Genomic DNA, 230,686 nt, shown 5'->3' on the forward strand with positions numbered 1-230,686 from the left:
TCCGATACTGTCGGCAACGGCATGCAGTTTCGTGTTCATGCCGCCCTTAGTTCGCCCAATCAACCGACCTTTCTTGTCGCTGGCCCCCTTTTTTCAACCGCAGGCTGGAGGCCGTACGGTGCACCTTCAGGCAGGTCGCATCAATCATGATGGTCTTGCGCTCTGTGCCTTCGGCGGCCAACCCGGCCATGATGCGGGCAAAGACACCCATATCACTCCACCGCTTCGAGCGGTTGTACAGCGTCTTCGGTGGGCCGTACTCACGAGGCGCATCGGACCACCGCAAACCGTTGCGGTAAATGAAAATCATCCCACTCAGAACCCGTCGGTCATGATGCCTTGGTTTGCCATGGCTCTTTGGAAAGTAAGGTTTAAGCCGCGCCATCTGCGCGTCGATCAACCAGAACAGATTGCTCATCGCCCCCCCCTGTAGCTGGGGGACTAGAATCACACAGCCCAGTCGTCAGCAACCAAATCAATGGGGCTAGAACCTAGCTCGCCTTCCAACTGTTTTGAGACTGAAGCGACTATCCCGTTGCAAACAAACACGGGATAGGTTTTCCCCCTCAACAACCCCTGTCCCGGCAAGCTGTCCGAAAGAGGCACGAGCTTCCATTACTGATCGAACGCACGCTGTTGAGCCGCATCAAACCTGTCTCCCGGCATGAAGCCCCAGAGGTCCCGTTGCTCGGCGGCATGGGCAACAGAGGCAGAAACCAAGCTGAATGCGGCGAAAAAGCTGATCCTTCTGGAAAAAATTATTGGCGCTCCCCCCGATTGAGTGCGTGATCATCGCAGAAATCAGCACAACTTCAATGTCGGCTTCGTCTAAGGTTTGTGGCTGCTGTCAGCGTGAGCTGCAGCGGCGACAAATCTGACAAGGAGGAAAGCGCGGGCTGCGTTTCGTGCTCTATGGGGTTTGTGGGCTACGACTGCGGTGAACGATGTGCAGGTCGACCGATTACGTCCCGCCAAGCTGTACAAATGTGTTGATTTCCCCAACCTGATTTGGCCGATCGGCCTGCTATCTTGCGGCCACAGGCCCGTTGCAGCGCATATTTTAGGAAGATGGCCGCACAGAACGGTCCGGCGTCTGTGCAAGGGAGGGCCGGGTTTGCTCGACGTATCATGCGGCGTCCTCCCATGGTGGGGCGCGGGATTTGGGTGTTTGACCGCGTGTGAAGGTTTCGATGATGATCATTGCGCCGCCGCACTTTGGGCAAGTCTGTTGGGCGTTCGTATCGTCGGGATCTTCGGGTTTATCCACGTCCGGTGCCCGGTCAGGATTTGAGGTTACATTCAACAAATGTCTGATCTTTTCGATCCTGCTGCGACGAATGCCGTTGGCGAGGAAGCCAGTGTGGCGGATGCGGTGGAAGCCCGATGGCAGGACATGGATCAGGAAGCGTCGGATGAACTCGCCCGTGGGCAGCTGCGCACGCACCTCACCGACTTCATGGCAGCCTACAACTTCGCCCGCAGTCTCAAGACCCTCAACGGGCTCACGCCTTATGAATACATCTGCAAGATCTGGACTTCAGAGCCAGATCGATTCATCCTAAATCCGATCCACCAAATGCCGGGACTAAACACCTAGCGCCCTGGGCTACCTTGATGCTGGCGTGTGAGCGGAGCCGTCAGACGGGATAGGGTGGGCGCGCTGGCAATGTCACTCATCTATGATGTCGAAGTCATCTTCTTCGTGCGAAGGCTTGCTGCGCCTTTGTAGCTTCGGCGCACCTGACCTCTTCTTTCCTAGAGCGTAGTCCGCCATGGAGGGAAACGGGTGGCCGGGAAACCCTTCCTCGAAGCCCTGCACCATCTTCTTGTAGCTGAGGCCCAATGCAGACATCTTGCAAAGCTCGCGCCCATCAGTCCCGTCCTTGAGCACGAGGCCGCCACCCTTGGGGGCCACCTCTAGACCCCGTTCTTTGAAGCCGTCGATAAATTCGCCCCACGACCGGCTTTCGTCGTAGATGCGCTGCGCAAGCGCAGCGAGCGCATCCGGATCATCCGACTTGACGGCTTTCGCAAGCTGCCCGCTACGGATCTCCGTGCGGCCTGCCGGATTGGCCCGAGAGACGACACTCTCGACAGCTGTGTCGGGCAACGTTGCGGCAGAAGGTACTTGTCCCGGTGGGGCAAAAACCAGTTCGGGAAGGACGGTCTCCCAAGCATCTCGACGCGCGTAGTGCGCGTATTGCTCGTCACCGTCCGACTTGCGCCACTGGACCACAGCTCCAACTGCACCCGAAAGCAGGATCTGCCCCGGCGGATGCTCCCATGACTTCGACATGCGTCCTACGAGGCGGCCATGCCGGTCCAGCAACTCCCAGTTGGAGGCTCGGTGGTCCAGGTGCAACGGGTCACCCACCCGGCATTCCTGGATTGCACGGTGAACCTCGTGCCGATCTACCTGGCGACCGGCATATGACAGGTCGGCATGCTTTAGGTTCGGCAGATGGTAGACCCTCAAAGGTAGTCCTCCAGCCGGGAAATGCGGCGCGACCTGTCTCTCAACGACGCAGGGAGTGTCGGGCTTCAGGAACGCATGCTCGCCCGACGCCATAACGATCAGGCCCTTTTGGGCACGCGTCATCGCGACGTAGAAAAGTCGGCGCGGAGCATCACGGTCTTCGTTCTTCGATACCCGGTCCCAACCGCCATCCAGAATAGCCACATGATCGAACTCAAGCCCCTTGGCCCGGTGCGCTGTCAGCAGGAGCAGCCCGCGTTGCTCGCCCCGTGTCTCACGGGACCATTCGGCCAGCCATTCGACGATATCGGGCACAGGCATAGTCTTTGTCTTCAGCTCTCTCGCCAGCTCGGCGATACCTTCTGCCAACAGGTCGACCCACTTGTTGCCTGATTGCTCGTTGAGGAGGTCGACGATGTCGGCAACGCCCAGCAGCTCTCCCTGTCGCCGACGCAGACTTGCCACGAGCGCCTGTGTCTCGCGCAGCCGCCAGATGTTTGGCAGGTCCTGATTGGCCATTTCAACCATGATACCCTGCTTTTCAGCATAGGTCCGGACAGCGCCAAGCCTCTTCCAGTCACGAGAGATGATCGCGGTACGGGCCCAGGACCAATCCGGATCCAGTTTCGACAGCCGCACCATCTCGTCGACGGCAGCGATCGCCTGTGGCACATCGCCGGAGGGGACATTCAGAAGCTGAACCCGGCCCTGTCCAACCCCATCCACCTTTGCGAGGACGCCCCCCTCAGGATCACGCCTGCGATCTGCGTTGATCCTGATCTCATGACCAACTTTCATCCGATCCGGCGCCGCCGAAATCACCGCATTGGCCGCCGCAATGATGTGATTGGTGGAACGATAGTTCTCGACCAGGAACGCCGGCCGCGCCTTGTAGTCTTCTTCGAACTGCCGGATGAACCCGACGGAGGCGCCATTGAAGGCATAGATGTTCTGATCGTCGTCCCCGACGGCGAACAGGCTGAGCTTCAGATCGGCATCCTCGAGAGATCTGCCAGCGACTGCCGAGATAAGCTGATACTCTTCGGGCCCGATGTCCTGATACTCGTCCACGAGGATCCAGCGATAGCCCTGGATCAGTGTGTCCCGCTGCGCTTCGGCTTCGGATTTCGACAGCCCTTCGCCCTCAAGCTGGCGCACCGCCTCCATCACGATGCCGTCGAAATCTTCGGTGTCGGCCCGCTGGCCCACAAAACTGGCCCCCACGAGCTTCATCGCCAGCGCATGACAGGTCGAGACGGTGACGCCGATGGCATCGTCGCCGACCAAGGAACGCAGCCGCATGCGGATTTCGGCCGCTGCGTGCCGGTTGTAGGCGAGAACCAGAATGCCTCGCGGGTCCTCGCGTTTCATACGCAGAAGATAGGCGATCCGATGGACCAGCACCCGCGTCTTGCCTGACCCTGGCCCCGCCAGGACCAGAACATTCGTCCGGTCCCGGTCATCTGTCACGATCTCCTGCTGGACCTTGTTGCCCAGCTTCTCGACGATCGCCTCCCAAGAGGCGCTGGTGGTTTGCCGTCGGACCTCGCGGCCCATGCCTGGCATCCACCGCTTCATGAACTGCTCCTTGTTGAGCAGGAAGTAGTCCTCCGACAGGCGTGACGCATCGCTCATCGCCCGCAGCCCGGTTTCGGCATAGGTCGCCATGACATGGGTCTGGAGTGTCTGCTCGCCGTAGTGGTCCTCTAGCGGCGCGAAATGCGTCTGGGTGAACTGCCCCCCTGCCGGATCGAGATAGACCGTCATGGCTGAGCGGAACACCGTAAGCCCCTTTCCGAGCGTCACCACGCCCTGCTCATGTAGCCACATAAGCGCTCGCTCCATAAGCTTGGTCATGTCACCAATGCCGCTGGTCTTCAGGAAGGCATCCTGATTCAGCTGTGCCAGCAGGTCGCCGACCGTCGTCTCGACCTGAAGATCCTTGCCCCGCACCCCCTTGTCGAGCCGGCCTGTCAGATAGGTGAGGAGCAGTTCGGCCGCTTGCCACCGCAAGTTTGCCGTTGCTCGAACTGTTTTCCAGGTCCGAACCAGAGTGACCATCAGCGTGTTACGACTCACCCTTCGCAGAGAGATGTTCCCGCGACCGCCGTCTTGGCTTCGGCCATCCTGGGCAATCCCCCGCACCAGCCTGTCGACCGCATCGGGCCTAACATCCGGGTGGTTCTTGTCGCGCAAACGCTGGCAGGTTTCAGAAAGGTTCAGCGGAACAGGGGTTCGGTCATCCATGTCCGGCGCCAGCTCCTGCATGAGCGCGATCAGATCGCTCTCAAGTCCTGAAGCCCGCGCCAGTCTCTGTGCCGAGGAACTGGCAACGCCAACGTGGACAAAGACCGTCATCGCGACATCGTTGCGTGCGATGCCCAGTGTTTCCAGCGTCGACATGGCCTTCGGCAGCGCACCGGGCGATATCCCCGCCACTCCGCAAAGCTCATCGGTCGAGACGCCTTCGTCAGCCGGGGCCGAGACAAGATGCGCCACGATGGCCAGGAGTTGGTTGCGACGCGCCAGCGTCAGCTCTGCCCCGGCCAACCGCTGCTTCGCCTCATCCACGGATCGCACCCGCAGGGAGGACGGGAACACCTGAACCCGGTTCTCTTCCCGCGATACAAGATGCGCTTCCTCCAGCCAGGACACGGCCGTCTTGACGCGGGTGTCGTCCGTGGCGCTGTCGCGCTCGAACTCCTGGTCTTTCTCGGATCGGACGATCTCGCCCGATGTCGCAACGACCTTGCCGGTCTTTTTCGTCCGTTCGTCGATCCGGCGCAGCGCCTTGAGGATTGCCCCGATTTCATGCCGCGCAAGGCGCGAACTGGCCGTCAGCCGGAACTGCCGTTCCACATCGTCAGCCGCGAACAACAAGACGCAATGGGCGTCCTCGCGGTCCCGTCCGGCGCGCCCGGCCTCCTGAAGGTAGTTTTCCAAAGACCCCGGGATATCGGCGTGGACGACCAAGCGGATGTCGGGCTTGTCGATCCCCATCCCGAAGGCGTTGGTCGCGGCGATCACGCGCAGCTCGCCCACCCGGAACTGTTCCTGCACGACCTGCTTGTCGTCCGCGCTCATCCCGGCATGGAAATGCGCCGCATCCACGCCCTGAGACTTCAGGAACTCGGCCACCCGCTCGGTTTCCTTGCGCGAAGAACAATAGACCACCGCTCCAGAGCGCCCTTCGGCGGGAAGCAGTGCGTCGAGGACGGTCATCACATCCGACAATTTGGATGCCTTGTTCGTCGGTCGCACTTCAAACGCCAGGTTTGTCCTCGAGGCACCCCCGTCAAGCGGCAACAGCTCGACCCCGGCCTTGGACTGGAAGTGTTCGATGATATCCGCAACCACCTCGGGCTTTGCGGTCGCGGTGAGGCAGAGCACAGGCGCGGGTGGCTGATCCCCCGAGAACTCCCTAATGAAGCGGCCGAGATAGCGATAGTCCGGCCGGAAATCATGCCCCCATTTCGACACGCAGTGCGCCTCGTCAATCGCCCAGAGCCCCACTTCGCGCTGTGCCAGCACCCTACGGATGGAGGGGCTGCGAAGCTGCTCGGGAGAGATGATGAGGATCCCGGCGTCGCCCATCCGGACCTTGTCGAGCGCGTCCTGACGTTCCGGCATGGACATCATGCCGTTTATCGTAACGGAGCAGGAGATCCCGGCACGCTCCATCCCCTGAACCTGATCCGCCATCAAAGCGACCAGGGGAGAAATCACCACCGTCAGCGCACCGATCTTGTCGAACCGTGACAGCGCCGGCACCTGATAGCACAGCGACTTGCCCGTCCCTGTCGGCAGGATACCCAGCAGGCTGTTGCCAGACATGGCCTCGTCGACGATGCGTTCCTGCAGCGGGCGTCCCTCCGGGTCCACCGGCTTAGGGCGGAAGCTGGGGAACCCGAACCACCTTTCCAGGGCTCGCACCGGGTCGTTCTGCTCGGCGCACCAGGTGCAGGCCGGATCCTTACAGGAGGTGTCCCGCAGATGCCTGACAATCAGGGAGGCCTCGCGGAACTGCGCCCTCACCCAGGGCGGCATGACGGAGTCGCCGCCTGCCACCGTAATCCACGAGAGGGTATAGGCCATCGGCCAACCGTTCTGAGGGCTGCTGAGGCGTCGCAACGTCTGTTCTACACGCAACCCGCACGCTCGCCCGTCAAGCAACCGCGTGATCGCGGCGGCAGCCTCGTCATAGCTTGGACAACACTTACCGCGCAGGTAGGAAAACACGGCACCAAAGCCGCCGGCGCGTTCCATGCGCGTGGTCAGATAATGGTAGGCCGCCAGCGCGTCGGGCGCGTCCTCAGCCAATTTTGCAAAAGCATCCAGCTGATTGGCGAGCACCTCGAAAACAAGGCGCGCGTCCAGTTCGGGATCGTTTACATGCCCGGTGGCAAGGCGCCCGTCATGATAGTGCTTCACAAGGTGGTGGTATGGGTTCCGCGGGAAGGCCAGCGGGTTCAGCCACAGGGTATCGATTGGCGCCTGTATGATCTGGCCAAGACGGGGCCGTTTCGCGATCAGATGTTCGAGGTCGTGCTTCAGGAAGTTATGGCCAATGGGATGCGCTACATCACCGACCTGCGCTTCGAGCTGATCGAGGAACTCTTCGGAAATCCCTTCCATCGACTTTAGCACCGGTCGTTCATCACCGCGCACGGCCGCTATACCAAAGATCTTTGCCTTGGAAGGATCGACCTCAAGATCGATTGACAGGCACCGGGACAAAAGTTGGTTGTGACGCATTTCCATAGGCTTATGAGTAACGATGAGAAAGCGCCGAACAAAGCCTTTTGATTTCGTGGTGGGCCCGAACGCCATGACGTGCCTGATGCGACGGGCAGTGGCGTGTCTGCCCGATCGCTCTTCTTCACTCACTGGCAGCGGATCGCCACCCAACGCACTCCGATAGGTATGAACGCAAGCCTGCCGACAATTTCGCAATACCAGCGTACCGCGCCAGATCGAGAACCGGATCCTCGCTCCTGCTCAGTTCAGCCGCATGGCTGTGATAAAGCTCCGCGATTTCCGTGCGGGAGATATCCCGGTTGGAGCGATCCAATCCCGACCGGAAACCGACCCTGTCGGCTTTCGTTTCCACCGCCCAAAGGTAATCGACACCATTCTCGGGATGCAGTTCAACTTGCCTTAGGCTCAGGACTCATTGATTTTCGCTTCGCTGCGTGATTCACGGCTCAAAAAATGAGCGGTGAACATGTCTGATCTAATCTGGTTATTCGACGCGCAGATGGCGCGTCTTGAGCCCTACTTTCCCAAATCCCACGGCAAGCCACGTGTCGATGACAGGCGCGTTCTTAGCGGGATTATCTTCATCAATCGCAACGGCTTACGGTGGCGTGACGCGCCGAAGGAATACGGCCCACACAAAACGCTCTACAATCGGTGGAAACGCTGGAGTGACAAGGGCATCTTTGCCCAGATGATGGCCGGTCTGGCTGCTGATCACGGCGAACAGACGACGGTCATGATCGACGCCACTTACCTCAAAGCTCATCGAACGGCGTCCAGCCTGGGCGTCAAGTAAGGAGGATCAGTAATTGATCCAGTGGATCAATTGCCCGACGAACGGGGGCGTGGTCGCCTGATTGGCAGAACCAAGGGTGGCATGAACACGAAACTGCACGCCATCTGCGACAGCTATGGACGTCCGCTCAATCTGTTCGTGACCGCCGGGACTATATCGGTGTCCGAGCACGGCTGAGCAGCCTGCCAGATGTCGACTGGCTGCTTGGGGATCGCGGCTATGACGCTGATTGGTTCAGAGAGGCGTTGAGAGACAAAGGGATACGCGCCTGCATCCCGGGTCGTAAGCAACGCAAGACAGCAATCCGATACGACAAGCGGCGCTACAAACGCCGCAACCGCATCGAGGTCATATTCGACAGGCTCAAGGACTGGCGGCGTGTCGCAACCCGCTATGACCGCTGCCCCAAAAGTCTTCCTCTCCGCAATCGCCCTCGCTGCACTCGTCATCTACTGGCTATGAGTCCTGACCCTAAACGCTCCACGGCGGTGAGGACCTGCTCCACTGATCAAGCAATTGCGGCATCTCTAGGAATAAGCGAGAAAGCACGAATTAGTTCTTTCCGGAGCGGATGTTAGTTTGAGTCGGCAGTTCTGGATGGCAGCATCGACCGATCCTGCATGCGAATCCCGATCTCGAAGAAAAGCGACGGCATCGCCGGCTCTCGGTTCAGGTAAGTTCAGCGACAGGCCAAACCCTGGGCACTAAACGCGGCAGGCACGACGCCATCAATCAGCAGCGAACCTGTCCGAGCCGAAAGCCTACGACGAAGGCGGGACATTCCGGCGCAACCAAGAACGACGGCGTCGGCACCAGCGACTTCCGCATTGGGAATGGCCCTCGCAAGACGGTCTTCCACATTCTGCCCGCCCCGTTCGACCTCCAAGACTGGAAGATCGGAGGCGAAAACCCCGACGCAGGCCCGTCGGTGGCCATATACCTCTACATTTGCCGCTATCACTAGCACAGAGACGTCGAGTGTAGTCACGATTCCGAAGCGGCCGCTGTGCAGCGCCGCGAGCGACATGCCAGCCTGACCGGTGCCGATCACAGGGCAATGCGCTGCGGCCTGCAGTGGACCCAGACCGGTATCATCGAAACAGCCGATGAAGATTGCATCCGCTGCAGCTGCCCGTGCTTCCGGAAGCAATGCCAACAGACCTTCAACAGCAGCCGCTCCATCCTCCAGCCCCTGAATCGACGGTGGCCCGAGATGGTTGGTCCACCCCAAAACTTCGGCGCCCGGTGCGGTTTCGCGCGCGACCGATACCATGCTATCGGTCATCGCCTCGGTGGAATTCGGGTTCATGTAGACCAGGCGCACGTTCAGGCCTGCGACCGTGCATGGCAGGCCCAATCATGCAGGATCTTTGTGGCCTCGGCGTCCAAGTGTTGCTCGGCTGGCATGATCCGGTCCGCAACCGCGTGTCCGCATTCGCGAGTCAATCGTTCGACATCCACCGGAAAGCGGGCGGCCTCAGGCAGATCGGCAATGGCGTCACCGGCCTGCGCCATGTCGGCGGCAAAATACAGCGCAGCGATCCCGGCAATGTTCATTGCCGCCACGCAGAGCGCGCAGGGCTCGCAACTGGAATACAATTCGCAGCCGCGCAGATCGACAGTTTCAAGATTGCGGCAGGCATCCCGGATCGCCTCGGTTTCGCCATGCGAGGTCGGGTCATGGTTCATCACCGATTTGTTGATACCCTCGCCGACAATCTGGCCGTCCTTGACGATGACCGCGCCGAAGGGCTCTGTGCCGGGGGTGTCGAGCGCCTCTGCCGAGATCTCGATGGCGCGGCGCAGGAATGTTTCATTGTACATCGGCGGTTCCTTCTTCGGCCGCGAAACAGGCAACGCGGCGGTTGTGAATCTGGGGGCGGCGCTGGGGGCGTTCGGTCCTGCAGCGGTCGAACGCGAGCGGGCAGCGGGGGTGAAAGCTGCAGCCCGAGGGGGGCGAGACTGGCGAAGGCACCTCTCCCCCCATCGGGCTGCGGTCGCGCCGGGGGGCTTCGAGATCAGGGATCGTGTCGAGCAGCAGCTGGGTATAGGGATGCAGGGGATTGGCAAAAAGATCGGCGGTCGGCTGGATCTCGACGATGCGGCCCAGGTACATCACCGCGATCACATCGGCCATGTGGCGCACCACGCTCAGGTCGTGGCTGATGAAGAGATAGGTCAGCCCCATCTCTTTCTGCAGCCGCTTCATCAGGTTCAGCACCTGCGCCTGCACCGACACATCAAGCGCCGAAGTCGGCTCGTCACAGACCAGAAACTCCGGCTCGCCCGCCAGCGCTCGTGCGATGGAAATCCGTTGCCGTTGCCCGCCAGAGAATTCATGCGGAAACTTCAGCCCGTCGGCTGGCGCAAGACCCACGATGCCCAAAAGCTCGTCGACGCGGGCGGAAACCTGCGCCTCGGGGGTGCCGGGTTTCAGGGTCCGCAGCGGCTCGGCGATGATGCGGGCGACGCGCCAGCGCGGGTTAAGGCTGGCGAAAGGGTCCTGAAAGATCATCTGCAGGCGGTCGCGGTCGCCGTGAAACCGGATGTTGCCGCCAGAGGGCGCATGCAGCCCCGTGACCAGCTTGGCGATGGTGCTTTTGCCACAGCCGCTTTCGCCCACCAGCGCAAGCGTCTGGCCGCGTTGGATGACGAAATCGACGCCATCGACCGCGCGCAGGGTCTTGCGCGGCTTGCGTTCGATCAACCGGTTAAGCCAGGGGGCGGAAACGTCGAAGCGCCGCTCCAGCGCGTCGACCTCAAGGATGGCATTCTGTCGAAGGGTCATGCGGCTTCTCCCTGATCCACGGTGCCGGTCTGTGCCAGCCAGCAGGCGGCGCCGGTGGTCTCTTCGCGCGCAATCTTCGGCACTTCGGCGCGGCAGCGCGGCCCGGCATGGGCGCAGCGCGGATTGAAGGCACAGCCCTGCGGGATGGCATTCAGCCGCGGCATCGAGCCGGGGATCATCTGCAATTCCTCTACGTCGTTGCTCAGCGACGGGATCGAGCCCATGAGCCCGTTGGTGTAGGGATGCTGCGGACGCCGCACCACATCATCCACGGCGCCAATCTCGGCCAGCCGCCCGGCATACATCACCGCCACTCGGTCGGCGGTTTCGGCGATCACCCCCATGTCGTGGGTCACCAGCATCACAGCCGTGCCCCGCTCGCGGCAGAGCCGTTTCAAGAGCGCGGTGATCTGAGCCTGGATCGACACGTCGAGGGCCGTGGTCGGCTCGTCAGCCACGATCAGTTCGGGCTCGGCACAGAGCGCCAAGGCGATCACGATCCGCTGCCGCATACCGCCAGAGAACTGGTGCGGGTAGCTGTCAATCCGCTCTTCGACCGCCGGAATTCCGACCTCGCGCATCAGCTCCTTGGCGCGCACGCGTGCGGCGGTTTTGTCGAGGTCGGTGTGCAATCGTATGGTTTCGACCAACTGATCGCCGACCCGGAACAGTGGATTGAGTGAGGTCAGCGGGTCCTGAAAGATCGCGCCGATGCGACGACCGCGCACCGCCTGCATGGCACGGTCATCAAGGTTGTCGATCCGGTCACCGGACAGGTGAATGGTCCCGGCGGCGATCCGCCCCGGCGGCTCCAAGAGTCCGAGGATCGACATGCCGGTCATCGATTTGCCGGCACCGGATTCACCGACTACGCCGAGGATCTCGCCTCGGCGGATTTGCAGCGAGATATCGTCGACCGCAGTCAGCACGCCTTTTCGTGTGGGAAATTCAACGCGCAGGTTCTGCACGTCGAGAACGACTTCGCTCATGGCGCGGCCCTCTCGTAGCTGGGGGTGAAGATCTCGGACACCGGCGGGTGGCCGGCGGTGCGGTCTGGGTATTTGGCGATCAGCGCGTCAAATTGCGCTTGGGCGCGGGCGGCATCTGCTTCGGCGTCGACGCTGGGGATCACGCCGTCGGCCATTACCTGCCGCCCGTCGATCCAGACATCACGCACGTCGCGGCCGGAGCTGCCGGTCATCAGCGTTTGCACCGGGTCAGGTGTTTGCAGGGTTTGGCACAGGTTGATTACCGCGATGTCAGCCTTGGCACCGGGCTCAAGGCGACCCAGGTCAGTCCGGTTCAGGGCGTTTGCTCCGCCAAGGGTGGCAGCATCAAACAAATCTTCGGAGCGGATCGCTTCCATACCGTCAGACACGCGGGCCATCATCATCCCGATCTGCATGTTGAGGATCATGTCGGCCGGGTGGGTGTCGGTGCCGAGGCCGATGTTGATTCCCTTGGCGCGGACCTTCGGGAAGCTCTTCAGCATCCCGCCATAGCGCGCGGCGACCAACGGGCAATGCACCAGCGTGGCACCTGCCCCGGCGATCAGATCGAATTCGGTCTCGGTGGCTTGTGTGCCATGCGGCAGCAGCCAGTTCGGGCGCAGAGCGCCGATGCGGCTCAACCATTCGATCGGGGCGCAGCCATGCTGTTCGTTCACCAGCCGCAGCTCGGTGGGCGACTGGCTGCAATGCTGGCGCACAGGTGCGCCCATCTCAGCGGCGATCTCGGCGGTGCGTTGCAGCAGCGTTTCGGTACAGGTCTCAATCCGGTCGGGGGCAAACATCGCGCGGATGCGGCCACCAGCGATACCGTCGATGTGCCCCGCGAAATCGGCGGCCTCGGCCAGCCCCTGCAACCCGCGCGCCTCGTCAAAGACTGCACGGATTTTGCCGGCCCCGTCCGTCACCTGCCCGCCGCTGCGATAGGCGGGACCGAGGTAGACACGCAGCCCGAGATCTTCGGCAGCGGCGGCAGCGGCGTCGAATTCCGCGACGGTCTCGCCCCATGCGCGGTAAAACAGGGAGGCTATGGGCAGCGCCGTGGTGATGCCGTTGCGGATGAGCTGGGCAAAGGCGTGACGCTTCTGGAATGCCAGTTCCTCGGGGTCATACATCTCGTAGGGGCCGCGCGCGATGTAGCTCTCGGGCCAGATCCGGCCCTTCTTCCACGCCGGCCCGTTGTCGAACGCCAGTATCGTAGTATCGAGATCGGACAACGCATCGAGATCGATGAAGCCGGGCGAGATCACCGCCTCGCCATAGTCGATCCGCCGCGCCACCGCGCCCTCAAAAGCGGCACCCACATACAGAATGTCGCACCCCTCGATCACCACCACGCCATGCTCATGCACCGTGTGGCGCCCGCCCTGATGGCCGATGACCCAGTGGGCCGAAAGAAGCGTCCGTCCCTGCATCATGGTGCCTCAATCACGCAAGCGCCGTCGCGGGCGGTGACTTCGCCGCCCTTGAGCACCAGCTTGCGCGGGGCATGGGTGACGACCGCCTCGGCCAGCGTCTCGCCCTCGACGAGCAGACAATCGGCGCGGCAGCCCAGCTCCAGCCCGTAGCCCTCGACGTCCATGATCGCCGCCCCGCCGAAGGTGCAGATATCCAGCGCCAGTTCCACCTCGTCATCGCGGCGAAGGTTGTTGCGCATGCCGATGTGCATCGCCTTTTCCAACATGTCCGAGTTGCCATAAGGCCCCCAGGTGTCGCGGATGCCGTCACAGCCGGCGCCGGTCATAATGCCATGCGCCTTGAGTTCCTTGACCAAGGGCACCGGGGCAGAGGCGGGCGCGGTGGTCAGGATGTGAATGCGGTTCTCTGCCAACTTTTCCTGCAATCCGGAGACGTAAGCACGATCCACCGCGCCAAGGCAGAAGGCGTGAGAGATCGACACCTTCCCCTGCATCCCCAGCGCAACGGTGCGGTCGATGATCTCTTCCATCGAGAACCAGCCAAGTGCGTCGCGCTCATGCAGGTGAATGTCCACTGGCTTTCCGTGTTTCTCGGCCAGGGCAAAAACCGTGTCGAGGTGCCCTTTTGGGTCATGCTCCATCCCGCAGGGATCAATGCCGCCCACGAGATCGGCCCCCATGGTCAGCGCCTCATCCATCAATTCAGCGGTGCCGGGGCGGGTCATCATGCCTGACTGCGGAAAGGCCACGATTTGGATGCCGACCATGCCGGAAAGTTTCTCGCGCGTCGCCATGACGCCCTCGATCCCGGCCAGCCCGTGGTGGGTGTCGACATCGACATGGCTGCGGATGTGGGTGCAACCGTGCGACATGGCGAGGATGGCGTGACGTTCGCTTTGCACCTGCGGATCGAGGCCGAGGCTAACCTTGACCTCACGCTCATTGTCGATCTTGTCGATCAGCCGCGGGCCTACTTCGTTGCGATACCAGGGGAGGCCAAGCAGGGATTTGTCGAGATGGGTATGCGCCTCGATCAGCCCGGGGATCACTATGCGCCCGCCGCCGTCGATCACCTCGGCCCCTTCGGGCGCGTCGGCCACAAAGACGCCATCGGCGATACGCAGGTCGCAGGAGGGTCCGCCCATTGGGCGTACGTTTTTGAGTATTTTCGAAGTCACAGTAATCACCGCAGTTTGGGGTTGAGCGCATCGCGCAGCCAGTCGCCGATCATATTGACCGAGAGTACGATCAGGCAGAGCTGGATCGACGGGAAGACCACGATCCACCACAGGCCGGAGAAAAGGTACTGGTTACCGATGCGAATGAGCGTACCGAGTGACGGTTGGTCCGGCGGCATGCCCACCCCGAGAAAGGACAGGGTCGCCTCCGACAAAATGGCAAGGCCGAAGTTCAGCGTCGCCGCCACCAGGATCGGCGTCAGACAGTTGGGTAGGATGTGGTGCAGCATCACCCGCCAGGATCTCACCCGGATCAATTTGGCCGCCTGCACGTATTCCTTTTTCGCCTCGACCATCGCCGAAGCGCGCACCGTGCGGGCATATTGCACCCAGGACGGCACCGCGATGGCAAAGATCAGGATCGGCGCGGCCAGCACATCCTTGAGCCCCGTGGGCAAAGACGCGGTGGCGATGGCGGTGATCAGGATGGCGATCAGGATGAACGGCATCGACAGCAGAACGTCGCCCACCCGCATGATGACGTTGTCGATCCAGCCGCCGAAATACCCCGCCACCAGCCCCAGCGACAGCCCGACAGCCAGCGCCAGCAGCACCGAGGCAAAGCCGATGATCAGCGAAATCCGCGAACCATACAGCACCGCCGAAAGGATATCGCGCCCCTGCGTGTCGGTGCCCAGCAGATAGGGCCATTGCCCATCCGCCTGCCAGATCGGCGGGATCTCGGAATTCCACAGCTCCAGCGCGGCCAGGTCATAGGGGTTCTGCGGCGTGATCAGCGGGGCAAGAAAGGCGCTCAGCGCCACCAGCGCCAGCAGCACCGCCGCGAAGATCGCCGAAGGATGGGCGCAAAAGGAATGCCACAGATCGCTTTCACGCAGCCGAGCCCATCGCGAAGGCGTCGGCGGGGCAGGCGGGGTCAGGGGAAGTGTCTTGTCCATCGGGGGCTCCGGTTCAGCCATTGCCACGGGCGCTGTCGTCGCGCAGGCGCGGATCGACCCAGGCATAGGTGATGTCGACGAGGGTATTGAGGGCGACGAAGATGAAGGAAACGATCAGCAGGTAGGCTGCCATCACCGGCAGATCGACAAAGGTCACCGCCTGGATGAACAGCATCCCCATGCCGGGCCACTGGAACACCGTCTCGGTCACAAGGGCAAAGGCGATCAGGTTGCCGATCTGCATGCCCGTAAGCGTGATCACCGGCATCAGGCAGTTGCGCAGCGCGTGGCGCCATTGCACCCGCGCGGTAGGCACGCCGCGCGCCCGGGCGAACTTGATGTAATCGGCGCGCAGGGTTTCCAGCATCTCTGCGCGCACCAGCCGCATCACCAGCGTCACCTGAAAGGTCGAAAGCGAGATCGCCGGCAGCACCAGCGCCGCGCGGCCCGACGCGGTAAGCAGCCCGGTCGACCACCAGCCGATGTCCACCGTGTCGCCTCGACCAAAGGCCGGCAGCCAGCCAAGCGACACCGAAAAGGCCAGGATCAGCAGGATGCCCACCACGAAACTAGGGAGGGACACCCCGATGATCGACCCCAGCTGCAACATGTTGGCCAGCCGCGAATCCCGGTAGACGGCGGTGATCACCCCGGCCGGGATGCCCACCACCAACGAGATCACGGTGGCCACCAGCACCAGTTCGAAGGTCGCCGGGAAACGTTCCTTGATCAGCACCATCACGTCCTGCTGGTTGCGATAGGAAATCCCGAAATCGCCCTGTACGGCGTTGGTGACAAAGCGGGTGTACTGGGTCACGAAACCGTCGTTCAGCCCCAGCCGTTCGCGCAGATCGATGCGGTCCTGCAGGGTGGCCTGTTCGTTCACCATCATTTCGACCGGATCACCGAAGAAACGGAAGATCACGAAGGCCAGCAGCGCCACCGCCAGCATGACGAACGCCGCATTGGCGGTGCGTTTGAGAAGAAAGGCAATCATTCCGGTCTCCGGTGTCAGGTGGGACAAGGGGCAGGGCCCCTTGTCCTGCCGGGTGGGCGTTCAGGGGGACGGGGAATGAAATCCCCCGTCACGGATCACGAGCCAGAGCCCATCCGCGCAAACCAGAGCCGCGGCTTGGCATCGGGGAACAGCGGCATGTCGGCCACCTCTTCGGTGACGGCCCAGGCCATCGGCTGCTGGTGCAGCGGGATCATGATCATCTCGTCCTTGACCATCTGCAGCGCCTCGGTTTGCAGGTCCAACCGCGCTTCAAGGTCAAGCTCGCTGCCTGCCGCGTCGATCAGCGCGTCAAGCTCGGGGTAGGACCAGCCGCCCCAGTTGAACACGCCCGCGTTGCCATCCTTGGAATGGAAGATCTGCAACAGCGGCGAATAGCTGTCGAGCAGCGGCAACGTCGCCCAGCCCAGCGTGTAGACATCGGTCTTGCCGTTGGTCCGCTTGGGCGATTGCACCGCGCGCGGCGCTACGTCCAGCTTGGGCGACAGGCCGATGCGCGACCACATGGACGCGATGGCCTGGCAGAACTGTTCCTCGTTCACCAGCCCGTCGCTGAGGCAGTTGAATTCGAATTCCAGCCCCTCGGGAACGCCCGCTTCGGCCAGCAGCGCCTTCGACGCTTCGGGATCATGACCCGGCAGCGCGTCCAGCGCCTCGGTATAGCCGGGGATGGGGGGCGCGACGGTAGCACCGGCGGTGCGGGACTTGCCGCGCATCACCTTCTGATGGATCAGGTCAAGATCGATCGCCTTGTAAAGCGCCTCGCGCACCGATTTCTGGACAAACGGGTTCGGCGCGCCGGTGGTCAGCGTCTCGCGGAAGGGAAAGCCGATCATCACCGTGCGCAGATCGACGCCTTCCAGCACCTCGACATTCGGCGCGGCGGCCAGGCGCGGCAGATCCTGCACCGGGGCATCATTGGTAAAGCTGATCTCGCCCGAAAGCAGCGCGGCCACCCGGGTCGCCGCCGAATTCACCGGGGTCAGTTCGATGCGGTCAAGGTTGTGCTGCGGCTCGTCCCACCAATCGGCATTGGCAACGAACACGGTCTTGGCATCGGGCTGGCGGCTTTCGACGATGAACGGCCCGGTGCCGTTGGCGTTGTAGGTGGCATAACCTTCGGTGCCCGCGCCCACGTCGGTCGGCATCAGCGCGTCGTTCTGCGTCATCCATTCCTCATCGAATATATGGATGTTGGTCAGATCATTCAGCAGCAGCGGGTAGGTGCCGTTCAGCGTGATGTCGACGGTGTAATCGTCGACAACCGCAGAGCTGACATAGGCCGGCAGGTTGCCTTTCAGGGGCGATGTCTCGTGGCTGACACGGGTCAGCGAGGCGACGACGTCCTGCGCGGTGAACGGGTTGCCGTTGTGAAAGGTCACGCCCTCGCGCAGCTTGAAGCGCCAGGTGATCTGATCGTCCAGGATTTCCCAGCTTGTCGCCAGCGCCGGCTCGATCTTGAGATCCTTGTTGTAGCGCACCAGCCCTTCGTAAACGTGGTTAAGCACGTTGATGGTGAAGCTGTCGCCGAACGAATAGGGGTCAAGCGAGCCGATGTCGCGGTTGGCGCCCCATTTCAGAACGTTCTCGGCCTGCGCGCTGCCCGTCAGGGCGGCAACTGCCGCGGTCGCAAGCATGAGATGTCGAAGTTTCATGTGTCTGTCCCTTTCCGCTGAATTGTCTTTCGAAGCCGGTCAAATTGGATACGATGCACTTTGGATGGCACAGTGAACATCACCACGCAAGTAAATTGTATCCAATTGACTGATGTAAGTGTATGCGATACTGGTTGTGCGAATTTGATGGGCAGAGCAGATGAGTGAGAACAAAACGACGCTGACCGACGCGGTGCACGACCTGCTTCGCAAGGCGATCATCGAACAGGCGCTGAAACCGGGCATGCGGCTGCCCGAGGATACCGTGGGCGAGCAATTCGGCGTCTCGCGCACCATCGTGCGCCACGCGCTGGTGCGGCTTGAACATGAGGGGCTGGTGGTCACCCGCCGCAATCGCGGTGCCTTCGTGGCCGAACCTTCCCGTGACGAGGCGCAGCACGTGTTCGAAGTGCGCCGCTGCCTGGAAAACGACGTGATTCGCCTGCTGTGCCAACGTATGCCGGGCAGTGGCTATGACCGGCTTGAAGCACATGTGCGTCAGGAAGAGGCGGTGCGCGGCAAGGATGGCCCGGTTTCGATTCGCCTTGCCGGGGAATTTCACGTGCTGCTAGCCGAGCTGACCGGCAACCCCGTGCTGACGCGCTACGTCTCCGAGGTGGTGCTGCGCTGCTCGCTCATCATGTCACTGTATGCGCGCAGCCATTCGTCCGATTGCGCCGTCGATGAACATTCGCAAATCATCGCCGCGATCCGCACCGGCGACGCGCAGCGCGCAATCGAAATCATGGAACACCATCTGGGCGCTGTCGCCGGCCGGGCCGAGCTTGCCGCGCAGCCAGATAGTATCCAATCTATCCTTTCACATTACGGCAAGGAACTGGCCCAATGACACAGGAAAACGGCTACCATGCCTTCGATTTTGCCGATCTTTCGGCGCGGGAGGCTTACAAGGTGATGATCGGCACCATCGTGCCGCGCCCCATCGCCTGGGTCACGACGATTTCGCCCGACGGGGTGATCAATGCCGCACCCTATTCATTCTTCAACTGCCTGTCCGCCGATCCGCCGATCCTCGCGCTTGGGGTCGAGAACAAGCCGGACCGCAGTTTCAAGGATACGGCCTACAACATCCGGATGACCGAATGCTTCACGGTCAATATCGTCGACCGCGCCAATGTCGAAGCCATGTCGGTGACCGCCGCGAACCTTGCGCCGGAGGTCGACGAATTGCAGGTTGCCGGGCTGACCGCCGTCGCGGGCGACCGGGTGGCATGCCCCCGCATCGCCGAAGCGCCGGTGGCCTTCGAATGCGAACGCTACCTTGGCATCGCGGTCAGTTCCGCGCGCGAGATCATCCTTGGGCGAATCGTGCGCGCGCATATCCGCGAGGACATCATCGACCCCGCCACCTTTTATTCCGACCACGAAAAGCTTGACGCGCTGGGCCGGATGGGCGGGAATGGCTACGCCGGCACTTTCGACTACTTCGATCTGCCGACGCCTTCGGTCGAGGACGTGCCAAACCCCGGCAAGAAGCACATCGCGATCGGCAATAGCTGAAACAGAGGATAGACCTTACCTGCATTATGAGACGAGCAGCCACCGAAATACCTTCGGTGGTAGTAAACAATTCGACTCCAGTGCAGTGAAACGCGAGCAGGTACCGCAATGCTCGCCCTCTGACAATTAGCATGCTTCGCTCAGCATATTGCCCGCGAATTCCCGAGATTGCGGAGCGTGTTCCCTTTTTGGAAGGTTGCATGTTTGTCGTCATCATTTGTCCTCGAATTCAAAGTCTGCGGCGCCCTCATCATCTCCTTGTTGGAAAGGACGTTCGGCACAGACGGAAAATTCGTTCGATGGAGCCTCTTCAGAAACGCTGACGGGAGATTTCTGGACTTTTTTATTCACTGTCTTGTGAGCGCCTGCATGAGCTGTCGCAAGTTCCACACCGAATCCAGAGCGGTTCGCAGGCTCCGAGGCCGCTTCCGGATCAGGCTCGATCTGAAAACCGATGAAGAGGTTATCTTCCTCTTGGCGCAGCCGTTCCGGGCTCCATGCGTCTACGAGCAGACCGACCCGACGCATCGCGTCCCCATTGATGGCCTCGATATCGTCGATTGCCTTGAAGACTACGTCTTCCTGTAGAGCGGCTTCGTTTTTGAAGCGTGCTTGCAGCGCTCGCCGTGCCGCAAGGTGCGTTTGGGCGCTCACCCGATCAAAGCGCCGGTAAACAGACGGAACTTCGATCCACTTACCGTCGACTTCGACCGCGATTGCCCCGAGGTCTTCGCTATACCAGCGAATATTGACCTCGTGTTTCCGCCGGCGAAGCATCGTCCGAGCGAGCGCTTCAAAATGGTAGCGGACTCCGAGAATGGTAACGCCGCCTTCGCCGACCAATCGCGTCAAACGGGTGCCAAACGCCATACGCCGTCGGCGTAGATCGGCTGCCGGCGCGACCCCATACTGTTCGGTCAGCCGATCCCAGCAATTGCTTGGAGTTTCTCCATCCAGTCCGTCGTGCGGGACGCGGTGGTAAATATCGACGACCCAACGCGTCAGCACAGTGCAGAGATCTTCGATTCTCAGGGCAGCCCGGCCTTTCGAGTCGTAGTCTCCCCGTTCAATGATATTGCCAAAGGTGCGCCCAGTGAGCCGTGGCATTAGATGGACCGACATCGTTTTGAAGAACCTCTCAACCCGTCCCCGCATTTCGGGAAGGCCACCAGGCGCGTGCTCCAAGCTAATGCCGAGATCTTTAGCCGCCACGGTCACATCGTATGAGACGTATTCTGAGCCACAATCGGTGTAGATGAATGGCGTGTGGCCGCGCATGTGCCATGGGGAGAGCGCCCCGACAGCATCGGACCAAATACCCTTGTCCTGCATCATCATGTCGAGCGTCTGAATCGTCGCTTGCCCGGATGGGGCGCGCGACAAACGCATAGCGAGGATGCAGCGCGTCGTTGCGCACATGGCAACAGTCAACCACCAGCGCTTCGCTTTGCCTGTTAATCCGAGGGCACTTTTCTCCTCATCACTCAGAAAATTCAGGATTCCACAGTCGGCGAGCAGAGAGATCAAGTCGATTTTCCAAGTATCCAACTCAACACGTTGAAGAGGTCGTGTAAGGTTGAGGCCAATGCCGACAGGAGAGTGTTTGCGTCGTGCATATTCGAGGCCCTTTCGTGCGACATCACATTGAAAAGGGTCCAGCGACAAAATCGCTTTGCGCACAGTCTCTTTCGAAGGACGCACAAGCTCCACACGGCCCTCGGCGCGGCGCTCCGCGTTTTCCTTTGCGAAAGCACGTTTGACATCGTCGTAGATTGCAGCCTGTGTTTTTCGCTCCGCCGTCATATAGCCGCGGACACAATCCGCCAATATTACCATGGTTCGCGGACACAATCGCCGAGCGTAGTTTCCTCGCTTGAAAGCTCCGTCGAACAGGCCAGAAATACCGAAGCTTTCGTATGCGGTTAACCAACGCCGCAAAGTGCGAGCGCTAAATTCCGGAACGGAAACTGCACCTTTGGGCCTGTTTTCCTCCTCATATTGGCTTTCGCCTTTAAGTATTTTTGTCGCACGACCTGTGATCGTGTCTTCCATAGCCTTAATAGTGTCGTCGTTGCGCTTTACTTTGCCCGCTTCCTCCAGCTGGAGAAAGGCCAAGACAACGCCCTCCTTCCCCCTCGCACGCCGATGCTGATTAGCGGGTAACATGGAAAGAAGTTCGCTCGGGGCTTCGAGACGTGCCCGTGCGTTCTCGGGAAGCAGAGCCTCGCGCTCATGCCGCACGCGCCCCACATCCACCAACCTCACGATTTCGGCACGGCTGAAGGACTCAGCCATGCCCTTACCGTCGAGGCGCACAAAAACGTAACCGTTCTCAGAGACGTCAACCGGACGATAGGCTATGTCCCCTATCGTGACCTTATCGTGCTCTTCAAACGCGAGCCGTGAAATCTTTGGGCTGGGCGCAAAGTCCAGCATCAGATGACCCGCCGACGGACCAAGACATCAGGATCAATGCGTTCATGTGCCTCAAGTTCGAGCTCATGTTTCCCAATCATCCTGACTACAGCCAAGAAGCCACGGCCTGAGAGACCCGCGGCGGCGGCGATATCCCGGACCTTTGCGGTGCCGGTAAGTTCCGCTACGACGGTTCGCACAGCCGTATCGGCTTCCGGATCGGCGAGGCGAACGCTGTGGGTCAACTCAGCATTGTGAACTTCGATCGGGTCGAGATCTTTTTCAGTAATCAGCGCTACCCGATCAGCAAAGTCCGAGGTCACTTGACTTGCGAGGTAGCTCATCTCCGCAATAAATTCCGCTTTTGCGGCTTTCCGGGCGTTTTTGACGATCAGAGCCACCCGCGAGCCATCGGTGTGAGACACCCTGAGATCGAAGAAGTGTGTGGCAGCCGCACCATCCAGGTTGATCCAGGGAAACGGGATTTGGTTTTCGAGACCGGCAACGCCCTGACGTGCCAGCATCACCAGCGCTACGATCTTTTCGGTGTGGCTCTCGAACTGCATGACCTGACCTTCGCAGTCGCCGAAGACCATGCTTCCGGTGAAGTGTTTTTGCACCCCCATCGTAATCTTACGACCGGCTTGGGGCCGGCGCGGGAGAATGAAAATGCCAGATTCTGTTTCGTGCATACGGTCTGTCCTCTTCGAAGCTTTGTTTCGTCCGAGTCGAAAATTGGAATCTTTGGCCTGAGGCGGGAGAGATTTTCCGCTGAAAAAATCGCAAGCTCTTGATAATAAGTGATTATTTTTTTGCGGAAGTATAGGAGATCTCTTCCAATGACGGATCTCCACACTGCGTAGAATGGCCTTCCGATACTTCTCTATGACGCAAAGAGACGCTGGAGTGCGCGTTCTGCGGCGACCCTGTCGAGCGTCTGCGCGCGAGCCGAAAGGAACTGCTCGAAGGTTGTCTGAACCGCGAGAAGTGCTTCACCACGTTCGCTGTAAACCGGACAATCACGGACTTCACCGTGCTGACCACTGGCATCGTAATGGGTTTCAAAGAAGCGTCGCTCGACCTTGATGACTTCGGACCGCAGATCTGCCTCCAGAATACCCTTTAGTGCCTCCAGTGAGGCATCGTCGCGCGGATCGAACGGGTCGCGTTCTGCCAGCCGGCAAAGTGTTCGCTCCACGAAACCGAAATCTCGGCTGTTTCCGCCGAGGTGAATGGCATGGGCATCCTTGTGAAACTGCCGCCCTAAACAAACCGCTGCGGTGGCAAGGTCGTCGATCATGGCGCCGTGCGCGAAAGTCGTTTTCATTGGAAACCTCTTTAGTTGCGCGGCCGGAGCGGCCGTGCGTCAAGGCTCGATCCCCAAGTAGGGAACCGAGCATGCCTTCAAACTGCGGTAGGCTGGTCCGCGACGACGTCCGGACAGTGGGCCAAGGCCGCCACATCGATCGCATCGAGGATGTTGGCGAGCATGTCGGTCAGAAGACAGATCGTCTCAACCTGTGGGGACGACGGAGAAATGCCCATAAAGAGAATGGTTTCGATGCATTCCGGATCGCCCACACGCTCCAGTGAAAAGAGCCGGAACAGTGAAATCAGAGCCATCTCGATATGCGGCGTGATGGTGCCTGCCTCAACTATCTGAAGGGCGCACGAAACGACTTTCGCTTCTGCGGATGCTCCGCCCAGCATAGCAGCGGCTTCGGCCAGCTCGTGGCCATGTTCAGAGAATAGACAGCTTGCGAGGACGAAGGATTCATCCCGTGATTCAGTTGGCACAAGGTCGAACATTGGCTCATCTCTTCATTTCTATGCTGCTCCCATGCGGCAGCTTCAAGGCGCCTCTTCCCCTCCTTTCCTTGAGGCTCGCGATCGTCGCTTCGAGAACAAGATTGGCCGGTTTCTTTGGGACGAAACAAAATTTTGAAATTTTCTGTATCACCGAAAAATGGGCAGCCGGACGCCCGGAACCGGTCATAGGCCAGCAAACAGCTTGCACCTGTGGATTACGCTGGCGCTGATGAACAGCGTCTCACCGTCCGCGTCAGCGGTCGGCCCCTTCGAGGCACAACACCGAGAGGTTTCCACAATGCCCATTGATGAAAATCTTATTGACTACAAAGAACGTTCCGACGGGCGCTATGACGTTCGCTACGCGAAGGAACCTCTTCTGGTAATCAGCAGACGGCCAGGAACGGAATTTAGGAAAAGTGCCCTGCATATTATCGTAGAGCGGCACCTTACCGAATTAGATTCAGAGGAGCGAATGGACGTCTACCGACGTCAAGATCTCCCCTGAGCGAGCCGCAAACCACACACGCTTATTCGCATCGCGAGACTGTGCTTCGAACGCAGCTCAGAAAAGAGGTTGAAGTGAGCCTTGGCCCAGAAATTGAGGAGACCTCCGCATATTGTGTTGGCCGCCGAAGCAGGACGAAGTTGCCGTTTGAGCATCGGAAGCCAACTGGAATGAGCGGCGTATAGCCGCCGTCGGCTACCCGACTTCTCGATTCTCAAACCGCTTGTGAACCGGGAGAAGATGCGTCTCATGCTGGGGACCAACAGGCCCGAGGGAGTTAAGCTTTTTCGAGACATCCACGGCACCGTCGAGCGCGAAGAGTTCAAGGCGAGGCGTGAGGCGAAGGCAGCGAAGACCAACCAAGACCAGCTTTTTTCAGTTGACGACTACGCCCTGCACGAGCAAGGCGAGCGCGGTATAGGCTGCAAACGCTATCAGGTTCTTTCCGAACATCTGGTTGCCCAAGTTCTGCTGAAGCGGCGGACTGTCGAGTTCTCGTCTCTGGCCCTGGAAGTCATGGAGAGATTTCCCATGAAGGAGACCCATGTGAAGGATCTTTGCGTGGATATGAAGGTTCGTGGGCTGCTCAGTTTTGAATTGAAACCCAAAGCAAAGAAGCCTCGCGATTCGACACTGATCACGGCGGTAGAGGAATGACTGATCCCGCCCGGTGGCTGTTGGCTGAAATACCTGAATGGCGAGAACTCTCACGTAGAGAAAAACGTTCCATTCGAGACTTCCCTATACTTTGGGCTCTGTTTGAATTGCACTCGACCGGTCAAAATGGACAAGATCCGAATGCAACCCCGGACAGAATCTGTAATGCTGTAGCTCAACTTGAGGGCCCTATTCGGCTTGGCCAGGAGATGAGGGCAGCGGCGAGCTGGACTGATTGATGGCGGGCGTGCTGTGGAAAGACCAGGCGCTGATACTGGTTCACTTCGTAGCACTCGGCTCCATGCTGGTCAGGATGGCGAGCCAATGATGTGATTGGGCAAGGGGCAGACCTGCGACGGCGGACCGAGTGCAAACCTGCTTTTCCGCACGCGCGGCCTTTTCGGCCCAAAGCTGCCTTGCCTTGATAGCACACAAGCTTCGGCGCAGCATCATGGAACCTGACGTTCAGCCCCTTGCGCAGCAACTCTGCCCACGGGAAGGTAGCCGATGATGGGAACGCTCCAACTCCTGAAATGATAAGGCATATGCATGACGCTGTTTCTTGGTTACGACCCCGGTGGAAAAGGCAAAAACGGTGTAGCGGCCATTCGGGTAGTTTCTGACGCGCCTGAAGTCGTGGCCAAAGCTACTGTTAGCGACGCTGCCAAGGCACTGTCTTGGCTGGAGGACTATGCAAAAACAGCGGTTGCACTCGGCATAGATACCCTTTTGGCTTGGTCACCTAAGGGCGGGCGGGCCTGCGATGATGCGCTTCGACGGAAATATGGCGGCAATTCGATTGTTGCTCAGAACTCCTTATACAGCTCCATGACCCTGAATGGTGCGATTGTGGCCAGACGGCTTGGATTACCCGTCTACGAAAGCCACCCCAAGCTATTGCTCCGCGTATCCGGCGAGAATACGATACGCGAGGTCTACGACGACGCAGTGTCCACCACGGAAGCAGATCATGAGGGTGACGCTATCGTAGCGGCTTGGTGCGCGGCCATGGGACATAATCGAAAATGGGCCGTTGATCTATACTTGGACATTGAAGACGACATAGAACTCGTGGTGCCGGACGCTCGCTACCCGTGGTTTGAGGAGGTCTGATGCGAGGCAGCCCCCCCGCATCAGTAGGCCACGGCACGAGATTGACGCGTCCGGCCCAAACCGGACCTTGGTCAACTTGCCTGATGCTATGCTGCGGCGTCACTGAGGGCAGGATTCTTCCGTCGTTCAATCTGAATGGCGATATGGATCACGGCATCCGACACAATTGACGAATTCAGCACCTATGAGAGTCGCCTTCGAATGCCTATTTCTTTGATTTCAACGACGCGAGTTCGCGCTCGAGCGCCGCTATTTTCTCGTTCTGGTCTTCTTCGTGAGACTTCGATTTTACGCGCCACGCGATGATGAACGTCGCGAGGAATGCAATTGCAGAAATTACCAAACCGATTACTGTTTCCACCTCGGACGGAGAGCCAACAAGCGACATGAACCCGATGAAAACAAGAACAGCAACCACACACGAAATGATGAACATATTCGTCCCGACCTTTACTACGATTAGCCTTAATCAAACGCACCGAGCGGCGTGTCAACAGTCAACTTCCATTCGATTTGCCAGCATGCCAACCGTCGTTTCGTAGCCCCGTTGTCAGTGACAAACGAGACGTCTTCAGCATTTTCCAGCATGCTCGACGCCGCAGCGATGCACCTGCTGGCAGCGGCGTTGAGAGTTTGAGCGCGATAGGGGACCTCGGAACCTCCAGCGGACCAACCGGTAAAATTGCCTAATCGAGTCTACTTGCCTTGCGGCAAACCCTCGTGGATCACGGCCCAAAGCCGCCGTCCGTCAAGGATGCGGGATTCCGCGTCGCGGCCAGTCGAAGGAGACATTCTCTGCGTCTACAAGATTACGGGTTCGACCAACTACCCTGATAGAATCATTAGCGGGTGCGACGAAGGAGCGGTTTTTTTCAAAAGAGTCACGCCTGTCTGAGCTCAGTAAATCGAACCGTTTCGGCCTCTTTTCTGCCTTCCAAACTCTTGGTTAATAGGTTCCAATTCCCGCCAAAACACTCCTATATGCAGTTTTGATCCAGAGAGACCCTACATGACCGCGCAAGCTCCCGCCTTGACCCTTGGATAGATCTGGAGGCGATGGGACCCGCATATCCACGCCCCCGGCACGATACTGAACGATCAATTTGGTAGCGCCAATGCCTGGGACACCTATCTGTCTGCCGTTGAAGCCAGCGATCCTAAGATTGAGGCGCTCGGTGTAACCGATTACTACCTTCTCGACACGTATCGCGCAGTGCTTCAGCATAAAGCGAAGACGCAGTTGGCAGACGTTACCACGATCTTTCCGAACATCGAGTTGCGCCTGACAACACGAGCGGCCAATGGTTTCGTCAACATCCATCTCCTCGTCGCCCCCACCGAAAACGATCACATCGAACAAACGGAACGCTTCCTTGAGAGGCTGGAAATAGACGCTCATGGGGACACATTCAAATGCTCTCGCGCCGATCTTATCCGACTGGGCCGTAAAACGCTCGATGACGAGGCCTCGGAAAAGGCTCTTGTTGCCGAAGGCGCCAATCAGTTCAAGGTAGAGTTCGCCCAGCTCAAGAATACCTACCGGAGATCCGATTGGGCGAAGAAAAACATTCTGATCGCAGTTGCCGGTGGGAAAGATGACGGCACATCCGGATTGCGCCAAGCCTCTGATGCAACCCTGCGCGCCGAAATCGAAAAGTTTGCCCACATCATCTTTGCAAGCAGCGTTGCCCAACGTGAATTCTGGACAGGCAAACGCCCGGCTATTTCAGTCCAGGGTCTCAAGGATCGCTATGACGGCTGCAAGCCTTGCCTTCACGGCTCTGATGCCCATCGACCCGATGAGGTCGGCCAGCCAGATCAGGATCGTTACTCCTGGGTGAAGGGCGCGGCAACATTTGATGCCTTGCGCCAAGCCTGCATCGATCCCGAACACCGCGCCTTTGTTGCAGATACGCCCCCTACTGGTGCCCTCCCTTCGCAGGTGATCAGCTCGATCACCATTTCCGGTGCCGATTGGGCAAGAACACCCATCGTTCCATTGAATCCGGGGCTCGTAACCGTCATCGGTGCCCGGGGGTCGGGCAAGACCGCCCTTGCCGATATCATTGCCGCCGCCTGTGATGCCGTCCCACCTACCATCTGGTCTGACAGCGACGACGCCCTGCGAACGCCTTCTTTTCTCGCGCGCGCCAGACCGCTGATTGGGTCCGCGGGCGCGAGGCTCGTCTGGGGGAGTGGCGAGAGCGTTGACCGCGCCCTTAATGGATCGGACGCTGGGCAACTGTCTGCCTATCCCCGTGCGCGCTATCTCTCCCAACAATTTGTAGAGGATCTCTGCTCTTCGACCGGGATTTCAGACGGCCTGGTCCACGAGATTGAACGCGTCGTCTACCAAGCACATGATCTAAACAGCACTGATGGCGCCACCAATTTCACCGAGCTTCGAGACCAGAATTCGCACCGTTTCCGGCAATCGCGGTATCGAGACGAAGCTGCCATTGCAGACCTCTCCGATCACATCGCCACAGAGTTGGAAAATGAGGCGAAAGTCGCCGGTTTGAGACAGCAGGTCGCTCAAAAGACCAAGTTGATCGCGGATCAGACCGCCGACAAAGGTAAACTCAAACTCACGGGCAAACCCGAATTCATCGAGCGGCATGAAGCGCTGGTGAAGGTCGAGGCCAATCTGCGCCGGACAATCAATGCTCTGTCTGAAAAGCACCGCACCTACACCGCACTTCAGGACGAAGTGGCGAGTGTCAGAGCCACGACCGCGCCCGAGATGTTGCGACAGACCAAGGAAACGCATCTCAAAGGCAGCATGTCTGACAGCCAATGGGAAAAATTCCTCTTGGTTTATAAAGGCAATGTCGATGAAACTTTGCGCGATGAGATTGCAGTTACCGAATTAGAAATTCAGCGTCTCACTGGCGATGCCGTCGTTGCTCAGGATCAGAACACTCCGCTGATCGCGTCCGATCAAGACCTTCAGGCCGTGATCCTTAACACCCTTACGGCCGAGATCGCCCGGCTCTCGACGTTCATCACTACCGACCAGCATGTCCGGAAACAGTTGCAAACAGCTACTGCGACCATCGCGCGGGAAACGGCAGCGCTCCAAAAACTACAAACGTCACTGACCTCTGCCGAAGGCGCAGAAGCGCGCCGGAAGAAGTTGCAGGGCCAGCGCATCGATTGCTATGAGCGGATTTTTCAGGCCATCATCAATGAACAAGCCGCGTTGCAGGAGCTTTATCAGCCACTGTTGAAGCGGCTCGCAGCTACGTCGGGCACGCTGAGTAAACTGCAATTTTCGGTCACACGCGTTGTGGATGTAGAAAAATGGGGTCGCTTCGGTGAGGAGAACCTCTTCGACAAGCGCCGCAAAGGCGCAACCAAAGGTGTCGGGTCTCTCACAGCCCTTGCCACCGAGCAGCTCGCACCCGCTTGGAGATCCGGGTCGGCTTCTGATGTGCGAGCGGCTATGGAAGCTTTCATGGCGGCCCATGCGGCACAACTTTTGTCACACGCGCCCTTTGAGAAGACCGAAAAGGCCGAATTGCGGAACTGGATGAACCAGTTTGCCCATTGGCTGTTCGCCACGGATCACATCACCGTCCGCTACGAGATTGGCTATGACGGTGTCGATATTCGCAAGCTGTCCCCGGGCACACGCGGCATCGTGCTTCTGCTCCTGTATCTGGCGCTCGATGACCAGGACGAACGCCCGCTCATAATCGACCAACCTGAAGAGAACCTGGACCCAAAATCAGTTAACGACGAGTTGGTGCCACTGTTTATCGAAGCCAAGAAACGCCGCCAAGTCATCATGGTGACTCACAACGCGAACCTTGTTGTCAATACGGACGCAGATCAGATCATAATCGCTGAGGCAGGGCCACATGCTCTGGGTGGGTTGCCGCCCATTACATACCGTGGAGCCGGCTTGGACGACCGCGCTACCCGGGTTGAAGTTTGCAAGATTTTGGAAGGGGGCGAGCCTGCCTTTCAGGACCGCGCGCGCAGGTTGCGGGTTAGAATGGAGCGGTAGAAGATATTGCGGCGGCGCCTCTGCTGTTTAGCCTTAGTCGTTGTGACCGGAGCTTAACGTCCCCGCCCTCATTCGCTACCGATAGGAAGCATTCCGCCGCGAAGGCAAGGACAATCAAAAAGTTCTAATGGATGAGTAAGTCCAAGTCTATTTCAGTTAATTGCTATCAAGGCCCTATACTTGATGGACAGTCTGGGAATGCAGAAAACGTCAGCTTTCCTGAAGAACGACCACCTATCAGAACAGGCGTCAGATCAAGCCAACGGAAGTCCGCTTAGCCAGCATCTTAACATTCGTTTTGCGACGCAGCGAAGGTCGGCTTTCCGCCCTTCATTCCAAAGGCCCTCGCAATCGCAGCCCAAACTGAGCGGCCGCAGCGAACGGCAGGAAAGTCCGCAGAGCGGACACCAGCTGCATCCATCACTGCTGACGACGGACGACGCTCGCGCGCAGTAGAAGTCCGGTTTGAGCCCAGACCTACCGCGTGTGGGGCGAAGCTATTCGCAGTCGCAGCATCGTATGCTTTGCAAGAGCGGCCCAGAGCCGACCTTCACCGACATGGTCTACGCTGCGACGCGGCTTCTCCGAACCAGTCATCTGTGTCCTCGCGCAGCATGCGTTGAGAGGCCAAGCTTCACCGCGCGGACCTTCCTGCCGTTCGCCGCGGGTGCCCAATTTTTGATGCAACCGCAAAGGTTAATGATCGGAACAGCAGAGAGCCGACATTGAACGCAGGCCGTGCCCAGGTCCACCCGACGGAGAGAAATCGAGCTGGCTAACATCGTCCCGAGAGCTGCTCTAAGCAGATCCGGGCTGGCCGGAGCATGTTCCTTGCGGCATGCTTCCTCGTATATTGTTCACGGTCTGGATGCTTGATTGTTCCTTCGATTCCTCACCCTGATTACGGGCGTCGTTCTTCGCGCAATCGCCCCGAGACTGACGATGCTGTCGTTGCTCGCGCTTTCCAGCGCAGCCATGTCCGCGCAGGCGGACAATCTCGATCTCGGCGCGATCGAAGACCATATCACCCGGACGCTCGAACGTGATCGGGTGCCGGGCGCCGCCGTTGCGATCGTCCGGCGCACCGACGTTCTTTTTCTGCGGGGATTTGGTAATGATGGTCAAGGGCGGCCGGTTCAGAAGGATACCGGTTTTGTCATTGGCTCGATGAGCAAGGCTTTCACCGCTTTGACTGCTATGCGTCTCATTGAAGCCGGACGCGTGGCGCTTGATACTCCCATCGTGCCAACACTGCCGGAACTGGAAAACGCCGACAGCGTCGCTTGGCAGAACATCACGCTTGGCCATTTATTGACACACACCAGTGGTGTTCCGACCAGAACACCCGACATGCCGCCGGATACATCGCTTGCGCAGCACGTAGAAGCCCTTTCGGATGTAGAACTGAACGGCACTCATGCGGCCCGCCATGCGTATTCGAGCGCGAACTACATTCTCGCAGCACGAATGCTGGAAATGGTCAGCGGCACCCCATTCGATCTCCTCCTGGCAGATCAGGTGCTTGCACCACTTGGCATTGTCCGAGGCGACAGGCCGCTCACCGAACGGCGACCAAGGGGGCACCAATACTGGTTTGTCTGGCCCAGGTCGACTGATCGACCCGCCGAAATAGGGCGGCTGGCCACCTCGGCGATGACGGCAAGCGTCGCGGACATGGCGAGGTTTCTCCAGTTTCAGCTGGGCGATGGAACCTGGAACGGACAGTCGCTTCTTAGCGCCGCGGGTCTTGCCGAGATGCACAAAGGAACGGCTCAGGGAGATGGCTTCTCATACGGATTGGGATGGCGGAATGTCGATATTGTCGGCGTTCGCAAGGTCCAGCATGGCGGCGTTGTGCCTGATTTTCGGGGCAAGATGATTCTGCTTCCAGACCATGACGCAGCCGTCGTTGTTCTGACGAACGCGTCATCTGTCTTGCCCTTGCCGATCCGACCAACCAGCCACAGGCTCGCAAACGAAATTGCAATCCATCTGGCTGGCGGTCCGCTCAGGCTGCCGAATCTGGGCTATCGGACATGGCTGATTCTGATCTGGAGCGCTTTGGGCATCATGGTGATGCACCAGTTCGTCACCCTCGCTCGCGTTGCACTTGGGCGGGACCCGGCGCGTCACCCGCTTCGCAGCGCTGCTATCGACACGGCGATGGTGCTCGGCATTCTGTTTGTCCTGCCCTGGGGCCTCGGACTTTCGCTTCGAGCCCTCGTAGACCAAACGCCGGATCTGGCTCTGTGGCTGGCGACTATGTCCTTGCTGGCGATCTGCGTCACCGCCATTCGCGCGGTCCAGGCTCGGTCCACCGGATCGCGCCAAGCTTGACGGCAAGCGCGAATCCAACCCGATCACCGCATCTCACTATTCGAGCAACCGGATTTCGACGAATGCGGGATCATTTGGTCACAAATTCTGCCTTGAGGTTTCGCACGCGGGCGCGGACCGAGGCCGCCTCGTCCGTCTCCATCCGCTTCAGCAGTGCGTGTGTGTCCGAAGACGCAGGCCGCAGCCTGCACAGGGCATCGACAGCCCACGCCCGCAAGAAGGGGCGCGGTGCATCCAGCAATGCAGTCAACCAGCACTCTAAGGTCAGCGCCGCCTCTCCCGATACGGAGATATAGCCCATGGATTGGCAGACATGCAGCTGCGCCTGCCATGCTGTAATGTCGCCCAGCCCACCGACCAATCGTTCGACGTCTTGTGACAGAAGAGATTGGCCGCCCTCCAACAAGTCCCTTATGATCCAAGTCGCACCTTCAGAGACGCCGGGGTCGTCATCCGACGCCAGGTCGGTCAACTCCGACAGAAACCCTGTCCGTCCAAGGTGCCGCGTGGAAATTTCCGAAAGCATTGAAACACTTTGACCGTCATATTCGATGAGTTCTTCACGAAGGTCATAAACATTCGTCAACGCTCTGTTCTCTCCGATCATTGAGTGCTTCAGACTTTCCCACTCAGACAATGACTGCCTAACACATGCCGATCAAGGTCCGCTTTCCCGCCTTGGTGAATCATTTTGGGCCCATACCGGACCTAAGGGTTCTCGAATCCACAGTGGAGCGTCCTCGAAACCGGACATTTACTTCCTAACCAGTCCAGTTACAGAAGCGCCAAATATTGCAGCGAATATCCAACCCAAGAAAATGTAAACCCAATAAAACAACAGGAAGGCTCCAATGGGCTCATCGCGCCTTTCAATTAAGGACCAGTTTGATGCTTGGCCAAGGTCGATGAGAGGAATAAAAGTATCCGCAGCATAGGCCGTCGGATAAAATATTGGCACATCCACCTCATGTTCAACGATGTCTGGGGCCAACGTCTGCGTTGCATGGACAAGATTTCCATTTTCATAGAGGCCCGAGAAAATACAGCCACCAAAAGCGATCATGAATACGGACCAAAAGATACATCGGGCGGGTCGGTAACCATATCCAGAAATCATCCAAAACAATGTGGACACAAACCAGCTCCAACCTGCTGTCAAAAACGTTGCTACGCTATCGAGGCTCCATTTTCGCTCCTCCTTTAACGCGACTCCAAGTAGGATGCGATCAAAGGGGTTTGATGTCATTCTAATTCGGTTTTTTAACTCAATAGCTTTCCGGTTTCAACGCAAAAAGTTTGCATCGCGTTGAAAGTGCAGCTTACTGATTGCTATCTTCGTCGCTTCGGCCTCTCGTCCGGTTTCTCTTAATACTTTCGCCAACTGCTCGAATGGCTGAGGTCTGAAGTCATCAGCTAAGTGAGGTTCATACTGCCGTCTAAGCCAATCGAGTCGATCAAAATATATCGTTGAAGTATTGCTTTCGAACGATCCATACGTAAAGCCGTTCAGGCGAAGGTTTCCTCTCGAAGGCCAGCTATCTGGATCGTCAATTAGGCAACCGACGCGTGCGTTCGTCAGGTCAACAATGCCCCATAGGCCCTTAACTTGGCGCCAAAAGAATGCTTCTTCAATTTTGGCCGCCTCAATAGATATTGCAAGGGGGTAGCCAAGGAATGCCCCCCCCGAACAGCCAAGCTGACCTCCAATCCTCGCCCCCCTCGCCACCATAGGATGAAGTGTCCGGAAGCCGTAACTGAGAACGATACTTCCTCTACAAATAATCTCGCTCAAGTAAAGTCGTTCAACAGATGTTCCCTTGAGCACAAGGTCTACTATTGTAGCTCCCGAGAAGTCTAAAATTCCCAGAACCTTGCAATGCTCCAATGAAATTGGAAAATCCACTGTGCAACCGCGTAAGACAACGTCTCCGATGACCTGTGCGTGTTTGATGTCAATCCCCTCGGGGGGGACGAGGTTTTCCCCAAGCTGGCCCAAGATCAGTTTTCGCAGAAACGATCCGCGAATAACAAGAGGAGTCTCTTTGGCTTGATCTCTCAAGGGCAACGTTTCGGTCTTATCAGCGGCCAAAGCATTCAAGAATTTAACTTCAGAGGATGACAGGGTCTCTATATTGTTACTCCAAAATTTCAGAAGCGTTTCAGGGTTTCGAACGGAAGTTTCAGACTGCCAACGATGAGAGTCAAGGCATGGCGAATGGAGTTTCAAGTTGAGCACTTCCGTTGTTGTGCGGTGCGAATTCGTCACTCGCAGTCGACACGAAGGTCGGTTCATCGCCCGTCCTGACTGCTACTCGGATCGTCGCCCGCCGTTGAACCGAAGGTCCGCTTCGGCGACATGCTGCGTTTACCACGCGGTGATGCCGCAAGTCTGCTTTCCGCCCGAACTGCCCAAGAGCGTGAACGGCTCAGACCGGACCTCCACCCGACGATCATCGTGACCGCCAGCCTGTCTTGGCCGCTGCTGTTCGGGGCATGGCTGTTTGCGGGATCGGCTATTCCGCGGTGCTGACGCCGTCGGGGCGGCTTCTCCGCCGCTGCGCTCATGCCGAGGATCGCCCGGCCCTCTTCGCCGCGCAGTTCGCGCTCTCGCATGCTTGCTGGCTGGTCGCCTATCCTTTGGCCGGGGCGTTGATGACGGTGGCCAGAGCGCCGGTGGCCCTTCTTGGCCCCGGTTTTCTGGCTGCTCTCGGCATCTTCGCGGTCATGCGCCGTGGCCCGCGGGAGACCCGAAAACCATACCCCATCGACAAGACGATCTGCCGGCAGGCCATCCTTATCTCGCCGAGCAGGGAGACGCGCGCCGCCACGCCCATTCGGCGATCATCGACACGCTGCACCCGGAATGGCCGGCCTGACACCAAGCCGTTTTACCCAGATCTGCCAAAACCGGCGGTTCTTGTCGATCAGCTTGCGCGAAACGCCGAAACTTGCCTCATCGGCCCGCAGACTTGGGGCATCCAAGACCCCGCCGGGCGTTATATGCAGGATGCCCCGCTGGAACTTCGCCCAATTTACCCATCTCAGCCACAAGGAACCCTAAGAACCTGAGATGGACACGACTTGGTTGTCAAATGGTCATCCGAATGGGTCCAATGGCCAAGTTTTGGTGGTCGCTTCAATCTGATGTAGCGGAAAGGACTTATTGGCCACTATGAAACACATCCTCATTGATTTTATTGGATAATTTATAGAGGCTTTCGTGAAATTTGGCCACTATGGAAGCATATACTGACCACTGCTTGTAAGCATAACTTGGCGACTGCTTTCTTTTTCCAAACAATCGAGGCCAAGACATGAAAAAAGCCGCCCTCTCGGGCGGCTTCGTAAATATCATGCGATGAACGGCCGGGAAGCCACTATGTATTAAGTGAACAGTTCCGGCTTCAGATCGTCATGCCGGTAGAAATCCAGTCCGATCTCGGATTTGACCAACACGGGCCGAATGCTCCGCCGTTTCAGTCGCCTGACCACTTCCCCGATCTGCAGGTTGTAAAGTTCGGCAATCCTCGCCGGGTGACTGAACCTGACCTTGAATTCAGCGATGACTGCCGACTCGAACCGTGGGATCCGATGACTGGCGTCAGGGCCAACAACCCAATGGACCGCCAAGCTCACCTCCTTCGGGCATCGGTCCACCAGGCGCCAGCCAACGTCCCTCGGTATCTTCAGTGCGCCGAAGGCAGCAGCCGGTTGAAGACCCACCATGCAGGCTGCCGCGTGCTGCTTGACCTCCTCGGGATCCACCCGAAGCGCGCTGATCCCATCTTGGCCCTTCAAGCAAAAGACGCGTTCAAGGAAGCCACCGAGGATCATGTGCACCACAGTAATGGCCGACACCTTGGCCTTTTCTGCAGCTTTCGAAATCGGCACGAGCGCGGCGGTCTCACCATTCAGCTCGGCCGATTTCGCCTGAAGTTTGCCAAGCAGCATGGCAATCTCCTCGCGATCCACGGCCTTCTGTTTCCGGCCCCTCGCTCCCGGATTCCCGTAATAGATGGGAGTGAGAAGCCGATCATCGAAGAGCTGATCGACGATCGGCCGTGTGAAGTCCATGTTCTTCCAAAGCGAGATCACGTTCACAGTGCGCTTCATCCGTCCTGCGATGGCGCGCCCCTCACCCACAGGGATCGGGAAATGTGCCGGTGCATTCTCCGGGATCGTCCCCGCGGCAACCAGCACGTTGCTCAGGGTCCGCGAGTCGAGGGATTGCTCCTTGGCCAGGGATGCGACCGTGTGCAACTGGCGCTCGGGAAATTCGATGCCCAGCACCTTCTTCCCAGCCGGCATTGCGATGTTCTCGGTAATGACGTCGCGAAGGATGCGCGCGATGTCCCCTGGCTCCTTAAGCGATTTCGAGTGCGCCAGGGCATTATAGAAGCAACCGAAGATCTTACGGGCACCAGGCGTGCCTGTCGCGTCGTCGAATTTCCGGAACTGCGCCTTGAGTGCTTCCCGGATGCCGTCCTCGCCGCGCGACGTAAATTGGAAGCCAACGCGACCGGCATGATCCCAGTCGTCAGATGTAAGCTCCGGGAGTTTCTGCGTCGGCCCGTAGGCGACCAGCACGCCCAAGAGCTCCGTTGCGCGGCTTGCCTGATCAAGGGTTTGCGCATCCAGCCAATCTGGGCCAGTAATTCCTTCCAGGCGACCATTCACGTAACCCTGCAGCGGCGAGACCGAGCGACGCGCTGACTTCTCTATCATTGCTTGGAGTTCGCCGCCCCGTTCAGGGACCCGGCAATCCAGCTCGTGAAGCTTGTCGTCCCAAGCGGCCTGCGCTTGGCGAACCAGCGCAATTTCGTGGTGGGGACACGTCCGCACAACCGAAAGCGTCCAGTGCCATCGTTCACGGCGCCATCCCATCTTATCGTCCTCTGCCAGACAGGCCGGGCAGAAGAAAGTGTGCGGGTTTGACAGGAACTCGGCGGTGACCAGCTCACCACGGAGATCATATGTCCGTTTACCCTGGCGGACTGCAGCATTTCGGCGCAGATCATCCAACGGTGCACCCGAAATCTCCGCCAGCCTTGCGATAGCGCCCGGTTCTGAAGACGCAATCGACTCCGGGCGGATCTGCACATCCCTCAGAAACGGAACCATTGGCTTGGCGGCATGAAAGCGAGCTAAGCGAGCGGCATATGACAGGGGCGTTTCGATAGGATCGAACGACAGGAATGGAAACAACATGATCAGCGGCCCTTCTTGTCTCGGGGCGGAAGGGGCTTCTCAGAGAGGTCGATCTTCGACCAAGCGTTCGACAAGAACACGTTTTTACCGACTTCCGCGACTTCCTGTATGGCCCAGTCCTCCGCGAAATGAGCCTTCTTGAGGCGGCACGCGCCTGCCTCAACCGCGATCTCCAGCGCCCTGAGAGTATTCTTGATAAACCACCCGAACCGCCGGCGGCTGGCGTGCACGAGACGTTCGACAAGGTCCGGCTCTTTCGGAGCGGCGATCCCGACTTCCGCACACAAGGTATGAAGAATTCCCTTCAATAGTCGTTCGTCCCGCACCGGGGAAATATCATCGAAGGACAGCTTCTGGTATCGGCGATTGATTTGGTCATCATAGGCTGCAAGATGCCCCAGTTCGCCGATGCCAACGAGAATTACGCTGACGGCTCCCTCTCCCTGCATGAGATTTTTCAGACGCTTTTGCATGTTGCGGATCTCGACAGCGCTGGCAGTCCCGAGAAGGTCGTGACCTTCATCAATGCACACAAATACCGTATTCAGGAGCGCCAGGCGGTGCTTTACCAGCCTCCAGATTTTTTGCTCATTGGGGTTACCTGAAACATCCGTGTATCCGGTTTTAGCAAGTATCTCGATGCCGAGGGCCTTTGTTGTGGCCGGGCTTGGAGCGGCCTCCAACATGATCCAAGGCATGTGGCCCTCGCCTTTGGACTGGAGAAGCGGGTGTGTCTTGAGACCATGTTTGACGAGAGAGGTTTTGCCTCCGCCGGCGGCCTCCATTATGAAAAGCCCCTGCGCGTCACCTGTTCCGCGATCTTTGCGCGGTGACGCAATCGACTTTCCTTGGCTGTCACGCGCGAGAAGACGGTTGAGACGCAGCAGGAACTGGTCGTCTCGTTCGGTCGGAATGTATTTGTCGGCCGCGCGATCCAAGGCGGCCAGCTGGGCTTCGACAGAAATCTGTGTCATGTTTTATTTGTCCCTGAGCTGAAGGATGAAGTTGTCATCCTCGCCGTCGTCATCGTCGTTGGCGGGCTGACAATCAGTAAATTGGATCGTCTCGGGAGGGTCGGAAGAAATTTCTTCAGCAGGCGCGCGGGGTGCTTCATTTGCATGGACGCTGGCCGTATCCTCGGCAGTCGGAAGGCTGGTACCGAAGTCCCCCAGGTTAGTCTGAGGAGGTTCCTCATCGCAGCCGTCATCGACGCAGAACCCGATGAAAGCCTCACACTCATGGCGATCAATCGTCTCGGCGTCGATCGTGTCGAGAACCAGGCCGACCTTTGCCATCGCGTCGGCGTTCAGACTCTCGATATAATCGAGCGCCTGCTGAACGACACGGCTTTTGAGCTCGGCGGCCTTTGCATGCTTGGCCCGCAATTCACGATGTGCCATCCGCCATTTCTGATAGGAGACCCCATGAAAACAGCGATGGACGGCAAAAACCTCTGTCCACTGGGTTCCGATCTTGACCCAGATGGCACCGATATCCTCGGGATAGTATCGGATCTCCATCTCCCGGTCAGGGTTGTGCAGCATGTGCGTCGCGAGTGCCCTGGAATGATAGTGCACGCCTGCAACGGTGAGCCCGTCTTTCTGGAGCGTCCGCGACAGCTTTTCTCCGAAAATCAGCCGTCGGCGCCGCAAAGACGGCGGCGGCGTCACCCCGTACTGCATTGTGAGCCGGTTCCAGCAATCGCGCGGTGTTTCCTTGTACAGACCCTCATGAGGTTCGTTGTGATAGACATCGACGATCCAGCGGACGAGTACCGTGCAGAGCTCGTCGACGGTAAGCGCTGCCTTTTCTTCGGGTTTGCCGCTGCCCTTTCGCAGGATGCTGCCGAACGTGCAGCCAGACAGCCGCGGCATCAACTGGGACGAAATCGTTCTGAAAACGCGCTCGATATAGGGCTTTAGCCATGGCCGTGCACCAGGACAGTGAACCAGAGTAATCCCGAGATCGCAGAGCCTCGTTCGGAAATCATGTCCGACAAATTGCTTGCCGCAGTCTGTGACGAGGGTCCCCATAAGACCGTGTTGCGACCACGCATCTTGAGCATCGGCGGCGCTGGCCCAGACCCCCTTGTCGCGCATCCCCATCTCAACGGCGCGCAACCCGCTTTTCGAGGAAGGGGTGCGCGACAAGGTCATTCCCAAGATGCACCGCGTGCGCACATCGAGAAGAACGGTGATCCACCACCGTTTAATCGACCCGTCCAGACCCAGTTGCGCTTTTTCTTCATGAGTCATCATTTGTAGGAGCCCCGAGTCCTCCATGAGAGACACCAGGTCGATTTTCTGTTCATCCATCTCCACACGCTGCAACGGGCGCTCGACATCGATCCCCTCCCCCACCGGAGAAAAAGCGCGCATGGCTTCGTCCACGCCCTCACGGGCCAGTTTCACACGGAAGGGTGAAAGATGATGAATTGCGGCCAGGATCGTGACGCGTGAGGGACATTTCAGCAGGTCCTCTCGCCCTGCGGCTTCGCGCTCCGCATTCTCGGCGGTAAACGCGTTCCGGACATCCTTCACGATGTTGGCCGGCGTCTTCTTCAACTCGCTCAAATATCCGGGGAGTTTGGAATACATAAAGAAGCGCTGTTCTTCCGTCAGCTTCCGTCCGTAGTTTCCCCTTTGGGAGACATCGTCGTATAGTCCAGCCAGACCATCCTTCTCGTATGCTGAGACCCAACGACGCAAGGAGCGCGGGCTCACGGTTTCGCGGATTGTCGCACGGGTGTCGTAATCCCTCATCATTCTGGCTGCCGCACCCAGAATGCTATCCATTCCCTCACGGATCGATGTATCCGTGCGTTTAACCTTTCCGTCCTGATATTTTTCGAGGAATGCCAAAACGATGGCTTCGCGTTCCGAACCGCGTCGCTTCTCCTCGTCACCCAACAGGCTCAGCATCTCGGGCGGCAATTCCGTCAGGTAGTTGAATTCACGGTCCGGACGGTGGTCGAAATGCCCGGTTTCGAGCATCTCCGCGATGGTGGCATTGTCGTATTTCTCCCGGGGTCCTTGGCCATCTGCCGGTACAAAGTAATGGCAATCCCCATGGGACGAGATGTAGCGATACTGGCGCCCACGGATGAAGATGGTGTCGACGTTCTCGAATGTGTAGCGGGGCGCGAATGCGCTCTTGACGAAATCAAGCATCGTAGCGGCTCCGGGTGACGTAGGTTTCGTAGGAGATGCGTTCCTGCCGCGTGAGCTTCAGTTCATGGGAGCGGATCAGGCGAACAAGTGCCTGGAACCCATCGCCGCCATAACCAATGACTTCGACCAGATCGCGGATAAGCACGTGACCGCGGATGTTTCGTATTGCTTGGCGCGCGGCGGCGTCGGTGTCCGGAACAGGACGACGCATCTGGTGCATCATTTCGGAGTTGTAGATCTCTGAGGGCAACAGGTTCTTCTCTGTCACGACCTCGACCCTGTCGGCGAAGCTCTTCGGAACCTTGGATGCGATGTAGCTGAGCTCTTCACGCATCTTCGCCTGCCCAAACCGATAGGCGGCCTTCACCATGATCGCCGTTCGTGAACCATCGGCCTTGGTGGCGCGAAAGTCGAAGAAGTGGCGATTTGTGCCACCATCCTGTGCGGTGAACGAGAACTCGACCTGGTTCTCGACATGCACAGTCCCGGGGCGCGCAAGCAGCGCAAGCAGGACCTGGAGCTCCGTGTAGCTCTCAATGTCCATGCCGCTCTCCTCGTCAGCACCCACGTTGGTCTGTCCCGTGAAATGGTTTCGGCGCCCCTTCGCGACTTTCCGCGCGTTCTGCGGTGGACGGGGAAGTACGATGTTGCCGTCCGGCAATTCCAACATGCTCGATCTCTTCTCGACTGAGGGGCTTTGCCCATTGCTGCACCGTCGAGAACAACCTACCGCCCTCGAACTATAGAGGAGATTGGCCGATTAGATTTTTCCGGAAGGAATTTTTCCAGAAATCGTATAAGTATATTGCTTTTATTAATTTATACCGCACCCACTGTCTTCGAACTGCAGGTACATTACTTATGTCAGCACCTTCCCTGTATGCAACGCAAGCCACGCAGGAGCCCCTCTCGCGCCACCTCGGACGACATTAATGCACGCTCTGCCTACAGCTCGCCCAACCGACCGGAACCAACCTGATCGACATATTCGGCGGAAACCGGACTTTTGCCGCGCGGGCAATGTAAGCTTTGCAAATCACGAAAGCAGTCCTACGGTGCTCGGATCTTCTTAGTATAAATGGTCTAATCGGACACCAGGAACCATGGCGCAATTCTCTGGTGCCGTGTGCTCTGTATTTCTGTTTTATTTTTTTGAATTGGTTGCGCGAGACGGATTTCTGGTTCTAACCGGTGGACATGCGAAGAGGGGCGGAGCTTGATCGGCCCCGCCCCAGTTTTAACTTCCCTGTTGGGCGCGATCAGACCTCGACAACAACCTTGCCGATTGCCTGCCCGCTTCCGAGGCGGGCGTATGCGGCGCCAACTTCTTCAAATCCAAAGCGCTGTTCGTCGAGCAATGGTTTCACGACACCTGCGTCCACCAGTTCGGCCAGTTTGGCAAGGATATCGCCGTGGACCTGTCGGTTTACGTTGTACAGCATCGGCAGCAGCATAAAGACGATGTGCAATGACAGGCCTTTGAAGTGTGCGGGCGAAAGGTCAATTTCCAACAGACCCACGGTGGATACCACTTGCGCATTCAGCGCGGCGGCTTCGAAAGAGTTGGTCATGTTGGCACCGCCCACGGCATCAAAGATCATATCAAAGCCAGCGCCACCAGTTTGGGCCGCGACATAATCCGCGATCTTCTCTTTCATGAAGTCGATGGGCGTCGCGCCATACCCTTTGATGACATCCATCTGCGCGTCGCCTGAGCCAGTTGCCGACACTTCGGCACCCAGATTCTTGGCGATCTGGATGGCCAGATGGCCTACGCCGCCAGCGCCGCCCTGGACCAGAACTTTTTGTCCGGCTCTAACTCCCGCACGGGTCAGACCCTCGTAGGCGGTGATGCCAACCAGCGGCATGGCGGCAGCTTCACGCATGGAGAGCGATTTTGGCTTATGCGCGATCAGTTGCGCGTCGGCCAGCATATATTCGGCCAGCGCGCCTTGCAGATCGGCCAGGCCGCCTGCGCAGCCATAGATTTCATCCCCGACAGCAAAGCCTGTGACGCCTTCTCCGATTTCTTCAATAACGCCGGCGAAATCCATGCCCAGCACAGCAGGGAGCGCAGGGGACAACGGCAGATCCATGCCCATATTCTTGATCATCGTGTCGACGGTATTGATGCTGGTGGCGTACACGCGCAGCACAACGTGGCCTGCTTTGACGGCTGGGCGTTCCAGTTCGACGACTTCAAAGACTGCATCGGCGCCGTAAGTGTTGAGTGTCATGGTTTTCATCGGGGAAACTCCTGAGGGTGATTTGGCTTGCCTCTACTTACCCAAACCCGATAGGGAATTTAATCAGGCAAAATAGATCATCAGTTTTCCGATTTTGGATATAAATAGATCTCCGCTTTCCCAAGGCCAGAAAGCCCGCGGGCGCGTCACACTCGAAAATTGACCTTTGGAACAGGCAGCGTTGTCTCAGTGTGTCTCAAACTGCCTCACTCTGAGACAGTTGGGCGGCTCGGACGCCCATCCGATCAGAGCTCTTGTTGCGGGAACCTCACCCGTCCCGCAGGCTTCGTAGTGAACTTATGTGGCAGCATGCCGCAAACTACGGGAGGAGGAGTTCATGTCACCTACACGCGACGAACAGCATTGGATGTATCGCAATATGGTCACGAGCCGTCGGTTCGAAGAGGCCATTGCCAAGATCTATTTCGAAGGCAAGACCCCGGTTTTCAACATGGCCAACGGGCCAATTCCGGGGGAGATGCACCTGTCCGATGGACAGGAGCCAGTGGCCGCGGGGGTCTGTGCCCATCTGACCCCCGCGGATGTGGTCACGGCCACGCACCGTCCGCACCATCAGGCCATCGCAAAGGGCGTTGATCTGAACAAGATGGCCGCCGAAATCTTTGGCAAGGCGACGGGACTGTCCGGCGGTCGGGGTGGGCATATGCATATCTTTGACCCGGACGTGAACTTTGCCTGTTCGGGGATCATTGCCCAGGGCATGGGGCCGGCCGTTGGTGCTGCCTTGTCGCGCAAGATGCAGGGCAAGCCCGGCGTGGCCGTGGCCTTTGTCGGCGAAGGGGCAGTCAACCAGGGCGGCTGGCACGAGGCGATGAACCTTGCCGCCGTGTGGAACCTGCCGTTCGTCTGCGTCATCGAGGACAACGGCTGGGGCATCTCGGTCGCCAAGAAGACCGCCAGCGCCGTGGCCAGCAACGCCGAGCGTGCGGCGGCCTATAGCATTCCCGGCAAACGTGTCGAGGGCAACGATCCATACGCCATCTACGACGCTGCGGGCGAGGCAATCGCGCGGGCGCGGGCCGGAGAAGGACCGTCGCTTCTGGAATTCGAAACCTACCGTCTGGCCGGACACTTCATGGGCGATGCTGAGGGTTACCGGCCCGAAGGTGAAAAGGACGCGCTGTTCGAAAAGGATCCGATCCCCAAGATGCGTGAACGGTTGAAAGCCGACGGTGTCGCCAGCGAGGCCGAACTGGACGATATCGAAGCGCAGGCAAGCCAGCGCGTCGATGCCGCCATCACATTTGCCCGCCAAAGCGCGGACCCCGCCCCCGAAGATGCGCTCACCCGTGTCTTTGCCGCGTAAGTTTCAGGGAGGAGACAAAAATGACCAAACCGAATGAAAGAAAACTTACCATCGCACGGTCGATGGCCGAAGCGATTGCGCAGGAAATGCGCATTGATCCGAGCGTTTTTGTGATGGGAGAGGACATCGGCCCCTTGGGCGGCGTCTACGGCAACACCCGCGGGCTGATCGAGGAATTCGGCGACGAACGCATCCGCGACACGCCGATTTCCGAAACCGCCTTTATCAGCGCGGCGGTCGGCGCGGCGCAGGACGGCATGCGGCCCGTTGTCGAGCTGATGTTCGTCGACTTCTTCGGCGTCTGCTTTGATGCCATCTACAACCTGATGGCCAAAAACACCTATTTCTCGGGGGGGTCATTCAAGGTGCCAATGGTGCTTATGACCTCCACCGGCGGCGGCTACTCGGACGCAGGGCAGCATTCGCAATGCGTCTATGGCACCTTTGCCCATCTCCCAGGCATGAAGGTGGTGGCTCCGTCCAACGCGTATGACGCCAAGGGTTTGATGACCGCGGCCATGCGCGATGACAGCCCCGTGGTTTATATGTTCCACAAGGGGCTTCAGGGCATGGGCTGGCTTGGAACTGAAGCAGGGGCGACGGTTCATGTGCCCGAAGAAAGCTACACGGTCGAGATCGGCAAGGCCAAGGTCGTGCGTCAGGGCAAGGACGTCACCATCGTCAGCCTTGGCATGGGGGTGCATAACGCGCTCAAAGCGGCCAAAACGCTCGAATCGCAAGGTGTCAGCGCCGAGGTCGTGGACCTTGTCAGCCTTGTGCCGCTGGACCGGGAAACCATCCGTGCCAGCGTGGCCAAGACCGGACGCCTGATCGTCGTGGACGAGGATTACATGAGCTATGGTGTCTCGGGCGAGATCATCGCCTCGGTCACCGAACATGACATCTCAGTCCTTAAAGCGGCACCAAAGCGCGTGGCCTTCCCTGACGTGCCGATCCCATTCGCGCGGGTGATGGAGCAGTATTGCCTGCCCAACCCAGACAAGATCGTTGCCGCCTGGGATCAGATGAAAGCCGCCTGAGCGACTTAAAAAAGCGAAAACTAATCCAACGGGGTCGCCATCGGCGTCCCCGGCCAATGAAGGAATGCGAAAATGGCCACAGATATCGTTATCCCATCGGATCTTTGGGAAGAGGACGAGGAATGCGTCATCACCTCATGGTTGGTCGATGATGATGGCAGCGTCCAGGAAGGCGCGCTGATCGCCGAAATCATGACCGCCAAGGTGCAATACGAAATCAACGCACCGGCAACAGGGACCGTGAAAATCATCGAAGAGGCCGATGCCGTCGTCGCCAAGGGCGCGGTCATCGGAACAATCGAATGAGCACGGTTGACCTGACGAATGAGGTCAAGGTCGTCCCGCTGAAAGGTATGCGCGGGATGATTGCGGATGCGATGGTCAAAAGTCTGGCCACCGCCGCGCAGTTGACCCACCATGCCAGCGCCGACGCCTCTGCCCTGATGGTCGAAAAAGCGCGGCTGGCAGAAGCCGGTACCAAAGCCTCGGTCGAGGATCTGCTGATGCTGGCGGTGGTCCGGGCGTTGAAAAAACACCCCGAAGCGAATGGCCGGGTCGAAGGGCGCGACGTCAAGACCATGGAAAAGGTCGATCTGTCGGTGGCCATCGCGCTGCCGGGAAACCTGCTGGTTGCCCCTGCGATTTTTGGTGCCAGTGATATGGATGTGTCCGAGCTGCGCAGCGCACGGCAGGATCTGGCGGCGCGCGCCAAGGCCAACAAGCTGAGCGTCACAGAGATGACAGGCGGAACTTTCACTGTCTCGAACCTGGGTCTGACGCGGGTGGAGCACTTCACCCCGATCATCAACGCCCCGCAGATCTGCATCCTGGGCATTGGCCGCATGACCGACCGCGCCGTGCGTGGCACGGATGGCGGGATAGAATTGCGGCCGCATGTCGGGCTGTCGCTCACCTTCGATCACCGTGCTCTCGACGGCGCGCCGGCAGGCGATCTGCTCACCACGATCTGCGAAGAAATCGAAGGTTTTGCACCGTGATCTGTGTGGAATTCCAATCCGCCGCCGACGGTGTGGCGCGGGAAGAGGCGCTGTTTGCAGCTGGAAAACCTGCATTGCTGTTGTGGCGGTCGGTCGAGCGGGGCATCGTTGTGCCACGCAGCCGCGGGCGACGCCCGGGATTTGTGGGGCTCAGCATGGCGGCGGCCCGTGCCGGTTGGCCGCTGATGTTGCGCTCCAGTGGCGGCGGGGCGGTGCCACAGGGGCCGGGGACGATCAACCTTGCGATCATCACCCCGATGCCTGTTGGTGCGCGGGTCGAAGAAGGCTACCGCCTGATCTGCGGCGCGATTTCCGAGGCGCTGATGCGGTTCGAGGTCGCGACCGAAACCGGGTCCGTCGACGCGGCCTTTTGTGATGGTGCGTGGAACGTCACCGTGGGCCAACGCAAGCTGGCCGGTACCGCGCAGCGCTGGCGGCCCATGGGAAACGGCCAATCCGTCGCCCTGATCCATGCCGCCATTGTCGCGGCACATCCGCCTGCTTCGATCTGGCCGGTTCTTTCACAAGTCGAGGCGCAGGCCGGGGGCATCACCCCGCCGAGAAGGGAAGTGCATGTGGCGCTGGACGAGCTTTTGCCCGCCGCAATGGCCCCCCATGCGCTGCAAGGCGCATTGATGCGGGCCGCCGAGGACCGCCTTCACCACCTGCCACGCCGTAGCCTCGACGGCGCAGCTGCAGCCTGACATCACCATCCTGTCCTGAGCAGAGGGCAGGCGCATAATCAAAGGGAGGAAACCCATGACTTACTATTCCGTTCTCGCTGTCACCCCCAACGACGATGGCTGGATCCCCGACTATCTACCTGTTGCCGGGTCGGTCATCGCCAGACATGGCGGCAAATACCTCGCGCGGACCACAAGTCACGAGCAGCTTGAAGGGCAGGACAGCCCGGCCGGGCTGCGGATCATTCTGGAATGGCCCTCCGAAGAGGCTGCCAAAGCCTTCATGGCCGACCCGGAATATGCGCCGCATCTGCAAGCGCGCACCGCCGGTTCCGACAGCGTGCATTTTCTGATCGCGGGCAAGGACGACCTCGCCTGACGCGAAAAAGGCAGCCCGCGGTTTGAGGAAGCCGCGGCTGCCTGCGCCTGACCAATCCCAAGGGGAGGAGACCCTATGAATATCCGTTTCCACCGACAAAAGAAGTCGAAGCAGGACCATATTGGTGTCAGCCGCCGCATGTTCCTGATGACCACGGCCATGGCGGGCGTGACCACCAGCGCGATGCTGGGCAGTGCCACCCGCAGTCTGGCCGCGCCGCTTGACGCGGGGCAGGATGCCACGCTGCTGCGCATGGTGCAGGACATCTATCCGCATCCCGAGCTGCTGGAGGTCAGCCATTACGAAGGCATCGCCGCGACAGTCATCACCAATGCCGAAGCAGATGTGGCGACTGCCAAGGACCTTCGCGACGGGCTGGCCCGGATCGATGCACAGGCCGAAGCTCTGTTCGGCACGCCCTATACGGAAATCGCAGACCCGGACGCCCGCGAAGGTGTGCTGCGCAAGTTCCAGCATGACGGGTTCTTTCAGGGTGTCCGGTGGACCGCCTATTTCGCCATCTACAACAATGTCGATGTCTGGCCGCTGTTTGGCTACCAGGGCTCTTCGGTTGAATATGGCGGTTACATTGATCGCGGGTTCTCTGACATCACCTTTGTTCCTCAGGGCCCGACCCTTGAAGAGCGCATGGCCGCAGTCAAAGGGTGAGGGAGCAGATCAATGACAGAATTTGAGAAAACCGACGACTCTGTGGTCGTGATCATCGGCTCTGGCGCGGGTGGCGGAACGGTCGCCAATGAGCTGGCGAAAAAGGGGATCAAATCCGTGGTTCTGGAAGCGGGCAAACGGCTCGATTCTTCGGACATGGAAAATGACGAATGGACCATGTTCCAAAAGATCTCATGGCTGGACAAACGCTATTCGGCGGGCGGCTGGCACGGATCGGTCAATCACCCGAACCTGCCCGCGTGGATCGTCAAAGGCTATGGCGGGTCTACCGTCCACTGGGCCGGCGTTGCGCTGCGCTTTAAGGAGTTCGAATTCAAGACCCGCAGCACATATGGCGCTGTCGAGGGCGCCAATGTCGAGGACTGGCCTGTCAGCCTTGAGGAAATGACACCTTGGTACGAAAAGGCCGAGATGAAGATGGGCGTTACCGGCAAGACCACCGGCATGCCGCATCTGCCGTGGAATAACGGTTTCCGCGTGCTGGCCGAAGGGTGCCGCAGGACGGGACGTACGGATTACAATTCCGGTCCGATGGCGATCAACTCGGTCGAGAATGACGACAGGCCGGCCTGCCAACAGATCGGGTTCTGCATGCAGGGCTGCGCGATTGGCGCCAAATGGTCGACCATGGTGACCGAATTGCCGCGCGCCGAGGATTCCGGCCTGTCCGAGATCCGTACCGACGCCATGGCGCTGAAGATCGAACATGACGCGAGCGGCAAGGTGACAGGCGTACTCTATGCGGATGCCGAAGGCAACCAGCATCTGCAAAAGGCGCGGGTGGTCTGCGTGGCGGGCAACTCGATCGAAAGTCCGCGTCTGCTGCTGAACTCTGCATCCGAGATGTTCCCGGACGGGCTGGCAAATTCGTCAGGACAGGTGGGCAAGAACTACATGTGCCATACCTCGACCGGGATCTACGCTGTGATGCCCGAAAAGGTGCATATGTTCCGCGGCACGTCTGTCGCGGGGATCGTGGGCGATGACGTCAAACACGAGCCCGCGCGCGGCTTTAACGGTGGCTACTATCTGGAATTCCTCTCATTGGGGCTGCCTTTCATGGGCGCATTCCTTGAGCCGGGCAATACCGGCTGGGGGCGCAGCTTTTCCCGCGCGATGGAGCAATATGACCATATGTCCGGCGTCTGGGCGCTTGGCGAGGATCTGGCGCAGGAACAGAACGGCGTCACATTGCATGGCAGCGAAATGGATCAACACGGGCTGCCGGTGCCCATCGTCGCCAAGACGCCGCACAATAACGACCATGCCATGACGGCGCATATGGTCGAGTCCACGTCGCAGATCTACGAATCCGTTGGCGCGACGGACATTTACGAACTACCGCCCTATCCGGCCAGCCACAATATGGGCACCAACCGGATGCATGCGGATGCGGACAAGGGTGTGGTCAATGCCTACGGGCAAAGCCACGACATCGACAACCTCTTTGTCTCTGACGGCAGCCAGTTCACCTCGTCCGGGGCGTGTAACCCGACGCTGACCATCGTCGCGCTGGCCATCCGTCAGGCGGAATATATCGCTCAGGAAATGAACGCCCAGAACATCTGAGGCAAAGGGTTCCTCCCTGGTGCGGTCGGGTTTTCGGACCCGGCTGCATTGGGAGGCAACAGATCCGAGCGTGCAGCCCAACTGCGCGGCGGTCCCGCTCGGCCAACATCCAAGGAGGAGAGACCATGACCAATTTCCTGAAACCGCTCGCCATTGCTGCGGCATTGGCAAGCCCGCTGGCCGCAAATGCCGAGCTTCCCGGCATGCGCGGCACCCAGCATATCGGCATCACCGTGCCCGACGTCGATGAGGCTGTCGAATGGCTGGTCGATGTCATCGGCTGCGAGTCGTTCTATTCCTTCGGGCCCTTTGGTCCGTTCGAAGATGACTGGATGACCGACAACCTCAACGTCAATCCCCGCGCCGTGATCGAGATGATCACGATGGTCAAATGCGGCAACGGACCGGCGCTGGAGGTGTTCAAATACACCTCGCCGGACCAGAACCCCGAACCACCGAAAAACAGCGATATCGGCGGCTATCACATCGCGCTTTATGTCGATGATATTCGCGAAGCTGTGAAATACCTGCGCGACAATGATGTACGCGTTTTGGAGGATCCGCATCCGCTGACGGACACAGGCTCTGAAGGGCAGGAATGGGTCTATTTCCTGTCGCCCTGGGGGATGCAAATGGAGATCGTCAGCTATCCGGATGGCATGTCCTACGAGCAGACCACCGAAATGCGGTTCTGGGATCCGCGCGGCTAAGACGCGGATCACCCAAAAACCACGCCCCGGCTGGTGACGGCCGGGGATCATGCGTAAAGGAACGGTCATATGAAATCCGCGTCTCGCACCGTGCTGCATGCCGCCCATGGCAGGGTGATGGCATTGATGCTGTCACTTGCAACGATGATTGCGCCGCAAGAGGCGCGGGCTCATTTCAGCTATTCGGATCCGCGCATCATCCATGTGACCGAAAATGCAGATGGCAATGTCGAGATTTTCATGCGGATGCCCGTGCCCCTGGCACTGCTTCCCGAAGACTGGAAAGGCAACGCTGAGACGCGGTTGCCCCCTTTTGCCGTTTCAACCGGTAACAGTGCTGCGTTGGACGTGTCGGCATTGGACCTGACCAATCCTGAACTCGCAGCCGTGCTTGAACGGTCGCTGACTGTTCAAATGGATGGCGAGACCTTGCAACCTGTCTTGCGTGCCTTTCGGGTCTGGCACGACAGTGACCGCCCCCGGTTCGGCACGGCCAAGACGGCGATTGCCGCGTTGGAAAACAACTCAGAGCCCAAGCCGGTCCCCTATTTCGATGCTACGCTCGACATCCGATTGGCGCTGCCCGGCATCAATCTGAACCGCGATATGCGCCTGACGTCCAGTCTGGGCGAGAATTTTCAGGTCATTGAGAAGTTCGGAACGGTCGTCAAATTCCACCGAAGCGAAGGGACCGAAACCAAAGCAATCATCGGCGTTCTGGATGTTTCATTCCCGCCTGTCACGACGCGTTTGCAAACCCTTCGCAATGCAGCGCTTAGCGGGGCGGAACATATCTACCTCGGCTTGGATCATTTGGGGCTTATTCTGCTGATCGCTCTGGCCGCAACCGGCTGGAGACAGGCGCTCGGCTGGGCGTCTGCCTTCACACTCGGTCATATCATCACGCTTGCGGCTGGCCTCTATGGGGTCGCGCCTGCGGCCAGCTGGTTCATTCCCGTGATCGAGATCGGGATTGCCCTGTCCATTGTCCTTGCCGGTGTTGCTATTTTTCTTAAGGCAAACAGCGCGATCGGGTGGGTTAGCCTATTTTTCGTGGGGTTGATCCATGGTTACGGCTTTGCCGCCTCTGCCGCGACCGCGCTGTTTGCAGGCGACTTTGATCCTCCCGTGTTGTTGGCTTTTGCTGCGGGCCTTGAGCTATGCCAATTCGCCATTTACGCGCTGGTTCTGCCAGCGATCCTGATTTTTGACCGATACATGCCCATGACACCGGTTTCTTGGCGGCGTGCTGTGGCCCTCGGGATTGCGCTGTGTGCCGTGTTCGCCACGCTATCTCGCCTGTCAGTAGTGTCGGGCGCATTTGCGGTCGCCTAACCCTGCGCGGGCCGAGGCTTAATCTGGGCGTATGATGCCATGCTGTTTCATCTTTCGGTGGATCGTCGCACGACCCATGCCCAGGGCGCGTGCTGCCTGACTGACGTTCCAGCGCGCACCGGCGAGCGCATCAGTGATCATCGTGGCCTCGTCATATCCATTGTGTGAAATTCGCGCGCAGGGTGCCTTGCTCTGAGGCTGCGGTACGAACTGAATAAGCCCATTCAGATCAACTCCTGAGATCCGACGTCCATCACCTGCGATCAAAGCCTGCTGCAGAACATTGCGCAATTCCCGGGCATTCCCCGGCCAGTGATGGGCGCACAGCCTTTCCATCGCCTCGGGGGCAACTTCAACCTCTACACCGGCCAGTGACGCAGCAAGGTCTGTGGCAAGGCGATCCAAGCGTTCACGCGCCGCAAGAGGCGGCAGTGATACCACTGTCCGAGCAAGCAAGAAATACAGATCGTCCCGAAAAGCGCCTTGTCCAACGGCATCAATCAAAGACCGGCGGCTTGTCGCAATGATCCGTGGCACCCCGTCGCTGGCTGGGATTGGATCGAACGCATCCAGAACCGAACGAAGACCGGCCTGCGCAAATTTTGGCATTTCGTCTACGTTTTCAAAGACCAAAGTGACAGGTCCAAGGATGTCGGCACAAAGAGCCCCGGCAACGCGGGCCTGATCGACCAGCGTCTGAAAATACACCCGATCCTCTGTCGTGTCATCGAGCGATGCGCAGTCAACCGTCATCACCTGTGTCGCATTCAGGCGTTCGCCTTCGACCAGCGCGGCCACGAGGCTTGATTTTCCAGTGCCGGACGCGCCTTCGATCACAAAGGGAAGCGCGCGTCGAAAACAGGCCTTCGCCCGGGCGCATATTGCCGCCATCTGATCGCTGCCCTGTGACAGTCGCCGAAACGACGGCCCAAGCCGTCGGCGTATCGGTTCGGGCGCATCGGCCTTTCTGGCAGGACGCCATCCGGGCTGTGCGCCGACGCCCAACTGATGATTGCGCGCCGTGATCAGCAGCGATGATCCACCTTCCCGGCGTACGCTGACCACACGCTCCGGAACCTTGTCGAGTATCGCAGCATCCGCGCCAAAGACCGTTTCAAACGCTTTGCCCTTCAGCTGTGCCGGGTTGTCCGCGTCTGCCAGCAGATGCGCACGCGCCGTTGATCCAAGGATGATGCCGTCCTCGTTCACAGCCACAAGTTCATCATGTTGCATCAGGTCACGGCCAGCTTGGGGCGCGACCCCCAGGATCATGGCATCCTTGAACTGCCGTTCGAACAGCAGGCGTTGCACCCGGTCCGCGGCAGTCCCCAGCAATTGCCGTGCGAAAAGATAATCCGCCTTGTTGCCGCGGTCGATCATCGAAAAATTCACCGCGCCAATGATCCGGTTTTCCGCATCAAACAGCGGAACCGCCGTGCAGGAGAATGGCTGCAACAAAGCAAAGTAATGGTCTTGACCGCGTACGGTAAAGGCCTCGCCTTCGGACAAAGCCATGCTGACGCCATTTGTTCCCGCAACGCGTTCGTCCCAGCACGATCCAAAGGCAATGCCGTTTTGCTCGAAAATCACACGGCCTTGTTCCGGTCCTTCCAGTCGAACCAGAACACCGTCGGTATCTGTCAGCACCATACAGGCGCCGGTCTCTGCGGCGATGCCAGAGAGTTGGCGGAAGATGCCGTTGCGCCCGCCGGTGCGTTCGATCATCTCCTCCAGCCGGGGCGCGACCTCGGTGCTTTGCATCCGCAAGATCGGGCGCGCGGTGTCACGGGCAAGCTTGTACTTGCGCTCGCAACGCTCCCAAGAGGCACCAAGTGCCGCCTCGACGCCGGGTCGTGGTGAAATCCCTGTCATATCTCCTCCGCTCTGCGAATATACAGGCAGAAGGCCGGTGTTGGAATGATTTCCTCACCTACGGTTTGTAGGCGGTCTCGGCCCCCGATCTATGTTTAGCGGCGAAGGGCGGAGGAGGTTTTATCAATCGTTTGCATGACCAGTCTCGCATGAGACGGATCAAGCGCAGCCGGATGCGGGTCGTTGAAGCGCCCGGCGTCATTGTCGAAATATTTACCCGAGGCGTTGGCGAACTCTGCGCTGGTCGCCGTTGCCGTGAGAATGTCCGCGCCGATCTGAATATCATTGCCTGCGACGCCAAAGCCTTCCTTGACCATCTTCGACGCCAAAAGTGAACCTGGGTTCACCGCAATCGCGACGGGGCCATTCGGATGCTCGCGGGCAAACTCACGTGTCCAGATGGTGATTGCCAGCTTGCTTTGGGCGTAAGCCGCAAAATCATCCAGCTTGGTCTTGCCCGCCATGGCCTTCACGTCAATCGGGGCCTGAGCGGCCGAGGACAGGTTCACAATCCGCCCGTCTGCGGGGATGATGGACAGCAGGGCATTGGTCAGCACATAGGGCGCAAAGGTGTTGACCATGAATCGCAGGTCCAGCCCCTCGGGCGTTTTGGCGTCGGGCACTTTGTAGACGCCGGCATTATTGATCAAGACGTCCAGCTGGTCATGGCGCGCGGTCACATCAGCGGCCAGCTTTTCGACCTCTGCCATGCGGGACAGATCGGCGGCATAGGTTTCGACCCCGCCGCCCAGTTCCTTTGCCGCCGCGTCCAGTTTGGATTGGCTGCGACCGTGCAACAGGATTGTGTGACCCAGATCGGCCAGCGTCTTGGCGGTGCGCAGGCCAATGCCGTCAGTCGATCCGGTGATGAGAATGGTCTTGGACATGGGACGGTTCCTATTCAGCGAAGTCTGGCAACAGATCGTTGGCCAGACGGTTCAATGTGGTTTCGATATCCGCACTGTTAAAGCGCAGGTTCAGGGCAACGTGATTGATGCCCAAAGTTTGAATTTCACGCAGGTAGTCGCGCAAGAATGTGGTTCCGGACTGAAAACCCAGATGGATCGGGCGCGGCGCGGCATCCGCATCTTCCAGCACATCGACATACAACGATTGCATGACCGGTTTGTCCGGCCCGCCGTGTTTCGCGATGCGGCTGCGATAGTCGGCAACGACGCGTCCTTGTGATTGCGCATCACGTGGATAGGTCATCCAACCATCGCCGTTCCGCGCGACCCAAGCCGGGTCTTGTTGGCTACCGCCGGTGATCAGCAGCGGCAGACGCGGGCCGGTTGGTTTCGGCAACATATCCAGCCCACCCGACAATGTGCCGTGGCTGTTTTCGATTCCGGGATAGGGATCGACGAGGCTGCGCATGTATGCGACACTATCGCGGAACCGCGCGCCGCGATCAGGAAATGTCATGCCCATGGCCGGATACTCCTCGGGCCGGTCGCCTGACGCCACGCCCAGCAGCAGCCGACCGCCCGACATCACATCGACCGAGGCTGCCGCCTTAGCAACATGGGCGGGATGGCGCAGCGGCAGCACGACGCTGGCGACGCCCAACGCAATGTTGTGCGTCGCCATGGACAGCGCGCCGAGGTACACAAACGGATCATAAATCTGCCCGGCATCGCCAAAGCTGGGCACGTTGAACGGCACATCCCGCAGCCAGACCGCCGCAAATCCCAGGGTGTCGGCCAGTTGGGCCCGCTCGATATGCCGGTCCATGGTCGGGACGGGATTACTGCCATGTGCTTCAATCGGCGCGACGATACCCACAGTCATCCGACCGGGTTTGAAGGTGGCATTATAGGCGCGGTTGATCGTGGCAAATGGTTTGGCGTCGGAAGTGTCAAGCATAGGGGGCTCCGGTCAATACCGCACCAAGGTGCGGCTTTCGATGCTCTGGCGGATGGTTGTCACCGTGGGGTCTTCGATCAGATCGATGGCACTATGAGCGACCGACGGGCGGCCCGCGTTGTCATAGATGTTGAAAAACACCACCTCATCCGGCGTCATCCGAGACTGATAAATCCACTCGTGTTTGTCATTCGCCGCAAGTCCCATGATAGACCCGCGCCGGTCCGGATAGATCAGATCAAGCGTGATCCAATCCTGTGCGGCGACACTGGCAGGCCGAACAAACCCCAACGGCGCAGAGTTGATCGGGTGGGCGATGGGACGCCAGACATTGACAAAGGCATAGTGGCCCGTTGCCCATTCAGCGGCCTCCTCGGCTCCGAGCAGATCGATCAGCCGCTTTTCCGCGCCCTGAACGCTATAGTCGCTGTGAACGTTGCGCGCGGGTTTGCGGATCGCATCGGGATCATCCGTGCGGACCGTGTGGTCAAAGATCACGACCTCTTGCGCGCCGATCCGGCGTTTCAGCAGATCGGTCAATTCCGCATCATAAGTGGCTTGCCACGCATGCGGTTCGCCAAAGGTCCTCACCGTCGAAGGGCTGCGGTCAAAGGCAACGCCATCGATGGCAAAACTGGCTGCAGCACCTTGGCGCAAGTCATACAGGGCGATTTGTGTTTCCACCAATTCGGGTGAAATCAGATTGCCGACAATGCCGCCCGCGTCGATTTCAAAGGCTTGCCGCCCCGGGGCATGAACGTGGTAATTGACGTGGCCAGTACGTGCCATGGGAGGCTCCTGTCTTTGCGGTGAAAACGAATCCCCGCCCGTTCGGGGAAGGGCGTTTTGCCTGTCAGGCAAGGTCATCTTTGCCTTCAATGATGAAGTGCGACGAAGTCGAGCCCTCGGTGCGCGCCTTGAGGTGGGGCGCATAGTCCGGATCGTTGACGAAAGCCAATGCCGCCGCTTTGCTTGGCCATTCGATGATGATCCGCAAGGCGGCCGGTTGCGCATCGCCTTCGACCTGTTCGTGGTCTGTTGTGCGCGCGATGTATTTGCCGCCATGCTTGGTCATTATTTCCAGGGCCGGGGCAAGATAGCCGGGGATCCAGTCTTCTTTTGTCGGGGTCACGGCGAGAACCGAGTAGCAAGTCATGTCTTTTCTCCCAAGGTGGTTTGGATGCCGCAATCGGCACATCGGAGAAAATACACATTGCGAAGACTCTATAAATGCGCGAATTTGCGATTCATAATATCGATTTTGGATATAAATGATGGATACAGCCAGTTTGCGACTGTTCGTTCGCGCAGCGGAGAAGCTCAATATCGGTGCTGCCGGGCGCGACCTTGGCCTTGCCCCTGCAGTTGCCGGCGCGCATCTGGCAAAGCTGGAAAATGCTATTGGCGCGGACCTGTTGCACCGCACAACGCGCAAGGTGTCTTTGTCACTTGAAGGGGCAGAGTTTCTGCCCTTTGCGCGAGAAATCCTTGCTCAGGAAGACGCCGCACGCGCCGCTCTCGGCAAAGGGCACGCCACCCCGCGCGGCACGCTGCGGTTCACCGCACCCAGTACGTTTGCGCAGCTTTACATCGCGCCAATCCTGCCGGAGTTTTTGCAGCGTTATCCCGAACTGACACTGGATCTGCGGCTGTCGGACAGTGTGTTCGACTTGATCGAGGGCAGCTTTGACCTTGCGATCCGAAATTCCGCGCTACAAGATTCCAGCCTCAAGGGCCGCAAGCTGGCGGATGACACCCGCGTGTTATGCGCATCACCTGCCTATCTAAAGGAACACGGCACACCCTCCCATCCGCGCGACCTTGCGCAGCATCAATTGATCGCATTCAAGAATCAAACGGCACGCCCCTTGATCGGGCCGGATGGTCAAAAAGAGGCGTTCGACCCGAGTGCCGCCGCCTGCCGACTGGTTCTGGATGATGGATTAACTCAAAAGCTGGCAACAATCGCTGGCGCCGGCATTTCGATGAATTCGCTCTGGAGCGTCGGTAAGGAGCTCGCCACGGGTGACTTGGTTCAGGTCTTGCCTGACTTTGAGGTCGCTGAAAAGACGGTCCTTTGGCTGGTCTATCCAAAATCGAACGTCCTTTCGCCAAAAGTCCGTGTATTCATGGATTTTTTGATCGAGAAGGTGATGAAAGCCGCGTCCTGGGGGCGTCTTTAGTCTACCGAGTGTCGGGAAGTATGCAGATCAAGTATCACTTCTCAATCGGTATAGACGGTCTTGTGTATAGAATCTGAGGCAACAAGCCCATCTGTAGAGAATGCACCTGATCTTCCTTGGGCCGTCAAACGGACCAGGTGAAGCCGGTGGCCTGTTCGGACATATCCCACAGTCGGGCCATGACGGGTTTGTCAAACGCGTGCGACTCCAGCGTGCCACGGCCCACGGGGCCGACGAATTCCATCCGGCCGGTCGGGCCATACAGCGCGCGCTGGTCCAGCCCGTTTTCGGTGGCGCACATGACTTCGGGATAGGCTCCCTGTTCGGCGGTCTGCACCATGGGTGTCTTAGTCATCAGCCACCACGTGAAACGCGTCATGAGACCGCCGCTGGTGCTGATCAGCGATGTGGCCGACGAGCCGGGGTGGCAGACGTAGACCTCCACCTCGCGACCGGCGGCATTGACCCTGTCCTGAAGCTCGTAGGCGAACATCATCTGCGCCAACTTGCTCTGGCTGTAGGCGGTGTTGGCGCCGTAATCCTGCTTCCAGTTGATGTCGTCGAACTTGATGGTGCGCAGACCCATCTTGTAGCCAAGGCTGGCGACCACGACGATGCGGCCTTGCGATGCTTCGATCCGGTCGAACAGCATCCCGCATAGAACAAAATGCCCATAGTGGTTGGTGCCCAACTGGCTCTCGAACCCGTCCACGGTCAACTGGCGCGACGGCACCTGCGCGATGGCAGCATTGCAGATCAATCCGTCGATACGCGGGACCGTGTTCAGCACCTCCTGCGTGGCGGCACGCACGCTGGACAGGTCCGACAGGTCCATGCGGATAAAGCTGACGTCGGCCTGCGCGCCGAATTCCTGTTTGAGATCCTTGATGGCCGCGGTCGAGCGTTCGGCGCTGCGGTTCAACATCACCACTTTCGCACCACGGGTCAGCAAGATGCGCGCCGCCTGGAACCCCGCGCCCGCGTTGGCCCCGGTTATGACATATGTCTTGCCGGAGAGAGGGGTAAGGCGTTCCGGCGTCCATCCCCTGGGGCCAAAAGTCATGTCTGCCATGTATCTGTTCCTTTCAAAGATCGCACCGTATGGCGGCCTGGTTGAAATCGTAGATAAATCTCAGGGGATATACGGAACAGGCGCGATCCTCGCGAATACTTGCCTGATTGTCTCGATACCATTGCGTGGAGGTGTTCCCCCGCATTACATGCAGTCCATGAGCAAGCACACCATCAGGCAGATCATCGAAACCCGGATGCCAAGGGATGGCATGATCCAGACCGGCATCAAAGGCGTCCAGTTGTTTCGTGCGACCGAAGCAGTGCCCTGCGCCCCGGCGGTCTATGAGCCTTGTGTCATCGCCATCGTCAGCGGCGGCAAGGAGACAATTCTGGACGGGCAGCGCTATGTTTATGACAGCAGCGAATATCTGTGCTGCCCGATGTCCATGCCGGTAGAGGCCGGGACGCCCACCGCCTCCGCCGAGAACCCGCTATATGGCGTTTATATCGCACTTGATCAGCGCCATATGAGCGAACTGACCATCGAAATGGAGGCTTCCGGCAGCCGCATCCCCAGAGCCGAGAGCACCCCACGGGGCATTCGGCTGGCGCGTTGGGACAATGGCTTCCTCGACGCGCTCCTACGACTGGTGCAGCTTTGGGAAGATGCAACAGACGTTGCCGTGCTTGGCAATGCGAGGCTGCGCGAGCTTTACTATGCCGTTCTGAAAGGCGAAGCAGGAGCGTTCGCCCGGGAGACTTTCAGCCCCGGCAATGCCATCGCGCGTTCCATCGCCCATGTGTCGTCTCAGCCGGAGGCGCCGGTATCCATCGACGACATGGCGAATCGCGCAGGCATGAGTCGCGCCGTGTTCCATCGCAAGTTCAAGCAGGCAACGGCCATGTCGCCCATCCAGTTCGTGAAATCCATGCGCATAAACAACGCCGCGATGAAGATCGCAGGCGGCATGACCGTTTCAGAGGCCGCGATGGAGGTCGGCTACGTCAGTGCCTCGCAGTTCAGCCGTGAGTTCAAACGAATGTATGGCCAGTCGCCAAGGCAATGGAGCGACACGCATCAATTGCCTGTGGGCGAGGAGTGAAAGGGTGATCGGCAAAATTAAGGTTGAGCAAGCTGCGATCCGGAGATCATTTTGATCTGCATGCATCTGCTCCTGACCGTGAAGAGCATGACGACATCCGTGATTGGAAGGTATCCCCCACTCCTGTCTTGGCGCAGATCGAAGAAGCTCACACACTGCTGGTGAAAACTCACCAGAATCAAGACTTCGGATCTGACCGCTTCGCGGTAATTCCCCCGACTTGCCAAACTTTTAGCACAGGAGAGCCAATTTGGCGCCACTCAAGGATCGGCCCAAGTCCGTAGGCTGGTTCCCTTACAGGCCCTACAACGCAACGGCGGCGAAGGGCAGCTTACGCGCGCCGCATCGCGGCATCAGGCTATTCTGCCCAAAGGCGGCTGAGGGCCGTTCGCGTCGATCGACACCAAGGGCGGGAAGCGGCCGTTCTCCGCTTTGCAGCATGAATTTAATAATGCCGCTAAAGCGGACCTTGAAATGACCCGAGAGACCGTTATCAAGCTTTTGGCACATTTACATGAGAATGTGTCGAGATCTGATCAGGTGAAGAAGAGCGCATTCAATATCCGTACTTTTCTTTTCTATCGCGAAACGCTTGTGGTCCACCTTCCATAATTTCTGTGATTTTGTCGCAGACCTCTTTTGTGTCGATTGCCCCCCCACAGGCAACATCTCTTTTTGCGTTTTCACTTACGTCTAAACCAAGAACGAGTTCCGAGGAACCGTTCACAACGATGTTTGCGTTGTGGCTCGCAAATATGATCTGCCTGTTCTTCTTGGCATCGTGAAGCTTCTCGGCAAGGTCCGACACGATCTTATTGTCGAGATCTCCTTCTGGTTGGTCGACCAGAAGTGGCCCCCCCGGTTGTTCCAGCAACATAAACAATAGTGCTGCTGCTCGCTGGCCTTCCGACGCTTTTTCAAATGATATCTTTCGGTCTCCATCACAGTAAAGCAAGGAGATGTCATCGCTTGGAACCGCAGTGGCTATCGCCTCAACCCGCTGAACGTCCATCAATTCAACACATCGTTCGACAGCTCTTGATGTTGCCCCGGTAGCTTCAACCAGCGCCTCCATCTGTGGTGGCTTGCCACTTTCAGATTGCGAAAGGATATGCCACCGCAAAGCGGCCAATGCATCGGTCCTCAAGCTGTCGAGGGATGGCCAAGCCCCTGATTTCTTTAAGTACTCGTCCGTTTGTTGAATTCTCGTTGCCTCTTTTATGTTTGCCTTCGCCGTGAGAGCCTCAACGGCCTCATGAATAGCGGTCCAGTTCGCGTCAGCCTTAAGCTGAGCCTCAATCCTATTGCCCGATAGCGTCTCGATTTTGTTGGCCCATTCTCTGGTTTTTCCGCCCTTTTGTGCGACGGCTTCTTTCAACCCGTCGACTGCTGACTTTAGCTTTTCGAACCATTCATCAGCTGAACTCGCAGTGACTGAAAGTTCAGCTATTTGTTTGAGAACGCCCTGGAGTTCGACTTGGAGATTGGAAATCTGGGCTGTAGCTGATCGGTGCTCAGTGAGTTTGTTCATGGCCAAATCACGCGCGACTTTCGCCTCATCGAGAGCGATGTCGATATCTGCGCCACCCTCCACCATGGCATCTCGGTGTTTTCCAAGCTCAATTCCAAGCGCTTCGATACCACTCGAAAATTCGGCATTGAATTTATAGAATGCCTTTTGAAAGTTTCCAGCTTCTGGCAACTCTGAGCTCAGGTCTACGGGCTTCCTTGACGTCTTCCAAAGCTGGGTGACTTCCTCCATAACCGAAGCCACTTGGGCTTTCGCTTGTTGCCTCTTAGCCTCAAGCGCGGATAGCTTTTCATATCGAGAAACGGTTGCTTTGTCAGCATCGGACAATTCAGGAAGCGTCTTTTGCAATGCCCCAATTCGCTGTTCTAAAGAGGCCTTTGAGGCAGTAAACTTACTAATCTTTGCCTCTATCGCCCAAGCCGATGAAAGCCCTTGGATGGCTTTCCGGACGCGCATTCTGGATGCATCAATTTCTGCATTCAACCGTTCATCTTCACGTTTATACTCTTGGTCAACAAATTGCAGCAGGTCTGAGATGTGCGTACGCTTGCCGGCCTGCTTCCCAAGCTCGGAGAGTTCTCCCTGACTATAAACAACGGCAGGGAAAAGTGTGCGGAGCTCTTTGGTGCTTAGTTTCTGGGTCGTGCCGTCAGGGTAAGTTATGTCAGGCTGGTAAGCGTTCGATCCACCACGACGGACTTTGAATTCTGCGCCATCTTGAGTGACACCAACTGACAGTGTTGCACCTTTTGCGATTAACGTTTGAGAAATAAGTTCTTTTAGCCGGTCTGCCCCAGAAAATGCGTCCTTAGGCAAATCGTAACAACTGCGACCCAGTCCAAACGCCACATATTCAAGCAATGTGCTCTTACCGCTACCCCTCCCGCCGATGAAAGAGTTTAGTTCAGAACTGAGGTCTATCTGCCGATCTGTAAGAATTTCCGACCCGCTCACCTCAATGAAATTAACACTCAGCGTAGGTGTTAGGGGAGGTTCGATTGAGATGCGAGATCGGTGCCCCAAAAACGCTTGCCTGATCGCCTCAGCGGTAGGTGCAGCAAGCTTAATCCAACAGCTATTTGTACCTGCCTTGGAAAAGTCCGCAGACCGGCCATCTGATGTGGGCAAGGGATAAACGAAACGATTTCCCCAGATGTCTTCTTCACCTGATAAGCGCCTCTTGTTCTTTCCGCTTATCGTTTCAATATTCTGCCCTCTATCGAGGTACCCCCCCACATAAGACATAGACTTGAAGTCTGCGTGAGATCCTTCAGTTAAGACGGTGTGCTGACCTCCCTGAGAGACATTTGGCAGAACAATAAATCGTCCCTGAAGTTCCGGGACTACATCAAGTCGTTTAGATATTTCAGGATACGGAAAATCAAGTTGTGTGACTTTAGGCCCCTGCCTTCCATTCACATTCAAGGATGGGATTGTAATTCCCAATTTAGATTGTGCCTCAATGCGCCAAGCCTTCGAAAGATCAGCGTCAAAAAGGATCAAACATTGCACACCGTTGCGGCAGGTCAGCTCCATTCCAGGAAATAGCCATAGGTCAAATTTGGCATCCTCGGAAAGCCTCTGAGATATAGCCAACTGCACATATGGTATCATCACCATTTCATGATGGTCAGTGATCGCTACAGCTCGCAGATCTCTCTTTAGACAAATATTAATGAAATCATTCGCCCATGCTATCCGTGCAGCATCTACATCGGATTGTGTTGCTGGACCATTGTCAGTTTCGTCTCCCAACCCGACAGGTCTCTTCCCATTCCAATTGGGATCTCGTGGAGTATGGAGCTGAAAGTCACATTTTCGCCATGACGCAAAATTCATTGAAGTCTTCTCAACTTTAGAAATTGGTGTTGTCATTAATCGGGCTAATTTCGAGCGCTCTGGTAGTTAAGGCGGCTATTGAGAAGTTGTACCTTTAATCATCCCATCGCGCAAACGACAGCTTGGGACCATTCACCTACTGCTTAAACAGGACGACGTTTGAACCACCGTTCGAAAATGCGACTGCGCCTTCGTTGCGAATGGTGCTGATTGCTTCTTCGAATGCGGCTCGGTCGTCTTCAAAGGGATCGTCCCAGACGATAGATGTCCCGTGTTCTGTCACAACTTCCAGCGACCAACCGTCCCCGCCTTCGAGTTTGTAGATCTCCACCTTAAATGGCACCCCATCCTCAACGATGCGCTGCGAAGCGCTGGAAATGACAAGATTGGGTTCGCGTTTCATCTGAATACCTCTTTGGCCTGCCGCAGATGATAGAAGCACTGATCACGGAAGCCAATGTCCGAAAAGTTGGATGCGATCGCAGCATATTGTACAATCGACGAAAGGCCGCTGTGGGCCGTTCGCGTTGAGCTAAGAATGGGCCAGGAGGAGCCGCGCTCTACTCACGCCACTGTGGGAGGAAAACACCCGCCAAGATATTGATGTTGTTGACCTCCGGTATTCGTTGGGAAAAAGGACCGGAACAACGTCTCCCCAGTAGGGAGCTGACGAATTAATTGCTGAGCACTCGACGTTGCTGAAATGTTCATTGTACACCTCGACGCCGCGACGCCGCGACGCCTAATCGCACAAACGCAGCGCTGATCACTTTATTCCGCCGTCCAAATTTATGGGTTTAGCCAGCGGTCGGGAGCCCCAAAATTCTTTGGCCCCCCGACATCTGCATATCGAAACAGGTTACTTTGAACTACAGGCTATTCTCCTTTGAGATGATTTTAGTATCGAAAGCTGCCATGGTCAGCTTTCTGGGAAAGTCGTGGGCGGGCACAGAGAGTCTCGGGGCTCAAAATCAGGCGGTTTGCGCCTGTCGATCATCGCATATGGGATTGATCAAATCCCGCAGCGCGCTGCTTGTCAGCGATGATTTTTGAGTATCTTGCTTTTGTCCGGCCGTAGTCGGCCAACCAAACCGAACGCCTCCTTTCTGCATGCAAGAGATTTTCCCGAGACCGCTGCGAAATGCTTCACATCGATCTTGATGAGTAGATGAATACGTTTGGTCCGATACGGAAACATTTTTAGACCGAAACGCGCTATGCCCTCCGAACACGCCGTCTCTTGTAAAAGGCAGACCCTCCAAGTGCCCCCCGAACGACAATTCTCCTAAAGGTGCACAAGTGAACCGTGCGGATCGTATTGGTCGGCACACTGCATCCTGATGGTCTTAGACGGCAGTAGAATCGTCTCAGGGAAAGCGAGTTTCCAATTTTTTCAAAAACTTCTTCGTCATGGGAATTTTGGCCAATCTCTTATCCAGAAGCCATCAAGAAGGACGATACGCAATGAAGAGAAAATTGACAGACACCGCCATCGACTGATTTTCGCGCCCTCAGAGTGAGGCGCGCAACTCAGCAGATGACGATCACATGAACCTCCAAAACATCCTGACCGCCGGGACGAAACCTGGCAACTTTTTTCAACAGGAGGCACCATGTACTACAACAAGATCATCCCCGACCCAAAGCTCACCAAATGCCAAGGAAGCGAACACGCGTTTCGGGCGTATTTCCAAGACAACGATGAAGCCCTCGGCCACGCCGCTGTGCTGCTCGGTGGGCGGCGCGGCGCGCGGCTTATCAATGCGGTTCGCGAGGCGCTGAGCCACCACAGGCCATTTACCCGTCGTCTGCGCCGTCAATTGCTTGAGCTGCGGAACCTTCTGTTCCTCGAATACGCTTACAATGACGATTGGGGCGATGACTCGGGTTTTGCACTGCTCGAACCCGACGATCCGATTGTTCCGGAAATCTGCCTCCTCGCGGATGGCTTGGAACAGGCTCTCCAGGATGCGGGGGTGTTCAAATCCGATCCCGATCAAGCAGCGTGATGTATCTCCCCGCGCCTCGTCACCTTGGCGACAGCGTGGGGGTCTCCCAAGAAAGGTGTGAGCACGCGCATTTTTCTTCTTCGTGGATTCGCAAAACGACCAATGTCATTGGTACCAGCAAAAGCCCCCTTCCGATCCAAACACAAGGAGCACATCGGCAAACCAACCACCTCCTCTCATGCCGGATTTCGTGACGCCGCAGAATGGCACCCACCCAAAACAATCCAACCACATGAACAGGAGGTCCCACATGGACACCACTAATGAAAACATCGCACAGGCCGCATATGACCGGATCGCAGATACGGAGCAGCATCTGCGCCGTCATGGCGCTGCCCTGTGCAATCTGTTCGACGCTTTCGACGCGCCTTCGGGCTTTGATGCGCTTTGCGATCTTCATGGCATCTTCGGGAACCAGCACCCGGATGCCAAGATGATCAGGACAGCTCTTCAGGAGATCGAAACATTTCTGGCGAAGCAGACATCGCAAGCTGCAGATGCTGCCGCGCGGGATCGTGGTTTTGACGCGTCTGGTGCCCTGCGCTGGCATGGTGCCCGGATCAGTGAACTACATGCGCGGTTCTGCAATGCCGACTGACACCGTCTCGGGCTGTCAGTTGCAACACGCTCGTCGTCGGGGTCCCGACCCCGACGAGGGCGACTCTCTCCAACAAGATATCTGCGACATCTCAATGTGGCTTCTACAGAAATTTCGGGTGCCGTTTGTCCATCTCTGGGTGGACCGACACCCGTATCAGCAAGGTAGGGAAATCGCATGTATTTCGGTCATGCAATGGCAGCATCACTTTGATCACTTGGCCGCTGCGGCAAAGGAGGCGTTCCTTGCGCTCGGATATCAGCTCCTGGACCTTGGGGATGCCCTGATCCCTTGCACTTGTTGTGATGGTGGACATTCGCGACACGAGGCCCTCATAGCCTATACGCGGATAGAGGCCGCGCTACGCGCACGAACAACAAGCCGTACATAGATCAGACATGACATGACGACAAATGGGGTGGCCTTTGGCCGCCCCATTTGCGTTCCTGCCCCCGAAAATTTTCTCAGATCGGGGGGGGCTTGCCCTTTGAGGCAACTAATCGCCCTGACCTATGGACACGACCGCTCCATTCAACGCGCCTCTCGCATGGCAGCCACACTGTTCCCGACCGCCCACCGGTCAGGTTTCAACTGCGGCACATCCGCCCAGGAGCAATGGGTTTGCCTCCCGTGTTCAGGAGAAATCCAAACAATAGAAGAATTTCTTCGAATTCGGTTTTGGACGACACTCCTACCGCACAATATTCCTTGGGACAGAGTCGAACCTTGGGCATCGTGTTTCAGGGCTTAAACCGCGACAACCGGGCGTTTCTGCCCGGTGGTCACGTTATGCTTCCAAGAATGGCCAAAAAACCACCCAAAAAGGACAATTAGTCCTTTCAGTTACATCTGACAACTGACACTAACCACTACATTTCGAATGTCCGCAACTGGCGCAGATCATGCATCCTTCGACCATTCTCATGTCAAATTGACCACAGCTGGGGCAAGCTGGTCCCCTTGGCTGATCGAGGTTCACGACTTGCGCCTGCGGATCGCTTTTCAGGCCAAGACCTTCGGCTTCGATGACACCGATTGAGACCATGTGCCGCTCAAGGACACCGCCAATGGCTGCGAGTATCGATGGAATGTACTTGCCTTGGATCCATGCCCCGCCGCGCGGGTCGAACACGGCCTTGAGCTCTTCTACCACGAAGGAAACATCCCCACCCCGCCGGAACACAGCCGAAATCATCCGTGTAAGGGCGACAGTCCAGGCAAAGTGCTCCATGTTCTTGGAGTTGATGAAGACCTCAAACGGCATCCGACGGTCCCCAACCATGATATCGTTGACGGTGAGGTAGATCGCATGCTCGCTATCGGGCCATTTGAGCTTGTAGGTCATTCCTTCAAGCGTCTGAGGGCGATCCAGAGGATCGGCCATATAGATTACATCCGCCCCTTGATCGGCCTCTGGAGCCTTGTCAGAGGTCTCAGACACGCTGAGGACCGAGCCAGTCACATCGTTCGGGCGATAGGTGGTACAGCCCTTGCACCCCGTCTCGAACGCTTCCATGTAGACGTCCTTGAATCCTTCGAAGCTGATGTCCTCGGGGCAGTTGATCGTCTTGGAGATCGAGCTATCGACCCACTTCTGCGCTGCCGCCTGCATCTTGACATGCTCGAGCGGCGCTAGGGTTTGGGCATTTACGAAGTAGTCGGGGAGGTCTTTGTCTCCAAACTTCTCCCGCCACATCTGGACGGCATAATCGACCACTTCCTCTTCGGTCCTTGATCCGTCCTTCTGCAGTACCTTGCGGGTGTATGCATAGGCGAATACCGGCTCGATCCCCGAAGATACGTTGCCTGCATAAAGAGAGATGGTCCCGGTGGGTGCAATTGACGTCAGGAGGGCATTGCGAATGCCGTGCTCTGCGATCTCTGCACGCACGTCCTCGTCCATCGCCTTCATTGTCCCGCTCGCAAGGAACGCATCTGCATCGAACAGCGGGAACGCGCCCTTTTCCTTGGCCAGTTGCACGGAGGCCCGGTATGCCGCCCGCGCGATTGCATGCAACCAACGCTCGGTTTGCGCCGCAGCTTCGTCCGACCCATAGCGCTGACCCACCATCAACAACGCATCCGCAAGCCCGGTCACGCCGAGGCCGATCCGGCGTTTCGCCAGCGCTTCCTGTGCTTGCTGCTCAAGAGGGAAGCGCGAAGCATCGACCACATTGTCCATCATGCGAACAGCGGTTGCGACAAGCTCTGTGAGCGCTTCATCGTCTAGGGCAGCGTCCTTTTCGAAGGGATCTTTCACCAACCGGGCGAGGTTGATTGAACCGAGCAGACAAGCGCCATAGGGCGGCAACGGCTGCTCGCCGCAGGGGTTCGTCGCCGCAATCTGCTCGCAGTAGCTCAGGTTGTTGGCTTGGTTGATGCGGTCAATGAAGATGACGCCAGGTTCGGCGTAGTCATAGGTGGCTCGCATGATCTTGTTCCAAAGATCACGCGCCTTGACCGTGTGATAAACCTTGCCGTCAAACTGAAGGTCCCAGCTCCCGTCGGCCTTTACTGCCTCCATGAAAACGTCGGTGACCAGCACCGAGAGATTGAACATGCGCAGGCGTGCGGAGTCGGATTTAGCCGTAATGAAATCTTCAACGTCGGGATGATCACAGCGCATGGTCGCCATCATGGCCCCCCTGCGGGACCCTGCCGACATGATCGTCCGACACATGGCATCCCACACATCCATGAAGGACAACGGGCCCGACGCATCCGCCGCGACGCCTTTGACATCCGCGCCACGCGGGCGGATCGTGCTGAAGTCATAGCCGATGCCACCGCCCTGCTGCATCGTCAGCGCGGCCTCTTTGAGCATGTCGAAGATGCCGCCCATGCTGTCCGGGATGGTTCCCATCACGAAACAGTTGAACATCGTCACCGAGCGTTCCGTCCCTGCCCCGGCCGTGATCCGCCCGGCGGGCAGGAACTTGAAGTCCTCAAGCGCGCTGAAGAAGACCTCTTCCCAATGCTCGGGATCCTTCTCCACCGTCGCAAGCGATCTGGCAATCCGGCGCCAGCTGTCCTCGACAGTTTTGTCGATCGCGGTACCATCGCTCTTCTTGAAGCGATATTTCATGTCCCAGATGGACTCGGCGATGGGGGCAGCAAAGCGGGTCATAGGGGGTGTCCTCTTGGTCGGCGGGGCGTCAGAATAGCCCTGATTGGGCGACGAATCCAGTTCGTCGAGGCAAGGCGTCGAAGGACGCGAGAAACCATAGCTTGAAGGCCACAGTCAAGAGCCTACAATATATGCCATCAACTGTGCAGGAATCTGGGGATAACTCGTGGATAAGATCCATCTGGTGAAACTATGCGTCGGAGCAGAGAGCATTGATGACCTTCTGCACTGGCAAGCCAGCGGGCGATCCGTCTCCAGCGACGGGATGCCACGCCACGTCACCCGCATGTGGCCGAAACAAGAGACAGCTCTCTTGAACGGTGGGTCAATCTTTTGGGTTATCAAGGGGATCATCCTAGCGCGGCAACCGATCCTTCGTCTCGAAGAAGTGGTGCGCGAGGATGGAATTTCCCGATGCGGTATCGTGCTGGATCGAAACGTCGTTCAGACGCGCCCCGCCCCAAGGCGCCCTTTCCAGGGCTGGCGCTATTTGAAGCCCGAAGATGCCCCGGCTGATCTGCCGACTAGCCGAGCCAACGAAGGGAAGCTGCCCGCAGAACTAGACGCGGCGCTCGCCGAGATTGGCGTCCTTTGATCCCGGCGAACGTGGAGTGCTCTAGCTTACTCAGAAATTGAAACTGTTCTGCTGGTTGTTACCAAAAGCAGAGCGGCCCTGCCCCAAGATCTGACCTGCGACCGAAGTCCCCGGAACCGCGCTCTGTGCTGCGCCGCCGATTGGAATGCTGAGACCGAAGCGCACCTCATGGCCGCGGAGATCGTCACCCACTAAATCTGAATTGGTGCGGACAAGTTCTACACTCGCCATTGCATCGAACTCTGTGACCGCAGACAGATCATACCCCATGCCCACAGCATATTTGTAGGTGAAGATATCGTCGTCCTCGTCAGCGAATTCATCGTCGGTCTTAGACCGCAGCAAACCGCCAAAGACATTGGCATCGCCAAAATCATACGCCCAAGCAAGGCCATGCGCGCTCATTGCGGATTCGCCATCGTCATTTCTCAAGACGGTCCGATCGTACCTGAATCCGACCAAAGCCTCAGGAGACAGCCCGTATGTGAAACTGCCGCCATATTCGACCCAATCTTCACTACCCGCTTGCTCAGGGCTTTCATCCAAGGTTCCGATGTAAACCTGCCCGGCAAAAGTGCCGATCTCGTAGCCGCCACTGAGACCATAGGAATGGAACTCAAAATCATCGCTATCGGAGGCAACCCGGTTGAATTCGTAATACGCGCCGACCGAACGCTGGTCATCGAGATGGAACATAGGCGCGATGACGCCATTCGTGACATGGGAATGCTCGTCATCATCGCCAGCGCGTAAACGCATCGCATCGAGGCGAGTGCCCACCGAAAAATTATCCCCGACCGAGAATAGCCCCCCGAGGACAAAGCCAAGTCGGGAAATATCTTCATCCTCGACTTCGCCGAAGCCATATCCCAGCGTGAGGTCGCCTTCCCACGATTGGGCCCCGGCAGATGCCGCCGCTGCTGCAAAGATTGTCGCAATCGTAACTGTCTGGAACCGCATCGGAAACCTCAAGGAGTGTGATTTACCGAATACCCTACGCGCGGTTCTACGCGCTTACGAGAAGAAGCCGATGCGAAACGGCTTTCGGCTACCCCTGTTGCGAGTCTGTCACTCGCCTTAAAGCGGTTCCCGATCAATCTCCAAGCGATCGATCAAAGCAGTCATCGTTTCCCGTTCATCTCCGGCGAGAGGTGCAGTACGAGATTTGAAAAGCGTGGCCTGACTGCGCAGAATGAGGCCATCATCGAGAATCTTCAGGTGGTTGGCGCGCAGCGTTTCTCCCGTCGAGGTGATATCCGCGACAGCCTCCGCAGTCTCATTCTTGACCGTACCCTCCGTCGCGCCCTGGCTATCGACAAGCTGGTAATCCGCAACCCCTTGATCACGCAGGAATTCCCGCACGAGCCGATGGTATTTGGTTGCGATGCGCAAACGGTGCCCATGAACGGCACGAAAGGCACGGGACACCGCATCCAGATCCTCAAGCGTGTTGACATCAACCCATGCATTCGGGACAGCGATTATCAGGTTTGCCTCCCCGAACCCGAGGCCGGTCAGAACCCTTGCTTGCTGTTCCCAGTTCGCGAGCTTCTCCTGCACAAGGTCATTGCCCGTCACACCGAGGTGGATACGCCCTGCGGACAACTCACGCGGGATCTCCCCTGCGGACAACAACACCAGATCTAGCCCGTCAATACCTTCGACCGAAGCAGCGTATTCCCGCTCTGAGCCAGTTCGGCGCAGGCCGATTCCCCGCCGGCCAAACCAATCGAAAGTCTTCTCCATAAGCCTGCCCTTGGAGGGAACGCCGAGTTTTACGGTCATGCCTCTGCCTCCAGTTCAAGCTTGAGACCGGGGCGAATGACCCCACCCACAGCTGGAATTTCCTGCCCGTTCCCGAGCCTCCGGGTCAGGGCATCGTACCGGCCCCCTGTCGCCACAGGTGGAAGGTCAGGACGAAGCGGCGCGAGGAACCCGAAAACAAACCCGTCGTAATATTCCATGGATGTGCGCCCGTAGCTCGCCTCGAAATCCAGCGTCTCAAGAGAGATCCCGCGCCGGGCGAGCGCCTCCATTCGAATCTCCATCGTCTCTACCGCCCGCGAGATTGAGGGCAAGTCGACGGCCAGATCGCGCAGGTGCTCCAACGCGAATGGCAAAGTTTCCCGCGTCGCGAGAAGCGCTTCGATCAGATCGATCTCCTGCGCAGACAAGGGGGGCTCGCTGGCATCAGCGCGCAAAGCCGCTATCCGATCTTCGATTTCCGTACGGGACCGCAGCCCGATCATTGGCCCTGCATGTGCGAACGGATCTTCGGCCTCAAGCAATGCACGCCGAGAGCTTGGCACCGGGGCCCGCCCGGAGAAACGGTCCATCAAGGCGCGGAACCGGCGCGGATGCCAAATGTGACGAGCAAGCGCGCATTTTCGAGCTTCGCTGGTGCGCAAACCGGCGACAGCGGCAGTCAGAATGCCGATATCCCCCGTCGCACGACGAAGGTCCAGTCCGTCAAACGCCTCTGCAATGGCCGAGAAAATCTCGGCATCGGCATCGGCAGGGTTTTCACGGTCAAATACTTCGAAGCCGACCTGCAGATATTCGTTGGCCCGATCCGCATCCGCTTCCTGACGGCGGAACACCTCGCCCGCATAGGTATAACGTGCAGGTTCCGCGCCGCTTTCCATGTGCATCTGAACGACCGGAACGGTGAAATCGGGGCGCAGCATCTGTTCGCCGCGCAGTGCGTCGGACGTCACATATGCGCGGCCCCGGATATCTTCGCCATAGAGATCCAGCAAGGTTTCGGCTGGCTGCAGTACGGGCGTCTCAACAGGCTGCGCTCCACGAGCCTCGAACTGTGCGCGAAGCCGGGCGGCCTCCGCCAGTATTTCAGCACGCGTTACCATCAAACGTAGCTGCCGTCGTCAGCAAGCAGACCGTGGGTCGAGAGGATCTCCCGGACACGTTCCACAAGTTCGGCGCGCGGCGCCTCGATCTGGCTCGGGCGCTCCTTCCACTCTTCGAGAGTGGCGTTCTCGGCGATCTTCGCCCCCAGGATGAGGTCCTTGATCTGCACCACGCCTTTTTCCTGCTCATCCCCGCCTTGAATAATCGCGACTGGGGACCCGCGCCGGTCGGCATATTTCAGTTGGTTGCCAAAGTTCTTGGGATTCCCGAGATAGACCTCGGCCCGGATATTTTCGTTTCGCAGTTCGGCAACAATTTCTTGATAATCGGCCATACGGTCGCGATCCATCACCGTGATTACAACCGGCCCGTTCTGCGCACTGCTGAGCCGCCCCTTTGCCCGCAGCGCGGCAAGCAGGCGATCAACCCCGATGGACACACCCACCGCGGGCACGGTCTGGCCCGTAAAACGCGCGACAAGGTCGTCATAACGCCCACCCCCGGCAACAGAGCCAAATTGGCGCGGGCGGCCTTTTTCATCGGTGATTTCAAAGGTTAACTCAGCTTCGAATACCGGGCCGGTATAGTACCCAAGCCCCCGGACGACGGCCGGGTCGATCACGATCCTATCGGGGCCATATCCTTGGGCTTCGAGCAAGGCGGCCATGTCTTCCAATTCCGACACGCCCGCTTCGCCGATCGTCGAACCTTCGATGGCACTCCGAAGGTTGGCCAAGGTCGCGCTGTTGCCATCCGCACGAGAGGTCAGAAAGGCGATGACCGGATCGGCGCTCTCGGGGGCCAGCCCCACACCGTCGATATATGCGCCCGATGCGTCCAGACGGCCTTTCCCCAAAAGCTCCCTTACGCCACTTTCGCCGACCTTGTCGAACTTGTCGATCGTGCGCAGCACAGCCTCACGGGTCTCGCCTTCGCCGACCCCCATGACCTCCAGCACGCCGTTCAATACCTTGCGGTTGTTGATCCGCACGATGTAATCGCCGCGCGGAATGCCAACTGCCTCAAGGGTATCCGACAGCATCGCGCAGATTTCCGCATCGGCGGCCATGGAGGCGCTTCCGACCGTATCGGCATCACACTGATAGAACTGACGGAACCGGCCCGGACCCGGCTTTTCATTGCGCCAAACCGGCCCCATGGCAAAACGGCGGTACGGCGTGGGCAAATCATTCCTGTTCTGAGCATAGACGCGGGCCAATGGCGCGGTCAGATCATAGCGCAACGCCAGCCAATCGCTGTCATCTTCCTGCCAGGCAAAAACCCCTTCGTTCGGGCGATCGACATCGGGAAGGAACTTGCCCAGCGCCTCGACCGTCTCGACGGCCGAACTTTCCAAGGCGTCAAACCCGTATCGGTGATAGACCGCCGCAATGGTACGGAGCATGTCCGCACGCTCGCTGACCTCCGCGCCAAAGTAGTCGCGAAACCCTTTGGGCGTCTGGGCCTTGGGCCGGGGTTGCTTCTTCACTTTCGCCATTGGATCGGGCCTCATCCGCGGGTGCTGTCGCCGCTGGCTTTATCCAATGGCGCGCGGAGGGGCAACAGGCCCTTGGCGACGGGCGCTTCCTGCCCTAACTCTTGAACCATGAGCAATGACCGTATCGAAAAACTGGAAGAGACCGCCGCGCACCTGTCCAAGTTGGTGGATGACCTGAATGAGGTCGTCACCCGCCAAGACAGCGAGATTGCAAAGCTGACCACTCAGGTGACGATGCTGATGCGCCGAGAAGCCGCACGCGAGGCCGAAAGCCCTGGCAGCGTGATGATCGGCGATGAACGACCGCCGCACTACTGACGACAGGCATTACTGCAGCCGGGCATCATTGCAGTCGGGCATCGTCCGTCAGGAGACGGGTCGGAAGGTCTGCGGTATCCGAGGGGGTCCACTCTTCGGGCACCTCGATGAGCGCCGTAAGAAGCGGCCAATCCGCCATCGTATCTTCCGCCGACGGACGAAGGTTGAACCGCGACGTTTCAGGCATGACGCCCGCCACGGGCGGCGCCATGGAGGGGGACGACGCGATGCAGCCATCAAGCAGCAACGCCGTCGCGAAAAGCATCATGAAGCGAGACATGGGAACACGCAAACCAGTACGAAAAGGGAAACTGTTCGCCGCATAGCGAAGCGCAGCATGGTTAACCAGCGGCAGCTTCCAGATCGGCGAGCCCCCGCCGACAGCATCAGAGATCCTGCACCTCGACCACGCCGGAAAGACTCTTGATCGCGCCCTTGATCTGGGGATTGACCGGGTAATCTTGTTTGAGCGTAACGTCGATCTCACCCAACCCTTCGGGATCAAAGAAGGTGAATGTGATCGGCCCCTTGCCCCCTGATCGCACCGTGCGAGTGGCATCCTCAAGCACCGTTTGCGCCAGGCGCACCGCACCTTCGTCTTCAAAGAAGATGCGCAAACCGGTTGCCCCGACGCCTGCAACTGCGGTGTCAATCGGCGCGACAGAACGACCAAGCAGTTTGAGCTGATCGCTTTCCATCGTGGCCTCGACGGTGACGACAACCTTGGCCCCCGTCTCCAGATGCTCCCTCGCCGTTTCCAGCGTGTCGGAAAACAACGTAACCTCATAGCCGCCGGTCGTGTCGGAGAGTTGGCAGAAGGCAAACCGGTTGCCGCGCGCGGATTTGCGTTCCTGCCGTCCCGCCACAACGCCCGCCATCTTGGCCACATGCGCACCGCGCTCTGCTTTGGCGTGCACCTCGTCCAGCGTCATGACGCCCTTTCGTTTCAGGGCGGTCATGTAGTCATCAAGCGGATGTCCAGAGAGGTAGAACCCGACGGCCTTGAACTCCTCATTCAGGCGTTCCGCGGGCATCCAGTCGTTGACGGCAGAAAGCCTTGGTTCAGGCAGATCGTCGCCCGCTTCACCAAAAAGCGACACTTGGGATGAGTTCTTTTGATCGTGAATTGCGGCGGAATACCCTGCCAGTGCCTCGATGCTCTCGAATATGCGGCGACGGTTCCGGTCAAGTTCATCGAACGCTCCGGCACGGGCCAGCATTTCCAGTGGGCGTTTGCCGATCCGCTTGAGATCCACCCGACGGGCAAAATCGTATATGGTCACAAAGGGTTTGTCGGCACGTCCCTCGACGATCAGGCGCATCGCCTCCACCCCGACGTTCTTGAGCGCCCCGAGCCCATAGACCAGAGCCCCATCCTCCACCTTGAAGGTCGCCTCCGAGCGGTTCACGCAAGGCGGCACCCAAGGCAGGCTGAGACCCTTTTTCACTTCCTCGAAATACACGCTGAGCTTGTCGGTGAGATGGATATCACAGTTCATGACCCCAGCCATGAACTCAACCGGGTGGTTCGCCTTGAGCCATGCGGTCTGGTACGACACCACCGCATAGGCCGCAGCGTGGGATTTGTTGAAGCCGTAGTTGGCGAACTTGTCGAGCAGGTTCCAGACTTCGAGCGCCTTCTCGTCGTCCACCCCGTGCTTCTTGGAGCCTTCGATGAACTTCGGGCGCTCCGCATCCATCGCTTCCTGGATCTTCTTACCCATCGCGCGACGAAGCAGATCGGCACCGCCAAGCGTATAGCCCGCCATCTCCTGCGCGATTTGCATCACCTGTTCCTGATAGACGATGATGCCTTGGGTCTCATCAAGGATATGGTCGATCGACGGGTGCAGCCGGTCGCGTTCCGACAGGCCGTTCTTCACCTCGCAGTATTTCGGGATGTTCTCCATCGGGCCGGGTCGATAGAGCGCCACGAGCGCGACGATATCCTCGATGCACGTCGGTTTCATGCGCTTGAGCGCGTCCATCATGCCCGAGGATTCCACCTGAAATACCGCCACCGTCTTGGCTCTTGCATAGAGGCGATAGGTTTTCTCATCGTCGAGCGGGATCGCGTTGATCTGGTTCTCGGCCCCGTCGGCCGGCTCATAGATCTGCGTTCCATCGGCCGCGATATGTAGCGGGCGGTTCGATGCGTGGATCTGTTCGATGGCGTTCTGAATGACGGTGAGTGTCTTGAGGCCGAGGAAGTCGAACTTCACCAGCCCCGCCTGCTCCACCCATTTCATATTGAACTGCGTGGCCGGCATATCGGATCGCGGATCCTGATAGAGCGGGACAAGCGCATCGAGCGGTCTGTCCCCGATCACGACCCCCGCGGCGTGGGTAGACGCATTGCGCAAAAGACCCTCGACCTGTTGCGCATAATCAAAGAGGCGTTTGGCGGGATTCGCCTTGCCCTCCCGCCGATCCTGTTCCGTCTCCCGGATTTCCTCCTGAAGGCGCGGCTCATCGCGCAGGGCCTTTTCGATGGAAACGGGTTTGACCCCCTCCACCGGGATCATCTTCGACAGACGATCCACCTGCCCGTATGGCAGCTGCAATACGCGCCCCACATCGCGCACCGCCGCCTTTGACAGCAACGCACCAAAGGTGATGATCTGGCCGACCTTGTCGCGTCCGTATTTCTGCTGAACGTAGCGGATGACTTCTTCGCGGCGATCCATGCAAAAGTCGATGTCAAAGTCGGGCATGGACACCCGTTCAGGGTTAAGGAAACGCTCGAAGAGAAGGCTGTAACGCAATGGATCCAAATCAGTAATCGTCAATGCGTAGGCTACGAGAGACCCCGCACCGGAGCCGCGGCCCGGCCCTACGGGGATATCTTCGTCCTTGGCCCATTTGATGAAATCTGCAACGATCAGGAAGTAGCCCGGAAACCCCATCCCCTCGATGATGCCAAGCTCGAAATCGAGCCGTTTGTCATACTCTTCGACAGAGGCCGCATGGGGTATCACGGCAAGCCGATCTTTCAGACCTTGCTTGGCCTGACGGCGCAATTCCTCCACCTCGTCATCGGCAAACCTGGGCAGGATCGGATCGCGGCGATAGGCCATGAAGGCACAGCGCTTCGCGATCTCCACGGTATTCGCGGTTGCCTCTGGCAAGTCCGCGAAAAGCGCCAACATCTCTTCCTGACTCTTGAAGTAGTGCTGCGGTGTCAGGCGGCGGCGCGGGTCCTGCTGATCGACATAGGCGCCCTCGGCGATACAGATCAGCGCATCATGCGCCTCGTACATGTCCGGCTTGGGGAAATAGGCATCGTTCGTCGCGACCAGCGGGATCGCCATAGAATAGGCCATCTCGACAAAGCCGCGCTCGGTCAGCCGCTCGGCTTCTGGCAACCCATTGTCGCCGGGATGCCGTTGCAACTCCACGTAAAGCCGGTCCTCAAAGGCGGCGTGCAGGTGCTGCATCAATGCCTCGGCGGCGGAATGCTGCCCCGCGCGCAGCAACCGGCCTACCGGGCCATCCGGCCCGCCCGTCAAACAGATCAACCCCTCGGAATGCGCCTTGAGTTCCTCCACGGTGACATGAGGAAACTCACCGTCGCCGCGCAGATAAAGGCAGGTGTTGAGCTTCATCAGATGCTCATAGCCGCGCTCCGTCTGGGCCAGCAGGACAACCGGCGCGGGCGGCTGGGCCCGTTCGCCCGGTTGCGGCTCAAGATAGCGCAGATCGACCTGACACCCGATGATCGGCTGCACCCCCGCACCCGCCGCCGTCACGGAAAATTCCAAGGCGGCAAACATGTTGTTGGTGTCGGTGATCGCCACCGCCGGCATCCCCATTCCCGCGCAGATGCCCGGCAGCTTCTTGAGCCGCATGGCCCCTTCGAGGAGGGAGTATTCGGTGTGGGTGCGAAGATGGATGAATCGGGGGGCGTTGCTCATGCCAGCAGGATACGCCCGGCCTTCGGTGGCCGAAAGCCCCAACTCGGCCCTCCCGTCCCGTCAAGAGATCCGCATGGCTGATTTTCCGGGCAACCCGCGCCGCCGATGCGATGCCATGCGACAGAAAATCCTTGCAAACTGCATCTCCCCCCCGCCAAACTGCGGAAAGTTTTTTGGGATCTCCCCCCCTTCTACGCCGCATCGAAGGGGACGCGCGGAGTTCAAACAGTATGGCGGCGGGTTTAATCGCAATGGACATCACGTTTCTTCTCAACGGAGAGACTGTGACCTTGAACGGGGTCGCGCCAACGGTGACTCTGCTCGATTGGTTGCGCGAAACACGCGGACTGAAGGGCACGAAAGAGGGTTGCAACGAAGGGGATTGCGGAGCCTGCACCGTGATGGTGACGGATGCGCAAGGGGTAAAGGCGCTCAACGCCTGTATCCTGTTGCTGCCGCAACTTCACGGCAAAGCACTGCGGACCGTCGAAGGCATCGCCGGACCGGATCGCGCAGGTCATCCCGTGCAGGAGGCGATGGTGGCCGAACACGGCAGCCAGTGCGGCTTTTGCACCCCCGGCTTCGTGGTCAGCATGGCCGTCGCCCATCTGAAAGGCGATCGCGCGCACGACGATGCGCTCGCCGGGAACCTCTGCCGGTGCACGGGCTATGCGCCCATCGTGCGGGCGGCCGAAGCCGCGGCGGAGGCCCCCGTGCCAAACTGGATGCAAGAAACCCCGCCGCAGGTGGAGCCGACCGATGCCGTGCCCGAAACAGCCGACGCGCTGGCCGAATGGTACGCCGCCAACCCTGAGGGCGTGCTCGTCGCCGGGGCCACCGATGTCGGGCTTTGGGTCACCAAACAATTGCGCGACATCGCACCGGTCGCCTTTCTGCATCGCTGCCGCGATCTGCAACAGATCGACATCGCCGAAACCGAAATCCGCATCGGTGCGGGCGTCACCATGGACCGGGTTCATGCGCTGATGCAGGACGAATATCCGTCCTACGCCGAGATGATCCGCCGCTATGGCTCTGCGCAGGTGCGCGCAGCCGCGACGATCGGCGGCAACATCGCCAACGGCTCCCCCATAGGGGACAATCCTCCCGCGCTCATCGCGCTCGGCGCGGTCTTGCACCTGCGCAAAGGGGATGCCCGGCGACAGATCCCGCTGGAATCCTTCTTCCTCGATTATGGCAAGCAAGACAGGCAACCCGGCGAATTCGTGGAGGCCGTCACCCTGCCCCGAGGGGCCGAGGCCCTGCGATGCTACAAGATCTCCAAACGCTTCGATCAGGATATTTCTGCGGTTTGCGGCTGCTTCAACGTCACGGTTCAGGACGGCACCATCCGTTCCGCGCGCATCGCTTTTGGCGGCATGGCCGGCATTCCCCAGCGCGCCCATTCCGTAGAGGAAATTCTCGAAGGCCGCCCTTGGTCAGAGGCAACTTTGGCAAACGCAAGGGCCGCCCTGGCGGAGGACTTTGAGCCGCTGTCAGATATGCGGGCCAGTGCGGAGTATCGGCTCGAAGCCGCGCGCAACCTGCTCACACGCTATTTCCACGATATTTCAGGCACTCAGGTTTCCGTGTTGGGGGTGTCGGCATGAGCGTCGCGAAACCCCTCCCCCACGACGCGGCCCCTCTGCATGTGTCCGGCGCTGCGCGCTATGTCGATGACATCCCTGTTCCGGCGAACTGCGTGCACCTCGCCTTTGGGATGGCGCAAATCGCGGCGGGCAGGATCACGGCGCTGGATCTTGATCCCGTGCGCGCCGCGCCGGGTGTCATCGCGGTCCTGCAGGCTGGTGATCTTCAACGTGCCGCCGATTGTTCGCCCAGCGCCCATGATGAACCGCTGCTGTCCGGCCATACGATCAACTATCTCGGCCAGCCGGTGTTTCTGGTCATCGCCGAGAGCCACCTTCAGGCCCGCAAGGCCGCGCGTCTGGCCCAGATCACCTACAAGGAACGCGACGCCATCCTGACCATCGACGATGCGCTCGGTGCGGACTCCCGTTTCGAAAAGGGTCCCATCGTCTGGGAAAAGGGCGATGCCGGCGAGGCGATCGACGGTGCCCCGCATGTCGTCGAGGGCAAGATGGAGCTCGGTGGACAGGAGCATTTCTATCTGGAGGGGCAAGCCGCCCTCGCGCTGCCGCAAGAAGGTGGCGACATGGTCGTTCACTCCTCGACCCAGCATCCCACCGAAATTCAACACAAGGTCGCCGAAGCGCTCGGCCTGCCGATGCATTCGGTACGGGTGGAAACGCGGCGGATGGGTGGCGGGTTCGGCGGCAAGGAAAGTCAGGGCAATGCGCTTGCGATTTCCTGTGCGCTCGCGGCGGAGCTCACCGGGTGTCCCGCCAAGATGCGCTATGATCGCGACGACGACATGATGATCACCGGCAAGCGCCACGATTTCCGTATCGAGTATCGCGCGGGCTTCGATGATGAGGGCCGTCTTTCGGGGGTCGAATTCGTGCATCTGGTCCGGTGCGGCTGGGCGCAGGACCTGTCTCTGCCCGTCGCCGACAGGGCGATGCTGCATTCCGACAACGCCTACCTGCTCCCCCATGCCCGGATCGAAAGCCACCGGCTCAAGACCAACACCCAGAGCGCCACCGCCTTTCGCGGCTTCGGCGGACCGCAGGGGATGGTCGGGATCGAGCGTGTGATGGACCACATCGCCCATGCGCTTCACCTTGATCCGCTGGACGTGCGCCGTCGCAACTTCTACGGCACCGGCGACGGCGGCGCGCAATCCGCGCCCCAATCCCCCGCCAAGTCCCCAGCGCCCCGCGGCGTGCCCGACAGCACGGTCGACGTCACCTCGCGCGGCGCCGTCGGGGAGGTCCCCCCCGGCCCTGCCGTTCCCGCCCCGCGCGGTGCCCAGACGACACCCTATGGCATGGCGGTGGAGGATTTCATCCTGCACGACATGGTGGAAGAGTTGGCCCGTTCCTCTCAATACCAGGCCCGCCGCGCCGCGGTGCGCGAATGGAACGCCGCGAACCCGATCCTGAAGAAGGGCATCGCGATGACCCCGGTGAAGTTCGGGATTTCATTCACCCTCACCCACCTCAATCAGGCGGGGGCGCTGGTGCACGTCTATCAGGACGGCTCGATCCACATGAACCACGGCGGCACGGAAATGGGACAGGGTCTGTTCCTCAAGGTGGCGCAAGTGGCCGCCGACCGCTTTGGCGTCTCGGTGGACAAGGTGCGGATCACGGCGACGGATACGGGCAAGGTTCCCAACACCTCCGCCACCGCCGCCTCCTCCGGCTCCGATCTCAACGGCATGGCGGTCAAGGCCGCGTGCGACACGATCCGCGACCGCATGGCACAGGTCCTCGCGTCCCGGCACCAGACGGACGCCTCCGCAGTGCGGTTCGAAGGGGGTGAGGTATTCGTTGGCGCCGAAAGCTATAGCTTCGCCGACGTGGCCAAACTCGCCTATGAATCCCGCGTCAGCCTGTCGGCCACGGGCTTCTATCGCACTCCGAAACTCGCGTGGGACCGTCTCAAGGGGGATGGCCGCCCCTTCTTCTACTTCGCCTATGGCGCGGCGGTGACAGAAGTTGTCATCGACACGCTGACCGGGGAAAATCGCATCCTGCGCACCGATATCCTGCATGACTGCGGTGCCTCGCTGAACCCGGCCATTGACCGGGGCCAGATCGAGGGCGGCTATGTGCAGGGGGCTGGCTGGCTCACCACAGAGGAACTCGTCTGGGACAGCGCCGGGCGGCTGCGCACCCATGCCCCCTCCACCTACAAGATCCCCGCCTGTTCCGACCGGCCCAAGGTCTTCAACGTCGCGCTCTGGGATGGGCACAACAAGGAGGACACCATCTATCGCTCCAAGGCCGTGGGAGAGCCGCCTTTCATGCTGGGCATCAGCGCACTCATGGCCCTGTCGGATGCGGTGTCCGCCTGCGGGGAACGCTACCCGGCGCTGGATGCCCCCGCGACGGCGGAACGCGTCCTTGCGGCAGTCACCCGGGTGCAGGAATGAGTTTCGATCTTTCTGCGATCCGGCGGGCGATCGCCGCGCATGGCCCCGTCGCGCGCGTCGTGGTGGCCGAGGTAAAAGGCTCCGCCCCCCGAGAGGTAGGCGCGTCGATGCTCGTCTGGAAGGATGGCCAAAGCGGCACGATCGGCGGCGGCACACTGGAACACGAGGCCGCGCGAAACGCACGAACGGGCCGCCGCGGGCTTTCGCGCCACGCGCTTGGGCCGGACCTCGGACAATGCTGCGGCGGGGCGGTGACGCTCCTGACCGAAGAGTGGGATGCGGATCGGCTGGCGGACATCCACGAGGTCGCGGCCCGGCCCGTGGACGGGGCCGAGATGCCCCTCGCCGTCGCCCGCACGCTGGACCGTGCCCGCGCTCAGGGCATCCGCCCCGCGCCGCACCTGTTGCAGGGCTGGTTCCTCGAACCCGTCCTGCGCCCGACGAGACAGCTTTGGATCTGGGGTGCGGGTCACGTGGGGCGGGCGCTCGTCACCACGCTATCCCCGCTGCCTGACCTGTCGATCACGTGGATCGACACCGCGCCTGAGCGGTTCCCCGCGGAAATCCCCGAGGGCGTGACCGCCCTGCCCGCCGCCGCGCCGGAGCAACTTGCCGCCCACGCGCCGACCGATGCGGAGCATCTCATTCTGACCTACAGCCACGATATCGACTTCGCTCTTTGCGATGCGCTGCTGCGGCGGGGCTTCGGCGCGGCCGGGGTGATCGGATCGGCCACGAAATGGGCGCGCTTCCGGAAAAGGCTGCACAACCTTGGGCATAGCCATGATGAAATTATGCGCATACGCTGCCCCATTGGGCGAAAAGATCTCGGCAAGCACCCCCAAGCCATTGCGATTGGAGTCGCTGCCGCACTATTGAACTCGGAAAAAGACAGGGACAGCACCCAGTGGGACAGCCGCTCATCGAGCTTCGGGGCCTGACCAAGGCCTATCCCGGCGTCGTCGCCAATGACGATGTCTCCTTTGCGATCAAGCCGGGCGAAGTGCATGCCCTGCTCGGTGAGAACGGGGCGGGCAAATCGACTCTCGTCAAGATGATCTACGGGTTGGTCAAACCCGATGCCGGCACCATGACCCTGAACGGCGCGCCCTATACTCCCGAAGAGCCGCGCTTTGCCCGCGAACAGGGCGTGGCGATGGTGTTTCAGCATTTCTCCCTCTTCGATGCGATGAACGTGGCCGAGAATATCGCGCTCGGCATGGAAAATCCGCCCCGCCTTGCCGATCTTTCCGCGCGGATCCGCAAGGTCTCGCTGCTCTACGGCCTACCGCTCGATCCGGAGCGCACCGTGGGGGAGCTTTCCGCCGGGGAGCGCCAGCGGGTGGAGATCATCCGCTGCCTGCTGCAAGATCCCAAACTTCTGATCATGGATGAGCCGACTTCGGTCCTCACCCCGCAGGAGGTGGAAATCCTGTTTCGCACCCTCCGCAAGCTTTCCGCCGACGGCACCGCGATCCTCTATATTTCCCACAAGCTCGAAGAGATCCGCACCCTGTGCGACGAGGCCACCGTGCTGCGCCTTGGCCGGGTCGTCGGCACCTGCACGCCGCGCAAGACCACGGCCAGCGCCATGGCCGAGATGATGGTCGGTGAAACGCTCACCGCCCCCGCGCGCGCCGCCGTCGCAAGCGATGAGATCGCGCTGGAGGTCACGGGCCTCAAGGCGCGCTCTCCCTCCCCCTTCGGCACCAGCCTGCGTGACATCACCTTCACCCTGCACAAGGGCGAAGTGCTCGGGATCGGCGGCGTCGCCGGCAACGGTCAGGACGAACTGCTTGGCGCGCTCTCCGGCGAGTTGCGCAGTGATGCGGACACGATCCGCCTCGGCGGTCAGCCCATCGGCCGCAGGGGCCCCGAAGCGCGCCGCCGGCTGGGCCTTCTCTCCGCACCGGAGGAACGGCTGGGCCATGCCGCCGCCCCCGACATGAGCCTTACGGAAAACGCCCTCCTCACGGGCGCACACCGACAGGCATTGACCAAACGCGGGATGATCAACTGGTCCGCCGCGCAGGGGTTTGCCGAGCGGATCATATCCCGCTTCGACGTGCGCACCCCCGGCCCCCACACCGCCGCCCGCGCGCTTTCGGGCGGCAACCTGCAGAAATTCGTGATCGGCCGCGAAGTGCTTCAGGACCCCCGCGTGCTTGTCGTGAACCAGCCGACATGGGGCGTCGATGCCTCCGCCGCCGCGGCCATCCGCCAGGCGCTTCTTGATCTTGCGACCAACGGCACCGCGATCCTCTGTATCAGTCAGGATCTCGACGAGCTCATGGAAATCTCCGACCGCTTCGCCGCCCTCAACGAAGGTCGCCTGTCGGAAATCCGCCCCGCGCAGGGGCTGAGCGTCGAGCAGATCGGCCTGATGATGGGCGGCGCGCACGGGATGGAGGTCGCCCATGTCTGATCCCCGGCCCTCGCACCCGACGCAGGAGCGCACCCCATGCTGACCCTCGAACGGCGCCCCGAACCCAATCGCCGCGTGGCCCTCCTCACCCCGATCATCGCCGTGGTGACCACCATGATCGTGGGCGGGCTGCTCTTTGGCGCGCTGGGCACCAACCCGATCACCGCCATCGAAACCATTTTCTGGGAACCGCTCTTTGGCGAATTCGCCTTCTACTACCGGCCCCAGCTCATGGTCAAAGGCGCGCCGCTCGTCCTGATCGCCATCGGGCTTTCGCTGGGCTTTCGCGCGGGCATCTGGAACATCGGCGCCGAAGGGCAATACATCATCGGCGCGCTTTGCGGCGCCGGGGTCGGCCTTGCGTTCTACCCCACCGAAAGCTGGCTGATCTTTCCGCTCATGGTGATCGCCGGGGCGTTCGGCGGCTTCGTCTGGGCGATGATCCCGGCCATCCTGAAAACCCGCTTCGGCACGAGTGAGATCCTCGTCTCCCTCATGCTGGTCTATGTGGCCGAACAGTTTCTCGCCTCCATGGCGCTGGGCCTGATGAAGAACCCCGAGGGTTTCGGCTTTCCCGGCTCCCGCAACCTTCAGCAATACGCCTCTGCCCATAATGCCGAACTCTTCACCGGCACGGGCATGCACTGGGGCGTCGTGGCCGCGCTCATCGCCGTGATCGCCGCCTATGTGCTGCTCAACCGACACATGCTGGGCTATCACATCCGCCTGACCGGCGAGGCCCCGCGCGCCGCACGGTTCGCGGGCGTCAATCCCACCCGTCTCGTGCTTTTCTGCCTTGGCACCTCTGGCGCGCTCGCCGGGCTTGCCGGGCTCTTTGAGGTCTCCGGCCCCGCTGGCATGGTTTCGATCGACTTCAACGTGGGCTATGGCTTCACCGCGATCATCGTCGCTTTTCTCGGGCGGCTGCACCCGGTCGGCATCCTGCTTGCGGGGCTGCTCATGGCGCTCACCTATATCGGCGGTGAAATCGCCCAGTCGAACCTCGGCCTGCCCGCCGCCGCCATTCAGGTGTTTCAGGGCATGTTGCTGTTCTTCCTGCTCGCCGCCGACCTGCTCACCAATTATCGGATCCGCCTTGCGCGGACGGAGGCCGCCTGATGGATCTTACCGCGATCTCCCCGACCCTGCTCATCGCGTCCCTCATGGTGGCTGCGACCCCGCTGCTGCTCGCCGCCCTTGGTGAGCTTATCGTAGAGCGGGCGGGCGTTCTGAACCTCGGGGTGGAGGGGATGATGATCACCGGCGCGATCTGCGGCTTTGCCATTTCGGTGGAAACCGGCTCGCCCTATCTCGGCCTCGTCTTTGCGGCGATTGGCGGGGCGCTCCTGTCGTTGCTTTTCGCGCTGCTGACCCAACTGGTCCTTGCCAATCAGGTTGCCTCAGGCCTCGCCCTGACCCTCTTTGGCCTCGGCCTCTCGGCGCTGCTCGGCCAATCCTATGTCGGGGTCAAACCGCCCAGCATGGCGCGGCTCGACCTGCCCGGCCTGTCGGACCTGCCCTTCGTCGGGCGCGTCCTCTTCAGCCACGATCCCGTGCTCTACTTCGGCATTGCCCTGACCATCGCCACATGGGCCTTCCTCAAGTTCACCCGTGCGGGCCTTATCCTTCGGGCCGTGGGCGAAAATCATACTGCGGCCCATGCCCTTGGCTACAAGGTCGTGCGCGTGCGCATCCTCGCCATCCTCTTTGGCGGCGCCTGCGCGGGCCTCGGGGGGGCCTACATCTCGCTGATCCGCGTGCCGCAATGGACCGAAGGCATGACCGCCGGCATCGGATGGATCGCCCTCGCCCTTGTGGTCTTTGCCAGTTGGAAACCGCTGCGGGTGCTGCTTGGCGCGTATCTCTTCGGCGGGCTCAGCGTGCTGCAACTCAACCTGCAGGCGGCGGGCCTCGCCGTTCCGGTCGAGTATCTCGCCATGTCGCCCTACATCATCACCATCCTCGTGCTCGTGCTCATGTCAGCCGACAAGAGCCGCGCCCCGGCCTCGCTCGGGCGCATTTTCCATGCCTCGAGCTGACGCGGCGAACCGCAAACTTTCACACAACCAAAAAATACCAACCAAAGGGGAAACCAATGACATTCACTAGACGCTTCCTGATGGCCGCCTCGGCCGCCGCGCTCGGGCTTGCCACCGGTGCAGCAGCGCAGGACAAGACCAAGGTCGGCTTCATCTACGTCGGTCCCGTGGGCGACGGCGGCTGGACCTATGAGCACAATCAGGGCCGCCTTGCCGTCGAGGAAGAATTCGGCGACGCGGTCGAGACCGTCTTTGTCGAAAGCGTTCCCGAAGGCCCCGACGCCGAGCGCGTGCTGACCCAGATGGCGCTCAATGGCGCGGACCTGATCTTCACGACCTCCTTTGGCTACATGGACCCGACGATCAACGTCGCCGCCAAGTTCCCGAACGTGAAATTCGAACATGCCACCGGCTACAAGCGCTCCGACAACGTCAGCACCTATGGCGCCCGCTTCTATGAGGGCCGCGCGGTTCAGGGCCACATCGCCGGCTCCATGACCGAAAGCAACGTCATCGGCTACATCGGTTCCTACCCGATCCCCGAAGTGATCCGCGGCATCAACTCCGCCTATATCCACGCCAAGAAGGTCAACCCGGACGTCGAGTTCAAGATCATCTGGGCCTACACATGGTTCGACCCGGCCAAAGAGGCCGATGCCGCCAAGGCGCTGATCGAACAGGGCGCGGACGTGATCCTGCAACACACCGACTCCACCGCGCCGCAAGCCGCAGCGCAGGAAGCGGGCAACGTCATCACCTTCGGTCAGGCCTCCGACATGGCGGAATACGCGCCCAAGCCGCGCGTCTCCTCCATCATCGACAACTGGGCGCCCTACTACATCGACCGCGTCCGCGCGGTTGTCGATGGCACGTGGGAAAGCACGGACACATGGGATGGCATCGGCGCTGGCATGGTCGGCATCGGTGAGATTTCCGACGTGGTCCCCGCCGAGGTCAAGGCCGAAGCGCTGGCCCTCAAGGACGAGATCGCAAGCGGCGCGTATCACCCCTTCACCGGCCCGCTCAAGAAGCAGGACGGCTCCGACTGGCTCGCCGAAGGCGAAAGCGCCGATGACGGCACCCTGCTCGGCATGAACTTCTACGTCGAAGGCATCTCCGGCGACATCCCGCAATAAGCGGCCCCCGGCATTCGACCCAGATGACCCCGCCCCACCCGGCGGGGTCATTGCGTTCCGGGCGCTCCTGCGCGCGATCAGCCCCTAGAACAGCGCGACCCCAAGCCGCTCCAGCACCGCGATCTTGTCCCGCTCATCCTTTTCCGAATTGGGATGCAGGATGATCGCATGTCGGGCGGTCTTGGGCTTTGTTCCGTGGCGCTGGTACTAGGAATGCGGCAACGCCGCGAGGCGCAGACCGGTTTTCCGACACTCCCCCAGGATCGGTGCGGTCCAGCCCCCCTCAAGAGAACAGCGCCGCCAGCCTGCGGGCCGTTCGGCCCAGTCCACATCGAAATCCGACAGCAGCACCTCGTTGATCGTCCGCTGGTCGCTTCCGTCGAACCGCTCCACCGCCGCGTGCAACAGCGTCTCCACCGCCGCGCAGGGGCGCATGAAGAAAAACCCGGTACAGACCGAAAACCCCCACGCCTGCTTCGTGCTCTGGGGAAAGGAGGCTGGCTGAAACGCGAAATCCACGTCGAGGGTCAGGATCTGCGCAATGGGATCTTGCCGCCAGATTGCGTCCACGTCGCTATAGATAACCGGCACGCCATCCCTGATCCGGTCCAGCGCTTCGATCAGCTTGAGCGACACCGTGAATCCGCCTTGTCGCTTGGGAAGGTACTGTTTCCATAGACGATCCGGTCATCCGCGGCCAACTCCCCCTCAGGCAGGTGGGAGAGGCATGAAAATCCCTGCCCCGAGAGGAACGCCCGCGCCGTCTCATCCGCACAGACGAAGCTCGGGGCGCGGCCCGTGACGCGCCGAACCTCCCGCCCCCATGCCTCGCCCAGCCGCAGGTAATTGCGGTCGATGACCGAAAACACGAACGGCCCGACATCGCTTTGCATCATGTCATTGTCCTGCCTCGCGCGAACCGGCGCCACGATCACAGCGCCCATAGGCCCCTCCCGTGCCCCCGCAATTGCTTCCCTCCTTCGGGGCCGATGTCAACGCAAAGGCCCCAAAGGACGGCGGGTGCCATGGTCTTCTTGTTGACCCTAGGGAAGACAACGTGGTTAACTCATTTTATTGTTTACTAATTATTTTTTGAAAGGTTTCCACATGACGTCCATTTCACGGACACTTCCCCTCATAGTGACCATCGCGGCAAGCGCCCTCGCGGCCGGGGCTGCAAGCGCCGCGACGATCGTTGCCGACACGGTGATCGACTACAACGTCGAAGGCATCACCGCCGGGCTCGATACGTCGGGAGTGCTAACCGATGACAGCAGCTATGTCTCCCTTCCGACCTATACCGATACCGCGTCTGGCCTGACGCTCAACAGCTTTGCCACCCTCGGTTTCTCCACCGGCTACATCGTCGACGCCGCGGGGCAGGATGATCTCTTTGTCGGAGAGATCGGCAACGGCAATGAGGACGCGGACGTTTTCGTTTCGACCAACTGGGGCGCGACGTTCACCTATCTTGGCGTGGCCTATGGCAACGCGGTCAGCACGTTCGATCTGGCGACACTCGGGATCGCCGGGATCAAGGTCACGGCGGTCAAGGTCGTCGGCCTCGACCGAGGGGGCAGCGCGCCCGGCTTCGATCTCGATTTCATCAGCGGCCTCGAAGGCAGTTCGGTCATCGGGCCGCATGATCCGCTGACAACCGTTCCCCTGCCCGCAACGCTGCCTCTGCTCCTCGCCGGTTTGGGCGGCACCACCCTCTTGCGCCGCCGCCGCAAACAATAGCGCCCGCGCGCCGAAGTCGGCCCCCGCGACGCGGCCCCTGCCAAAGCGCGGGGGCCGCATCGCGGCCTTGCGTCAATCGGACCCGCCGCCGCGCGCTTTTCTTTTCTCCGCACGCCGCTATCCTCCCGTCGCGGAGGCCCCGCCATGCCCTATCAATGGACCCGCAAAGAGCATCGCACGGAACTGGCCGTCTGGCCCTATCGGTCGCTGCCGCGACGCGGCTTCGTGTTGGTGATCGCGGCGACGGCCACGCTGCTCAGCTTGCCGCTTCTCGCCGTGCTCGGCACTCCGATCCTCTGGGGGCTGCTGCCCTTCATCGCGCTCGCGCTCGGGGCGCTTTGGTTCGGGTTCAGCCGGAACTACCGCGATGCCGATCTGCTGGAGGAGTTGACGATCACACCGCGCCTCATCCGCCTGACCCGGCACAACCCGTCAGGCGATGTGCAGGACTGGCAGAGCAACAGCTATTGGGCTCAGGTGGAGATGCACGCCCGCGGCGGGCCGGTGCCCCACTACCTGACGCTCCGCGGCGACGGACCCCGTGAGGTGGAGATCGGGCGATTCTTGTCGGAGGCGGAGCGTCGCACGCTCTTTGGGGAATTGTCCGACGCGCTGCGCGATGCGCGCAGTCATACAAGTGTATGACGCGATGTCATACACTTGTCATACAAAAGTCATACCCACATTTCAAAGACTTGGGGCAATCGCCCCTCAGGAGAGACGGTCCTTCACGAGCGGCCCCGCCGCCCCGAAATCCATCCGCCCGGTGTACTTTGATTTGAGCACACCCATGACCCGGCCCATATCACGAATGGAGCTGGCCCCCGTCTCCGCAATGGCCTTGTCGACCGCCTTTTCGACCTCTTCTTCGGTCAACTGGCGCGGGAGATATTCCTCGATGATAGTGATCTCGGCCCGTTCCCGCTCCGCCAGTTCAAGCCGCCCGCCCTCTTCATAGACACGCGCGCTTTCCTGACGTTGCTTGACCATTTTGCCAAGGATTTGAAGGATATCCGCCTCGGACACCCCTTCGCTTTCCTCATCGCCACGGTTCGCGATCTCGCGGTCCTTGATCGCGGCATTGATGAGCCGCAGCGTCGAGAGACGCTCGACCTCCTTGGACTTCATCGCGGCTTTGAGCCCTTCGTTGACTTTGGTACGTATATCCATGGATCAATTCCCGGGTCGCTTCGGCAAGCCCCAAGTGTTAACGGATCGCCGCGTTGCAGGCAAGGGAGGGCGCCATAAGTTAAGCCCTTGTTTCCACGTGTATTTTCAAAAAACAGAGAGGGGGTTGACGGCGCCCGCGCCGCTCCATAGGTATGCCCCGATCAGCTGAAAGAGAGAGTCGAGCGATGCCCCTTTCCGCCGGGACCCACCCGACCGCCTGCCTTGCCCTCGCAGATGGCACCGTCTTTTACGGACGCGGCTTCGGTGCCACGGGCTCGACCGAAGCCGAATTGTGCTTCAACACAGCCATGACCGGCTATCAGGAAATCATGACCGATCCCTCCTACGCGGGGCAGATCGTCACCTTCACGTTTCCTCATATCGGTAACACCGGCGTCAATCCCGAAGACGACGAAACCATGGATCCGGTCGCCGCCGGCATGGTCGTCAAATGGGACCCGACGCAGCCATCCAACTGGCGCTCCGCAGAGCCACTTTCCGATTGGCTGGCCAAACGGGGCCGGATCGCCATCGGCGGCATCGACACGCGCCGCCTGACCCGCGCAATCCGCCAGCAAGGCGCGCCCCATGTTGCGTTGGAACACAACCCGGACGGCAATTTCGACCTCGCGGCACTGGTCGCCCGCGCCCGTGCATTCAACGGGCTCGAAGGGCTTGATCTGGCCAAGAGCGTGACCTGCGCCCAAAGCTATCGCTGGGACGAAATGCGGTGGGCATGGCCTGATGGCTACACCCGCCTGACCGAGCCCAAGCACAAGGTCGTCGCCATAGATTACGGGGCAAAGCGCAATATCCTGCGCTGCCTCGCCTCAACCGGCTGCGACGTCACGGTGATGCCCGCCACGGCCACCGCCGAAGACATTCTGGCGCTGAACCCTGACGGGATTTTCCTGTCAAACGGTCCCGGCGATCCCGCCGCGACCGGGGCCTATGCCGTGCCCATGCTGCGGGAGGTTCTGGACAAGACGGAACTGCCCATCTTCGGCATCTGCCTCGGGCATCAAATCCTCTCCCTCGCCTTGGGTGCCAAGACCGTCAAGATGAACCACGGCCACCACGGGGCCAACCATCCCGTGCGCGACAATGAAACCGGCAAGGTGGAGATCACCTCCATGAACCACGGTTTCACCGTCGACAGCCAGACCCTGCCCAAGGATGTGATCGAGACGCATGTATCGCTGTTCGATGGCTCGAACTGTGGGATCCGCATGGCCGAACGCCCCGTGTTTTCGGTGCAGTATCACCCCGAAGCCAGCCCCGGCCCGCAAGACAGCTATTACCTGTTTGAGCGTTTCAGCGCGGCGATGGCCAAATAGGGCGGCGTGAGCGCCGCCCCTAAAACGCTACGTTTACCGCTGCTTAACCATGCCCTTGGCATGATCCGTGCGACGTGTCGGATCAGGGGCGGGAATGTCAGACGCAACGCTCAGGCTGGAAACAGCACAGCCGCTTGAAAGATCGGCACCTCACACCCCGCTCGGCGAAGTCCTGATAGGTCAAGGTCTCCTGAACCGAGACGATCTGAACCGCGCGATAGATACCCAGCGATCCGACGATGCTCAGATCGGACACGTACTCGTCGCGTTGGGTTTGATCACCGAGCAACAGCTTTACCGCGCCTTGTCGATCCAGAAATCGGCACAGTTCGTCGATCTCGCCCAAGATCCCCCTGACCCGGAACTGCTGCGAAAAATAGATCCGGCGGTGATGCAAAAGTTCGGGTTCGTCCCTTGGTCCCGGTTGGGCGGCCTGACTGTCATCGCCACAGCACATCCGGCCCGGTTTCCCGACATTCTCGACACGCTGCCCGCCTCCCTGCGTCCGGCGATCCTTGCCGTTGCCCCGGCCTCCACGATTGAGGCGATCCTCCGGAAGGAATGCGGCAATGCCCTCGCCCGCCGTGCAGAGACCCGCGTGGCCGAAGCCGTCTCCTGCCGGGCAATGACGGATCATTCGCGATACGCCGGCATGGTAGCCGCGTGCTTCGCCGCCGCAGTTGTTGCCGCCTTTGCCTACTATCCGGTCCCAACCTTCGCAGTCCTCTCAGCGGTCGCCGCCGCGTCTCTACTGGCGTCCACCGGGCTGAAGCTTGCGGCCTTCTTCGCCGCGATCACGGCCCCCAAACGTGCGCGCCCCGGCGCCGGCCCCGCTGGCTGGCGCAGACCTACCATCTCCGTCCTGGTTCCCCTTCACCGCGAACAGCGCATCGCGGAGGCTCTGCTAGTCCGGCTTGACCGGATCGACTATCCGCGACACTTGCTCGACATCCTGCTGGTGGTCGAAGAGACCGACAGGGTGACCCATGACGCGATTGCCGCCGTGCGCTTGCCGCCATGGTTTCGCACCATCACGGTTCCCCCTGGCCATCCCCAAACAAAACCGCGCGCGCTGAACTATGCGCTCGACTTTTGCCGGGGAGAGATCGTGGGGATTTACGATGCCGAAGACGCCCCCGCCCCGGATCAACTGGAGTGGGTCGCCCGCCGCTTTCGCGATGCGCCGCAGGATGTCGCCTGCCTGCAAGGGGTGCTCGACTATTACAATCCGCGTGAAAACTGGATGGCGCGGTGTTTCACCATCGAATACGCCACGTGGTTTCGCATCATGCTTCCCGGAATTGCGCGCCTCGGCTTTCCTGTGCCGCTCGGGGGGACCACGCTCTTCTTTCGGCGCCACGTTCTCGAAGCCCTCGGCGGATGGGATGCGCACAACGTGACCGAAGACGCAGACCTCGGGGTTCGGCTCGCCCGTCATGGCTACCGGACCGAATTGATCGACACTGTTACGCAGGAAGAAGCCAATTGTCGCGCATGGCCGTGGATCCGGCAGCGCTCTCGTTGGCTCAAGGGCTACATGGCCACCTATGCGGTACACATGCGCAGCCCCCGCAGGCTGCTAAGGGATCTGGGCCTGTGGAAATTCATGGGGTTTCAAGTATTTTTCCTCTCCACCATCACAAGCTTCGTCGTCGCGCCGGTGCTCTGGTCCTTCTGGCTCGTGGTGTTCGGCCTCTCGCACCCTCTTACACCCGCCTTGGGATTTGCGGGTGTGCTGCTGATGGGGATCTGCTTCTTCCTGATCGAGTTGATCGGTCTGTCCATCGCGATGTTTGCCGTACGCGATCCGGCACACCGAAACCTGATGAAATGGGTGCCGACCCTGTCGATCTATTTCCCCATGGCGACCGTCGCCGCCTACAAGGGACTCTACGAGTTGATCGCGCGACCGTTCTTCTGGGACAAGACCGAGCATGGGCATTCCCTGTCCACGATGCGCCCCGAGAAGAACCCGTTCGGGCTCAGGCGCGGCCGCCCTACTCCGCCGCCTCCACAGCGTCGGCATCAGCCTTGAGCCGGGTGACAAACGCCTTGGAAATATGCGCCTTGAGTGCGGCAAAGGCCGCGTCACCATCGCCTTTGGCGATTGCCGCGACGATCTCCCCATGCTCCGCCAGTGCGGTCGCTCCCCGCCCTTCCCGCGCAAGTGAGCTTGTCGCCATCAGCGCCATGGTTCGGTAAACAAGGTCGAGCTGCTGGACCAGATACCGGTTGTGCGAGGCGAGGTGCACCATCTTGTGAAACCTGCGGTTGGTCCGCGCCAGCATCGCAGGATCATGCACCAACTCACGGTCGCTTTCGAGCATGTCCTGAAGCACGCGGATCTCTTCTTCGGTCGCATGCTTCGCAGCAAGGCGCGCGGCCAGCCCCTCCAGTTCCGAGCGGACGACATAAAGCTCTGCAAGCTGGTTGTGATCAAGCGACGCAACAATGAGGCTGCGCCCGTCACGTGTCAGGAGCGATTGCGTCTCCAGCCGCTGCAATGCTTCGCGAATTGGCGTTCGAGACACACCAAATCGCTCGGCCAGTTCGCTTTCGACCAACCGATCTCCGGGGCGATAGACGCCAATGTCGATCGCATCGAGGATCAGAGAATAGGCATCCTTTTGCGGCGCCTGCGCATTCTTCATGTCTCGCTCCTTCAGGGTCGGGCCAGACTATGCTGCGCGCGACCGTCGATCAAGCCTTAGCCATTGCAGCCCCAATCCCGCGGCGCTAGGCATCTTCGCATGATACGTGATCGCTTCTCGCATGTCCGCCACTGGGTGTTTGACCTCGACAACACCCTCTATCCGCCGTCCGCCCGCCTGTTCGACCAGATCGAGGTGCGGATGACGAACTATGTGATGACCGCGCTCGGCGTCGGTCAGGAAGAGGCAAACACGCTTCGTCACGCCTATTGGCGCGACCACGGCACCACGCTGGCGGGGCTGATGCGGCTCCACGGCGTCGATCCCGCGCCCTACCTCACCGAGGTGCATGAAATCGACCTCGGCGTGCTCTCCCCCGATGTCGAACTCGCGGCGCGCATTCGGGATCTTCCGGGGCGCCGGATCGTCTATACCAACGGCTCAGCGCCCTATGCCGAACGCGTTCTTGCCGCGCGTGGTCTCGCCGGGCTGTTCGACGCGGTCTATGGGGTTGAGGAAGCGGGCTTTCATCCCAAGCCGGACCGCGCCGCCTTTGAGGCGATCTTTGCTCAGGACGGTCTGATCCCCGCCCGCGCCGCCATGTTCGAGGACGACGTGCGCAATCTTGCCGTTCCGCACGCGCTTGGAATGCGCACCGTGCATGTCGCGGAGGCCCCCGAGCCCGCCGCCCACGTCGAGCACCACACCAACGACCTCCCCGGCTTTCTGTCGCAGTTGATTTGACCTGCCTTTCCCCTGCGCCCCTCGCGGCCTAGATTGCCAGACATGACACGCCAAGACACAGATATCCTCATTTCCGGCGGCGGCATCGCCGGACTGACCGCAGCGGCCGCCTTCGGGGCCGCCGGTTTTTCCGTGATCTGTGTGGATCCCGCCCCCCCGATCACCGACGCCGCAACGAAAGGCGCGGATTTGCGCACCACAGCCTTTCTGCAACCGGCCAGGGCTTTTCTGGAAAAGACCGGCATTTGGCCAACCCTCGCGCCCTACGCCACGCCGCTAAGGGTGATGCGGATCATCGACGCCGGCGGGCCGGAACCTGCCCCGCGCACGACGCGGGATTTTGACAGCGCGGAACTCGGCGACCAACCCTTTGGGTGGAATCTCCCCAACTGGCTGCTCCGCCGGGAGCTTGTCTCACGCCTGAAGGATTTGCCCCTCGTGGATTTCCGAAGCGGCACGGCCACGAAATCGCTTTTGACCCGCGAAGCGCACGCACTCGTGGGCCTTGGTGACGGGAGCCAGATCCGCGCGCGCCTTGCCATCGCTGCAGATGGACGGGCCTCCCCGTTGCGCGAAGCCGCGGGCATCTCCGTCCGGCAATACCGCTATGGGCAGAAGGCGCTCGCTTTCGCCGTTACGCATCCGATCCCGCATGAGAATGTCTCGACCGAAATACATCGCACGGGTGGCCCCTTTACACTCGTTCCCCTGCCCGACCGGGATGGCCTGCCGTGCAGTGCGGTCGTGTGGATGGAGCGCGGGGCCGAGGCACAGCGTCTTATGGCGCTCGACGATGCCGCATTTGCAGAAGCGGCAACGGAACGGTCCTGCGGTGTGCTCGGTCCTCTGACGCTTGCAGGACGGCGCAGCCTTTGGCCCATCATCGCGCAGATGGCGGAACGCCTCAGCGGGCAGCGTCTGGCGCTTGTGGCGGAGGCGGCGCACGTTCTGCCCCCGATCGGTGCGCAGGGATTGAACATGTCTCTGGGGGATCTCGCGACGCTTCTGGACCTCGCCCAAGAGGCCCCGGCGACGCTTGGGGACGAGGCGATGCTGGCGCAGTATAACCGCGCCCGCCATGGCGATATCCGAACCCGCGTCCTGGGGATCGACTTGCTCAACAGGGCCTCGATCGCCGAAACCCAGGCCCTCCGGGATGTCCGTGCCCGGGGGATCGACGCGCTTTACGCGCTTCCCCCGCTGCGCCGCGCCTTGATGCAAATGGGCCTCGGCGCGCGGGGTTAGGCTTCAGAAGACGCGATCAACGGCCTCCTTGAGGCGCGCTACGGTGCCTTTGACATCATAAAGCTTGTCTAGGCCGAACAGTCCGATACGAAACGTTCGGAAACCGTCCGTCTCCCCGCACTTGAGCGGCACGCCTGCGGCGATCTGAAGCCCTTCTTCCGCAAACTTCCGACCCGACTGCACCTCTGGATCCTCGGTGTAGCAAACGACCACCCCGGGCGCTTCGAAACCTTCCGCGGCGACCGAGCGCAACCCCTTCGCCGCGAGCATCTCCCGCACTTCGGAGCCGAGCCGCCATTGCGCCTCCTTGAGGCGGTCAAGCCCATAGGCACGCGTTTCCTTCACGGCATCCCGGAACTGTCGCAATGCATCCGTGGGCATGGTCGCGTGATAGGCATGGCCGCCCGCCTCGTAGGCCGCCATGATTGCGCGCCATGTCTTGAGGTTGAGCGCGAAACTGTTCGACGAAGTCTGCTCCAGCCGCGCTTCGGCCGCCGCGCTCAGCATCACGAGGCCGGCGGAGGGTGGCGATGACCAGCCCTTTTGCGGCGCGGAGATCAGCACATCGACGCCTGTATCCTCCATGTCGACCCAGATGCACCCGCTTGCGATACAGTCCAGAACCATCAGGGCGCCCACGTCATGCGCGGCGGCGGCCATCGCCTTGAGGTAGTCATCGGGCAGGATGATTCCGGCGCTCGTCTCCACATGCGGGGCGAAGACGACATCGGGTCTTTCCTTATGGATCGCCTCGACGACCTCTTCGATGGGAACCGGGCGAAAGGGCGATTCGTCCGAATTGCCCTCGGCCCGGGCAGACAGCACATGCGTTTCGGCAGCAAACCCGCCCGCTTCGAAAATCTGCGTCCATCGATAGGAGAACCATCCGTTGCGCAGGATTAGGGCGCGCGCCCCTGTCCCGAACTCGCGCGCAACCGCCTCCATAGCAAAAGTCCCACCGCCGGGAACGATTGCGACCCCTTCGGCGGAATACACATGCCGCAGCGACGCGGAGAGATCCGTCATCACCTCGCGGAACGCCTGTGACATGTGGTTGAGTGAACGATCGGTGAAAACGACTGAGAATTCCTGAAGCCCGTCAGGATCTACGGTATCAAGCAGCGCGGCCATGTGGCTCTCCTTCCGGTTATGCGGCGCCTTGCTAACGCGGAAGCGCGCGTTTGGCAAAGGGGCTTGGACTATCCAAGTGGGCCGCGCCGGCGCTCTTCGCTGAGCAGAACGTTCGCCTCCACGCTTCCCGCACCCGGCAGGGTCATGATCCGGCGGCGCAAAACCCGTTCGAAGTCCGTCAGGTCACGGGCCACGATACGCAGACGATAATCATACATTCCAAGAACATGTTCCACCGTTTGAACTTCTGGAATGGCGGTCACGGCGCGTTCGAAATCCTCCAGGCTCACACGTCCCTTTGTGGCCAGTTTCACGCCCAGGAAGACTGTGACGCCAAATCCGAGCGCCTCTGCATCAAGATCCAAACGCCGCCCCGCGATGATACCGCTTTCTTCCAAGCGCCTGATGCGCCGCCACGTTGCCGGTTGCGACAGGCCGAAGCGCCGCCCCAGAGCGCCACTCCCCTGGTCGGCATCCTCGGCCAAAGCCCTGAGCAACTTGTGATCTGTGTCATCGAGTGCGATCAAACCGGAAGCACCTCATCATTCTTGATCCGCGCCACCTGCATCAACGCTTCGATATCCGCGATATGCGGCAGCGCGAGGATGCTTTCGCGGTATACCTGTTGATAATGGGGCATATCGCGCGCGATAACGTTCAACCGGACGTCGACCTGCCCCAGAAATGTTTGGATCTCTGTGACTTCTGGCACTCCCCTCGCCGCCGCGATGAATTCATCGAACGCCAATCGCTGCGTCTTATCCAATGTGAACCGAAGCGAAACTTCGACCGAGTAGCCAAGAGCCCGCCAGTCGATACGTGCGCGGCTTCCACGCAGGATGCCATTGTCCCTGAGATGGGCCAATCGGCGCGAGGCAACCGCCGCCGTTGTCCCGGCAAGTTCGGCAAGTTCGCCCATTGAGATCGCCGGGTTCAATTGTAGGCGGCGCAGCAATCGTCGGTCCAGATCGTCGAGCATGAATTATCGCATTATGACTTCTTTCGCGAATGATTATACACAGATAATCGCAAAGTCCATGAAACTCGAAACCGATATTCTTGCCAACCTACCTATGATGAGCGCATCAAATAACGGAAGGAAGACCCCATGCGCGTTTACTATGACCGCGATTGCGACATCAACCTGATCAAGGACAAGAAGGTCGCGATCCTCGGCTACGGCAGCCAAGGCCACGCTCACGCCCTGAACCTCCGCGACAGCGGCGCCAAGAACCTCGTCGTGGCCCTGCGCGAAGGATCCGCCTCCGCGAAAAAAGCAGAGTCCGAAGGACTTACCGTCATGGGGATCGCCGAGGCCGCAGCATGGTGCGATGTCATCATGTTCACCATGCCCGACGAACTTCAGGCCGAAACCTACAAAAAATATGTTCACGACAACCTGAAGGAAGGCTCCGCGATTGCGTTTGCCCACGGGCTTAATGTCCACTTCGGGCTGATCGAGCCAAAGCCCGGCGTCGATGTCATCATGATGGCCCCCAAGGGCCCCGGCCACACGGTGCGCGGCGAATATGTCAAAGGCGGCGGCGTTCCCTGTCTCGTGGCGGTCAACAACGATGCCTCCGGCAAAGCGCTCGAAATCGGCCTGTCCTACTGCTCCGCCATTGGCGGCGGCCGCTCAGGGATCATCGAAACCAACTTCCAGGAAGAGTGCGAAACCGACCTCTTCGGCGAACAGGCTGTGCTCTGCGGCGGCCTTGTGGAGTTGATCCGTTGCGGGTTCGAGACACTGGTCGAGGCAGGATATGCCCCTGAAATGGCCTATTTCGAATGCCTGCACGAAGTGAAGCTTATCGTGGACCTGATCTACGAAGGCGGCATCGCGAACATGAACTACTCTATCTCCAACACGGCGGAGTATGGCGAGTATGTCTCTGGTCCGCGCGTACTGCCGTATGACGAAACCAAGAAGCGCATGAAGGATATCCTCACGGACATCCAGACGGGCCGTTTCGTCCGCGACTTCATGTCGGAAAACACTGTTGGCCAGCCGATGTTCAAATCGACTCGCCGCATCAACGATGCGCACCAGATCGAAGAAGTCGGCAACAAGCTGCGGGGCATGATGCCTTGGATCGGTTCTTCCAAGATGGTCGATCGCGAAAAGAACTGATGCGATAACAAAGGCATGAGGCCGCGCCCGATTGGCGCGGCCTTTTCAATTCGGCACTTCGACCCGCGAAGAATGAATTTTATTGGTGCGGACGGCGGGACTCGAACCCGCACTCCCATACAGGATGCAGATTTTCATACCACTTCGGCTTTCGCCGCCGCCGCGCACGCGCGCGACGTTCGTGGTCTGGACTATCCCTTCACCATAGCCCGAAAGCGTTAGGTGCCGCCCGTCTAGTCTCTACACCTTCCCCGGCTGGGGCTTGGCTCGGGATTGGCACAAGGGCGATATCACCCTCAAGCGTTCCCCGAATTTGAGCGGTTCTACTCCGCGCGTTTCCCCGCGGGCACTCCAATCAAAGTCTGCTGCGTCTACCATTTCGCCACGTCCGCACCCCCCTTCTTTGCCATAGCAATCCGATCGATGCGAGGGGCAAAACCACACTCAGAAGGGCAAACCGGTATAGTTTTCAGCGACAAGCCGGCGCGCCAACTCTGACTCGGCCAATGTCTGCAACTCCACCTGCTGCATTCTGCGGTCAAACTCGTCGGTCTCGGGAAAGCGATGTAGTAAGGTCGTCATGTGCCAGCTGAAGCGAACGGCCTTCCAGACACGGCTCAACGCATCCTGAGAATACCGGTTCAGACGTTCATCACCGCCCTCAACATAATGTTCGATCAGTGCGCGGGAGAGGTAATACACGTCAGAAACCGCGAGATTGAGGCCCTTCGCCCCGGTTGGCGGGACAATATGCGCAGCGTCTCCGCACAAGAACAGACGCCCCCACTGCATCGGCTCGGAAACAAAGCTTCGCAAAGGAGCGATCGATTTTTCGATCGACGGACCGGTGATCAGCGCATCCGCGACGTCGCCGGGAAGGCGACGGCGAAGCTCATCCCAGAACGCCTGGTCAGACCAGTTCGCGGCATCGTCAGATGACGGGGCCTGAATGTAGTAGCGTGACAGCGCCGGGTTTCGCATCGAGCATAGCGCAAAACCACGCGTGTGATTTGCGTAGATCAGTTCCTCGCTCACAGGGGGAGTTTCCGACAGGATACCAAGCCAACCAAAGGGATAGACCTTTTCAAAGGCCTGCCGCTTTTCACTCGGTATCGCGCTTCGGCTGACGCCATGAAAACCATCGCACCCGGCGATAAAGTCGCAATCAACACGATGGCTCTGCCCATCTCGGGTGAATGTCACATAGGGTTTGTCACTATCGACGTCGTGGGGGGCAACATCGTCCACCCGATGGAGAATGCGCGCGCCGAGCGCATCCTGCGCATCATAGAGATCCCGGGTAACTTCGGTTTGGCCATACACCGTGGATTTTCGCCCCGTACCTTCAAAAGATACACGGATCATTTCATCATCATTCGTCAGGAAAAAACCGTCGTGCGGATGCCCCTCTTTGGCCAGCCGCTCGCCCACGCCCGCTTCGGTCAACAGCTGAACTGTGCCTGCCTCGAGAACGCCGGCGCGAATCCGTGACAGAACATAATCGCGCTCGCGCCGCTCCAGTACGACCGTGTCGATCCCTTGCCGCATCAAAAGTTGTGAAAGCAGCAGACCGGACGGCCCACCCCCGATTATTACCACCTGCGTACGCATGATTTCCCCTTCTCCCGACCGTAGTAAATTGACTGAGCAAGACCATTGAGGAAATGGACCCCACAGACCTCTTCAGGTATTATTCAGACATGGACAGTGTTTCGCAGTACCGTGCCGCCATCCCATCTTGGAACTTGTACGGCGAGCAGGCCCTGTTCCCGGATGTGCTGCATTCCGAGCGCATCCATGACCGTGCGGCGGGGCTGGATTGGCGGATCGATCCGCACCGGCATCCACTGCTGCATCAGTTCTTCTTGATTGAGCAGGGCGATACCTCGCTCTTGGCCGAAAACCAGACATATCAACCTGATCCGCCTTGCATCATATCGATTCCAAGCGGTGTGGTGCACGGGTTCGATTTCGCGTCGGGGACAGAAGGCTATGTCATCACGATCCCCATGGATAACCTGACGGAGGTGTTCTCGCCATCTGCGGTTACCGCGCCCGCTATGTCCCGGCTACAGATTATGCCCGCGGGTTCGGACATCATTGCTGCCTGCGAAAAACTACATGAAGAACACCGGGCGCGTGGCATTGTTCGGTCGCTACACCTCCGCGCACTTGCTACCGAGATCGCCTGCCTTGTGGCACGCAGCATAGCTGACACGCGACAGAGCGGGGAAGCCCGTCTCGACCCCCGCTTTGAGAAGCTCGTGGCGCTGATCGACGAGCATTTGCAAGACAACTGGCAAGCCACTCAATTCGCTGATGCGATCAACCTGTCCACACGCCAACTGGCGCGGCTTTGCGTGAAGGAAACCGGTACGACAGTTACCCATCTCCTTGAGGCCGCTCGCATGCAAGAGGCGCGGCGCAGGCTGGCGTACACCCGAACCACGATAGCAAATATTGCCTACGAACTCGGCTTCGACGATCCCTCCTATTTCTCACGCCGCTTTCGGAAACACTTCGGCCAATCGCCGAAGCAGTATCGTGCCCGGATCGAGATCGACGAGGCGATCGCAAGCACAGCCGATTAAACAAGTCCTGAGATGTCCGATTCCTTGACCGACTGCATCGCCACGAAGGTGGAGGTATGCGCGACATGCGGGAGCGTGGAAATGCGCTCTCCCAATACCGAACGATAGGCACCCATGTCCTGTGTGCGTACCTTGAGGAGATAGTCGAAGTTGCCCGCAATCATATGGCACTGTTCAACTTCGCCTATCTTTGAGACTGCGGCATTGAACTCACTCAACGCACGCTCGCGGGTGTCAGAAAGGCGCACCTCAACAAAGGCGACATGGTCGAGCCCGAGGCGGATCGGATCAAGCATGGCGCGATAGCCGGTAATGACGCCTTCGCGCTCAAGCCGCCTGAGGCGCACTTGCGTAGGCGATTTCGACAAGCCGATCCGGCTCGCAAGTTCTGTGACACTCAACCGCCCATCCTCCGCAAGTTCAGCCAGAATTGCGCGGTCGAAACGATCAATGTCGGACGCATCCATTTTTCCTGTCATATCTGCCAAATTTTATCCCCCTTGACTGCCATACATCCTAAGTCGGGACATTAGGCCCGTCAAACTGGGTTATGTTGGGTTAGAAATTTGGAGGGGCTGACATGGCTTTTGGACCATATGAAATCGATGAGATGACCTACGCGCGGGAAACGGAGGTTCTGAACAGGCTCGTTGTCGAAGCCGATCTTGCTCAGACTGACAGGGAACAGATCTCTGCCCGGGCTGCCGAACTGGTAAGGGCCATTCGCAACAGTGGTCGTCCGGGCATGATGGAATCATTCCTCGCCGAATACGGCCTGTCGACGGAAGAAGGGGTGGCGTTGATGTGCCTCGCTGAGGCGCTTCTTCGTGTTCCCGATTCCGAGACCATCGACGCGCTCATCGAAGACAAGATCGCCCCGTCTGACTGGGGCAAGCACATGGGGCATTCGGCCTCACCGCTCGTGAACGCGTCTACATGGGCCTTGATGCTGACCGGCCGGGTTCTGAAAGACGAAGCGCCCGGGATAGCGGGCCATTTGCGCGGGGCTGTCCGCCGCCTTGGGGAGCCCGTTATCCGCACCGCCGTCGGCCGCGCGATGAAGGAGATGGGTCGTCAGTTCGTTCTTGGGGAAACAATTCATTCCGGCATGAAACGCGCGGAGGGCATGGAAGCGAAGGGCTATACCTATTCTTATGACATGCTCGGAGAAGCGGCGCGTACCGATCACGACGCGCTACGCTATCACGAGAGTTATATGAAGGCCATTCAGGCAATTGCCACGGCGTGCTCTCATGATGACATTCGGCAAAACCCCGGCATTTCGGTCAAGCTTTCGGCGCTGCATCCGCGGTACGAATTGGCCAAGCGGGAGGATGTCCTCGACGTTCTGGTACCCCGTTTGTCGAGCCTAACCCGTGCTGCCGCCGCTGCGGGCATGGGGCTCAATATCGATGCCGAGGAAGCCGCTCGCCTGGCCCTTTCGCTGGAGGTGATCGACGCGGTTCTTGCCGATCCAAAGCTGCAAGGTTGGGACGGATTCGGGGTTGTCGTTCAGGCCTACGGACCGAGAGCCGGCGCAACCATCGACTTTCTTTATCAACTGGCACAAAGGTTGGACCGGAGATTGATGGTTCGGCTGGTAAAGGGCGCCTATTGGGATACCGAGATCAAGAAGGCGCAGGTCAAAGGTATCGACGGCTTCCCCGTCTTCACTTCCAAGGCGACCACCGACGTCAGCTATATCGCGAATGCGCGCAAGCTGCTTGGGATGACCGACCGCATCTACCCCCAATTCGCCACGCACAACGCCCATACTGTCGCTGCGGTTCTCCACATGGCTGACGATCTCGACACGTTCGAGTTTCAGCGACTTCACGGAATGGGCGAGACTTTGCACGACATCGTCGTGAAACGCGAAGGCACGCGGTGTCGCATCTATGCGCCCGTGGGCGCACACAAAGACCTTCTCGCCTACCTCGTCAGAAGGCTCCTGGAAAACGGCGCGAACAGCAGTTTCGTCAATCAAATCGTCGACGAGAACGTGCCCCCAGAAACGGTTGCGCAAGATCCGTTCGGGAGTATCGCAGAGACCACGATCACCACAGGGAACGATCTTTTTCAGCCGGAGCGGGCGAACTCTCAGGGCATCGACCTCGACCACGAGCCTAGCCTTCGCGACATTCTTTTGCGGAGAGACACATTCGCCGACACGACGTGGAACGCGGCGCCGATCCTCGCCGGCGATGCCACTCCCGAAGCCTCGCGTCCGGTCGAAAATCCCTTTGCCCCCGACAAGTCGCCCGGTGATGTTTCTCCAGCAAGCCGGAGCGATGTGGATGTCGCTCTTTCAGCAGCAACCCCGTGGAACGCCACGGCGGCGGACCGAGCGTGTATTCTTGCGAAGGCCGCGGACCTCTATGAGGCAAATACCGCCGAAATATTCGCCCTGCTTGCTCGTGAGGCTGGCAAGACCTTGCCCGACGCAGTGGCCGAATTGCGGGAGGCCGTGGATTTCCTCAGATTTTATGGGGCGAATGCCCCGGATCAGCCGCCCGTCGGACGGTTTGTCTGTATCAGCCCCTGGAACTTCCCGCTCGCGATTTTCACCGGTCAAATCGCCGCTGCTCTCGCTGCCGGAAATACGGTATTGGCGAAACCTGCCGAGCAAACACCGCTTATTGCAGCATTCGCTGTCCGGTTGCTCCACGAAGCAGGGGTTCCTGTCAGCGCCCTTCAACTTTTGCCCGGTGATGGCGGGATCGGTGCTGCGCTAACGGGCGATCCCCGGACAAACGGCGTTGCTTTCACGGGCTCCACACAAACAGCGAAAAAAATCCGTTCGTCGATGGCCGAAACTGGAACGCCAGATGCCCCGTTCATTGCCGAGACGGGTGGGTTGAATGCCATGATTGTAGATAGCACCGCCCTACCGGAACAAGCCGTGCAGGCGATCATGGAAAGTGCGTTCCAATCCGCGGGGCAGCGATGCTCTGCCCTTCGATGTCTCTATGTCCAAGAGGACATTGCTTCGTCGTTCATGGAATTGTTGAAGGGCGCGATGGACACCTATCGCGCAAGTGATCCTTGGGACGCAGCAACAGATCTTGGCCCCGTGATCGACGCCGATGCAAGGCAGAGCATTGCGGATCATATCGAGCGTGCGAAGGAAAAAGGGCGCGTGCTCCATGAAGGCAAAGCGCCCTTGGCGGGGTATTTCATCGCCCCAACGCTCATTTCGATCGACGGGATCCAATATCTTGAAAGAGAAATCTTTGGCCCCGTTCTACACGTCGCAACGTATCGGGCGGGACAGATCGACCACGTGATCGACGCGATCAACGCAACTGGCTATGGGCTGACCTTCGGGCTTCAGACGCGCATTGATGACCGAGTACAGCATGTGACCGAACGGCTTCATGCGGGAAACATCTATGTGAACCGCAATCAGATTGGCGCAATTGTCGGCAGCCAACCATTCGGTGGCGAAGGGCTTTCCGGAACTGGCCCGAAAGCAGGTGGCTCGCAATACCTTCAGAGGTTCATTCGCAGGCCAGCGGAGGCGAGCGCCGAGAGTTGGGGCAATGAGATGCCCGTTGATGAACTCCAAGAAGCAATTGCTGAGGCACAGAAGACCGTAGCGCGCGAGCATGTCGAGATCCTGCCAGGGCCAACGGGGGAATCGAACCGCTATAGCCGCCGCCCGCGGCTGCCCCTTTTGTGCAGCGGACCCGGTCACGACACGACAAAGGCCCAAGCGCAAGCAGTCCGCGCTGCCGGTGGGCTCCCGGTCTGCGCCAGTGGCGAGATTTCTCCGCAACTGTTGGAAACACTTTCCGGAATATCCGGTGTCATTTGGTGGGGCCAGCCAGAAATGGCGCGCAACTACGCCAGATCCCTCGCCCGCCGAGATGGTCCGATCCTTCCGCTCATCACCGGCGTGCCGGATGCAGGGCACGCGACGTCCGAGCGCCACGTCTGTGTCGACACCACCGCGGCAGGTGGCAATGCGGCGCTCCTCGGGGCGGCCGGTTGATACCTCGGCGCGGAAAGGTGTTTCCTCTCCGCGCTGAATTGCCCTAGTTCTTGAGACATGTTCCCGATACGCGATCACAATCCTTCAAGCCGAACCCCGTGGGTGACCTACGCGCTCATCGCGGCAAACATCGTGGTTTTTCTCGCGAACTGGCAACTCTTCGAAACGCCGCGCGCACTCGATGAATTTTATGCCGCTTTCGCCGTGATCCCCGCACGGGTTTCCTATGGCGAAGGGGTGGAGACTCTCGTCACCTCGATGTTTCTGCATGGGGGCGTGATGCATCTTCTTGGCAACATGCTCTTTCTCTACATCTTTGGTGACAACCTCGAAGATGAGATGGGGCATCTTCCATTCGCGCTTTTTTATGTGGCCTGCGGCGTTGGCGCCGGGCTCGTACATGTCGTTTCTGCCCCCGGATCGATTGTGCCAACGATCGGCGCGTCTGGCGCCATTGCGGGCGTCATGGGGGGGTATCTGCTTTTGTTTCCACGGGCGCGCGTGGATATTCTCATCATCCTGATCATCATCTTCCGCGTTGTGCCGATCCCGGCGTGGCTCATGCTTGCCCTGTGGTTCGGCATGCAGTTCGTAGGCGGGCTCGGGTCCGATCCCATGGCGGGCGGAGTGGCCTATTGGGCCCATGCGGGTGGCTTCGTGATCGGGATCTTGCTCACCCTGCCGCTCTGGGTTCGCTTGGGCGGGCCCCGCTATTGGAGCCTTACCGACGGGCACCCACCGCACCCCGACTCGAGGTACCGCAGCGCATGGTCCGATGTTCCAATCGTGAGGCGAAAGTCATGAAAGCAACTTGCCATTGCGGGGCCGTGGAACTGCGCGTCACGCTTGTGGATGGGCTGTCGACAGCGCGCCGGTGTGATTGCACGTTTTGCCGTCGTCGCGGCGCTGCAGCAGTCTCCGCGCCACTTGACGGTGTCGAAGTCATCCGAGGCGCAGACAAGCTGACGAAATACAGCTGGGGAACCCAAACGGCGCAGCACTACTTCTGCTCAGTCTGTGGAATTTATACGCATCACCGGCGCCGCTCCAACCCGAATGAATTCGGTGTGAACATGGCAAATCTCGAAGGGGTCAATCCACGGGATCACGACATTCCGTGGGTAGACGGGATCAACCACCCGTCAGACACCTAGCCAAAACCACCCGCAGCAGAACCGCATATGGCCCTGCTGGGAGAGAACTCACGCGTCCCGAATGATCTTGGAGAACCCGTCGAAAAGCGGTTCGTTGCTACAGACCACTTCGCCATCGGCCAAGATATCGCGGCCCTCGCGGATCGGCTCAACCAAGGCGCCTGCCTCGCGCAGCAAAATCAGTCCCGCCGCGATATCCCATTCCTTGAGACGCCGCTCCCAGAAGCCATCGTAGCGACCGGCGGCCACATAGGCCATGTCGAGCGACGCGGCCCCCCAACGACGAACCCCTGCGCAGACGGGCATCAAGCGCCCAAGATCACGAAGCGTCGCGGGCAAATCTGTCCGCCCGCCGAACGGCAGTCCGGTTGCGAAAATGGATTCGATCATCTTATGCCGACCGGAGACACGAATGCGGCTTTCGTTCATCCAAGCGCCATTGCCCTTCTCGGCGTGGAAAAGCTCATCCTTCGCCGGGTCATAGACCACTCCTGCGATGATCTGGCCCTTATGCTCCAACGCGATTGAAACAGCGAAATGTGGCAATCCGTGAAGAAAGTTCGTCGTGCCATCAAGTGGGTCGACAATCCATCGCCGAGTGGGATCCTTGCCTTCGATTTCCCCGCCTTCTTCGGCGAGAAAGCCATAGCTGGGCCGGGCGGCCATCAATTCTTCGCGGATGATCTTTTCTGCCGCGATATCGGCGCGGCTTACGAAATCACCAGCCCCCTTGACCGACACCTGAAGGTTCTCAACCTCGCGGAAGTCCTTCACAAGCGAGCGTCCCGCCTTGCGCGCGGCTTTCATCATCACGTTGAGATTTGCGCTGCCTTGCATGTTCCGGCTCTCCTTGATCAGTCCGGCCCTATACGCGTCCAAGCCTCACTTGCCAAGAGGCGTTCCACCCCGGCTCGGGTCACTCGGCGATCTCAGGCGGCCTGAAGCCTCCGCGCCTCTTCGCCTGCCAAGCGTATCAGATCGCGCATATAAGGTTTGTCTTGTTCGTCCGTACGAACGGCCGCGTAAAGTTGGCGGACAAGCCCCGCCTTCGTGAGGGGCCGAGTTACATAGTCCGAGGAGTATTTCACCTCCCGGACCACCCAGTCAGGCAAGACTGCGACACCCCGGTTCGATGCCACGAGCAACAGGATCACGGCAGTCAGTTCTGCTTGCCGTATAGAGGCCGGTTCCACCTTGGCAGGTGTGAGAAGCTGGCTGAAGATATCGAGGCGCGATCGCTCTACCGGATAGGTGATCAGCGTCTCCCCGCGAAAATCTTCGGCGTCGATATAGGGTTTGACCGCGAGCGGATGCTCTCCAGAGGCGACGAAGACCGGATTGTAGTCGAAAAGATGGTGAAACGAGACGCCTTGCAATTCTTCGGGGTCCGACGAAATAACCACGTCGACCTCTTCTTTCAAAAGCGCTGGCAGGGCATCGAAGGCAAGGCCGGGCCGGATATCCACGTCCACGTCAGGCCATGATTTGCGGAACTGCTCCAGCACCGGAAACAACCATTCAAAGCATGCGTGGCATTCGATCGCGATGTGAAGACGACCGGATTTTCCTGATCGAAGTCCGCTGAATTCGGCCTGAAGAGCCTCTACTTCGGGCAGGATGCGCTCCGCCGCCCGAAGTAGCCGTTTTCCGGCAGCAGAGAGCTTCAACGGCTTCGACCGGCGGACAAACAGTTCCACCCCGGCCTGATCCTCAAGGGCTTTGACCTGATGGCTCAACGCGCTTTGCGTGATGTTGAGTTGATCCGCGGCACGGGCGACACCGCCAGCCTCGTGAATCGCCTTGATCGTACGGAGATGGCGAAATTCTATATGCATATCGCGGAATGACTCATGTTGATCTTGAGAAGTATGAATTTGTCTCACACTCGCGACGGTGCGACAAGGGATCAACTTCAGACGAGGATTCGCCAATGCCCACCCCAACGGTCTCTTTCGAGTTTTTCCCCCCCAAGGACCTGCAAGGGTCGTTCCGGCTGTGGGATACCGTTCAGGTTCTTGCCCCCCTGGGTCCGCGGTTTGTCTCGGTGACCTATGGCGCGGGAGGCACAACGCGGGACCTGACCCGCGATGCGGTGTCCACACTCCACCACCACAGTGGACTTAACGTTGCGGCCCATTTGACTTGCGTGAATGCGAGCCGGGAAGAAACCCTTGAAATCGCACGGACATATGCCGCCGCCGGCGTCACCGAGATTGTCGCGCTGCGAGGCGATCCCCCCAAGGGGTCAGGGGGCTTTAAGCCTCATCCCGATGGGTTCGCCGATAGCTGTGAGCTGATTACCGCCCTCAAGAATACAGGTGATTTCACAATTCGTGTCGGGGCCTATCCTGAAAAGCATCCGGAGGCGCTAGACGAGGCCGCCGACCTCGATTGGCTCAAGCGCAAGATCGACGCCGGGGCGGACGAGGCCATCACCCAGTTTTTCTTCTCTGCGGATACCTTTCTGCGCTTCCGGGATCGCGCTGTTGCCGCAGGTATCACCGCGCCAATCGTCCCCGGCATCCTGCCCATCGAGAATTGGAAGGGTGTGAAACGGTTTGCCGAAAGCTGTGGCACCTCGGTGCCGACGTGGCTTTCAAACGCATTCGAGACCGCGATCCGGGACGGCCGTGAGGACCTGCTTGCAACATCGCTTTGCACAGAACTCTGCAGCAAGCTTGTCGATCACGGTGTCGAATCGCTCCACTTTTACACCTTGAATCGCCCGGAATTGACGCGCGATGTCTGCCACGCATTGGGCATTGTCCCCAGCATGCAACTGGAAAACGTGGCCTGATTTAACTCTTAGCCGCCTTCGTCCGGCCAACCGAGAACCATCGGGAGGCCGGACGCGCGAGATAGGCGCCCCGGCTTTGAACCGGCACCGTTTCGTGAAACCGCTCGCTGTGATCCCGCCCAACGATCCGCCTAGAACGAAGCAGGAAAAACCTCCCCCATCCGCGCCATTGTCCGATGCTCGGAGCCTGTACGTCGCAGGGGAACTGGGCGCGCCACCCCTGCGGCAATGCAAGACCGCAGCTTTCGGCGCAGGACATGAGCCAGACGAAGGGAATGTTTGCCAGCGGCCGCGAGGCGAGATGTCCGCCAAGTTGCCCCCCGACATCCCCGTGGGTTCCCCGGAACCAGACCTGTTCAATATGCCCGCCCCAGCCTTCTGACACTTCCCACATGACGGGTTCGTAAACGGCTCGGGTTTCGTCCAGCGCCACCGCATGAAACCCATGGCGAACGGTCGGACCGAGATGGTGGTTGTGAAACGCGTGGTTACCTTCAGACCACCGCCAGATCAGGGGCAACCGCAAACCAAGCGCTTTGACCGTATCCCAGACCCCGACCATTTCTATCGACGCATCCGCATGGCAAAACCGTTTCCGGAAACGCTTCGCCCCCTCGCTGCCGGGGGCCAGTTGGTAATGTCGATAGGCCTGTCTGACGCCGCGTTCGGTGGCGTGTTCCTGTTGTAGCAACCCGACACTATCAATCACACCGGCGAGAGACCGCACAGCGAAGGCCCCTCGGGAGTATCCAATAAGGAAGATCCTGTCGCCCGGACGATAACGGGACGCAAGGTATCCATAAGCCCTGCGGATTTGCCGGTTGATCCCTCGTCCCATGAGAACGTCCGGCGTACCGCGCCAATCCTGCCACTGCACGCCCGGTTCATAGTAGACAGAGACAGACAATCCCACTGACGATAAAAGGCGATAGGCCTGTCCGGCGTTGGTTTCATGGCCCTCTTCGAGCGATGACATTGTGCCATCAAGAATGATGACATGATCGACCGGACCGCGACCACGGGCAGGCGACGAATGTGCCGCCGGGCGCCATCGAAACCAGCGTCCCAAGGTCTCGCCGATCCGCCGAATCCGCATCGCTTCTCTCCACCCCTTCTCTACATTGTGGTCAGAATGGTCCACATTCCCTGCTATAAGGTAAGTAGCAATCTGCCACGCGTCCGAACCACCTGCACGTCAACCCTGCAAAATGGCAGCTGTAACGCTCCGACTGTGTGAATGTTGACGATTTGGCAATAAATTGTCGTCAGATTGACGTCATGAAAATGCAACTTGACGAACTTGACACTGCGCTCATCGGCCTCTTGGCCGACGACGCTCGGGCGCCGATCGCGGATTTAGCCAGACGATTGGGGGTGGCCCGAACGACGGTGCAAGCCCGCATCGACCGTCTGGAGCAAACAGGGACAATTGCCGGGTATACCTTGCGGATCGGGGCCGATGCGAAACACCGCATTCGCGCCACCGCGCTCGTCTCTGTCGAACCTCGCACCGGCACTGCGGTGGTTTCCCGCCTGAGTGCGCTCCCTCAGGTACAGATTGTCCATACCGCCTCTGGCCGCTTCGATTTGATCGTTGAGATCGCCAGCGACGAGACCGACTCACTCGACGAAGCTCTTGACCAGATCAGCGCCATCAAAGGCGTGACAGCTGCCGAAACTTTAGTTCACCTGTCGACCAAGGTTGACCGAACACACTGAGAGGCCGCGCAGTTTCTCCGGGCCGCGTCTTTTCCTTCCTGCTCCCTTCGGCTAGATCAAAGGCGATCTAGACCACAGGGGTGCCGGGCCGATGAGCATGGACAAGACATTCAACGCGGCCAAGGCCGAAACCCGGCTTTACGAAGCCTGGGAGGCAGCCGGATGTTTCAAAGCAGGGGCGAATGCCCGCCCCGGTGCGCCAAAGTTCTCCATCATGATCCCCCCGCCGAACGTGACGGGTTCCCTTCATATGGGACATGCGTTCAACAATACGCTGCAGGACATCCTCGTTCGCTGGCATCGGATGCAGGGCCACGACACCCTTTGGCAACCCGGTCAGGACCACGCGGGAATCGCCACGCAAATGGTTGTCGAACGCAAGCTTGCCGAGGAAGGCAAACCGTCACGTCGCGAGATGGGCCGTGAAAAGTTCCTTGAGAAGGTCTGGGACTGGAAGCAGGAGTCCGGCGGGACGATCATCAATCAGCTCAAGCGGCTAGGAGCATCCTGTGACTGGTCGCGGAACGCCTTTACCATGTCCGGCGCTCCGGGCGCACCGGAGGGCGAGGATGGCAATTTCCACGATGCCGTCATCAAGGTCTTCGTCGATATGTACGAAAAGGGTCTGATCTATCGAGGCAAGCGCCTTGTGAACTGGGACCCACATTTCGAAACCGCCATTTCCGATCTCGAAGTCGAGAATATCGAGACAGCCGGCCACATGTGGCACTTCAAGTATCCCCTCGCCGATGGGGTGACTTACCGGTTCGTGGAGCGTGACGAGGACGGCAAAATCATTCTCGAAGAAGAGCGCGACTACATCTCCATCGCCACAACACGGCCCGAAACCATGCTTGGTGACGGTGCTATCGCTGTGCATCCGTCGGATGAGCGATATGCCTCAATCGTCGGCAAACTGTGCGAGATCCCCGTCGGGCCGAAGGATCACCGCCGGCTTATTCCGATAATCACCGACTCTTACCCGGACCCAGCTTTTGGATCCGGTGCGGTCAAGATCACCGGGGCGCACGACTTCAACGACTACGCAGTCGCCGAGCGGAACGGGATCCCGATGTATCGCCTGATGGGGACCAATGCGCATCTTCGCGAAGATGGTGCTCCTTATGCCGAATGTGCCGCACGCGCACAGGCGATCGCCAAAGGGGCGCAATTTGACGAAGGGGAAATCGACACGCTGAACCTGGTCCCCGACGACCTGCGGGGATTAGACCGTTTCGAGGCACGCCGGCTCATCGTTGACCAGATTACCGACGAAGGTCTGGCGGTGATGACCGATGCGAACGATCCTCGCCTCGGCAAATCGAAGGACGATGCCGAAGGTCTTGTTCCCCTCATTGAGGCAAAGCCGATCATGCAGCCTTTCGGCGATCGGTCGAAGGTCGTGATAGAACCCATGTTGACGGACCAATGGTTCGTCGACACTGCCCGTATCGTGGAACCTGCTCTGGATGCCGTTCGCAAGGGACGTGAAGCCGGGGGCACCGACATTCTGCCAGAAAGCGACCGCAAGGTCTATTTCCATTGGCTGGAAAACATCGAGCCCTGGTGCATCAGCCGCCAGCTTTGGTGGGGGCACCAAATCCCGGTTTGGTATGGGCTGAATCTTGAGTTCATGCAGCAAAACCTCGCGGCCGAAGGGTTGGCGCCTGATAGCCCGTTCGAAGACTGGGACGGTATCGACATTGGCACCGCGCTTGCCCTTGATGCTCTGGTCCAACACGGAAACCATGCACGATGCAGCACAAGCTTTGACGACGTTGTTGCGCAATTCCAAAGCGATATTTCCGGCCTCCCTGCCCCGCTCAACCATGCCCGTGTGATTGAAGTTGCCGACCGTGATGCCGCGGTGCGCGCCTTGGCGGGAAGCCTCGCGTCCTTTTCCGTGGATCAGGACCCGACGAAGCTGGTGTACCCGGTCTGGCGCGACCCCGACGTTCTCGACACGTGGTTTTCGTCCGGATTGTGGCCCATCGGGACACTCGGCTGGCCGAACCAGACGCCGGAACTTCAGCGGTATTTCCCGACGGACGTCCTGATCACTGGCTTCGATATCATCTTCTTCTGGGTCGCGCGGATGATGATGATGCAATATGCGGTGGTGGGTGAACGCCCCTTCGATACCGTCTATGTCCACGCGCTGGTCCGGGACGAGAAGGGCAAGAAGATGTCGAAATCGCTCGGCAATGTGCTCGACCCGCTTGAGTTGATTGACGATTACGGCACAGACGCGGTTCGTTTTACTCTTGCGGCAATGGCAGCGATGGGTCGCGACCTGAAGCTCTCAAAAGACCGCATCGCAGGATACCGAAATTTCGGCACAAAGCTGTGGAACGCGATGCGGTTCGCCGAAATGAATGGCGTTTTTGAGGCCAGAAACGTGGATCTGGCAACTCTGCAAGACGATATGCCGCGTCAGACTGTGAATAGATGGATATTGGGTGAGGTCGCCACGGTACGGGAAACAGTCGATGTCGCCCTGAACCAATTCCGGTTCAATGACGCCGCCAATACACTTTATGCCTTCGTCTGGGGAAAGGTCTGCGACTGGTACGTCGAATTCGCCAAGCCTCTTCTTGCGGAGGGGCACGAAGCCCGCTCTGAAACGCAGGTCGTGATGAAATGGGTGCTGGACCAGTGTCTCGTCATGTTGCACCCCATAATGCCGTTCATAACCGAAGAGCTCTGGGGCCTTTCCGGAGAACGGGTCAAGATGCTGATCCACACGAACTGGCCTGAGTACACCTCCGCAGAGCTTCTGGATCCACAGGCGCAGCGTGAGATGAACTGGGTTATATCCGTGATCGAGAACACGCGCTCGGCGCGGGCGCAGATGCACGTACCGGCCGGTTTGTATGTCCCGATGCTGACTACAGAGATTGGTCCCGAAGGGCGTGACGCGTGGAGCCGCAATGAAACCCTGATCAAGCGGTTGGCGCGTATCGAAAGCCTTGAGGAGGTGAGCGCGTTTCCAAAGGGAACGATAACCATCTCCGCCGATGGCGCGATCCTTGGTATGCCTCTTGCTGAAATTATCGACGTGGCCGAGGAAAAGGCACGGCTCGAAAAATCGATCGCCAAGCTCGACAAGGAGATCAAGGGACTGTCGGGGCGTGTGAACAATCCAAAGTTCGCGGAAAGCGCCCCACCGGAAGTTGTTGCCGAGACAAAGGAAAACCTAACGCAGCGCGAGGAAGAACGACGCACACTCGCCAATGCACTGGCGCGTCTCGCGGAAATTGGTTGAGATCCGGGAACTCGGATTGACGGCATTGTCATGCATGATGCAGTCTCACCTAGACGGACGAACCGGGAGCTAGCCATGAATGACCTCCCTTCCGAGCCGGGAACCGACGCTGGGCCATTCGGGCGTCCGTTGTTCAATGATCCCTCGGCTCGGGCCCTCGCCCGCGTCGGAGTGGTCGACGTAGGCTCCAACAGCGTCCGTCTTGTCGTCTTCGACGGTGCGGCCAGAAGCCCCGCGTATTTCTACAATGAGAAGATCATGTGTGCGCTTGGCGCTGGCCTGTCGGAAACCGGCATACTCAGCCCTGAGGGCCGTCGCCGCGCCCTCGCCGCGCTGCGCCGCTTCAAGGCGCTGGCGGATAGCATGGGCGTATCTCCCCTCACCGTTGTTGCAACCGCTGCGGTGCGTGAGGCGCAGGACGGGGAAGAATTTCGTCAGGAAGTCCTGGCTGAAACGGGCCTCAAGATCTGGGTAATCGACGGCGAAGAGGAAGCTCGTCTGTCCGCGCAAGGGGTCCTGTTGGGTTGGCCCGGCGCCTATGGTCTCGTTTGCGATATTGGTGGTTCTTCGCTGGAACTCGCGGAAATCCGGGATGGGCGCGTCGGACGTCGCCAGACCTCCCCCCTCGGGCCGCTGAAACTGCGCGAGGTCAGAGGCGGAAAGGCCGGCCGCAAGGTCCATATCAAGGCCACCCTCGAAGCCATGCAGGAAAAAATGGGCCCGCAACGCGACAGGCTTTTTCTTGTCGGGGGATCTTGGCGCGCCATTGCCCGCATTGATATGGAACGGCGCAATTATCCTCTGCACGTCTTGCATGAGTATCGCATGGACGCAAAGGCGATACGCGATACCGTAAGTTTTATCGAGGAAGCCGATCTTGGCGCACTGCGGCAGGCTTGCTCGCTCTCAGAGGCTCGGATGGCGCTGGTCCCGCTTGCAGCAGAGGTCCTCAAACGGCTTGTTTCCACATTTAGGCCCAAGGACATCGCGATTTCCAGTTATGGCATCCGCGAGGGCATGTTGTACGAGCAGATGCCCCAGAAGCTTCGTGATCGGGATCCACTCATTGAATCCGCGCATTTTGCGGAAGCAAAGGATGCCCGACTACCCGGCTTCGGGATGGTCCTGAACGACTTCGTCCTGCCACTCTTCCGTTCTAGCCCTGAAGAGCTGAAGCGTTTGATCCGCGCATCTTGCCTCCTTCACGACGTGAGTTGGCGCGCGCACCCGGACTATCGTGCAGAAGTGACCTTCGATTACGCCACACGCGCAAACCTTGGCGGGCTCAAGCACTGGGAGCGGATCTTTCTCGGCCTCGCGCTACTGCATCGCTATCGCAACAAGCGTGAGGGTTCGCCCTATGAGCGGCTCTTCGCGCTCCTGCCTGAGGATCGCCAGCAAAAGGCAGAGATCCTGGGCAAAGCGATGCGACTAGGATCGATGTTCTGGATGCAGGCGGAGGCACGGGGCGCAGAGCTTCGATGGTTCCCCAAGAAAAGAGAACTTGAACTGCGGCTGACGCCAGACGCTGCGCCGCTTTTCGGCGAGGTGGTCGAGGCACGACTCAAATCCCTCTCGACCGCTCTCTCAGCGGCATCTACGCGCGTCGTCTACCTCAAAGCCTGAATTCCCGAATGCAAAAAGGGCCCCCGAGGGGGCCCTTTCCGTCTCTAAGTTAGAGAGGCGTTTACATCATGCCGCCCATGCCGCCCATGTCGGGCATGCCGCCGCCAGCGGAAGCGCCGTCCTTGGAAGGCTTGTCGGCAACCATCGCCTCGGTGGTGATCAGCAGGCCAGCGATCGAGGAAGCATCCTCAAGCGCGGTGCGGACCACTTTGGCCGGGTCGATCACGCCGAATTTGAACATGTCGCCATATTCGTCGGTCTGAGCGTTGTAACCGAACTTGAGATCGTCGGACTCGCGAACTTTGCCAGCAACAACGGACCCGTCGACACCCGCGTTCTCCGCGATCTGGCGAAGGGGCGCTTCGAGCGCGCGGCGCACGATGGCGATACCGGCGTTCTGATCCGAGTTTTCACCGGTGAGACCTGTAAGGGTCTTGGCCGCCTGAACGAGGCTGACGCCGCCACCGACCACGATGCCTTCTTGCACAGCAGCGCGAGTTGCGTTCAGAGCGTCATCGACACGGTCCTTGCGCTCTTTCACTTCGACTTCGGTCATGCCGCCGACGCGGATGACTGCAACGCCGCCTGCGAGCTTCGCAACGCGTTCCTGCAGCTTCTCACGGTCATAGTCGCTGGTGGTTTCTTCGATCTGGTTGCGGATCTGAGCGACGCGCGCTTCGATCTCTGCCTTCTCACCAGCACCGTCGACGATGGTTGTCTCATCCTTGGTGATGGAGACTTTCTTGGCGGTGCCAAGCATGTCCATCGTAACGGATTCGAGCTTCATGCCGAGGTCTTCGGAGATAACCTGACCGCCAGTGAGGATCGCGATGTCTTGCAGCATGGCCTTGCGGCGATCGCCGAAGCCGGGCGCCTTGACAGCAGCAATCTTGAGGCCGCCACGCAGCTTGTTGACCACGAGGGTCGCGAGCGCTTCGCCTTCAACATCTTCTGCAATGATCAGCAGCGGCTTCTGCGACTGAATCACCTGCTCAAGCAGCGGAACCATCGGCTGGAGCGAGGACAGCTTCTTTTCGTGGAGCAGGATCATGCAGTCTTCGAGATCTGCAATCATCTTGTCGGAGTTGGTGACGAAGTAGGGGCTCAGGTAGCCGCGGTCGAACTGCATGCCTTCGACGACATCGGTCTCAGTTTCCAGACCCTTGTTCTCTTCGACGGTGATAACACCCTCGTTGCCGACTTTCTGCATCGCGTCTGCGATCTGACGGCCGATTTCGGATTCGCCGTTTGCAGAGATCGTGCCGACCTGAGCAACCTCAGCCGAGTCATTGACCGGGCGGGATGCAGCTTTGATCGCTTCGACGACCTTGGAGGTCGCGAGGTCGATGCCGCGCTTGAGGTCCATCGGGTTCATGCCCGCTGCAACCGACTTCATGCCCTCGCGGACGATGGCCTGAGCCAGAACGGTCGCGGTGGTAGTGCCGTCACCGGCTTCGTCGTTGGTGCGGGAAGCGACTTCCTTCACCATCTGTGCGCCCATGTTCTCGAACTTGTCTTCCAGCTCGATCTCTTTGGCGACAGAAACACCGTCTTTGGTGATGCGCGGTGCGCCGAACGACTTGTCCAGAACCACATTGCGGCCTTTGGGGCCCAGGGTCACCTTGACTGCATCGGCCAGAATGTTGACGCCGCGCAGCATTTTGTTGCGGGCTTCGGTATCGAATTTCACGTCTTTAGCAGACATTCGTTTCTCTCCTCAGAAAGCTTGTTCTAGTCAGCGGGAAAGGTTCAGGCGGCTTTTGCGGCCGCGTCGTCCTCGATAATTCCGAGGATGTCACTTTCCTTCATGATCAGCAGCTCTTCGCCGTTGACCGTCACTTCAGTGCCGGACCACTTGCCGAACAGAACCTTGTCACCGGCCTTAACGGCCATTGCGATCAGCTCGCCGCTGTCTTTGCGCGCGCCTTCGCCGCAAGCAACGATGATGCCCTCTGCAGGCTTTTCCTTGGCGCTGTCGGGAATGATCAGCCCGCCTGCGGTTTTCTCGTCGCCTTCAACGCGGCGGACCAGCACGCGGTCATGAAGCGGTTTGAATGTCATCTCTGAGTCTCCTGATGCCCAAAGTTTCTTTTTTAGGGCTCCCCTCGGGGGCCCGTTAGCACTCATCGGTATCGAGTGCTAACGACGTGTAGCTAAGGAAGCAGGCTCGCCATGTCAACCGATCGGGCCCTAAATTTTCAGCCCCTCCGGTGCAACATCAGTCACCGGGCCTGTTCCTATCGTTTCATGTGGGAGCAAGCCGGGAGGACCCCAAACAACTACGCGAAATCCCGCTTGCTGGAGAACCCCTCTGTCGCTGCGCTGCCGCATCGCGCCACGTGACAAACCCAACTCATCAGCCTATAAGCGCGCGCGATTGCAATGACCTCCGAGGACGGACCCCATGACCACGCGCGTATTTGGCCACAAGTCGCCTGACACCGACTCCACCGGAAGCCCGATCATCTGGGCTTGGTATCTGACCGAGATCAAAGGAGAGGCCGCAACGCCCGCCCTGCTCGGGGAGCCGAATACAGAGGCGGCTTTCGTACTGGACCGCTGGAACCTCGACAAACCCGAAATCATCAGCAGCGTTGCCGCCGATACACCCGTTGTAATCGTCGACACCAACAACCCCGCCGAACTGCCCGCCGACATCAACGATGCGGATATCCGTGCGATCATCGACCACCACAAGCTCGTGGGCGGGCTAGAGACAAAGGGCCCCATCGATATCCGGATCGAGCCGCTCGCCTGCACTGCCACGATCATGTACAAGATGATCGGCTCGGACCTCGCACGCGCCCCCGAGGGCGTTAAGGGTGCGATGTTGTCCTGCATCCTTTCCGATACGCTGGAGTTCCGCTCTCCCACGACCACAGCGGAAGACAAGGCCGTCGCCCATGCGCTGGCCGATGAGCTTGGCGTCGATATTGCGTCCTATGCCGCAGAAATGTTCGCTGCCAAGTCAGATGTCTCGGCGTTCTCTGACGCAGAGTTGCTGCGGATGGATTCCAAGGAATATGCGATCGACGGAACAAAATTCCGCGTATCCGTTCTCGAAACCACCAGCCCCGCTACCGTTCTGTCGCGCAAGGAAAGCCTGATGGAAACGATGCCGAAGGTCGCGAGCGAGGACGGCGTTGATCAGGTTTTGCTCTTCGTGGTCGACATCCTGAACGAAGAAGCGACCCTCTTTGTGCCGAACGACCTCGTATCGCAGGTGGCCAAGAAAAGCTTTGATGCCGACGTGACTGGCGACACCGTCGTGTTGCCCGGTGTTGTCAGCCGCAAGAAGCAGATCATTCCCAACCTCAAGGTTTGATACAGAACAGCCCGGTTTCGACCGGGCTTTTCTCTACCCCCCAGAAAATTGCCGGAGCCCCCATGACCGAGATCATTTCGTCGCTGTCGGAAATATCAAAGAGATACGATGCAATGTTCGTGGACCTATGGGGCTGCGTCCATGATGGAATTCGCGCGATCCCCTCTGCCGTCTCCGCGCTTCAGGCGTATCGCCGGGAAGGGGGAACCGTGATCTTGGTCACCAATTCACCCAAGCCCCGGGCCGGTGTCGCCGAGCAGCTTGTCGGCTTCGGCGTTCCAGTAGACGCCTATGACGATATCGCCTCCTCAGGCGACAGTGCCCGCGCGGCGATGTATGAAGGTGTCGTGGGTACGAAGGTATGGTTTATGGGCGAGGAAGAGCGGGACGAAGGCTTCTTCACGCCCCTGAAACTCCTCAAGAATCCGCTTAACATCGAACGGGTGCCGCTTGCGCAGGCGGAAGGAATTGTCTGTTGTGGGCCATTCGATTCCATGGCGGATCCCGAGGTGAACCGACCAGAGTTTCAGCAGGCCATCGAACGGAATCTGAAGCTGCTTTGTGCAAACCCTGACATCGTCGTCGATCGCGGGGAAGAGCGGGAATGGTGCGCGGGCGCGCTCGCTCGGCTCTACACAGAAATGGGCGGTGAAAGCCTCTACTTCGGAAAGCCGCATCCACCGATCTATGATCTCGCCCGTCGCCGGTTAGCCGACCTCGACCGCAAGGTCGCTGACCGAAATATTCTAGCCATTGGAGACGGGGCGCAGACTGATATAGCCGGCGCCATCGGAGAAGATTTTGATTGTCTCTTCATCTCTGGTGGGCTCGCGGCCCGCGAAACCCAGACGGTGGATCAGCCTGTTCCAGATGCCCTAGAGCATTATCTTCAGAAAGAAGGCGTGCACCCCACCTTCGCGATCGGGCGCCTACGCTGATCAAAAAACCTTGACTCATCGCACCCGCAAAGCAATAAAGTTCCAATACTGAGCCATATAGCATCATCTTATTACTTAGCGATGCGCGATTGGAGGCTTGCATGTTGGACGAACTGCCCCGCGGAACGATCTGTATCGAGGAAATCGAGATAGGGATGGTTCGCCGACTCACGAAGCGTGTGACGGACCGCGACATCGCCCTTTTTGCCGAGGTTTCGACGGATAGAAATCCCGTTCACCTCGACGAAGAGTATGCGCAAAGTACTATTTTCTCTGGCCGTATCGCGCATGGCATGTTGACCGCCGGTCTTATCTCAGCGGTTATCGGGGAGCAGCTTCCCGGGCATGGCACCGTCTACATGGGGCAATCCCTCAACTTTGTGGCCCCCGTTCGCCCCGGCGACGAAGTCACGGCCGAGGTCGAAGTTATCGGGTTCAATCTCAAAAAGCGGCGCGTCACGCTTGATTGCCGATGCCGCGTTGACGAGCGCAAGGTTCTATTTGGCGAGGCAACGGTCCTGGCCCCCTCGCGCACACGGATTTATGCGTCATCCAGCCTGCAACGGCCAGATAACCGGAATGAGCGCAGAGGCGATCAAACCAATTGACAGGTTGAGCGGAATGCCGACCCGCATGAAATCTGTGAACCGATACCCGCCGGGGCCGTAAACGAGCATATTTGTCTGATAGCCGATTGGCGTTGCGAAGCTCGCCGAGGCCGCAACCATCACTGCAATCACCAGCGGACGGGGATCAAACCCCATCGCTTGGGCGAGGCCGATGGCAATTGGGGTAACCACCACCGCGACGGCATTGTTGCTGACCAGTTCCGTGAGGATACTTGTGAGCAGGTAGATGGACCAGACGACGACAAAGGGCGGCAACCCCATGAGACGGGGAGCAATCGCATCGACGAGCAGCGCAACCGCCCCCGATGCTTCCAGCGCGGCACCAACCGCAAGCATCGCAAAGATCAGCGCCAAGAGACGCCCATCAATGAAAGAAAAAGCCTCATCCGCGTCGATACAGCGCGTGGCCAGAACGATTGCGATGGCCAGCACCGTCAGCAGCAGGATCGGGGCAGCGCCAAACGCCGCGAGCCCGACAATGCTAAGCAGCGCGAGTATGGCCACTGGCGCATGCCCGCGGCGAAACGCACGGGCAGAAGGATGGGTAACGTCGACAAGCTCCATCTCCGAAGCGAGCCGTTCAATATCCTCGGGAGCGCCCTCGAGCAGGAGCGTGTCCCCCACCCTCACCACAAGGTCGTCCAATTGGCGTCCGATATTCTGGTTTCTACGGTGAACCGCGAGAGGGTAGACACCGAACCGCCGCCGCAGGCGGAGATCGCCAAGACGTCGCCCGACCATCTTGCAGCCCGGCGTGATGAGCACTTCAACGGTTGTCGTCTCACGGGCAGAGAGTTGATCGACTCGCTTGAGCGATTTGTTCCGCTGCAATGAAAGCAGTTCGGTCATCTGGGTCCGCAGGACAACCCTGTCGCCGACTTGCAACTCAACGCCCTTCAGGTCGCGCCGCAGGGATTCGTCGCCGCGCACAACGTCGACGAGCCGCACGCCCTCGCGTTTGAAAAGTTGGACGTTCGTAGCCTCCCGCCCGATAAGGTTGGAATCCGGAGGAATGACCGCTTCGGTGAAGAACTTCATGCGCGATCTGTCGGACAGCATGTTCGCCATGGTCGGGCGATCCGGCAGAAGACGAGCGCCGAATACCCGTAAATACAGCATTCCCCAAATCACGAGCACGATGGCAAGAGGCGTGACCTCGAATATCCCGAATGGCTCCAACCCTTGGGTGCGGGCAACCCCATCAACCAGCAGGTTCGTGGACGTCCCGATCAGGGTCAGCGTCCCCCCGAGGATCGCGCCATATGAAAGGGGGATCAGCAGCTTGGAGGACGACACCCCGATGCTTCGGGAAAGCTGCACGAAAACGGGGATCATGACCACGACAACGGGCGTGTTGGAGACGATTGCCGATGCGGCGAGGACAAAGGCCATCAGCCCGGCAATGGCCAGACGGGGATTGGTCCGCGCGCGCCGTTCGGTGATCGAGGTAAAGGCATCGAGCGCGCCAGTACGCACCAAAGCCCCCATAACGATGAACATGCCTGCAATGGTCCAAGGAGCAGGGTTCGCGAGCACCTCGCGCGCGTCTTCGTAGGGTAGAATGCCAGTTACCAGCAGGATAGCGACCCCTACGATGGCAATGACCTCGGCAGGTAATGTTTCCCGCAAGAACAGCAGGAACATGAGCCCAACGACACACAAGGCAACGATGGCCTCGCCCGACTGCGAGAGGTGAAACAGGTCGATCAAGCGTTGCCCTCATATGGCCCGGCACGCATCATTGTCGATGAGAGTGCCGCTCGCAAGTATGTAGTCATGGATTGGCCTCCGGTGATCGCAAGGAACAGGGCATTGCGACCAGATCGCGCATTAAGAGACCACATCAGGTCCTGATGCCTCCAGGCGCCCACCTTGGCGGACCATCTTGATCTCTTTCGCCTTCCCCGTGCGATCATCGGTTTCGACAAACACCCCTGAAAGGGTCGCCTCCTCCAGCGCGGGGGTAAACCGCCCCTTGCCCATTCCCGTCACGAAACGGCGCAGCGGCTCGGCTTTGTCCATCCCGATCACACTGTTGTAGTCGCCGCACATACCTGCATCCGATAGGAACGCCGTCCCACCGGGGAGGATCTGCGCATCAGCTGTCGGCACATGGGTATGGGTGCCGACCACGAGGCTTGCCTTGCCGTCGCAGAAGTGCCCCATGGCCATCTTTTCGCTGGTCGCTTCGCAGTGCATGTCCAAGAGGATCGCCTGCGCGTTCCCGCCGAGCGGGTGCTGGCGCAAGACCGCGTCCGCGTGAGAAAATGGATCGTCGAAGGGCCGCTTCATGAAGACTTGCCCCAAGAGCTGACCGACGAGAATCTTTCGACCACGCCGATCCTCAAAGAGCCGAGCCCCGCGCCCCGGCGCGGCTTTGGCATAGTTCAACGGCCGGATAATGCGCGTTTCGGACTCGATGAATTGCATCATATCCTTCTGGTCAAACGCATGATCCCCAAGCGTCAGGCAATCCGCCCCCGCCCCCAGAAGAACCTTGGCGTGGTCAGCAGTCAGCCCGGCACCGTTGGAGGCATTCTCGCCATTGATCACGACGAAATCCAGCCGCCACGCATCGCGCAGAGCGGGCAGCCGATCAACGACCGCTTGCCGGCCTGCGCGGCCCATTACATCACCCAGAAAAAGTATACGCATGAGTTTTGCTTAGGACAGATCGAAGCCGCTCACAAGCCGGGTTGCCCGATCACCTCACGCTCCGTCACGATTAGATCGAGAGGTTGGTCTGTGGGCTCCAACGGGACATCGGCAACTTCCTGAGCTGCATAGGCAAAGCCGATGGCAACCACAGGACCGTTCGCGCGCAACCGCTCCAGTGTTCGGTCGTAAAAACCTCCGCCGTACCCGAGGCGCCCGCCCGCGCGGTTGAATGCCAGCAGTGGAACGACCAGCACTTCCGGCACCAGAAGGCGCTCCTCCTGCGGAACCAATGTCCCGAATGTGCCCTCGACCAGCGGCGATTCAGGCTCCCACACGGCGAATTCCAAAGGCTCGCCCTTGGCTCGGATGACCGGAACGCCCACGGGGCCCCATTCTGCAGCCTTCTTCATAGCTGGGCGTGGATCGATTTCAGTGCGGATGGGTAGGAAACCCGAGAGCGGTTTGCCCCGGTACGCGCGTAGCACGTCGTCCAGAAGGGCCGCGGCATCCCCGTCTCCCTTGGCATGAGCTTCTGCTCGCGCAGCAAAGGCCGCCTTGCGCGCCGCAGCCTTTCGCGCGTTCAGAGTATCCAAAGAACGGCCAATCCGAGGAATGCGAAGAAGCCAACCACATCCGTAACGGTCGTGACGAAGGACCCGGACGCGAGAGCGGGATCGACCCCGACCTTATCCAGAAGCACCGGGATCACGGTCCCGGCGAGCCCTGCGATGACCAAGTTTATCACCATGGCCGTCCCGATGACATATCCCAGAACCGGCGAGCCGAACCATGCGATCCCAATCAGCGCCATGATCACCGCAAAGGCGATCCCGTTGAACAAACCGACCAAGACCTCTCGCCGTATGACGCGCCATACGTTGGATCCGGTAAGGTCGCGCGTAGCGATCGATCGAACCGCAACGGTCAGGGATTGCGTGCCTGCGTTGCCACCCATCGAGGCGACGATTGGCATCAACACCGCAAGCGCCACAATCTGTGTAAGGGCGTCCTCGAACATGGCGATCACGAGCGATGCGATGATCGCCGTGACGAGATTGACCGCGAGCCACGGAAACCGCTGTTTCATCGTCTCAAACACACGGTCATTCAGGCTACCGTCCCCCACGCCCGCGAGGCGCAAGATATCCTCCTCATGCTCTTCATCGAGCACGGCCATGGCGTCATCGATCGTGATCTGACCGACAAGACGACCTTCGGCATCGACCACGGGCGCGGAAATGAGGTGATACTGGTTGAAGGCATAGGCCACATCCCCTTCGTATTCGCTGACGGGGATCGCCTTGAAGACCGTTTCGGCCAGCTCCGCGAGCGGCTTGCTGCGCGGTGACGACATGATCTTGCCCAAGGTGACATTGGCAATGGGATGCATCCGTGGGTCGATCAGCACCACATGGTAGAATTGCTCGGGGAGGTCATCATGGCCCCGAAGATAATCGATGGCGTCGCCCACGGTCCAATGCTCGGGTGCCATGACAACCTCGCGCTGCATCAGTCGCCCAGCGGAGAATTCAGGATAGCTTAGCGCCTGCTCCACCGCGACCCGGTCAGTCTGATCGAGGGCGCCAAGAATGGCGGTTTGCTGCTCCGCGTCGAGATCTTCGACAAGATCCACGACATCATCGCTGTCGAGTTCCCGGACTGCCTCGGCCAACACCTCGGGGCGCAGGATGGAGATCACTTCCTCACGGATGCTCTCATCAAGCTCCGACAGGATGCTGCCGTCCATTTCGTGATGATAAAGATCGAGCAGCGCCTTGCGTTCGGAGGAATCGATTTGCTCCAAAAGGTCGGCGATATCTGCGGCATGGAGAGGTTCCATCAGCAGCGTCAGCCGCTCGGCATCCCCTTCCTCCACAGCCGCGAGGATCGCGGAGACATCGCGGGGCCTCAGGGCATAGGTGCCGTCCTCTTCAACCTCGGGCTCGTGCGTTTCGGCAGGTTCCGTCATGGCAAGCTCCAACCTAGGGGCGGCGTTGGTCGCGAACATAGCAAAGCCCTGAGCGGCGACAATGGCAGCGGAGCGATTTACCTTTGTTTTCCGCCGCCCTACTCTGTTCGGGTTGAATAATGGAGAGATGGATGGGCAAGCGATTGATCCTCGGTCGGGTTCTGCGGTTTGAGGCGTCGCCCTTCGTGCAGGAGCCGGAGACGTCAGCCACCCTGATCAATGGCGGGGGGGTGCTGATCGAGGGCGGTTTGATTTCCGAGGTCGGCGATGGCGCGGCCTTGCGGCGCAAGCATCCCGATGCGGACGTCGACGACACCGGCGGATCCCTGATCTCCGCCGGATTCGTCGATGCCCACGCCCACTACCCCCAGACCGCGATGATCGCGAGTTGGGGCAAACGGTTGATTGATTGGCTGGAAAGCTACACCTTTCCCGAAGAAATGCGCTTCGACGCTTCGGAGTATGCCCGCGACATCGCCGAGAGGTGGCTCGACCTCATCACGGCCAACGGCACGACATCGGCTGCGACTTACTGCACCAGTCATCCGCAAAGTGTCGATGCCGTATTCGAAGCCGCCCGAGCGCGCGGCATGCGCCTCTTTGCCGGCAAGACCTGCATGGACCGGAATGCTCCGAAGGCACTCTGCGATACTGCCCAGCGGGCATATGACGAAAGCCGCGACTTGCTTCTGCGTTGGCACGGTGAAGGCCGGCTGTCCTACGTGATCACACCTCGATTTTCTCCCACCTCAACGCCGGAGCAACTCGATGCCCTAGGCACACTCTGGGCGGAACATCCCGAGTGCCTGATGCAGACCCACCTGTCGGAGCAAACCGACGAAATTGCGTGGGTGCGCGCTCTTTTCCCGAACGCGCGTGATTACCTCGATACCTATGAGAGCCACGGCCTGCTGGGCGGGCGCGGATTGTACGGCCACGCTATCCATCTCGAACCGCGCGAACGTGACCGATTGCACGAGTTCGGGGCCGGGCTGGTTCATTGTCCGACGTCGAACACTTTCATTGGCTCCGGCCTATTCGACATGGGAGGGTTGAAGTCGGCAGGACACCACGTCGGGCTCGCCACGGATACGGGGGGCGGGTCCAGTTTCTCGATGCTTCGTACCATGGCGGCGACCTATGAGATCGGTCAGCTTTCCGGGCGCGCACTACATCCTGCCGAGCTTTGGTGGCTGGCGACAGCGGGCTCCGCCGAGGTTTTGCACGTGGGTGACAAAATTGGAAACATCATACCGGGAATGGAAGCAGACCTCATTGCGCTCGACCTTGCATCCACCCCCGCCATCTCGCAGCGCGCGACAAGGGCGGTTTCCTTCTGGGAGGAGGTTTTCCCGACGATCATGATGGGAGACGACAGGGCAATCCGTCAGGTTTGGATTGGCGGGGAAAAGGTCTAGCCCGCAAGCCTTGCTGCCAAAACGGACTGGCGGGAGATCGCCTCTGCGAGGTCCAATGTCGTGATCTCCCCCTCCGCGACGACCTGCCGCCCTTCGACGAACAGGTCCCTCACCCGGGTCGGACCGGAGAGCAACAGCGCCGCAGGGTCCCAACTCCCCGCAGCCTCGACGCCGCGCATATCCCATATGGCAATATCGGCACGCTTGCCGGGGGCCAGAATTCCGCAATCATCGCGCCCCAGAACCTCCGCCCCACCCCGCGTGGCAAGGCGAAGCGCCTCGCGCGCGCTCATCGCGTCCGCTCCGCGCGCAACTCGCTGCAACAACATCGCTTGGCGCGCCTCGGAGACAATATTGCCGATATCGTTGCTGGCCGACCCATCAACACCGAGCCCAACACGCACGCCTGCATCCCGCATCGCCCGGACGGGTGCGATCCCTGAGCCGAGCCGGCAATTCGAGCAAGGGCAATGCGCTACACCGGTCCGGCTTCGTGCGAAGAGATCAATCTCTGTGGTGTCGAGTTTGACGCAGTGGGCGTGCCAGACGTCCTCCCCGGTCCAACCCAATTCTTCAGCATATTGGCCCGGACGGCACCCGAAATTGGCAAGGCTATAGGCGATGTCTTCGTCATTCTCAGCCAAATGCGTATGCAGCATCACGCCCTTGTCCCTCGCCAAGAGCGCCGCGTCTCGCATCAGGTCGCGGCTGACCGAAAAGGGGGAGCATGGTGCGACCCCAACACGGATCATCGCGCCCGCCTCCGGCCGATGAAACGTGTCGATCACGCGAATGCAATCCTCGAGTATGGCAGCTTCGGGCTCTACAAGGCTGTCGGGTGGTAGCCCCCCGAGGCTTTCTCCGATGCTCATTGCGCCGCGGGTCGCGTGAAATCTCAAGCCAATATCCCGAGCCGCCGCAATACTGTCATCCAGACGCGCGCCATTCGGATAAAGGTAGAGGTGGTCGGACGTGAGAGAGCATCCCGAGAGCGCCAATTCTGCGAGACCGATCACCGCAGAGCTATATATTTCTTCCGGCCCGAACCGTGCCCAGATCGGGTAAAGCGCCTTGAGCCAACCAAAAAGAAGCGCGTTCTGAGCCTCAGGAACGGCGCGCGTCAGGGTCTGAAACAGGTGATGATGCGTATTGACGAGGCCGGGCGTTACCAAGCAACCATTTGCGCTGATCTCCTCGCCTCGTGTCTGAAGGCCATGACCAACCGCTGCGATCACTCCGTCCCGGATAAGGACATCCGCACCGCAGAGTTCCGCGTCCACATCGTCCATAGTCAGAATGACCTCAGCGCCACGGATCAACGTCTCGGGCATGATCGCCTCAACCTTCCTGTAGAAGTCGCAAAGCCTCGGCGTGGATTTCGGCGCTCCCCGCCGCAAGAACCCGGCCACCATCGTGCGCGGGCTCGCCCGTCCAATCGGTCACGATCCCTCCAGCGGCTTGGATGACCGCGATTGGGCCCTGAATGTCATAGGGGTTCAAGCCAGCTTCGATGACTAGATCGATTTGTCCCGCAGCAAGCAAGGCATAGGCGTAGCAGTCCATGCCATAGCGCGCCAGCCGGGCCGTGCGTGCGACGCGCTCAAAGGCCCTTCTTTCATCAGGAGTCCCGACTTCCGGAAAGGTCGTGAAAACTGTTGCATCGCTGAGCGCGACGCCAGTTCGGGCGGCATTGGGATGTGTCCCGCGCGGGCCGCGGAGTTCGGCGATCCCGAACCCGCCAATGAACCGCTCGCCGATATATGGCTGATCGATCAAGCCGAAGATGGGGCCGTCGCTATCAGACAATGCGATGAGGACCCCCCAGGTCGGCGTCCCCGAGATAAACCCGCGCGTTCCGTCGATAGGATCCAAAACCCACGTAAGCCCGCTGGTTCCGTTGGTATTTCCGAATTCCTCACCCAAGATGCCGTCCTGCGGGCGTCTGCGGGCGAGCACATCACGCATTGCTTGTTCAGCATCGCGGTCAGCGACTGTTACGGGGTCGAACCCGTCGGCAAACTTGTTTTCGGCAAATAGATTGGGCACGCGAAAATGCGGAAGAGTAGCATTCCGAGCCACATCTGCCAGCTCAAAAGCGACATCCGCCAGTGCGTGCATTTCAGCATCGGAAAACAAAATCGGCGCGCTCCCTCTAGCCTATACCTTGGCTAAACCGGAGCGCGCGTCTGCGCAAGGACTGTAGCGGTCAGGCGACGTCCGAAAGAACCCGCGCCAATTCGAAAAGGCGGCGGCGCTGTGCTTCGGGGATGGCATAATAGGAGCGTACGAGATCGAGCGCTTCCTTGTCGCCCATGATATCGGCGGGAACGGTGGGCGCATCCGATTGAGCGTGATCTTCGGCGTCGTTCATGCCGTCGAAAAAGAATTTGACCTCGACGTTAAGCGCATCGGCAATATCCCAAAGGCGGGAGGCGCTGACACGGTTGGCACCGGTTTCATATTTCTGGATCTGCTGAAACTTGATCCCGACCTTCTCTGCGAGTTGTTGCTGGGTCATGCCGACAAGCCAGCGGCGATGACGAATCCGTTTTCCAACATGCGCATCTACAGGGTGTGCCATGTCCAATCCTTTCAATTTATTCGCGCGGTCCAAGCATCGGGACAGTCCGGTTCCCTCGCTCTGCCACGAGCTATTGTTGACCGCGCTTCACCATACTCTATGACACGTCAAAAGCAATAAACGGCTTCGCCCATAAACGCCCAGTTGAGTGACCGAGGCCCCAGAAGAACGCACCAATCGTTAATATTTGACAAAAAAGCTCGTATTCACGCAGGGTTGTCGATGCCACTATGCGAAAGAATGACACAGTTTGTGTCCTATTCCAGCAATAATCAGAGACAGAGATGAAGGCATTTAGCATCATCCATGCAGGAGCCAGCCCGCGCCTGACGCAGCGTCCTGATCGCGCGCCCAAGTCAGACGAGATCAAGGTGAGAATCGCCGCCGCGGGCCTCAACTTCGCCGACCTGTTGATGATCGAGGGCACTTATCAGGATACGCCTGCCCCGCCTTTTACGCTGGGGCTGGAAGCGGCGGGCGAAGTAATTGAGGTGGGATCTGACGTGGACCGGTTTTCGGTCGGCGATAGGGTCTCTGTCTATTGCGGTCAGGGAGGGCTCGCGGAGAGCGGCTGCTTCGCCGCATCGCGCGCCGTGCTTTTACCCGATGAGGTTACATATGACGTCGGCGCCAGTTTCCAGATCGCCTATGGCACCTCCCATCTTGCACTTGCTCACCGGGCGCGTCTGCGCCGGGGTGAAACCCTACTTGTTCTCGGCGCTGCTGGAGGCGTCGGCCTCACTGCGGTCGAGATCGGCAAGCTCATGGGCGCGCGGGTGATTGCGTGTGCGCGCGGGCCAGAGAAGTTGAACATTGCTCGCATGGCGGGGGCTGACCACCTTATCGAAGCGGACACCCAAGACATTAGAACATCGGTGAAGGACCTCGGCGGCGCGGATGTGGTCTATGATCCCGTCGGAGGCGACCAGTTCATGTCAGCCTTCCGCGCGTGTAACCCCGAGGCCCGCATTCTCAGCATCGGATTTGCGGGCGGGCAAGTTCCCCAGCCCCGGCTCAATCACCTGCTGGTAAAGAATATCGACATTCTGGGCTTCTACTGGGGAGGCTATCTGAGTTTTGCCCCGGAAAAGCTCACAAACTCCCTTGCGAAGGTGTTGGAGTGGCTCGCCGAGGGCCGCCTTGCCCCCCACATCAGCGCCGTACTCCCATTTGACCGCGTCGAAGACGGACTGGATCTACTGCGTCAGCGCAAGAACACCGGCAAAGTGGTCATCAGGATTTCGGATTGACGGTCAAGCTGCGGCAATGGTCGCGGCGGCCCTCCCCTGCCGGTAGGCACTGCGAAGCAGGTTTGCGAGATGCTCTGAAACCTCGTCATGCTCCGCGCCGCGACTGTAGAGGTTGATCCGCTTTTTCGCCAGTTCGGGGAGCGCTCCGCCATGTTGGATACGCTCAACATGGGAAGATTCCGTCCCTTCCAGCTGAGCCGTTATGGCGAGATCGGCACTAACGGTTGCTTCGATCGTCCTGTCAGCCTCACTTTCTACGGCGATCTCCCACGCTATGCCCGCGGCGTCGAGCGCTTGGATGGCGCCCCCTCGGAAAATACAACTTCTGCAGAAACCCAGCCTGAGCGGTCGTTGCCGCCACGCGATTCCGCCCGGCGCACCGATCCACAGCAACGGTAGCTCAACAAGCATCTCACTTCCCGGCCCGCCCTCGTCTTCGGTAGTAAGCACCAGATCAATGGTTCCCTTCTCGAACCCTTCCTTCAACTCACGGGTGAAGGAAGAGATGAGCTGCACCGTCATCCGAGGGAAATCCGCGTGAAATTGCTGCAAAACCCGCGGGATGGCGGGATAGACAATGTCATAAGGCACCCCCAGAACCACCTCCCCCTCGAATGCGTCATCGGTCAACCGGGCATAGGCCTCATCGTTCAAATCCAGCATCCGGCGCGCATAAGAAAGCAGCTTTTCACCGGAGGCTGTCGGCGCGATCTGTCTCTGCGAGCGATCAAGAAGCTGAAGCCCCAGATTCTCTTCCAAACGCTTGAGCTGCATCGAAACCGCGGATTGCGTGAGGTTCAGCATGCCTGCGGCGCGTGTGACGCCGCCGGCATCGGCCACAGCGACGAATGAGCGCAGGGCGGTCAGATCAATATTCCGGGGCACATCACACTCCTTGATGAATAACGTCACGATAATTCGTTTCAGTAATGGAGCACCTTTCGGCATGTTGATCAACAGAAGTCATACGAAACGCCCCTAACATCACGAAGAGAACAGACCGATGACCCAAAATGTGCTCTATTCCTCTATCCGAGCCCGACGTGACCTGTTTGGCGCGATCCGGCGCATGGCCGGATTGGCCCGACAACGCGAAGCGCTCACCCGTCTTGACGAACACCTTTTGCGCGACGTTGGCATCTCCCGTGATGAAGCTGAACGCGAAGCGGCCCGCGCACCATGGGATCCACCTGCGCATTGGCGGTGAGTTTAGGTGTCCACGTGCGGGAAGTTCTTGAAAAGCCCCCGCACCTTGCCGATATTGATCTATGAACTGGTGCGTGAATTCGCACCCTCAGTGTACCAATGGAGGCATAGATGGCAGAACTGAACCGGATGCGGACGGCGACTGGCGCCCGCACCGCCCATATCGACGAAGGGCTTCGCGCCCACATGAACAAGGTCTACGGCACGATGTCCGTGGGCATGCTCATCACCTTCGCCGTTGCTTGGGCAATCGGGACGTCGCCGCAGCTTCTCTCGATTTTCCGCGACCCCCAAACCATGCAACCCAACATTCTGGGCTGGATCGCGATGTTCGCGCCGCTGGGCATGATCTTCGGTTTTGGCGCAGTGATGCGAAAGGCTTCGGCGGCCGGCGCACGGCTCTTCTTCTTTGCCTTTGCCGCAGCGATGGGGCTTTCGCTGTCCTACATCTTCGCGGTCTATACCGGCATCTCCATCGCCCAGACCTTCCTCGTGACGTCGATCGCGTTCGCCGGCCTGTCCCTGTTCGGCTATGTGACGAAGCGGGATCTCTCCGGCATGGGCACTTTCCTCATGATGGGGGTCATCGGCCTCTTGGTGGCGATGGTCATCAACATCTTCCTGCAGTCACCGGCGATCATGTTTGCCGTGTCGATTCTGGGCGTACTGATCTTCGCCGCTCTCACGGCCTATGACACACAGAAGATCAAGGCAGAGTATGTGGCCCATGCCCACCATGGGGACGCAGAATGGCTTGAGAAGTCTGGTATTCACGGGGCGCTGAACCTCTACCTCGACTTCATCAACATGTTCCAGTTCCTGTTGATGTTCCTTGGCAATCAGGAATAACGAGCTTCAAAGCTCCAGTTGCGAGGCGGCGCATTATGCGCCGCCTTTTTGCATCAAAAGGCAGCTTGCCGCCATTCAGGGCGTTTCCACATTGCTGGAATTGAAAAATGAATGCGCAGTTGCTAAATTGGGGTCAGCCCTGCGCCGGGGTGCATTCGGCGCAAGACAAAGGAGGACAATGTCCTGTCACTCGAAGTTGATGCGGCATCTGCCGCCATTCCGGACACCGCTCACATGAGCGGGTTTTCGGAAGACGATGGTCAGAGCGAACGCCTGCTCGACCGTATTCTATTCTCTCTCGACGAAGACAAAGCCGAAGACATCGTGAAGATCGACCTTCGCGGTAAATCTGCGATCGGCGATTACATGGTGGTTTGCTCCGGTCGGTCTTCGCGTCAGGTTTCGGCAATCGCCGACAAACTTGCCGAGCGGATCAAGGAAATGTTCGGAACCTCCCCCCGCATTGAGGGCAAGGAAACCGGTGACTGGGTCCTGATCGACACCGGCGATGTCGTCGTGCACGTATTTCGTCCCGAAGTGCGCGACTTCTATCAGCTCGAGAAGATGTGGCTCCCCGGTGGAGTGACCAAGACGCAAGCCTGATGCGTCTACATATCTGTGCGGTCGGCCGCCTTCGGGCGGGGCCGGAACAGGTCTTGATTGAAGACTACCTCGCTCGGGCCGAACGTACCGGTCGGGCGCTCGGCTTCAGTTCCTGCACACTCCATCAAATCGACGAACGCAAGGGCGGCGGCAAGGCTGGCGAAGCCGCACTTCTGCGCAAGGCTCTGCCCTCGGGAGCAACGACCTGTGCCCTTGATGAGCGCGGCCGAGTGCTTGACAGCGTTGAGTTCGCCGCCCTGCTTGGGAAATGGCGAGACGAAGGGCGCGGCGACTTGGCGTTCCTGATCGGGGGTGCCGATGGCCTCGCCCGTGACCTGCGCACAGAAGCGGAGGCCACGTTGAGTTTGGGCAAGATGGTCTGGCCGCATATGCTGGCACGGGTGATGCTTTGCGAGCAAATATACCGTGCAACAACAATCCTGGCTGGCCTGCCCTATCACCGGGTTTGACCACCCGCCTGCCAGTGTGACCGCATGACATTTCCGTGCCAATCCTCCGTGGGAATTGTGATGACCGGCTCTTCGGCTAGGCCTTTTGGCTCGTACGAAAGCGCCGCGAGAAACGCGATCGCCGAAATGAGAACGGCCAGCACCATTGCGGTATTTGGTACGTAGCCGGCGGTGACGACTTGATCGGACATAAAGAACTCCTGTGGTTTTGTGCCAGCAAAATACCGCGCTCGGGCAAATCAATAAAACGAATGTTAGTGCGAGGATACATCACCGAATGTGATGCATTCGGGACGCGAGAAATCGCCTGCCCCGTGGTTGCTCCCTGAAGTGCTGCAGCGTAGAAACAGACCAGCAGATGAAGGAAGGGGACCTCATGACCGCGCCCAAACCCGTTGCACTTTGCATCCTTGATGGCTGGGGTCAGAGGACCAGTTCCGAAGGTAACGCCCCCCTTCTCGCGCATACTCCCAACTTCGACCGGTTGATGAACACCTGTCCCCACGCAACCCTGACTACGTTTGGGCCAGATGTCGGGCTGCCCAAGGGGCAGATGGGGAATTCAGAGGTCGGTCACACCAATATCGGCGCAGGCCGTGTCGTCGCCATGGACCTTGGCCAGATCGACCTCGCCATTGAGGATGGGTCATTCCAGAAAAATGAAGCTCTACAGAAGTTCATCGCGACGCTGAAGGAGACAGGCGGTGTCGCACATCTGTTCGGACTGCTTTCGGATGGGGGCGTGCATGGCAGCATTGAACACACCATCGCGGCCACGCGTGCCATAGCCACCAGCGGCGTACCCGTTGTGCTTCACGCTATTACCGATGGCCGTGACGTCGCACCCAAAAGCGCCGACGGTTTCTTGGCTCACCTCGAAAGAGAACTTCACGACAATGCCCGCATTGGCACAGTCATCGGGCGGTACTACGCAATGGACCGTGACAATCGATGGGAGCGGATCGAGCAGGCCTATCGCGCCATTATGCTCGGAGAGGGCGAAACCGCCCCGACCGCCGAAGTGGCCATTCGGCAAGCTTGGGATGACGACAAAACCGACGAGTTCATCCCCGCAACAGTCATCGGTGATTTCTCCGGGATTAAGTCCGAGGATGGCGTCTTCTGCCTCAACTTCAGAGCGGATCGTGCCCGAGAAATCCTGCGTGCCATCGGGGAGCCCGCGTTTGACGAGTTCGATACGACAAACCGACCTGAACCGGCTGCGCTCCTTGGAATGGTGAACTACTCGACGGTTCACGACGCTTTCATGACGACGTGCTTTCCCAAGCAGAAGATCGTCAACACGCTTGGTGAATGGGTGGCAAAGCAGGGACTGCGACAGTTCCGCCTCGCCGAAACCGAAAAGTATCCGCATGTGACCTTCTTCTTGAACGGCGGCAAGGAAGATCCCGAGGCGGGAGAAAACCGTCACATGGCGCCATCGCCCAAGGTTGCGACCTATGACCTACAGCCCGAAATGAGTGCGCCGGAAGTCACCGAGAAATTCGTCGAAGCTATTGAAGCGGGTTATGACCTGATCGTGACGAACTATGCCAATCCGGACATGGTGGGCCATACCGGCGATCTTGATGCGGCGATCAAGGCTTGCGAGGCTGTGGATCAAGGGCTCGGGGAAGTGGTCGCAGCACTAGAAGCTGCCGGGGGCGCTATGATCGTAACGGCGGATCACGGCAACTGCGACATCATGATCGATCCTGAAACGGGCGGGCCACATACGGCGCATACCACCGAATTGGTCCCTGTGATTCTGGTCGGAGGACCAGAGGACGCGGAGCTTCGGGAAGGGGGGCGTTTGGCGGACCTCGCACCTACCTTGCTCGCGCTCATGCAGATCGACAAGCCAGAGGAAATGACCGGGAAAAGTCTCCTTCTTCGATGATCCGCCCGCTTGCTCTTGCTCTTCTTCTCGTCGGTGGTTCCGCCTGGGCGGATGACGTCGGCGAGGCGGCCGCGCGTGCCGCTACCAGCATTACCACAGCAGAACACGCGCTTGAGCGTGCGGAGAGCGCCAAGGACCGGATCCGGGCGCTAAGCACTGCGGTCCGCGGCTTTGAGGAAGGGCTCTCTGCGGTACGTGCCGGGCTTCGCACCGCCTCTTTGCGAGAGGCGGAGTTGAAGGACGCACTGGAGGCCAAACAATCCGAACTCGCCGGCCTGCTTGGGTTGCTGCAAGCTGTTGCCCGCACCCCTCCCCCCGCCGCGCTGCTTCATCCCGGCGGACCGGAGGGCACTGTCCAGGCGGGACTCTTGCTTGCTGATCTGAACCCAGCCTTGCGTGCCGAAGTTGAGGAGCTACGCGCGGATCTCGAAGAGGCCGCCCGGCTCCGGCAGATGCAGACAGAGGCGGAGGCGACCCTGAAGAGCGCACTGATGAGCGCCCAAACGGCGCGCACAGAGCTATCTTCGGCAATGGCCGCGCGCGCGGAATTGCCACGCCGTTTCATTGAGGACCCGGTCAAGACGGCGCTTCTCGTTGCATCCGCGGATACGCTTACCGCCTTTGCGGCCAACCTTGATGAGATCCCCTCCGAGCGCCCGGACCGACTTCGCTCGGATCTGCATGGCCTCAAAGGTACATTGCCCCTGCCCGTGTCGGGCACCGTCTCGCGTGACACGAGGCCCGGCATTTTAATTGAAACCCAGCCTGAAGCGCTTATCACATCCCCGACTGCGGCCACCGTTCGCTATCACGGCCCACTTCTTGACTACGGAAATGTGATTATTCTGGAGCCGGGACAGGAGACTCTTTTCGTGCTTGCTGGCGCGGCGGAGGTATATGCTGAGATCGGACAGGTAATCCCCGCGGGCCATCCGGTCGGACGGATGGGAGGTACGGCAACCGATGGCGCGGACGTGACGCGGGGCGAAACCCTGTATATGGAAGTCAGAGAGGGAACCGCCGCAGTGGATCCGCTGACGTGGTTCGGAATCGACGAGGAATGAGCAAATGAGAAAATTCGCCCTGGCCGCTGCTACTGGCATCCTGACAGGTGCGCTGGCCACCACCCAGATCGCCGGCCCCCTGATGGCGCAAGAAAACGGTCGAAGCAGCGTCTATGAGCAGCTCGACCTTTTTGGCGACATCTTCGAACGCATCAGAGCGCAGTATGTCGAGGATGTCGACGAGAAGGAACTGATCGAGGCTGCCATCAATGGCATGCTGACCTCGCTCGATCCGCACTCCAGCTATCTGTCGCCAGACGATGCGGCCGACATGAGGGTTCAGACACGCGGCGAGTTCGGCGGGCTGGGCATCGAGGTCACGCAGGAAGAAGGGTTCGTCAAGGTTGTCTCTCCGATCGACGGGACGCCGGCGGACGAGGCGGGGATCGAATCCGGTGACTTTATCACCCATGTCGATGGCGAAAGCGTGCTTGGCCTGACCCTCGACGAGGCGGTCGACATGATGCGCGGCCCGGTGGGTTCGGATATCGTGATCACCGTGGTCCGTGAAGAAGAACCTGAACCGTTCGACATTACGATCACCCGGGATACGATCAAGCTCACCGCCGTGCGTATCCGCACCGAGGGTGAAAGCGTCGTACTCCGTGTGACCACTTTCAACGATCAAACCTATTCCAACCTCGAAGAAGGCCTCGCCGAAGCGGTCGAAGAAGCCGGTGGCATGGACGGGATCAACGGGATCGTTCTTGACCTTCGCAATAACCCCGGTGGCCTTCTGACACAGGCGATCAAAGTTTCCGATGCCTTCCTCGACAAGGGGGAGATCGTCTCGACCCGCGGGCGCAACATCGTGGATGGAGAGCGCTACAACGCGAGCGAAGGCGATCTTGCCGAGGGCAAGCCCATCGTGGTGCTCATCAATGGCGGTTCGGCCTCGGCCTCGGAGATCGTCGCAGGGGCCCTGCAGGATCATCGCCGCGCGATCGTCGTCGGAACCAAGAGCTTCGGCAAAGGGTCGGTGCAGACGGTCATGCCCCTTCGCGGCGATGGCGCCATGCGCCTGACCACGGCGCGCTACTACACCCCGTCGGGCCGATCGATCCAAGCCCTCGGGGTTTCCCCCGATATCGTTGTTGAACAACCACGCCGCGCGACGACTGAAGAGGAGGACGGTGATGAGTCGACAGCCCGCCCCCTCCGTTCCGAAGCCGATCTTCGCGGTAGCCTTGATAACGATAGCCTGTCCGAAGATGAGATCCGCCAGATCGAAGAAGAGCGGGAACAGGCCGAAGAGGCCGCGCGCCTGCGTGAGGAAGACTACCAACTCGCTTATGCGATCGATCTCCTCAAGGGGCTGACCGCGCTCAGCACTGCGGACGAATAATGGGTGGCGGCCCGGTCACCCCGGGCCGCTTTTCCAGCGAACAGGTATGACATGACCCCCGAAGAAATTGCCAAACTACCCTACCGCCCTTGCGTGGGCGTCATGCTCGCCAATGACCGTGGCGAGGTATTCGTCGGGCAGCGGATCGACAATCCCGGCCCCGCATGGCAAATGCCGCAAGGTGGGATAGACGAAGGCGAAAGCCCACGAGAGGCCGCATTGCGGGAACTCGGGGAAGAGACCGGCCTGCTCCCCGAGCATGTGGAGGTCGAGGCCGAGACCTCCGGTTGGGTCGCTTACGATCTGCCTCATGACCTTGTTCCGCGTATCTGGAAGGGTCGCTATCGTGGACAGGAACAGAAGTGGTTCCTGATGCGGCTGAGGGCAGCAGAAAAATTCGTTGATATCAACACCCCCCACCCCGAATTTTCGGAGTGGAAGTGGCTGCCCGCGGATGGATTGGTTGAGCAGATCGTCCCCTTCAAGCGCGCCGTCTATGAGGCTGTGCTTACCGAGTTCGGCCCCAAGATATAGCTCTCACCGAAGACGCCTCAGGATTTCCAACGAGGCATAGCCATCGGGCACCAGCCCGATCCGGGCCTGAAATGAACGTACGGCCGCGATCGTGTTGGGCCCAATGCGCCCATCTACACCCTGCGTATCAAAGCCAGCCCGGGTAAGCCGCGCCTGCAACTCCTTTCGCTCGGCAGAGGTCAGAGCTCTATCCTGCCGCGGCCATTGCGATTGGATACGCGCGCCGCCTTTGATCCGGTCAGCAAGATGCCCCACCCCGATGACATAGGCGTCCGCAGCATTGTAGCGCTCGATCACGCTGAAGTTCTTGAAGATCATGAAAGCCGCACCTTGCGCCCCCGCAGGCACCAGAATTGAGGCTGCGCCAAAATCCCTGACCGGACGCCCGGACATATCCGTGATACCAAGACGCGCCCAATCGGAGGGCATCCTATTTTGTTCCCGGTCCGCGAGCCGATAGTCAAAGCCCCGAGGAAGCTGTACCTCAACCCCCCAAGGCATTCCGGGTATCCACCCAGCATTCTGCAGGTATGCTGCCGTGCTGGCCAGCGCATCCGCGGGATCGTCGGACCAGATATCGCGGCGCCCATCGCCCGTAAAATCAACCGCATAAGCTTGGTAGGATGTCGGGATGAACTGAGTGTGCCCCATGGCTCCGGCCCAACTGCCGGTCATGTTTTCCACGGTCGTATCGCCGCTTTGCACAATTTGGAGTGCCGCGATCAATTGCTCTTCAAAAAACTCTCCGCGTCGCCCGTCATAGGCGAGCGTCGCCAGCGCCGGAATGACCTGCGTTTTTCCGCGGAATGTCCCATAGGCGCTTTCAAGACCCCAGATCGCCACGACGATGTTCCGATCAACGCCATAACGCGCCTCGATGGCGTCGAGGACGCGGGCGTGATCTCGCAATGCCGCACGCCCGTTTGCGACCCGTGTGTCTGACGCGGCGCTGTCCAGATACTGCCAAAGGGTCTTTGAAAATTCGCTCTGATTTCGATCCCGTGCGATCACATCGCTCTGATAGCGGATTCCGCGAAACGCGCGGTCAAACACGTCCCCCCGGATACCCGATCTGAGCGCGCGTCCGCGAAACTCCGCTATCCAGGTGGAAAAGCCCGTCTCCGCGACAGGCTGTGCTTGAGCTTCTGGGCGCAGTTTGGGCAGAGGGATGAAAGCTACCCATTGTCCGCTTGGGCGTAGTTGCGGCACAGGCGAGGTTTCAATAATGGGGGCGGCCTCACACAGCCCCGCTCCCAAGGTGAACAGCCCAATGAGGGCAGACTGAATACGCATGTACTTGCTCGATTCTGTTTTGCCTCAGCCTAGCGCGAAAAAAGGCCGCGGAAAACACTCATGGCGGTCTTTTGCCGCTCTTCCGATGGCGGGACTGCGTTGCGTTCGAGCCGAAACAGGTCGATTGGCCCCTGCGCATACGCCCCTCTCTCTTAGCCGCCGGATCGCTTGTAAATCTTGGCCCCTAGGGCCAATAGTTCGCGGCGGCAGTCGTAAAGGACAGGGCATGGTACAGGCATTGGTCATTGGCGGCGGCCCCGCAGGCCTCATGGCGGCAGAGGTGATGGGGAAAGCCGGGCTTTCCGTTCTCGTGGTCGATAGAATGCCAACGATGGGGCGCAAATTCCTGATGGCAGGGAAATCGGGCCTCAACCTCACAAAGGAAGAGAACCCGGATGCCTTTCACGCGGCTTACAGAGAAGCCACTGCGCCCCTCCTGCCTGCGTTGACGGCATTCGGTCCAGCCGATTTACGCGACTGGGCCGAGGGACTTGGTCAAACACTCTTCGTCGGCTCTACGGGCCGTGTATTTCCGAAAGCCATGAAAACCTCACCGCTGCTTCGGGCTTGGTTCCAGCGCCTTGATGACTTGGGTGTAGAACGCAGGACGCGCTGGCAGTGGTCCGGTCTGGAGGACGGGAGCTTCTCGTTCGAAACCCCGGAAGGCGCGCAAAGCCTGCACCCTGAGGTGTGTGTTCTGGCGCTTGGCGGCGCGAGTTGGTCACGCCTTGGATCGGACGGCGGCTGGGCCAAAATTCTGGAATCACGGGGTATTCCCGTTGCGCCTTTCCAGCCCGCCAACGCGGGACTGCACGTGAAATGGTCGGAGCATATGACTCGCCACTTCGGCGCCCCCCTCAAGAACATTGCGCTGAGCGCTGGCGGTGCCCGAGCGCGAGGTGAGATCGTCATATCGAAGCACGGGCTGGAAGGCGGCGGGATCTATACCGTGTTCCGCGATATACGTGAGGGCGCAGCGCTCCATATTGATCTGCTGCCGGACCTACCGACAGACGATGTCGTCCGGCGGATTGCCCGTCCTCGCGGTAAGACAACACTCACCAACCACTTGCGCAAGACGCTCAAACTGTCACCTGCGGCGTTGGCGCTTGCACGGGAAGGATCCCCCCTGCCCACAGGCACAGAAGCGCTCGCCGCGCTCTTAAAACGAGTTCCTGTAGATCATGAGGGTCCGCGACCCATGGATGAAGCGATCTCAACGGCGGGCGGTGTACGCTTTGATGCGCTTGATGACGGGTTGATGCTTCAGGCGATCCCCGGCGTCTTTTGTGCAGGTGAGATGCTTGATTGGGAGGCCCCAACGGGGGGCTATCTGCTGTCGGCCTGTCTTGCGACGGGGCGGCAGGCGGGCCATGCGGCGGCCCGCCGTCTCAGGGCCTAGTGGGACCCGAGCACTCCGGTTCGAACGGAATAGTTCACCGCGAGCCCATAATCTGGATCATCGTCACTATCGACCATGAGGTGCCCGGCCTTGGACAGCAACCGGTGACAATCCCGCGACAGGTGTCGTAGTTGAATGCGCTTGCCCGCCGCGTTGTACTTGCCGGCGATAGCCTCGATCGCCTGCAATGCGGATTGATCGACCACACGGCTATCGGCAAAGTCGACGATCACGATCTCCGGGTCGCCGGTCACGTCGAAAAGTTCGGCAAAGCCGTCAGACGATCCAAAGAAGAGCGGGCCCTGAACCTTGTAGACCTTGGCACCATCTTCGTGCTCCACCTTGGCATGGATGCGCTTCGCGTTATTCCATGCATAGGCCAGCGCGGAGACGATCACCCCGACTACGACGGCAATCGCAAGGTCATACTGAACGGTTACAACAGTGACCAGAATGATGACGAGGGAATCCGCGAGAGGAACTTTGCGCAGGATCTTGAAGGAGTTCCACGCGAAGGTACCGATCACCACCATGAACATGACACCCACGAGCGCCGCGAGCGGGATCTGTTCGATCACAGGCGAAGCGAAGAGAATGAAGATCAGCAGGAACAATGCGGCGGCAACGCCAGCGATCCGCGTGCGACCACCCGATTTCACGTTGATCATGGACTGACCAATCATGGCGCAGCCCCCCATGCCACCGAAGAACCCCGTTACCGTGTTGGCGACGCCCTGCGCGACGCATTCCTGACTTGCGCCACCGCGCTGGCCTGTGATGTCGCCGACGAGGTTGAGCGTAAGCAAGCTTTCGATCAGGCCGATCGCCGCAAGAATGATTGCGTAGGGGAGGATAATCTCAAAGGTTTCCCAGTTCAGTGGAACCATGGGGATGTGAAACGGAGGCAACCCGCCCTGAATTGATGCCATATCACCGACGCGCGGCACATCGAGGCCGAACCCGATCACGACAGCAGCGACGATGCCAATACCCGCCAGCGGTGCCGGGATGACTTTGGTGATGCGCGGCGTGACCCAGATCAGTGCCATTGTAAGCGCGACAAGACCGAGCGTTACCCATAGCTGGATGCCCGACAGCCATTCGCCCCCACCAGTGCCGTGCCCCGTGACCTCAACGGATCCCGGCACCTTGAACTGCGAAAGCTGGGCCAGAAAAATGACGATGGCGAGCCCGTTCACGAAACCAAGCATGACGGGATGTGGCACTAGCCGAATGAATTTCCCCCACTGCATGACGCCCGCAAAAATTTGCAGCAGCCCCATCAGGACCACGGTCGCAAAGAGGTATTCGACGCCGTGTTGTGCAACGAGGCTCACCATGACGACCGCGAGGGCCCCGGTTGCGCCGGAGATCATCCCTGGCCGTCCGCCGAAGACGGCCGTGATCAAACCAACGATGAAGGCCGCATAAAGGCCGACGAGCGGGTGAACACCTGCGACGAAAGCAAAGGCCACCGCTTCGGGCACCAGCGCCAGAGCAACGGTAAGGCCGGAAAGTAGTTCGATGCGCATGCGGCCAACGGTGAGCGGTTCACCGGGCATCCAGCGAAGATCGTTGACAAGACGGTTGGCTACGGAGGCCAGAAGGACTCGGGTCAATGGCTTTTCTCGTATGTTGTATCTTGGGGGTTTGGATGCGCCTTACGGCATTGCGGCGTGATTGACCAGACGCGGAAGCGGGAAGGTTCGATGTGTGTTGCGCAACGCACGCTCCTGCGTTGCTATTGTGACAGGGCAAAGGCACAAAGACCGTGTCAGGATCAAGGAGACACCAGCATGACGGACACGATGATCGGGGTGATCGGCGGCTCTGGCCTGTATGAGATTGACGGGCTCGAAGGGGCAAGCTGGATCGAGGTGGAAAGCCCCTGGGGCGATCCGTCGGATTCGATCCTGACCGGACGGCTCGACGGAGTGCCGATGGCTTTTCTGCCTCGTCATGGGCGCGGGCATGTGCATTCGCCCTCCACGGTACCTTACTGCGCCAACATCGACGCGCTGAAGCGGATCGGGGTCACCGATGTGATTTCCGTATCGGCATGCGGCAGTTTCCGTGAGGACATGGCACCGGGTGATTTCGTGATCGTGGATCAATTCATTGATCGAACCTTTGCCCGCGAGAAAAGCTTCTTCGGGACAGGCCTTGTGGCGCATGTGTCCTTGGCTCACCCCACCTGCGAGCGGTTAAGCGCAGCCTGCGAGGCGAGCGCGCGGGATGCTGGCATCACGGTTCATCGCGGAGGCACTTACCTTTGCATGGAAGGTCCACAATTCTCTTCGGTCGCAGAATCCAAGCTCTATCGTGACGTCTGGAACTGCGATGTCATTGGAATGACCAATATGCCCGAAGCGAAACTCGCCCGCGAAGCCGAGCTTTGCTATGCCTCCGTGGCGATGATCACCGATTACGACAGTTGGCACCCCGAGCACGGCGCGGTCGATATCAACGAGATTATCCGCACCCTCTCGGGCAACGCGGACAAGGGCCGCGAGTTGGTTCAGCGCTTGCCCGCGCTCCTTGGGAAGGACCGTGCACCTTGCCCCCATGGATGTGACCGCGCGCTGGAGTTTGCCATAATGACAGCTCCGGAGAAGCGAGACGTTGACCTTGTGGCGCGTCTCGATGCCGTAGCCGGGCGCGTTCTTTAGGAATCGCTCGGGACCGAGATGGATTGCGGAAGCGGGCGGCGGTCGATCAGGTTGAAATAGCGCCGAACCCGTACATCGGAGGGCCATCCGTCATCTTCGCAGAGTTGCTGTTCCGCGATCTTAGCCGCTTCGGTGTAAGGCACATTGCAGCTCTCATAGGTCTCAGGTGGGACGAATACCGGATGGCGCCGAAGCTGGACCCCAAGCGCCCGCCGAACCGGCCGGGTTATACGCTCCCCGTCTTGCATCACCTGCATTTCGCGGGTTTCTATGAGCGAGGCGCTGACAACACAGACCCGCTCTCCGAATGACATGGATCGGGCGGTGTCGCACTCGCAATTCTTCTGATCGTTGTACTCAAACACCCGTCGCGTCAGGCTGCTCGTGCCACCAACAAAGGGCAAACCGCCCAATTCGGTCACTGCGGAAATCTTGTCCTCATCAACCAGTCCGAATCGGCTCGATATGGCCGCGGCCCAGTGAACGTAGCGGGAGGCCCGATTATAGTAGACATCTGCGGCGTCCTGCATCTCAATGTCAGACGGGTCTACAATTGCATCGCAAAGCTTGGCCAGCCCGCCCCCTTTCTTGAGCACGACCACGTCACCCGCGCTGAGGGGCTGTGCCCCGGGCGCGGAGGTAAAGGCGTTCGCAGCGGCAATATCCTTTGGCGTGATGTCGGCGAACCAAATCGCCAAAAGAACGAACACCACCAAGCCTGCGGCGGCTATTCCAATTTTTTTGAACATGACGCTCTCCCTAGCTGCTTGGGCAGCAGAGATTACCGCAAACAAAGTGGGTGGCGGGGCAAGTCACGGCAGCAGCAGATTGCACAGACAGCAAAAGCAGCACACCGGTTACGCACAGAAATCGTTTCATTGGGAACCTCAAAAAAATTACGGGATACAATGGGTGGACCATAGCATAATCGCCGCGCGGATTGGTTAACGTAACGTTAACCTGCGAATTGGCAGGTTTCGGAGGCCGCTGAAAGACAGGTTTTGCAAGATGCAAAGTGAGTGAGTTCGTGAAACTTCTACCTCACGGTGTCTTTGCTATCGCTTCCATCAAGCGTGTATCCCCTCGCTCTCGGCCAACTGGCTGGCGACCATGCAGGCACCCTCTGCGCGTTGCGTACTGCGATTCGAAAAGCTTGCACGGTGGCGCTTGATACGCCAAACCGAACTTTGGTCGCTAAACTGGAGCCGTTCCATGCCCAACACCAAAACCGTCAAGGACTACATCCGCACCATCGTGGACTTTCCGCACGAAGGGATCATGTTCCGGGACGTGACTACGCTGTTCGCCGATCCGCGCGGCTTTCGAATGGCGATCGACCAGATGCTTCACCCCTATGCCGGCGAACGGATCGACAAGGTTGTTGGCCTTGAGGCGAGGGGCTTCATTCTGGGCGGTGCCATCGCCCATCAGCTTTCGGTGGGTTTCGTTCCCATACGGAAAAAGGGCAAACTCCCCGGCACCACCATCAGCCAAGACTATAAGCTCGAATACGGCGAAGCGATCGTGGAGGTTCACGACGACGCCATCATCGCGGGCGAGAAAATCTTGGTGGTTGATGACCTTTTGGCCACTGGCGGCACGGCGGAGGCGGGAATAAAGCTCGTCGAACGTCTCGGTGGAGAGATCGTCGGCTGTGCCTTCGTGATCGACTTGCCCGACCTCGGCGGTCGTGCCCGTCTTGAGGCTCTTGGCATGGATGTTCACGCGCTCTGCGAATTCGACGGCCACTGATCCCATTAGGGATTCCTTAACCGGTTCATAGCAAAGTAACCTTGCCGACCGGGATGCGGCACCTAATACGGTCCATCGAACGGGGACCGACCCAAGCGCCTCGCCTGTGAAACGGGCGGGGCGTTTCCTTTAGGTTCGCAGTATGACGCCCGGATTCATGATCCCATCGGGATCGAGAGCTGACTTGATGGCACGCATGGCGAGCAATTTGGTTGGGTCCGCGTACCGCTCCAGATCTTCGACCTTCAACCGCCCGATGCCATGCTCGGCACTTACCGATCCACCGAGCGCATGCGTGATGTCGTGTACGGTCCGCTTGATATCGGCCCGCTCCGATTCGTGCTCGGCCCTGCTTCGTCCAGCCACGGGAAAGACGTTGTAGTGCAGGTTGCCATCACCGACGTGGCCAAAGCAATTGATCCGATACGTCGCGATTTTGGCCAAGGCTGGTCCTGCCCTTTCGATGAACTCGGGAATCGCCCCCAGCGGCAGGGAAATGTCGTGGCTGCTGATCGCACCGATATGCCGGTTGGCCGCTGGAATGTTCTCTCGGACTGCCCAGAAATCCGAGCGCTGCGCCTCTGACCTTGCGATCAGCCCGTCGCGGACGAGGCCCGCCTCGGTGGCATCCAGGAATATGGCTTCCAGGGCCGCGGTAGTATCTGATCCGCGGCCAAGGCCAAGGTCCAAAAGGACCGACCACTCGGGATGGGCCGTGAAAGGTAGACGCAGTTGGGGCAATGCTTCGGAGAGGAAGTCAAAGCTTTGGCGGTGGATGATCTCGAACGCGCTGACCCCCTCGCCCACGTGATCACGCGCCAGTTGCAAGAGCTGGAGCGCCGCGACGGGGCTCTCGACTACAAGAAACGCCGTGCCCTGCTCGGCGGGTTGGGCAAATAGTTCCAATGCCGCAGCTGTGATGAACCCCAGCGTACCTTCGGAGCCGATCATAAGATCCCGCAGGTCGTAACCAGTATTGTCCTTTCGAAGGCGGGTAAGCCCGTGCCAAACCTCCCCGGTGGGCAAAACCACTTCCAGCCCAAGGCAGAGCCGTCGCGCGTTCCCATACCGCAAGACGTTCAGGCCCCCTGCGTTCGTCGCCAGATTCCCGCCGATCCGGGCAGACCCCTTGGCCGCGAGGGACAAGGGAAAGAGCCGGTCAACCGCTTCGGCCGCCGTATGGATATCCTGAAGGATGGCGCCCGCCTCAACGACCATCACATTCTCGTTCGGTAGAACTTCCCGGATGGCGGTCATGCGTTCTGAAGACAGGATGATCGGGATCGTCCCACCTTCGGCCACTTGCCCGCCGACAAGCCCGGTGCCTCCTCCATAGGGAACGACCGCGAGTTTCTCGGCGTTGGCATACCGCAGGATCGTGGAAACCTCCGCGGCGCTGCTGGGAGCAAGCAGAAGACCACCCTCGCCCTTGTAGCGCCCTCTCGGCTCTTCGAGATAGGCAGGCGTAATGTCACGGAAAACCGCAGCGGGAAGTCTTTCGGCGAGGTCGTCGCGATGACGATCCGATACGGATACAAGTGGCATGAATTCTCCCCCTTCGGCACTTACACGAATTTGACCGACACGGGGGAGAGTTCAACCCTCGTCGCGCAGTCGTTGCGGTTGCAGGATATGTACTGTGGGACGATCCGGGAGGGTACGAAGAGAAACAACGAGGCTGTTCGCCCCTTCATCCACGACGTCGAAATCTTGCGCCATGCCCGATAAGAAGTAGTCGAGCGTGCCCCGCCCATACCAGTGCATCGGGATGACTACAGAGCTTTTCAGCCGCTTGAGGATTCGTATCATCGTCGGCAGATCGACAGTAGAGCCGCCATCCACAGCCGCCATCACCACATCCAACCTGCCCAAGGCCGCATATTGATTGGCGTTTGGCTCATGGTGCAGATGCCCAAGATGGCCGACGCACAGCCCGCCCACCTCAAAGACAAAAATGGAATTGCCATTCGTCTCGACCCCGCCATAGCCGCTGCGAATGTCTGTTGGCACGTTGCGCACCAGCATTTCGCCCAATTCCAGATGATGATTGGCCATCGTACCCCCCTCTTCCGGCCAGCCACGAAGCACGTTGGCAATCGCGGGATCCGGGAAGGGCGTCCAGTGAGTGGAGTGGGCGTGATTCATGGTGACGACATCGGGGATAAAATCCGCCGTTCCGAGATGGCCGTTGTAATCTGTTACCGCCGAAAGCCCGCCCTCGGTCTGCACAAGGAACATCGAGTGGTCGATGTAGGAAATCCGAACGGAATACTCAGGCACCGGATCGCGAAAGCTGGCTTTATGCACATAGCGCAACTCGGGCGCTGCATCCGCTATGGCGATGCAATGGCTTGGTCGTCGCTCTTGGGCCAAAGCAGGCAGCGCAAGGCAAACGGCGATCAGAGCAAAGATGAAACGGGCCATTGGAGATCCTCCTTCGGAAGAGGATACTCAAAATTGACGCCAAGTAACCACCACTGCGAGTCCCGCAGTTCACCCTTGCGTGAAGCGGTTAGAGATCAGGCGGTTTCGGTGCGCCCGCGCCTATCGCCGCGCAGGTTGGCATAGAGCACGTGATTGCGCCAACGCCCATGGATCTGCAGATAGCTTTGCGCGACGCCTTCGTATTTGAAGCCGCACTTTTCCAGCACGCCGCGCGATGGAGCGTTCTCCGGCAAACACGCGCTCTCGATCCGACTGAGGTCCAACGTCTGAAAGGCGTAATGGACGAGCGCATCAATCGCTTCGCGCATGTAACCTTGCCGCGCAAACGCCTCCCCGATCCAGTACCCCATCGTTCCGGCCTGCGCAGGCCCACGCCGGATATTGTCGAGCGTGATGGCCCCGAGCAGGAATTGATCCTCGCGGCGGATGAGGAAGACCGGTAGAGCCGTGCCCTGCCCCACAGCTCGGCTGGACCAATACACCCGGTTCGTAAACGCCTTGCGGCTCAGATGATCGGGCGCCCAAGTGGGTTCCCACGGTGTGAGAAACTCCCGACTGTGGGAACGGAGCGTGGCCCACGCGCGAAAATCGCCGTGTTGAGGCGGACGAAGCGTCATCCGCTCCGTCTCAATCCGCAACTTCCGACGGGGCAAGAGCATCAGGCTGCGAGCCGGGCCTTGAGCGCATCAAGGTCGCGCGCACGTGCCACGGGGCCGTAGAGAGCCAAAGCAGCGGGAGACTGCGTTGCCGTTCGGGCCGCAAAGTCGCGCACATCGCCGGTGGTCACCGCGTCTATCAACTCTACGGTTTCTTCCACGGTGGGCACCCTGTCCCAGATCTGAACCATCCGTGCGAGCCGTTCAGCACGGCTCGACGGGCTCTCAAGTCCCATAAGCAACCCCGCCTTCATCTGCGCTCTGGCGCGGGCGACTTCTTCCGCGCTCATATCATCAGCGGCGCGTCGGATCTCATCCATGGTGATGTCGGCCAATCCCGGCACCTCGGCCTCGGATGTGCCCGCATAGATGGTCATCATGCCACTGTCGGCATAGGCGCCGGCTTGGGCGAAAATGGTATAGCAGAGCCCGCGCCGCTCTCGAATCTCCTGAAAGAGCCGCGAGGACATCCCGCCCCCGAGGGCCGTGGCGTAGATCTGAGCCGTATAGATTTCGGCGTTGCGGTAGTTCGGCCCTTCGAACGCGAGCGCCATGTGCGCCTGTTCGAGATCCTTGACGACACGCCGCTCACCCCCGTGAAACCTTGCTGGCTCCTGCGCCGTGCTCTTGCCACGGGTCAAGCCGCCAAACAGCTTTTCAGCCGCTTTGACCAACGCATCGTGATCAACCGCGCCTGCCGCGGCGAGGATCATCTGCTCCGGTCCGTACTGCTCTGACACGAACCCGGTGAGGTCTTCGCGGGAAAAGCCGCGAACGCGTTCAACAGGACCGAGGATGGTACGGCCAAGCGCCTGCTCGGGGTAGGCCTCTTCCTGCAGCCAGTCGAAGATCACGTCATCCGGCGTGTCGAGTGCTTGTCCGATCTCTTGCAAGATCACCCCACGCTCTACCTCGATTTCGCTCTGCTCGAACAAGGGGTTCAGAAGGATGTCGGAGATGACATCCAAAGCAAGCGGCACGTCATTCTGTAGCACGCGGGCGTAATAGGCCGTCGCCTCGCGGCTGGTGTAGGCGTTGATGTAGCCACCGACATCTTCGATCGCTTCGGCGATCTGCAGCGCTGTCCGAGTCTTCGTGCCCTTGAAGGCCATATGCTCGAGGAAATGCGCGATCCCGTTCTGCTCACGGCGCTCGTTACGGCCCCCAGCGGTCACCCATACGCCGATAGCGGCCGATTGCAGGCCGGGCATCTGTTCGGTGACGATACGGAATCCGTTGTCGAGGGTATGGGTCTGTACGGTCACTTGGCAATGCGCTCCTTGATAAGGGTCTCGATGGCTTCGAGGTCATTCGTTACACGAGTCAAACGTTCGTCGCGCTCAAATAGGTCCGACATTCGCGGAGGAAGCCCGGGGCGGATACCTGTCGCGGCCTCGACGGCGTCGGGGAATTTTGCGGGATGTGCGGTCGCGAGCGTGATCATCGGGATCTCTCCGATCTGCTGCTCCTCGGCCACCTTGACGCCGACCGCTGAGTGCGGACAGAGCAACTCACCCATCCGGGTCCGCGCTCTTTCGATGGTCGCGCGCGTCTCGTCCTCGGACGCTCGGCCAGAGGCGAATGTCTCTCGCAATGCCTGCAAGGCGCCTTGGCTGACAGAGAACCCACCAGATTGCAGTTCATCCATCAATTGCCCCACAGCAGCCCCGTCACGGTCGTAGGCATCGAAAAGCGCACGTTCGAAGTTCGAGCTGACCTGAATATCCATAGAAGGGCTGATCGACGGGATCACCTCGTCAGTGCGATACTCGCCGGTGCTCATGCAGCGATGGAGAATGTCGTTCTGGTTCGTCGCGGCCACTAGGCGCTGGATGGGCAATCCCATGCGCTTGGCAATGTAGCCTGCAAAAATGTCTCCGAAATTCCCGGTCGGAACGGTGAAACTTACTTCGCGGTGCGGTGCGCCGAGGCTTACTGCGGAGGTGAAATAGTAGACAACCTGAGCCAGAACCCGGGCCCAGTTAATTGAGTTCACCCCCGCGAGGCGGACCTCGTCACGAAACTCGAAGTGGTTGAACATGTCTTTCAGCCGGGCCTGACAATCGTCGAAATGCCCATCAAGAGCGAGGGCATGTACGTTGTCTTCGGTCGGTGTTGTCATCTGGCGGCGCTGCACTTCCGAAACGCGGCCATGTGGATAGAGGATAAACACATCGACATTATCGAGGCCTCGAAAGGCTTCGATCGCGGCCGACCCGGTATCGCCGGAGGTCGCCCCCACGATCGTCACACGCTCCCCCGATCGCTGCAAAGCCGTCTGGAACAACTGCCCGATAAGCTGCATGGCGAAGTCTTTGAACGCCAGTGTCGGTCCGTGGAACAACTCCAGCAAGAAGTGGTTTGGGCCGAGCTGCTTGAGCGGCGCACGGGCATCATGGCCAAAACCGGAATACCCCCTTTCGATGCAGCCCCGAAACTCCTCCTCGGTGAAGCTCTCCCCGAGGAAGGGCCACATCACGCGGAAAGCAGCCTCCTCGTAGGATAGCCCGGCAAGAGCGGCGATATCGCCATGGCTCATTTTCGGAATGTCTCGCGGGACATAAAGACCGCCGTCACGGGCCAGCCCGCTGAGCATGGCCTGCTCGAAGTTCAATTCCGGGGCTTTCCCGCGGGTGGAAATATACTGCATGGGTTCAAGTCTCTTTCCGCGCAAGGCGCCACAACAGGTAACAGCTCATAGCAAACCAAACGGCTGCGAGGCCGAACCACGTGACGACATATTGTAAGTGATCATTGGGGATGCCGGCGGTATCCACCGGGAGGGGCGTGACGCTTGTATCTTCCGACGCTTCTCGCGCGACCACCAGAACGTCTTCGGTGTCGAATCTCTCGGCGAGTTGGTCAATATCCCGCGCGAACCATGTATTGTCTTCCACATCGTTCTCGGGCGTGGACGAATTGCGATCATCGGGCCAGTGGAGATTGCCGCTGACGCTGAGCGGGCCGGAATAGCGAGGGGCGTCCTTCTGTGCGGCCCGTACGAACCCACGATCCAGAAGGATGCGCCGACCATCCTCGGTTTCAAACGGTGAGATGATGCGATAACCGGGGCCAACCGACTTCACCGATACCAGAACACGAGCTTCCCGCGCACCGAGCGTGCCCCGCAAGGCGACAGGCTGATACCGATGATCTTGCACATTGGGTTGGTCGGGCAGTGGCTCAGGGTCATCGTATATGCGGGCCTCAATTTCGGCCAGAACGCCCTGCTTCCACGCCAGTCGCTGCACCTGCCACATCCCGAGCGACACGAGAATCGCAACCCCGACAAGGCCGAAAATCAGCGGTATGATCAGTCGTCTCAACGAGGTCCTCACAAAAGGAAAAGCGCGCCGGGGCGCGCTTTGCTTTATCGGGTTTCTCTGCAGGTGTTCAACCGCAAACCGACCGCGCCTTAGCCGCCCCAGATGTAGACAGCAGCGAAGAGGAAGAGCCAAACGACATCCACGAAGTGCCAGTACCATGCTGCCGCCTCAAAGCCGACGTGGTTCTCGGGGGTGAAATGGCCCCGATAGGTCCGCATCAAGCAGATGAAGAGGAAGATCGTCCCGACAAGAACGTGGAAGCCGTGAAACCCGGTCGCCATAAAGAAGTTGGCGCCATAGATGTTTCCGGAAAATCCGAAGGCTGCGTGCCCATATTCATAGATCTGCAGGATCGTGAAGAAAATCCCCAGAACAACCGCAAGTGTCAGACCTTGCTTGATTTCGTCCCGCTTGTTCCCGTGCACGAGGGCGTGGTGAGCCCACGTCGCGGCGCATCCCGAACACAGCAGGATGAGCGTGTTGATCAGCGGCAGGTGGAACGGGTCAAAGGTTTCGATTCCCGCCGGCGGCCAAACGCCGTCTTTTGCAGGGCTGTCCGGTCCCATCGGATAGAGAGCGTGTTTGAAGAAGCTCCAGAACCAAGCGACGAAGAACATCACTTCGGACATGATGAACAGGATAAAGCCGTACCGAAGGCCGATGCGGACAACCGGCGTATGATCGCCTGCCTGATTTTCGGCAACGGTTTCGGACCACCATCCAAACATCGTGTAGGCAACGCCGACGAATCCGATCAGCAGGACCCAAGGGCCACTGCCATGGAAGAACAGAACCGCGCCGAACAGCATGACAAAGCCGGCGACTGACCCGAGAAGAGGCCAGATGGAGGGGTTCAGGATGTGATAGTCGTGGTTCTTTTCATGCGCCATGATTGTCCCTCGATGGTGCGGTCAGTTTAAGCCTGTTTCAGAAGCGTCAATCGGCAAAGCCGCTTGCTGCTCCGTCTCGGGCAAGTCGATTTCGTAAAAGGTATAGCCCAAGGTGATCGTGTGAATGTACTGTCCTTCGCGGTCGTCGACAATCTCGGGATCGACGTAGAAAGTCACCGGCATGCGCACGGTTTCACCGGGTTGCAGAACCTGCTCGGTAAAGCAGAAACAGTCGATCTTGGTGAAGAACCCACCGGCTTGATACGGGGCCACGTTGTAGCTGGCCTGCCCGGCGATGGGTCGGTCAGTTGGGTTGTGGGCTTCGTAAAAAGCAAGACCAGTCTCTCCGATACGCAACTCCATCTGGCGGACCTCAGGCTTGAACTGCCAGGGCATTCCACGTTCCAGAGAGCCTTCGAAACGGATGGTTATGGTATCCTCAAGGATCTCGTCGGAGCCTGCGCCCACCTGCGTGACGCCACCAAAGCCCGTGACGCGGCAAAAGAGATTGTAAAGCGGAACCGAGGCCCAAGCGAGGGAGCCCATCAACAGGACCACGCCAGCAAGGCGCGCCACCGTTCTGGTTTTCGCGTCCATAGCCATCAGTTGACCGGCTCCGTCAACTCAGGGCGGGATACGTGATCGAACGCCTGCATCGGCTCACCGCGCGTCACCTTCACGACGGTCAAGCCAAAGACAATCACGACAAAGCCCAGCAGGACGATGCCTACGCCGAAGTTGCGGCCCATGCGACGTTTGTGGAGGTCATGCTGACGGGGGAAGTTCATGCGGGCCACCCACCGTAGCCGAAGCTGCGCAGGATCGCCTCTACCCAGAGCGCTCCGAAATGCAGGAAGAGATAGATCAAGGAGAGGCGGAAGAAGGATTTTTCGACAGCATAGCCGTCAGTTTCCGCATCGGCCTCGTCTCGGCGCAGAATCTTCCAAGCCCCAAGGACAAACATCGCGTTCAGGACCACAGCAACTGCGAGATAGAACGGACCACCGATTGAGGTCATGCCCATCCCGATCGCCAATGCGGCGAGCAGCAGCGTGTACGCCCAGATATGGCGGCGCGTTGTACGGCGACCATGCGTCACAGTCAGCATCGGGACACCAGCATTGTCATAGTCGCTCTTCATGAAGAGCGCCAAGGCCCAGAAGTGCGGCGGCGTCCAGACAAAGATAAGCGCAAACATCAAGATTGCCTCGATGCTCACCGACCCGGTCGCGACCACCCATCCGATCATCGGAGGGAAAGCGCCCGCGGCACCGCCGATAACAATGTTCTGGGGCGTGGAGCGCTTGAGCCACATCGTATAGACGACCGCGTAAAAGAAGATCGTGAATGCCAAAAGCCCTGCGGCGGCCCAGTTCGCCGCCAGCCCAAGCATGACAACCGCGAAGCCAGACAAAGCAACTCCAAGCGCAAGCGCTTCATCAGGCGCGACCTTGCCCGCAGGAATTGGACGTGAGGACGTACGCCGCATGATGACGTCGATATCGGCGTCCCACCACATGTTCAGCGCGCCGGACGCGCCTGCTCCGATCGCGATGAAAAGGACGGAACAGAAGCCAACGAAGGGATGAACAGAAACCGGTGCGACGAGGAGGCCGACCATCGCGGTGAATACGACAAGCGACATGACGCGCGGCTTCATCAGGGCGAAGTAGTCCCCGAAGGAACCTTCTCCACGCTGGACCACTGTATCAATGCTGGCGTCGCTCATCGCTGTCTCCGCTGGCCGGGCGCGACCGATGCGCACCCTTTGCTCTTGCCCGTCCGATTACTTTGCCGAGGCAACCTCGATGCTGCGCGGCGTCCCGGCATATTCCTCGATGGCGCCGTCGAGCCAGCGCTCATATTCCTCTTCGCTCACCACCTTGACGGTGATGGGCATGTAGGCATGCGCTTGTCCGCAAAGCTCGGAGCACTGACCGAAGTAAACGCCCTCTTTCTCGGCACTGAACCAAAGCTGGGCGATACGGCCCGGCACGGCATCCTGCTTCACGCCGAACGCCGGGATCGTCCAGCTGTGGATCACATCGGCCCCGGTCACGCTCATGACCACTGTCTTGCCAACGGGAACAACCACCGAAGTATCCGTCGCAAGAAGGAACTCATCTTCAGAGAAACCAGCTTCTTCGAGTTGCGCAACCACCTCTCCCGTCAGCTTGTTTTCACCGCCAGTTGCCGGCGAGCCGATCATGTAGCTGTCGAAACCGAAATCGTGGTCGGTATACTCATAACCCCAATACCACTGATACCCCGTGACGGTGATATGCACTTCACCCTCAGGGATTTCCTGCTGCTTGAAGAGCACGGGAAGAGAGTTGGCGCCGATGAACGCAAGGATCAGGATCGGAACCACAGTCCACGCGATTTCCAGCGGGGAATTGTGCGTGAAGCTGGCCGGCTTCGGGTTGGCTTTGCGGTTGTACCGCAAGATCACATAGGCGAGCAGGCCCACGACGAATATCGTGATTGCCGTGATGATGATGAGCAGCAACCCGTCCAACCACTGCAAATCTCGCGCAAGTTCCGTGCCCGCGGGTTGAAAACCCATGGCGCCCTGTCGCGGCTTGCCTATGATCTCTAGGCCTTCACCGGCATCCTGCGCAAAAGCGGAAGTTGCCGTAAGTCCGGCCAGAAGGCCTGTCAGCTTGGTCAGGTATCGCATGTCATAACCCTGGTCATTTCGACGTTCTTTATATGTTCGGCTCCGGAGCGCAAGGGCGACGTTGGTCGCGGAATCCCCGGTTGTGCTTTGAGCGGTTGAAACCATATTCTGCCCGACAGGACAAGAAAGACAAGCGCGGCAATCGGACGCTCATGCCCGGTTCGTGTGCTCGTTTCAATCCCCAGACACCGGAGAGCCCCCATGACAGACGCACCGTTTCGCCCCTTCGAGACGATGATCGACCGCGAAGCCGCCCTCGAAATCGTGCGCGAAGCCGTGGCCGGTGCCGACGACGGAGAGCTTTTTCTGGAGCGCCGCAGATCCGAGGGTTTGGTTTTCGACGATGGGCGCATCCGTACTGCAAGCTATGACGCCGCCGAGGGTTTTGGGCTGCGGGCCGTGCGCGGGGAGGTTGCCGGATACGCCCATTCCACGGAAATAACCGAAGCCGCTCTGCGTCGCGCACTGGAGACGTCGAGGCTGGCGGTTGGTGCGGGCGGTGGCACTCTTGGCGCCGCGCCCAAGGGGACCAATGCAAGGCTCTATACGGATGTCGATCCGCTTGATGAGATCGCCTTCCCTGCGAAAATCGACACCCTCAAGGAAATAGATGCTTTCTTGCGCGGCCTTGATCCGAGGGTGGTACAGGTGACCGCAACCATCGCCGCCTCCTTGCAGGAAGTGCATATTCTTCGTCCGGAGGATTCGTTGGTATCCGATACCCGTCCGATGAGCCGGGTGACAGTCTCAGTGATCGTCGAAGAGAATGGACAGCGGGAGCAAGGCTCCGCCAGCGGCGGTGGCCGGTTCGGGCTGGGTGACTTGATCAATCGCGCGACATGGGAAGCAAAGGCACGAGAGGCCTTGCGTATCGCGCTGGTCAATCTCACAGCGGAGCCGGCCCCCGCAGGGGTGATGGATGTGGTGCTGGGTCCGGGTTGGCCGGGGATCTTGCTGCACGAAGCTGTTGGCCATGGCCTTGAAGGGGATTTCAACCGCAAGGGATCATCGGCTTTCGCCGGTCTTTTGGGGCAGCGAATAGCGGCGCCCGGCGTCACCGTACTCGACGACGGCACTATCCCCGACCGGCGCGGCTCCATCACCGTGGATGACGAAGGGACGCCCTCGAACAAGAACGTCCTTATTGAGGACGGTATCCTCGTGGGCTATATGCAGGATCGGCAAAATGCGCGGCTCATGGGGGTCTCCCCTACCGGCAATGGTCGGCGTGAGAGTTTCGCGCATGCCCCCATGCCGCGCATGACAAACACCTACATGCTTGGCGGCGGCGCCGATCCCGGCGATATCGTCGCGGACCTGAAAGATGGGATCTATGCCGTCGGCTTTGGCGGCGGCCAAGTCGACATTACCAGCGGCAAATTCGTCTTTTCCTGCACCGAGGCCTATCGCGTGAAGGATGGCAAGGTCGGTGCCCCGGTCAAGGGCGCGACACTGATCGGAGACGGGGCGACGGCACTTCAACAGATCCGCGCCATTGGCAACGACATGGCGCTCGATCCGGGCATGGGCAATTGCGGCAAGGCGGGCCAATGGGTGCCGGTGGGTGTCGGACAACCCACGATGATGATCGGGGGCCTCACCGTCGGCGGGTCAGCATCGGAAAAGGGCTGATCCGTTTGCGCGCGGCGGAGCCCACTTGAATAAAATTGTTGGAAACACGCTGAATCTCCGTGGAACCTTTACGTCCTGTTAACCCCGATCCCGCTAAATCGTCGGTGCAAGCAGGCGGAGCGACGGATGATCGGGGACGATTTCTCTTCCACCACTCACCCCCCACTCCCACCCACCACGGAAGACGACCGGTTACTCTGGCTCCGCCTCTTGCGCTCACGCCGCGTGGGCCCAACCACCTTCCACAGATTGCTGAAAGAACACGGCTCCATCGCGGAGGCTTTTGCCGCCTTGCCGGAGATCGCCAGAGGTGCAGGCGTCAAGGATTACCGTCCTCTGCCCGCCGACGATGCGGCACGGGAATATGAAGCCGGCCTTCGGGCGGGCGCGCGTTTACTCCTCTTCGGAGAGCCGGAATATCCCGAAACGCTTGCTGATCTCACAGATGCACCGCCGCTTTTATGGTGCATGGGGGACGTAAGCTTATTGCGCCGCCCGATCATTGCGCTGGTGGGTGCGCGAAACGCCTCTTCGCTCGGGGTTCGCATGGCACGAAGCCTTGCGCGGGACCTCGCCCGCCAAGGCTTCGTCGTCGGCTCGGGATTGGCCCGCGGGATTGACACCGCTGCACATGCCGCATCTCTCGATACCGGAACGATTGCGGTAATGGCCGGAGGCGTCGACGTGATCTATCCAGCCGAGAATACAAAACTTGGGCAAGACATCGCGGAATCCGGCCTGCGAATCTCCGAGCAACCGATTGGGCTCTCGCCCACCGCGCGGTATTTCCCGATGCGCAATCGCATCGTATCCGGAATGTCGATAGCGACCGTGGTGGTGGAAGCCGCCGCCCGCTCCGGCAGCCTGATCACTGCGCGCAATGCGCTCGACCAAGGCCGGGAAGTGCTGGCCGTGCCGGGTCATCCGCTGGATGCCCGAGCCTCTGGCTGCAACCTGCTGATACGGGATGGCGCCCGACTGGTCCGAAGTGCCGAGGACGTTGTGGAAGCTGTCGCAGAATTTTTTCAACCCAGCCCCGAAGTCACGCCGTCGATGCCGGACGAAGTGGGGACCGGTTCCCGGCCTTCCCCGGCAGATTCTGAACCTTTCCCTCGTGTACATGGCTCTCAGGATAGAGCTGTTTCGCAACCCACGGTCGCGCTGCAAGACGCGATTCTCGGGCGCCTCGGCCCATCCCCGCTCGCCGAAGATCAGTTGATCCGGGACCTCGGGCAAAGCCCCGAAAACCTTGCCCCGGCGCTCCTCGATCTGGAGTTGGACGGCAAGATCTTACGCGGCCCAGGCGGCCTGCTTTCGCTCGTTCCCTAGAAACCCATTCTCGCAAGGGGCGTTGAAAATCACCCCTTGCACCCCAGATCAAGCGCCGCCATACCCGCGTGCCAAGGTCATTGATGAGGTGCCTCCCCATGCCAGTCGTCGTTGTAGAGTCCCCTGCGAAGGCCAAGACGATCAACAAGTACCTCGGCAAGGACTATACGGTTCTCGCGTCCTACGGCCACGTTCGTGACCTGCCGCCGAAAGACGGATCGGTGGATACCGAGCACGATTTCGAGATGAAATGGGAAATCGGTGCGGACAGCCGAAAGCACGTCAAGGCCATCGCCGACGCGCTGGCGGAGGACCCCAATCTGATCCTCGCGACCGACCCCGATCGCGAAGGCGAAGCAATCAGTTGGCACCTCGAAGAGGCGCTCCGCAAACGCAAGAGCCTCAAGAAAGACACGCCTGTCAGCCGCGTCGTGTTCAACGCGATCACCAAGACCGCAGTGACCGAAGCGATGAAAAACCCTCGTCAGGTCGACCGTCCGCTGGTGGAGGCCTATCTCGCCCGCCGTGCCCTCGACTATCTCGTGGGGTTCAACCTCTCGCCGGTGCTTTGGCGCAAATTGCCCGGTGCGAAATCCGCGGGGCGCGTCCAGTCGGTCTGTCTACGGCTGATCGTCGAACGCGAGATGGAAATCGAAGCGTTTCGCGCTCGTGAATACTGGTCCGTAAAGGCGATTCTGCAGACCCCGCGCGGACAAGAGTATGAGGCGCGACTCACCGTCCTGGCCGGATCGAAGCTCGACCGCTACGATATCGAGAACGCGACGCAGGCCGAACTGGCCGTTCAGGCGATCACCTCGCGCGATCTGACGGTAAAGTCCGTTGAGGCGAAGCCGGGCAACCGCAACCCGTCGGCCCCGTTCATGACCTCCACGCTACAACAGGAAGCCAGCCGAAAATTTGGTATGGGCGCGCGCCAGACCATGAGCGCGGCACAACGGCTCTACGAAGCGGGGCACATCACTTACATGCGAACCGACGGGATCGACATGGCCCCGGAAGCGGTCATGGCGGCGCGCGATGCGATCAAGAATCGCTACGGCGAGCAATACGTCCCGAAATCGCCGCGCATGTACAAGAACAAGGCGAAGAACGCCCAAGAGGCGCACGAATGTATTCGCCCGACGGATATGACTGCGGATGCAGCCGCGCTGAAGCTCAAGGAAGCCGATCAGCGCAAGCTCTATGACCTCATCTGGAAGCGGACCCTCGCCTGTCAGATGGAAGCAGCTCGTCTTGAGCGGACTACGGTCGACATCGCGAGCGCGGATGGGCAGGTTGAGTTGCGCGCAACCGGTCAGGTCGTTTTGTTTGACGGGTTCCTGAAGGTTTACGAAGAAGGCCGGGACGATGTGGTCGTCGATGACGACGACAAGCGCCTGCCCCAGATCCATGAGGGTGAACCTGCTGAGAAAAAGGGCATCACGCCCGAGCAGCATTTCACCCAGCCTCCGCCCCGCTATACCGAAGCGACACTCGTCAAGAAGATGGAAGAACTCGGCATCGGCCGTCCGTCGACCTATGCCTCAATCGTCACGACGATTCAGGATCGAGGCTATGTCCGCAAGGACAAGAACCGTTTGATCCCCGAAGACAAAGGGCGGCTGGTTACGGCGTTTCTGACGAACTACTTCCGGAAATACGTCGAGTATAATTACACCGCCGAGCTTGAGGATGAGCTTGACGACGTCTCCGCCGGTGAAGGCGACTACAAGGCGCTCCTCGCCAAGTTCTGGCGTGATTTCCACGCCGCGATCGAAGAGACCTCCGAACTTCGCATCACCGATGTGCTTGAAAAAATCAACGAGGTGCTCGAGCCGCATATCTTCCCCGATGAGGGGGATGGTGTGGACCCGCGTCTTTGCCCGAATTGCGGTGCAGGCCGGCTTTCCGTTCGCACAGCTCGATCCGGGGGCGCGTTCATTGGGTGCTCTAACTATCCCGAATGCCGCTATACCCGGCCCTTCGGCCCTCCGGGTGCCGAAAGTGACGAGATCGGGCCGGATGGCAAGGTCCTCGGTGAAGACGCAGGCGACATGATCACCCTTCGGAAGGGCCGTTTCGGTCCTTACGTCCAGCGCGGCGAAGCCACCGAAGAAGAGCCAAAACCGCCCCGTTCCTCGATACCCAAAGGATGGGAACTCTCAGATATCGATCTGGACAAGGCGCTTCAGTTGCTTGCCCTGCCGCGCGAAGTCGGTAAGCACCCTGAAGACGGGGAGCCGATCGAGGCGGGGATCGGGCGCTATGGCCCCTTCGTCAAACACGGCAAGATCTATGCGAACCTCAAGGAGGTTGATGAGGTCTTTACAATCGGTATCAATCGCGCCGTTGATGAGATCGCCAAGAAAGCTGCGAGCCGTGGGGGGCGCACCGCCGCGAAGCCCCTCCGCGAGCTTGGGGAGCATCCAACCGAAGGTGGCCCCGTCAACGTAATGGATGGGCGATATGGCCCTTATGTGAAATGGGAAAAGGTCAACGCAACGCTGCCCAAAGGCACCGAACCCGATGATGTGACCATGGAACTTGCCGTCGAACTCATTACTGAGAAGGCCTCGAAAAAAGGGACGCGGAAAAAGGCGCCGGCCAAGAAAGCCACGGCGAAGAAGACGACGGCCAAAAAGGCCCCCGCCAAGAAAGCGGCCCCAAAAAAGGCCGCCTCGAAAACGACTGCGGCCAAGAAGACGACGGATGACGCCGAGGGGGAGTGATCCCCCTTTGCTGCGTTGCGGCTAGTTCCATTGACTTCCCCGAAGCCTCGCGCAACAACATGCTCCGAGGAAAAAGGGGAGACGGTTTGCATGAAAAAAGTCTACGGCTCAGCCAAAGAGGCGCTCGACGGACTATTGCATGATGGGATGCTGATTGCAGCAGGTGGTTTTGGCTTGTGCGGCATCCCCGAGTTGCTGATTGATGCAATCGTGGCAAGCAAGGTCAAGGATCTCACCGTCGCATCCAACAACGCCGGCATTGACGATTTTGGCCTTGGCAAGCTTCTTGCGACCCGCCAGATCCGCAAGATGATGTCCTCCTATGTGGGCGAGAATGCCGAGTTCATGCGGCAATACCTTTCCAATGAACTTGAGATCGAATTCAATCCTCAGGGAACATTGGCGGAGCGGATGCGCGCAGGTGGCGCGGGTATCGCGGGCTTCTACACCCGGACCGGCTATGGCACGCAGGTCGGAGAGGGCAAGGAAGTCAAGGAATTTGACGGAGATCACTATATTCTGGAGCGCGGCATCGTCGCGGACCTCGCGATCGTCAAGGCATGGAAAGCCGATACCACCGGCAATTGCATTTTCCGCAAGACGGCCCGCAACTTCAATCCACCAGCGGCGATGTGCGGCAAGGTCTGTGTGATGGAGGTCGAGGAAATTGTCGAACCCGGCGAACTTGATCCAGACAATATCCACCTGCCCGGCATCTATGTGCACCGCCTCATTCAAGGCGAGCACGAGAAGCGGATAGAACAGCGCACGCTGCGCCAGAGGGAGGAAGCCTGATGCCCTGGGATCGAAATCAGATGGCGGCACGGGCCGCGCAAGAACTCGAAGACGGGACTTATGTGAACCTTGGGATCGGCATCCCCACACTGGTGCCGAACTTCATCCCCGAAGGCGTTCACGTCACCCTGCAATCCGAAAACGGTATGCTCGGCATGGGGCCATTCCCCTATGAGGGCGACGAAGATCCCGACCTGATAAATGCGGGCAAGCAGACGATCACCGAACTGCCCCATACGTCATATTTCGACAGCGCTATATCCTTTGGCATGATCCGGGGCGGCAAGATCGCGACCGCCATTCTCGGCGCTATGGAAGTTGCCGAAAATGGAGATCTGGCCAACTGGATGATCCCGGGCAAGCTGGTGAAGGGCATGGGCGGTGCGATGGATCTTGTCGCTGGTGTGGGTCACGTGATCGTTGTGATGGATCACACCAACAAGGCCGGAGAGCCCAAGTTGCTCAAGCAATGCACCCTGCCTCTGACGGGGACAGGCGTTGTCGACCGCATCATCACGAACCTTGGTGTCCTGGACGTCGTCGAGGGCGGGTTGAAGTTGGTCGAATGCGCGGATGGCGTGACAGAAGACGAGATACGCGCAGCAACCGAAGCCAGGATAATCTGATAAGACTGGCCCCCTTCGACGTTTGGTCGAAGGGGGCCAACATAATTTCAAGCACATGATGGCGATTTGCGTGCCTTAAGGTCACTTTCTTTCGCAGTGTTGAACGCGAAAGCCATTCGTTAACAAATTTTCTTGTATTTTCGTCCGCGCATGGACAAATTTGCCGGGTGCGGTTGCATCCTTTTGGAATGAATTAATGTTTCTTTCTGTTTCCGAGTTTCTCGCCCTATTGGGTATGGCAGGGGTCGGCATTTCCGCGGCGGAATATCTACGCAGGCGGTCTTCACGCGTTGCCATAGACCTACTTTCTGGCGCGATCCTCGGGTTCACCGCACTGCTTCTGTCGGGTGTTACCTCGATGCCGGATGCTCGGGCTGGACCGCTGCTTCTGTGTGGCATCATTGCGGGCCCGCTGGGCGCGGCGGTGGCATTTTTCGTCGCGATCTTTGACGTGTCGGGTGGCACCCTAAGCCTCGGGCGTGGGTCCATCCTTGTGACGACCTTGTACCTCGTTGCCGGCCTCATCGCGGTACACCTGTTCCGGCTGAAGCGGGAGCGTATGCTTAGCCCGAAGGATCTGGCCGTATACTTGGTGACATCGCTGCTATGTGCGCTTCTGGCTCATTACGCCTTGCGCTCTCCTGTACCGCTCATTGAGCATCTGACCTCGTCGACGTTGCTTGTGTTGCTCACCGTCATTGTCATGGCTTTCGCAGTGCGCGTAGCCGACAACAGCCTGATGTTGAAAAGAAGTTCCAGACGTCTGGAACTTGCCGAGCGTGCTGGAAACCTTGGGTTCGTCGAATATGATTTGCGGAGTGGTCAGCTCGACTGGAATGAACGTGCGATCCTCTTGCATGGCCTCGACAGGGAGACCTTCTCTAGCACCTATGGAGATTGGCGCGGGAGCATCCATCCGAATGATCTCGAGCGGGTCGAGATCGAGCTTCAGATCGCTATAGAAAGCGAAAACCGTATTGGCCTCAACTATCGTACCAATATGCCCGACGAACAGATGCGCTTCCTGCGGATGGACGCGACGATCCTGAGGGATCGCGGCGGGTTACCGGTGCGCCTTGTGGGAGTCGTGATCGACGTTACCGAGGTACACAATCAGCAAAACGAACTCGTCACAGCTCAGGATATTGCAGCGCAATCGCAACGCTTGGAAACCGTGGGGAAGTTGACTGGCGGCGTTGCGCATGAATTCAACAACATTCTCGCGATCATCACGGGCAACCTGGAATTGTTGCAAGACGAATTCCGCTCAGGTGAGCCGGACAGGCACTCCGCAGAAGAAATGATCGACGCTTCGCTGAAAGCCTCGCAACGGGGCGCGACGCTCACCCGGAGCATGCTTGCCTATGCGCGCCGCGCGAAACTTGATCCCGAACCAACCGACATCAACCAGACCGTCCGGGATACCAAGAACTGGATTCAGCACACCCTGCCGAAGAACATCACCCTCATTTCAAATCTTGATACCTCCCTCAGGACGGCGCGGCTTGACCGAAGCTCGCTCCAGATCGCTCTCGTAAACCTGATCTTCAACGCCTCGGAATCCATGCCCGACGGAGGCCAACTGGAAATCCGAACTGAGAACTACTCGATCAAAGGTAAAAACAACGAATTGGATCTGCCCCCCGGTGATTATGTGCGCCTGAGTGTTCGGGACACTGGAACTGGCATCGCGCCGGAAACCCTGCCCTTCATCTTCGACCCGTTCTTCACCACCAAACCGGTCGGACAGGGATCTGGCTTGGGATTGTCGATGGTTCAAGGGTTTGCGAAACAGTCAGGCGGCGCAGTTCAGGTGTGTTCCCGTACCGGGAAGGGCACTCTCGTGACGCTCAGCTTCCCAGCAGAAGCTGGTATCGCGGCGACCCGATCACCGTCCCGAGAAGAGACGTCCGCGCAGACAGAAGAACAGCCGGCACGCATCCTCTTGGTAGAAGACGAGCCCGAAGTTCTGAAGGTCCTCCAACGGACGCTGACCGGTGTTGGCTATGAAATCCTGACCGCGTCCAGTGGTGACGACGCACTCGCATTGGTGAAGGCGGATCAGTCGAAGTTGGATCTGGTGGTAACGGACATCGTCATGCCCGGCCTTCTTCAGGGGCCTCAACTGGCTCGCGAGTTGCGCAAGATATCTCCTGAACTCCCGCTCATCTTTCTCTCCGGTTATGCCGCCGATACGCGCGGCGAGGTCGAAGGTCTGCAGCCCGGGGACATACGGCTCATGAAACCCGTAGCTCGCGCGGACCTGCTTGCTGCTGTAACGCGGGTGCTCAAGAGCAGGGCTCGGACCTCCGCCTGAGGCGGCTACCCACTGCCCCGAGAATGCGCCCATAGATCGACCGCTTCCGGTTTTGCCCCACTTTTTGCCCCATTTGCGCCGAAATTCTGTGGCCTAAGAAAAGCATCGTAATTTCGTGCGGGTTCGGAGTGGCAAATGTACTATGATGAAAATGGGCACCAGTACGTCGCGCGCGACACACCGTCGCTTTCGATTGATTGGGTTGTCTTTGCCGCTGCGGCTACCGGCCTTCTGATCGGCGCGCTCAGCTCCTTTTCAGGCGCGGCACAACTCCTCGATGTCGCAGGTATGGCAATTTCAAACATGGCTTCCAACTGAAGCAGGCGGCGGCGGTCCTTGCCCCACCTCGTCTAGCGGGCTAGGCAGCATACATGACCCTGCCCTACCTTATCCCGCTCTGCGCAGACCAACAGCGCGATTTCGGCATCGCCGCTCCGCGGCCTTTCGCCATGGCCGATCGGGTCAGGTTTGCTGAGATCGACGCCTTGCGTCACGTCAACAACGTTGCCTACCTCCGCTGGTTCGAACATGCCCGGGTGGAATATTTCCGCGCTTGGGGGCTGCACTCCCATGGCGAAGGTCAGCCCCGCACCGTATTGCGCCACATTACCGTGGATTATCGTGCAGAACTGCTGCTCCACGATGATTATGTTGTGGCTTCGCACTGTAGCGAATTCCGCACCACGTCCTTCACCCTTCGAAGCGAGGTGTGGAAAGGCGATCAGCGCTGCACAGTTGCAGATGCAGTTGTGGTTTTGCTCAAACCCGATCTTTCCGGCCGAATGGCCATTCCAGAAAGGGTGCTGGAGCGCTTCATCAACATCGACGGGGCGAGCAAAGCCTAGTCCGCAAATCGCCTGAAATACGCGACCAGAGCTTGGGTCGAGCCGTCCTTGTTCTCTGCGCTGGCTTCCCCTGAGACGATCGGCCCGAGCGCGGTCGCCAACTCCTTGCCCAATTCGACCCCCCACTGATCGAAGGAGTTGATCCCGAGGATCACGCCCTCGACAAATACCCTGTGTTCATACAGGGCGATGATCTGGCCGAGGATTTCGGGGGTCAGTTTCGGATAGATGAGCGTGGTCGTCGGCCTGTTGCCCGGGAAAACGCGATGCCGCGCCTGACGGTCACGTTCTTCGCCCGTATGCCCCTTTTTCTCCATGATTGCTTGGGCCTCATCGAAGGAGCGACCGCGTAGCAGCGCCTCCGATTGCGCAAAGCAGTTGGCAACCAGCAACTCATGCTGATGGCGCAGTTCCGGCTCGTGTCCTACGGCAGCGACCAGAAATTCGCATGGCACCACGCGAGTCCCCTGATGGATGAGTTGGTAGAAGGCGTGCTGGCCGTTGGTGCCCGGCTCTCCCCAGACAACCGGCCCGCTGTCATAGGGAAGATCCTTGCCATCCATGCTGACCCGCTTGCCGTTGCTCTCCATTTCCAACTGCTGGAGGTAGGCCGGCAAGCGGCCAAGCCTGTTGTCGTAGGGCAAGACCGCGCGCGTGGCGTGGCCCAGCACCTGATTGTGCCAAATCCCCACGAGGGCCAACATCACCGGTACGTTTTCCCCGAGGGGCGCGGCACGGAAATGGCGATCCATCGCCTGACCGCCCCGCAAAAATGATGCGAACGCTTCCGGACCAATTGCGATCATCAACGAAAGCCCGATTGGCCCCCACATCGAATATCGGCCCCCGACCCAATCGGCGAAGCCAAAGACACGTTCGGGCGCGATGCCGAAATCCGAGGTCTTGTCCGCCGCCGTGGAAAGCGCGGCAAACTGCGCTGCGGGATCCGCAACAGCATCGCTCAACCACGCCTTCGCAGTGCGCGCATTGGTCATGGTCTCAATGGTCGTGAAGGTCTTGGACGCGACAATGACAAGCGTGGTTCGCGGATCGCACTGGCGCAGCGTATCGGCAATATCGGCCCCATCGACGTTCGACACAAAGTGAAGCCGCGGCCCATCATGATACGGAGAAAGCGCCCGCGTCGCCATGGCAGGTCCAAGATCAGACCCGCCGATACCGATGTTGATGACATCCCGGATCTGGCCGCCCGCGCCCACATAGTTGCCGGACCGCACATCCCGGGCGAAGCCTTCCATACGGGCCAATGTCGCGCGAATGGAGGGCATCACATCACCTCCATCGGTCATGACGGAATCGCCATCAAGATTGCGCAGCGCTGTATGGAGTACTGCACGATCTTCGGTTTCGTTGATGTGCGCGCCTCCGAACATTGCCTCGCGATGCGCTTCGACATCTTGCGTTCTTGCAAGTTCGAGGAGCGCTGAACGCGTGTCGTCGTCGATATTCGTCTTGGAATAATCCAGCACCATGTCTTCGAAGCTGGCGGAGAAATGCGTGGCTCGTGCCGGGTCGGCATCGAAGAGTTCGAGGATGTGACGATCGGCCACCGCGGTGGCTTTTTGCTTGAGGCTATCGAACATGACTACTCCGCCCAGTGTATCGTTGCGTCGTTCCAGATGGCTTTGACCGGCGCGTCTTCGCTGGAAAGATCACGTGCGCGCTCAAGCGCGTCGCGCTTTTCCAGACCGGTTATCACGATGTGTTTGGCAAGGGCCCCGTCCAAAGCCGGCGCGCTGAACGTGATCCGCGGCTCTGGCGCTCCGGGAGCGCGCATCGGCAGCAGCGTCGGCGCATTGCGGGACAGGCCCTCAAGCAAACGATCCGCACCGGGGAATAGCGATGCGGTATGCATGTCCGCCCCCATCCCCAGAAGCAACACGGAGATCGGCAAAGATGCCTCCACCTCGGCGATGAGTTGGTCGATCACATCCTCGGGATGTTCCGCAGCGCGGTAAAGCGGGACAAGCCGCGCCGCAGCCGCCCGGCCCACCAAAAGCCTCCTTTTCAGAAGCAGGGTGTTGGATCGGTCGTGATCCTCCGGAACCCACCGTTCGTCGCTCAACATCACATCAACGCGGGACCAGTCGAGATCCACGTCGCAGAGATCGTCGAAGATCGGCCCCGGAGTCGTTCCACCCGGAACCACCAGAGAGACACGATCCGATGACCCAAGCGCGGTCTCGAGGTCTCCTGCGATCCGGTTCGAGATGTTCAACATCATCATCTCGCGGTCGGCATAGGGACAGAATGTATAGCTCACGCCTTGATCTCCCGCCATCTGCGTCCGTCGCGATGCATGAGCATCAAGGCATCTTCGGGGCCGCTCGACCCTGGATCATATGGCTTGGGAACATCGCCGCGGCTCTGCCAGCCTTCGATGATCGGATCGGTCCAGGCCCATGCCGCTTCGACTTCATCGCCCCGCATGAAGAGGGTCTGGTTACCGCGGATCACATCCATGATGAGCCGCTCATAGGCGTCGGGCGCTTCGGCATCGGGGCCAAGCGCGTCGGCAAAGGACATGTCGAGCGGGACGTCGATGAGGCGCATCCCGCCCGGTCCCGGCTCCTTGATTGTTACATCGAGGGTCATGCCTTCGTTCGGTTGAAGACGGATAGCCAGCACGTTGCGGTGCTGGCCGGCCTCCGGCCCGAAGATCGAGTGCGGGGTATCCTTGAAGACGACCGCAATCTCGCTGTCGCGTGCCCGGAGCTTTTTTCCCGTACGCAAGTAGAACGGCGTTCCGGCCCACCGCCAATTCGACAAATGCACCTTCATCGCGACGAAGCTCTCGGTCCGCGAGCGCGCATCGCCGACGTCTTCACGATAGCCCGGCGCATCCCCCGCCGGGCCATACTGACCCCGCACGAGTTGATGATAGTCGATGGGATCGAGGGCGCGGATCACCTTGAGTTTTTCATCTCGCACCGCATCCGGATCAAATTTCGACGGCGGCTCCATTGCGATGAGGCACAAGAGTTGCATCAAATGGTTCTGCACCATGTCGCGCATCGCGCCGGATTTATCGTAATACTCACCGCGCCCACCGACCCCGACGGTTTCGGCGACGGTGATCTGAATGTGGTCGATGAATTGGGCGTTCCACAGCGGCTCAAACAGCATGTTGCCAAAGCGGACGGCCATGAGGTTCTGGACCGTCTCCTTGCCGAGGTAGTGGTCGATCCGGTAAATCTGTTCCTCGTCGAAGTGCTGGGCGAGGGTCGCGTTAAGCGAGCGGGCCGATGCGAGATCGTGCCCAAAGGGCTTCTCCACCACGATGCGCGATTGCGCATCCGCCAAGCCAAAGCTGCGAAGCCGCTCCGCAATGTCGCCAAAGAGGCTGGGCGCGACGGAAAAGTAAAATGCTCGGACCATGCCATCGCGCAAAAGCCCCCGGAGAGCTTCCCAGCCCCCCTCGCCTTTCGCGTCCACTGCCTGATACTCGACCCGCTCCAGAAAGGCATCAACAGCGTCGCAATCCACGGCGGAATCGCCTCCGAACTCGCCGATCGCCTCGCCCACCGTCACGCGGTAGGCGGCCGTGTCCATTTCAGACCGTGCAGCGCCGATGACGCGTGCGCCGTCCGGCATCTGGCCATCGCAGAACCGGCGGAAAAGCCCGGGCAGGATCTTGCGGCGGGCCAAATCCCCGGTTCCGCCGAATATGACCAGATCGAACGGCTCTACCGGAATAACGCGTGAGACCATGGCGAACCCTTTCCTTGCGCTGCGGCGGACCTCGCGTTAGCGCTAACCAAATCGCTTCGCGGCAGTCGTAGCCGCCGGATGAGCGCGAGTCTAGCACCTCATGCTGGCTTCACAACTCCGTCAGGGGGCTAGGCGCTCGGCTCCACCTCGTCTAGCTCTGAAGTCGCTGCCAAAAGGAGCGCTTATGAAAGACCTCAGTGCGACCGCGCCTGCCAAGTTCACCGACCCTGACCTGACGGCCAAGGGCGAGCCGCGCGCCCGCGTTGCCCTCTCCAATCCGCAAACGCTTTGGTTCAACACCGGCACGCTCTGCAACATCGAATGTGCAAATTGCTATATCGCATCGAGCCCTTCGAACGACGCGCTGCTCTATATCACCGAAGCCGAGGTACGCGACTATCTGGCACAGATCCGCGAGCGCCGCTGGCCAATTGAGGAAATCGGCTTCACCGGCGGCGAGCCCTTCATGAACCCGGAGATGATTCCGATATCCGAGGCGGCGCTTGCAGAGGGGTATCAGGTACTGATCCTGACCAACGCGATGCGCCCGATGATGCGACCGAAGGTTCAAGAGGGACTTCTGCGGCTCAACTCCTCTTATCCCGGCAAACTCACCATGCGAATTTCAGTCGATCACTGGTCCGAGACCAACCACGACAAGGAACGCGGGAATGGCAGCTTTGCCCGTACGCTGGAGGGGATGGATTGGCTTCGCGATGCGGGTCTTTCGATGGCTGTCGCCGGTCGCACCGTCTGGGGCGAATCCGAACGCGATGCGCGTTTGGGATACGCCCGCCTGTTCGCCGAGCGCGGCTATGCGATTGATGCCAGCGACCCGGCACAAACCGTTCTCTTTCCAGAAATGGATGAGAGCATTGACGTGCCTGAGATTACGATCGCCTGTTGGGGTATTCTTGGCAAATCGCCTGCGCAGGTGATGTGCGCCTCTTCGCGGATGGTCGTGCGGCGGCGAGGTTCGGCACAGGCGGCGGTTCTGGCCTGCACCTTGCTACCCTATGCGCCAGAGTTCGAACTCGGCACCACGCTGGCCGAAGCGGAACGCCCGGTATCACTCAACCACCCGCATTGCGCGAAGTTCTGCGTTCTCGGTGGGGCGTCCTGCTCAGGTTGACCGGCTCTTCGCCTTGTGCGCCTTTTCCTTCTCGACGACTTTTTCCGCCAAGTCGCGCGCCACGCCGAAAGCACCCTTGATCCGGTCCGCTTCTGTTTTCCAATCGCGGCGGACGATGATCTTGTTGTCCTTTACCTTAGCCAGCCCCCGCTGATCCTTGATGAAGGACACCAATCCCTCGGGTGAGGCGAACTTATCCTTGTAGAAGCGGATGGTGGCCCCTTTTGGCCCGGCATCGAGATGCGAGATGCCCGCGCGTTTGCACATGGCCTTGATCCGCACGACCAGCATCAGTGTGTTCACTTCTTTCGGCAATTTGCCGAAACGGTCGATCAATTCGGCGGCAAAACCCTCCAATTCGACTTTCTTCGTCAGGCCACTCAGTCGTCGGTACAGCCCCAAGCGGACATCAAGATCAGGCACGAAGCTTTCGGGGATAAGGACAGGCACCCCTAGATTTATCTGCGGAGCCCACTGGTCATCCGCCTCCAAGATGCCCTCTGCCTCACCCGAACGAATCTTGGCGATCGCCTCCTCCAGCATGGATTGGTAGAGTTCATAACCGACGTCGCGCATCTGCCCGGATTGCTCTTCGCCCAGCAGGTTTCCCGCCCCTCGGATGTCAAGATCCTGACTGGCGAGCGTGAAGCCCGCACCAAGTGAATCGAGCGATCCCAGTACGCGCAAACGCTTCTCCGCGGTGGTCGTCAGTTTCGCGCGCGGCTTGGTCGTAAGATAAGCGTATGCCCGCGTCTTTGAGCGCCCTACCCGCCCTCGGATCTGGTAGAGTTGCGACAGCCCGAACATATCCGCACGGTGCACGATCATCGTATTGGCGGTCGGAATATCCAGCCCGCTTTCCACAATGGTCGTCGCCAGAAGGACGTCATACTTTCCGTCATAAAATGCGTTCATCCGGTCATCGAGTTCGCCCGCCGCCATCTGCCCGTGGGCGACGATATAGCTGAGTTCGGGAAGTTGTTCCTTGAGAAACGCCTCTATATCGGGGAGATCGGAAATACGCGGCACCACGTAGAAGCTTTGCCCACCTCGATAGTGCTCCCGAAGCAATGCCTCCCGGAGCGTCACAGCGTCGAACTCGCTAACATAGGTGCGGATGGCGAGCCGGTCGACCGGCGGCGTTCCAATGATCGACAGATCGCGCACCCCCGAAAGGGATAGTTGCAGCGTTCGAGGAATGGGCGTCGCGGTCAGGGTCAGAACGTGAATATCGGTGCGCAGTTGCTTGAGCCGTTCCTTGTGCCCGACACCGAAATGCTGCTCCTCATCGATCACGAGTAATCCGAGGTTCTGGAACCGGATCCCCTTGGCCAAAAGCGCGTGCGTCCCGATGACGATATCCACCGTACCGCGCGCGATCCCGTCGCGTGTCTCGGCGGCCTCCTTTGCCGAAACAAAGCGGGAGAGTTGCCGCACATTGAGGGGGAAGCCCCGAAAGCGATCTGCGAAACTCTTGAAATGCTGCCGGGCAAGAAGCGTCGTCGGCGCGATGACGGCCACCTGCACGCCGGACATGGCTGCAATAAACGCCGCTCGCATCGCCACTTCGGTTTTGCCGAATCCAACATCGCCACAGATCAAACGGTCCATCGGTTGACCGCTCGTCATATCCGTCAGGACGTCTTCGATCGCTCGTAGTTGGTCGTCGGTCTCTTCGTACGGGAAGCGGGCGCAAAACTCTTCCCAAGCATGCGGTGGGGGATCGAGGATCGGTGCCTTGCGCAACGCGCGCTCGGCTGCGACCCGGATAAGCCGCTCCGCCATCTCGCGGATGCGCTCCTTGAGCTTGGCTTTCTTGGCTTGCCACGCGCCGCCGCCCAACTTGTCGAGCAGCCCTTCCTCATGGCCGAACTTGGATAGCAACTCGATATTTTCGACGGGCAGGTAGAGCTTTGCCTTCTCAGCGTACTCCAGCACGAGGCATTCATGCGCCGCCCCGAGCGCTGTCACGACCTCCAGCCCCAGATAGCGCCCGACGCCATGATCGACGTGGACCACCAGATCGCCGGGATTGAGGCTCTGCGCTTCGGTAAGGAAATTCTCCGCCTTGCGCTTCTTGCGAGGTGATCTGATGAGCCGATCACCAAGAACGTCCTGCTCGGAGATGACCGTGAGGTCGGGCGTTTCGAACCCGTGCTCAAGCCCCCAAACCGCCAGATGCAGGCCACGCTTGCCTATCCGGGTCCCGTCCATGATCGGCACCGCTTCGGCCAGACCTTCGTCTTCGATGAGACCGGTCAGACGTTCGCGCGCGCCCTCGGAATAGGATGCCACCACCACAGGGGAGTTCGCGAGCTTCTTGCGGATATGGTCGGCCAGAGCACCAAAGAGGCTGATGCTTTCCTGCTGACGCTCCGGTGAGAAGTTGCGCCCGATGCGGCCGCCACCGTCGATCACCCCGGGGCCTGATGCCTGTGGAAGAGCCGAGAGTTGCATCACTCTGCGATCCGCAACCGCCTCTTCCCACGCGTCATCGTCGAGATACAGCAAATCGGCCGGGGCCGGCTTGTACACGCTGTCGAGACGCCCCTTCTGGCGCAGCGCATGCATCCGTGTTTCGTACTGATCCTTTACGCTTTCCCATCGTGCGAGACGCGATGGTGTCACGTGATCATCGAGCGTGACGGTGGCTTGGGGAAGGTAGTCGAAAAGCGTCTCCAGCGTCTCATGGAAGAAGGGCAACCAATGTTCGATCCCGGCATGTTTACGGCCGGCACTGACCGCCTCATAAAGGGGATCATCCGTTCCCGCCGCGCCGAACTCGATGCGGTAGTTCTGCCGGAACCGCGTGATGGCCGCCTCATCGAGGATCACCTCTGAGACGGGTGCAAGCTCCACCACATCAAGCTTCTCGGTAGTCCTTTGCGATACCGGATCAAATCGCCGGGCACCGTCGAGAACATCCCCGAAGAGATCGAGTCGAACCGGGCCGCTCTCGCCGGGCGGAAAGATGTCGATGATCCCGCCGCGCACGGCATAGTCCCCCGGCTCCATGACCGTCGGTGCCTGCGTAAAGCCCATACGCACCAGAAAATTGCGCAAGGCGGCCTCATCGACCCGCCCATCGACCCGCGCGGTAAAGGCCGCTTCGCGCAAGACGCTTCTGGCAGGCACGCGCTGTGTCGCGGCGTTGAGGGTCGTCAAAAGGACGTAGCGCCCCGGCATCTCATGGACCAGCCCGGCCAATGTCGCCATGCGTTGGGCCGAGATTTCGGGATTGGGCGAAACCCGATCATATGGCAGGCAATCCCAGCTTGGGAACGTGATCACCGGCATGACCGGCGCCCAGAAGGCGAGCGCGGATTGCATCGCCGCCATCCGCTTGTCGTCGCGGGCAACGTGAATGACGGGACCGCGCTCCGCGACCTCCCGCAGGATGAGCTTGGCGTCGAACCCCTCGGGGGCGCCGCCAACGGTGATATGCTTGGGCTGGACCATGCGGGCGAGTTACGGCACGGGACGAAGAAGTCAACCGCCGAAGGGGTTGGAGACCAGATTCTGGTACATCCCGAAGAGGGCCGTCGCAAACAGGGCGATCACCGAGAGCACTTGCACGCGGAAGCGATGCGCGCCGATAACATCGTGCAGAGCATCCCCCTGAAGATTTCCTCTGAGGATACGATGCGCCGTCCGTAGCGCCATATAACGAACCAGAATGAGGGGAAATATCAGCAGAAACACCGCCTGCCCCAATTCCCACCCGTAGAGAAACCCGAGCAGAGCCAGCATGGTGGAGACAAAGGCGAGAACCCCCAATGTCACAGGCCCCCCGGCAAGGCGGATCTGGCGGCGACTCTGAATTGCAACAGAAGTCTCCAACTCATCCTGCGCGCCCCCCCCGAGCCGGCGCGCTCTCAAGAGCATGTCGACGGGCGCGCCGAGGCCCCAATTCGCCGCACCTGTCCATACCAGAGCCAGAAGCAGCCAGTACCAGAGAGAGGCAAAGCTGCGCGTGTCGATAAGCTCTATGAGGGAATTCACGGGCTCACTCCGGGGATCTGTCCGAGGAGGGGTTTAGCGCGTGTGGCGGAGCTTGCCCAGACTTGAGCAATGCTGCCAATCGTGGCACTCCGGGCTTGTTCAGCGAAAGGCCCCTGCCATGCACCCTACTGTCGCCCCCTTCCCCACCACACGTCTGCGCCGCACCCGTATGAAAGCGCCGCTCAGAGCGTTGGTACAGGAAAACGCCCTCAGCGTGGGAGATCTCATCTGGCCGGTGTTCGTGCGCGAAGGTCAGGACGTTCTGGAAGAAATCCCCTCCATGCCGGGTGTCTTCCGGCGCTCCGTCGATCAGGTGGTTGAGGCCGCGCGAGAAGCGGCGGACCTCGGCATCCCGGCCATCTGCATCTTCCCCTATACCGATCCCGCCTTGAAGACCGAAGACTGCGCCGAGGCATGGAACCCCGACAACCTGAGCAATCGCGCCATTCGTGCCGTCAAGGCCGCTGTGCCGGAGGTTGCGGTAATGACGGATGTCGCGCTCGACCCCTACAACATCAATGGGCATGATGGCTTTGTGGAGAACGGCGAAATCGTCAATGACCGCACGGTCGAAGCGCTGGTAAAGATGACCATTGTGCAAGCGGACGCAGGCGCGGATATCATCGGCCCGAGTGACATGATGGACGGGCGCGTGGGCGCGATGCGTTCCGCGCTGGAGGCATCTGGGCACCACGACGTCACCATCCTGAGCTACGCGGCAAAATACGCTTCGGCCTTCTATGGCCCCTTCCGCGATGCCGTGGGTGCCTCCGGCGCGCTCAAGGGCGACAAGACGACGTATCAGATGAACCCCGCGAATTCCGACGAGGCCCTGCGGCTGGTCCAGCGGGATCTGCAAGAAGGCGCGGATATGGTCATGGTAAAGCCCGGAATGCCCTATCTGGACGTATGCCGACGGGTGAAGGAGAGCTTTGGCGTGCCGACGTTTGCGTATCAGGTTTCGGGCGAATACAGCATGATCGCCGGAGCCGCCGCGCAAGGATGGATCGACGGCGACAAGGCCATGATGGAAAGCCTCATGTGCTTCAAGCGTGCCGGGTGCGACGGTATCCTCACTTATTTCGCGCCTGCGGTCGCGCGAGCATTGTCATGACACTTTACCGGTTCGCTGCTGCCCGATAGGAACGACGGAAAAAGTGAGGGCAGCATGATCTATGAAAACGCGCAGGGATGGCGGGATGCTTCGCGCAAACGCGTGGTTCTTTTCGCCATGTCGGGTTTGGGAAAAACCCATGTTTCCTCAATGCTGCGCGATCAGGGCGAGTGGTTCCACTACTCAATCGATTACCGCATCGGCACACGATACATGGGCGAATACATCGCCGACAATGCCAAGCGCGAAGCGATGAAGAACCCGTTTCTGCGGGACCTTCTCCGCTCGGATTCCATCTACATCGGCTCGAACATCTCTTTCGACAACCTCACGCCCGTCTCTACTTATCTCGGCAAACCGGGCGCGGTGGAAAGCGGCGGCCTGACCATCGAAGAGTTTCGCCAACGGCAGGAACAGTTCCGGCGGGCGGAGATTCAGGCGCTTCTCGACACACCCTATTTCATCGACAGAGCAGAAGATCTCTACGGCTATCCGCATTTCGTCTGTGATACCGGCGGGTCGATCTGTGAATGGGTTGATCCATCGGACCCCGGGGATGAGGTGCTGGCGACGCTTTCGCGGCACGCACTGATGGTCTGGATCGAAGGAACGGAGGCCCATACCGAAGAGTTGATCAGACGCTTTGACCGGGCGCCAAAGCCCATGTCCTACAGTGCGAATTTCCTTGATGCCTGCTGGACCGGATACCTCGATGAGACGGGTCTTTGCGAAGGCCAGGTCGATCCAGACGCCTTCATCCGCTGGACCTATGCCCGTGCGCTTGCCCACCGCCAGCCGCTTTATGAGGCGATGGCGGCAAACTGGGGCGTAACGGTGTCCGCATCCTCGATGGCCGAGGTCCGTGATCAGACAGACTTCACGGACGTCATCGCGAAGGCGATCAGCGAGCGCGGGTAAACCTTCCGGCGAATACAGAACTGGCCACATTGGGGTGTTGCGCATTCAACGCCGAGCCTAGCGTACCGTTGCGCGCGCTGCACCGGGGGGTGGAATTGTAGGCACAGACCGCTTATTTCAGGGCGCCTGAAGGAGACCTGTTATGCCGATCAAGTTCCCGTCCGACCTGCCTGCCTATGACGTTCTGACGCGCGAGGGTGTCATGGTCATGGCGGAGGATCAGGCCGCACGGCAGGATATCCGCCCCCTGCGCATCGGGTTGCTGAACCTCATGCCCAAGAAAATTCAGACGGAAAATCAGTTTGCCCGGCTGATTGGTGCGACTCCGCTACAGATCGAATTGTCCCTGATCCGTATGACCGAACACCAGACGAAGAATACGGCCGCCGAACATATGGAAGCCTTCTATCGCCCGTTCAGCGAAGTGCGCGACGAAAAGTTCGACGGGCTGATCATCACCGGTGCTCCGATTGAACACCTGCCCTTTGAGGAAGTGACCTATTGGCAGGAATTGCAGGAGATCTTCGACTGGACCCAAAGTCATGTCCATTCAACCTTCGGGGTGTGTTGGGGCGGGATGGCCATGGCCTACCATTTCCATGGCCTGCAAAAGCACCTGCTCCCCCACAAGGCATTCGGATGTTTTCGGCACCAGAACCTGCAACCCTCTTCGCAATACCTCCGGGGGTTCTCCGACGATTGCGTGATCCCTGTGTCCCGCTGGACCGAGATGCGGCAAGACGAAATAGACGCAATCCCGGAGCTTTCTTCGCTGCTTGGCTCCGAAGAAGTCGGCCCCTGTCTGGTAGAGGACCCCGGGCATCGGGCGCTCTATATCTTCAACCATTTCGAATACGACAGCGACACCCTCAAGCAGGAATATGATCGTGACGTCGCACAGGGCGTGGCGATAAACGTGCCGTGCAACTACTACCCCAATGACAATCCTGCGATGACCCCCCAGAACCGGTGGCGAAGCCACGCGCACCTTCTATATGGCAATTGGATCAACCAGATATACCAGACCACGTCATATGAGATTTCCGCGATTGGCCAATAACCTTCTAGCTCTCACTGCGATTGGGATCGCCCTCGCCGGCTGTGGTGCAATAGCCGACAAGCGTACCGCAAAAGCCGCGTCAGAATTCCAACCGACCGGGCAACTCATCGACATCGACGGCACGACAGTTCATGCGCATGTCGAAGGGAACGGCCCCGATCTCATCCTGATCCACGGGGCCTCGGGCAACACGCGCGACTTTACTTTCGACCTCGTGGACCGCCTCTCGGATCGCTACCGGGTTATCGCCTTTGACCGACCCGGCCTTGGCTGGACCGACAGGCTTCCCGGTAAATCCGGCCCGTCGAACACCACGAGCGAAACGCCCGAGGAACAGGCCATTCTTCTCGATGCCGCGGCAGAGGTCCTCGGCGTCGAGCGCGCGGTCATACTGGGGCATTCCTATGGCGGGGCAGTTGCATTGGCTTGGGCGCTGGAGCGGCCGGAGAAGGTTGCGGGGCTAACTCTTGTCTCCGCTGCGTCGCAACCGTGGGAAGGCGGGACGGGCACGTTTTATACAATCGGCTCGTCGCGGCTGGGCGGGGCAGTCGTGATCCCGGCTCTGGCCGCCGTTATCCCACGCAGCTATGTGGATGTGGTCCTGAAAGACATTTTCAAGCCGCAAACCCCGCCAGCGGGCTATGCCGAACGGATCGGCGCGCCCCTCACCCTGCGCCCGGAATCGTTGCGCGCAAATGCTCAGCAAATCGACGCCCTCAAACCCTTGGTCCGGGAAATGAGCCCGCGGTATTCCTCGCTGCACATTCCGGTAGAGATCGTTCATGGCGACGCGGATGAGATCGTTCCGCTGGAGGTCCATTCCCGTCCATTGGCAAACCAGATTCCCGGTGCGAACCTCACGGTACTCCCCGGAATTGGCCATATGCCCCATCACGTCGCCCCCGAAGCGGTTACCGATGCGATCGACCGAACCGCCGCCCGCGCCGCATTGCGCTAGACGCCGCGAATGACCATATTACCCCGACAAGGCAAGGGGATGAAGCTCATGGATAAACCGTTTGGCGGCGCAATATCGACGTTCTTCGAGGACGAAGCCCCAGCGGAGATCCGCAACGCGATTCGACGTGCTGAAAAAGGCGAGATCCTGAGCACAAGCTACCCCTATTCCGACCGGATGCCGCGCAAGGCTTATGAAAAGGAGATGGACGCGCTTCAGATCGAACTGGTCAAAATGCAGTCTTGGGTGAAACAGAGCGGCGCGCGTGTGGCGATCCTCTTCGAAGGACGCGACGCGGCAGGCAAAGGGGGAACGATCAAGCGTTTCCGCGAAAACCTGAACCCACGTGGCGCGCGCGTTATCGCCTTGGCGAAGCCAACCGACCGGGAAGCGGGGCAATGGTATTTGCAACGCTATGTTTCTCACCTCCCCTCTGCGGGGGAAATCGCGTTCTTCGACAGATCTTGGTACAATCGCGCCGTCGTGGAACATGTCTTCGATTTCTGCACCCCGTCCGAGCGAGAGCACTTTTTTGCGCAGGCACCATTGTTTGAGCAGATGCTCGTTGATGACGGCATCATTCTGGTCAAGAACTGGCTAAACGTCGGGCGGGCTGAGCAGCTGCGCCGGTTTCTGGATCGCGAAAGCGATCCGCTGAAGAACTGGAAACTGAGCAAGATCGATGTCGACGGCCTGTCGCGCTGGAACTCCTATTCCCAAGCCATTGAAGAGACCTTTGAGCGGACGCATACCACCCAGGCACCCTGGACGGTCGTGCGCTCCGACGACAAGCGCCGGGCGCGCCTTGCTACGATCCGGCACGTTCTGTCTCGGATCGACTATGACGGCAAGGATGCTCGGGCAGTCGGTACGGTAGATACGACTATCTGCGGTGGTCCCGACATCTGGAATGCCTAAACGCGGCTATCATCACGGCAATCTGCGCCAAGCGCTGGTGGATGCTGCGCTGGAGTTGATCGAGGACAAGGGGCCGACCGGTTTCACCTTGTCGGAGGCCGCCAAGAAAGCTGGCGTCACTCCAGCCGCAGTCTACCGGCATTTCGATGGCCGGGACGACCTCATCGCAGAGGCCGCGCGACAAGGGTATCTGGTGTTTGCAGACCTCATGGAGCACGCCTATCAATCCGGCCAGCCCTCGGCGCTCGCCGCATTCGAGGCCACAGGACGCGCCTATCTCGCATTTGCCCGCAAACATCCCGGCCACTACATCGCGATGTTCGAAAGTGGGATTTCGATCAATCGCGATCCCGATCTGGCCGCTGTGGCGCAAACGTCATGGGGCGTTCTGGAAAAGGCCGCTGCCGATCTTTCCAAGCATATTCCACCGGAGAAACGCCCCCCCGCCGCAATGTTCAGCGCTCATATCTGGGCGATGAGCCATGGGGTGGTGGAGCTTTTCGCGCGCAATTCGCCCGGCAACCAGAGCCCTTTCCCACCGGAGGACCTGCTGGAAACAGGGATTGGTGTTTACCTGCGCGGCCTGGGCCTCATCGACCCGGACTAGGCTTTGCGTCAAGCAGTGCCGCGCGGTGGGCGATCATTTTCCTTGGTGAAGATCATCCCGTCGAGCAGTTCCTCAAGATCCGGTCGCGCCGAGGGGCCGTTCGAGATAGAGATGAGGAGGATGGTGCCGTCCGGGCGAAGCACGAACACACCGGGTTCCGCGAAACGGCGATCTGTTTCTGTCGGGCTTAGCGGATCGGAGACATAGACCCCAAGGATCGCCATTTGCGCTTCGGACAGGCTATAGCCAATATCGAATTCCCACCCAAATTCCTTTTGGTCAGCCTCTGCTTTTTCCAAGGTGTCCGCCGATACTACCGCAATATCGAAACCCGCATCTTGCCACTTGCCGCGCATCTCATTGAGGATTTTGAGATACTTTTTGCAGCGTGAGCAATGCTTGCCTCGATAGACGACGACAAGAGACCAGTTCTGCCGCTCACCCCCAATCGTGATTTCCCCGCCTCCCAGCTTGGGAAGGGCAAATGGCGAGAGCGTGTCGCCGGCGGTGGGTTTGGGCGTTGGCATGACGATCCTTTCGTTTGGAACTAGTATCTTCGTAACCCCGCCATTCTCTGAAAGCAATTTCAGTTCGAGGGCTCGACCTACGCAATCAACTCGGTCCCTCGTTTCCCGTCATGCACGTCATCCAAAATGAAAAAGGCGACCCGAAGGCCGCCTTTCCCGAAAACATATGCTGTAGATATCAGCGCTTGGAGAACTGGAAGCTCCGGCGCGCCTTGCGCTTACCGTATTTCTTCCGTTCCACAACCCGGCTGTCGCGTGTGAGGAAGCCAGCGGCTTTGAGCGACGGACGCAAGGAGGGATCATAAAGCTGGAGCGCGCGGGAAATGCCGTGCTTGACCGCACCCGCTTGACCGGAAAGACCACCGCCCTTGACGGTCGCGGTGACGTCAAACTGGTCCTCGACACCTGCCACGGAGAAGGGCTGCCGCAGGATCATTTGCAGAACCGGACGGGCGAAGTACTTGTTGAGTTCCTTGCCGTTTACGACCACTTTGCCCGAGCCCGGCTTGATCCAGACACGTGCAGTGGCATCCTTACGGCGGCCTGTTGCATAGGAACGACCCAACTCGTCCCGGACAGGCTCGCGCGTGATTTCGATCTGCTCGACAGAGCCGCCTTCGGTGCCGGTAGCAACCTGGCCGAGTTCTTCGAGGGAATTGATTTGGTCAGCCATTATTTCGCCACCCGCGTGTTCTTTTTGTTCAGAGACTTGACGTCGAGCACTTCGGGCGATTGCGCCTCGTGGGGATGCTCGGCACCGGCATAGACGCGCAGGTTCGTCATCTGGGTGCGCGACAGGCGGTTGCCAGGCAGCATGCGCTTGATCGCTTGGGTCACAACACGCTCAGGATGCGCGCCCTCAAGGATCTGCGCCTTGGTGCGCGACTTGATCCCGCCGGGGTGGCCGGTGTGCCAGTAGAAGTGCTCTTCGCGCTTCTTGCCGGTCAGCTGGACCTTGTCGGCGTTGATGATGATGACATTGTCACCCATATCCATGTGCGGAGTGAAGGACGGCTTGTGTTTGCCGCGCAGGCGCATGGCGACGATCGACGCAAGGCGGCCCAGAACGACGCCTTCGGCATCGATCAGGATCCACTTCTTGTCGACGTCGGCCGGCGTTGCGGAAAAGGTTTTCATTGCTGGCTCTTTTCTTTGGGTCGGGACGAGGGGCGCAAAAGCGGCGCCCGCATACTTGATGGGCGGGTTATAGAGAACCAAACAGCACAGTCAAGCGGAACATATTTGAAATTTCCTAGCTAAAATATACACTTACAATTAAGGTATCATGATACCCCAACAAATCCCCGCGAATTTTCGAGTTTGCGACATCTTGCGCATGGCGGGACCGAATTCCGCTGGGTAAACTATGCTCCATGACCCCTAAACTGCTGACGACTCTCCCAGGCTATACCCGCTCGGCGTTCGTATCGGACGTGATCGCGGGCATGACCGTTGCCATGGTGGCGTTGCCCCTGAGCCTTGCAATTGCGATCGCCTCGGGTGCGGATCCATCCAAGGGTATCGTGACGGCCATCGTAGCCGGTTTCCTGATTTCGCTCCTCGGCGGGAGTCGTGTTCAGATTGGCGGGCCTACCGGGGCCTTCATCGTCGTGGTGTTCGGCGTGATCGCCGATCATGGATACGACGGGCTGGTTCTCGCCACCTTCATGGCTGGGTTGATCCTTCTTGTGGCGGGGTACTTCCGAGCGGGAAATCTCATCGCGCTGGTGCCGGAGCCGGTCATCAACGGCTTCACAATCGGCATCGCCATCATTATCGCCACGAGCCAGCTAAAGGATGCCCTTGGTCTGCAAATCGACGCGGTACCGGCAGAGTTCCTCGCGAAGGTTGAGGTATTGTGGGCGGGACGGGCCGGCACATCCGGCGCGGCATTGGCCATCGCACTCGCCACAATGGTGCTCATACTAGCTCTACGCCGGGCGGCACCGAAGTATCCCGGGCTGATCGTTGCCGTGGGGCTTACTTCGGCTGCGGTCACACTGGCGCACCTCCCGGTTGAGACGATCCAGTCCCGCTTCGGCGCGCTACCGAGTAGCTTGCCCATGCCAAGCTTGCCGGAGATAAGTGTGGAGCGACTCCGCGAGCTTTTGCCTTCGGCGTTTGTGATTGCCTTCCTCGCGGGGGTCGAATCCCTGCTGTCGGCCATGGTGGCGGATCGCATGATTGCTGGACGCCACAGACCGAACGCCGAGCTTCTGGCGCAAGGTGCGGCCAATCTCGGCTCGGCGCTCTTTGGCGGGCTGCCTGCCACAGGTGCCATAGCACGGACCGCCACAAACGTGCGGGCCGGGGGGCGCACCCCAGTCGCCGGTTTGGTCCACGCCCTTACGATACTCATCGTCATGATGCTCGCCGCGCCTCTGGCGGGTTATCTGGCGATGCCTGCGCTGGCGGGATTGTTGATCCTGACGGCGTGGGACATGAGCGAGCCGCACAAGTGGCGCAGCTACCTTGCGCAAAGGCGGTCGGACCAGATCCTACTGGCGCTTACGCTTCTCCTGACGGTGGTCGCTGATCTGACGGTTGCGATCGGTGTGGGCGTGGCCTTGGGGCTAGCGCTCCGCCTGCATCGCCGCGGCGCGCCACCTTCGGATTGGACGCCGCCAGACCGCTGAGACTTATCCTCAGCAGCGGCGCGAGCGGTCCTTAGCGACGACGATCCCGGCGCGAACTCATCGGTTGGAACGCAACGCCGACATGGGCTTCGCAATAGGGCTTGCCAGCTTGGGCCGGCAGCCCGCAAAACCAGAAATCCTCGGTCGCAGGATCGCCAACCGGCCATTTGCAGGTCCGCTCCGTCAATTCCATGAGCGACAGCTTCTTGGATTTCTTTTCAATCTCGCTGACCTTGGCAAGCGCCGCTGGATCAATCTCGTTCGCCGAAGGCTGCGGCGGCAAAGGCTGCCCCGCCGGAATAATCTGTTTGCGCGCCGGTATCGGAGACGAAACAACCGGTTCGGGCCGAGGGGCCGGTGCCTCGCGCACTGGCTTGGGCGCCGGTTTGGGCGCTTCCTTTGCCTTGGGCTGCGGGGCAGCCGTGGCCTCTGCGGGTTTCCCCGTAGCTTGCGGCGCTGCGCCACCGGTGCGGTTCGATAACCCAAGCCGGTGCACCTTGCCGATCACCGCGTTGCGCGTCACGCCGCCCAATTCCTTGGCGATTTGGCTGGCCGATTGGCCCTCGCCCCACATCTTCTTCAAAAGTTCGACGCGCTCATCCGTCCAGGACATCCCATCCCCTTAACTGAAAAAGCGGCCGCATCAGATGGGCCGCGCTGGTCATTTCTGTCAGAGAGCTATTCTATGCATCCGCGCCCCGGTTCACAAGGCCCGGCTCATGGGTCATATCGAAGGCGGCGCAAGAAGGAACCGATATGCACGATACCAATCACCAGATCGACATGGGCACCCGCCGTTTTGGCCGCTGGAACACGCTTGGGCTTTACACGCTTGCTTCTCGCGAGGTGCAGAGATTTCTGGCCGTCTGGACACAGACGCTGATGGCGCCGCTCGTGACCGCGGGCCTCTTTCTCGTGATTTTCTCAATCGCTATCGGTCCGCAGCGCGGGGACGTGATGGGTGTCCCCTACACCCATTTCATCGCGCCCGGCCTTTTGATGATGACCGTGATCCAGAACGCCTTTGCCAACACCTCGTCGTCCATCGTGATCTCCAAGGTGCAAGGAAACATCGTCGACACCCTCATGCCGCCGCTATCACCGCTTGAGATGGTGATAGGCTATCTCGCGGGCGGCGTTGCGCGCGGGGCCTTCGTCGCCGTGGCGATCTGGCTCGGCCTTGCGCTGGTTCTCGGGATCGGCCTTGCCCATCCATTCTATGCGCTGGCCTTCATTGTGATCGGTGCGTCCCTGGTCGGCGCGATCGGCATTGTTGCCGGCATCTTTGCCAACAAATTCGATCAGATGGCTGCAATCACCAACTTCATCATCACGCCGTTGGCTTTCCTTTCGGGCACTTTTTACTCTGTCGAATCCCTCCCCAAGGGCCTTTACGAAGTGACCCACTTCAACCCGTTTTTCTACATGATCGACGGCGTGCGATATGGGGTGCTGGGCGTCTCGGATTCCTCCCCTGCCCTCGGCCTCGCCGTCGTGACCGGCACCGCCGTTGCGATCTCCGCGCTGGCATGGTGGATGTTCAGGACAGGCTACCGGCTCAAGGCCTGAATACCGGGATCCCAGGTTTCGAACTCATTTTCTACGGTTTCGAAGGCGAGCATGCCCTTCCCCGGGAACTCGAGAAGCTCTCCCGGTTTCCAAGCTGCCACGGCGGAACGCACCTTATCAAGAAAGTCCGTTTGGGTAGTAGAGCTATTGCCAAGCTTATTTTCGAGGTCATATCTTACGAGATTCATGTGGAACATCGCGACTTCCTGCACGGGGAAGTGGTGATGCCGCCTTGGCCACACCGCAATCTTGCGCGTCGAATCCACATGAGCGACGGGATAGCGCTTTTTACTTCCTAGCCGAGTGAAAGGCGTTATTTTGGTGATAAATGCGCAGTTCGTTAAATCTTGCGTGCGATATTGTGGCCTCGCCACGTGCATAAAGCTGCCCACACTTGAACTGGTGATCCGATTTTCCAGAACGAATTTCCGAGCCGCGAGCATCTCACCCTCTCGATAAAATTCGTCGGCATCAAGAGTCATGAAGTGTGTGGCCCTTACGCGCCGTGCCGCTGATAGACCCAATTTTCGCTTCGCAAGTTCGTTCACCCGGCGCGGGAGAGAAAGATCCGGCATGTACTCGATGAAATCGTCCACCAACCCGAGATTACGCGCCGTTGAGAGCGCTTCCAGTGCGGACGGACTGATCGCCACTCCACTGTTTGATACCCCTTGCCAAACCAGGCTGATATGCTCGAAACTCCCGCGAACGCTGCGCAGCGAAGCAACAAGATGCTCCTCACCGTTAAAGAAGTTGTAGCTGCCGGAAAGGATCATACCCTTTCTTTCTCGCCCCCTAAGTCGCTGCGGCTTTGGGCAAACCTCCATCGATCGCCGGAAAGCTTCTAGAGCACCGGAGGCAGGGACCAGATGAGGATAACTGTGACCTTCTCGCGGCCCACCGCTGTCGCAAGTTGGCTTATCATTAACACGTGAGCAGTTTTGGCCCCGCCTTGCCCGCAAGAAGTTGCAGCGTGCAGCCCAGAGCTTCGCGAGTGCGGTAGTTTCTGACCGCAGGGTGCCCGCAACGAGTAGCAGCTTACTCTGTCTCATCTCAATATGTCCGATGCGTCATCCATGCCCTTCGCCCGTCCTTCCCATAGGCTGCACCACTTGACAACCTATCGGAACCCTAGGTTTCGTAGGGTGCTGCGCCATCTGTCATGCCCGTTTGGCGGGCTCCCTCCCCAAGATTGACTTCTCCACCCGCATCATGCTCTGAAAAGGGCCTCTTGTTCGAGGACAATTCATGATCCCTGCCGTCTTGCCGACCTACAACCGCGCGCCACTCGAATTCGTGAAGGGCGAAGGCTCTTGGCTCATTGAGAAGGATGGCCGACGCTTCCTCGATCTCGGGGCGGGCATTGCCGTCAACGCCCTCGGCCATGCGCATCCGGCCCTTGTTACGGCACTGACCGAGCAGGCGAACGCGGTCTGGCACGTGTCCAACCTGTACCGGATTCCGCAGCAAGAGGCGCTGGCGCAAAAGCTCGTGGATACGAGCTTTGCCGACACGGTGTTTTTCACCAATTCCGGTACCGAGGCTTGCGAACTCGCCGTAAAGATGGCGCGCAAGCATTTCTCCGAAACCCCGCCGGAACGGACCGAGATCATCGCATTTGAAGGCGCCTTTCACGGTCGGTCCTCCGCCGGGATTGCCGCGGCCGGATCAGAGAAGATGACCAAGGGCTTTGGCCCACTTCTGCCGGGGTTCAAGCACCTGCCATGGGGCGACATTGACGCCGTTCGGGCCGCGATTGATACACGTACTGCCGCGATCATGATCGAGCCCATTCAAGGTGAAGGCGGAATTCGCCCCCTCCCCGAAGCAGACTTGAAAGCGTTGCGGAGCCTTGCAGATGAGGCCGGTATCCTGCTGATCTTCGACGAAGTGCAATGCGGTATGGGCCGCACGGGCCGTCTCTTTGCCCATGAGTGGGCTGGCATCGCGCCTGACATCATGATGGTGGCCAAGGGCATTGGCGGCGGGTTCCCCTTGGGCGCGGTCCTCGCCACGGAGCGTGCAGCGGAACAGATGACCGCGGGCACTCATGGCAGCACGTATGGCGGCAACCCGCTCGCCTGTGCGGTGGGGTGCGCCGTGATGGATCATGTCGCGGACCCGTCCTTTCTCGACGGTGTCTGCCGCAAAGCGGGTCTGCTGCGTCAGAAACTTGAGGGGCTTGTCGCCCAGCACCCCGACGTGTTCGAAGAAGTCCGCGGGACTGGCCTGATGCTTGGCCTGAAATGCCGCGTGCCCAACACCGATGTCGTCAAAGCTGCATATGATGCTCTTTTGATCACTGTTCCGGCTGCTGACAATGTCGTTCGGCTTCTCCCGCCACTCACCATCACGGATGATGAGATAGCCGAGGCCGTGTCCCGGCTGGAGACAGCGGCGGGGCATGTGGAGCCTGCGCCACAAACCTGAATACCTTTTTTGAAATTTACTCCGGTGGTCCGGGGGCGTTGTTCCCGGACAGACCACAAAGAAAGCCTGACCGATGCCCCATTTCCTCGACATTCATAAAGTTGATCCTTCCGACTTGCGGAACATGCTCGATCAGGCGCGCGAGATGAAGAACGCGCGCAAAGACCGGCCCAAAGGTGCTCCCGACGACACTGCTCCGTTGGCTGGCCGCATGGTTGCACTGATCTTCGAGAAGCCCTCGACCCGGACCCGCGTGTCCTTCGATGTTGGCGTGCGTCAATTGGGTGGCCAGACAATGGTTCTCGCAGGCTCTGAGATGCAACTGGGGCATGGAGAGACCATCGCCGATACGGCGCGGGTGTTGTCGCGGTATGTAGATCTCATCATGATCCGGACCTTCGACGAAAGCGTTCTTCTGGAGATGGCCGAACACGCGAGCGTCCCGGTGATAAACGGCCTTACCGACCGCACCCACCCGTGCCAGATCATGGCTGATATCCAGACCTACGAAGAGCACCGTGGCTCAATCCGGGGGCGCAAAGTCGTGTGGTGCGGAGATGGCAACAACGTTTGCGCATCCTTCCTTCACGCCGCCGGGCAATTCGGTTTCGACCTGACCTTCTCCGGCCCGGAAAAGCTTGATCCCGAAGCGGCTTTCATCGATCTGGCCCGGGAAAGCGGCGTGACCGTGACAATCGAGCGAGATCCCGTCGCCGCCGTACAGGGGGCCGATCTTGTGGTGGCCGATACTTGGGTGTCGATGCACGACAGCCAGTCCACCAAGGAACGGCGCCACAACCTTTTGCGCGCCTATCAGGTGAATGACGACCTGATGCGCCACGCCAAGCCAGATGCGCTGTTCATGCACTGCCTGCCAGCGCACCGGGGCGAAGAAGTCACCAGTTCAGTCATGGACGGGCCACACTCCGTCATCTTTGATGAAGCCGAGAACCGCCTGCATGCGCAAAAGGCGATCATGCGGTACTGCCTCGACGTCTGAGCACTCTCAACGCGCGGTGAGCCGCTGCGTCTTGGCCGGCCCGTCCGGCGCGTAAAGAGTTGCTCGCCCAAGAATTTCCGCCCGGCCAGCACCGGCGCGCATTTGACCGTTTGCACCCGTGGCCAGTTCGGGTAGGTCGCACGGATAAAAAAGGAGCCCCGCATGACCACCCCCCTCATCGGCCTTTACGGCCTCGGCACCATGGGCGCAGCCCTTGCTCTCAATATGGCCGAGCATGGAATTCATGTGCATGTTGCCAACCGGACCACAGCAGAGGTCCCGGTTTTCCTCGACCGCGCGGGGCCCCTCGGGACGAACATCACAGCGCATGACGATATCGACGCGCTGATCGCAGCTTTGCCCAAGCCGCGGACAATCCTGTTCATGATCCCGTCCACCAAGCCCATGGACGACATGATCGATTTTGTGATCCCCAAGCTCTCTCCCGGCGATACCGTGATCGACGCAGGCAACGCCGATTTCAACGACACCCGCCGACGCGACGCGCTGCTGCGCGAGCATGAGCTTCACTTCGTTGGAATGGGTGTTTCGGGCGGCGAAGAGGGTGCACGGCACGGCCCGTCGATCATGGTCGGCGGCACGGAGCATTCGTGGGCCCAGCTGGAGCCTGTGACCAAGGCCATCGCCGCGCAGCACGAGGGCGATCCCTGTGTTGCCCATCTCGGACCGGACGGCGCGGGACATTTCGTCAAGACCGTGCACAACGGCATCGAATACGCTGACATGCAACTCATCGCGGAAATCCACGGGCTTCTGCATCACGGCGCAGGTCGTAGCCATGCGGAGATCGGCGATCTTTTCACCGAGTGGGATCGCGGCCCGCTCAAAAGCTATCTCGTGGAGATTACCGGCCGCCTTCTGCATGAGGTCGATCCCCAGACCGGCCGCCCAGTCGTAGACATCATCAAGGATTCCGCCGGCCAGAAGGGCACTGGCCGATGGACGGTCATCGAAGCCATCCGCATGGGCCAGTCGGCGACCATGATCGAAGCGGCCGTCGCCTCCCGTGCTTGGTCTTCCGAAGGAGATCTGCGCGCGCAGGCCGCTGCGCTCTACGGCGAAGACCGTGGCACGCTTGAGATTGACGACGCGGAACTGGCGAAAGCCTTCTCTGCGGCTCGCGTGCTCGACTATGCACAGGGCTTCCGTATCCTGCGCGCGGCCTCTGCCGAATTCGGCTGGGATCTGGACTATGCCCGCATCGCGGAAATCTGGCGCGCTGGCTGCATCATTCGATCCGCGTTGCTTGATGACATCTCTGCTGCGTTCCGGAACGCGGATACCGGCGGAGAACTCATTCTAGCGCCCGCCATGGCAGAGATTCTGAAAGACGGCATTCCGGCGCTTCGGGCGCTCATTTCCAAGTCGCTCGCCGCGGGTCACGCCACGCCAGCGCTCGCCTCCGCGCTCGGCTGGTTCGACACGATGCGACAATCGCGCGGACAGGCCCACATCATTCAGGGGCAGCGTGATATCTTTGGTCGCCATGGGTTTGAGCGCATCGACGCCACCGGCCCTCATCATGGCCCATGGTGGGGCTGAACGCTCCGCGCTGAAGGCCGAAATTCCCGGACATAGCGCGCGGCACCGCTCTTGGAAGTGCCGCGCGGCTCTCGACTGACCAAGGCCAAACAGCTACCTGTGCGGGCACCCGTACAAGGCGTCATCGCTCGTGGCCGCTCCCCCGCACTTGCAGGCGAGCCTGCGCGGCGCTAAACGCAATCCGATCAGAGAAACCGGAGAGTCACATGTCGATCGACAAGGACACCGCCGCCCGCGTGGCAAAGCTTGCCCGTATCAGGGTCGAGGAGGACGCGCTCCCCGATTTGGCAAACGAGTTCAACAACATCCTGACCTTCATCGAACAACTGTCCGAAGTTGACGTCGACGGGGTCGAACCGATGACCTCCGTGACGCCGATGGCCCTGCCCCGCAGGGCGGATGTCGTGACCGAAGGCGGCGATGCTGGCCCCGTTCTTTCCAATGCCCCGGACGCCCGAGAAGGGTTCTTCGCCGTGCCCAAGGTTGTGGAGTAATCGCGTGACAGACCTCAACAAACTGACCCTGGCAGAGGCGCGCGACCAACTACGCGCCAAGGAATTCACCTCCGTCGAATTGACGCAAGCCTGCCTTGATGCGGTCGAAGCCTCCAGCGCTCTGAATGCTTTCGTGCACAACACGCCCGAAATCGCCATCGCGCAGGCAGAAGCCGCCGATGCGCGCCTTGCCTCAGGCGATGCGCCGGCGATGTGCGGCCTCCCCCTCGGGATCAAGGATCTGTTCTGTACCAAGGGCGTCCCCTCACAGGCGGCCTCTCGCATCCTCCAAGGGTTTCTACCAGAATACGAAAGCACCGTTACGCAAAACCTCTTCGATGCGGGTGCGGTCATGCTGGGCAAGCTCAACATGGACGAATTCGCCATGGGGAGTTCAAACGAGACTTCGGTTTATGGCAATGCCGTGAACCCGTGGCGCCGTGGCAACGACGATACCCCGCTGACGCCGGGCGGCTCTTCAGGGGGGTCCGCCTCTGCCGTCGCGGCTGACCTCTGCCTCGCGGCCACGGGCACCGATACCGGTGGCTCTATCCGCCAACCCGCTGCATTCACCGGCATTACGGGCATCAAACCGACCTACGGGCGCTGTTCCCGCTGGGGCGTTGTGGCTTTTGCCTCCTCGCTCGACCAGGCTGGGCCCATGACGAAATCCGTGCGCGATTCCGCGATCATGCTGGAGACGATGTGCGGCCATGATCCCAAGGATTCCACTTCCGCCAACCTTCCGGTACCGAATTTTGAGGCGATGCTGACCGGAGATATCCGCGGCAAGGTCATCGGGATCCCCAAGGAATACCGGTTGGACGGCATGCCCGAGGAGATCGGAGCGCTGTGGGATGATGGCATCGCGATGCTGAAGGCGGCGGGTGCGGAAATCCGCGAGATCTCCCTGCCCCACACGAAGTACGCGCTTCCCACCTATTACGTGATCGCGCCTGCCGAAGCCTCATCCAACCTCGCCCGGTATGACGGGGTCCGTTATGGCCACCGCGCGACCCTCGCCCAAGGCGACGGCATCACCGAGATGTACGAAAAGACCCGCGCCGAAGGCTTCGGCCATGAGGTTCAGCGCCGCGTCATGGTCGGCACCTATGTGCTGTCGGCTGGGTTCTACGACGCCTATTATAACCGCGCCCGCAAGGTTCGGACCCTCATCAAGCAGGATTTCGAAGCGGTGTTCGAGGCCGGTGTCGACGCAATCCTGACACCCGCGACGCCCTCTGCTGCCTTCGGACTGGGCGAGATGTCAGAGGCCGATCCGATCCAAATGTACCTCAATGATGTTTTCACCGTGACTGTGAACCTCGCCGGGCTGCCGGGGATCTCCGTGCCTGCGGGGCAAAACAAGCAAGGCCTTCCGCTTGGTCTCCAACTCATCGGCCGGCCGTGGGAAGAAGGCGATCTGCTCAACACCGCCTATGCGCTGGAGCAGGCCGCAGGATTTGATGCCAAACCCGGGAAATGGTGGTAAACCCCTATCATGATACATATGCCGCTTACTCGTTTCCTCTCCGGTTGCGCCCTTTTGGGGGTGATGGCCGGGTGCGCCCCGACGATCCCGGACAGCGGGAATCCTGTCATCTATCAGACCTCGCCACAGCGCGAGGCTGCCCTTGCCGGCGAAGATTTCGACACAGCAGCACCGCAGGCAGGGGCTGAAGCCGTGGGTGCTTCGGGGATTTCCGCGGAGAACGACTTCGAGCGTGTGGGGGAGCTTCGGACCATCGAATCCGACGCCCAGCGGATGGAGCGGCTTCGCCAGCAGTATCAGGTGGTACAGCCGACCGCCGTGCCGTCCCGGACCAATAGTGGCCCCAACATCGTGCAATACGCCGTGAGCACAAGACATGCCCCCGGAACGCCAATCTATTCCCGGCTGAACCTTCGGACCGCTGCCGCGCACCAACGCAAATGCGCAAGCTATGCCTCGGCCGATCAGGCGCAACTGGCTTTCCTCAGCGCTGGCGGACCGGACCGGGACAAGCTGGGCCTAGACCCGGATGGCGATGGCTTTGCCTGTGATTGGGATCCCTCGCCCTTCCGGCGCGCGGTGGGCGGCTAAAGGGCGGTGACGCCCCTCTGGCATCCCTCCCCCAACTTCGGCCCCCGGCGAGATGGCCTGACACCGCAGATCGTCGTGATCCACTACACGGCGATGCAATCCACCCAAGCCGCCCGAGATTGGCTCTGCAACCCCGCCTCCGAGGTGTCTGCCCATTACCTGATTTGCCCGGCGGGCAGCGTGGTGCAGATGGTGGAGGAAGGCATGCGCGCGTGGCATGCAGGAGCGGGGCGCTGGCGCGATTTCACGGATGTAAATTCCGCGTCCATCGGGATCGAACTTGCCAATACCGGCGACGCGCCCTTCCCCGAGCCGCAGATAGCCGCGCTTGAGCGGCTTTTACAGGGCATCGTGACGCGGCACGGAATCAAGCCGGACAATGTCATTGGCCATTCCGATATGGCACCGGGCCGAAAGATCGACCCCGGCCCGCGCTTCGACTGGCGCCGGTTGGCCTATCGGGGACTTGCGGCTTGGCCGCAAGCGGGCCGCACCGACGGGGATTTTCGCGCAGCCGCCATGGCGGCGGGGTACACGGCAGAGGTGGATGACGAAACAATGCTCGCCGCGATACGTCTTCGTTTTCGGCCATGGGCGGAAGGGCCCGCTGCGCCCGAGGATATCGCCTGCCTGACAGGCCTCTGCGCCTAGAGCCGGCCTGAGATCAGTTGACCCAGCGTGCCCGGCGCTTGTTGGCCGAGACGCATCCGATAGACCATCATCGCTTCGGTAACGCGCATGACATAGTTGCGTGTTTCACGGAAGGGGATCGTCTCGATCCAATCAACCATCACTTCGGGCGTACCGCCACGCGGATCGCCATACTCCTGCATCCACCGCGTTGGACGAGAGGGGCCAGCGTTGTACGCGGCGGCGATCATGATCGGGTTGCCATCGAACCGCCCGTGCAGCTTGCGCAGATAGGCCGCGCCAAGGCGGGCATTATACCGCCAGTCTGCGAGCAAGGCCTCCTCATTATACTGAACGCCGACCTCGCGGGCCATGTCCTGTGCCGTGCCGGGCATGATCTGCATGAGACCCCGCGCACCCACAGGACTGACAACGAGCGGATCGAATTCGCTTTCCCGCCGCGCGATCGAGAGCAACAGATCGGAAGGCACGCCCAGATCCATGGATTCCAGCGGATGGCGAGCGAAGTATGGCCCGGGCAGCACCGCACCTTGCCGCGCCCCCTGTTTTCCGAGCATGACGGCGATATGGGGAGAGCCGAGTTCTATGGCCATGTTCCCGAGCGATCCAAGCTCTTCGGGCGACAACCGTTCAGCCAGATGAACGAAGAACCGCTCCGCGAGATAGTGTTCGCCCGCCGCGAGCGACAGAACCCCCGCCTGAAACACTGATGTCGACACGAACCCCGCACCACGCCAGGAGGGCATCTCGGTATCGCCGCGCAAAACGGGATCAGGCTCCAGCCCGGCCTTCTCCGCCGCGAGCAACCCATAGAAACTCGTCTGATGCAGCGCTGCTTCGGAATAAGCGCGATCAGCCGCTTCGGTATCGCCAAGCGCGTCATACGCCCGCCCGATCCAATAGCCTGCCCTCCCCAGAGAGATGGGCGATTCCACCCCCACAGCGAAGGCCTTGAAATGATCGAGCGCGCGCGCCGGGTTTTCGAGCTTCAGCGACAGATAGCCGGCCAGCCATTCCAGATCGGCATAGTCCGTGCCCTCCAGAAGAAAGTGTTGCGACGCGATGCGGTAGGCGAGGCCAAAGTCCCCCGCACGCATTTTCTCGCGGGTCAAAATCCGGCGCCAGTTTCCCCAAGCACCCGGATTTCCAAGGGCCGTCGCGCTGCTGCTCTGGGCAAGGAGCAGTTCCACCGCGCTGTCCGTCCGTCCCGCGCGTGCACGCCACAAGAACCGTTCGTATGCCAGCCCCGCGTGCTGAGACAGCGCCTGAGGCACTGCTTCGATCAACGTATCGACACCGTCCTGACGGGCCCGCAGCGCGATCCGCGCCTTGGCAAGCGACCGCCATCCTGCATCGACTAGTGGCAGCATCCGTTCCGCATTCGCGGCCTCGCCTCGCCACAGCATGGTATCGAGACGTGCCGTATGGTGATCAGCCAGTATATCGCCATACAGCGCCAGAATCGCCGTTTGCGTGTCCTCACCCATGGAGAGGCTGCGCCAAGCGAGGATGATGGTGTCGTGGGCCGCCCGTTCATGCCCCCCTGCGAGCAAGGCACGGGCATGGGCCATTGCGCCCTCAGCGGTCTGAGGCAACCCCTCGGAGAAGAATTGCAGGATCTGCGCATCGGGGGCCTTGGCCATCGCCTCTTCGGACCGTCGGCGCAGCAGGTCTATCCCCGGCCAATCGCCGTTCCGGTCGAGAAAATCGACAACTTCCTGCCATGTGCCGCGCCCGGCACGCAGCCGTTGCCACTCGATTATGTCGCCACCCACAACCCCGTCACGCCCGGCCAGCTGCGCCGCCATGGTCCAATCGCCCTGTCGCATTGCCGCCATACCCGCACTCAGCGGTCGCGGCGGTTGCTGCGCCTGCGCCGTTGCGGCGTTGCATAGCAACGCCAGGATTAGGCAAAGCCTTGCGATCATCTCTTGCATTTCCGGGACCTGTGGATATTGAGCGCCACCATATCGGCGCGTACCAAACCCGCAACTCTCAAACTTGGCAAAGTTGTACAAGGGCGTTACACCCGCCGCCGATCATCAGGGGCTTTGCGGCCCGGCAAACAAAGGAGCGTATCATGTTCAGAGGATCATTTCCTGCACTGGTTACGCCGTTCAAGGACGGCGAACTGGATCTGGCGACGCTCAAGAAACTTGTCGAATGGCACATCGATCAAGGGAGCCACGGACTTGTGCCCGTCGGCACCACCGGTGAAAGCCCAACCCTGAGCCATGGGGAGCACGACACGGTCGTCGCCACCGTCATCGAGGTCGCGGCCGGGCGCGTGCCGGTCATTGCGGGCGCTGGCTCCAACAGCACGCGGGAGACCCTGCGGCTCTGCGAGGCGGCCAAGACAGGCGGCGCGGATGCCGCGCTGGTTGTGACCCCGTATTACAACAAGCCGACCCAAGCGGGCATGATCGAGCATTTCAGCGCCGCTGCGGATGTTGGCCTGCCGATCATCATCTATAACATTCCGCCGCGCTCGGTGGTGGACATGACCCCCGCGACGATGGGCGAGTTGGCCAAGCACCCAAACATCATCGGGGTCAAGGACGCGACCGGGGATCTGGCGCGGGTGTCGGCACAGCGCATCGCCTGCGGCAAGGACTTCGTCCAACTCTCGGGCGAGGATGCCACCGCGCATGGCTTCAACGCCCAAGGCGGTCAGGGCTGTATCTCTGTCACGGCAAATGTCGCGCCCAAGCTCTGCTCCCAGATGCAAGAGGCCACCCTGGCAGGTGATTATGCCAAGGCCTTGGAAATCGCGGATAAATTGATGCCGCTGCATTTCGCGATCTTTGTCGAGCCGGGGCTGGTCGGGGCCAAGTACGCCATGTCGCGGCTCGGGCTCTGCGGCGAGGAAGTGCGCCGTCCGCTGCTGCCACTCACAGACCCGACCCGCGCCAAGATCGACACGGCGCTGGATCATGCGGGCCTGCTCTAAGCGCTCCAGACAGGACAGACATCGCCCGGCGCAGGTCGGGCGCTGAAAACGCCGCGCGCGATGGCTCTGGCGAGGCATATGCTTGCGGTGTGACCGATCAGAAGCAGGTCCTCAGGCGGGGTCTGCACTTCCCTCGAACCGGTCGACACGGCAAAGATCAGATCCCCGTCCAGTGGCGTATGGCTGGGCAAAAGCGCGCGGGCCATACCGTCGTGGGCGGCGGTTGCAACCCGTGTACATTGCGCTTGAGTGAGGGCGGCATCCGTGGCGACGATGGCGATTGTCGTATTGGCACCCTGCCCTCCCAACTTGGTTTTTATCGTTTTCGGATAATGACTTGCGGGGCCAATCCCCCCAAACTCCTGCCCCTCTTCCCATGGGGCCGCCCAGAACTCCCGCCCCTCCCCGACAGTGGCCGAGCCGAGGGCGTTGACGGCCACGAGGGCGGCGACGGTGGTGCCGTTGGGGAGGCGGCAGGAGGTGGAGCCGAGGCCGCCTTTGAAGGTGGCGGTGGTGGCGCCGGTGCCGGCCCCTTCGGAGCCGAGGGCGAAGTCGGGGGCGGCGGCGTCGAAGGCGGCGCGACCGAGGGCCGGATAGGGGTTCGCCGTCCAGTCCTTGGCACCGCCGTTGAGCAGATCAAAGAGGATCGCGCCGGGCACGATGGGCACACGAACGGGCCCCACCGCAAAGCCGCGCCCCGCCGCGACCAGCCCGTCCGAGACCCCATCGCAGGCCGCGAGGCCAAAGGCGCTGCCACCGGAAAGTACAATAGCATCAACCTCTTGCACCGTCTTGTCGGGCGCGAGCAACTCCGTCTCTCGGGTGCCGGGCGCGCCGCCCATGATGCTGACCCCGGCGACGAAAGGGACCGTGGAGGTGAGCACGGTAACCCCCGATTTCAGCGCCGGATCGGAGGCATTTCCGACCAGAAGCCCCGGCACATCCGTGATGAGATTGCGTGCGCCCCTGTCCATCCTTACCCCTCCTGCGGGTCATCCCGACGGGGCCGAGGCTAGCAGGTGCGGACTTGCGTGAAAATGGGCTAAGCCTCTGAAAAGCGGGTATGACTTTTGTATGACATCTGTATGACTCCGCGGCATACACCTGTCATACCCCACAGCGGGGCGGCGAAGCCGCTTGTCTGACCCGCGCCGCGCCACTAAACGGGGGCCGACCGCAAGACGTCTGGAGCCACAAATGCGCCTGTCCCGCTACTTCCTTCCCGTCCTCAAGGAAACGCCCGCCGAGGCGCAGATCGTCTCGCACCGCTACATGCTGCGCGCCGGCATGATCAAGCAGGCGAGCGCGGGGATTTATTCGTGGCTGCCGCTTGGCTTCAAGGTGCTGCGCAAGATCGAAAACATCATCCACGAGGAACAGGCCCGCGCGGGCCACATCGCGATGCAGATGCCGACGATCCAGTCGGCGGACCTGTGGCGCGAGAGCGGGCGCTATGACGCCTATGGCGAGGAGATGCTGCGCATCACCGACCGCCACGACCGCGAAATGCTGTTCACGCCCACGGCCGAAGAGCTGATCACCGACATCTTCCGCAGCTATGTGAAATCCTACAAGGATCTGCCGCTGACGCTCTATCAGATCCAGTGGAAGTTCCGCGATGAGATCCGGCCGCGTTTCGGCGTGATGCGGGGCCGCGAATTCTATATGAAGGACGGCTATAATTTCGACCTGACCAAGGAAGATGCGCTGCACGCCTATAACCGGCATCTGGTGTCCTATCTGCGGACCTATGAGCGGATGGGCCTTCAGGCGATTCCCATGCGCGCCGACAGCGGACCGATCGGCGGGGACAACACGCACGAATTCCTCGTGCTGGCCGAAACGGGCGAGTCGGAGGTTTTCTATGATGCGCAGATCACCGATCTGAAGTTTGGCGACCGCGAGATCGATTTCGACAGCCATGAGCAATGCCGGGCGGTGCTTGACGAGTTTACCTCGCGCTATGCCCGCACCGACGAGACCCATGACGAGGCCGTCTGGGCCGAGGTGCCCGAAGAGCGCAAGCGGACGGCGCGCGGCATCGAGGTCGGACAGATCTTTTATTTCGGGACCAAGTATTCCGACGCCATGGGCGCGACGGTGCAGGATTCCGAAGGCGGCAAGGTGCCGGTGCACATGGGCAGCCACGGCATCGGGGTGTCGCGCCTGCTTGGGGCGATCATCGAGGCGAGCCATGACGACAAGGGCATCATCTGGCCCGAGGGCGTGACCCCGTTCCATTGCGGGATCGTGAACCTCAAGCAGGGCGACGACGAGGCGGATGCCGCCTGCGAATCGCTCTATGCGTCGCTGACAGCACTCGGGCTGGAGCCGCTCTATGACGACCGGAACGAGCGGGCGGGCGGCAAGTTCGCCACGATGGATCTGATCGGGCTGCCATGGCGGATCACGGTTGGGCCGCGCGGGCTCAAGAACGGGGTGGTCGAAGTGACCAGCCGCCGCACCGGCGAGAGCGAGGAATTGCCGCCCGAACAGGCGGTGGAAAAGATCGCCCGGATCTATGGTGTGCTCGGTGCCTGACAAGGGCATGGCGAAGCGCATCGGGCTTGCCGTCGTCTGCGGATTGATGGGCATGGTCCTTGCCCCGCTGTTCGGGGTCGGCGGCGGCATTGGCGCGATCGTGGGCGTGGTGTTCTTTGCCCTGTCGCGGATCTCTGCTTCGGGCGGTAAGGACGAGTGAGACGCCCTGCGCCTTTTGCTGCCTATGAGTGGATGATCGCCTGGCGCTATATGAATGCGCGGCGGGCCGAGGGCGGCATTTCCGTCATGACATGGATCAGCCTGATCGGGATCACGCTGGCGGTGCTGGCGCTGATCGCGACGCTGTCAGTGCGGGCGGGATTCCGGGCGGAATTCGTCGATACGATCCTTGGGGCGAATGCCCATGTGACGGTCTATGAAAGCGGTGAGATCAACGCGGCGGGCGCGCTGGACCGGCGGATCGTCGAGTTTGGGGCGATGGCCGAGCGGCTGGCGGCGGTGCCGGGCGTGACGCGGGCGGCGCCGTTGATCCGCGGACAGGTGATGGCCAATGCGCAGGACGCGAATGCCGGGATCGAGGTCTATGGCATCGCGCAGGCGGATCTGGCCGAGTTGCCGCGCATCGCGGACCCATCGACGGGGCGCGGCGATCTGGCCCGTTTCGCCGAAGGGATCGCCATCGGGTCCGGTGTGGCGCGGGAATTGAACGTGGCCGTGGGCGACCGGGTGCGGGTCATCTCCCCCAACGGGGTGCGCACGGCCTTTGGCACCTCGCCCCGGACCAAGGCCTATGAGGTCGTCTATATCTTTACCGCGGGGCGCTATGACATCGACCGCACGCGGGTCTATATGCCGTTCACGGAGGCGCAGGATTTCTTCAACAAGCCCGGCGCGGCGGATGAGATCGAAGTGATGGTCGAGGCGCCCGAGGCGGTGGACGCGATGGCGCCTGCCTTGCTGGAGGCGGCGGGACCAAATGCGCTGCTTTGGACATGGCGGGATGCGTCGGGGGCCTTCTTGCGGGCGCTCGACATCGAGGACAACGTGATGTTCATCATCATGGCGATCCTCGTTCTGATCGCGTCGATGAACATCGTGTCCGGCCTCGTGATGCTGGTCAAGAACAAGGGCCGCGACATCGGCATCCTGCGGACCATGGGCCTGACCGAGGGGTCGGTGCTGCGGGTGTTTTTCATCTGCGGGGCTTTCACGGGGATTTTCGGCACCTTGGGCGGGGTCGTGCTTGGGTGTCTGTTTGCGATCTATATCGATCCGATCTTTGCCTTCGTGAACTATCTGTCGGGGGGCGGCGTCTGGGATCCGCAGATCCGGGGGATCTATGCGATTCCGGCCAAGCTGAACGCGAGCGACGTGCTCTCGGCGGTGGCGCTGTCGCTGGGGCTGTCGTTTGTGGTGACGATCTTTCCGGCGCGGCGGGCGGCGCGGATGAACCCGGTGGAGGCGCTTCGCTATGAGTGAGCCGGTGCTGGAGCTTCGCGGGATCGAAAAGGTCTATCTGCGCGGCGAGGCGGGTGAGGTGCGTGTGCTCGACGGGGCCGAATGCCGCCTGACGCCGGGAGAGATGGTCGCGCTTGTGGCGCCCTCGGGGGCGGGCAAGTCGACGCTGCTCCATATCGCGGGGCTGCTCGACACGGCAGATGCGGGCACGGTCGCGATCGGCGGCACGGATTACACCACCGCGTCCGACCGGCGGCGAACGGTGGCGCGGCGGCGCGATGTGGGATTTGTCTATCAGTTTCACCACCTGCTGCCGGAGTTCAGCGCGCTGGAGAATGTCGTGCTGCCGCAGCTTGCCAACGGGGTGCCCCGTGCGGAGGCCCGCACCCGCGCCGAGGAATTGCTGGACCGTGTCGGCATCCTGCCCCGCGCCACGCATCGCCCCGCCGCGCTTTCGGGTGGAGAGCAACAGCGGGTGGCCTTCTGCCGGGCGCTGGCCAATGCTCCGCGCTTGCTGCTGGCCGATGAGCCGACCGGCAACCTTGATCCGGCGACCTCGGAGACGGTGTTTGACGCGCTGACACGGCTGGTACGGGAAACCGGGCTGGCCGCGCTGATCGCCACGCATAACCTTGACCTCGCCGCGCGCATGGACCGGGTGCTTGTGCTCCGCGAGGGGCGCCTCGTCCCGCAATGAGCGCCGCGACGAAACCGCCCTTGTGATTGACTTCGCGCCCGGCGACACTCTTTTGAAATGCGACAGACCCAATCGGAGACCCGCCTTGGCTTATGTGAAATGGATCCTGCTCGCGATTGTCGCCATACTGGTGGCGTCCGTGGTGCACTATACCCTGCCCCAGACCGACATCGTGCGGATCACCGACACCTATGAAAAGCGCGTGGACGTGGGCGAAAACCGCCTGTTCTGGTCCAACGCCAGTTCCGGGTTCAGCACGAGCCAGCCGGGGCGGGATGTCTTTTTCATCCAGACGCGCCGCGACGATGGTGACGTCATGGTCTATCGCAACGAGGATACCGGCTGGGGCTGGCCGCCGTTCTTCAAGTTCAACACCTCCAACCTTCAGGCAGAGGCCAACGATCTGCGCAGCACCGGCGAGGCCCCGCAGTGGGTCCGGCTGCGGCACTATGGCTGGCGCAACGAGATGTTTTCGATCTTCCCCAACGCGCTGTCGGTGGAGCCAATCGCAAGCCCGGCCGAGGGCAAGGGTTGGCCCATCGGGACAATCGTGGTCCTGACCCTGCTTGTCGCGGCGATCTGGGCCGTGACGGTGCGCATTCGCCGCTTCTTTGCCCGACGCCGGGCGCGCCGCGAGGCCTGATGCACCGCGTCGATGAGCTTGCGAGTTGTGACATCGGCCCGAGCGGGCTGCTGCGCATATCGGGGATCAAGGAGCGCTATCAGCGGCCCGGCTATCTTGAGGCGCTGGACCGCACCACGCTTTGGTACGATGCGCTGGCCACGGACAAGAGCACGATCCTGATCTGTCCCAAGCTGCGCAACCTTGAGGCGCCGCTGCGCACCGGGGTGGCAGTGGACGGCGAGCGGGTCTGGCCCCGCATCAAACGCTTTGCACGGCACGATATTGTCACCCTGCCCCGCGCGGGGCGGGAGGTGTCGGTCACGATCGAAGGCCAGCGGTTTGCCAGCGCGGTGAGCGCGCCGGGGCGGGATCTCTTTCGGGGGAGCAACGCGGCGCTGTTCATATCCAAGGACAACGACCTTGGGTGGATCGACGAATACATCCGCTATCACCGGCATTTCCACGATCTGCAATCGCTCGTGGTGATCGACAACGCCAGTACCGCCTATTCGGCGCAGGACCTGTCGGATTGTCTGCGGGATGCGGGGCTTCGGGCCTCTGTCGTGTTGCGGGCGCCGTTCCTCTACGGGCCGCGCGGGCGGCGGCCCTTTGCCCGAACCGAAAAGTTCCTTCAGACGGCAATGTTCAACCTCGTACGGCTTCGGTATCTGGCCGAGGCGCGGGGGGTGCTGTCGTCGGATATCGACGAATTGCTGCACACGCCCGGTGTTCGGATTTTTGACCATGTGCAACGGGGGGCCGGGTTCGTCGTGCTGCCCAAGGCGTGGCGCTATACGGAGGCCACCGGCCCCGCCCCGCAGAGCGCGCACCGGTTCAAACGGGACGACAGCCGCGACCACGCCCCCAAATGGGCGATCCGCCCGACGGGGCCGATGGGCCGGTTTTCGTGGGATACCCACCGGCTGGAGGATTTTCCGGCCAACGGGCTGTTTCGGCGGCGCTTCGGGCTTTTCTGGCACTGTCACAGCACCACGACCGGGTGGAAGGAGCATCGGCTTGGCGGCAAGGCCCGCGCGCTTGTGCCGGACCCTGAGATGACCGCCGCGCTGGGCGCGGTGTTTGGTGACGCTACGACAGACTTGTAATGATTTTCGCGCCCAAGCAGGGCATAGTCGGAATTCAGGAGGCCCCGCGATGACACAGACGACCAGCGCCATGACCACCGGAGCGGAGCAATTGCCGCAGGTGCACGAGCCGCGCAACGAGGGCGTGCCGCTCGATCTTGATGTGGTGCTGTCGGCCCGGGCCAACACTTCGGCCATCGAACGCCGTTGTGCCACCCTGCCGGGGCGGCGGACGGTGAAGAAGGACTATCAGGCGGCCTGGCTTGCGCGGGCGATTTCCTGCATCGATCTGACCACGCTGGCGGGAGACGATACCGAGGCGCGGGTGCGGCGGCTTTGCGCCAAGGCACGCCAGCCGGTGCGGGCCGATCTGCTGGAGGCGCTTGGGCTTGAGGGGCTGACGGTTGGGGCGGTCTGTGTCTATCACGACATGATCCCCGCGGCGGTGCGCGCGCTGGAGGGATCGGGCATTCCGGTGGCGGCCGTGTCCACCGGGTTTCCCGCGGGCCTGTCGCCGTTCCACCTGCGCGTGGCCGAGATTGGCGAGAGCGTGAAGGCAGGCGCGCGTGAGATCGACATCGTGATTTCGCGGCGGCATGTGCTGGAGGGCAACTGGCGGGCGCTGTATGACGAAATGCGCGCCTTCCGCGAGGCCTGCGGCGAGGCGCATGTAAAGGCGATCCTTGCCACGGGGGAGCTTGGCACGCTGCGCAACGTGGCGCGAGCCTCCATGGTTTGCATGATGGCGGGGGCCGATTTCATCAAGACCTCGACCGGCAAGGAGAGCGTGAATGCCACCCTGCCCGTGTCCCTCGTGATGATCCGCGCGATCCGCGAGTATCAGGCGATGACGGGCGTAAAGGTCGGCTACAAGCCAGCGGGGGGGATTTCCAAGGCGAAGGACGCATTGGTCTATCTTGCGCTGATGAAGGAAGAGCTGGGGGACCGCTGGCTGCGGCCCGACCTCTTCCGCTTCGGCGCCTCGTCGCTGCTTGGCGATATCGAGCGGCAGTTGGAACACCACGTGAGCGGGGCCTATTCGGCCTCGTGGCGCCATGCGATGGCCTGAGCGCGACCTCTGCGCTGCCATTTGCGAATTTTGAGACAATGCAAAGAGAAGACGCCATGACCATCAAGGACATCTTCGAGACAATGGATTACGGACCGGCACCCGAGAGCGGGGCAGAGGCGATGGCGTGGCTTGACGGCAAGGGGCGCAAGTTCGGGTGCTTCATCGGCGGATCGCACACCAAGCCGGGCGCTCTGTTCGGAACGGCCAACCCGGCGGCAGGGGACCTGCTGGCAGAGATCACCCAAGCCTCGGCGGGTCAGGTCGATGCAGCAGTTTCGGCAGCGCGCAAGGCCCTGCCCGGCTGGCAGAAGCTTGGCGGGCACGGACGGGCGCGGGTGCTCTATGCGCTGGCGCGGGCGTTGCAGAAGCATTCGCGGCTGTTCGCGGTGATCGAAACGCTCGACAATGGCAAGCCGATCCGGGAGGCGCGGGATATCGACGTTCCGCTGGCGGCGCGGCATTTCTACTATCACGCGGGCATGGCGCAACTCATGGAAGCCGAGCTGCCCGGGCGGGAGGCTATCGGGGTTTGCGGACAGGTGATCCCGTGGAATTTCCCGCTGCTGATGCTGTCGTGGAAGATCGCGCCCGCGCTGGCGATGGGCAATACCGTGGTGCTGAAGCCGGCGGAATACACGCCCCTTACCGCGCTGCTGTTTGCGGAGATCTGCACCGAGGCGGGCGTGCCGCCCGGGGTCGTGAACATCGTCACGGGCGATGGCGCGGTGGGCGAGATGATCGTGACCCATGAGGGGGTCGACAAGGTTGCGTTCACCGGATCGACGGCAGTTGGCCGCCGCATCCGCGAGGCCACCGCCGGAACGGGCAAGGCGCTCAGCCTCGAGCTTGGGGGCAAATCCCCATATATCGTGTTCGACGATGCCGATCTGGATTCCGCGGTCGAAGGGCTTGTCGATGCGATCTGGTTCAATGGCGGTCAGGTTTGCTGTGCCGGGTCCCGTCTTCTGGTGCAGGAAAGCGTCGCCGAACGGTTCCACGAGAAACTGAAAGCGCGCATGGCCAAGCTGCGCGTGGGCGATCCGATGGACAAATGCGTGGACGTGGGCGCCATCGTGCACCCCGTGCAGCTTGAGAGCATCACCCGCATGGTGGAGGCGAACAGGGCCGGAGAGGTGTACCGCGCAGAGACGGCGATGCCCGCCACGGGCAGTTTCTATCCCCCCACGCTGATCACCGGGCTCGACCCAGCCGATACGTTGATGCAGGAGGAAATCTTTGGCCCGGTGCTTTGCGGGACGACGTTCCGCACCCCGGCCGAGGCGGTGCAGATCGCCAACAATACCCGCTACGGCCTTGCGGCGACGCTGTGGAGCGAGAACATCAACCTCGCCCTCGATATCGCGCCCAAGCTGGTGGCCGGGGTCGTCTGGGTCAACGGGACCAACATGTTCGACGCGGCGGCGGGCTTTGGCGGGGTGCGCGAGAGCGGATTCGGGCGCGAAGGCGGTTGGGAAGGGCTTGCGGCCTATACCAAGCCATCGGGCAAGGCGAAGCCCTTGGCGCGGATCGACGCGCTTGGGGGCAACGGTGCCACGGCAGAGGGGCTCGACCGGACGGCCAAGCTCTATGTCGGCGGTAAGCAGGCGCGGCCCGACGGGGGCTATTCGCGCGGCGTGCACGGCAAGAGCGGTGCGCTGCTTGGGCAAGTGCCGGTGGCAAACCGCAAAGATCTGCGCAATGCCGTTGAGGCCGCCCAAAGCGCGGCAGGCTGGGCCAAGAGCACCGGCCATCTGCGCGCGCAGATCCTGTATTACATCGCGGAAAACCTCGAGGCGCGGTCAGTTGAGTTTGCCGAGCGGATCGACGCCATGACCGGCAAGCGCGGCGGGCAGGATGAGGTCGCGGCGAGTGTCCGGCGGCTGTTCACCTATGCGGCGTGGGCCGACAAGTTTGACGGACAGGCACATGGTGTGCCCATCCGGGGCGTGGCGCTTGCCATGCGGGAGCCGGTTGGCGTCATCGGGGCGCTCTGCGCGGATGAGGCACCGCTGCTGGGGCTCGTGTCGGTGATGGGCGCGGCGATGGCGATGGGCAACCGGGCGGTCCTCGTGGCGTCGGAGCCATTCCCACTGGCCGCGACGGATTTCTATCAGGTGCTGGACACCTCCGATGTGCCGGCGGGCGTGGTCAACATCCTGACCGGCGCCCATGCGGAGCTTGCCCCCGTACTGGCGTCGCATCTTGATGTGGATGCGGTCTGGTCCTTCTCGTCGTCGGATCTCTCCGGGATCATAGAGCGCAAGTCTGCGGGCAATCTCAAGCGCACATGGGTCAATCATGGCCGCGCGCGGGATTGGACCGGCGAGGATGCGCGCGCGTTTCTTGAGGCCGCGACCGAGGTCAAGACGGTCTGGATTCCCTACGGCGAATGAGCTGATCGGGCGGGCCGCGCCCGATCAAATCGTGCGATCCCTCTGGCAAGGGCTGCGTTTCACGCCCTCAACAGGCGGAATTCACATGCCTGTCACCTCTGCGTTACGAGAACGTCACGGAGAGGCGCGATGCCCGGCGCGAGACAAACAGGGAGCTTTTGATGAGCATTCGTCACATCTGCCTCACCTCCGCGCTGGCGCTGGCCGCCGGCGGGGCGTGGGCCGAGAATTTTAACCGCATCGCCTCGTTTCCGGTCGTGGACAACATGGCCGAGGGCGAAGACCGCAACCGGGAAACCTCGCCGGAGATCATCGCGACCTCTGCCGATGGCATGACGCTGATTTATACCGACAGCCCCTTGGGCGTGGTGGGTCTGATCGACCTGACCGATCCGGCGGCCCCTGCCCCCGGTGGCAAGATCGACGTGGGCGGCGAGCCGACCTCCGTGGTCGTCGCGGGCGGCATGGCCTATGCGGGGGTCAACACCTCCCCCAGCTTTACCGAGCCCTCGGGCAAGATCGTGGCGATCGACCTCGCCACCGGCGAGATTGCCGAAGCCTGTGAGCTTGGCGGTCAGCCCGACAGCGTGGCGGCGGCGAAGGACGGCAGCTTTTTGTCGATCGCCATCGAAAATGAGCGCGACGAGGATCTGGGCGATGGACGCGTGGGCCAGATGCCCGCGGGTTTCCTTGTCATGGTCGATCTGGAGGACGGCCTTGCCTGCGACACGCTGCGCACGGTTGACCTGACCGGGTTGGCGGAGGTTGGCGCAGAGGACCCCGAGCCGGAGTTCGTCGACATCAACGCGCTTGGCGAAACCATTGTGACCTTGCAGGAAAACAACCACCTCGTGGTGGTGGACCGGGCGGGCAACGTGCAGCACCACTTCTCCGCCGGGGCGGTGGACCTGACCGGGATCGACACGCAGGACGACCGTGGATCGCTGCTGTTCACCGACAGCCAGATGGGGCGCAAGCGCGAACCCGATGCGGTCAAATGGATCGACGACGCGCATTTCGCCACCGCGAATGAAGGCGACATGGACGGCGGATCGCGCGGCTGGACGATCTTCAACAAGGACGGCAGCGTCGTCTATGAGAGCGGCGCAAGCTTTGAGCATGCGCTGATCGAGATCGGCCACTATCCGGACAAGCGATCCGATGCGAAGGGCGTGGAGCCTGAAAGCATCGAGTTCGCCGAATTTGACGGCGTGCCGATGGTTTTCGTCGGGTCAGAGCGCGGCTCGGCCGTGGGGGTCTATGACGTGACCGATCTGGCAAACCCCGTGCTGCGCCAGATCCTGCCCTCGGGCATCGGGCCAGAAGGCTATGCCGCGATCCCGTCGCGGGGCCTGTTGGTGTCGGCCAACGAAACCGACCTCATCGAGGATGGCGGCGTGCGCGCGCATGTCATGGTCTATGCCTATCAGGATGCCGATGCGGCCTATCCGACGCTGACCTCCGCCGGTTCGGAAGAACTGATCGGGTGGGGTGCGATCTCCGGCATGGTCGCCGGTGATGGGGACACGGTCTATGCGGTCAACGACAGCTTTTACGGCTATCAGCCCACGATCTTTACCATCGACGTGAGCGCGACCCCTGCCCGTATCACCCATGCGACCCCGATCACGCGCGGGGGCCGTGTGGCACAGAAGCTCGACCTTGAGGGAATCACGCGCGATGGCGAGGGCGGGTTCTGGCTCGCCTCCGAAGGGCGGACCGACCGGATGATCCCGCACGGCCTGTATCATGTGAACGCCAAGGGTGAGATCCTGGAAGAAATCGCGCTTCCCACCGAATTGCTCGCGGTGGAGAAACGTTTCGGCTTCGAGGGCGTGACCAAGATCGGCACCACGCTCTGGATGGCGGTGCAGCGCGAGTGGGCGGACGATCCCGCGAACCGGGTGAAACTCATTTCCTACGACCTCGAAACCGAGGAATGGGGCGCGGTGCATTACCCCAAGGCGGCCTCGGACGAGGGCTGGGTCGGGCTGTCGGAGATCACGGCCCATGGCAACAACGTCTATGTGGTGGAGCGCGACAACCAGATCGGCGCCGCGGCGAAGATCAAGAAACTCTACCGGATTCCGCTCGACACCATGACCCCCGCACCGCTTGGCTCTGAGTTGCCCATGGTGGAGAAGGAAGAGGTGCGCGACCTGATCCCCGACCTCGCCAACTATGGCGGCTATATCGTGGACAAGGTCGAGGGACTTGCGATTTTCGAGGACGGACGCGCCTTTGTCAGCACCGACAATGACGGTGTCGATGACAGTTCTGGCGAGACGTTCTTCTGGCAGATCGACAACCTCTGATCCGCGCCATAGCCCCGCCCGCAGCCAATGCGGGCGGGGCTTTTTCGTGCCCGAAGACAGCGCGCGGCTCCGCCGAGGCGGGCCAGTCGGCTCCGCCGGGCCTAGCGATAGCGCCAGAAGTCGGCCTTTTCCTCGATCCGAGGTGGCAAGCCGATGTCCCGCCGCAAATGGTTGCTCAAGTTCGAGACGGGGGCACGGCTACGCTTGAGGCTCGCGAAAATGGCGGTGCGCAGAATGGTCCATGCACCATATTCAACAACGAGTTGCTCGACGAAAAGAGACAAGGCTCTGCTTTGCGGCGCAGCAGGAGAGTGCGTCATGGGGATACCGTCCGGTGCCAATGGCCCGGTCCTATGTGATAAGTCATGAAAATGCGCGGAATGCGACCCCGGGTGCCAAAGGCACACAGATTATGTCAGTCCGAACTTGAGGGGGTTTTGGGGCGGATCAGCCTTGGAGGCGTCGCCATTTAGTCCCACGGACGGAGCCGAAATCAGGGCGATATGTACAAACATGCAGTGTCGTCATGAAGCGCCCTCCTTCGACTGGCGTTGCGGGATGGGCGCAATCTGCTCCGATTCCAGCATTTCGCAAAGTCAGGATTGCCGCACCCTTCAGAAACGAAAAAGTAGTTGCCTAAATGCAACAAACCCTCCCCAGCGGTGCTGGAGAGGGCAGAATCAGGATATGGGGACGGGATCAGTTGACCTTGTCGGCCTCTACCACGTCCTTTTTCGCTTCGATCGTCTCGCCGCGGGCGATTTCGATCCGGCGGGGTTTGAGAGCTTCGGGAACTTCGCGCACCATGTCGATGTGCAGCATTCCGTCCGCGTGGCTCGCGCCCTCAATTCGGACATGATCGGCCAGGGTGAACCGGCGCTCGAACGCGCGGGTTGCGATGCCGCGGTGCAGGTAGGTACGGTTTTCATCGTCCTCGGCCTTGCGTCCGGATACGACGATCGCGTTTTCCTTCACCTCGACCGACAGGTCCTCGTCGGAAAATCCGGCGACGGCGAGAGAGATGCGGTAAGCATCCTCGGCGGTCTTTTCGATGTTGTATGGGGGGTAGGTCGGCTGGGCCACGTCGTTGGCCAGCGCCCTGTTCATCATGTCGGCAATCTGATCAAAGCCGACGGTTGCACGATAAAGCGGTGCAAGATCGAATGTACGCATGGGTCATCCTCCATTGAGCGACAACTGATGTAACGCCGTCCATCTCGGACCGGCGCGGTCGTTTGCGGGGCCCGTTTGGCACCCCGGTGCTGATAATTTGGGAAAGCGCGGCGCAGGTTTCAAGGCCCCGCGCCGCCGTTTTCAGCGCAGAATCGGGACCGTCGGCGCGGCCTTTCGCTCAGCGCTCATTGCGGGGGGCTTTGGTCCGCCCGTCGCCCAATCGAGCAGTTCGACGGTATGCACGATGGGGATTTCCGTGGCGCCACCGATCTGCATCATGCAGCCGATATTGCCCGCCGCGATGACGTCGGGGCGGCGCGCTTCGAGGGTGCGCACCTTGCGGTCGCGCAGCTTGGCGGAAATCTCTGGCTGCATCAGGTTGTAGGTGCCTGCCGAACCACAACACAGATGACTGTCCGCCGGTTCCACGACCCGAAAACCCACACGTTTGAGCAGGTCCTTGGGGTATGTCTTGATCTTCTGCCCGTGCTGCAAGGAACAGGCCGCATGGTAGGCGACGGTAAGCCCCTGCCCTTCGGCGGGCGGGGCGGTTTGCGGCGCCTCTGGCCCATCCGTTCCGGCGACGCCGAAGCGCGCGGGATTGTCCAACTCGTGGGTCGCCCCGTCCGGCAACAGATCAATCAGCAGCTCGGAGACGTCTCTGGCGATCCCGCTCACACGCGCGGCGTCCGCGGCGAGGGGCTCGTTGCGGAACATATGCCCGTAGTCCTTGACGGTGGTGCCGCAGCCGGAGGTGTTGATGACGATGGCGTCCAGCCCGTCGCCGTCCATCTCCGCCACCCATGAACGGATGTTCTTTGCCGCCGTCGCATGGCTCTCGTCGGTCTTGCCCATATGATGCGTTAGCGCGCCGCAGCAGCCCTGCCCCTTGGGGATCACCACCTCACAGCCCAACCGCCGCAGCAGCCGGATCGTCGCGTCGTTGATATCCGTATTGAGCGCCCGCTGCGCGCACCCCGTCATGAGCGCCACGCGTTTTATGCGCGGTCCGGAGGGGGCGAAGCTTTGAGGGTCGTCGTTGCGCGACACCGGCGGGATACGCTTGGGTGCCATGTCGAGCATCGCCCGAAGCCGCGCGTCGGGAACCAGATTTCTGAACGGCCGCCCGATCTTGGCCGCCAGAAGGGCCACCCGGAACCGCCCCGGATAGGGCAGGATCCGCGCCAGAACCCAGCGCAGGGCACGGTCGGAAAGGGGGCGCTGGTAGTGCTTCTCGATATAATCTCGGGCGTGATCGACGAGGTGCATGTAGTGCACCCCCGACGGGCAGGTCGACATGCAGGCGAGACAGGACAGGCATCGGTCGATGTGCTTGACGGTGGTCACATCGGGGACACGCTCATTCTCCAGCATATCCTTGATGAGATAGATCCGGCCCCGGGGGCTGTCGAGTTCGTCGCCGAGCACCTGATAGGTCGGACATGTGGCGGTGCAGAACCCGCAATGCACGCAGGCCCGCAGGATCTCGTTGGAACGGGCGATGCCGGGATCGGCAAGCTGCGCTTCGGTAAACTTGGTTTGCATGCCCTACCCCATAAGGCCCGGATTGAAGATCCCCTTGGGATCGAATTTGGCGCGCAAGCCCGCGGTGAGGGCGGCGATGGGGGCGGGTTCCGGGTGAAACCGCTGACCGCTGCCCCGGACGAGGGTGGCGTGACCGCCGAAATCCCCCAGCCGGGCACGCGCGTCCGCCCCCTCCGGCAGCAGCGCCCAAATGAGCCCACCACCCCAGTCGTACAGCAGACCCGCCGCGTCGAGCCGAGACGCGATCTGCGGCCCCTCGGTGGGCTTGCAGGAAATACGCCAGACGTCGCCCGCCGTGTCGTGAAACGGCGCCACATCGCGGACCCATCTCCAGATCGATGCGGTTTCTTCGGGGTCCCGCAGGATCTCGACCTCACCAAAGGGGGCGAGCACGCCCTGCAATTTCCCAGTGCGATAGCTCATCTGCTCGGCGAAGCCTTCGATCCGCAACCACGTCTCGGGCTCCCCGCCCGGCCCCTGCGGCGCATGCGCGGCACCCGTCACTTCGAAGGGCGAGGTCAGCCCCGCAGAAAGCGCGCGGACCGCGTCGGCATCGCTCAGCCCGCGCAGCCGCAAAACAGCCGTTTCCGCAGGCGCGGGCAGGACCTTGAGCGCCACTTCCGTCAAGACGCCGAGTGTTCCGTAGCTGCCGCCCATCAATTTCACGAGGTCATAGCCGGTGACGTTTTTCATCACGCGGCCCCCGTTCTTGATCACCTGCCCGGTGCCATCGACGAAACGCACGCCCAGCATGAAATCGCGGCATGCGCCGGCATTGATGCGGCGAGGACCGGATATGTTACCAGCGCAAACTCCGCCGATGGTCGGGGTGCCTCCGCCCCCGATCAGACCGCGATGATCCATCGGCTCGAAAGCGAGCCGCTGCCCCTCGGCGGCAAGTGCTGTCTCCACCTCGGCGACGGGTGTTCCGGCACGCACGACAAGCGTCAGGGCACCCGGCTCATATAGCTCGATCCCGGCAAGCCCCCCGGTTTCCAGAGGCGTGCCCGCCCCGCCCATGCCACGTGTCCCGCCGCCGACAATCCGCAGTGGTTCCGTCGCCGCGCGAACAACCTCGGCCAGGTCCTGCTCTGTTTCCGGTCTTGCCATGATCCGTCTCTTTCCACCTGCCCCGTTGCCCGAGGGTTTGCCTCTGCCGCGCTTGCGACGTCGCTATTCCGCCGCCACGGCACGCCGCGTTTCGGACACTGCAAGCGGAAACACCTTTGCCGGGTTCAACAGCCAAGCAGGATCGAACACATCCTTGACCGCCATTTGCGCCAGAAGGTCCGCCGCCTCGTATTGCACCAGCATCAGATCGCGCTTTTCAATTCCGACGCCGTGCTCCCCGGTGAGACAGCCGCCAAGCTCGACGCAGAGGCGCAGGATATCCGCACCGAACGCTTCGCACTTTTCGAGATCGCCGGGGGTGTTGGCGTTGTAAAGAATGAGGGGGTGCAAGTTGCCGTCGCCCGCGTGAAAGACATTGGCCACATCAAGGCCATATTGCTTCGACAGAGCCTCCATTCCGCGCAGCACTTCGGGCAGGGCCGACACCGGGATCGTGCCATCCAGACACATGTAGTCGTTGATGTTGCCCATCGCGCCAAAGGCGGATTTCCGACCCAGCCAGATACGCGCGGCCTCATCCGCGTCCTGCGCCTCGCGCAGCTCCACCGGGTCATGCTTGCGCGCGATCTCCTTGATCATCCCGAGCTGGACGTCGATCTCCTCCGGGGAGCCCTCCACCTCGATGATCAAGAGCGCTTCGCAAAGGGGATATCCCGCCCCGGCAAAATCCTCGGTCGCCTCGATACAGGGTCTGTCCATGTACTCGATCGCGACCGGAAGGACCCCGGCCTTGATGATATCCGACACACATTGCCCCGCCACCTCGGCGGAGTCGTATCCGACGAGGATGGGCCGGGCGCCTTCGGGTTTGGGCAAGATACGAAGGGTGGCTTCGGTCACCACCCCAAGCTGCCCTTCAGACCCGCAGATCACGCCCAACAGGTCCAACCCGCCAGCATCGAGATGCGCGCCCCCGATCTCGACGATGGTGCCGTCCATCATGACAAGGGTAACACCCATCAGGTTGTTGGTCGTCACCCCGTATTTCAGACAATGCGCCCCGCCGGAATTCATCGCGATATTGCCCGCGATGGCGCAGGCAAGTTGGCTTGATGGATCGGGGGCATAGAAGAACCCATCCTCCTCCACCGCGCCCGAAACGGAAAGGTTGGTACGTCCCGTCTGCACCCGGATGACGCGATTGTCATAGTCGGTTTCGAGCACGTCATTCATGCGCGACACGCCAAGGATGACGCTGTCTGCCGTGGGCAGCGATCCGCCTGCCAGCGAGGTTCCCGCCGCGCGGGGCACCACCGGCACCCCCTCCTCGTGACAGATCCGGAGGACCGCGGAGACTTCGGCCGTACTGCCCGGCAGCACGGCGATCATCGGTGGGCAGGCATAGGCCGAGAGCGCATCGCATTCGTAAGCGCGCGTTTCCGCCTCATCATGGATCACCGCATCGGGAGGCAGCACCTCTGATAGGCGCTGTACCATCCGCGCCTTGCGGGCGAGGATCGCGGGATTGGGTGCCGGCATGTCCATCAGGTGCCTCCTCCTGCATCTGGTAAAGAAATATAACCAATTTGACCGGCTGACAAGCCCCTTGCCGGACAGCTAAGAGTACGCATGACTTTTCTGGACCGCATCGGCCTGTTCGGGCCTCTCGATTTCGGCGCACTCGGTTTGCTGCTCACTGCTTTGATCGCGGTCGGTCTTCTGATCGAAAATCCCCCCTCTTCGCGACCCTCCGTATCCGCGCTCATGGCCGACGTGCGCCGCGAATGGATGCATCAGATGACACTACGCGAGGCGCGGATCTTTGATGCGCAGATGCTCTCGACCCTTCGGCAGGGGACCGGCTTCTTTGCCTCCGCATCCCTCATTACCATCGGCGGGGTGCTGGCCGCCCTTGGAAACACCGAGCAACTCATCGGCGTGGCAGAGGATTTTACCCTTGATGCCGCGCCCGCGATTGTCTGGGAGGCCAAGCTGCTGGTAACGCTTCTCCTCCTGACCAACGCGTTTCTCAAGCTCGTCTGGTCGCACCGGCTTTTCGGCTATTGCTCGGCGCTTATGGGTGCCGTGCCGAATGATCCGAAGGATCCCTTGACCAAGCGCCGTTCCTCCCAAGCGGCGGAGATCAACATCACGGCGGCGCGGGGGTTCAACCGCGGCCTGCGCGCGCTCTACTTCTCCCTCGCATCGACGGCATGGCTGCTCAGCGCCGAGGCGTTGATCATCGCGACCTTGGTCACGGTGGCGATCCTTGCGCGGCGGGAATTTGCCTCCCGCTCGCGCCTCGTGCTGCTCGAAGGGATCGGCACGGAAAAGTGAGGCGACAGGTTCGCCCTGCCAGCCTACCATTCTGACCATGCGATACCCCCTTGCCTTGGCACTGCTCTATCTGGCCGCCACCCTGCCCCACACCGCTTTGGCGGATCCGCCGGAAATTCGCGCTGCGATGGCGACGCGAACGGGGGATACATGGCGCATCGACGTGACCATCGCCCATCCCGATACAGGATGGGATCACTACGCGGATGGGTGGGAGGTGATTGCCCCCACTGGTGAAGGGATCGGGTTTCGCGAATTGCTACATCCTCATGTCAACGAACAGCCCTTCACCAGAAGCTTGCAGGTGAGTGTGCCCGAGGGAGTAGGCAGCCTTTTTATCCGTGCGCGATGTTTGCAGGACGGGTGGGGTGAGACGAAGGTGCCTCTCGCCCTCGAATGATCAGCTGCGGCCTTCGCGAAGCCATGCACCGATGATCAACCCCGAAGCGATAAGCAGCACGAGCCACGGCGGCAGAAGCGCCGCTTGAGTCACATCCTCCGTCACGTAGGCACCGCGCGGCGTCAGCCCCAACCAGCCGCGCCCGGCCGCTGGCCGCCCCGGCCGCACGTCGCGCAGCGTCGGCAGGCCCTCTTCGATGCTGCGAATACCGCCCCGCGTGCGCTCAATCGCGGGGGCCAGAATTTCTCCGGTGGCGATGGTCTGCTCGAATTCGCGCGGAGCGGCCGGACCAAGCCCGATCACGGCGTCCTTGTCGCCCTCCTCAAGGCGATAAAGCCCGATCTGCGGCCCGTCATAGAGCGCCTCGTACCGCCCCGGAGAGACTTCTTCCAGCGTCACCGCGACTTCCTCACCTGAGGGCGTGGTCACGGTTACATCGCCAACCTCTCCTTCGAGGGATCGGCGAATGATACGCATCTGTTGGCCCGTCGCCTCAGCCCAGAGGGCCTCTTCCTCCAGCTCCGGCTCTTTCATCATCCAGTGCGAAAGGCGGCGCAGAAGCTCAAGCTGCGGGCCGCCGCCCTCAAAGCCACGATTCCAAAGCCATGCGTGGTCGGAGGCCAAAAGCGCGACGCGTCCTTCGCCGACCCTGTCAAGGACCAGCAAGGGTCGATCATCCACCCCAGACATCACAACGTTTCCAGAATCGGGCGTGACATCGATATGGCGCATCCAGCGGCCCCATTCGGGGTCTTCCTCGGATGACAGCCCCTCTGTTACCGGGTGCTTCTGGCCCAGATCGGTGATGCGCGGCTTGAAACCCTCCTCAAGCACGCGTGCGGTTGGCGCGGCGGGCAAGACCCGATCGAGCGGGGAGCGGTAGAGGCTGTCGGCGCTGGCGTAGTCCGGACCGGCGGCCACAAGAACCGCACCGCCCTCCTCGACATAGTTCGACACGTTGTCGAGGTAGATCGAGGGGAGAATTCCCCGGCGCTTGTACCGGTCAAAGATGATCAGATCGAAGTCGTCGATCTTTTCGAGAAACAACTCGCGCGTGGGAAAGGCGATGAGAGACAACTCATCAACAGGCACGCCGTCCTGTTTCTCTGGCGGGCGCAGAATCGTGAAATGCACCAGATCCACCGAGCTGTCGGATTTCAAAAGGTTGCGCCACGTACGCTCGCCGGGATGCGGCTCCCCCGACACCAACAGGACGCGCAGCCGGTCGCGCACGCCGTTGATCTGGATCACCGCTTCGTTATTGCGGTCGGTCAGCTCTCCCGCTGCAGCCGGAACACGGAAGTGCAGCACGTTGCGCCCCCCATGGGGTAGCGTGACAGGCACGTCGACAGGTTCACCGACCGGGACTTCGAAGCTTTGCGGCGGAGCGCCATCGATGCTGATTTCCAGCGGGGCCGTTGCGGCCTCCGGTGCCGCGCCCATATCCTCGACCCGAAGCGTCAAGGTTACCGGTTCCCCGAGGATCGCGAAGGCCGGTGCGTTTCCGACCACCAATCGCCGATCCCAGTCATCCGCGCGGCCCGTCGCCAGAAGGTGCATGGGCGCGGGCAGATCGGGGGCCAGTTCCATATCATGAATCCGTCCGTCTGACACCAGCAGAACACCGGCGATGCGGGCCAGCGGCTCTTCGGCGAACGCCTCTGCCAACGCTGTCATCGCCCGCGTGCCTGTGTCCCCCTCGCCGTCGGGAATGACGATCCGGCGTAGTTCGGTATTCGGGCGCGCCTCGATACGAGCGGCCATTTCCGTGGTGGCGGCGTCCGTCGCGGCGGCGCGGTCCGCCAGCCCCTGACTGGCGCTTCGGTCCTCCAGCAGGATCACGATATCTGAAAGCGCCCGACGTTCTTCGGACTGGAGCGAGGGGTTGAGCAAGGCACCAAGCACGAAGGCCCCTGCCAACCCGCGAAGCCACCACCCCGAAAGCCCGCGCCAGACGGCAAGTCCGGTCACCAACACAACCATCGCGCCGATAATCCAGATCAAGGACAAAGGCAAAAGTGGGTCCAGCAGAATTTCCCGGGTCATTGGCCGAGCCTGTCTAGCAGTGCGGGGACGTGCACCTGATCGGATTTGTAGTTGCCTGTCAGCACATGCATGATGAGGTTCACTCCAAACCGATAGGCCACCTCCCTCTGGCGCTCTCCCGCATAGCCGCGTCCCACGGGATAGAGAGGCACGCCATTTTCGTCGGTCGCCCACGCGGCCGCCCAATCGTTACCGCCAATGATGACGGGCGTGACGTTGTCGTTGAGATTGCGGAACGGCATGCCTTCGATCAGTTCCGCGTCCTGGGGGGCGGCCTCGACCCAGACATCGCGTGAATTATGGCGACCGGGAAAATCTTGGAGCAGGTAGAAGGTACGGGTCAGCACATGATCATCCGGAAGCAACTCCAATGGCGGAATATCGAGCGGCGCGGCGATACGCTGAAGGCGCCGACTTTCGGGGCTGCCGCCGCCAAAGCCGGAAACATCGGCATCCCGCGTGTCAAAGAGGATGAGGCCGCCGGTTCTCAGATAATCGTTCAACTTGGCATAGGCGATGTCCGACGGGATCGGCTGATCCGCCGAAATCGGCCAGTACAGAAAGGGAAACAGCGACAGTTCGTCGGTTTCCAGATCGACCCCCATGGGCGCGTCAGGCTCCACCGAGGTGCGGAAGAACAGCACGTCAGAGAGACCGGCCAACCCCTGTTCGGCCATGCGGTCCAGCCGTTCGTCGCCCGTGAGCACATGCGCGAGCACCACCCCGGCACTGGCCTGAAGAGCGAAATCGTCGGAGCCTTGCGCCTCGGGCAGCCCCGGAAGGGCAAGCGCGACGCCGACGAGCGCAGCGCGAACAAGCCGCCCGGACAGGCCCAGCGATGCCACGATATCCACGCTCAGAAGGGCCAGCGCCAACGCAAGTAGCCAGCCCTGCAACGGTGTCTCTTCGGCGGTGTCCAGCCCGTCGACTCGCACGTCATCGGGCCAACCTGCGGGAACAAGGAGGGTGCCGTCGTCCATCACATTGCGCGCAAGTCGCCGAGATTCCCCCTCATAAAGGCCGGGCGGCAGGGCCCGCCCCAATGTGCCCGAGACGAGATCGGGGCCGGGCACGCCGGCCATGGTGCCGGCATCACGCAGATCACCAAACCCGTCCAAGACCTGTATCGGCTTCCAGACGGTGCCTTCGAGTTCCTCGGCAGTCGGTCGTGCCCCGGATGCTGTGACGGAAAGCCTCTCCAACATCTGTACGAAAAGCCCCGAAAGCGGCAAGGTCGACCAATCGGCGTTGGCGGTAACGTGGAACAGCACGATCTGACCGCCACCCATTCGCTTGCGCGTCACGAGCGGTGTGCCGTCCGTCAATTGGGCAACGACGCGGTCGGCAAGTGTCGGGTCGGGCTGGGCCATGACCTGGGAGGTCACGGTAACATCATCGGGCACGGCCAACCCGTGGAAGGGGCTCTCTTCGGCAAAGGGCGCGAGTGTCTTTGGCTCCCCCCAACTCATCGCCCCGCCGACGCTCCGCCCCCCGGCGCGGAGGCGTACCGGCATGAGCGTGTCTTCCTCGGTGCGGCTAAGATCGCTCGCGGCGACGCGAGGTCCGGCAAAGCGCAGGAGCATTCCGCCCGCTTCGACCCACTCGACAATGGCGGCCTCTTCTGCGGGAGCAAGCGTCGCGACATCGGCAAGGACGATCACGTCCGGATTGGCCGGTATCACATCCAGCAGCGCCCCATCCAGAATCTCCGCAGTCGGTTCAAGCGCTTGCTGCAGATAGTGGAGCGGGGACAGCAACGTAAGCCCTTCGCGATCCTCTCGCCCGGCAAACAGCGCGATTTCCCGGCGTTGCAAGCTATCATCGGTAAGGGCGACAGCGCCGGCGGAACGCCCGCCCGCCAACTCAAACCGGGTGATGCGCGCGCGCAGCTCGGCGGGAAGCGACAAGGCAAGTTCGCTTTGCAGTTCCCCTTCGGCGAAGGCGAAATGCTCAGCCACGAGAATACGCTCAATCCCTACCGGGTCACGCCCGAAACCCTGCACCTGCATGGTCTCTGCTCCGCTGCCCTCGCTTCGCCGGGCCCGAAGCGTCAGGACTCCGTCCGCATAGGTCGCGGGAACAAGCCCCTGCGCGCTGATCGGGGTTTGAAAAATGCGAACGTCGCCCGCGTCTCGAAGCGCACTGAGGATCTGCTCGCGGCCTTCGTAATCCAGGCCGTCCGACATCCAATACGTGTCAAAGGCGCCAGCCGCTGAAATCTCCTCAATCGCGCGGGCAACCTCATCCGGCCCAGGGCTCCACGGTTCCGGCACCAGGCCCGGAAGCCGGGTGAGCGCAACATCCGCCGATTGAAACGCGATGGTGGCGGGATCGGTGATCCGCAAGGTGGCGAGCGGCCTGCCCGCCTGCCCCGCCTCTTCGATGAGAGCGCGCATCCGCTCCGCGCGGCGCGGGAATTGTGGTGCTCCGGCCCAACCGGAATCAGCAAGGATCAACACCGGCCCGCTTCCCGATACGCGATCCTGCGGGTTCAGGACCGGTCCTGCCAATCCGATGATCACCGCCGCCACCGCCAACACGCGCAACAGCAGGAGCCACCAAGGGGTTCTGTCGGATGTACTCTCCTCATCAGTCAGGCCCAGCAAGAGGGCCACACCCGGAAACCGCCGCCGGATGGGCGCCGGGGGAACGGCGCGCAGGATCAGCCAAAGTATTGGCAGAGCGACCAACCCAAGCAGTAACCAGGGCGCGGCAAATCCTATGGGTCCGAGGGCGAACATCAGGCCTGACCCGCCAGCGCGTGCCAGAGCCAGAGCAAGGCCGCCTGGGTGCTGTCGCCGGTGTGATGCGTGCCGAATTGCCATCCGGTCGTCCGCGCGAGGCGGTCAAGGGCATCCTTTCGTTCGGCAAGACGACCCAGATACCGGTCCTTCAATTCGTTCGCCTTGAGCGTTTCGTGCCGCAAGGACCCGCCCACGCTCTCAAAAATCGTACGGCCGGAAAAGGGAAACGCTTCCTCGGCCGGATCGAGGACTTGCAGGATCACGCCCCGCACACCACGGTCCGCCGCCTTGTAGAGAGCGGCCTCAACAGGTGGAAAATCCCCCATGAAATCCGACATGAAAAGCGCTCGCGCATGGGGCAGCATTCCGCGCGCTTCGGGAATGCCGTAGTCGGCCTCCTCATCCCGTGTGAAAGCGTCGGCCATGCGCAGAATCTGGGCCTCACCGCGCCGGGGCGGCAAACCGCTGCCCGACAGGCCCACACGTTCCCCGCCACGGACCAGCAGGATCGAAGTGGCCAGCGCCAGCACACGTGCGCGCGCGGCCTTCTCCGGCAGGTTATTGTTCGACGCGAACCGCATGCTCGCGGCCTGATCGAGCCAAATCATTACCGATTGCGCAACCTGCCATTCCCGCTCTCGCACGAATTGATCGTCGCCCCGCGCCGACCGACGCCAGTCGATCATGCGTGCCTCGTCCCCGGAGCGGACGGGACGGTATTGCCAGAAATCGTCGCCAAGACCTGCGCGCCGCCTGCCGTGCTCCCCAAGAAGAACCGTACCCGCCAGATGCTCAGCCTCTGCGAGAAGCGCCGGAAGGGGGGCTGCGGCGTCTTCTGAGCGAGCGCGGAGATCGGCGGCAAGGCTCACGCAGCAGCCTCGACGCGCGTCACGCTTTCACTCACCTTGGCAATCACATTCGAGAGCGTCTCCCCTCGTGCCCGCGCGGCAAAGCTCAGTGCCATGCGATGCGACAGGACGGCGGGGGCCATGTCGGCCACGTCGTCAATCGAAGGGGCAAGCCGCCCGTCGAGCAAGGCCTTGGCCCGCACGGTCAGCATCAGGGCTTGGGCCGCGCGTGGCCCGGGGCCCCATGCGACGGTCTCCCGGACAATGTCGGCGGCCTCCGGCTCTCCGGGACGGAAGGCGCGGACAAGATCAAGGATCGCTTCGACCACGCTCTCGCCCACCGGCATCCGCCGCAGCAAATTCTGGGCCGACATGAGTTCGGCCGCGCTGAACACCTGACGCGATTGGGCCTCTTCTACGCCAGTTGTGGCGACGAGGATGTCGCGCTCGGTATCCCGCGTGGGATAGACCACCTCGATCTGCACCAGAAACCGGTCGAGTTGCGCTTCGGGGAGCGGATAGGTGCCCTCCTGCTCGATGGGGTTCTGCGTGGCCAACACGTGGAATGGCGCCCCGAGGGGCCGGTCCTGCCCCGCGACGGTGACCACCTTTTCCTGCATCGCCTGCAAAAGTGCTGATTGTGTCCGGGGCGAAGCGCGGTTGATCTCGTCGGCCATGAGGAGCTGACAGAAGATCGGACCCTCTATGAACTTGAACATGCGCGTGCCATCCGCGCCCGTCTCGAGGATCTCGGAGCCGAGGATGTCGGCAGGCATGAGATCCGGCGTGAACTGAATGCGATTGCCATCAAGTCCCATGACCGTGCTAAGCGTATCGACAAGCCGCGTCTTGCCCAGCCCCGGCAGACCGATCAGAAGCCCGTGGCCCCCGCACAGCAAAGCTGCAAGGGTCAGGTCCACGACCCTCTCCTGCCCAATGAACCGGCGGTTGATGGAAGCCTTGGCCTCGGCGAGCTTTTCGCCCAGAGATTCGATCCCAGCTACAAGATCGGCAGAGTCGCTCATGACATTTCTCCTTGGGCGCATATGTTGGTAGAAATGTATCGCCTAAAATCGAAATAGCAAAATCCATGTCGCCACAAAAAACCGTGACCTCTCTCCCGGAGCAGTTTGCAGCCGCGGCGCGCGCCGCTGGCAAGGCCAAAGGATTGCCGCCGGTGCACAAATGGAATCCGCCATTCTGCGGGGATCTGGACATGCGCATCGCCCGTGACGGGACGTGGTTCTATCTCGGAACGCCAATCGGTCGTCCGGAACTTGTTCGGCTTTTCAGTACGATCCTGCGGCGGGACGGAGACAGGTACTTCCTTGTGACTCCTGCGGAAAAGGTCGGGATCACTGTCGACGATGCCCCTTTCGTTGCGGTCGATTTCAGCGTCGAGGGAGAGGGTCCGATGCAGGAGATCACCTTTACCACCAACCTCGGCGACAGCACCATGGCGAGCCCCGACAATCCAATTCGGGTCGTGCGTGATGCAGAAACCGGCGAACCTTCGCCTTATGTCCACGTCCGCGCAGGGCTTGAGGCGCTGATCGACCGCAAAAGCTTCTACAGGCTGGTGGATCTTGGCACGCGCGAGGACGTCAATGGGGCCATATGGTTTGGCTTGCGATCCGGGGGGGCGTTCTTCCCGATGATTCCCGACAAGGACTTGCCCGACTGATGCCGCGGTATGCTGCAAATTTAAGCATGCTTTTTACAGAGCACCCTCTTGCGGGTCGTCCCCGTGCGGCGGCGCATGCAGGGTTTCACAACATCGAAGTGCTGTTTCCCTATGCGCTCACCATCGGCGAATGGTCCATGCTGCTTAAAGACAACGATCTCAACCTCGTCCTGATCAACACGCCAGTCGAAGATTGGGAAGAAGGTGGACGTGGCCTCGCCGCTGTTCCGGGTGCCAGCGCTGAGTTTCGCCGCAGCTTTGAACAATCCGCACGCTATGCAGAAGCACTGGACGTGCCGCGTATTCATGTGATGACCGGCATCGCCGAAGGGGCGCGGGCCAAGGAAACCTTACTCGAAAACCTCGCGTGGGCGGCAGATCAGGCACCGAACCGTGTTCTGATGCTGGAGCCGCTCAACCCCCTCGATATGCCCGGCTACTACCTGAACGGGTTCGACCTCGCCTGCGAGGTTCTCGACACGCTTGGCCGCGCGAACCTCTCTTTGCAATTCGATCTCTGGCACGCCTTTCGGCTCGGCCACGATCCTGTCACCCTCTTCGAGACGCTGCACGCCCGCGTAGGTCACATACAAATCGCCGGCATCCCCAAGCGTGGCGATCCAATGAGCGGCACGTTCGATATGGTTGCATTTCTCGGGCAACTGGAACGGTTGAACTATCGGGGGATCGTGAGCGGTGAATACACGCCGCAGGGACGGACCGAAGATGGCTTGGCCTGGGCCGGTCTTTAATGCCCCACGACCCGAGCGTCGGCACACACATCAGGGGCGGTCTCAAGTTCCAGAACGCTATGAGTGATGCCGTGGCGCTCCTCCAGTATCGCACGCAAGTCGCGCTTCATGCTATGCGCGCCCTCCGGGCTCGACGTCACGACGTGGGCCTGTAACGATATGTCCTTCTCACCCATATGCCACAGATGGACGTGGTGCAGGCTTTCGACCCCATTCACTGCCTCCAGATCGGCAATCACATCGGCGAGGTCTACATCCTCCGGCGCGGCGAGCATCAGCACCCGGATGACCGGTTTTAGCCCCATGGCAGCATGCCAGAGGATATAGCCCGAAATCCCAAGCGTCACGAGCGGATCCACCAATCGCCAATCATAGAGCAGCACCGCGATACCCGATACAATCACCGCGACGGACGCCATGGCATCGGTGAGATTGTGCAGGAAGGCCGCGCGCATGTTCATGCTCGATTTCGACATCCCGAAAATCAGCAAGGCCGTGACCGCGTCGACGATCAGAGCGATGCCTGCCACGATCACGACGGTCCACCCCTCCACCTCTGACGGTGACAGGAGGCGCTGGACGCCCTCTGCCATCAGGTAGAGCGCAATGACGATCAGGGTGGTATAGTTCACCAGCGCCGCGACGACCTCCGCCCGGCCATAGCCAAAGGTCATATCGGCATTCGCCGGTCGCCGCGAGATACGCCGCGCAAAGAAGGCGATGACCAGCGACAGGGCATCGGAAAGATTGTGAATCGCGTCGGCAATGAGCGCAAGAGACCCCGCGAAGACACCGCCGATGATCTGCGCCACGGTGAGAGCGAGGTTGACGAGGATCGCAAGCGCAACACGGCGGTCGCCCGCTTCTTCTATGTGATCATGAGAATGGTCGTGCGGCATACCGAAGACATGGGGCGCTCCGCGCAGGTTGGCAAGTTGAGTCGAAGCTTTCCGCGCCAAGGGGGCAGTCCTGTGCCTATTCGGTGCTCAGCGCAGGAATTTGGTCACGGAAACCGAGCGTGTCGGCTTGCCGCCAAACTAGCCCTCGACAATACTCAAGCAGGACTCGTAGTTCGTCGCAGTGCGTGATGGTCCGGAACACAGGTTGCCCATGAACTCTTCGATCTCTGCCCGATCTTCGACGCCGGCGAGGCGGCTTGAGTGGATCGATGCGACCAAGGGCGCGATGATAATTCTTGTTGTGGTCGGCCATACTTGGCGGGGACTTTGGGGCGCGAACCTTCTGTCCCCCAATCTGTTCGCCGCAGTCGATATGCGGATCTATGCCTTCCACATGCCGGTTTTCTTTGCGGTATCCGGCTGGTTCTTCCTCGCCTCACTATCGAGAATGTCCGTAGCAGAATTCCTTCAGTGAAGGCTGCTGCGCCTTTTCTGGCCCATGAGACTCTGGACGTACATTTTCCTTGGCGTGAAGTATCTGGGAGGACAGGCTGCCAATACACCCGTGCGAGGGGCCGACCTCTTCATCCTGCCGATCCCGGGTGTCTTGCACCTTTGGTTTTTGTGAGCGCTCTTCGTGTTGAGTGTCGCCTTTGCGCTGCTCAAGCCCTTTACGCGGGGCGGCAAGGTTCCCGCATCGGTCCTGGCCGGAGCGGGTGTTGTGGTCACGTTGCTACAGTTCATTCGCATGCCAACAGGGCTGGAAGAATGGTTTGTGCCGGCGATTGCATGCGCACCCTACTTTTGGATCGGCGTAGCGCTCGGGCAGACGGACATCCTTGCCCGTTTGTCCAATTCAGCGCGGGCCGCCGCAGGCTTCGTTTTCTGCGTCCTTCTCGCGATCTGGCCTGTCATCGATGACTACGGCGTTGGCACCTTGGGATCGGTCATCCTGACACTTTGTGTACTGGCTGTGTTCTCAGGCATAGCGGAGATGGAGCGGACCCCAGTGATAAACGGGCTCTCCATTCTCGGTGCGGCCTCGATGGCGATCTATGTCGCCCACACAATCATCTCCGCCGCTGTGCGGGAGGCGCTTCTGGCATTCGGAATCGATCGTTTGCCCCCGCAACTCATCCTGGGGGTCGCTATCGGGATACTAGGGCCGCTGGCGCTCGTATGGGTTGCCAACCGGACGCGAACCACGCGGCTTCTCGGCCTCTAGAGCGCACTGCAACGGGTTTGCCTCAGTGCGCCTCAGCCCAGTTCGCGCCCTGACCTGCGTCAACGATGATCGGTACATCGAGCTTGACGACCGGCTCGGCCGCGCCCTCCATAACTTCCCGCGCGCGGGAGATGAGATCTTCGGCGGCGCCCTCGTCCACTTCGAAAAGAAGTTCGTCGTGGACCTGCAACAGCATCGTGGCAGGCAGACCCTCAATGGCGCGTTCCATCCGGATCATGGCGCGGCGGATGATATCGGCGGCCGTGCCTTGGATCGGGGCATTGATTGCCGCGCGTTGAGCGAAACCAGCACGAGGGCCGCGGGCGTTTATCTCGGGGGTGTGGATGCGGCGGCCAAAGAGGGTTTCGACGTAGTCATGCTCCTTGGCGAAGCTCTTGGTCGCGTCCATGTAATCGCGGATGCCGGGGAAGCGCTCAAAGTAACGGTCGATGAAACCCTTGGCCTCTTCGCGCGGGATACGCAGGTTGCGAGCAAGTCCAAAGGCGGAGATGCCATAGATCACGCCGAAGTTGATCGCCTTTGCCTGACGGCGGATATCCGGCGTCATCTCTTCAAGGGGCACGTTGAACATCTCAGACGCTGTCGCGGCGTGAATGTCCTGCCCCTCACGGAAGGCTTCCTTGAGCGCGTCGATATCCGCGATATGGGCGAGGATGCGCAGTTCGATCTGGGAGTAGTCGAGCGACACAAGGGTCTTGCCCGGCTCTGCGACAAAGGCTTCGCGGATGCGGCGGCCTTCCTCTGTGCGGATCGGGATGTTCTGCAGGTTGGGATCGGTAGATGCGAGCCGGCCCGTGCTGGCCCCGGCGATGGAATAGCAAGTATGCACCCGGCCGGTCTCGGGGTGGATATGGGTCTGGAGCGCGTCGGTATAGGTGCTTTTCAGCTTGGAAATCTGGCGCCAGTCCAGCACCCGGCCCGGCAGGTCGTGAAGCGTGGCGAGGTCTTCGAGCACATCGGCACCGGTGGCATAGGCGCCGGTCTTGCCGCGCTTGCCGCCCTCGAGGCCCATCTCGTCAAAAAGGATTTCGCCGAGTTGTTTGGGGGAACCGACGTTGAACTTGCGGCCGGCAAGCTCATGGATCTCCTCCTCAAGTTGCGCCATCTTCTGGGCGAAAGCGCCGGACATGCGGCTGAGCGTGTCGCGGTCTACCTTGACGCCCGCACGCTCCATCCGGGTGAGGACCGGCACCATGGGGCGCTCCAGCCGCTCGTAGACGCGGGTGACCTGCGCGCGGTGAAGCTGCGGCTTGAAAAGCTGCCACAGGCGCAGCGTGATATCGGCATCCTCGGCGGCGTATCTGACGGCCTCGTCGATCGGCACACGGTCGAAGGTGATGGCGGATTTGCCACTTCCCAAAAGGGGTTTGATCGGGATCGGCGTATGGCCGAGATAGCGCTCTGAGAGGATGTCCATCCCGTGACCATGAAGGCCCGCGTGCATGGCATAGGACATGAGCATGGTATCGTCGATCGGGGCCACATCGATGTTCAACCGGGCAAAGATCTTGGCGTCATACTTCATGTTCTGGCCGATCTTGAGGATCGCTTCGTCCTCAAGGATGGGCTTGAGGATCTCCAGCGCTTGGTCAAAGCCCATCTGCCCCTCGGCACGAGCATCGTCACCAAAGAGATCGTCGGCAGCGCCCGCGCGGTGCGCCAGCGGGATGTAGCAGGCCTGTCCCGGCTCGACGCAAAGGGAGATGCCGACCAATTCGGCGGTCATGTCGTTGAGGCCGGTCGTCTCGGTATCGACGGCCACATAGCCGCGCTCAAGGATCTGGTCGATCCATGGGGCGAGATCATCGGCGCTGCGCACGCATGCGTAGGTCTCGGGCTCGAAGGGGATATCGGCGGGGCTCGGGCCATCCTCAACGACGGGTTTCGGCTCTTCGATGACTGGCGCTTCAGCGCCGAACCTATCGGCCACGCGCTTGGTCAGGGTACGGAATTCCATCTCTGCGAGGAAGGGCATCAGCACATCTGGGTCCGGGTCTTGAACCTCCAGATCGTCGATGGTGAAATCCAGCGGCGTGTTTTCGTCGAGCAGGACCAGCCGCTTGGACATCTCGATCTGTTCACGCTTCTCGATGAGAGTTTGCCGGCGCTTGGGCTGCTTTATCTCTTCCGCGCGGTCCAGAAGCTCCTCCAGCGAGCCGAACTCATTGATCAAAAGTGCCGCCGTCTTGATCCCGATGCCGGGGGCGCCGGGCACATTGTCGACCGAGTCGCCGGCCAAGGCCTGCACATCCACCACACGCTCGGGATAAACGCCGAACTTCTCAAAGACGCCCTCACGGTCGATGCGGCGGTTCTTCATAGCATCAAGCATCTCCACCCCGTCGCCGACGAGTTGCATGAGGTCCTTGTCGGAAGAGATGATCGTGACATTGCCTCCCGCCTCGCGGGCCTGCCGGGCCAACGTCGCAATCATATCGTCAGCCTCGTACCCAGCGAGTTCCTTGCAGGCGATGTTGAACGCCTCGGTGGCGCGGCGGGTCAACGGGATTTGCGGGCGAAGATCTTCCGGCATCGCATCCCGGTTGGCCTTGTACTGGTCATACAGATCGTTGCGGAACGTGTGGGAGCCCTTGTCGAAGATAACGGCGACATGGGTCGGCGCGTCGGGGCCGGCGTTGTCCTCCACGTAACGGAAGATCATGTTGCAAAAGCCCGCGACCGCCCCGATGGGAAGCCCGTCGGACTTGCGCGTGAGCGGCGGCAGCGCGTGATAGGCGCGGAAGATGAAGGCCGATCCGTCGATCAGATGCAGGTGACAGCCTTTGCCGAATGCCATGGTTTCTCTCCGCTTGGGTCCGGCGCGGTATTGCCACGAAGCGCGCCCGGCTTCCAGCCCTCAGCAGGACAGTGGCGCGCGCTCGTTCCGTTCGAGGTCGACAAGTTCGTCCAAGGTATGTTTGCTCACCCGGCCCAGAGCCGCGGTACGTCCGACCACAAGCGCTGGCGTTCCGACAAACCCGAAAAGGTCGGCCAGCGCTCGGGTAGTGGCGAGTCGCCGATCTACCTCCGGGCGCTGCATATCTGAGAGAAGGCGCGCCGTGTCGATCCCCGCGTCCTCGGCGAGTTTCAGCAGATAGGCCCGTGTCGGCACAACGGGAGACCCCATGAGCCGATGGTGGAAGGCCGAGTGCGCGCCTTGAAACCCCGCAGCGATGGCGGCGCGCGCCGCAAGCTCGGACGGTGGGCCATAGATCGGCAGTTCGTGAAAACTCACCGTCGCGCCATCAACCTCTCGCAATAGCGGGGAAATTTCGCGACAGATTGAGCAGCGCACGTCGGAGAAATACGCGAGTGGGACTTTTGCTCGACCCGCCGGGAAGAGCGCCGCGCAAAGATCGGGGATTTCCGGCCTGAGGGGTGCTGCCTCAAGCCCCGTGAACAGGGCCGCTCCCGCCGAGATTGCCCCGCCCGGTATTCGGCGAAACCCCGGAACACCAGGGATCGGCTCCAACTCAAGTGGGGGCCGTAATGCCCACCGCAGCGCACCCGCCCCGCCATAGGCGCCGGCGACAAGCCCGCTGAAGACACCAAGGTTCAGAAAGGTACGGCGATTCAGACCTTACCCTCGAATTCCTTGTGGATCAGTCTGGCATCGCAATAGGGACACTCTACATAGCCCGTCTCATGCGGAATCTGGAGCCAGACGCGCGGATGCCCCAAGGCCCCTTCCCCTCCGTCACAGGCCACGCGCCATGTGTCCACGATACGGGTCTCAGGGGGTGGGGTCGTCATGGGGTCATTTCCTTTGCGGCGTTACTCCACTAGATCGGGTTATGCGCGATCACGGAATGAGGGACAAGACACAGTGGCCGGGAATGCGATTGAAATTGAAGGTCTGACCAAGACATACGCGGGCCAGAAGGGCGAAGCGCCCAAACAAGCATTGCGCGGGGTGGATCTTTCTATTCCTGCCGGTTCGGTCTTTGGCCTTCTGGGGCCGAATGGCGCGGGCAAGTCCACGTTGATCAACATCCTTGCCGGTTTGGTCAGGAAAACCGATGGGCGCGTGACGATCTGGGGGTTCGATCAGGACGTAAACCCACGCCAATCGCGCGCCGCGATCGGCGTGATGCCCCAAGAGCTCAACCTCGATCCGTTCTTTGCGCCCCGCGCGGCGCTGGAGGTGCAGGCAGGGCTCTATGGCGTGCCCAAGACGGAACGACGCAGCGATGAGATTCTTCGCATGGTTGGCCTTGAGGACAAGGCGAACGCCTATGCGCGCACCCTGTCGGGAGGCATGCGGCGGCGTCTCCTGCTTGGAAAAGCGCTTGTGCAT

Annotated in this window: 201 protein-coding genes and 5 pseudogenes (1 of these 206 cut by a window edge); 105 read left to right on the plus strand and 101 right to left on the minus strand. The window is 60.3% G+C overall.

Annotated elements, in window-relative coordinates; all coding sequences use genetic code 11:
* A pseudogene (locus tag BM234_RS05205) lies at positions 1–418 on the minus strand (IS5 family transposase); the annotation flags it as partial.
* A 708-nt stretch (positions 419–1,126) separates the two neighbouring features.
* Positions 1,127–1,435: pseudogene (locus tag BM234_RS17825) on the minus strand (transposase); the annotation flags it as partial.
* Between BM234_RS17825 and BM234_RS05215 the strand changes: the two are divergent.
* A pseudogene (locus BM234_RS05215) lies at positions 1,430–1,597 on the plus strand (IS481 family transposase); the annotation flags it as partial. The pseudogenes BM234_RS17825 and BM234_RS05215 overlap by 6 nt on opposite strands.
* 72 nt (positions 1,598–1,669) lie before the next feature.
* Here the strand turns inward: BM234_RS05215 and BM234_RS05220 are convergent.
* On the minus strand, positions 1,670–7,237 hold the full coding sequence (locus tag BM234_RS05220; protein ID WP_092063191.1) for a RecQ family ATP-dependent DNA helicase: 5,568 nt from the start codon (positions 7,235–7,237) through the stop codon (positions 1,670–1,672).
* 463 nt (positions 7,238–7,700) lie between these two features.
* Here BM234_RS05220 and BM234_RS05230 point away from each other — a divergent pair.
* Positions 7,701–8,492, plus strand: a pseudogene (locus BM234_RS05230) (IS5 family transposase).
* A 217-nt stretch (positions 8,493–8,709) separates the two neighbouring features.
* Here the strand turns inward: BM234_RS05230 and BM234_RS05235 are convergent.
* From BM234_RS05235 to BM234_RS05275, 9 genes are all read right to left on the minus strand, one after another.
* Positions 8,710–9,354 (minus strand): aspartate/glutamate racemase family protein, encoded by a 645-nt coding sequence (locus tag BM234_RS05235; protein ID WP_092063195.1) that lies wholly within the window; start codon positions 9,352–9,354, stop codon positions 8,710–8,712.
* 2 nt (positions 9,355–9,356) lie between these two features.
* Complete coding sequence (locus BM234_RS05240; RefSeq protein WP_092061404.1) at positions 9,357–9,854, minus strand: nucleoside deaminase; 498 nt, start codon at positions 9,852–9,854, stop codon at positions 9,357–9,359.
* Positions 9,844–10,818, minus strand: coding sequence for an ABC transporter ATP-binding protein (locus tag BM234_RS05245; RefSeq protein ID WP_092061407.1), 975 nt, complete (start codon positions 10,816–10,818; stop codon positions 9,844–9,846). Before BM234_RS05245 ends, BM234_RS05240 begins: the two co-directional genes overlap by 11 nt.
* Complete coding sequence (locus tag BM234_RS05250; RefSeq protein WP_092061409.1) at positions 10,815–11,807, minus strand: ABC transporter ATP-binding protein; 993 nt, start codon at positions 11,805–11,807, stop codon at positions 10,815–10,817. The genes BM234_RS05245 and BM234_RS05250 overlap by 4 nt, the downstream gene beginning before the upstream one ends.
* Entirely contained in the window at positions 11,804–13,243 is a 1,440-nt protein-coding gene (locus BM234_RS05255) for a chlorohydrolase family protein (RefSeq protein ID WP_092061411.1), read from the minus strand. The genes BM234_RS05250 and BM234_RS05255 overlap by 4 nt, the downstream gene beginning before the upstream one ends.
* Positions 13,240–14,430, minus strand: coding sequence for an amidohydrolase family protein (locus BM234_RS05260; RefSeq protein WP_425439225.1), 1,191 nt, complete (start codon positions 14,428–14,430; stop codon positions 13,240–13,242). The genes BM234_RS05255 and BM234_RS05260 overlap by 4 nt, the downstream gene beginning before the upstream one ends.
* Positions 14,427–15,380: an ABC transporter permease gene (locus BM234_RS05265; protein WP_092061415.1), complete on the minus strand. Its 954-nt coding sequence runs from the start codon at positions 15,378–15,380 to the stop codon at positions 14,427–14,429. Before BM234_RS05265 ends, BM234_RS05260 begins: the two co-directional genes overlap by 4 nt.
* A gap of 13 nt (positions 15,381–15,393) precedes the next feature.
* Positions 15,394–16,377: an ABC transporter permease gene (locus tag BM234_RS05270; protein WP_092061417.1), complete on the minus strand. Its 984-nt coding sequence runs from the start codon at positions 16,375–16,377 to the stop codon at positions 15,394–15,396.
* 95 nt (positions 16,378–16,472) lie between these two features.
* Positions 16,473–18,050: an ABC transporter substrate-binding protein gene (locus BM234_RS05275; protein ID WP_092061419.1), complete on the minus strand. Its 1,578-nt coding sequence runs from the start codon at positions 18,048–18,050 to the stop codon at positions 16,473–16,475.
* Positions 18,051–18,210: 160 nt separating this feature from the next.
* Between BM234_RS05275 and BM234_RS05280 the strand changes: the two genes are divergently transcribed.
* Complete coding sequence (locus tag BM234_RS05280) at positions 18,211–18,900, plus strand: GntR family transcriptional regulator (RefSeq protein ID WP_092061421.1); 690 nt, start codon at positions 18,211–18,213, stop codon at positions 18,898–18,900.
* The gene (locus BM234_RS05285; RefSeq protein WP_092061423.1) at positions 18,897–19,571 is read left to right on the plus strand and encodes a flavin reductase family protein; all 675 of its coding nucleotides are present in this window, start codon (positions 18,897–18,899) and stop codon (positions 19,569–19,571) included. Before BM234_RS05280 ends, BM234_RS05285 begins: the two co-directional genes overlap by 4 nt.
* Positions 19,572–19,784: 213 nt before the next feature.
* On the opposite strand, the gene BM234_RS05290 is transcribed toward BM234_RS05285, so the two are convergent.
* The 4 genes from BM234_RS05290 to BM234_RS05305 all read right to left on the minus strand — a co-directional run bounded on the left by BM234_RS05290 (position 19,785) and on the right by BM234_RS05305 (position 23,795).
* Entirely contained in the window at positions 19,785–22,007 is a 2,223-nt protein-coding gene (locus BM234_RS05290; protein WP_092061425.1) for a DDE-type integrase/transposase/recombinase, read from the minus strand.
* Positions 22,007–22,678 (minus strand): hypothetical protein, encoded by a 672-nt coding sequence (locus tag BM234_RS05295; RefSeq protein ID WP_092061427.1) that lies wholly within the window; start codon positions 22,676–22,678, stop codon positions 22,007–22,009. Before BM234_RS05295 ends, BM234_RS05290 begins: the two co-directional genes overlap by 1 nt.
* Positions 22,679–22,869: 191 nt before the next feature.
* A complete protein-coding gene (locus BM234_RS05300) occupies positions 22,870–23,313 on the minus strand; it encodes a hypothetical protein (RefSeq protein ID WP_092061429.1) in 444 nt (147 codons plus the stop codon).
* A 77-nt stretch (positions 23,314–23,390) separates the two neighbouring features.
* Complete coding sequence (locus BM234_RS05305) at positions 23,391–23,795, minus strand: hypothetical protein (RefSeq protein WP_092061431.1); 405 nt, start codon at positions 23,793–23,795, stop codon at positions 23,391–23,393.
* A gap of 757 nt (positions 23,796–24,552) precedes the next feature.
* On the opposite strand from BM234_RS05305, the gene BM234_RS05310 reads away from it, so the two are divergent.
* From BM234_RS05310 to BM234_RS05330, 5 genes are all read left to right on the plus strand, one after another.
* The gene (locus BM234_RS05310) at positions 24,553–24,960 is read left to right on the plus strand and encodes a hypothetical protein (RefSeq protein ID WP_139226768.1); all 408 of its coding nucleotides are present in this window, start codon (positions 24,553–24,555) and stop codon (positions 24,958–24,960) included.
* Between the two features lie 238 nt (positions 24,961–25,198).
* Complete coding sequence (locus BM234_RS17795; RefSeq protein WP_342714641.1) at positions 25,199–25,288, plus strand: DUF6552 family protein; 90 nt, start codon at positions 25,199–25,201, stop codon at positions 25,286–25,288.
* Between the two features lie 221 nt (positions 25,289–25,509).
* Complete coding sequence (locus BM234_RS05315; RefSeq protein WP_092061435.1) at positions 25,510–26,073, plus strand: DUF429 domain-containing protein; 564 nt, start codon at positions 25,510–25,512, stop codon at positions 26,071–26,073.
* 1,045 nt (positions 26,074–27,118) lie between these two features.
* Positions 27,119–30,085, plus strand: a complete 2,967-nt coding sequence (locus BM234_RS17625) for a TrlF family AAA-like ATPase (RefSeq protein ID WP_342714664.1) — start codon at positions 27,119–27,121, stop codon at positions 30,083–30,085.
* Positions 30,086–30,961: 876 nt separating this feature from the next.
* Positions 30,962–32,422 (plus strand): serine hydrolase domain-containing protein, encoded by a 1,461-nt coding sequence (locus BM234_RS05330; protein ID WP_092061439.1) that lies wholly within the window; start codon positions 30,962–30,964, stop codon positions 32,420–32,422.
* Between the two features lie 70 nt (positions 32,423–32,492).
* Here the strand turns inward: BM234_RS05330 and BM234_RS05335 are convergent, their stop codons facing one another.
* The 3 genes from BM234_RS05335 to BM234_RS05345 all read right to left on the minus strand — a co-directional run bounded on the left by BM234_RS05335 (position 32,493) and on the right by BM234_RS05345 (position 34,649).
* Complete coding sequence (locus BM234_RS05335; protein WP_092061441.1) at positions 32,493–33,029, minus strand: hypothetical protein; 537 nt, start codon at positions 33,027–33,029, stop codon at positions 32,493–32,495.
* 147 nt (positions 33,030–33,176) lie between these two features.
* On the minus strand, positions 33,177–33,485 hold the full coding sequence (locus BM234_RS17235) for a hypothetical protein (RefSeq protein WP_139226769.1): 309 nt from the start codon (positions 33,483–33,485) through the stop codon (positions 33,177–33,179).
* Positions 33,486–33,704: 219 nt separating this feature from the next.
* On the minus strand, positions 33,705–34,649 hold the full coding sequence (locus tag BM234_RS05345; RefSeq protein WP_139226770.1) for a hypothetical protein: 945 nt from the start codon (positions 34,647–34,649) through the stop codon (positions 33,705–33,707).
* 245 nt (positions 34,650–34,894) lie between these two features.
* Here BM234_RS05345 and BM234_RS17740 point away from each other — a divergent pair, with 245 nt between their 5' ends.
* Positions 34,895–35,491, plus strand: a complete 597-nt coding sequence (locus BM234_RS17740; protein ID WP_281247933.1) for an MFS transporter — start codon at positions 34,895–34,897, stop codon at positions 35,489–35,491.
* A 315-nt stretch (positions 35,492–35,806) separates the two neighbouring features.
* On the opposite strand, the gene BM234_RS05355 is transcribed toward BM234_RS17740, so the two are convergent.
* The 5 genes from BM234_RS05355 to BM234_RS05375 form a co-directional block, all read right to left on the minus strand.
* Complete coding sequence (locus BM234_RS05355) at positions 35,807–37,630, minus strand: TniQ family protein (protein WP_092061449.1); 1,824 nt, start codon at positions 37,628–37,630, stop codon at positions 35,807–35,809.
* A 2-nt stretch (positions 37,631–37,632) separates the two neighbouring features.
* Positions 37,633–38,604: a TniB family NTP-binding protein gene (locus BM234_RS05360; protein ID WP_092061451.1), complete on the minus strand. Its 972-nt coding sequence runs from the start codon at positions 38,602–38,604 to the stop codon at positions 37,633–37,635.
* Between the two features lie 3 nt (positions 38,605–38,607).
* Positions 38,608–40,800 (minus strand): Mu transposase C-terminal domain-containing protein, encoded by a 2,193-nt coding sequence (locus BM234_RS05365; RefSeq protein ID WP_092061453.1) that lies wholly within the window; start codon positions 40,798–40,800, stop codon positions 38,608–38,610.
* Entirely contained in the window at positions 40,793–41,470 is a 678-nt protein-coding gene (locus BM234_RS05370) for a hypothetical protein (RefSeq protein ID WP_092061455.1), read from the minus strand. Before BM234_RS05370 ends, BM234_RS05365 begins: the two co-directional genes overlap by 8 nt.
* A 589-nt stretch (positions 41,471–42,059) precedes the next feature.
* On the minus strand, positions 42,060–43,046 hold the full coding sequence (locus tag BM234_RS05375) for a zinc-dependent alcohol dehydrogenase family protein (RefSeq protein WP_092061458.1): 987 nt from the start codon (positions 43,044–43,046) through the stop codon (positions 42,060–42,062).
* A 337-nt stretch (positions 43,047–43,383) separates the two neighbouring features.
* Between BM234_RS05375 and BM234_RS05380 the strand changes: the two genes are divergently transcribed.
* From BM234_RS05380 to BM234_RS05425, 10 genes are all read left to right on the plus strand, one after another.
* On the plus strand, positions 43,384–44,373 hold the full coding sequence (locus BM234_RS05380; protein WP_245752520.1) for a thiamine pyrophosphate-dependent dehydrogenase E1 component subunit alpha: 990 nt from the start codon (positions 43,384–43,386) through the stop codon (positions 44,371–44,373).
* A gap of 20 nt (positions 44,374–44,393) precedes the next feature.
* Positions 44,394–45,413, plus strand: coding sequence for an alpha-ketoacid dehydrogenase subunit beta (locus tag BM234_RS05385; protein ID WP_092061463.1), 1,020 nt, complete (start codon positions 44,394–44,396; stop codon positions 45,411–45,413).
* A gap of 72 nt (positions 45,414–45,485) precedes the next feature.
* Complete coding sequence (locus tag BM234_RS05390; protein ID WP_092061465.1) at positions 45,486–45,719, plus strand: biotin/lipoyl-containing protein; 234 nt, start codon at positions 45,486–45,488, stop codon at positions 45,717–45,719.
* Entirely contained in the window at positions 45,716–46,411 is a 696-nt protein-coding gene (locus tag BM234_RS05395) for a 2-oxo acid dehydrogenase subunit E2 (protein ID WP_092061468.1), read from the plus strand. The genes BM234_RS05390 and BM234_RS05395 overlap by 4 nt, the downstream gene beginning before the upstream one ends.
* The gene (locus BM234_RS05400; RefSeq protein WP_092061470.1) at positions 46,408–47,115 is read left to right on the plus strand and encodes a lipoate--protein ligase family protein; all 708 of its coding nucleotides are present in this window, start codon (positions 46,408–46,410) and stop codon (positions 47,113–47,115) included. Before BM234_RS05395 ends, BM234_RS05400 begins: the two co-directional genes overlap by 4 nt.
* 55 nt (positions 47,116–47,170) lie before the next feature.
* On the plus strand, positions 47,171–47,473 hold the full coding sequence (locus BM234_RS05405; RefSeq protein ID WP_092061473.1) for a DUF1330 domain-containing protein: 303 nt from the start codon (positions 47,171–47,173) through the stop codon (positions 47,471–47,473).
* Between the two features lie 75 nt (positions 47,474–47,548).
* The gene (locus BM234_RS05410; protein WP_092061476.1) at positions 47,549–48,142 is read left to right on the plus strand and encodes a gluconate 2-dehydrogenase subunit 3 family protein; all 594 of its coding nucleotides are present in this window, start codon (positions 47,549–47,551) and stop codon (positions 48,140–48,142) included.
* A gap of 12 nt (positions 48,143–48,154) precedes the next feature.
* Complete coding sequence (locus tag BM234_RS05415) at positions 48,155–49,732, plus strand: GMC family oxidoreductase (protein WP_092061479.1); 1,578 nt, start codon at positions 48,155–48,157, stop codon at positions 49,730–49,732.
* A gap of 125 nt (positions 49,733–49,857) precedes the next feature.
* The gene (locus tag BM234_RS05420; protein ID WP_092061482.1) at positions 49,858–50,442 is read left to right on the plus strand and encodes a VOC family protein; all 585 of its coding nucleotides are present in this window, start codon (positions 49,858–49,860) and stop codon (positions 50,440–50,442) included.
* Positions 50,443–50,511: 69 nt separating this feature from the next.
* On the plus strand, positions 50,512–51,777 hold the full coding sequence (locus BM234_RS05425) for a HupE/UreJ family protein (RefSeq protein WP_092061485.1): 1,266 nt from the start codon (positions 50,512–50,514) through the stop codon (positions 51,775–51,777).
* 18 nt (positions 51,778–51,795) lie between these two features.
* On the opposite strand, the gene BM234_RS05430 is transcribed toward BM234_RS05425, so the two are convergent.
* From BM234_RS05430 to BM234_RS05450, 5 genes are all read right to left on the minus strand, one after another.
* Positions 51,796–53,649, minus strand: a complete 1,854-nt coding sequence (locus BM234_RS05430; RefSeq protein WP_092061488.1) for a sigma-54-dependent Fis family transcriptional regulator — start codon at positions 53,647–53,649, stop codon at positions 51,796–51,798.
* Between the two features lie 95 nt (positions 53,650–53,744).
* Positions 53,745–54,536 (minus strand): SDR family NAD(P)-dependent oxidoreductase, encoded by a 792-nt coding sequence (locus BM234_RS05435; protein ID WP_092061491.1) that lies wholly within the window; start codon positions 54,534–54,536, stop codon positions 53,745–53,747.
* A gap of 10 nt (positions 54,537–54,546) precedes the next feature.
* Positions 54,547–55,515, minus strand: a complete 969-nt coding sequence (locus BM234_RS05440) for an LLM class oxidoreductase (RefSeq protein ID WP_092061494.1) — start codon at positions 55,513–55,515, stop codon at positions 54,547–54,549.
* A 12-nt stretch (positions 55,516–55,527) separates the two neighbouring features.
* Positions 55,528–56,304 carry a CmcJ/NvfI family oxidoreductase gene (locus tag BM234_RS05445; protein WP_092061497.1) on the minus strand — a complete coding sequence of 259 codons (777 nt, stop codon included), beginning with the start codon at positions 56,302–56,304 and terminating at the stop codon, positions 55,528–55,530.
* A gap of 64 nt (positions 56,305–56,368) precedes the next feature.
* Entirely contained in the window at positions 56,369–56,671 is a 303-nt protein-coding gene (locus BM234_RS05450; protein ID WP_092061500.1) for a DUF1330 domain-containing protein, read from the minus strand.
* A gap of 118 nt (positions 56,672–56,789) precedes the next feature.
* On the opposite strand from BM234_RS05450, the gene BM234_RS05455 reads away from it, so the two are divergent.
* A complete protein-coding gene (locus tag BM234_RS05455) occupies positions 56,790–57,698 on the plus strand; it encodes a LysR family transcriptional regulator (protein ID WP_092061502.1) in 909 nt (302 codons plus the stop codon).
* Positions 57,699–57,822: 124 nt separating this feature from the next.
* Here BM234_RS05455 and BM234_RS05460 read toward each other — a convergent pair whose 3' ends face one another.
* Positions 57,823–58,770, minus strand: coding sequence for an SDR family oxidoreductase (locus BM234_RS05460; protein WP_092061505.1), 948 nt, complete (start codon positions 58,768–58,770; stop codon positions 57,823–57,825).
* Positions 58,771–58,927: 157 nt separating this feature from the next.
* Here BM234_RS05460 and BM234_RS05465 point away from each other — a divergent pair, with 157 nt between their 5' ends.
* Complete coding sequence (locus BM234_RS05465; RefSeq protein WP_092063198.1) at positions 58,928–59,815, plus strand: AraC family transcriptional regulator; 888 nt, start codon at positions 58,928–58,930, stop codon at positions 59,813–59,815.
* 556 nt (positions 59,816–60,371) lie between these two features.
* Here the strand turns inward: BM234_RS05465 and BM234_RS05470 are convergent.
* Together BM234_RS05470 and BM234_RS05475 are read right to left on the minus strand one after the other, a co-directional pair.
* Positions 60,372–63,221 carry a TrlF family AAA-like ATPase gene (locus tag BM234_RS05470; RefSeq protein ID WP_342714642.1) on the minus strand — a complete coding sequence of 950 codons (2,850 nt, stop codon included), beginning with the start codon at positions 63,219–63,221 and terminating at the stop codon, positions 60,372–60,374.
* A 100-nt stretch (positions 63,222–63,321) separates the two neighbouring features.
* A complete protein-coding gene (locus BM234_RS05475; protein ID WP_092061511.1) occupies positions 63,322–63,588 on the minus strand; it encodes a hypothetical protein in 267 nt (88 codons plus the stop codon).
* A gap of 1,210 nt (positions 63,589–64,798) precedes the next feature.
* Here BM234_RS05475 and BM234_RS05480 point away from each other — a divergent pair.
* Together BM234_RS05480 and BM234_RS05485 are read left to right on the plus strand one after the other, a co-directional pair.
* On the plus strand, positions 64,799–65,194 hold the full coding sequence (locus BM234_RS05480) for a hypothetical protein (protein WP_092061515.1): 396 nt from the start codon (positions 64,799–64,801) through the stop codon (positions 65,192–65,194).
* Positions 65,195–65,444: 250 nt separating this feature from the next.
* Positions 65,445–65,792: a hypothetical protein gene (locus tag BM234_RS05485; RefSeq protein ID WP_092061518.1), complete on the plus strand. Its 348-nt coding sequence runs from the start codon at positions 65,445–65,447 to the stop codon at positions 65,790–65,792.
* Positions 65,793–66,654: 862 nt separating this feature from the next.
* On the opposite strand, the gene BM234_RS05495 is transcribed toward BM234_RS05485, so the two are convergent.
* Complete coding sequence (locus BM234_RS05495; protein ID WP_092061523.1) at positions 66,655–68,919, minus strand: adenosylcobalamin-dependent ribonucleoside-diphosphate reductase; 2,265 nt, start codon at positions 68,917–68,919, stop codon at positions 66,655–66,657.
* Between the two features lie 166 nt (positions 68,920–69,085).
* Between BM234_RS05495 and BM234_RS05500 the strand changes: the two genes are divergently transcribed.
* Positions 69,086–69,514, plus strand: a complete 429-nt coding sequence (locus tag BM234_RS05500; RefSeq protein WP_092061526.1) for a DUF1489 family protein — start codon at positions 69,086–69,088, stop codon at positions 69,512–69,514.
* A gap of 30 nt (positions 69,515–69,544) precedes the next feature.
* Here the strand turns inward: BM234_RS05500 and BM234_RS05505 are convergent, their stop codons facing one another.
* From BM234_RS05505 to hisS, 4 genes are all read right to left on the minus strand, one after another.
* The gene (locus tag BM234_RS05505; RefSeq protein WP_092061529.1) at positions 69,545–70,474 is read right to left on the minus strand and encodes a hypothetical protein; all 930 of its coding nucleotides are present in this window, start codon (positions 70,472–70,474) and stop codon (positions 69,545–69,547) included.
* 117 nt (positions 70,475–70,591) lie between these two features.
* On the minus strand, positions 70,592–71,299 hold the full coding sequence (gene hisG / locus BM234_RS05510) for an ATP phosphoribosyltransferase (RefSeq protein ID WP_092061533.1): 708 nt from the start codon (positions 71,297–71,299) through the stop codon (positions 70,592–70,594).
* The gene (locus BM234_RS05515; RefSeq protein ID WP_092061536.1) at positions 71,296–72,381 is read right to left on the minus strand and encodes an ATP phosphoribosyltransferase regulatory subunit; all 1,086 of its coding nucleotides are present in this window, start codon (positions 72,379–72,381) and stop codon (positions 71,296–71,298) included. The genes hisG and BM234_RS05515 overlap by 4 nt, the downstream gene beginning before the upstream one ends.
* A complete protein-coding gene (gene hisS, locus BM234_RS05520) occupies positions 72,381–73,880 on the minus strand; it encodes a histidine--tRNA ligase (RefSeq protein WP_092061539.1) in 1,500 nt (499 codons plus the stop codon). Before hisS ends, BM234_RS05515 begins: the two co-directional genes overlap by 1 nt.
* A 108-nt stretch (positions 73,881–73,988) precedes the next feature.
* On the opposite strand from hisS, the gene BM234_RS05525 reads away from it, so the two are divergent.
* Entirely contained in the window at positions 73,989–74,198 is a 210-nt protein-coding gene (locus BM234_RS05525; protein ID WP_175501208.1) for a SlyX family protein, read from the plus strand.
* Positions 74,199–74,223: 25 nt separating this feature from the next.
* Here the strand turns inward: BM234_RS05525 and BM234_RS05530 are convergent, their stop codons facing one another.
* Entirely contained in the window at positions 74,224–74,478 is a 255-nt protein-coding gene (locus BM234_RS05530) for a hypothetical protein (protein ID WP_092061542.1), read from the minus strand.
* A gap of 106 nt (positions 74,479–74,584) precedes the next feature.
* On the minus strand, positions 74,585–78,112 hold the full coding sequence (gene dnaE / locus BM234_RS05535; protein WP_092063203.1) for a DNA polymerase III subunit alpha: 3,528 nt from the start codon (positions 78,110–78,112) through the stop codon (positions 74,585–74,587).
* A 251-nt stretch (positions 78,113–78,363) separates the two neighbouring features.
* Between dnaE and xdhA the strand changes: the two genes are divergently transcribed.
* From xdhA to BM234_RS05570, 7 genes are read left to right on the plus strand one after another with little or no spacing between them, the layout of a single operon-like run.
* The gene (gene xdhA, locus BM234_RS05540; RefSeq protein WP_092061545.1) at positions 78,364–79,722 is read left to right on the plus strand and encodes a xanthine dehydrogenase small subunit; all 1,359 of its coding nucleotides are present in this window, start codon (positions 78,364–78,366) and stop codon (positions 79,720–79,722) included.
* Positions 79,719–82,133 (plus strand): xanthine dehydrogenase molybdopterin binding subunit, encoded by a 2,415-nt coding sequence (xdhB, locus tag BM234_RS05545; protein WP_092061550.1) that lies wholly within the window; start codon positions 79,719–79,721, stop codon positions 82,131–82,133. The genes xdhA and xdhB overlap by 4 nt, the downstream gene beginning before the upstream one ends.
* The gene (xdhC, locus tag BM234_RS05550) at positions 82,130–83,074 is read left to right on the plus strand and encodes a xanthine dehydrogenase accessory protein XdhC (RefSeq protein WP_092061553.1); all 945 of its coding nucleotides are present in this window, start codon (positions 82,130–82,132) and stop codon (positions 83,072–83,074) included. The genes xdhB and xdhC overlap by 4 nt, the downstream gene beginning before the upstream one ends.
* Complete coding sequence (locus tag BM234_RS05555; RefSeq protein ID WP_092061556.1) at positions 83,041–84,558, plus strand: ABC transporter ATP-binding protein; 1,518 nt, start codon at positions 83,041–83,043, stop codon at positions 84,556–84,558. The genes xdhC and BM234_RS05555 overlap by 34 nt, the downstream gene beginning before the upstream one ends.
* A 36-nt stretch (positions 84,559–84,594) precedes the next feature.
* Positions 84,595–85,677, plus strand: coding sequence for an ABC transporter permease (locus BM234_RS05560; RefSeq protein WP_092061559.1), 1,083 nt, complete (start codon positions 84,595–84,597; stop codon positions 85,675–85,677).
* Positions 85,677–86,597: an ABC transporter permease gene (locus BM234_RS05565; protein ID WP_092061562.1), complete on the plus strand. Its 921-nt coding sequence runs from the start codon at positions 85,677–85,679 to the stop codon at positions 86,595–86,597. Before BM234_RS05560 ends, BM234_RS05565 begins: the two co-directional genes overlap by 1 nt.
* A 56-nt stretch (positions 86,598–86,653) precedes the next feature.
* A complete protein-coding gene (locus BM234_RS05570; protein WP_092061565.1) occupies positions 86,654–87,733 on the plus strand; it encodes a BMP family ABC transporter substrate-binding protein in 1,080 nt (359 codons plus the stop codon).
* Between the two features lie 207 nt (positions 87,734–87,940).
* On the opposite strand, the gene BM234_RS05575 is transcribed toward BM234_RS05570, so the two are convergent.
* Together BM234_RS05575 and BM234_RS05580 are read right to left on the minus strand one after the other, a co-directional pair.
* The gene (locus BM234_RS05575; protein WP_092061568.1) at positions 87,941–88,369 is read right to left on the minus strand and encodes a putative nucleotide-diphospho-sugar transferase; all 429 of its coding nucleotides are present in this window, start codon (positions 88,367–88,369) and stop codon (positions 87,941–87,943) included.
* Positions 88,354–88,677 (minus strand): hypothetical protein, encoded by a 324-nt coding sequence (locus BM234_RS05580; protein WP_092061570.1) that lies wholly within the window; start codon positions 88,675–88,677, stop codon positions 88,354–88,356. Before BM234_RS05580 ends, BM234_RS05575 begins: the two co-directional genes overlap by 16 nt.
* Positions 88,678–88,840: 163 nt before the next feature.
* Here BM234_RS05580 and BM234_RS05585 point away from each other — a divergent pair, with 163 nt between their 5' ends.
* Together BM234_RS05585 and BM234_RS05590 are read left to right on the plus strand one after the other, a co-directional pair.
* Positions 88,841–89,473 (plus strand): VPLPA-CTERM sorting domain-containing protein, encoded by a 633-nt coding sequence (locus BM234_RS05585; RefSeq protein ID WP_092061573.1) that lies wholly within the window; start codon positions 88,841–88,843, stop codon positions 89,471–89,473.
* A 144-nt stretch (positions 89,474–89,617) separates the two neighbouring features.
* Positions 89,618–90,118, plus strand: coding sequence for a DUF2244 domain-containing protein (locus BM234_RS05590; RefSeq protein WP_092061576.1), 501 nt, complete (start codon positions 89,618–89,620; stop codon positions 90,116–90,118).
* 66 nt (positions 90,119–90,184) lie between these two features.
* Here BM234_RS05590 and BM234_RS05595 read toward each other — a convergent pair whose 3' ends face one another.
* On the minus strand, positions 90,185–90,643 hold the full coding sequence (locus BM234_RS05595; RefSeq protein WP_092061579.1) for a GatB/YqeY domain-containing protein: 459 nt from the start codon (positions 90,641–90,643) through the stop codon (positions 90,185–90,187).
* A gap of 185 nt (positions 90,644–90,828) precedes the next feature.
* On the opposite strand from BM234_RS05595, the gene carA reads away from it, so the two are divergent.
* Both carA and BM234_RS05605 read left to right on the plus strand, forming a co-directional pair.
* Positions 90,829–91,980 (plus strand): glutamine-hydrolyzing carbamoyl-phosphate synthase small subunit, encoded by a 1,152-nt coding sequence (carA, locus tag BM234_RS05600; RefSeq protein ID WP_092061582.1) that lies wholly within the window; start codon positions 90,829–90,831, stop codon positions 91,978–91,980.
* 94 nt (positions 91,981–92,074) lie between these two features.
* Positions 92,075–94,015, plus strand: coding sequence for a glycosyltransferase family 2 protein (locus BM234_RS05605; protein WP_092061585.1), 1,941 nt, complete (start codon positions 92,075–92,077; stop codon positions 94,013–94,015).
* Here BM234_RS05605 and BM234_RS05610 read toward each other — a convergent pair.
* Positions 93,978–94,631 carry a GntR family transcriptional regulator gene (locus BM234_RS05610; RefSeq protein WP_092061588.1) on the minus strand — a complete coding sequence of 218 codons (654 nt, stop codon included), beginning with the start codon at positions 94,629–94,631 and terminating at the stop codon, positions 93,978–93,980. The genes BM234_RS05605 and BM234_RS05610 overlap by 38 nt on opposite strands.
* 99 nt (positions 94,632–94,730) lie before the next feature.
* Between BM234_RS05610 and BM234_RS05615 the strand changes: the two genes are divergently transcribed.
* Positions 94,731–95,375, plus strand: a complete 645-nt coding sequence (locus BM234_RS05615) for a pyrimidine 5'-nucleotidase (RefSeq protein ID WP_092061591.1) — start codon at positions 94,731–94,733, stop codon at positions 95,373–95,375.
* A gap of 42 nt (positions 95,376–95,417) precedes the next feature.
* Complete coding sequence (locus BM234_RS05620) at positions 95,418–96,620, plus strand: UbiH/UbiF family hydroxylase (protein WP_092061594.1); 1,203 nt, start codon at positions 95,418–95,420, stop codon at positions 96,618–96,620.
* A gap of 3 nt (positions 96,621–96,623) precedes the next feature.
* On the opposite strand, the gene BM234_RS05625 is transcribed toward BM234_RS05620, so the two are convergent.
* From BM234_RS05625 to BM234_RS05635, 3 genes are all read right to left on the minus strand, one after another.
* Positions 96,624–97,751 (minus strand): aminotransferase class V-fold PLP-dependent enzyme, encoded by a 1,128-nt coding sequence (locus BM234_RS05625; protein WP_092061597.1) that lies wholly within the window; start codon positions 97,749–97,751, stop codon positions 96,624–96,626.
* 68 nt (positions 97,752–97,819) lie between these two features.
* A complete protein-coding gene (locus BM234_RS05630; protein ID WP_092061600.1) occupies positions 97,820–98,278 on the minus strand; it encodes an Lrp/AsnC family transcriptional regulator in 459 nt (152 codons plus the stop codon).
* Positions 98,275–98,730, minus strand: a complete 456-nt coding sequence (locus tag BM234_RS05635) for an Lrp/AsnC family transcriptional regulator (RefSeq protein ID WP_092061603.1) — start codon at positions 98,728–98,730, stop codon at positions 98,275–98,277. The genes BM234_RS05630 and BM234_RS05635 overlap by 4 nt, the downstream gene beginning before the upstream one ends.
* Before the next feature lie 129 nt (positions 98,731–98,859).
* On the opposite strand from BM234_RS05635, the gene ilvC reads away from it, so the two are divergent.
* A complete protein-coding gene (gene ilvC / locus BM234_RS05640; protein WP_092061606.1) occupies positions 98,860–99,882 on the plus strand; it encodes a ketol-acid reductoisomerase in 1,023 nt (340 codons plus the stop codon).
* Positions 99,883–100,326: 444 nt separating this feature from the next.
* Here ilvC and pobA read toward each other — a convergent pair whose 3' ends face one another.
* Positions 100,327–101,493, minus strand: a complete 1,167-nt coding sequence (gene pobA, locus BM234_RS05650; RefSeq protein WP_092061610.1) for a 4-hydroxybenzoate 3-monooxygenase — start codon at positions 101,491–101,493, stop codon at positions 100,327–100,329.
* An 89-nt stretch (positions 101,494–101,582) separates the two neighbouring features.
* On the opposite strand from pobA, the gene BM234_RS05655 reads away from it, so the two are divergent.
* Positions 101,583–102,473 (plus strand): helix-turn-helix domain-containing protein, encoded by an 891-nt coding sequence (locus tag BM234_RS05655; RefSeq protein WP_175501209.1) that lies wholly within the window; start codon positions 101,583–101,585, stop codon positions 102,471–102,473.
* Here the strand turns inward: BM234_RS05655 and BM234_RS05660 are convergent.
* Positions 102,470–102,940 carry an Lrp/AsnC family transcriptional regulator gene (locus tag BM234_RS05660; RefSeq protein ID WP_245752525.1) on the minus strand — a complete coding sequence of 157 codons (471 nt, stop codon included), beginning with the start codon at positions 102,938–102,940 and terminating at the stop codon, positions 102,470–102,472. The genes BM234_RS05655 and BM234_RS05660 overlap by 4 nt on opposite strands.
* Before the next feature lie 113 nt (positions 102,941–103,053).
* On the opposite strand from BM234_RS05660, the gene putA reads away from it, so the two are divergent.
* Genes putA through BM234_RS05675 form a run of 3 tightly spaced genes read left to right on the plus strand, consistent with a single transcriptional unit; the run spans position 103,054 to position 107,621 of the window.
* Complete coding sequence (putA, locus tag BM234_RS05665) at positions 103,054–106,467, plus strand: bifunctional proline dehydrogenase/L-glutamate gamma-semialdehyde dehydrogenase PutA (protein ID WP_092061616.1); 3,414 nt, start codon at positions 103,054–103,056, stop codon at positions 106,465–106,467.
* 57 nt (positions 106,468–106,524) lie between these two features.
* Positions 106,525–107,271 carry a rhomboid family intramembrane serine protease gene (locus BM234_RS05670; protein WP_092061619.1) on the plus strand — a complete coding sequence of 249 codons (747 nt, stop codon included), beginning with the start codon at positions 106,525–106,527 and terminating at the stop codon, positions 107,269–107,271.
* On the plus strand, positions 107,268–107,621 hold the full coding sequence (locus BM234_RS05675) for a GFA family protein (RefSeq protein WP_245752527.1): 354 nt from the start codon (positions 107,268–107,270) through the stop codon (positions 107,619–107,621). Before BM234_RS05670 ends, BM234_RS05675 begins: the two co-directional genes overlap by 4 nt.
* Before the next feature lie 48 nt (positions 107,622–107,669).
* Here the strand turns inward: BM234_RS05675 and BM234_RS05680 are convergent, their stop codons facing one another.
* Both BM234_RS05680 and BM234_RS05685 read right to left on the minus strand, forming a co-directional pair.
* On the minus strand, positions 107,670–108,458 hold the full coding sequence (locus BM234_RS05680; RefSeq protein WP_092061625.1) for an inositol monophosphatase family protein: 789 nt from the start codon (positions 108,456–108,458) through the stop codon (positions 107,670–107,672).
* Between the two features lie 92 nt (positions 108,459–108,550).
* Positions 108,551–109,456, minus strand: a complete 906-nt coding sequence (locus BM234_RS05685; RefSeq protein ID WP_092061627.1) for a LysR family transcriptional regulator — start codon at positions 109,454–109,456, stop codon at positions 108,551–108,553.
* 95 nt (positions 109,457–109,551) lie between these two features.
* On the opposite strand from BM234_RS05685, the gene metF reads away from it, so the two are divergent.
* The gene (metF, locus tag BM234_RS05690) at positions 109,552–110,418 is read left to right on the plus strand and encodes a methylenetetrahydrofolate reductase [NAD(P)H] (protein ID WP_092061630.1); all 867 of its coding nucleotides are present in this window, start codon (positions 109,552–109,554) and stop codon (positions 110,416–110,418) included.
* A gap of 1 nt (position 110,419) precedes the next feature.
* Here the strand turns inward: metF and BM234_RS05695 are convergent, their stop codons facing one another.
* Positions 110,420–111,514, minus strand: coding sequence for a DUF2235 domain-containing protein (locus BM234_RS05695; protein ID WP_092061632.1), 1,095 nt, complete (start codon positions 111,512–111,514; stop codon positions 110,420–110,422).
* A 182-nt stretch (positions 111,515–111,696) separates the two neighbouring features.
* Between BM234_RS05695 and BM234_RS05700 the strand changes: the two genes are divergently transcribed.
* The 3 genes from BM234_RS05700 to BM234_RS05710 all read left to right on the plus strand — a co-directional run bounded on the left by BM234_RS05700 (position 111,697) and on the right by BM234_RS05710 (position 117,028).
* A complete protein-coding gene (locus BM234_RS05700) occupies positions 111,697–112,137 on the plus strand; it encodes an Lrp/AsnC family transcriptional regulator (RefSeq protein WP_342714643.1) in 441 nt (146 codons plus the stop codon).
* Positions 112,138–112,228: 91 nt separating this feature from the next.
* Positions 112,229–115,402: a valine--tRNA ligase gene (locus tag BM234_RS05705; protein ID WP_092061637.1), complete on the plus strand. Its 3,174-nt coding sequence runs from the start codon at positions 112,229–112,231 to the stop codon at positions 115,400–115,402.
* A gap of 75 nt (positions 115,403–115,477) precedes the next feature.
* Positions 115,478–117,028 carry a Ppx/GppA family phosphatase gene (locus BM234_RS05710; RefSeq protein ID WP_092061640.1) on the plus strand — a complete coding sequence of 517 codons (1,551 nt, stop codon included), beginning with the start codon at positions 115,478–115,480 and terminating at the stop codon, positions 117,026–117,028.
* A gap of 61 nt (positions 117,029–117,089) precedes the next feature.
* On the opposite strand, the gene groL is transcribed toward BM234_RS05710, so the two are convergent.
* Positions 117,090–118,733 carry a chaperonin GroEL gene (gene groL, locus BM234_RS05715; RefSeq protein WP_092061643.1) on the minus strand — a complete coding sequence of 548 codons (1,644 nt, stop codon included), beginning with the start codon at positions 118,731–118,733 and terminating at the stop codon, positions 117,090–117,092.
* 44 nt (positions 118,734–118,777) lie between these two features.
* On the minus strand, positions 118,778–119,089 hold the full coding sequence (locus BM234_RS05720) for a co-chaperone GroES (RefSeq protein WP_092061646.1): 312 nt from the start codon (positions 119,087–119,089) through the stop codon (positions 118,778–118,780).
* Positions 119,090–119,432: 343 nt separating this feature from the next.
* Between BM234_RS05720 and BM234_RS05725 the strand changes: the two genes are divergently transcribed.
* The 3 genes and pseudogenes from BM234_RS05725 to BM234_RS05735 form a co-directional block, all read left to right on the plus strand.
* Positions 119,433–120,353, plus strand: a complete 921-nt coding sequence (locus tag BM234_RS05725; RefSeq protein ID WP_092061649.1) for a manganese-dependent inorganic pyrophosphatase — start codon at positions 119,433–119,435, stop codon at positions 120,351–120,353.
* 62 nt (positions 120,354–120,415) lie between these two features.
* Complete coding sequence (locus BM234_RS05730) at positions 120,416–121,291, plus strand: TIGR01459 family HAD-type hydrolase (protein ID WP_092061652.1); 876 nt, start codon at positions 120,416–120,418, stop codon at positions 121,289–121,291.
* A gap of 101 nt (positions 121,292–121,392) precedes the next feature.
* Positions 121,393–121,824: pseudogene (locus tag BM234_RS05735) on the plus strand (MaoC family dehydratase); the annotation flags it as partial.
* Positions 121,825–121,839: 15 nt separating this feature from the next.
* Here the strand turns inward: BM234_RS05735 and BM234_RS05740 are convergent.
* The 4 genes from BM234_RS05740 to mgtE form a co-directional block, all read right to left on the minus strand.
* Positions 121,840–123,627, minus strand: a complete 1,788-nt coding sequence (locus BM234_RS05740) for an SLC13 family permease (RefSeq protein WP_245752550.1) — start codon at positions 123,625–123,627, stop codon at positions 121,840–121,842.
* Between the two features lie 123 nt (positions 123,628–123,750).
* The gene (locus BM234_RS05745; RefSeq protein WP_092061658.1) at positions 123,751–124,575 is read right to left on the minus strand and encodes a TIGR00282 family metallophosphoesterase; all 825 of its coding nucleotides are present in this window, start codon (positions 124,573–124,575) and stop codon (positions 123,751–123,753) included.
* Positions 124,576–124,604: 29 nt separating this feature from the next.
* The gene (locus BM234_RS05750; RefSeq protein ID WP_245752528.1) at positions 124,605–125,171 is read right to left on the minus strand and encodes a 5-formyltetrahydrofolate cyclo-ligase; all 567 of its coding nucleotides are present in this window, start codon (positions 125,169–125,171) and stop codon (positions 124,605–124,607) included.
* Positions 125,159–126,547 (minus strand): magnesium transporter, encoded by a 1,389-nt coding sequence (gene mgtE / locus BM234_RS05755; protein ID WP_092061661.1) that lies wholly within the window; start codon positions 126,545–126,547, stop codon positions 125,159–125,161. The genes BM234_RS05750 and mgtE overlap by 13 nt, the downstream gene beginning before the upstream one ends.
* Positions 126,548–126,678: 131 nt before the next feature.
* Here mgtE and guaD point away from each other — a divergent pair, with 131 nt between their 5' ends.
* Positions 126,679–127,965, plus strand: a complete 1,287-nt coding sequence (gene guaD, locus BM234_RS05760) for a guanine deaminase (protein ID WP_092061664.1) — start codon at positions 126,679–126,681, stop codon at positions 127,963–127,965.
* On the opposite strand, the gene BM234_RS05765 is transcribed toward guaD, so the two are convergent.
* From BM234_RS05765 to BM234_RS05775, 3 genes are all read right to left on the minus strand, one after another.
* Positions 127,962–129,296 carry an 8-oxoguanine deaminase gene (locus tag BM234_RS05765; RefSeq protein WP_092061667.1) on the minus strand — a complete coding sequence of 445 codons (1,335 nt, stop codon included), beginning with the start codon at positions 129,294–129,296 and terminating at the stop codon, positions 127,962–127,964. The genes guaD and BM234_RS05765 overlap by 4 nt on opposite strands.
* Positions 129,297–129,303: 7 nt before the next feature.
* Positions 129,304–130,083: a histidinol-phosphatase gene (gene hisN / locus BM234_RS05770; protein WP_092063215.1), complete on the minus strand. Its 780-nt coding sequence runs from the start codon at positions 130,081–130,083 to the stop codon at positions 129,304–129,306.
* Positions 130,084–130,171: 88 nt separating this feature from the next.
* Entirely contained in the window at positions 130,172–130,546 is a 375-nt protein-coding gene (locus BM234_RS05775; protein WP_092061670.1) for a helix-turn-helix domain-containing protein, read from the minus strand.
* Between the two features lie 284 nt (positions 130,547–130,830).
* On the opposite strand from BM234_RS05775, the gene BM234_RS05780 reads away from it, so the two are divergent.
* Positions 130,831–131,796: an NADPH:quinone oxidoreductase family protein gene (locus tag BM234_RS05780; RefSeq protein ID WP_092061673.1), complete on the plus strand. Its 966-nt coding sequence runs from the start codon at positions 130,831–130,833 to the stop codon at positions 131,794–131,796.
* Between the two features lie 3 nt (positions 131,797–131,799).
* Here BM234_RS05780 and BM234_RS05785 read toward each other — a convergent pair whose 3' ends face one another.
* On the minus strand, positions 131,800–132,681 hold the full coding sequence (locus tag BM234_RS05785) for a LysR family transcriptional regulator (RefSeq protein WP_092061676.1): 882 nt from the start codon (positions 132,679–132,681) through the stop codon (positions 131,800–131,802).
* Between the two features lie 118 nt (positions 132,682–132,799).
* Between BM234_RS05785 and BM234_RS05790 the strand changes: the two genes are divergently transcribed.
* The 4 genes from BM234_RS05790 (at position 132,800) to rlmH (ending at position 134,924) form a co-directional block, all read left to right on the plus strand.
* Complete coding sequence (locus tag BM234_RS05790; protein WP_092061679.1) at positions 132,800–133,003, plus strand: DUF1127 domain-containing protein; 204 nt, start codon at positions 132,800–132,802, stop codon at positions 133,001–133,003.
* A gap of 110 nt (positions 133,004–133,113) precedes the next feature.
* Positions 133,114–133,851 carry a Bax inhibitor-1/YccA family protein gene (locus BM234_RS05795; RefSeq protein WP_092061682.1) on the plus strand — a complete coding sequence of 246 codons (738 nt, stop codon included), beginning with the start codon at positions 133,114–133,116 and terminating at the stop codon, positions 133,849–133,851.
* A gap of 234 nt (positions 133,852–134,085) precedes the next feature.
* Positions 134,086–134,454 carry a ribosome silencing factor gene (gene rsfS / locus BM234_RS05800; RefSeq protein WP_092061685.1) on the plus strand — a complete coding sequence of 123 codons (369 nt, stop codon included), beginning with the start codon at positions 134,086–134,088 and terminating at the stop codon, positions 134,452–134,454.
* Positions 134,454–134,924 carry a 23S rRNA (pseudouridine(1915)-N(3))-methyltransferase RlmH gene (gene rlmH / locus BM234_RS05805; RefSeq protein WP_092061688.1) on the plus strand — a complete coding sequence of 157 codons (471 nt, stop codon included), beginning with the start codon at positions 134,454–134,456 and terminating at the stop codon, positions 134,922–134,924. The genes rsfS and rlmH overlap by 1 nt, the downstream gene beginning before the upstream one ends.
* Here the strand turns inward: rlmH and BM234_RS05810 are convergent.
* Entirely contained in the window at positions 134,912–135,115 is a 204-nt protein-coding gene (locus BM234_RS05810; RefSeq protein WP_092061691.1) for a hypothetical protein, read from the minus strand. The genes rlmH and BM234_RS05810 overlap by 13 nt on opposite strands.
* A gap of 185 nt (positions 135,116–135,300) precedes the next feature.
* Between BM234_RS05810 and gpmI the strand changes: the two genes are divergently transcribed.
* Genes gpmI through BM234_RS05830 form a run of 4 tightly spaced genes read left to right on the plus strand, consistent with a single transcriptional unit; the run spans position 135,301 to position 139,767 of the window.
* Positions 135,301–136,824 carry a 2,3-bisphosphoglycerate-independent phosphoglycerate mutase gene (gpmI, locus tag BM234_RS05815; protein ID WP_092061694.1) on the plus strand — a complete coding sequence of 508 codons (1,524 nt, stop codon included), beginning with the start codon at positions 135,301–135,303 and terminating at the stop codon, positions 136,822–136,824.
* Positions 136,821–137,888, plus strand: coding sequence for a murein hydrolase activator EnvC family protein (locus tag BM234_RS05820; RefSeq protein ID WP_092061697.1), 1,068 nt, complete (start codon positions 136,821–136,823; stop codon positions 137,886–137,888). The genes gpmI and BM234_RS05820 overlap by 4 nt, the downstream gene beginning before the upstream one ends.
* 4 nt (positions 137,889–137,892) lie before the next feature.
* The gene (locus tag BM234_RS05825; RefSeq protein ID WP_092061699.1) at positions 137,893–139,233 is read left to right on the plus strand and encodes a S41 family peptidase; all 1,341 of its coding nucleotides are present in this window, start codon (positions 137,893–137,895) and stop codon (positions 139,231–139,233) included.
* A gap of 51 nt (positions 139,234–139,284) precedes the next feature.
* The gene (locus BM234_RS05830) at positions 139,285–139,767 is read left to right on the plus strand and encodes an RNA pyrophosphohydrolase (protein WP_092061702.1); all 483 of its coding nucleotides are present in this window, start codon (positions 139,285–139,287) and stop codon (positions 139,765–139,767) included.
* 3 nt (positions 139,768–139,770) lie between these two features.
* On the opposite strand, the gene BM234_RS05835 is transcribed toward BM234_RS05830, so the two are convergent.
* Positions 139,771–141,060, minus strand: coding sequence for a lytic murein transglycosylase (locus BM234_RS05835; protein WP_092061705.1), 1,290 nt, complete (start codon positions 141,058–141,060; stop codon positions 139,771–139,773).
* 226 nt (positions 141,061–141,286) lie between these two features.
* Between BM234_RS05835 and BM234_RS05840 the strand changes: the two genes are divergently transcribed.
* A complete protein-coding gene (locus BM234_RS05840) occupies positions 141,287–142,462 on the plus strand; it encodes a TIGR03862 family flavoprotein (protein ID WP_092061708.1) in 1,176 nt (391 codons plus the stop codon).
* On the opposite strand, the gene BM234_RS05845 is transcribed toward BM234_RS05840, so the two are convergent.
* Positions 142,459–144,081: a SulP family inorganic anion transporter gene (locus tag BM234_RS05845; protein WP_217645953.1), complete on the minus strand. Its 1,623-nt coding sequence runs from the start codon at positions 144,079–144,081 to the stop codon at positions 142,459–142,461. The two genes, BM234_RS05840 and BM234_RS05845, sit on opposite strands and share 4 nt — an antisense overlap.
* Before the next feature lie 177 nt (positions 144,082–144,258).
* On the opposite strand from BM234_RS05845, the gene BM234_RS05850 reads away from it, so the two are divergent.
* A complete protein-coding gene (locus BM234_RS05850) occupies positions 144,259–145,131 on the plus strand; it encodes an S-methyl-5'-thioadenosine phosphorylase (protein WP_092061711.1) in 873 nt (290 codons plus the stop codon).
* On the opposite strand, the gene BM234_RS05855 is transcribed toward BM234_RS05850, so the two are convergent.
* Positions 145,128–145,880: a hypothetical protein gene (locus tag BM234_RS05855; RefSeq protein WP_092061713.1), complete on the minus strand. Its 753-nt coding sequence runs from the start codon at positions 145,878–145,880 to the stop codon at positions 145,128–145,130. The two genes, BM234_RS05850 and BM234_RS05855, sit on opposite strands and share 4 nt — an antisense overlap.
* A gap of 463 nt (positions 145,881–146,343) precedes the next feature.
* Between BM234_RS05855 and BM234_RS05860 the strand changes: the two genes are divergently transcribed.
* Complete coding sequence (locus BM234_RS05860) at positions 146,344–146,883, plus strand: adenine phosphoribosyltransferase (protein WP_092061716.1); 540 nt, start codon at positions 146,344–146,346, stop codon at positions 146,881–146,883.
* A gap of 129 nt (positions 146,884–147,012) precedes the next feature.
* Here BM234_RS05860 and BM234_RS05865 read toward each other — a convergent pair whose 3' ends face one another.
* The 11 genes from BM234_RS05865 to coxB form a co-directional block, all read right to left on the minus strand.
* Positions 147,013–148,428: an FAD-binding oxidoreductase gene (locus BM234_RS05865; RefSeq protein ID WP_092061719.1), complete on the minus strand. Its 1,416-nt coding sequence runs from the start codon at positions 148,426–148,428 to the stop codon at positions 147,013–147,015.
* 51 nt (positions 148,429–148,479) lie between these two features.
* Positions 148,480–149,307 carry an MBL fold metallo-hydrolase gene (locus tag BM234_RS05870; RefSeq protein WP_092061722.1) on the minus strand — a complete coding sequence of 276 codons (828 nt, stop codon included), beginning with the start codon at positions 149,305–149,307 and terminating at the stop codon, positions 148,480–148,482.
* Positions 149,308–149,402: 95 nt separating this feature from the next.
* Positions 149,403–149,987: a GNAT family N-acetyltransferase gene (locus BM234_RS05875; RefSeq protein ID WP_092061725.1), complete on the minus strand. Its 585-nt coding sequence runs from the start codon at positions 149,985–149,987 to the stop codon at positions 149,403–149,405.
* The gene (locus BM234_RS05880; protein WP_092061728.1) at positions 149,987–151,249 is read right to left on the minus strand and encodes a M16 family metallopeptidase; all 1,263 of its coding nucleotides are present in this window, start codon (positions 151,247–151,249) and stop codon (positions 149,987–149,989) included. Before BM234_RS05880 ends, BM234_RS05875 begins: the two co-directional genes overlap by 1 nt.
* Entirely contained in the window at positions 151,246–152,634 is a 1,389-nt protein-coding gene (thrC, locus tag BM234_RS05885; RefSeq protein WP_092061731.1) for a threonine synthase, read from the minus strand. Before thrC ends, BM234_RS05880 begins: the two co-directional genes overlap by 4 nt.
* Positions 152,635–152,638: 4 nt before the next feature.
* Positions 152,639–153,310, minus strand: coding sequence for an SURF1 family protein (locus tag BM234_RS05890; protein ID WP_092061734.1), 672 nt, complete (start codon positions 153,308–153,310; stop codon positions 152,639–152,641).
* An 89-nt stretch (positions 153,311–153,399) separates the two neighbouring features.
* Entirely contained in the window at positions 153,400–154,200 is an 801-nt protein-coding gene (locus tag BM234_RS05895; RefSeq protein WP_092061737.1) for a cytochrome c oxidase subunit 3, read from the minus strand.
* Positions 154,201–154,221: 21 nt separating this feature from the next.
* Entirely contained in the window at positions 154,222–154,803 is a 582-nt protein-coding gene (locus BM234_RS05900) for a cytochrome c oxidase assembly protein (protein WP_092061740.1), read from the minus strand.
* Positions 154,803–154,988 (minus strand): hypothetical protein, encoded by a 186-nt coding sequence (locus BM234_RS05905; RefSeq protein ID WP_092061743.1) that lies wholly within the window; start codon positions 154,986–154,988, stop codon positions 154,803–154,805. Before BM234_RS05905 ends, BM234_RS05900 begins: the two co-directional genes overlap by 1 nt.
* A complete protein-coding gene (cyoE, locus tag BM234_RS05910) occupies positions 154,985–155,929 on the minus strand; it encodes a heme o synthase (RefSeq protein WP_092061746.1) in 945 nt (314 codons plus the stop codon). The genes BM234_RS05905 and cyoE overlap by 4 nt, the downstream gene beginning before the upstream one ends.
* A gap of 57 nt (positions 155,930–155,986) precedes the next feature.
* On the minus strand, positions 155,987–156,880 hold the full coding sequence (gene coxB, locus BM234_RS05915) for a cytochrome c oxidase subunit II (protein WP_092063221.1): 894 nt from the start codon (positions 156,878–156,880) through the stop codon (positions 155,987–155,989).
* A 201-nt stretch (positions 156,881–157,081) separates the two neighbouring features.
* Here coxB and tldD point away from each other — a divergent pair, with 201 nt between their 5' ends.
* From tldD to BM234_RS05955, 8 genes are all read left to right on the plus strand, one after another.
* The gene (tldD, locus tag BM234_RS05920) at positions 157,082–158,512 is read left to right on the plus strand and encodes a metalloprotease TldD (protein ID WP_092061749.1); all 1,431 of its coding nucleotides are present in this window, start codon (positions 157,082–157,084) and stop codon (positions 158,510–158,512) included.
* 129 nt (positions 158,513–158,641) lie between these two features.
* Positions 158,642–159,841: a DNA-processing protein DprA gene (gene dprA, locus BM234_RS05925; RefSeq protein WP_483878458.1), complete on the plus strand. Its 1,200-nt coding sequence runs from the start codon at positions 158,642–158,644 to the stop codon at positions 159,839–159,841.
* A gap of 98 nt (positions 159,842–159,939) precedes the next feature.
* Positions 159,940–162,570 (plus strand): type I DNA topoisomerase, encoded by a 2,631-nt coding sequence (gene topA / locus BM234_RS05930; protein ID WP_092061756.1) that lies wholly within the window; start codon positions 159,940–159,942, stop codon positions 162,568–162,570.
* A gap of 90 nt (positions 162,571–162,660) precedes the next feature.
* On the plus strand, positions 162,661–163,365 hold the full coding sequence (locus tag BM234_RS05935) for a CoA transferase subunit A (protein ID WP_092061759.1): 705 nt from the start codon (positions 162,661–162,663) through the stop codon (positions 163,363–163,365).
* Complete coding sequence (locus BM234_RS05940) at positions 163,365–163,991, plus strand: CoA transferase subunit B (protein ID WP_092061762.1); 627 nt, start codon at positions 163,365–163,367, stop codon at positions 163,989–163,991. The genes BM234_RS05935 and BM234_RS05940 overlap by 1 nt, the downstream gene beginning before the upstream one ends.
* A gap of 196 nt (positions 163,992–164,187) precedes the next feature.
* On the plus strand, positions 164,188–166,308 hold the full coding sequence (locus BM234_RS05945) for an ATP-binding protein (protein WP_092061765.1): 2,121 nt from the start codon (positions 164,188–164,190) through the stop codon (positions 166,306–166,308).
* A 135-nt stretch (positions 166,309–166,443) separates the two neighbouring features.
* Entirely contained in the window at positions 166,444–166,626 is a 183-nt protein-coding gene (locus BM234_RS05950; protein WP_092061768.1) for a hypothetical protein, read from the plus strand.
* 53 nt (positions 166,627–166,679) lie between these two features.
* Positions 166,680–167,153, plus strand: a complete 474-nt coding sequence (locus BM234_RS05955) for an acyl-CoA thioesterase (RefSeq protein ID WP_092061771.1) — start codon at positions 166,680–166,682, stop codon at positions 167,151–167,153.
* Here BM234_RS05955 and pgi read toward each other — a convergent pair.
* The 3 genes from pgi to zwf are packed head-to-tail and all read right to left on the minus strand — an operon-like array spanning position 167,150 to position 170,885.
* Positions 167,150–168,757 (minus strand): glucose-6-phosphate isomerase, encoded by a 1,608-nt coding sequence (pgi, locus tag BM234_RS05960; RefSeq protein ID WP_092061774.1) that lies wholly within the window; start codon positions 168,755–168,757, stop codon positions 167,150–167,152. The genes BM234_RS05955 and pgi overlap by 4 nt on opposite strands.
* 2 nt (positions 168,758–168,759) lie before the next feature.
* The gene (pgl, locus tag BM234_RS05965; protein ID WP_245752529.1) at positions 168,760–169,437 is read right to left on the minus strand and encodes a 6-phosphogluconolactonase; all 678 of its coding nucleotides are present in this window, start codon (positions 169,435–169,437) and stop codon (positions 168,760–168,762) included.
* On the minus strand, positions 169,434–170,885 hold the full coding sequence (zwf, locus tag BM234_RS05970) for a glucose-6-phosphate dehydrogenase (protein WP_092061780.1): 1,452 nt from the start codon (positions 170,883–170,885) through the stop codon (positions 169,434–169,436). Before zwf ends, pgl begins: the two co-directional genes overlap by 4 nt.
* Before the next feature lie 184 nt (positions 170,886–171,069).
* Here zwf and BM234_RS05975 point away from each other — a divergent pair, with 184 nt between their 5' ends.
* A complete protein-coding gene (locus BM234_RS05975) occupies positions 171,070–172,017 on the plus strand; it encodes a radical SAM protein (RefSeq protein WP_092061783.1) in 948 nt (315 codons plus the stop codon).
* On the opposite strand, the gene mfd is transcribed toward BM234_RS05975, so the two are convergent.
* The gene (gene mfd / locus BM234_RS05980) at positions 172,009–175,476 is read right to left on the minus strand and encodes a transcription-repair coupling factor (protein ID WP_092061786.1); all 3,468 of its coding nucleotides are present in this window, start codon (positions 175,474–175,476) and stop codon (positions 172,009–172,011) included. The two genes, BM234_RS05975 and mfd, sit on opposite strands and share 9 nt — an antisense overlap.
* Before the next feature lie 30 nt (positions 175,477–175,506).
* Positions 175,507–176,019 (minus strand): hypothetical protein, encoded by a 513-nt coding sequence (locus tag BM234_RS05985; protein WP_092061789.1) that lies wholly within the window; start codon positions 176,017–176,019, stop codon positions 175,507–175,509.
* A gap of 118 nt (positions 176,020–176,137) precedes the next feature.
* Here BM234_RS05985 and hemB point away from each other — a divergent pair, with 118 nt between their 5' ends.
* From hemB to BM234_RS06015, 6 genes are all read left to right on the plus strand, one after another.
* On the plus strand, positions 176,138–177,133 hold the full coding sequence (gene hemB, locus BM234_RS05990; protein ID WP_092061792.1) for a porphobilinogen synthase: 996 nt from the start codon (positions 176,138–176,140) through the stop codon (positions 177,131–177,133).
* Positions 177,134–177,187: 54 nt separating this feature from the next.
* A complete protein-coding gene (locus BM234_RS05995; protein WP_092061795.1) occupies positions 177,188–178,051 on the plus strand; it encodes an ATPase in 864 nt (287 codons plus the stop codon).
* A 142-nt stretch (positions 178,052–178,193) separates the two neighbouring features.
* On the plus strand, positions 178,194–179,111 hold the full coding sequence (metA, locus tag BM234_RS06000) for a homoserine O-acetyltransferase MetA (protein ID WP_092061798.1): 918 nt from the start codon (positions 178,194–178,196) through the stop codon (positions 179,109–179,111).
* Positions 179,086–180,069, plus strand: a complete 984-nt coding sequence (locus BM234_RS06005) for an alpha/beta fold hydrolase (protein WP_092061801.1) — start codon at positions 179,086–179,088, stop codon at positions 180,067–180,069. Before metA ends, BM234_RS06005 begins: the two co-directional genes overlap by 26 nt.
* A 48-nt stretch (positions 180,070–180,117) precedes the next feature.
* A complete protein-coding gene (gene ppk2, locus BM234_RS06010; RefSeq protein ID WP_092063224.1) occupies positions 180,118–180,987 on the plus strand; it encodes a polyphosphate kinase 2 in 870 nt (289 codons plus the stop codon).
* Positions 180,980–181,594, plus strand: a complete 615-nt coding sequence (locus BM234_RS06015; RefSeq protein WP_092061804.1) for a TetR/AcrR family transcriptional regulator — start codon at positions 180,980–180,982, stop codon at positions 181,592–181,594. The genes ppk2 and BM234_RS06015 overlap by 8 nt, the downstream gene beginning before the upstream one ends.
* An 8-nt stretch (positions 181,595–181,602) precedes the next feature.
* Here BM234_RS06015 and BM234_RS06020 read toward each other — a convergent pair whose 3' ends face one another.
* The 3 genes from BM234_RS06020 to rplM all read right to left on the minus strand — a co-directional run bounded on the left by BM234_RS06020 (position 181,603) and on the right by rplM (position 183,258).
* A complete protein-coding gene (locus BM234_RS06020; protein ID WP_092061809.1) occupies positions 181,603–182,121 on the minus strand; it encodes a redoxin domain-containing protein in 519 nt (172 codons plus the stop codon).
* A 178-nt stretch (positions 182,122–182,299) separates the two neighbouring features.
* Positions 182,300–182,794: a 30S ribosomal protein S9 gene (rpsI, locus tag BM234_RS06025; RefSeq protein ID WP_092061812.1), complete on the minus strand. Its 495-nt coding sequence runs from the start codon at positions 182,792–182,794 to the stop codon at positions 182,300–182,302.
* Entirely contained in the window at positions 182,794–183,258 is a 465-nt protein-coding gene (gene rplM / locus BM234_RS06030) for a 50S ribosomal protein L13 (RefSeq protein ID WP_092061815.1), read from the minus strand. Before rplM ends, rpsI begins: the two co-directional genes overlap by 1 nt.
* Before the next feature lie 236 nt (positions 183,259–183,494).
* On the opposite strand from rplM, the gene BM234_RS06035 reads away from it, so the two are divergent.
* A complete protein-coding gene (locus tag BM234_RS06035) occupies positions 183,495–184,757 on the plus strand; it encodes a SulP family inorganic anion transporter (protein ID WP_092061818.1) in 1,263 nt (420 codons plus the stop codon).
* A gap of 31 nt (positions 184,758–184,788) precedes the next feature.
* On the opposite strand, the gene BM234_RS06040 is transcribed toward BM234_RS06035, so the two are convergent.
* Positions 184,789–185,370 carry a GcrA family cell cycle regulator gene (locus BM234_RS06040; protein WP_092061820.1) on the minus strand — a complete coding sequence of 194 codons (582 nt, stop codon included), beginning with the start codon at positions 185,368–185,370 and terminating at the stop codon, positions 184,789–184,791.
* A gap of 143 nt (positions 185,371–185,513) precedes the next feature.
* Here BM234_RS06040 and BM234_RS06045 point away from each other — a divergent pair, with 143 nt between their 5' ends.
* On the plus strand, positions 185,514–186,326 hold the full coding sequence (locus tag BM234_RS06045; protein ID WP_092061823.1) for an ABC transporter permease: 813 nt from the start codon (positions 185,514–185,516) through the stop codon (positions 186,324–186,326).
* On the opposite strand, the gene BM234_RS06050 is transcribed toward BM234_RS06045, so the two are convergent.
* Positions 186,308–187,102 (minus strand): hypothetical protein, encoded by a 795-nt coding sequence (locus BM234_RS06050; RefSeq protein ID WP_092061826.1) that lies wholly within the window; start codon positions 187,100–187,102, stop codon positions 186,308–186,310. The two genes, BM234_RS06045 and BM234_RS06050, sit on opposite strands and share 19 nt — an antisense overlap.
* Before the next feature lie 472 nt (positions 187,103–187,574).
* On the opposite strand from BM234_RS06050, the gene BM234_RS06055 reads away from it, so the two are divergent.
* From BM234_RS06055 to BM234_RS06085, 7 genes are all read left to right on the plus strand, one after another.
* Positions 187,575–188,756, plus strand: coding sequence for an aspartate aminotransferase family protein (locus BM234_RS06055; protein WP_092061829.1), 1,182 nt, complete (start codon positions 187,575–187,577; stop codon positions 188,754–188,756).
* 73 nt (positions 188,757–188,829) lie between these two features.
* The gene (gene argF, locus BM234_RS06060) at positions 188,830–189,756 is read left to right on the plus strand and encodes an ornithine carbamoyltransferase (protein WP_092061832.1); all 927 of its coding nucleotides are present in this window, start codon (positions 188,830–188,832) and stop codon (positions 189,754–189,756) included.
* 162 nt (positions 189,757–189,918) lie between these two features.
* Entirely contained in the window at positions 189,919–191,319 is a 1,401-nt protein-coding gene (gene gndA, locus BM234_RS06065; protein ID WP_092061835.1) for an NADP-dependent phosphogluconate dehydrogenase, read from the plus strand.
* A 206-nt stretch (positions 191,320–191,525) separates the two neighbouring features.
* Complete coding sequence (gene gatC, locus BM234_RS06070; RefSeq protein WP_092061838.1) at positions 191,526–191,813, plus strand: Asp-tRNA(Asn)/Glu-tRNA(Gln) amidotransferase subunit GatC; 288 nt, start codon at positions 191,526–191,528, stop codon at positions 191,811–191,813.
* Positions 191,814–191,817: 4 nt separating this feature from the next.
* Positions 191,818–193,305, plus strand: coding sequence for an Asp-tRNA(Asn)/Glu-tRNA(Gln) amidotransferase subunit GatA (gene gatA / locus BM234_RS06075; RefSeq protein WP_092061841.1), 1,488 nt, complete (start codon positions 191,818–191,820; stop codon positions 193,303–193,305).
* Between the two features lie 18 nt (positions 193,306–193,323).
* Positions 193,324–193,896 carry a hypothetical protein gene (locus BM234_RS06080; protein WP_092061843.1) on the plus strand — a complete coding sequence of 191 codons (573 nt, stop codon included), beginning with the start codon at positions 193,324–193,326 and terminating at the stop codon, positions 193,894–193,896.
* A 6-nt stretch (positions 193,897–193,902) separates the two neighbouring features.
* The gene (locus BM234_RS06085; RefSeq protein WP_092061846.1) at positions 193,903–194,547 is read left to right on the plus strand and encodes an N-acetylmuramoyl-L-alanine amidase; all 645 of its coding nucleotides are present in this window, start codon (positions 193,903–193,905) and stop codon (positions 194,545–194,547) included.
* On the opposite strand, the gene BM234_RS06090 is transcribed toward BM234_RS06085, so the two are convergent.
* A complete protein-coding gene (locus BM234_RS06090) occupies positions 194,544–196,484 on the minus strand; it encodes a transglycosylase SLT domain-containing protein (RefSeq protein WP_092061849.1) in 1,941 nt (646 codons plus the stop codon). The genes BM234_RS06085 and BM234_RS06090 overlap by 4 nt on opposite strands.
* Before the next feature lie 143 nt (positions 196,485–196,627).
* Between BM234_RS06090 and dapA the strand changes: the two genes are divergently transcribed.
* Positions 196,628–197,497, plus strand: a complete 870-nt coding sequence (dapA, locus tag BM234_RS06095; RefSeq protein ID WP_092061852.1) for a 4-hydroxy-tetrahydrodipicolinate synthase — start codon at positions 196,628–196,630, stop codon at positions 197,495–197,497.
* Here dapA and BM234_RS06100 read toward each other — a convergent pair.
* Complete coding sequence (locus tag BM234_RS06100) at positions 197,494–198,471, minus strand: P1 family peptidase (RefSeq protein WP_092061854.1); 978 nt, start codon at positions 198,469–198,471, stop codon at positions 197,494–197,496. The genes dapA and BM234_RS06100 overlap by 4 nt on opposite strands.
* 223 nt (positions 198,472–198,694) lie before the next feature.
* On the opposite strand from BM234_RS06100, the gene proS reads away from it, so the two are divergent.
* From proS to BM234_RS06145, 9 genes are all read left to right on the plus strand, one after another.
* The gene (gene proS, locus BM234_RS06105) at positions 198,695–200,038 is read left to right on the plus strand and encodes a proline--tRNA ligase (protein WP_092061857.1); all 1,344 of its coding nucleotides are present in this window, start codon (positions 198,695–198,697) and stop codon (positions 200,036–200,038) included.
* 7 nt (positions 200,039–200,045) lie between these two features.
* On the plus strand, positions 200,046–200,198 hold the full coding sequence (locus BM234_RS17440) for a hypothetical protein (RefSeq protein WP_175501211.1): 153 nt from the start codon (positions 200,046–200,048) through the stop codon (positions 200,196–200,198).
* A 32-nt stretch (positions 200,199–200,230) separates the two neighbouring features.
* The gene (locus BM234_RS06115) at positions 200,231–201,478 is read left to right on the plus strand and encodes a lipoprotein-releasing ABC transporter permease subunit (RefSeq protein ID WP_092061862.1); all 1,248 of its coding nucleotides are present in this window, start codon (positions 200,231–200,233) and stop codon (positions 201,476–201,478) included.
* The gene (locus BM234_RS06120; RefSeq protein ID WP_092061865.1) at positions 201,471–202,154 is read left to right on the plus strand and encodes an ABC transporter ATP-binding protein; all 684 of its coding nucleotides are present in this window, start codon (positions 201,471–201,473) and stop codon (positions 202,152–202,154) included. The genes BM234_RS06115 and BM234_RS06120 overlap by 8 nt, the downstream gene beginning before the upstream one ends.
* A gap of 94 nt (positions 202,155–202,248) precedes the next feature.
* The gene (locus tag BM234_RS06125) at positions 202,249–202,797 is read left to right on the plus strand and encodes a DUF1523 family protein (protein ID WP_425439236.1); all 549 of its coding nucleotides are present in this window, start codon (positions 202,249–202,251) and stop codon (positions 202,795–202,797) included.
* Positions 202,797–203,885 (plus strand): hypothetical protein, encoded by a 1,089-nt coding sequence (locus BM234_RS06130; protein WP_092061872.1) that lies wholly within the window; start codon positions 202,797–202,799, stop codon positions 203,883–203,885. The genes BM234_RS06125 and BM234_RS06130 overlap by 1 nt, the downstream gene beginning before the upstream one ends.
* A 49-nt stretch (positions 203,886–203,934) precedes the next feature.
* Positions 203,935–204,933 carry a deoxyribose-phosphate aldolase gene (gene deoC, locus BM234_RS06135; RefSeq protein WP_092061874.1) on the plus strand — a complete coding sequence of 333 codons (999 nt, stop codon included), beginning with the start codon at positions 203,935–203,937 and terminating at the stop codon, positions 204,931–204,933.
* A 56-nt stretch (positions 204,934–204,989) separates the two neighbouring features.
* A complete protein-coding gene (locus BM234_RS06140; RefSeq protein ID WP_092061877.1) occupies positions 204,990–207,329 on the plus strand; it encodes an aldehyde dehydrogenase family protein in 2,340 nt (779 codons plus the stop codon).
* 161 nt (positions 207,330–207,490) lie between these two features.
* Positions 207,491–209,644 carry an esterase-like activity of phytase family protein gene (locus BM234_RS06145; RefSeq protein ID WP_092061880.1) on the plus strand — a complete coding sequence of 718 codons (2,154 nt, stop codon included), beginning with the start codon at positions 207,491–207,493 and terminating at the stop codon, positions 209,642–209,644.
* A 101-nt stretch (positions 209,645–209,745) separates the two neighbouring features.
* Here the strand turns inward: BM234_RS06145 and BM234_RS06150 are convergent, their stop codons facing one another.
* The 5 genes from BM234_RS06150 to BM234_RS06170 form a co-directional block, all read right to left on the minus strand.
* Positions 209,746–209,985 (minus strand): hypothetical protein, encoded by a 240-nt coding sequence (locus tag BM234_RS06150; RefSeq protein WP_175501212.1) that lies wholly within the window; start codon positions 209,983–209,985, stop codon positions 209,746–209,748.
* Positions 209,986–210,343: 358 nt separating this feature from the next.
* Entirely contained in the window at positions 210,344–210,817 is a 474-nt protein-coding gene (locus BM234_RS06155) for an Hsp20 family protein (protein WP_092061886.1), read from the minus strand.
* Between the two features lie 141 nt (positions 210,818–210,958).
* Positions 210,959–212,362, minus strand: coding sequence for a glycolate oxidase subunit GlcF (gene glcF / locus BM234_RS06160; RefSeq protein WP_092061889.1), 1,404 nt, complete (start codon positions 212,360–212,362; stop codon positions 210,959–210,961).
* Between the two features lie 3 nt (positions 212,363–212,365).
* Entirely contained in the window at positions 212,366–213,472 is a 1,107-nt protein-coding gene (locus BM234_RS06165; protein ID WP_092061891.1) for an FAD-binding protein, read from the minus strand.
* Between the two features lie 63 nt (positions 213,473–213,535).
* Positions 213,536–214,978, minus strand: a complete 1,443-nt coding sequence (locus BM234_RS06170) for an FAD-linked oxidase C-terminal domain-containing protein (RefSeq protein WP_092061894.1) — start codon at positions 214,976–214,978, stop codon at positions 213,536–213,538.
* Between the two features lie 84 nt (positions 214,979–215,062).
* On the opposite strand from BM234_RS06170, the gene BM234_RS06175 reads away from it, so the two are divergent.
* Both BM234_RS06175 and BM234_RS06180 read left to right on the plus strand, forming a co-directional pair.
* Positions 215,063–215,770 (plus strand): DUF599 domain-containing protein, encoded by a 708-nt coding sequence (locus BM234_RS06175; protein ID WP_092061897.1) that lies wholly within the window; start codon positions 215,063–215,065, stop codon positions 215,768–215,770.
* Between the two features lie 37 nt (positions 215,771–215,807).
* Positions 215,808–216,170, plus strand: coding sequence for a hypothetical protein (locus BM234_RS06180; RefSeq protein WP_092061900.1), 363 nt, complete (start codon positions 215,808–215,810; stop codon positions 216,168–216,170).
* On the opposite strand, the gene BM234_RS06185 is transcribed toward BM234_RS06180, so the two are convergent.
* Genes BM234_RS06185 through BM234_RS06200 form a run of 4 tightly spaced genes read right to left on the minus strand, consistent with a single transcriptional unit; the run spans position 216,171 to position 222,833 of the window.
* Positions 216,171–218,216, minus strand: a complete 2,046-nt coding sequence (locus tag BM234_RS06185) for a glutamine amidotransferase (protein WP_092061903.1) — start codon at positions 218,214–218,216, stop codon at positions 216,171–216,173.
* Complete coding sequence (locus BM234_RS06190) at positions 218,213–220,957, minus strand: DUF4159 domain-containing protein (protein WP_092061906.1); 2,745 nt, start codon at positions 220,955–220,957, stop codon at positions 218,213–218,215. The genes BM234_RS06185 and BM234_RS06190 overlap by 4 nt, the downstream gene beginning before the upstream one ends.
* Positions 220,957–221,829: a DUF58 domain-containing protein gene (locus BM234_RS06195; protein ID WP_092061909.1), complete on the minus strand. Its 873-nt coding sequence runs from the start codon at positions 221,827–221,829 to the stop codon at positions 220,957–220,959. The genes BM234_RS06190 and BM234_RS06195 overlap by 1 nt, the downstream gene beginning before the upstream one ends.
* Entirely contained in the window at positions 221,826–222,833 is a 1,008-nt protein-coding gene (locus BM234_RS06200; RefSeq protein WP_092061912.1) for an AAA family ATPase, read from the minus strand. The genes BM234_RS06195 and BM234_RS06200 overlap by 4 nt, the downstream gene beginning before the upstream one ends.
* Before the next feature lie 65 nt (positions 222,834–222,898).
* Here BM234_RS06200 and BM234_RS06205 point away from each other — a divergent pair, with 65 nt between their 5' ends.
* Positions 222,899–223,492 (plus strand): DUF1285 domain-containing protein, encoded by a 594-nt coding sequence (locus BM234_RS06205; protein ID WP_092061915.1) that lies wholly within the window; start codon positions 222,899–222,901, stop codon positions 223,490–223,492.
* Between the two features lie 26 nt (positions 223,493–223,518).
* The gene (locus BM234_RS06210) at positions 223,519–224,244 is read left to right on the plus strand and encodes a hydroxypyruvate isomerase family protein (protein WP_245752530.1); all 726 of its coding nucleotides are present in this window, start codon (positions 223,519–223,521) and stop codon (positions 224,242–224,244) included.
* Here the strand turns inward: BM234_RS06210 and BM234_RS06215 are convergent.
* Positions 224,241–225,143, minus strand: a complete 903-nt coding sequence (locus BM234_RS06215; RefSeq protein ID WP_092063227.1) for a cation diffusion facilitator family transporter — start codon at positions 225,141–225,143, stop codon at positions 224,241–224,243. The two genes, BM234_RS06210 and BM234_RS06215, sit on opposite strands and share 4 nt — an antisense overlap.
* Before the next feature lie 211 nt (positions 225,144–225,354).
* Between BM234_RS06215 and BM234_RS06220 the strand changes: the two genes are divergently transcribed.
* Entirely contained in the window at positions 225,355–225,618 is a 264-nt protein-coding gene (locus tag BM234_RS06220) for an acyltransferase family protein (protein WP_092061921.1), read from the plus strand.
* A gap of 162 nt (positions 225,619–225,780) precedes the next feature.
* A complete protein-coding gene (locus tag BM234_RS06225) occupies positions 225,781–226,368 on the plus strand; it encodes an acyltransferase family protein (protein ID WP_092061924.1) in 588 nt (195 codons plus the stop codon).
* Between the two features lie 22 nt (positions 226,369–226,390).
* Here the strand turns inward: BM234_RS06225 and polA are convergent, their stop codons facing one another.
* The 3 genes from polA to BM234_RS06240 form a co-directional block, all read right to left on the minus strand.
* Positions 226,391–229,186, minus strand: a complete 2,796-nt coding sequence (gene polA / locus BM234_RS06230; RefSeq protein ID WP_092061927.1) for a DNA polymerase I — start codon at positions 229,184–229,186, stop codon at positions 226,391–226,393.
* A 60-nt stretch (positions 229,187–229,246) separates the two neighbouring features.
* Complete coding sequence (locus BM234_RS17830) at positions 229,247–229,624, minus strand: DsbA family protein (protein ID WP_425439227.1); 378 nt, start codon at positions 229,622–229,624, stop codon at positions 229,247–229,249.
* A 338-nt stretch (positions 229,625–229,962) separates the two neighbouring features.
* On the minus strand, positions 229,963–230,142 hold the full coding sequence (locus BM234_RS06240; RefSeq protein ID WP_092061933.1) for a zinc-finger domain-containing protein: 180 nt from the start codon (positions 230,140–230,142) through the stop codon (positions 229,963–229,965).
* A gap of 73 nt (positions 230,143–230,215) precedes the next feature.
* Between BM234_RS06240 and BM234_RS06245 the strand changes: the two genes are divergently transcribed.
* Positions 230,216–230,686: the 5' portion of an ABC transporter ATP-binding protein gene (locus BM234_RS06245; protein ID WP_092061936.1), read on the plus strand. Its footprint extends 462 nt past the window's final position; the window shows 471 of its 933 coding nt (coding positions 1–471); it begins with the start codon at positions 230,216–230,218; its stop codon lies beyond the right edge, outside the window.

This window comes from Poseidonocella pacifica (assembly GCF_900111875.1).
Taxonomy (GTDB): Bacteria; Pseudomonadota; Alphaproteobacteria; order Rhodobacterales; family Rhodobacteraceae; genus Poseidonocella; species Poseidonocella pacifica.

What these genes read in the sequence shown, in the direction of transcription:
- BM234_RS05220 (WP_092063191.1), bottom strand. Translation starts at nt 7,237, where the DNA reads ATGGAAATGCGTCACAACCAACTTTTGTCCCGGTGCCTGTCAATCGAT.
- BM234_RS05240 (WP_092061404.1), bottom strand. Translation starts at nt 9,854, where the DNA reads ATGTACAATGAAACATTCCTGCGCCGCGCCATCGAGATCTCGGCAGAG.
- BM234_RS05245 (WP_092061407.1), bottom strand. Translation starts at nt 10,818, where the DNA reads ATGACCCTTCGACAGAATGCCATCCTTGAGGTCGACGCGCTGGAGCGG.
- BM234_RS05250 (WP_092061409.1), bottom strand. Translation starts at nt 11,807, where the DNA reads ATGAGCGAAGTCGTTCTCGACGTGCAGAACCTGCGCGTTGAATTTCCC.
- BM234_RS05255 (WP_092061411.1), bottom strand. Translation starts at nt 13,243, where the DNA reads ATGATGCAGGGACGGACGCTTCTTTCGGCCCACTGGGTCATCGGCCAT.
- BM234_RS05265 (WP_092061415.1), bottom strand. Translation starts at nt 15,380, where the DNA reads ATGGACAAGACACTTCCCCTGACCCCGCCTGCCCCGCCGACGCCTTCG.
- BM234_RS05270 (WP_092061417.1), bottom strand. Translation starts at nt 16,377, where the DNA reads ATGATTGCCTTTCTTCTCAAACGCACCGCCAATGCGGCGTTCGTCATG.
- BM234_RS05275 (WP_092061419.1), bottom strand. Translation starts at nt 18,050, where the DNA reads ATGAAACTTCGACATCTCATGCTTGCGACCGCGGCAGTTGCCGCCCTG.
- BM234_RS05280 (WP_092061421.1), top strand. Translation starts at nt 18,211, where the DNA reads ATGAGTGAGAACAAAACGACGCTGACCGACGCGGTGCACGACCTGCTT.
- BM234_RS05285 (WP_092061423.1), top strand. Translation starts at nt 18,897, where the DNA reads ATGACACAGGAAAACGGCTACCATGCCTTCGATTTTGCCGATCTTTCG.
- BM234_RS05290 (WP_092061425.1), bottom strand. Translation starts at nt 22,007, where the DNA reads ATGCTGGACTTTGCGCCCAGCCCAAAGATTTCACGGCTCGCGTTTGAA.
- BM234_RS05295 (WP_092061427.1), bottom strand. Translation starts at nt 22,678, where the DNA reads ATGCACGAAACAGAATCTGGCATTTTCATTCTCCCGCGCCGGCCCCAA.
- BM234_RS05300 (WP_092061429.1), bottom strand. Translation starts at nt 23,313, where the DNA reads ATGAAAACGACTTTCGCGCACGGCGCCATGATCGACGACCTTGCCACC.
- BM234_RS05305 (WP_092061431.1), bottom strand. Translation starts at nt 23,795, where the DNA reads ATGTTCGACCTTGTGCCAACTGAATCACGGGATGAATCCTTCGTCCTC.
- BM234_RS05310 (WP_139226768.1), top strand. Translation starts at nt 24,553, where the DNA reads ATGCTGGGGACCAACAGGCCCGAGGGAGTTAAGCTTTTTCGAGACATC.
- BM234_RS17795 (WP_342714641.1), top strand. Translation starts at nt 25,199, where the DNA reads ATGGCGGGCGTGCTGTGGAAAGACCAGGCGCTGATACTGGTTCACTTC.
- BM234_RS05315 (WP_092061435.1), top strand. Translation starts at nt 25,510, where the DNA reads ATGACGCTGTTTCTTGGTTACGACCCCGGTGGAAAAGGCAAAAACGGT.
- BM234_RS05335 (WP_092061441.1), bottom strand. Translation starts at nt 33,029, where the DNA reads ATGATCGGAGAGAACAGAGCGTTGACGAATGTTTATGACCTTCGTGAA.
- BM234_RS17235 (WP_139226769.1), bottom strand. Translation starts at nt 33,485, where the DNA reads ATGATCGCTTTTGGTGGCTGTATTTTCTCGGGCCTCTATGAAAATGGA.
- BM234_RS05355 (WP_092061449.1), bottom strand. Translation starts at nt 37,630, where the DNA reads ATGTTGTTTCCATTCCTGTCGTTCGATCCTATCGAAACGCCCCTGTCA.
- BM234_RS05360 (WP_092061451.1), bottom strand. Translation starts at nt 38,604, where the DNA reads ATGACACAGATTTCTGTCGAAGCCCAGCTGGCCGCCTTGGATCGCGCG.
- BM234_RS05365 (WP_092061453.1), bottom strand. Translation starts at nt 40,800, where the DNA reads ATGCTTGATTTCGTCAAGAGCGCATTCGCGCCCCGCTACACATTCGAG.
- BM234_RS05370 (WP_092061455.1), bottom strand. Translation starts at nt 41,470, where the DNA reads ATGTTGGAATTGCCGGACGGCAACATCGTACTTCCCCGTCCACCGCAG.
- BM234_RS05375 (WP_092061458.1), bottom strand. Translation starts at nt 43,046, where the DNA reads ATGAAAACCATGACACTCAACACTTACGGCGCCGATGCAGTCTTTGAA.
- BM234_RS05380 (WP_245752520.1), top strand. Translation starts at nt 43,384, where the DNA reads ATGTCACCTACACGCGACGAACAGCATTGGATGTATCGCAATATGGTC.
- BM234_RS05385 (WP_092061463.1), top strand. Translation starts at nt 44,394, where the DNA reads ATGACCAAACCGAATGAAAGAAAACTTACCATCGCACGGTCGATGGCC.
- BM234_RS05390 (WP_092061465.1), top strand. Translation starts at nt 45,486, where the DNA reads ATGGCCACAGATATCGTTATCCCATCGGATCTTTGGGAAGAGGACGAG.
- BM234_RS05395 (WP_092061468.1), top strand. Translation starts at nt 45,716, where the DNA reads ATGAGCACGGTTGACCTGACGAATGAGGTCAAGGTCGTCCCGCTGAAA.
- BM234_RS05405 (WP_092061473.1), top strand. Translation starts at nt 47,171, where the DNA reads ATGACTTACTATTCCGTTCTCGCTGTCACCCCCAACGACGATGGCTGG.
- BM234_RS05410 (WP_092061476.1), top strand. Translation starts at nt 47,549, where the DNA reads ATGAATATCCGTTTCCACCGACAAAAGAAGTCGAAGCAGGACCATATT.
- BM234_RS05415 (WP_092061479.1), top strand. Translation starts at nt 48,155, where the DNA reads ATGACAGAATTTGAGAAAACCGACGACTCTGTGGTCGTGATCATCGGC.
- BM234_RS05420 (WP_092061482.1), top strand. Translation starts at nt 49,858, where the DNA reads ATGACCAATTTCCTGAAACCGCTCGCCATTGCTGCGGCATTGGCAAGC.
- BM234_RS05425 (WP_092061485.1), top strand. Translation starts at nt 50,512, where the DNA reads ATGAAATCCGCGTCTCGCACCGTGCTGCATGCCGCCCATGGCAGGGTG.
- BM234_RS05430 (WP_092061488.1), bottom strand. Translation starts at nt 53,649, where the DNA reads ATGACAGGGATTTCACCACGACCCGGCGTCGAGGCGGCACTTGGTGCC.
- BM234_RS05435 (WP_092061491.1), bottom strand. Translation starts at nt 54,536, where the DNA reads ATGTCCAAGACCATTCTCATCACCGGATCGACTGACGGCATTGGCCTG.
- BM234_RS05440 (WP_092061494.1), bottom strand. Translation starts at nt 55,515, where the DNA reads ATGCTTGACACTTCCGACGCCAAACCATTTGCCACGATCAACCGCGCC.
- BM234_RS05445 (WP_092061497.1), bottom strand. Translation starts at nt 56,304, where the DNA reads ATGGCACGTACTGGCCACGTCAATTACCACGTTCATGCCCCGGGGCGG.
- BM234_RS05450 (WP_092061500.1), bottom strand. Translation starts at nt 56,671, where the DNA reads ATGACTTGCTACTCGGTTCTCGCCGTGACCCCGACAAAAGAAGACTGG.
- BM234_RS05455 (WP_092061502.1), top strand. Translation starts at nt 56,790, where the DNA reads ATGGATACAGCCAGTTTGCGACTGTTCGTTCGCGCAGCGGAGAAGCTC.
- BM234_RS05460 (WP_092061505.1), bottom strand. Translation starts at nt 58,770, where the DNA reads ATGGCAGACATGACTTTTGGCCCCAGGGGATGGACGCCGGAACGCCTT.
- BM234_RS05465 (WP_092063198.1), top strand. Translation starts at nt 58,928, where the DNA reads ATGAGCAAGCACACCATCAGGCAGATCATCGAAACCCGGATGCCAAGG.
- BM234_RS05470 (WP_342714642.1), bottom strand. Translation starts at nt 63,221, where the DNA reads ATGACAACACCAATTTCTAAAGTTGAGAAGACTTCAATGAATTTTGCG.
- BM234_RS05475 (WP_092061511.1), bottom strand. Translation starts at nt 63,588, where the DNA reads ATGAAACGCGAACCCAATCTTGTCATTTCCAGCGCTTCGCAGCGCATC.
- BM234_RS05480 (WP_092061515.1), top strand. Translation starts at nt 64,799, where the DNA reads ATGTACTACAACAAGATCATCCCCGACCCAAAGCTCACCAAATGCCAA.
- BM234_RS05485 (WP_092061518.1), top strand. Translation starts at nt 65,445, where the DNA reads ATGGACACCACTAATGAAAACATCGCACAGGCCGCATATGACCGGATC.
- BM234_RS05495 (WP_092061523.1), bottom strand. Translation starts at nt 68,919, where the DNA reads ATGACCCGCTTTGCTGCCCCCATCGCCGAGTCCATCTGGGACATGAAA.
- BM234_RS05505 (WP_092061529.1), bottom strand. Translation starts at nt 70,474, where the DNA reads ATGCGGTTCCAGACAGTTACGATTGCGACAATCTTTGCAGCAGCGGCG.
- hisG (WP_092061533.1), bottom strand. Translation starts at nt 71,299, where the DNA reads ATGACCGTAAAACTCGGCGTTCCCTCCAAGGGCAGGCTTATGGAGAAG.
- BM234_RS05515 (WP_092061536.1), bottom strand. Translation starts at nt 72,381, where the DNA reads ATGGTAACGCGTGCTGAAATACTGGCGGAGGCCGCCCGGCTTCGCGCA.
- hisS (WP_092061539.1), bottom strand. Translation starts at nt 73,880, where the DNA reads ATGGCGAAAGTGAAGAAGCAACCCCGGCCCAAGGCCCAGACGCCCAAA.
- BM234_RS05525 (WP_175501208.1), top strand. Translation starts at nt 73,989, where the DNA reads ATGAGCAATGACCGTATCGAAAAACTGGAAGAGACCGCCGCGCACCTG.
- BM234_RS05530 (WP_092061542.1), bottom strand. Translation starts at nt 74,478, where the DNA reads ATGTCTCGCTTCATGATGCTTTTCGCGACGGCGTTGCTGCTTGATGGC.
- dnaE (WP_092063203.1), bottom strand. Translation starts at nt 78,112, where the DNA reads ATGAGCAACGCCCCCCGATTCATCCATCTTCGCACCCACACCGAATAC.
- xdhA (WP_092061545.1), top strand. Translation starts at nt 78,364, where the DNA reads ATGGACATCACGTTTCTTCTCAACGGAGAGACTGTGACCTTGAACGGG.
- xdhB (WP_092061550.1), top strand. Translation starts at nt 79,719, where the DNA reads ATGAGCGTCGCGAAACCCCTCCCCCACGACGCGGCCCCTCTGCATGTG.
- xdhC (WP_092061553.1), top strand. Translation starts at nt 82,130, where the DNA reads ATGAGTTTCGATCTTTCTGCGATCCGGCGGGCGATCGCCGCGCATGGC.
- BM234_RS05560 (WP_092061559.1), top strand. Translation starts at nt 84,595, where the DNA reads ATGCTGACCCTCGAACGGCGCCCCGAACCCAATCGCCGCGTGGCCCTC.
- BM234_RS05565 (WP_092061562.1), top strand. Translation starts at nt 85,677, where the DNA reads ATGGATCTTACCGCGATCTCCCCGACCCTGCTCATCGCGTCCCTCATG.
- BM234_RS05570 (WP_092061565.1), top strand. Translation starts at nt 86,654, where the DNA reads ATGACATTCACTAGACGCTTCCTGATGGCCGCCTCGGCCGCCGCGCTC.
- BM234_RS05580 (WP_092061570.1), bottom strand. Translation starts at nt 88,677, where the DNA reads ATGGGCGCTGTGATCGTGGCGCCGGTTCGCGCGAGGCAGGACAATGAC.
- BM234_RS05585 (WP_092061573.1), top strand. Translation starts at nt 88,841, where the DNA reads ATGACGTCCATTTCACGGACACTTCCCCTCATAGTGACCATCGCGGCA.
- BM234_RS05590 (WP_092061576.1), top strand. Translation starts at nt 89,618, where the DNA reads ATGCCCTATCAATGGACCCGCAAAGAGCATCGCACGGAACTGGCCGTC.
- BM234_RS05595 (WP_092061579.1), bottom strand. Translation starts at nt 90,643, where the DNA reads ATGGATATACGTACCAAAGTCAACGAAGGGCTCAAAGCCGCGATGAAG.
- carA (WP_092061582.1), top strand. Translation starts at nt 90,829, where the DNA reads ATGCCCCTTTCCGCCGGGACCCACCCGACCGCCTGCCTTGCCCTCGCA.
- BM234_RS05605 (WP_092061585.1), top strand. Translation starts at nt 92,075, where the DNA reads ATGTCAGACGCAACGCTCAGGCTGGAAACAGCACAGCCGCTTGAAAGA.
- BM234_RS05610 (WP_092061588.1), bottom strand. Translation starts at nt 94,631, where the DNA reads ATGAAGAATGCGCAGGCGCCGCAAAAGGATGCCTATTCTCTGATCCTC.
- BM234_RS05615 (WP_092061591.1), top strand. Translation starts at nt 94,731, where the DNA reads ATGATACGTGATCGCTTCTCGCATGTCCGCCACTGGGTGTTTGACCTC.
- BM234_RS05620 (WP_092061594.1), top strand. Translation starts at nt 95,418, where the DNA reads ATGACACGCCAAGACACAGATATCCTCATTTCCGGCGGCGGCATCGCC.
- BM234_RS05625 (WP_092061597.1), bottom strand. Translation starts at nt 97,751, where the DNA reads ATGGCCGCGCTGCTTGATACCGTAGATCCTGACGGGCTTCAGGAATTC.
- BM234_RS05635 (WP_092061603.1), bottom strand. Translation starts at nt 98,730, where the DNA reads ATGCTCGACGATCTGGACCGACGATTGCTGCGCCGCCTACAATTGAAC.
- ilvC (WP_092061606.1), top strand. Translation starts at nt 98,860, where the DNA reads ATGCGCGTTTACTATGACCGCGATTGCGACATCAACCTGATCAAGGAC.
- pobA (WP_092061610.1), bottom strand. Translation starts at nt 101,493, where the DNA reads ATGCGTACGCAGGTGGTAATAATCGGGGGTGGGCCGTCCGGTCTGCTG.
- BM234_RS05655 (WP_175501209.1), top strand. Translation starts at nt 101,583, where the DNA reads ATGGACAGTGTTTCGCAGTACCGTGCCGCCATCCCATCTTGGAACTTG.
- BM234_RS05660 (WP_245752525.1), bottom strand. Translation starts at nt 102,940, where the DNA reads ATGGATGCGTCCGACATTGATCGTTTCGACCGCGCAATTCTGGCTGAA.
- putA (WP_092061616.1), top strand. Translation starts at nt 103,054, where the DNA reads ATGGCTTTTGGACCATATGAAATCGATGAGATGACCTACGCGCGGGAA.
- BM234_RS05670 (WP_092061619.1), top strand. Translation starts at nt 106,525, where the DNA reads ATGTTCCCGATACGCGATCACAATCCTTCAAGCCGAACCCCGTGGGTG.
- BM234_RS05675 (WP_245752527.1), top strand. Translation starts at nt 107,268, where the DNA reads ATGAAAGCAACTTGCCATTGCGGGGCCGTGGAACTGCGCGTCACGCTT.
- BM234_RS05680 (WP_092061625.1), bottom strand. Translation starts at nt 108,458, where the DNA reads ATGCAAGGCAGCGCAAATCTCAACGTGATGATGAAAGCCGCGCGCAAG.
- BM234_RS05685 (WP_092061627.1), bottom strand. Translation starts at nt 109,456, where the DNA reads ATGCATATAGAATTTCGCCATCTCCGTACGATCAAGGCGATTCACGAG.
- metF (WP_092061630.1), top strand. Translation starts at nt 109,552, where the DNA reads ATGCCCACCCCAACGGTCTCTTTCGAGTTTTTCCCCCCCAAGGACCTG.
- BM234_RS05695 (WP_092061632.1), bottom strand. Translation starts at nt 111,514, where the DNA reads ATGCGGATTCGGCGGATCGGCGAGACCTTGGGACGCTGGTTTCGATGG.
- BM234_RS05700 (WP_342714643.1), top strand. Translation starts at nt 111,697, where the DNA reads ATGAAAATGCAACTTGACGAACTTGACACTGCGCTCATCGGCCTCTTG.
- BM234_RS05705 (WP_092061637.1), top strand. Translation starts at nt 112,229, where the DNA reads ATGAGCATGGACAAGACATTCAACGCGGCCAAGGCCGAAACCCGGCTT.
- BM234_RS05710 (WP_092061640.1), top strand. Translation starts at nt 115,478, where the DNA reads ATGAATGACCTCCCTTCCGAGCCGGGAACCGACGCTGGGCCATTCGGG.
- groL (WP_092061643.1), bottom strand. Translation starts at nt 118,733, where the DNA reads ATGTCTGCTAAAGACGTGAAATTCGATACCGAAGCCCGCAACAAAATG.
- BM234_RS05720 (WP_092061646.1), bottom strand. Translation starts at nt 119,089, where the DNA reads ATGACATTCAAACCGCTTCATGACCGCGTGCTGGTCCGCCGCGTTGAA.
- BM234_RS05725 (WP_092061649.1), top strand. Translation starts at nt 119,433, where the DNA reads ATGACCACGCGCGTATTTGGCCACAAGTCGCCTGACACCGACTCCACC.
- BM234_RS05730 (WP_092061652.1), top strand. Translation starts at nt 120,416, where the DNA reads ATGACCGAGATCATTTCGTCGCTGTCGGAAATATCAAAGAGATACGAT.
- BM234_RS05745 (WP_092061658.1), bottom strand. Translation starts at nt 124,575, where the DNA reads ATGCGTATACTTTTTCTGGGTGATGTAATGGGCCGCGCAGGCCGGCAA.
- mgtE (WP_092061661.1), bottom strand. Translation starts at nt 126,547, where the DNA reads ATGACGGAACCTGCCGAAACGCACGAGCCCGAGGTTGAAGAGGACGGC.
- guaD (WP_092061664.1), top strand. Translation starts at nt 126,679, where the DNA reads ATGGGCAAGCGATTGATCCTCGGTCGGGTTCTGCGGTTTGAGGCGTCG.
- BM234_RS05765 (WP_092061667.1), bottom strand. Translation starts at nt 129,296, where the DNA reads ATGCCCGAGACGTTGATCCGTGGCGCTGAGGTCATTCTGACTATGGAC.
- hisN (WP_092063215.1), bottom strand. Translation starts at nt 130,083, where the DNA reads ATGCACGCACTGGCGGATGTCGCTTTTGAGCTGGCAGATGTGGCTCGG.
- BM234_RS05775 (WP_092061670.1), bottom strand. Translation starts at nt 130,546, where the DNA reads ATGGCACACCCTGTAGATGCGCATGTTGGAAAACGGATTCGTCATCGC.
- BM234_RS05780 (WP_092061673.1), top strand. Translation starts at nt 130,831, where the DNA reads ATGAAGGCATTTAGCATCATCCATGCAGGAGCCAGCCCGCGCCTGACG.
- BM234_RS05790 (WP_092061679.1), top strand. Translation starts at nt 132,800, where the DNA reads ATGACCCAAAATGTGCTCTATTCCTCTATCCGAGCCCGACGTGACCTG.
- BM234_RS05795 (WP_092061682.1), top strand. Translation starts at nt 133,114, where the DNA reads ATGGCAGAACTGAACCGGATGCGGACGGCGACTGGCGCCCGCACCGCC.
- rsfS (WP_092061685.1), top strand. Translation starts at nt 134,086, where the DNA reads ATGAGCGGGTTTTCGGAAGACGATGGTCAGAGCGAACGCCTGCTCGAC.
- rlmH (WP_092061688.1), top strand. Translation starts at nt 134,454, where the DNA reads ATGCGTCTACATATCTGTGCGGTCGGCCGCCTTCGGGCGGGGCCGGAA.
- BM234_RS05810 (WP_092061691.1), bottom strand. Translation starts at nt 135,115, where the DNA reads ATGTCCGATCAAGTCGTCACCGCCGGCTACGTACCAAATACCGCAATG.
- gpmI (WP_092061694.1), top strand. Translation starts at nt 135,301, where the DNA reads ATGACCGCGCCCAAACCCGTTGCACTTTGCATCCTTGATGGCTGGGGT.
- BM234_RS05820 (WP_092061697.1), top strand. Translation starts at nt 136,821, where the DNA reads ATGATCCGCCCGCTTGCTCTTGCTCTTCTTCTCGTCGGTGGTTCCGCC.
- BM234_RS05825 (WP_092061699.1), top strand. Translation starts at nt 137,893, where the DNA reads ATGAGAAAATTCGCCCTGGCCGCTGCTACTGGCATCCTGACAGGTGCG.
- BM234_RS05830 (WP_092061702.1), top strand. Translation starts at nt 139,285, where the DNA reads ATGACCCCCGAAGAAATTGCCAAACTACCCTACCGCCCTTGCGTGGGC.
- BM234_RS05835 (WP_092061705.1), bottom strand. Translation starts at nt 141,060, where the DNA reads ATGCGTATTCAGTCTGCCCTCATTGGGCTGTTCACCTTGGGAGCGGGG.
- BM234_RS05840 (WP_092061708.1), top strand. Translation starts at nt 141,287, where the DNA reads ATGGTACAGGCATTGGTCATTGGCGGCGGCCCCGCAGGCCTCATGGCG.
- BM234_RS05850 (WP_092061711.1), top strand. Translation starts at nt 144,259, where the DNA reads ATGACGGACACGATGATCGGGGTGATCGGCGGCTCTGGCCTGTATGAG.
- BM234_RS05855 (WP_092061713.1), bottom strand. Translation starts at nt 145,880, where the DNA reads ATGTTCAAAAAAATTGGAATAGCCGCCGCAGGCTTGGTGGTGTTCGTT.
- BM234_RS05860 (WP_092061716.1), top strand. Translation starts at nt 146,344, where the DNA reads ATGCCCAACACCAAAACCGTCAAGGACTACATCCGCACCATCGTGGAC.
- BM234_RS05865 (WP_092061719.1), bottom strand. Translation starts at nt 148,428, where the DNA reads ATGCCACTTGTATCCGTATCGGATCGTCATCGCGACGACCTCGCCGAA.
- BM234_RS05870 (WP_092061722.1), bottom strand. Translation starts at nt 149,307, where the DNA reads ATGGCCCGTTTCATCTTTGCTCTGATCGCCGTTTGCCTTGCGCTGCCT.
- BM234_RS05875 (WP_092061725.1), bottom strand. Translation starts at nt 149,987, where the DNA reads ATGCTCTTGCCCCGTCGGAAGTTGCGGATTGAGACGGAGCGGATGACG.
- thrC (WP_092061731.1), bottom strand. Translation starts at nt 152,634, where the DNA reads ATGCAGTATATTTCCACCCGCGGGAAAGCCCCGGAATTGAACTTCGAG.
- BM234_RS05895 (WP_092061737.1), bottom strand. Translation starts at nt 154,200, where the DNA reads ATGGCGCATGAAAAGAACCACGACTATCACATCCTGAACCCCTCCATC.
- BM234_RS05900 (WP_092061740.1), bottom strand. Translation starts at nt 154,803, where the DNA reads ATGGCTATGGACGCGAAAACCAGAACGGTGGCGCGCCTTGCTGGCGTG.
- BM234_RS05905 (WP_092061743.1), bottom strand. Translation starts at nt 154,988, where the DNA reads ATGAACTTCCCCCGTCAGCATGACCTCCACAAACGTCGCATGGGCCGC.
- cyoE (WP_092061746.1), bottom strand. Translation starts at nt 155,929, where the DNA reads ATGAGCGACGCCAGCATTGATACAGTGGTCCAGCGTGGAGAAGGTTCC.
- coxB (WP_092063221.1), bottom strand. Translation starts at nt 156,880, where the DNA reads ATGCGATACCTGACCAAGCTGACAGGCCTTCTGGCCGGACTTACGGCA.
- tldD (WP_092061749.1), top strand. Translation starts at nt 157,082, where the DNA reads ATGACAGACGCACCGTTTCGCCCCTTCGAGACGATGATCGACCGCGAA.
- topA (WP_092061756.1), top strand. Translation starts at nt 159,940, where the DNA reads ATGCCAGTCGTCGTTGTAGAGTCCCCTGCGAAGGCCAAGACGATCAAC.
- BM234_RS05935 (WP_092061759.1), top strand. Translation starts at nt 162,661, where the DNA reads ATGAAAAAAGTCTACGGCTCAGCCAAAGAGGCGCTCGACGGACTATTG.
- BM234_RS05940 (WP_092061762.1), top strand. Translation starts at nt 163,365, where the DNA reads ATGCCCTGGGATCGAAATCAGATGGCGGCACGGGCCGCGCAAGAACTC.
- BM234_RS05945 (WP_092061765.1), top strand. Translation starts at nt 164,188, where the DNA reads ATGTTTCTTTCTGTTTCCGAGTTTCTCGCCCTATTGGGTATGGCAGGG.
- BM234_RS05950 (WP_092061768.1), top strand. Translation starts at nt 166,444, where the DNA reads ATGTACTATGATGAAAATGGGCACCAGTACGTCGCGCGCGACACACCG.
- BM234_RS05955 (WP_092061771.1), top strand. Translation starts at nt 166,680, where the DNA reads ATGACCCTGCCCTACCTTATCCCGCTCTGCGCAGACCAACAGCGCGAT.
- pgi (WP_092061774.1), bottom strand. Translation starts at nt 168,757, where the DNA reads ATGTTCGATAGCCTCAAGCAAAAAGCCACCGCGGTGGCCGATCGTCAC.
- zwf (WP_092061780.1), bottom strand. Translation starts at nt 170,885, where the DNA reads ATGGTCTCACGCGTTATTCCGGTAGAGCCGTTCGATCTGGTCATATTC.
- BM234_RS05975 (WP_092061783.1), top strand. Translation starts at nt 171,070, where the DNA reads ATGAAAGACCTCAGTGCGACCGCGCCTGCCAAGTTCACCGACCCTGAC.
- mfd (WP_092061786.1), bottom strand. Translation starts at nt 175,476, where the DNA reads ATGGTCCAGCCCAAGCATATCACCGTTGGCGGCGCCCCCGAGGGGTTC.
- hemB (WP_092061792.1), top strand. Translation starts at nt 176,138, where the DNA reads ATGCACCCTACTGTCGCCCCCTTCCCCACCACACGTCTGCGCCGCACC.
- BM234_RS05995 (WP_092061795.1), top strand. Translation starts at nt 177,188, where the DNA reads ATGATCTATGAAAACGCGCAGGGATGGCGGGATGCTTCGCGCAAACGC.
- metA (WP_092061798.1), top strand. Translation starts at nt 178,194, where the DNA reads ATGCCGATCAAGTTCCCGTCCGACCTGCCTGCCTATGACGTTCTGACG.
- BM234_RS06005 (WP_092061801.1), top strand. Translation starts at nt 179,086, where the DNA reads ATGAGATTTCCGCGATTGGCCAATAACCTTCTAGCTCTCACTGCGATT.
- ppk2 (WP_092063224.1), top strand. Translation starts at nt 180,118, where the DNA reads ATGGATAAACCGTTTGGCGGCGCAATATCGACGTTCTTCGAGGACGAA.
- BM234_RS06015 (WP_092061804.1), top strand. Translation starts at nt 180,980, where the DNA reads ATGCCTAAACGCGGCTATCATCACGGCAATCTGCGCCAAGCGCTGGTG.
- BM234_RS06020 (WP_092061809.1), bottom strand. Translation starts at nt 182,121, where the DNA reads ATGCCAACGCCCAAACCCACCGCCGGCGACACGCTCTCGCCATTTGCC.
- rpsI (WP_092061812.1), bottom strand. Translation starts at nt 182,794, where the DNA reads ATGGCTGACCAAATCAATTCCCTCGAAGAACTCGGCCAGGTTGCTACC.
- rplM (WP_092061815.1), bottom strand. Translation starts at nt 183,258, where the DNA reads ATGAAAACCTTTTCCGCAACGCCGGCCGACGTCGACAAGAAGTGGATC.
- BM234_RS06035 (WP_092061818.1), top strand. Translation starts at nt 183,495, where the DNA reads ATGACCCCTAAACTGCTGACGACTCTCCCAGGCTATACCCGCTCGGCG.
- BM234_RS06040 (WP_092061820.1), bottom strand. Translation starts at nt 185,370, where the DNA reads ATGTCCTGGACGGATGAGCGCGTCGAACTTTTGAAGAAGATGTGGGGC.
- BM234_RS06045 (WP_092061823.1), top strand. Translation starts at nt 185,514, where the DNA reads ATGCACGATACCAATCACCAGATCGACATGGGCACCCGCCGTTTTGGC.
- BM234_RS06050 (WP_092061826.1), bottom strand. Translation starts at nt 187,102, where the DNA reads ATGATCCTTTCCGGCAGCTACAACTTCTTTAACGGTGAGGAGCATCTT.
- BM234_RS06055 (WP_092061829.1), top strand. Translation starts at nt 187,575, where the DNA reads ATGATCCCTGCCGTCTTGCCGACCTACAACCGCGCGCCACTCGAATTC.
- argF (WP_092061832.1), top strand. Translation starts at nt 188,830, where the DNA reads ATGCCCCATTTCCTCGACATTCATAAAGTTGATCCTTCCGACTTGCGG.
- gndA (WP_092061835.1), top strand. Translation starts at nt 189,919, where the DNA reads ATGACCACCCCCCTCATCGGCCTTTACGGCCTCGGCACCATGGGCGCA.
- gatC (WP_092061838.1), top strand. Translation starts at nt 191,526, where the DNA reads ATGTCGATCGACAAGGACACCGCCGCCCGCGTGGCAAAGCTTGCCCGT.
- BM234_RS06080 (WP_092061843.1), top strand. Translation starts at nt 193,324, where the DNA reads ATGCCGCTTACTCGTTTCCTCTCCGGTTGCGCCCTTTTGGGGGTGATG.
- BM234_RS06090 (WP_092061849.1), bottom strand. Translation starts at nt 196,484, where the DNA reads ATGCAAGAGATGATCGCAAGGCTTTGCCTAATCCTGGCGTTGCTATGC.
- dapA (WP_092061852.1), top strand. Translation starts at nt 196,628, where the DNA reads ATGTTCAGAGGATCATTTCCTGCACTGGTTACGCCGTTCAAGGACGGC.
- BM234_RS06100 (WP_092061854.1), bottom strand. Translation starts at nt 198,471, where the DNA reads ATGGACAGGGGCGCACGCAATCTCATCACGGATGTGCCGGGGCTTCTG.
- proS (WP_092061857.1), top strand. Translation starts at nt 198,695, where the DNA reads ATGCGCCTGTCCCGCTACTTCCTTCCCGTCCTCAAGGAAACGCCCGCC.
- BM234_RS17440 (WP_175501211.1), top strand. Translation starts at nt 200,046, where the DNA reads ATGGCGAAGCGCATCGGGCTTGCCGTCGTCTGCGGATTGATGGGCATG.
- BM234_RS06115 (WP_092061862.1), top strand. Translation starts at nt 200,231, where the DNA reads ATGATCGCCTGGCGCTATATGAATGCGCGGCGGGCCGAGGGCGGCATT.
- BM234_RS06120 (WP_092061865.1), top strand. Translation starts at nt 201,471, where the DNA reads ATGAGTGAGCCGGTGCTGGAGCTTCGCGGGATCGAAAAGGTCTATCTG.
- BM234_RS06130 (WP_092061872.1), top strand. Translation starts at nt 202,797, where the DNA reads ATGCACCGCGTCGATGAGCTTGCGAGTTGTGACATCGGCCCGAGCGGG.
- deoC (WP_092061874.1), top strand. Translation starts at nt 203,935, where the DNA reads ATGACACAGACGACCAGCGCCATGACCACCGGAGCGGAGCAATTGCCG.
- BM234_RS06140 (WP_092061877.1), top strand. Translation starts at nt 204,990, where the DNA reads ATGACCATCAAGGACATCTTCGAGACAATGGATTACGGACCGGCACCC.
- BM234_RS06145 (WP_092061880.1), top strand. Translation starts at nt 207,491, where the DNA reads ATGAGCATTCGTCACATCTGCCTCACCTCCGCGCTGGCGCTGGCCGCC.
- BM234_RS06155 (WP_092061886.1), bottom strand. Translation starts at nt 210,817, where the DNA reads ATGCGTACATTCGATCTTGCACCGCTTTATCGTGCAACCGTCGGCTTT.
- glcF (WP_092061889.1), bottom strand. Translation starts at nt 212,362, where the DNA reads ATGCAAACCAAGTTTACCGAAGCGCAGCTTGCCGATCCCGGCATCGCC.
- BM234_RS06165 (WP_092061891.1), bottom strand. Translation starts at nt 213,472, where the DNA reads ATGGCAAGACCGGAAACAGAGCAGGACCTGGCCGAGGTTGTTCGCGCG.
- BM234_RS06170 (WP_092061894.1), bottom strand. Translation starts at nt 214,978, where the DNA reads ATGGACATGCCGGCACCCAATCCCGCGATCCTCGCCCGCAAGGCGCGG.
- BM234_RS06175 (WP_092061897.1), top strand. Translation starts at nt 215,063, where the DNA reads ATGACTTTTCTGGACCGCATCGGCCTGTTCGGGCCTCTCGATTTCGGC.
- BM234_RS06180 (WP_092061900.1), top strand. Translation starts at nt 215,808, where the DNA reads ATGCGATACCCCCTTGCCTTGGCACTGCTCTATCTGGCCGCCACCCTG.
- BM234_RS06185 (WP_092061903.1), bottom strand. Translation starts at nt 218,216, where the DNA reads ATGACCCGGGAAATTCTGCTGGACCCACTTTTGCCTTTGTCCTTGATC.
- BM234_RS06190 (WP_092061906.1), bottom strand. Translation starts at nt 220,957, where the DNA reads ATGTTCGCCCTCGGACCCATAGGATTTGCCGCGCCCTGGTTACTGCTT.
- BM234_RS06200 (WP_092061912.1), bottom strand. Translation starts at nt 222,833, where the DNA reads ATGAGCGACTCTGCCGATCTTGTAGCTGGGATCGAATCTCTGGGCGAA.
- BM234_RS06205 (WP_092061915.1), top strand. Translation starts at nt 222,899, where the DNA reads ATGTCGCCACAAAAAACCGTGACCTCTCTCCCGGAGCAGTTTGCAGCC.
- BM234_RS06210 (WP_245752530.1), top strand. Translation starts at nt 223,519, where the DNA reads ATGCTTTTTACAGAGCACCCTCTTGCGGGTCGTCCCCGTGCGGCGGCG.
- BM234_RS06215 (WP_092063227.1), bottom strand. Translation starts at nt 225,143, where the DNA reads ATGCCGCACGACCATTCTCATGATCACATAGAAGAAGCGGGCGACCGC.
- BM234_RS06220 (WP_092061921.1), top strand. Translation starts at nt 225,355, where the DNA reads ATGAACTCTTCGATCTCTGCCCGATCTTCGACGCCGGCGAGGCGGCTT.
- polA (WP_092061927.1), bottom strand. Translation starts at nt 229,186, where the DNA reads ATGGCATTCGGCAAAGGCTGTCACCTGCATCTGATCGACGGATCGGCC.
- BM234_RS06240 (WP_092061933.1), bottom strand. Translation starts at nt 230,142, where the DNA reads ATGACGACCCCACCCCCTGAGACCCGTATCGTGGACACATGGCGCGTG.